Raw genomic sequence first — 226,742 nt, forward strand, 5'->3', positions numbered from 1 at the left:
GTCGTGGTTTATCAAGATGCCATCAGCATCGAAATACAGGTAGTGCCAAATTTCGCCATGGTCGAGATCTACAGTGGCGAAACCGGCTTCCTGGACCAAATCTAAGCCGGATAGGTCGATTACAATACCCTGGAATTGCGAATAAGCATGCTGCATAAGCGGGGTTTGAGACTTATCCTGCGGATCGGTCAGCAGATTGCCGCTTGCGCCGGTCCCATTGTCATTGGTCACTATGTCGTCAAAATCGGTATAGGGAGGCCCGTTCACTGTAAAAGCTACGATATTCGGGTAGGTACCGGTAGGATCGGTGTTGGTTGCCGGTGAGGCTACAACCGGAAAATCACCGGTTGGAGTCAGGGCGGCATATTCTCCAATTCCCAAATCGGCTAGCGAAGGGTAGTTCGTCATATAGAATCCCACATCGCCGTTAGGGGTAATTACACTGCTTACCGCGTCAAACTCTTGGAACGATTCGAAGTCTATGCAGGTCTCGTCTATGCGCACTACTACTGCGTGAGCCGCCACATACAGGTTCGCCCCTGCTGACCAGCCATTGTCCTCAAAACCGAAGGTATACTCAGCTGCGGTTACCGGAGGATTGAAGTTGTCGCCCTTGGTGAATTTTCCGGGTATTGGGTTGCCTTTCTTGGTCTGGGGGATACCGCTCAGATCCTCTGCCACCGTTAGATGGCTCTCTGTCATTACCCAACCATCCTCGGTTATTTCGTATTTTACAAATAGGGTCTCGCCGTCGTCCCAGACGAGCACATGTCCGACTGGGATGTCTTGCCCGGCGTAGAGGTCAAACGAATCAGGATTGGCTTCAGTTGCCGCCCCCACAGGCGCTACCCCGGTCATCCAAGAACCGAGCAGCAGGGACATGGTTAATAGAATAGCAAGTGCTCTTTTCATTGTATCCTCCTCCGTTTCGTAGATATAGATGCGTGATCAGCATAACAAACAGGACTATTTCAAAAAGCACCACCCCCAAAAAACAAAAACCGACCTATTAAGGTCGGTTCCACTACTAGCTCACTGACACCTAAGTGGCCAGTTAAAGGTGGCAGGTCAAAGCTCCCCTAAAATAAGAGTAATACTGATATTACCAGTTGTCAAGGTACGTTAAACTCAATTAACCTAACCATGCTACACTCGAATATACTCAGTTTTCGAAGGGCTGTGTTAACGCTCGTAAATCATTGGGCTGTTTGCATGGGCTTAGATATGAACAAATCCACTCGTTTGTGTGGAGTGCCACAAAATGAGTAAATATTACATTTAACTCCAAATATAATGATCTAAAAGCAAAATCTGAAAAATCGACTAAGGGGGATTCGAACTAAAATTTGAAGCTGGTTTTTAGTCAGTGAAAAGAATCTTAACAGTTTTTGAGGCTAATTTAAGATTTGGTGGAGCCGGGGTATCAATAGGTAGAACTCAGGAGGAATTTGAGGTTTCCTTTTGCCTAAATATTTGAGTGGTTCCTTCAGGCTGTCCATACCTATCCTAGCGCGGCCAGACTTCCGAGTGGCTCAGGTCTTTGTGTCTAGATTTTATTCCCTCAGCTCCACCAAAGGGGACGATACCTAGAACCGGGCGGCATTCTAGAGACTGGCCGGACAAAATCTTTTCAACAACCTTCCTGTGGCGTACTTCAGCCTGACAAATCTCCGCAGTAAAGTTCAAATCCAATCTGCTAGCCCAAACTGTTCAATACATAGAACTTTCAGTGCAGAGTTCGCACAGCTGTAGAGTTCAGGTCGCTACCTAAAAACTCATCCGCAGTGTTAACTTAAATGTCCTTTCCAGCTACTGTCCACTCGTTTAGCCGCTTGTACGAAGGGACCCAAAGAAATCGAATTGCAGTAGCGATTCCGAATAGGTCAAATCCATTTATCTCACTGTCTAAAGCTGCGAGACGTCCGGTAGGTCTAGGATGTGTTTCCGACGTAATTTCATATAGTTCTTTGATCATCTCCAAAATGTTGAAAATTATGGCTAGCCCAACAACTACCCACGAAAGCTCATACTGACTACCTCTAACATTTTTCAAGGTCTTAGCCGCGAAGGAATCTGCCTCTATTTCTAAAGACGGGTCATGCGGCTTTTCAAGATGTCCCATTAGTAAATGGCCATATTCGTGCAAATCAACAAACCCGGAGGCACCTTCCAAAACAAGCAAGAATTCTGGCGTTAGTTCTGGATGTAATTTGGTTAACTGATATTTGGGACTGATACCGAGATCACTTGATTTTCCAAGTAGAGCAAAAAGACCTGAAACGCACGACCAAACAAATTCCTGACTATTTATCATTGTATTTTGCGTTTCATTCAACAAAAACTTGATTTCATTGCCAATGCTCTTTTCCGGGATCAATACGGAAAGGAACAGGTTTGCAAAGAATTCCGATAACTCGGGGAGCGACGTGTGAATACACACGCAAGGAATTTCATCGATTACGGTATCTTTGGTAACGAATGCATTGAACTCTAAGTCAAAAACGTTCATGAGTGGTATATTCAGGAGAAAATATGCGAGCGAATCAGGATCACTAGGGGAGACTTTGGGCATACCCATCCTCTTGGCTACTTTTGAAATATACTGGTAATCAATCTGCAAACTCGAGGCAGCTTCGCATATCCAAGCGGTGATCATTCGGCGTTTTTCGGTTGTTTGAATACCCAGGTACTGCCAATAATCATTTGCATGGAAAAGTTCATGTGATTCGAAAAGATCGAGTGATTTATCTTGCCGTGCTCTAAGGCGAATTCCTTCAATCAAATCACTATCGCGCCGGTGGAAGTTGTCAATGAACTGCCTTTCTACGTCCTCTGGATCCAATCCAAGTCTTTTACAGTGTCTAGAAAATGAAAGGCGCTCTTTGGCGACCAAATGCTCGTTCTGGGCTTTGGTCAAACGGAAAGTGGGTTTCCAATGTTTCATCTTTGTTTACTCAAAAAGAGAACCAGCCCCCGAATCTCTGAAGATGTGCAGGGATATCTAGCAGATTGATAAAATAAGACATCGATTTTGCTGATTACGTTTGGGCGGCTGAAAGAACCCAACGCTGATTTCGTTTTCGTCTGACTATTTTAGCACCCCGCTAGAGCCGCCGTATTTTACGCTAAATTCTCACCGCCAAGAATACTGGCGGCAAACCCGAGCGCTATTTTTTCCAACAAGCGCTCGAACTTCGAACCTTCCATCTGGGGACCGGAGCGTAATTGATTTGACGCCTGGGATCCCCGTCACTTATAGGATATCCCCCAAATCCCTATTACCTTTATCCCCTTGGCAGAAGTTTACCTGTTGCATACCCGGGCAGATTGTTATGTGGAGGAAGATGGAGGTAGGGCACTTGGTGGTTGGAACCATTATGCACTGTTCTTTTCCTTTTGTCGTGACTGCTGTCTCAAATTTCCACCACCATCATCAAACGGCTGACCGAGCGTCCACACCCTTGTAAGTTTTATCTCCACTTTTCCCCCTTACAGAAGGAGTTAGTATTGATTGGATTGATTACGATCCAATTTGCTAACGCTGTTATCATTATTATTCGCTACCCAAATATTCGCCCCATCGTAACAAAGAGCCCGAGGATGACAGTTTCTAGACGCTATTCCGGTGACGCGATAATTCCCTAACAAAAACCCATCACTCGTGCGAATTTTGGATATGCTATTACTTTTATTATTTGCTACCCAAACGTTGGCGCCATCAAAACAGACTGCGCAAGGTCGATGCCTACCGGAACCGGCGACAGGATAGTTCCCTAACAAAGTACCATCACTGGCCAACAGCTTCGAGACGCTATCACTTCGATTATTTGCTACCCAAATATTGGCTCCATCAAAACAAATCGCGCAAGGTTGTTGGTTCTCAGTTCCAGCCACTGGATAATTCCCTAATAGACCACCATTGCTTGCACATAACTTGCTGAGGCTATTGCTATTCACGTCTGCCACCCAGATGTTGTCGCCATCGAAACAAATTGCGCAAGGATGGCTACTATCCAAACCGGCGGAAGCCACATCGTAATGTCCTTGTAGAACACCGTCGCTCGCCTGTAGCTTGGAGACGTATTCACTTCGATAATTAACCACCCAAACATTGGTGCCGTCGAAACATATACCGCAAGGGTGCCTGGCATCTGGAGAATAATTTCCTATGAGACTGCCATCACTCACTCGTAACTTCGAAATACTGTTGCTACCACTGTTAGCCACCCAGATATTGGTGCCATCAAAGCAAATAGAGCAAGGGTGCCGACCGCATACATTATAATTTCCTAGAAGACTTCCATCGTCCGTCCGTAACTTGCTGACACTATTATTACCAGCGTTCGCTACCCAAATGTTATTGCCATCGAAGCAAATGGCCGAAGGATTCCTGCCTACGGGAAAGCTAATACTCATTCCAATAACATTGTACCATCAAATGATATTTAGGAGCGGGTCGTGGGAAGTTTTTAGGACCTAAGTCTCGATACGGCTTCACGCGACGCTTCTTCCCAGTATGTATTTTCCCCTAAGGTGGATTGATCTTGCCTGGTGCCCAAGGGGAAGGGCCGAAATTGGCTATTGTCCAATATATCATGCCATATCACATTATAACTGATGATAATACATATACAATAGGGGTTGACTAGTTTCGCTAATCTGCTATAATGACGATGATTATTTAGTACTGGATGCTATCTGACTAGCATTCCAGTTCCAAAACTCCCTTATCCGAGGAGTCAAAGCAATGGAAGATCGTTGGTTTTCCGTGGATGAAATAGCCAAGTACCTCGGCATCAAGAGAGATACGGTCTATAAGTGGATTAGCCGTAAAGATTTGCCTGCACACAAACTCGGCCGCCTTTGGAAATTCAGGAAGAATGAAATAGACGAATGGGTGTTCGCTCATGACCGGCGACCCCTCGGCCTTAAAGCTGCTCCCTAATGCTTGGAGGATATTGTGCCGTCATCCCAAATTGTCAATAACGATAGACTGTATATCCCTTTCCGGAAATCATTTTCTGGTCACGAGACCTTCGCATTTCGTTATGCGTGGCTTAAGAAAGGGTTGGATAACATCAAACTAGATCCCGTATTGTTTCAAAAAAACGAAGCCATTGTACGTTTAGGGGTCGGCAAAAACATGGTGCGGTCCATTCGGTATTGGTGTCTAGCAACCGGAATGGTGGAGGAAGAGTATGGAACTCGAGGGAGAAGTCTGTTACCTTCTAAACTCGGACTTGCTCTACTACAAAATGGGGGATGGGACCCTTACCTGGAGGACGACGCAACATTGTGGCTCATCCACTGGAAACTTGCGAGTAATGATACACGCGCAGCCACTTGGTATTGGGCGTTCAATCGTTTTTACGAATACGCTTTCACCCGATCGAATATGGTCGAGGCGTTGATTAGACATCTTCATACACTTGGATGGACGGACATCTCGGAGTCCACCTTGAAGCGTGATGTTGATTGTTTTATCCATACCTATGTTCAGCGTAGCAATATTTCAATCCCCGGCGAGGATCCCATAGGTTGTCCGCTCACTACACTTAACCTCCTCATTCAGGAACCTGATGGCGACAGGATTAGGTTTCGGGTAGGTCCCAAACATTCTTTACCAGTTGCGATTTTTGCGTATGCTCTTGCTGAGTTCTGGGAAACAAAAGCGGGTGAGAGGGATACATTAGAAATTCACGATGTCATGAGTTCGGAAGGAAGCCCAGCCTTGGTATTTAAACTGGACGAAGATTCAGTCTTGTCCTATTTGGACCAACTTCAAGTAGTTAGCGGAGGTACTCTTAGGTTCTCGGACACTCCATTAACTCGGAGCATTATTAAAGAGAACGGAGCGCCGTTGGATTCAATGCGATTCTTGGAGACTTACTATGCGGACAAATGAAGCTTCTTTATTAGAGAAAATATCTCTCCAACCTCGGTTTTTACGATCAGTAAATCTTGAAAGGGATTTCCATGCCCAAGATGCAGCCGACGGCTATCTAGTTACCCGCAGTGCAGTTGCCGCTATTTCGTTACTTAGTCGTGGAGTGAACGATCCTTCATACCGGGCACAATGCATCTCGGGGCCATATGGTTCGGGTAAATCCGCCCTTGCCCTGTTTTTTGCAAAACTATTAGAGAAAGAACAATCCAATGGACTTCGGACAAAGGCTCGTCAAGAACTCGGGATAATTGCCGACAAACTCCTTCCTGCTGATGGTGAGGGTTACGTGACTGTCCTGGCAACAGGAGGGCGGGAGAATTTATCAACCTGCCTCGTTCGCAGTTTGAAAAGGTCGTTAGAAGTGTCAGGCAGACGAGATTTGCTCGACTTCGTATCACGTGACCATGAGGCAACCCTAAATGCCTCAACACCGAGTACCCGCCAGCTTGTAGCTCTGTTTGAGGACCTAGCTAGACATTCAAAAGAACAAGGGCATGCTCAAGGGTTAATTATAATTGTCGACGAGCTTGGTAAACTCCTTGAGCACGCAGCATTATATCCCGACGGAAACGATGTTCAGGTGCTGCAAGAACTAGCGGAAGCTGCTTCCCGATCCCACGCTAACCCCCTATGGTTTGTTACAATCCTTCACCAACAGTTTGCGCAGTATGCTTCTCGGCTAGGCCGACGTTATCAAAGAGAATGGGCAAAGGTGCAGCAACGTTTCTTTGATGTGCCATGTATGCTAGACGGATTAGATGCTCTGCAACTGACTGCCGCTGCGATGAATGGAAACGGAAACTTCGAAATCCGACACAATGATCGCGTACGTGAGGTTGCCCGCACTTGCGCATCCCTTGCTCCCAGAGGATCGGAGGAAGACTTTGAGACCCTTTGCATCGCTTGTTATCCATTACATCCAACCTCGGTGCTGCTCCTCCCATCCCTCTTCAGACGTTTTGGGCAAAATGAGCGTTCATTGTTTTCATTTCTCTCGGCCGATGAACCCTTCTCATTGATGAATTGGATGCGACATCAAGTATTCGATTCTACTAATCCACCTTTTATGCGCATAGCACAAGTCTATGATTATGCGTCCCATACCTTGATTGGTGGAGCTCCAATCCCCCAAGTCGCACGGGCATGGGCAGAAGCCGAGGATGGGCTTGCGCGTTTAGATGATGCGATAGAATCGGAGATTGATGCGCTTAAGAGTATTAGCATACTCAATCTAGTCGGGGATTCATCGCGTTTACCTGCTTCGTACGAAGTATTGGAGTTGTCGCTTACGTCTCCGATGTTCAGTGGAGACCAATTAAGGGAGGTGCTGAGGTCATTAGAAACGAGACGATTCGTGGTCTATCGTCGGTTTCGGAATTCTTTCAGGTTGTATGAAGGCAGTGATATAGATGTCGGAGAACGCCTTATTGCAGCATACCAGACTCTACCCGCTCAATCAGTGTCCCTGCTTGTTGCGAAAGAACTTTGTCCTGCACCACCTATTATTGCTCGGAAGCACTCATTCGTAACAGGCATGTTGAGGTATTTTTCAATTGTTCCTACCTCATTCAATGACTTGGAGCTAGCGTTAGCTAACCAAGATGGGGCGGATGGGCACATTATTTGCTGTCTTGTCGAAACCGAAGAACAACATGCTGCTGCCGAGTTAATACTTAGGACAGTTGCAGATGTTTCGTCCATTGTGATGCTTGCAATGGAAACAGAACAATTAGTAGAAGCTGCACGCGATGTTGCTGCTCTAGAATGGGTCAAACACAATACACCTGGTTTATCTGGCGATCGCGTCGCTCGGCAGGAACTTGGAGAGCGACGAATCGAGGCAAGCATCGCCTTTCGTTCTGAGTGGAACAGATTGTTTACCGCTAGCTCGGGGCAAACCACCGTTTATTGGAAGGGCACGAGGCAAAAGATGAAGTCTGATAAAGACCTCGCCGAACTTGTGTCCATGGCTACTGATGAGATTTACCCTTATGCTCCAACGATACAGAATGAGCTAATTAATCGTCGTTCCCTATCTTCAGCCGCGGCTTCAGCGCGCCGAAATCTTATTGAAGCTATGATGCTACACAGCCATGAGGAACGACTAGGCATTAATGGCTATCCTCCTGAAAGGAGCATTTACGAATCAGTCTTCAGACAGAGCAGATTGCATAGACAAAACGAGCGCGGCGAATGGGAATTGGGAAGACCAAGTAACGTGGATTTAGGTCTTCAAAAAGCTTGGGATCGTATAATGGAAGTATCTTGCTCGGAATCATTGCAGCCCAAGCCACTGACGGATATTTTCTCGGATTTGCGTAGTCCCCCATTTGGAGTCGCCGACGGGTTCATACCTGTGCTTTTTTTCGCCTTACTTCACAACAACTCAAACACGATGGCATTGTACGAGGGCGGTACTTTTGTGCCCGAGGTGACGTTGCCGGTAATGGAACGCCTAATGCGCAACCCTGGCAGCTTTTCAACTCTTCGCTTCATTATAGATGGAGAACGCGCAATGGTGGTCGAACGATTCGCCAATGGCTTCAGAGTTGAAAATGCGTTGCTGCCTGTTATTCGTGCAATCTATGCCGGTATGTCTTCGCTGAATAGATACTCTGAGATTACTAGCAGCCTGCATAAAGATGCTCGTGCCGTGAGAGATACAATCTTAAGAGCCAAGAACCCTGAAAGATTACTATTCATTGATTTGCCTGTGGTTCTGGGATGCCGCCCTTTCGAGACACAGTCAATTGGCCCGAACGAGACGAACGTTGATCAATTTTTTGAAGCTCTTAATAGTGCATTCAATATGCTGATGACATGCTATTCAGAGTTACTGGATCGTATAAAGGCTGGAGTGTTTCGGATTTTTAATATACCAAAAATCGTTGAAGACTGGCGAAACGTGCTACCCCGGAGGGCGACTTTATTATCGGATCTCGTGACAGAGCCTAGTTTACGGATATTGATGAACCGTGCCATTGACAGCACTCTGCCTCCGACAGAATACTTGGAAGCAATTGCCGCGGGAATTGTCGGCCAACCACCCTGCCGTTGGAACAGAGCAGACGAAGATTCATTTGCCAAACTCGTCAAACAACTTTCGGTAAAAGTGCGATTTACAGAAACGCTTTTAGATTTACAAAGTAGCTTGCAGGATAGCGAAGCAGGCTATATGGTCACTATCGACAAAAAGGATGATGATTCCGTGCGACGGGTCATTAGGTTGACCCGAGATGAGGAAATTGAAGCTGAACGTGTTGCGAAGGCAATAATCAGTAAATATTCAACCAAAATGGATACCCAGATCCTAATCGCAGCAGTTGCCAAAGTAGTTAGACAAGCGGTATCATCGGACAACGGATCCACTCAAGAATGTCCACCAACTGGGGTCGCGTTCAATAGGGGGCGATAAAGTGCGTCACATATTGTGTGTTTCAGGTGGCAAGGACAGCGCGGCACTTGCTGTCTATATGCGTGATAGAATTCCCAACATGGAGTACGTATTCTGCGATACCGAAAAAGAGCTCCCTGAAACGTACGAATACCTAGCGCGTCTCGAAGGTGTATTAGGGAAGTCAGTTATAACGTTAAAAGACGGGAGGGGCTTTGACCATTGGCTTGATATTTTCCGAGGTTACCTACCATCCTCGCAGATGCGCTGGTGCACCCGGCATCTGAAACTCCAACCATTCGAGCGCTACGTAGGTGACTCACCAGTAACCAGCTACATTGGAATTCGTGCTGACGAAGATAGGGAAGGCTATGTTTCTACAAAGCCCAACATCAAACCTATCTTTCCGTTTAAGGAAGCCGGTCTATGTTATACCGACATTGTTCGCATCCTTGAGGAATCCGGAATCGGCATGCCACAATACCGGACGTGGCGATCACGGTCTGGATGCTATTTTTGTTTTTTCCAGCAGAAAATCGAATGGGTGGGATTGTTGGAAAACCATCCAAATTTATTCAATTTGGCAAAAAGCTATGAAAAAACGGATTCAGTTTCTGGACGTCGTTTCACTTGGTGTGATCATGAAAGCTTAGAGGAGCTTAGCCGACCAGATCGTGTTCAAGCAATAAAGAATGAACATATTGAAAGATCGAAACGGGAATCGCACAGTTGTAAAGGAGGCAGACTAATTGAATTGCTCGGAGATGATCGCAGCACCCCTTGCTTAATTTGTACTTTGTAATAGACGAAAGAAATGCATAGTATAAAAGAATTATCCGAAATTCAACCGATATATTTTTTACCTAAGGATGACCTCTTGGGGCGGGTAGTTATTCCTTGTCTTCAAATTGCTACTATTTACGAATGTATGACAGGGTTTTTCACTAGTTCTTCGATAAAAGAAATGGCTCCTGGTTTAGCAAGTTTTCTTCAGACAAAAGATGCCAAATTACGCCTTCTTACGAGTCCTTATCTCACTCCTGAAGATCAACTGGCAATAAAGAGTGGTACTGAAGATATGCCCTCAATATTGGCGAGGCACCTAGAGGATTTACTCGGGAGCGTGGAAATCTCTTCGAGCGCACTTGCAAAACATACACTAGAATGTTTAGCTTACTTGATTTCAACCGATCGGATTGAAATTAAATTGGTCCTTGTTAAGGATGGCCTTTTCCACCCGAAAATAAGGATCTTTTCTGATGGCAACGATACTATTGCTGTCCACGGGTCTAACAACCTTACAAAAAGCGGGTTTACCACTAATGTCGAACAGATAATCGTATCTAAGTCTTGGGCAGGTGGAGATGAAACTAAGATCGTAAACCGCTTAAGAGCGGAATTTGACGCCTATTGGACGGGTAAGAACAACTCTTACTCAGCGGTATATGATATTCCGGCCGCATTGAAAGCGGGTATTATGAAAGAATATTTACGTGAGAAACCACCTAGTACCGATGATTTTAAGAAAGCGTGGAATATTGAGAAAAACGGTAATTCGCCCAAGCAAACAAACCCGGATTTTGAACCTAAGTCCCGAAATTTTAATATTCCCGCAGGTTTAATTTTCGATAAGGGCGACTTTGAACACCAAGGGAGAGCTATCAACGCATGGCTATCCGCTGACCGACTTGGTATATTAGAAATGGCTACTGGGTCTGGTAAAACAATCGCATCTCTGGTATGTGCTTTTAAGCTTTTTCAAGAGACCTGCAACTTATTACTCGTAGTCGCTGTGCCTTATCTTCCTTTAGTCCACCAATGGGAAGTGGAGACTAAAAAATTTGGGCTGGATCCAGTGGTTCCAGGAGAGGCGAATAACAAGCAATCTAAGCTAGCGACGGTAGGGAAAGCTGTTAGGTCGCTAAAAATCAAAGCTTCTTCAATTGAGTGTTTAATTGTCACGCATGACTATTTATGCGACATCGATTTTCAAAACGAAATCAGTAAATATTTGGGTCCTTCAATGTTAATAGCAGATGAAGTGCATGATTTGGGAACCAAACGATTCTTGAATAACCCCCCTGTTGCTTTTAGATACCGTTTGGGACTTTCCGCAACCCCGATAAGGCAATATGATCCTGAAGGAACGGTAGGTCTAAACGAATATTTTGGAAAGGTAATTTTCCGATTTACTCTAAAAGAGGCAATCGGAAAATGTTTGGTTCCTTACAATTACTATGTTCACCTGGTCGAATTAGATTCGTTTGAACAAGAAGAATGGATCGCCCTATCTGCAAAACTGAGGACTCTTGGGTGGCAATTTTTAGAGGAGACCGATTCATCAAACCCCTCTCTGCAAATATTATTGAACAGGAGGAGGCGACTATTAGAGCAAGCCTCGGGTAAGATTGAGTCTGTTCGAGAAGTCGTTAACCAAATGGATCGTCCTGGCCTGAAACACTTGTTGGTCTATGCAAGCGATAAAGGGCGGGGACAATTGAATGAGGTCAATCAGATGATAATGAACGAGTTCAAGTTTCGCTGTCATCAAATAACCAACGAGGAAACTGGCAAGAAGGGGTTATCTGAAGAGCTACTTACTAATTTTGCTGATGGTAATATTCAAGTCCTAACCGCGATGAGAGTCCTAGACGAAGGGGTAGATATTCCCGAGGTAACAACCGCAATTATATTGGCAAGCACTACTGTCGAACGCCAGTGGGTGCAAAGACGGGGCAGAGTATTACGTAAGTGTAAAAGAATCCATAAAGAGCTGGCATACATACATGATTTTCTAGTTCTCCCATCACTTTCTGGCTCTGACGCTGGCTCCGCCGATCTGCTAAAAATAATCAAATCCGAACTTGGGAGAGTTACGGAATTCGCGAAACTTGCAAAGAATGCCGCTGATCCTGATGGAGCTTTGGCCACTATTAGGCCTATAATCAAAAGGTATTTTTAAAAATCGCCTGTGTAGGGAGTGTTTGAATGACCACAAAGAGGATTATCGGTGTAATAAAGGAAAAATGTCAGCTCGCTTCCGAGAGAGTTCCCGATTATCATATGGCTTTACTAGATTCGGTAACCGATATTATTTGGGATGAATATAAACATGTTATTCAAGCGACAACCATTCAAAAACAGGTCACTGACGAATGTGAAGCCCTCGGAGATTTTATTTATAGAAATACCCGCGGTTCGGATATTAACAAGGATGCAAAGCCATGAAATTTCGAAGTGCGACATTTAACAATTTCCGTCTTTTGCGGAATGTTCATATCGACTTTTCAGTTGATTCCGAAAAACCCCTCACGGTTATCCGAGCCGAAAACGAAACGGGTAAAACTACGATTCTAAATGCCCTTCAATGGGTGCTCTTCGGCGAGGTTGGTTTGCCCACTAATGGAGTCTCATATAGGATTATTCCCATAGACTGGGATACGTCATCTTTAGCTAAACCTGCTGAAATAACCGCTGAATTAGAATTTGAGCATACATTTGAAAGGCAAAACGACGACGGCACTTGGTTTGAAACCAAAGAGGTTTATCTGGCACGCAGAAGAGCTACAGAAAAGCTTGAGGGTGTGGATAGATGGAACAGATATGATGAGTCTTTTCAACTCTTTCACATCACCGATACTGGTTACTTGCCATTAAAAGGCGGCGAGTTGGTGATACGGCAAATCATGGGTAGCAACCTTAAAGATCTCTTTTTTACAGATAGTGACAGAGCACTAAGTTTTATCACTTCCGAAGTTTCCGCTGGCGAAAAAAGGAAGAAAGTTCAGACCGCAATCAGAGATATGCTCGGTTTCGAGTTATTGGAGAACGCTTCCTATCATGTAAAAAAAGGACTTTCCGATATTCGGAGCCAGGTCAAAGAATTCGCTGGTAACGAAGAGATTACCCAAGTTGAACAGCGGGTACAAAGCTTTTCCGAAAAAGAAGATCAAAATAATTCAAGGTTAGCCGAGCTTGACGATAATATAAAAAATATCGAATCAGATATCGCGGATTTTGAGCAAAAAATAGAACGAGCCTTGGAGAAAGGAAATAGGGAAGAACTAGTTAAAGAAAAACAAGACAAATCTGAAGTGTTATCCAAGACGAGGATTCGACTGGAAGCAATAAAAAAACAGCACGGTCAGTTGTTTCAAACTGAGGAGCTCTCTCAATTGCTAATAAAAGGCTATCTTGTTAAATCAGATGGCATGCTTGCGGAGCTTAAAAAGAAAGGTGTAATACCGAGAACCGCTATTCCAATCCTGAAGGAAAGACTTGAAATCGGGGAATGCATATGTGGTGAATCTCTAGAACCCGGGAGCTCTAGATTTAGTCATATCCAAAAACTTATTTCCGATCAAGAAAGTAACTCTGAAGTAGACGACAGGTTAACTGAATTGCGAATTATAGCTTCGCAAAAAGTGCTACAGGTTGATAAGGTTGATGGGGGATGGTTGGAACAGATCCGCCATCTTATTGAAAACAGAACGTATATCGAGAAACAAATAGAAATTGTCGAAAAAGATATCAAAGCCTTAGAGAAAAAGGTCGATTTGCTTTCAGATGCTGATGTTGGATTTCTTCGGGCTCAACGTAAGGAGCGTGTCGGTATTAAAGACACACTTATCAAAGAACAGGGTATTCGAATTGGTGACAAAGAAAGGATCGCCCGCATAAGGAGAGACGCCGAAGAAAAACTAGCTAAATTGTTGTCGCAACAATCTAAATATCTTAAGGTCAAATGCCGTATTGAAGCAGCGAGCGATATTTTGAATGTCCTTGTCACCTCATACAAATCTATCGAGGATGAGGAGATACCGCAAGTATCAAAATCAATGAATGATATGTTCCTTGAAATGATCCAATCCGATCCCGAGACTTCAATCATCTGCAAAACAGAAATATCCCCTTCATATGACATCACGGTTGTAGGTCCGATGGGAAGAAGGCTCGACACAGATCTAGATTTGAATGGGGCATCAAGGAGAGCATTGACGATGGCTTTTCTGTTGGCCTTGACAGAAGTGAGCGGTGTAGCAGCCCCAAATATTATTGATACTCCATTAGGGATGACTAGCGGTATCGTGAAGAGAGCAATATTGGAAACGGCCGTTAAACATGCTACTCAATTAATTCTGTTTCTAACTCGAGATGAAATATCTGGATGCCAGGAATTGATAGACCAATATGCTGGTAAGACCTTTACCTTAACAAATTCCGCTCATTATCCAAAACAACTGGTCAATAATCCAGATGGCACTTACAAAAAAATGATCAGGTGTGAGTGCAATCAATACCAATATTGCAACGTGTGTGAACGGATAGGCGACAGAAGCGGTCTACATCTAACGAAAAGAGGATAAACTATGTCGTACGTCATAAATCCTTTTCAAAATCTGGAATTGAGAATACCCGAGGAAATGCGGGAAGATGTTGACCTCTTTTGTCAAACTCAACCTTTAGGGGGAACAAAGCCATCTCCCGACGATAGCCCATTCGAAAGACAGCTCGATATTTGGTTTCTTGCGGTGTGTCTCGGTGCAAACGCTAAAAAAAGGACAAAATTGACAAAGCACCACCGCTTTATTACTGGCGAGATACTGTCTCGTGATCCTTTTAGGATTGAACTGTTAGAGCTACTCGCTATAGCACATTCCAACGACCCCTGGATTTTACAAAGACCTTCGGAAATGATTGAAATGGCGAATGAATTTGCTGCCTCAGGATTTCAACGGTTGTTTACTCTATTGAAAGAAGGTAATGCAAAACCAATTTGGAATTTGACCGATGGTTTAATTGACCTAATTCAAGAGTAAGAGACGTAGGCTAAAAAAAGAGTCAATCTGGCCAAGGACCGGCAGCTTTTCGCCGCTGAACGCGCATGGCAGACATTAATGCGGTTGATCTGGCAAAACAGAATCAACACGAATAAATCCAGTATATAGTATTAATCGGGGTATCAGTAGTATTTCAAAGGAAATATTTGCCCGTTATTATTTCATCTACAGAAACTTTTTTAGGTAAGCAATCCCTTCATCAAGTGATTCAAAAACCACGTCGGCCGTTTCTCTGGCAATTGCAAAGTATTTTTTAAACAATTCATCTTGGGCAGATTTTTCATCAACCAAAATGACCGTTTTATTTAGTGCTTTTGCATATCCTATTTCCAAGGCGAGGCCATACCCGGATGGATTTTCTTTGTCAATTGTCGCAAATACGATATCTGACAATTTCACATGGCTCAAATCCCATGCCTTATAATGCTCAGTCAACATCAGTCCATGGCTACGGGGATCATAGAATTCTAAGGCAGAACATTGGTCAATAACCTTGTCCTGCCAGCCTGAATGGAATCCCCCTGCAAGATAGACTTTGAGCATAATCCCTCGACTCCTATTATTTTCCTCTTGTTTAACACCTGCCCGTGAATACCCTTCAGAAGGCAATTGATTTTCGAGCTTGGGAATTTCTGCTAGTGCTATCGAGAACGGGATTCTCATCGTAATATCATAGTAACGATACCTTCGTTCCAAAAGGAATATAGCGCTAATAATAAGCGGAAATAACCAGAATAGCCTTGTTCCTGAGAAAGAAACCCCTGATGCCGGAGCTATGCTGATGAATGCGGTTAATATAAGCAGGATAACTATCATTATTATTGCTGTAGCACTTCCCAAACACAGTTGCCATGTATACGTATAACGATACACATGCCGCACCCAACCTGGAGATATCGAAATAGCTATGTTGCGCAATGCTTTGACGTTAAGTGATGATAAATTCGCTTTTGTATAAAAAGCAATTCTCCTCCTAGCTTCTGAGAACCACTGGCAAGCATTGACTTGTTTCTCAAGCTCCTCATAAGGTTTAATAAATGGCAAAAGGCGGGCAAAAACGGGGAATCGTACGAGATACTCTAATCCCTTGATCACATTCTCTCCAATGCCTTGAAGAATATATCCCACAACATAACTTGTGAGTCCTAATATTAACCAATCAGGACCTGACCTGGGTGTGAAAATATTTCCATTAGGTATTACGATTTCGATTTCATTGCTTAAAGTCAGCCATGCTATCCCGATGAAGACAGCTCCGGGAATTAAGAAAGCCAGAATGTCCATCAACAACATTTGTATCGATTCGACAAGATCACTTGCCTTCATACCCTGTCTCTCAGTCCCTCTTTAGTCATACCCAACGGGCCAAGAATTAACTCGCCGTAAGTTTAACTCACGTTGACCTCAGTTTCAAATATCGATCTCATCCGTTATTATTCTCTTTTTTGTGGTCCAATACCCCGCCGCTTGCGGCGTCGTGGGCCTTAATCGGTTGCCTGAGATACCTCGACGCAAGCGTCGAGGAGTGTCATTTTTTACCGACATTATTTGACGTTCTTGAATATGATGGGAACCAAACATGTGCGAATAAATAAATTCATGTATGGGAAACACGAATAAATCAAACAGTACCGGCTGTCCTTTGTTCGATTGTTTCGTGATTGATCTGCCCTGTTTTCGACTATCTTTCCCTTCACGTTCCAATCGGGCATTAATTCGCTGCCGATAGAGCTATTCCTTGGGTTATCAAGTTCCCACTTCTGATATTCACACAGCGAATCGACAGCGATATCAGGTGGTATGTCACTCTGGTTCCAGCGTTTGTAGGTGAAGGTCGCCAAGTAAAGGTAAATCTGACTCCAATCATGGTCCATCGGTGCCGCAAGCGAAGCCGTATAGAGATAGACGCAGGCCTCAGCATCGGTGCCGGTGGGTTCGTTACGTTTGAGGGACTTCACATTCAGTGCCAACATCTCCAGTGTGTCGGCCGTCTTAAGCTATTCGGGAATAGTGTCTTCCCTTCCACCCGGAAACACAATGAGAGTATCAGTAAAGCATACGGCATTATCTCAGATGCCCCGTTCAGCCATTGTGCTCGATTATGGTTTCTCCTTTTGATTAGTCCTTGAATCTGGTGATGGTCAGACAGGCGTAGTGCGACCGATACCTATTGATCGGGCTTTGGCCGAAACCATTCCAGAAGTCCAGCAGATAGTGATGATAGCCCGGGTATTCCTGCTTCCGAACGGCCAGCAAGTCATCGGCAAATATTCTGACACAAGCCCCCTTGTTACCGAAAAGGACGATGACGCTCGGTAGACAGGCTTCATCCCGCTTTGTCCTGAAGCTTTCTACTTTAAGCTTGGATAGCTTCAAGTTATCGAGCCAGAAATGACCGCCACCGGCACTGTATGAGCCAAGGAAAATGTCTTTTCCCTCCAGTTCTTCGAGTATCTCCATGAGACGCTTTACGGCTGCCCGCTGCTTCTTCCGTAGTGGTATCTGAGCGGCTTTCCGGCCAAGTCTGACCGTAATTCTCGGTTCCGGTTCGGCCAGCTTAACGCCCTGAAACAGATCGAGTTGACCCGTCATGCTTGTTACTCCTTTCCTCTAGATTCTGGGCACAGGTATCCCTGTAGATAATGGAATGACTGTGGTTTAGGCCACCAGGACGAGTTGGTTGCCGCTTTCGATTCGCCTCTGCTCTTCCGCCGCGGCACCGCTAGGTAGGGATTCACGGACGGCCTCGATTGAGCTTCTGATACTGTCGATGCGCTCTATGTTGATAATGAGACAGGCAAGTCGGCCATCGACATATTGCGGGATGTCGGATATCTTCCGTGCCTCGATGGCCACTATCTTGGCCTGTTCCAGCGGCTCAGAGGCCTGTTCGATAAACTCCTCGATCATATCCATCGCCTCACTGACCTTGAGAGCACTCCACTTGATAGGCATAGTTTCCCCTCCTTTCCAGATTCAAACAACCCTATTATTCCTGCGTGATAACGGATGCGCAGCCCCCGGGAAACGGTTATTTGCCGAAAGACTGAGTGCGTTCGGTTTTGACCAATCCGAGATCTTTGAAGTTTTGAAAGATCTCATCGAGTAAGGCGTAGTCTTCCCCGGACAAGCTCCGGCTTGCCCCGTCATACCAGTCTAAAAACCAGTATTCGATCTCAACGGCGTCGAGATTCTCGTCCATGTAGAAGCGAAACTCATCCGCCGGACCGCCCCAGGACAATTGCCAGCGGAAATAACCCCGCTTCTGGTCTTGAAACGTCCCCCTGGCCACGTAGTCACAGCTCAAACCATATTCCTCGAATCGTCCCAGTTCCCGGTGAGATGATTCGGGATTTCTTTGGTATAGTCGCCAGAGCGTCCGTATATCCCGCAGCCGGTCTTGAAGTTCCGCTTCAAGCCTTGCCTGGCATGTTTTCTGCCGCATTTTTCACCTCCATTTGGGCAGACTCACCCCTTTGAATTTGGCGGCTTTGATAACCCTGAGCCGGCGGACAGGGGACTGGTTAATACTCTTCAGGGAAAAGAATAGTCGTCGCCGACCGGTCAGCCTCTGTGATGATCCAGATTTTGGGCAAGCCCTCTGCCTCATAAGCGGAGAGCAGTCTGAAGCCCTGCTTCAGGCTTAGCTCATTCTCCTGTCTGTCTGCCTCATCGATGTTGCCCCAGTCACCTTTGGCATGGCGGTTCAGGGAACGGCGCATGAATTCAGCAAACTCCGGCCTCTCACCAGCCAGCGCATTAACTCCCCGGGTGGCGACCACCTGGCCTAAAGGAACGATGGGATTGATTACCAGTAATCCGTTCATAGCTATCACCTCCTCTCAAAGTTGCGTTTGCGCAAAAGGAAGGGGCCGGTACTCTAAGCTTCCCGACCCCTTACCCACTTGACCTTAACCGGGCCTTATTAAGTTGTCTCGATGTTTTCCCCGCCGTGCTTGGCGGCCAGGTGCCTGGCGCACTCTGTGCGGACGCTTTCTGACGTCGCTCCCATTTGGCTGAAAACACCTAGTTCCTCATCCTCGTGGTAGAGGGCCACCATATGGTCATCAAGGTGCTCCAGTCTGAAGCCATGTCTGGCATATTCGCCGAGTTCCAGCGTTTCCTCTTCTGCCATACATATCCTTTCGTTTTGAATTTCCTTGCCCATGCTTTCAGCCAAAATAAAAGGGGGTATTCCCACCGCAAGGGCAGGAATACCCCCTTAACAAAAATAAGCACAAAAAGGGGCTGTTACACCCCTTCAAGTGCGGCTGTTTTGCGAGTTCAAGCGTTCAGTCTTGGACTGTCAGGCTACGGCTACCGGTTCTTTTACCTTGCCGTGTTTCTTGGGCTTCGGCTTGTCGGCTTTGGTAATGGCCTCGGCTTCGGCTACGGCTTGGACTTTCTCGGCTTCACCTTCGGGTACCGGCTCGGCGGGTGTCTCGACGGCTTCGGCTGGCTCTTCTGCCTTGGCTTCATCCTTCGGCTTCTGGCTTTCAGGAGTCAACATCGGCATGACCACCAGCTCATAATTCGGCGCTGTGAAAAGCATCGGCGATTTGGCGTCGCTGAGTTTCAGTTCTACCATACCGCCGCAGGCCCTCAAAGCGTCGGCAAGATAACCCCCGTCAAGCCTTACCTTGACCGGTTCGCCGGTGGTGTCGGCGGTTACTTCGGTTTCGCCCTTGTCGTCGGTATTCGCCATGATGACCTTGCCATCCCCGATAATGAGGTCTATGGCATAGGTTCTGGAGTCGGCGATGACCTTGAGGGAGCTTACCGCCTTGAGCGCTTCATTGGTGTCGAAGCTGGCACGGCTGGCGAAGTCGGCGGGTATGAGCTTCTCATAGTCTGGAAAGTTGCCGGCGCATCCCCGCCAGTCATAGCGGATTAGCTCCGTGTCCAGAAGTAGGCTCATGCCTTCAAGGCCGTCCCCGCTTTTCTCAAAGCCCATTCTAACCCGACGTGCCCGTCTAAGGGCACTGGTAACACCCCGAAGCTCGTCCCGATTGACAAGGACTTGACCCTCGTCACCGTCGAAGTCCAGCTTCATTACGGCTAACCGGTAGCCGTCGGCGCTTACTAGGGATAGCTTACCGTCTTGTACCTTGAACAGGACACATTGAAGGATTGGGCGGGTGTCCTCATTGGCGGTAAACGGCAGTACCCTTGTAAGGGCGTCCGAAAGCTCCAGTGCGCCGAGGTTGGGGCTGACCGAGTTTGAAGGGCTTACCCTGATGTCGCACAGAGTAAGCGGCGTCTTTTCGCCGACCCAAGCCATGTTCTCAAGGTAGCTGGTATTGGCTCCGCATACCACCTTACAACCCTAGTCAACTGACGACAACCAGCGTCAGATTCAGCCAGGAGGTGCCCTAATGGATAAAGTGGGCACTCTCCAGCTGCTCAACTCTTACCATCAGCGCGGATTCAACCTTATCCCGATGAAACCCCGGGCAAAGATACCCCTGGTTAAGTGGAAGGAATATTGCCTGAGCAATGAAGACCTCTTTCGCTTTACTTCCCAGGATACAAATTGGGCAATCCGTTGCGATGAAGGCTTTCACGCCCTGGACTTTGACAATCCCGAAAGGTATGAGAGGTTTGTCCAGGAAAAGGGAGGTTACTTCAGCGAAGCTCCGGTAGTCAGGACTAGCCGCGGCTACCACGTCTGGTTCAAACCGAAAAGACCAGTGAATAGCTTCACCCAGGACGGTATTGAGGTTAAGGGACTGGGGAGCCTTATCGCTATCCCGCCATCTATTCACCCCACTGGGGCCGAGTACCAGTTCATAAAACCGCCCAACGGCAAGCTGCCGGAGATAGACCTGGATAATCTATTTGAGGTCCCGGCAGACAGCGGCTCGAAACAGGACGGTATGGTTCTTGATAACGTTCCTTCGGACTTTGCCCTGCGCTATGGCAAGTCCCCCTATCCTCAATCTCTCTGCGGCAGGGCAACCAAGGTCTTTACCCGGGGAGACGAGGAGATGAAGCACCTGGTCAGCCTGCGCTGCTGGAAGTGGCATTGTCCCAAATGTGCCAGGTTGCTGAAGCGTCACTGGATGCGAAAACTGGGAGAAGTTTCGTTTAGATTCATTATTAAGCTACCTACTCCGGATAAGCCTACGACACTACTCCGCCATCTCGATAAACCGGGGTATGTCCATATCGTTGCCAACGGCGAGAGTTGGCTATTCCTTACCGTTGCCGAAGAAGAGCGGGTGTGGAGCGAAGTAAAGAAATCTGGTTACGACCTCGTGGCGGGCGACATTTCCGGACCGCCAACTCCTGAGGATATTGCTTTATACCTCAATAAAGCTCTCTGCCATGAGAATGGGCCACTCAATACCAGGCGGAAGATAACCCATAACCGCGGGCTCTTGAAGAAAACCGTAGAGAAGGTACAAGAACAAGTTGTTAGTAATGAATCTATTCAGAATTCTGAGATTAAGGAGGCAAAGGAAGAAATGGAGGAGACATCGCCGAACCGTGATTCGCGGGAATGGGACACCGAGGTGCTCATGAAACCCATCGGAGAGGTGGTAAAGGAACTCGAAGCCGAGGGCTGGGACATTATCTGGTCTTCAGAGGTGGAGGCTATCGCGGTAAAGAGGAAGGGGCCGGGCAAGAAGCCTCCCAACCAGGAACCAACCGGTCTTCTCGACCTAATGGCAAGCCTGGGGATAGAACTACGCACAGCTGGCGGCGAGTACATGGGGCTTTGTCCCTTCCACGATGACCATGACCCTAGTCTTTCTGTAAACGCAGAGAAGGGTGTCTGGCATTGCTTTGGCTGTGGCAAGAGTGGTAACTACCACAGCTTTCTTGAGGCTTGGAGAGCTCTGCAAAAAAGGTAAATTCAGCTTGTGGAGGGTGACCCACCAGGACCCCTATTACAGTAGGTAATGGAAGAAACGCACAGCTAACCACCGCACGTTGCCGAATATGTATACCAGCTATGTGGATTGGTAATTTGAAGCCCTGCTTAGTTGTGCTAAGCGGAGGAGCCAATGGTACTGGGAAGCCAGACCGATGAGAGTAGAGTACGTGGGGTTGGGGTGACCCCAGACCAGCCCTGAAACGAGCGTAAATCGGGGGTATGACCTGTGGTATACAGGTGTGGTATACAACCATGGTATACAGCAAGGAGGCAAGTTATGACTACAGCAAGAGAACGCTACGAAGCAAAAACAAGGGTGGTTACTTTCCGCGTCCAGCAGGAATTATACGATGAACTGAACAAGATCAAGACTGAAACCGGCCTTTCTTTTGCTGACCTTGTTAAACTGGGAGCAGGTATTACCCGGGACGAGATAGCAGTCAAGATTGGTGAAACCAGTAACCTGCAAGGAAAGCTGGAGGAGCTCAAGCAAGCAGTGCAAACTGAAAAGCAGATGGCAGCAGATATCGCCGCTAAGGAAAGGCAGGAACAGCTTGTGAAACTGGAGCATGAGATTCAGGTGTTCCGTCTCTTTGACCTGGGATGGAGCATTGAGGAAGCCAGGTTTAAGTTGGGAATGACCCAGGCGGAAATCCTACAGCACTTCAAAGTATGGAGTGAAATGAGAGGTGAAAAAGAGAAGGTTCAGGTTGAACTTCTCAAGAAATACTTGAGAAGGCATATCACCGTCCTTCAGGAGCAGATTCTCTGGCGCGCAACCGGAAGTGCTCTTCAGGAATCGAAAATACAACTGGAACACAGTCGGCACATGTTCAATGACCCGTCCAGGCTAACCGAGGAAGAAAAGGATTTCCTTCTTACAGAGTATTCATATCTCGTCTGAATCCCGTTCCCGGTTTCTTCAAAGGTCGCAAAATACTATTTCGATACGCTAACAATCAGCACCACTTCTTTTCACCCAACAGATTATGAAGTGTCTTTTCCATGGTGTCGATAGAATATGGTTTAATAATCACTGCGCTGAAGCCGTATTGTTTGTACTCCAACGTTATAGGATCATCGGTATGACCGCTAGAGACAATGGCTTTGACTGCGGGATCTATTTCCAGTAGTTTCTTGATAGTTGCTACGCCCCCCATGCCACCAGGAATAGTAAAGTCGAGGATAACAGCGTCAAAGGGTTTTCCTAACTTCTGGGCTTCAATATATTTTTCAATTGTTTCAGTACCATTTGCAGTGGGTGTTGATTTGTATCCAAAAACACTCAACATTGCATTCAGCATCTTCTTTATCACTTCGTCGTCATCCATAATCAGGATCCTACCTTTTTCAGCCATGTATCCTCCCTCTCTCACTCTTGTATTGGATTTGGTTTCTGGTGAAGTTTAAGCAAGCATATCACGCCTTACATGCAACTCATTTTCTTAATAACGTGTGATTTTATACCAAGTTCAACGTAAATAATCCTCAACTGGCCTTGTACCTCTGTGCTACTACTTCTTCCCGGTTACTATGCTATTCAGCTCCTGTTCTATCTCTCTGATGGTGTACGGCTTGGTGACTACTCCGCTAAAGCCATATTTCTTATAGTCAGCCATTATTGGGTCGTTAGCGTATCCACTGGAGACAATTACCTTGACCCCAGGGTCAATCTCAAGCAGTTTTACTATTACTTCCTTGCCTCCCATCCCTCCAGGTACAGTGAGGTCCAGAATAACAGCATCAAATGGATGTCCCGATTTCTTCGCCTCGGTATATCGTTCGATTGCTTCAGCACCCTCCCTGGTTAGTTCCACTTCATATCCGGCACCTTTCAGTATTTTTCCTAGGAGCAGCCTGATTGGATCCTCATCATCCATGACCAGGATCCTGCCCTGAGTTGATGGTAAGGGTAGTGTAGCTGCTACTGGTGTTTTCTTCTCTTTCGTGATTTTCTCATTAGCAGCCGGCAAGTAGACATGGAAAGTCGTTCCAACACCCGGTTCCGACTCAAAGGTGATAATGCCACCATGTTTCTTGATGATGGAGTAAGAGGTTGCCAGTCCCAAACCACTACCCTGCTGCTTGGTGCTAAAGTAGAGATTAAACATCTTGTTCTGAGATTCTATCGGTATGCCAATGCCATGGTCTTTGATGGCTATTTCTATGTATCTACCATTGAGTAATGGCAATGTATTTGGGTTTTTATTAAATAGGTTACGAGCACTGATGTTAATGATTCCGCCGTTGGGCATAGCCTGGTCGGCATTGATAACTATGTTAGAGATTACCTGGTTTATCTGCCCTTCATCCGCTTCTACCGCCCACAGGTTGTCCGGTATAGCGAACTCGGCTCTTGTTTTGGAACCTCTCAGGGCAAAGGTAGTGGATTCTTTTATCAGCTTGTCGAAGAACAATATTTTCTTGATTGGTGTTCCGCCCTTGGAGAAGGTGAGCAGTTGCCGGGTGAGGTCTTTTGCCCTCAGGGATGCTTTCTCTGCTTCAACCAGCAGTTCTTTAGTATCCTCCACTTCATTGCGTTTTAGATGGACATTTGCTATTTGGATGTTACCCAATATGCCAGTGAGAATATTGTTGAAGTCGTGGGCAATACCACCAGCCAGAATGCCAATTGATTCAAGTTTGTCTGCTCTTCGCATCTCTTCTTCAACCAGCTTGCGCTCGGTTATGTCACGAACAATAACCATAGTGGTAGGTTTTTCGCCATAATCAAACAAACTGGCACTTATTTCAATGTTTAGACTTTTGCCATCTTTGTTAATAATGTCAAATCCATATTTGTCGGGGACATCATCCCCGTCTATTCTCCTACGGTAGTAATCTGCAACCATTCCTCTATGCTCTAAAGAGATAAAATCAACGAATGGTCTTCCAATCGTTTCTTCCAGCAAATAACCGGTCAATTCAAGTAGTTTCTGGTTCGCGTAGATTATTGCTCCCATCTGGATAATGGCAATACCGTCATTACTATGCTCGACGAGTGTGGCGTACTTCTTTTCACTATCCCTTAGCGCAACTTCCACCTGCAGTCGCCGAATCGACACTGCCGCCAGGTTGGCAAACGAATGCAATGTTTCCAGAGAAGGATCAGGCTGGTTAGCGTGTAGAGATATCACACTTGTGCCGTATAATTTGTTATCAACGACATATGCTACCCCTATAAACCGGTCAATACCCTGAGCTTTTTGCGCGATTTTCCCTATTGTTGGCGAAACAACCCCGAACGTTATCTCGTTCAACGTTCTCTGGATTCTAACAGGGTTTTGTATTAGATCATGTCGAACATCGTCGCTAACCGGGAAGCTGGTTGCAGTCAGTTTTTTGCTTCCCAGAGCCTGTATCAAGTCTGTGGTCAGATTTTGTTCCAACTCCACGTGCTCTACACGTATCTCCCGTTTCTTTGAATCGTACGTACCAAAAGTTGCAGCGGCAACGCCGGCGATCGCCTTAAGCTTAGATGCTATATATACATACAAATCGGGTATTTCAGAGATTGCAGTAAGTTCGATGGCAGCGCTGTTTAATATAGTCAGATCGCGGTTAATAGCGGACAAAGCCTCTTTCGACTCCTTGTGCTTGTCAATTTCTAACTTGAGTTCGCGGGTGCGTTCCTCAACCATTGCGTTCAGACGTTTCGTTTCCTGTTGCTTGTATCGGTTAGCCTCTTTAATCTTGGCCATCGCCTGGATCTGAGCCATCAATTCAGTCTCTGCAAATGGCTTGGCAAGAAACGCCTCGGCGCCCAACTCCAGCGCCTTAATACGGCTTTCCTGGTCGGTTTTCAGCGCCGTCAGGAAGACTATCGGGATATCTCTCAAACGGCTGTCTGACTTGAACCGGCGACAGACCTCAAAACCATCGATACCCGGCATAACGATGTCCAGCAGTACCACATCTGGATCTTCGGCATACGCCAGGTCGATGCCTTTCTGGTAATTTAAAGCGGAGGAAAAAATGGAGCCGGGAAGAATATCTTTGATAATGGCTGATAATACTGTCAGATTATCCTTATTATCGTCTATGGCCAACACTTTCAGTGTCTTAATTTCCATAGAGCACCTCCCTGATTGTCTTTTCAAACAGGGCCGCATCAATCGGCTTGGGGATATAGCCATCGAAGCCGTAGTCTAGCATCTCGTCCCGGTTACCTTTCATGGCGCTGGCCGTCAGCGCAATAATCGGAATATGTCGTAGCCGCTCTTCTTTTCTGATCTCATCGAAAACCTTGAAACCATCCATGACAGGGAGTGCAATATCCATGAGTATGAGATCGGGCGTGTGATGCCTGGCCTGGTCGACGCCGGCCCGTCCATCAACAGCTTCGATAACGGTATAGCTGTCTTTCAGCAACACTTTAACCGTCTGCATATTATCGGGGTTATCTTCTACAATCAGGATAAGGGGTTTGCCGGCTGGCGGCTTCCGGACGGGTTTTTTATGGGTTATCGGGCTTACCGGGAGCGACGCCAGCATCTTCCTGACTACCGTCAGCAGGTCATTCCGGTTGATAGCACCTTTCTGAATTAATTGGTAAATCTGGTTGTGCTCAAGAAACTGCAGTTCCTCTTTCGTTACTTGTTTAGCCGTGAGAATCAGCACCGGCAGATGGGAACTGGTTTCTCTATCACAGATTTTGTGCAGGACTCCAAACCCATCAATTTCCGGCATCATCAGGTCTAAAATCATCGCATCCGGGCGGCTCTTTTCGACTTGTTCCAGGGCTTCTTTTCCGCTGCGTGCTACCTGTACGCGGTACCCTTGCCCGGATAGGATATCCTTCATCTGAATGATCGCCGGTTCACTGTCTTCAACCACCAGGATGCTCCTACCCCGAACGTCCACTGCCGAAAGTATTTCAGCAGAAATACCAGGGGCGTAAGTGGACTCTACTACTGCTGACTGGTTAGCTGTTGCCTGCAATTGAACCATCAGCGGCAGTTTAACCGTAAAGATAGAACCCTTGCCCGGTGTGCTTTCCACCCCAATATCACCCCGCAGCAATTTAGCGTATTTCAGGGCGATGGCTAATCCCAATCCTGTACCGCCGTATTTTCTGGAGGTGCTTTCATCGCCCTGTCGGAATTCGCTGAAGAGATGGGGGAGAAAGTCCGCTTTAATACCGATACCCGTATCTTTAACAGAAATATGTACTTCTTCATCTACCTGAATCGCGGAAATCTCGACACTGCCAGCCTCGGTGAATTTGACCGCATTCCCCACAATATTCTGCAGTATATGCCGGCATTTAGAAATATCACTGGTGATGACGGGGAGTTCACTACCTACATGGTTCAACAGTGCGATATTCTTTTCGCGGGCCTGAGGCTCAATCATATCCACAACCTCGTTAGCCAATTCCCGAACGGAGAAACTGCTGAGGCTGATTTCTTCTTTGCCGGCTTCGATCCGCGACAGGTCGAGGATATCATTGATGAGTGACAGCAGAAGCTGTCCGTTCCGTTCAATCACTTCCAGGTAGCTGTATTCTTCTGCCGGAATAGAGCCTTGCAGCCGGCGGTTTAAGACCTCTGAGAGGGCAATCACCGAATTAAGGGGTGTCCGCAATTCGTGGCTCATGTTGGAAAGGAAAATACTTTTCAGACGGTTAGATTCATCCAGTTGCCTTTTCTGTATTTCCAGTTCAATATTATATTCATACAGCTCATCCGCCTGAATTTGCATTTTCTTCCTTTGCTCTTCTAGTTCACGGTTCTGATTTTTAAGCCTTTCGGAGATTTCGCGGATTTCTTCGAACGCGAGTACGTTGATATATCGGGCAACTATTACATCCAGTATATTGTTTACCAGCCTGACCGCCAACGCAGGATATTTGCCTACACTGGCCAGAGAAATTATTGCCACGACATTATTTTCGGATAGGATAGGGATAGTCATGATTTCCTTTGGCTTGAAATCCCCGCTCACCGCTGAGAATACAAGATGTGTATCAGACGGAATATCCGTGATGTGCTGGAACTTCCGCGTAACCAGGGCTGTGCCGAACTCACCTTCTCGCGCTTCAGCCGAAAAAGAAGCATGACCTGCGGTGCTCAATCCTACAGACTCGTAATGCTCGAAGTCGGTTTGCTGTTTATTCAGACGATAGATAGCCGCAATTTGCGACCCGGTATGCTCCATAAGAGTTTTCAGCAACGTCTGGCAGAAGCTGCGCACCTTCTCTTCCCAGAGAAGTAGATTAGAAATATGAGCAGTGTTTTCAGTGAGAATCATTTCTATCTGAATCGTTTCGGCCATGTTGTTGAACGAAGCGGAGAGTTCCCCGAATTCATTGGCGGATACATACCGGCTGCGGGTATCAAGTTTCCCCTGATGGAACTCGCTCGTGGCTGTAGTTATTTGTCGCAATGGATCACTGATAGATTTGAACAGGAAGTAAAAAACGCCTAGTAATATCAGGCCGATAATGCTACAGACGACAATCAACATATTATTCAGGTTCGTGGATATCCGGATCGAATTCTGGTAAGAATCGTCAGCCTTGTTTCGAGTAAAATCATCTACTATCTGTAAGTAGCCTAATAACACTTCAACCTGTAGTCCGCCGATGCCGGTGGACTGAGTTCTGGTGATTGCCTCGGTGGTCTTTCCCTCGCGTAGTAGCCGTATGGTCTCATCTTTTAGGGAAATCCACTTCACAAATTCGCGGTAAACATTGTCGATGTCTTTACGGTCCCCCAGGTAGCGGTCGTACAGGATATCAAACTGCTGAAAAGCATTGGACTGGGAGATAGCAATTGATTGCAGGTTTTCCTCCGGTGTCTGTTCATTCTCCACCAGACACAGATCTTTCGTTGTCCGGTGTATGTCCAGAACATCGGCTTTTAATTCACTGATTCCCCTCCTGACCTGTAGCGAATGGTTGTAAAGATCTTCGGTTTGCTGATGTAAAACACCAATCTGGATCCAGCTAGTCACGCCTAAACCTGCTACCAGCACCATAATCACACTGCACATAATTATCAGTTGTACGCTAATCTTCACATTTTTTAATCTCATATGCTACCCCTATGACCGGACTTTTGATAAATGATGGCTGGTGGCACCACGGAACGAAATCCCTGGATGTTCTCAAGGAGGGACTTTTCTGTTTCACCCGTCATCAGATATCCACCCTCAATCAGACAATCGTTTAGCTTTTTCAGAATAGATAGCTGGATTTCCGGTTGATAGTAAAACAGTAGATTATTACAGAGAATAAGGTCAAAATGACCATAGATACTTTCTGGTGGACAGCTAGTTTGCTTGTCTAGCAGGTCGTGATGGGAGAAGCTGACCTGGGATGAAAGAGAAGGGTTGATTGTAAAAATATCATCTCTGGCAGTGAAGTATTGCCGGATATACTGCAAGCTGACATTCTTCACCGCTTCATAGCGGTATACGCCCTTCCTTGCCGCGTCTAGTTTGGTGTCTGAAATATCGGTGGCAAAGATATGGAAATGGATACCCAACTCGTGGTTACTTTTGATCTCATTCAGTAATATAGCGACAGAGTAGGCTTCCTCACCTGAAGCACAACCCGCCGACCAGACCCTGATTTCCGGAGAGTTGGATTTCCCCTTTCTCTCCAATATACCCGGGAGTATTAAATGCTCTAATAGCGCAAACGAGAGCGGGTTCCGGAAAAATACACTGTAGACGATATTTAAGGAATGGGTGAGCAGTTCTGCCTCTGCGGGGTTCTCTAAAAGATAACTCGGATATTCATAGTCGGTTTTAAGAGATACTGCGGAGCGGCGGTTTTGGATAGTCTTAGCCAGAAACGTTTTTTCGTAAACCGAGATATCACGATTGTAAACCTGCTGCATCGTACTTACGATTTCAGACAGATTCTCCACAATTACCCTATCTGGTACTTTAGCCATTTGAGGGTGCCTCACTCAGGTTCCCGGTTTATTTAAATTTCAAGCGATCCTCACGGTTTACGCTAATTTAAAAATACAAAAGGCACATCAGCCACCGCAATCACTCTGTAACTGATAATAACGGCTCTATAATACCCCATACCTCGTTCCCCTGACCCCTTACTGAAATTTAAGGAGATAGCCAAGATAAAATCATTACATTTATTAATTTTAAGTTCAGTCTATTATACCCCTCCCCAATTGTCAAAGTACCGGCATTATATCTATCCGAATATGGGAAACTCACGATGAGAAGTACTTGTTTCGTTACTTTTTGATCACGTTCTTCACCTCGCCGGAGTCCCTAAATTGTTTCAACAAATATTACCTGCATAATCCCGGCTCCCCTATTGTAAAACGTGCTATTATGCAGGTAATAATCAAGTAGCTTCATTCCATGCTCTGTATGAGCCTGGAAAACACATCTACACGTTGTGTCTGTCCTTTAGCTTCGGCATCCTGTTTCTGCTTTTGGAGGACCGGCAGAAATTCGACGGTGGTTGAGAAGCAAGGACAGGATTCGCAGATTGTCTCGTATTCACATGGGACCCCATCCGGCCGAGTGCAATAGCCGTTACCAAGCATTCGCCAGTGATCCTGCCGCAGCCGTCGCATCTGAGCTCCTTCTACAAGGGAAGCTTGGTTATTTAGCAGGTCTACCCGGTTACAAAGAGCTTCCAGGTGCTGGCTGACCTGAGAATATTCCTGCTGGACTATCCGGTTGCCGATCCTGGCATAGACCATGGTCATAGAAAGAGATCGATGCCCAAGAAGCGCGGCGATACTCTCCAGGGGCATCCCCCGGTTGATGGCCAGGGTAGCCAGGGTATGTCGAAGCCGGTGCGGTGAGATGTGTTCCTTGATGCCGGACGCCTTCCTGACACGTTCTACGGCAGCAGTCACTCTGCTTCTGCCGAGTCGGCAGCCGTATAAGGTAAACAGGAAATCATAAGGCTTCTTGGGAGGGCTTTGTTTGATCCATTCGTCCAAAAGGTTTTTTACCTCCGGATGAAGCGGGATATACCTATCGTTATGCATCTTCCCCAGAGGCACGCGGAGCCAGTAGTTCTCGCCTATCTGGACTACACAGTCGGCGGTAAGATCGAGGAATTCACCCTGGCGCATACCGGTCAGAAGAAGAGTGATACAGCACAGTCTGGTAAACAGGTCGGGATGAGATCTGGCTGCTTGGAGGAATTTCGCCGCGGCTATCTCATCCAGGAATTTCGGAGAGGGTGCGTCCAGGATAGGGAAGTCTCCTGGAAACACGAGTACCCGTTTGGGAGCCTCCGGCCACTGCCATTCTGTGATACGGATGAATAAATAGTATAAGGCCGCGAGCAGGTGATACCTGGTCGTCGGGCAAAGTACATCTCCGGGACCGTTGGATTTATGCAGAAGAGGCGCCCATCGGATATATTCTTTAAAAGCTTCGATATGATAGCGCTGGATGTGCTCGATACGGGTTACTTCCGGATTAGTGCGAGCCAGCCATGAGAAAAACCGGAATAGGCGGACTTTTTCCTGGTAGGCCGAATCGGGGCGAAGTGATAATGCCATCTGTTGCAGATAGCGGCGGACTGTGACGGAGATGCCCACCGGGACTTCTTTCCATTGCTTCTCAAAGCTGGTCCTTCGAGAGCTCCGAGCCAATTGAGGAAAGACGCCCATGTGAAATAGGACGGTTCGGATTATATTCAATTGTCCATCCCACCTCTTGGGAAGTCCATTCTGAATCTTTTTCCCTTTGTAACCGCTCGCTAATCTCGAATATGCCTCGCGTAATTCCTGCCTAAAGGTATTCAGATCATCAAGAGTGAGAGCCTGAATGGGTTTCTGTGCCCAGATCATCAGGCAGAGCAGGGGTCGAAATTGACCTGCGATACCCTGTTCCTGGTAGCCCAGTCGTTGAGCTGCCTTCTGGTAGAGTTGAAACGTCTCTCGCTCCATCAGGCGAATCGCCATCTGAAAAAAGCGGGGCTTTCGTGTAAGCATGTAGGGTATTGGCATAGGCAAAAGGCGCCGTAAAATGAGGTAGTGCACAAAGCTGCGTTCTTTGCAGTCACAGCGGCGCTGCTCCTCCACCGGAAGTGAAACCCAGAGCTGGGGATCAGGGAATCTACTGAGGAATCGCCTGGCGCCTCGTTCGAGTAAGCGCATATTCGAAGGAAATTGAGAATACCCGGCCGATTTCAAGTACGACAGGTAGCTCGCCACCAGGCAGTCATGATATGAAACGAGATCTTTCTCCGACTCGTTCGTCGCTACCAGGCTGTTTCCCAGAGTTAATTCGAGTCTTGGTCTGTCCAAGGTCGTTTGACTATTCATCGGCTGATCCTCCGGAAAACAGGTTGTCTGAAACCCGGAGATACTGCTGCTGGAGCTCACGGGGACAAAGATGGAGGTAAATCCTGGTCGTGGTAATGTTACGATGTCCGGCCTGTGCTTGCAGGGCTTCGAGAGACATGCCTCCCTGACGGAGCGTGGTGAAACAGGTATGGCGCAATCGATGACATTGGATACCAGGCGTATCTGACTTCTTCCGGTGATACTCGATGATGGTGTCCAGGGCCCCTACGGTCATCGGCAAGCCCTTGTTTCGTCCTTTCATGACCAGGAATACTCGATCGGATGTACTGATGGGTCTTTCTTTATTCAGGTAGCTTATCAGCTCTTGCAGACCAGTGTCCGATATAGCCACTACTCTCCGGTGACCGCCCTTTCCTTCCCTCACGGTCAAAGTGTGTTGACCGAAATCGATATCGCTGAGAGCTAGCTTCAATACCTCGGATTTTCGCAGTCCTGCCAGCAGCATCAGCAGGACCATCGCTTTGTCTCGATGAAAGCGCATCGAATCCATGAATGGGTTAATCTCTTCGGGGTCCAAGGGCCTGGGTAAGGTCTCTGGTGCTCTTACAAGAGGCGTGGTGGCAGGTCTGCCGTACCAATTACCCCACGAAGTCTTTCGCCTGACCAGGCCTCGAGGAATAGGGCTCGTTTTAAGTTGGAGGTTATGATAGACGCTGAGATATTCGTAAAAACCGGTGACCGCGGCAAGCCGCCGTTTGATTGTCCGGTTGGAGAGCCCTGGCCCTTTGATGGAAAGGCCGTTCGTACGACCTTGTCGATTACTCGCCGCCTGCTGGCTTTCAATGAAGGCAAGGATATCGAGCGGAGCAATCTCCAGTACCGGTTTCTGAATCGAGTTCAGGAAGACCTGGAGATCGTAGCCGTAGCTTAAAAGGGTATTAAACCGGCATCGGTCTCTAACGAATTTAAGATAAGCGTCTGCTTCGGGCATTCCTAGAGAGATATTTACAACTCCATCCACCACCTCCCGCTTAAGTCTGTAGCTCAACGGTAACCCTCCTTGTGCTCTTATTTTCTTGTTTTAATTTACCATTCTCCCCGGGGGGATTACCGACATAATAGCTAGTTCTTGAGATATGACAAGTTGTATTTTTGTTAAATAATGAAGCTAGAAATACACATAAAAACGCACCTTAACAACTGAATACGCCGTGTCCAGAGCCTTGCCTTGTGGCTGGCAATAATAAGGATGCCCTGCCTAGCGATAACTAGACAGGGCAAATCTAACAAAGGGAGCGTGTCCACAATGCTAGACTATCAGGAATATACCACACAGATTGACCAGTATCAAGGCAACGGCAACGGTAATGGTAACGGATACAGTCATTTACAAGGCGATTGGGCATTATTCTATAAGGTAGCAAAGGGCTTCACTCATAGGGTAAGACCAGAGGATAGACAGGACTTCTTACACGACCTCTTGCTCACTATGGCGAAAGTCAAAGCCAAGTATCAGGCAATCGGTAAGGAATTGACGGAAGCGGGGTTAATCAGGGTAGCCTGTTACGATGTAGCCGACTACTGGAGAAAGAAGTTCAGGCGAATGAACGGCACTGATTGCGGGCGGTGTAGTCAAGAGCAACGCCGTAAATGCCAGAATAAGGACTTATATCGTGAGTGTCCCAAAGCTATCAAGCTGGAAAGCCTAGACAGGCTAATAACGGATGCCGACGGCAATCAGATAGAGTTTTCCCAGATGATAGCCGATGACCACGCCGTTGATGTTTCGGATAGGCTTGACGCAAGGCTTATCCTGCAAAGCTATCCTCACAAGTTCCTCAAGATTGCCTATAAGAAGTATGCGGGGTATCCGTTGACTGTCAGTGAAAGGCAGTATCTTTACAGGCAGAGAAGCAAGGTTTACAAGTGCTCACAAAAAAGTTTGGTATTAGCGTAACGTTTTGGGAGTTTTCAGCGACTTAATCAGTGAGAGGGTTAAAAAACCTCTTGCAGAGAATTGAACAATGCCAGCGGGTTGCGGGTTGGGCAAGGCTCTGGACAATTGAATATCAGGACTTCAGGCAGAGCGAGAGTTAGCTTTCCGCTTTGCCCTTGTCTATTTCAAGCCGTCTTGTGGTAACACAGGCGATAGTGCCAGCGAGTTGCGGGCTATTGATAAGAGGTTTGACAGGATATAAGGGCGGGGCGATAAACAAAGCGACAATCGCTCAAAGATACGGGAAAGCCTTACCCTTGTGAAAGCCAATGAGCTATCAAGCGGGGCTGGAAAGCCTAGTTAATGCGGGGTAAGTCTTACCGATAGCCAGTCAAACGAAGTCCAAAGGGTAGAAAATTACAGGCAAGGGAGCCTCTATGTAGTAGGGACTCCTTTGCCTTTTTTTATGCCCATTTTTAGGGGATAGTCTGGGGATGACCTGGGCTATCCCCTTTTTTTGTCTATTTTCCCTGGGCGTTTTTGCTTATCGCATCAGCAATAGCTGTATACTGTTTCCCCTTCGGCATTATGAAGATGCCACGACCACCACTTCGGTCAGCCCAGAGTTCACCAACCGCCCGCTTCTCTTTGGAGTCATCGTTGCTCCAGAGATGCTCCCCTTTATACTCAACAACAAGGAATTGCCCGTTTTCTAACTCGACAACGAAATCAGGGTAAAATCTATCAGTTGAGGTTGGCAACCAGAAAGACCCAGTTGGTCTTCTTTCAAGATTCCGAACCCATCGTCGCACCTGCGGCAACTGGTCAATATAGCAGGCACAGTCGAACTCTTCGCCTTCTGACTTGAGTTCTCCAATTACTGGAAGAGCATGCTTCTGGAACTTGTAACCGCCTTCATAATACCAATTCGGCGCATACCGATCCTGGCTAATTACTAAGCAGACTTCCGGGCTAACTTCGATATTTGCCACAAGTGACCCGAAAAGCACCTTTTGGTAGCCGTCCTTGCGCATCTGTCCACGGTGCCGCTCGATTAAGGCGCTGACTGCGTCCCGCAATCGAAATTTTTCCAGAGCCAACTGGTTCATCGTTAGGTGTCGAGTTTCGGCCACTTTTTCGATTACTTTCTGGATAAACAAAACAGCGTGAGTGCGAATAATATCCGGATGCTCAATTTGCCGGTCAACCCAATTTGCGAGTCCCGCCACCGTCCAGTCGCCTTCCACCCTTAACAGCGCCAGCTGAGTGCGAACTTGAGGGATAAGCCGCGTCTCTATTTTCCCTGTTGATGAAACATCCACCTCGGCTTCGTCAGCTAGACTAACCTCAGATGGGAAATCACTCTCTTTCAAAATTGGGTCGTATGTAGCCAGGTTCCACTGCATATCAAGGAAGTGATTTTCCTCAAGCAATTCAAGCTGTTCGCCTACTCGGATGCTCAACGCTGGTATTTCGATGGACGGTACAACCCAATCGGATGCTATCAGCTGCCCATGTGAAGCCATGTATATCCGCCGTACAACCTCTCGGGACTTGTCATCTTTGAAGCATTTCTCCAGTGCATCCCGTTCCGACGTCGTCAATATACCTGACACAGAGAGCATCCCTTCGTTAGCGTCAAACCTGACTCTCTCGCGAAGTCCGATATCCAGCTTCGATAGGTCTGGTATTTCGTTTACTTTTTCTTTTGTCTGCACAGGGGCAAACAAAGGCAGTTGCCCTAGGCTCTTTAAGATCGATGCCTCAGCTGCGAGAAACTGGCTGGCTTCAATTCGCTCGAAGCCGTTTTCTACAAGGGCTTCGCGTAGGTTCTGTATTGTTTCAAGGAATCTCTGAGAACTGACCATAGCATACGCCCGATTAAGCTCCTCATGTTGCTTGGTTTTTGCCCCTGGTAATCGCAGGACTCGGCCAAGTAACTGCTCGACATCCCGAGCTGAACCTACATCGGCTACACTACAGAAGACATATGCGAATGGGCAATCCCAGCCTTCCTTAAGGGCTTGCTGAGTAATAATAAACCGGATGGGACAGTTGCTATCCGAGAGATCGACGTCTTCAATTTCACGTATTGCTCCGGTGGCAACGGCGATCTGTTCTTCAGGAACCTTGCAATCATTCAATAAAGCATCCTTAACAACTTCCGCCGTAATATTATTGCGTTCTTGACGGTGTGGCTGGGACTGGATTAATACGATTGGTCTAATATACTCGCCCGTTTTTGCTTGTTCTTGTGCGGCTAGTTCTTCGAGGTCCCCTTGTGCCCGTGTCGTATCCGAAAGAACCTCTTTCCAATCGGGGCGAGTATGAAGCTTAATGGGCAATTTAATCATCTGCTCAGCTTTCAATTGAGCGGCCGAAACGTGGGCAAGTATATTGCTGGCATGCTTACCACGCTCCGGGTCATGCTCAGTCTGCGGCGTGGCGGTGAACTCGACGATACATGAAGGGCTAAACCGCTCCAGTGTCTCGAAAGACAGCTTCGTTCGCGCATTGTGTGCCTCGTCCATGATGACAACGGGCGCCCAGAGCCTGAGTACGTTGGCGAGCGAATAATGAAGTACGCCATTGTCATCTTTCTGAAGCTTGGACGCAAGGGTCGGCGACAAGCCGGTGAAATGGTGCTGTAATGCGCCGGAGGACTCATATATCTTTCGACCTTCGGTATCCTCAACACGCAAGGCCGCGAGTGTCGAGACAATGATGCAGGTATCGCCTTCCAGGGTACTACGCTGGACATAGAGGGCGTCCGCCAGGTCCATGACTGAAACACTGCTAAACTGGGCGTCTATTGCTTGCCGGTAAGGATGATTTCGGTCGCGCAGTGCCTTGATGGTTTGTTCACGGATAGTATTGCTGGGAACCAGCCATAAGAAGACTCCCCGCTCTTGATGAAGATAATCTCTGGTCAGGATGCCCAGGGAATAACAGGCCATGACAGTCTTACCGCCTCCGGTTGGGACGCGCAGGCAAACATAAGGTATTTGAGGCAGTTTAGCTACTTCACGGTAGGCCCGTTCGGTTTGCAGTACAAACGCTACTTTAGCGCCATGCTTATCAACCAAGTGAATGTATGCCTGAAGTTGGTCCAAACAGGCTTGCTGGTAGTTTTTTAAAGTTAGCATATCAGCCTACCTTGATCCGGTATGGTATTTGCTTAAAGGTAATGCCTTCTCGCCGCATCCGCTCTAGCCCCAGCCGGTTGCCTTCCCCGTAGATAATCTTCGGCCCATCATGCGGAGGAAGAGAGGCCAGTACGGGAACAGTCAACACATTGCCGCCGTTGACTGTTTTATCGCCAAGTATGCCGTTGAAAAGAAGATATACAGCAACCCCTTCGTGCAAACCCAACAGCGGAGATGACCCCGCACTTCCCATGTCCGAAAGCGGCTGGCCGGTCTCGGTAAAATACAAGTGAGCCGCTAAGTCAGCAAATTTGACCGCTTCAGCAATGGCACCCTCTTCGTCGAAAAGAGGTGAAGAGAGTGTGCAATATCTAAAGCCGCTTCCAAGACCTTCTACTGTCCTCTGACCATGTGCATATCCGAGCACAGCTCTTTCGAGGCGTTTGGCGGTTACATTGCTGCAAATCTCCTTTTCCATTTCCACCAGAATGAATTTACGATTGCCACCGTCGGCCTTGTTTGCAGCGAGCACTGCATGCCCTGTTGTACCACTACCTGCGAACGAATCAAGGATTAGCGAGTCCTTGTCAGTTGCGAGCTCGATAATTCGTGAGACCACCTCCACGGGTTTCGGTGTGATGAACATAGTGCTATCACCAATCATATCTCTTAACTGGACTTTGGCATTCGAGTTCGTTCCGGCGTATGTGTACGACCACCACGTTGTTGGTACCACTCCATTCTTAGCATCTTTTAGATACTCTTTAATTCGCGGTATCCCATTTCTGTCTGCACCCCACCATACACGTCCCTGCTTATCGAGACTTTGAAGTTTCGTTTCGGCTACGCGCCAATAAGTACCTGCTGGCGGACCATTTATGACCCGTCCTGCAGGGCAGGTAACAGCGTATATTCCCTTGCTGTACTTGTTTCTTGATTGCAGGGCGTGTGAAATCCACAGACCGTTGGGATCGTTGTCTGGATTCGAGTAGTCCTCATCAGTGCTTTCGTCCCGTGGTCTTAGATTTCGCCTCCAGTACGCCTTGCTCTGAGCATAGACTACGATGTAATCGTGCATGTCGGAGAGGTACTTCGCGCTGTTTTTGATGGTGTAAACATTCTGCCACACAATTGTGGCGACGAAGTTACGCGGTCCAAAAATCTCGTCCATGATTGATCGCAGGTTCTGCACTTCGTTATCGTCAATACTCACAAATATGGCGCCGTCTTCACGCAAGAACTCTTTGAGAAGAGCGAGGCGGGGATACATCATGCATAACCATTTATCATGGCGTGATAAGTCCTCCGCTTCGCCACCTACTACTTTACCTAACCAGGTTCGCATTTCAGGACTGTTAACAGCGTCATTGTAGACCCAGTTCTCATTACCTGTGTTATACGGCGGGTCAATATAGATGCACTTAACCTGGCCGGCATAGTAGGGTAGTAAAGCCTTTAGGGCAACCAGATTGTCGCCCTCCATCAGCAGATTCCCGCTATCGGGACTGCCAACGGATAATTCTTCGTTACACCGCAGGAGATGATAGGGCACCTCACGGTGGTGATTCAGGACGGCTTTCTTGCCAATCCAATCTAGAGTGGGCATCTCAATCCTTTACCCCGGCTTCCAAATCAGGCTTATCTTTTCCGTTACGATTCAGGCGAGCTTCTATAGCATCAACCACCCATTCTTGAATAGTGATGTCTGCCTCTGCCGCACGAATACGCAGTGTTTTATGGAGCTGCTCCGGCAACCGGATATGAATCATGCGGGTATGGGGCCTCCCCTGGTTTGCTTTTGTATTCATTCTTAACCGCTTCTTACTGAGGCTTTGTCTTGCACTAAATATAGCCGAGATACTTCATCAAAGTCAACACGTCGCAGAAGCGATTGTCAAGCTGTCTTCAAGCGGTTCTTAGAAGGATTTACTTTCTCCAAGATTGATAATGTCCAAAGTGTTCTTTTCATCGATTCAATCTATACTATCTATGCTATCCATAGTTCGGTCAATTCGAGTAACCCTGCAACGCAGGGGGTTTCATAAGGTATCCAACACTACTCCCGTGGTTTACCCCCGAATGTCTGCAAAGGGGCGTTTTTAAGCTAGGTAGGGGTGACCACCCCCCAGGGGGATATGTGGCTCCCCCAAAATGCCCTGCCTGCATAGTTAATCAATGCCGAAAACTGCATGGGTTAATAGCAGCTTCTGCACGAGTGGAATGCAGTCAGATGGCAGGAGAGCTGCCTTTCCCTTCACCTGCGCTCCCCTTATTCGGGAAATCCGCCGCCGGTTAACTGTTACTACCAACTTCGCTGGGTATTGACAAAGCCAATAAAATGGACTATTATTAGGACAATCATAGGATAGGAGTGGCGAATATGTCTATTATCAAAGTGGATCCGAACGATAAATACCCACGGGTGTACTGGCCTGAAGAGCTTAAACGGTTCGGATATACCGGCGAAGTCGAGGTAATTTGTGACTCGGTTACGGGCACTATTATCCACCCTAATGCCACACCGGAACAGACTATCCAGAGTCTTGAGAACCGAATCCGCGATATTCAGCTCAGGAGAGCATCCGCCAAACGCTCCGAGTTCCGTCCTCTACAAGAGCCAGCAGCCAAGACTCCCACGGCCAAAGCTCCTGAAGCGGAATGGGAGAGTATGCAATGCCCCTATCCGGATTGCGGAGCGCCGCTTATGTGGAACGTCAAATGGGACCATGCGGTTTGCAGCAAGTGCCGTCGGGCAATAGTCAGGTATGGTACACAAAGTTCAGCAAAGTAAGATTATTTACGAAAGGAGGTTGCCATGAGTCAGGAAGCGACAGGCATTTCCCCAGAGTTGCTGGAAAAATGCAGGGAGCTGGGACAGTACTTCACCATCGAGATCAAGCGGGACCGCCATAAGGGTAAACTCGAAGTGAAGTATGTTCCCACCAAGCCCTGTCCCTATGTCGACCAGGCTACTCTCGTGGAGGAGTTTTCCAACCAGGTAGCCTGGGGACATGCCATGTTGTTTGACATGAAAGGACAGATTGCCGATGGCGATTAACTCAAATAAATGAAAAGGAGGTTTTGCAAATGGCACATTATCCCGCCGGTCATATTCGACCGAAAAAGCCGCAACCAACCAATGGCTGGCCAGTGGACAAGCGGTGGGTGGTCGGATATATTCGAGTATCAGACAATCCACAAGCTGAGCCAGACCGGGCTTCCCTGGGCGAACAGGAACAGGGTATACGGAAGCGCTGTGAAGACAAGGGGTATTTCCTGATTCGTATCTTCTCCGATGTAGGTAGACGCTGGGATGCCACCCGCCCGGACTTCCAGGAAATGGTCCATTTTATCGGAGAAACTCTTCGAGCCAGTGATATGATTATGGTCTGGTCGGCGGATAGAATAGTAGGCTCGGCCAGCACATGCGCCGCGCTAGAGCCGCTTCTAGATCGCGGAGGTATCGACATTGAGGGAGTGGTCGAGGACATAAACAAAAGGTGGCTGCTTCTCAATGCTCTCATTGCCAAAGGTGAGACGGAAGCCAAGCGGGAACGGGGAAAAGTCGGCATCCACACCGCCGTTAGCCGCGGGCACTTTGTTGGCACACCACCTTACGGAAGACGTTTGAACAAGGAAAAGAAGCAAGTTGAACTTGATTCTGAGGAAGCTGTATGGTACCGGAGAATGCTTGTTGATTGGAAGGATTGGGGAGACGACAAAGTAGCCCATTACCTGAATCACATGGGTGTTCCCCAGAGGCTAAGCGGCAAGCAAATCAAGAATGGACCGCGGAAAGGTCAAATATTGGGCAAAGGATGGACCCGTTCTCATGTCCGTGACCTCCGTACCAACGAGCATGCTTATGGCAAGGGTATTTTTACCATCCGCGGGGGCGTTGAGTTAGAGTTTCCACTACCGCCGGTAGTAACCAAGGCTGAATTCGATGAAGCTCAAAAACCCAGGGCAAGCCGAGGGTGCTTTGGGAATCGGAGAAACAAACGCATCTACCCGGTACCCCAAAACAAATTCAGGTGTGGCGGATGCGGGCTCGGTTTTCGGGTGATATCCAAGAGTACCTTCTTTAAACGAAGGTTAGCCAGCGGAGAAACCAAGTTATATCAGCGCCATGCCCTCAGTCCACTATTGAGATGCCGGGGTATGGACGAGTATTCCCACACATTCAACTGTCGCAAACCCAAGCATCTTGACTTCGAGAAACTCCAGGGCAGAGTCCTGCAGAATTTGCTTCAAGTATTGACTCCAGACTTCTGCCAGAAGATGGTGGCTGAGCCGGTGGACAATTCAGCACTAGAATTGAGGGCTCAAAACGCTATTGCAAACCGTGAGGAAACCAAACGAGAGCTCGCCTGGCTGGTAACGCAGGCAAGAAAAGGCCTTATCCCCGATGATATCTTTGAGCAGCAGGCTTCAGCTCTCAAGGAAGAGATGGCAGCTAAAGAAAAGTACGCACAGCAGGCAGAGAACGAGCTAGAGAGCGCCTGCAACAATCAAAACCGGGCCGAACAAATTGCCTTTTCTGCCACAGTTCTCCGCGAAAATGTCCGTGTTCATTCCAGTATTCTTAACTACCTTCACCTTGCCTGCCCGCAAGGGAGTCCGGTGATTGAAGCTTGGCAGCAAAAACTGGATGAGGCAGGTGCAGCAGTCAAAGATATTATTGCTGACCTTATTGATACGATTATTGTTGAACCTGATAGCAAGCTAATCATCAACTACAACTTCCCCCTCATAGATAACATCAGTGGTCGCCAATTGACCAAAGCTTCTTCAGCCGTTTATCGGCGACCCGCGACCCGCTGGCATCGCCGTTAGACGGAACAATCTTGACGATGTTCGACCCGCCTAATGACTTCAGGTAAGTAAGAAAGCCTTTCCGCCCGATGGTACAGTCAAGTAACATCGCCCTTTCGGCGAGTGCCCTTGAAAGTGCGTTAACCAGTACCGCCTTGTGCGCTAAAAAGCCCTGACCTGAACGCTTGCCCTCGATATTCAGTTGTTCGATTGTCTGACCCCCTTTTAGCTATCCGATAGTGGGCAACTCTACCGGCTTCGCTCAGTAGTAAGCTACCAGCTATCCGCAATTCGCTGGCATAGCCGACGCTCCTACTGTATAAGTTGCGGAATTGGGCTGAATTGTGACATCCGAAAATAACGATTGTTGTTCACGCCGTCGGAAACGGCTTAGATATTGCCGCTCAGTCTCATCCAAAGCTATCCCGTCCCGCCGCTTTTCGGCGATGGCGATTAGTCTGTCGGGACAATGTAGCAAGAAGGTGCTGGCATCTACCCATGCTTCGAGGTCTAACGCCTTGTCATCGGCAATCAGATCGCCGAGTTCCGTGGTATTGCCTTCATCGTCTATGACAGGTTTATTCAGGCTTTCGAGCTTGACCGCTTTTGGACACTTACTGAAAAGCCAGTCGGCTTTACACTTGTGCCGTTGTGCCTTGCTACAGTCCCCGCAGGTTAGGCCGTTGTCTTGCCGGTATCGCTTGCGCCAGTAAAGGGCTTGGGCACGGCTGGCGATACGATACATGGCGGCTTCGGTGAAAGGATGGTATCCGTTGTTCCGTTCCACATCGGCAAGTGTGATGATTATATCGTGGAGCAGGTCATCCTTTTCGTCCGGCTTGGCCTTGTGGCTGAAACGGGATGCTACTTTATAGTAAGTAAGCCACTGGCCGGTAAGATAGTCATACCCGTTGCCGTTGCCGGTTTGCTTTGGCTTGACGCTTCGGCTAGACTTGAAGCTACGCAAGGCGGTTGTCTCTTTGGTCTGACAGGTGGCGACCTTTCCGCACCATCGGCAAACGCCTTGCCTTATTTCGAGCGTCCAAACCTTGTGACATTGACTACAGAAGCCCCCAGGCCGGTTGTGTTCTCCGGCTACCGTTACGCTTGAACTCATGGTTCCCCCTTTCAGGGCAAGCGTTCAGGTCAAGGTTTTTTCGTATTCGGTTGTTAAGGTGCTTTTTGTTTGTTTTTCCAGCTTCATTGTCAAACAAAAAGTCATTTTGAACATCCCGAAGAACTAGCACGATTTTCACCCCTCCCCTGGGGCGAAGTAATTGTCAGAAAACGAAAAAGAGGAGCATGAAGCTCCTCTTTTGGTATCTGAACTGATTCTGATTTTTATTTTAGATCAGGAGGTTCTTTACACTCATTTCTTCTGCCAAAACACCAGCCGTGGCATCACTAAGGTTCCGATTGAACGTTTTAACAAATCGTTCCTCCTCAGGAAGCATAAGAAGACTCGGTCTCGAGGTAGCCATTAAGTGATCGTCACTAGGCACCAAACTGACAACCCAAAAAGGACGCCCAGCCACAATATAGCGAACAATAGTGGAACAATGTAAGTATGATCAGCAACGCTTTCCTTAGCTAGCTGGCGAGGATTGCTTATTAAGGTAAGGATACTTCTGAGCATATCGCCAATAAGCGAAAAAATGCTATTCATATTTAATGACTGTTGAACGATTTTATCAATGCTCGTAAACGGCCGCTCGTCTACTTCAAGTTGATCGTTACTGTTTTTAGCTTCTAGTACCCGAATATATTCACCTACGCGCCATATTATTTTCGTATTTAGATAATTCGTAGACGCGAAGAGTACAGATAGAACGCATCCTCCGGTCGCAATGATAAAGTCAAAGAACGTTAGACTAGTTCTGTGGTCATTTCCGAGTAAAGTTGCAAATGCGGCAACCAAGAATGCAGTTGTAATAAGGAAAAAATTTAATCTTTGAAATAGAAATGAGGTATCCCGATCTAGATGACTTACCGCCTTATCATATGCGTCTTTAACCAACATATTCGGCCTCAAAAAGCTAATTTATTTTTGGAAAAGCTCGTTAATCAAGGCAACTGATGCATAAATAGTCAAATTAATTTGTTCAGGTTCTAAAACGTCCCTTCGATGAGTGCCGATATCTCGGAAAGCCTTAATGGACTTGGAAAATGTGTAGGTGTCGTTTGTCAGAAGATCCATTTGCTTGGCTTCGGATAACATTGCGCTTAAGGGCTTATCTTTTATTCCTTTATCAATTAACGATAGTTGAAGAGCACGCCCACACATAACCGCGCTAGCCTTATTGCATTGAGCGTAAAATGCGCGCTCAGCTTCTTTGATATCATTAACAATATCCTCAGGCACAGTTTGATCAAGTTTTTGGGAATAGGCTCCGGGAAGCGATGTATCCAGCCTCTTGATGTAACCATTGGTTAAGGTAATGGGGAATTCATGCGAACAAGCAAGGCATTTGATGATTCCGTGAAGCTCGGCTCGGGGGTTACATTCAACTTCTATCGGTTCGCTTCTCAGGTTTCCTTGACAAACCGGACAATAGACTCTGGAGTTAGGCATCAGATTCTCCCTTTTGGCCTCATTTCCTAACACGGGAATATAATTGAACCCACTGAATTATACCATAGAGCAAACCCACAAAATCGTCAATTTTGTTGAATATCCCTCAGTGTCGCTTTATCATTGATCCCATTCCTTCCTCTCGAACCCTGCGGTAATATCAAGAAATGGTCCCCTGTAATTGAGCATTTGAAGGAGGATACGATCAAGCACTCCAATAAGCATACGGTACTCTTGCCAAGGTTTATTTGTCAGAAACGAACCACGGTGCACTAATGAATTTCGTGACTTGACGAATAGCTCCAACTGCCCTGCATCAATTGGTCGACCAAATCCTTCGAGCATATCTACGACGATGGTTCCGAAACTCCTTCTATTCAGATCACCCACCTTTAGTTCCATTTCAGTTAGTTGGGAAGTTTCAATTGCAGATAACCTTGCGGGGTGTTCGTTTGGGTCCTCCTTCTGAGACGTTGATTTGAATCCATTTTCCATGGCAAGCCCTACCATTCTTTTTATCCTCCGGAACTTGGGGCGCGATATAATAAACTCAACATCGTTTCCAAGCGCTTTTTGTTGTGCGCAATAATTTCCTTTTAGGAGCTCCAATACAACGACAGCCCGAAGACCTCTGGTTTCAAGAAAAGCAGTCTCTCTTTTTGCATCCAGATAACCGTCGATAGCAATATCCAATCTGAGCTCATTTTTCTTTGCAATATACGGATCATATACTTGCTCCATGAATTTGACTGTGTCAGACAAATTGCGTGGATCTATCAGTCGAAGACTCGAGTATGGCCAATTCACACTGCATTTATGGAAGGTCTCCACCACTTGTCCGCTGTCATCACAATAATCACAATATACCCAGTTTATCTTCGTACCTCTAGCCAACGATAGGAGAGTGCAAACCGCATCGACTACGGACCTGGTCGAGTCAGGCAGTTCAGACAAACTGATGCACATTACTATTTCACTTGTGACGTCTATGCCTTTTTGAGCTGAAATGGATTTCAATTTTTCGGCGTAATGCTCGACCTCATGTATCTCCAGTGTCCTCCCACCAAGACTCATTACCAGAGTGTTCAAACCCCAGCCCCCTCCTGAATCGGCTGATCGCTTGTTTCCGAGGAATTCAAAATTCGTTATCCCGAATCTGGCCGTAGAAATCTTTCGTCGCGTGGTATTTTTTACCGTGACACTACCTGCAACCATCACAAGCATCACGATCTCGTTACCCGAGGAAGTGGCTTTTTCATTAAAGTTAGTGCAAATTATCTGGCCGTTGAACTCAATGACATCACCCTCTTTGGAAATTGCTCGGATTGACTCAATTTGTTCGCTCCAACACTTTCTAGCTACATCCAAATTTTCATCGAAGCTACATTCGGCCACGATTCGGCCGTCCGATAGTTGTGCAACTTGAATCGAACACTCGGATAGTAATCCGTTAGGCAAAACTATTTGACCTTTGCCCTCGTATTCGCGAATAATTTTCCCGTATAGAGAGGTTTTAAACATGAGGCGAATATAAACCACTGGCCTTCGCAAATCAAGGCCGCATTTCTCAGTTTATAGACGTTGCAATCAATTGGCTGAATTGAATCGCTAATATGGTCTCTTGGGTGTTAGGATTAAAAATCAAGCCTAGACGTAATCCTTGAAGCCGGTTTGAGTTTCGGCTTCTCCTGGGACAGTTTCACTAAGAGGGTCCGAAGAACCACCGAGGTTCGACCACGTTTAGATCACCTTTTGGAGTTCATCTGGTGTTTGAATATTTTTCGGTAAGTATTCAAACCCGATCCCACGTAAAATGGACTGCTCGGTAATATGTAGACGATCCCAAATAATGCGTCGGGCATTTTCGACCCCATCAGCGTACTTTTCTGCAATACCGAAAAGTGAAGCAAACTCCGATCTGGAATTCGGATCGAGGTAAAGGCAATTGAAGTTCCACCATTCTTTAGCTTCCGTAACATAAGCTTTAATGGCGCCCATTTTCATATCGGTCACGGCTTGGGTTAGCCGTTGCACTTGGCCGAACGCTGATTGATGAGCTTGGAGTCGTTTATCGAACAACTCCTTTCGAAGACGATCTTTTTCAGTTCGCCACCGGCCGACCTCAGCAATCCCGGCACCGACTATCGCACCGATTATAATGAGCCAAGAATCAGATACCATTAGTGGCGGTACCCCCTTTGCAAGCCCTTAATTAAACTTACTGCGACGCCTGTGGCTAGGCCGGCACTTTCAGCAACAATTACTCCCATCAGTTCGCTCCCGAAAAACGAATCGGTTTGTTCTTGGATGGCAATACTGAGCTTTGCAGTATCCCATGGAGGGATGATGTGCGGTAACACTGGAAGCAAGAGCATATAGATTACCGTTAAGCCGAAGGCGGCCGCGCCGAGCCCCTGCCACGCCTTTTTCGTCGAAAGATCGGGTTTTGTGGCAATCACTATCGCTGCGAAGACGCTCATTAGTCCCAGGAACTGCAAGATATTCATAAGGTTCTCCCCCTTGAGCAAGAATTATATCATGCCCGTTCATGCGTTGGAGCGACAAAATTAAGCTGGATGGGCCAGAGACGGTCTTTGCCAAGAGGGGTTCGATAATCAAGCGACGAACCTTAGCAGGGAACGTGAGTGATGTTTGCTGCACTACTGATTGGTTTGTTCATTCGTTGAATTGCTGTAATTATTGAGCCCAACCCATCCTCAGGATCTGTACGGAAATCAGAGAGTCCGACAGGCCCGGCAAATATACTAAGTTGATAAGTACTGGGTGTCAATTGTTTTTCAGATGGTTCGGTCCGATTTCGGGGTATAAAGTGAATAATGGATTTGCCCATGACCGGTCATCAGCCGAGATTCCTTCCCGGGTCAGTCGGTAATAAGTCCGCTTCGGGGCATCGGGGTAATTGTCCTGAATTGCCGAAGGTTCTGTTCTCTCGGTCATCTCCACCCACCTGAGCCTCTTCAACACCCCGAAGTACATCAGGAATGAGTGATACCGCATGTGCGTAAACTTCCGTGACACCTTTTTAAGTTGCTTCTGATAGATCTGTTCGGCAAATTCCTCAGTTACATCCACGCCCCGGACCACCTGCTTGCTGATGATCCGCTCCGCGCGCTCTCGTGCGGTCGCCCTGGCCAGGGCTTCTTTATACTCGTAATTGATATCGGCTTGAGGTGCGCCGCGCTCCGGATTTATCCGCGGCGCACCTTCAGGACCGTTTCCCAGAAGAAACTCCCGGATAAACCAGCCGCAGCCAAACGGCCGGAGAAAACCACCACTTTTCGGTCTCAGTTCCATCACCATAAACCTGCCTCAGGCCACCCCTGCTGGCTTTTTCGCCAGGGATTCCATGCCCTCAATGATTCGGGTGGTCACCTGGCGAATCGAGGCCAGGTTCTTCTCTAGGACTTTCTTGTCTTGCGCCCATAGAGCGACATAGGGGAAGGATCTTGTTCCGGTATCAAAACCAAAGTGAGCCCCGACAGCAAAGGCGGCACTTTCGGCAATCGTCTCGGCATCTCTCCTGGGGATGTGGAACACGCCTTCGGAGTAGTAATGCGCCACCTCGTGAATCAGCGTCTTCAATTGCTGGGCACGGGATTCCTCCGGCCGGACCCAGATTTCCTTGCCGGAAAAGTAGCCCTTGATCGCTGGATTCTGATCCGGCCGGGAATCAAAGCCGACAGACACACCTTGAATCCTGACAAGGTGAAGAATGTTATCGAAGAGTGCCTCATGGGCTTCACCGGTGAGCACCGGCACCTCGAATTCAGGCAGCGGCTTGCCTTCGGTCTGGCTGACGTCAAAGACATAGACCACCTTGAAGTAGATCGGGCGAATCATCTCGCGCTTCTCTTCTTCTTCGCCCTGTTCGCCGGCCGGCTCGGTCATTTTGGCCGACTTCGACGGCATACAAGGCGCCAGAATGGCGATCCCCTTTTCACCCTTCTTCACCCAGCGGTAGAGGTCTTTCCAGGTGTTGAAGCCGGCTACCCGGGTAGCGTCAGGCTTTTGGGCCGCGATGAGAATAAGGTTGCCGATGCTGTAGTCATGGAATTTCGCCATGGTAAGCAGGAAATTTCGAAAATGCTCGCTACTCTGGATGCCTTCGACGCCTTCCTTGAGCTTCTTAAGCACCTCATCGATGCGGCGTTCCTTGGCTTCCGGTTCGATGGAGAAACTGTAATCCGGCACCGGCACGCCGACCCAGCTGACCATATCGTAGTTCCGGGGATAGACGATCTCACATTTCGGTGACGTAACGACCGCCGCCGGTAAGAGTTCGTGGTCAGCACTCGCGAACACGGTGTCAGCCAGGTGTTGCGACAAGCCGACCATGACGGCGCCGGCCGCCAACAAGCCGCCGAATGACACGACGGTACCCGTCCAATCCAATTCTTGTGCCGGGATTTCCGCGATCGTCAGCCAGTTCACCGAGGTCATATCGCCCGATTCGATACCTTCCAATTCGCCGGAGTTGACCTCGATGAAATAACGCGCAGGCGATGCCGAGGTCACCAGGTAGCCCGGCGGCACATTGCGATAAATCTCGGTCACAGAGAACGAGTCCGAAAGAAAGGCGATATCAAGCGGGAAAAGCATCGGAGAGGTGGTTACTTCGATGATGCGCGAAAAGCCGAGATCAAAAAACATCCCGGTCCGCACCTCAAGTGCCGGCAAGCCGCCCAAGCCTTGCACCAACTCCCAAGGGGCGGCCGCCACCGTGGCGACCCACTCTTTATATCGTATGGTAACGCGCACCTGTCCGGCCATTATCTCCTCCCCGGAATCCGTTTGATGCCGTTGACCTTGTTTTCAAGGCCCATCTGCTTTGTCTCGAAATCGGTGGTGCCGATGTCAGAGCCGCCGAACATGGCCACGTCAAAGTTACGATGCCACCTGGCCGAGGCCTTGAAATCGGTCTTCTCCTCGAACTTCTCGCCCCTTGTGCGCCGCGGCTTCATCCCGGGTGGGGCGATGGTTGCCAAGCCCTCAAGGTAAGACTCGCTGGTGGTGTCCTCGCGATAATTGATCGGGGCATTCACCCCAAATTCCTCATGGTTGGCATACCTGCCCATCAGGTTTCCCTCCTTGCCATAGTTTTCGGTACCACTCCTTCTGCTCTTCTCCGGAGACTTTACGATACTTCATGGTAGTGACGATGCTCTGATGCCCCAGGTGCTCCTGCAGTAGCCGGAGACCGTCACCCGAATCGTCATGCTTAACGGCATTCACGGCGAAAGCGTCGCGCAGCCGGTGGGGAGAGACGTTATGGGTCTTGCCGCTTTCGACGTTCACAAGGCGGGGTATCCCGGCGCGCTCGGCACAGTCCCTGACGATCTGCCAGGCCCGGTTACGGCCGAGATCGAAGAGCATCTTTTCACCATTTCTGGCCACCGTGCCGCCGCGGCCGATGTATTCCTTGAGCAGACCGAGAGTGGTTTTATCCACCGGCAGCGTCCGGAAACGGTGATGCTCCTTTTCCTGAGAAACCGCCTTCTCCACCTTCCGGCCACACACCGGGCAAAACTTGTGCCCTTTGCCCAGCCTGGCGCCACACTCCGGACACAACAGCCGGATGCGTGACTTCAGGTGCTCGATGGTCACCGTGCCCCGGCGAAAATCAAGGTCCTTCACCCTGACAGCCAGCGCCTCGGATACCCGGCAGCCCAGGTGAAAAAGCAGCCGAATGAGCAGCCGGTCCCTGAGATACACAGCTGCGCCTTCCAGTCTCGCCACTTCGTCGAGTTCAAGGTAAGTCTTGCCCACTAGCCGGTCTCCTCACCCATCTCCTGCGTCATCGGCATGATGAGCCCCATCATCAAGAGCATCATCAGCATCGGCAGCATAGACGACAGCATGTCGCCGCCCGAAGCATTGCCGGTGACGATGATGACGTTATCCTGTTCAGCCACAGCGTTAGTGTCCTCGATCCAGACCCGAAGGCCGTAGGTGCCGTTGTCAATGCCGCCGCTTGACTTGGGCACAAGCAGGAAATCGACCGAGGCCGAGCCTTCAGCCGGTTCCGAACTTGCCGCAAGCGGCACATCCGCCTGGCCGACGCAGGCGTTCACCATGTGCTTGCCAAAAAGATTGGTCGAATAAGGTCCGGCCAGAAGCTTGACCGTCGTGTTCACGCCGATGACATACTTGAAGGATACCGTCACCCTGAGGGTGTCCCCGGCGTTGAAAGTCCCCGGCGAAAGCGCCATCGGCGCAAAGACGATATCGAGTACCACCTGCCCCTCCTATACCTTGGCGAAGTCCGAAATCTTGAATTCGGTGATCGTCGGCTGACTGCCGGCGATAACGAGGGCGTTCTCGTAGCCGAAGAGATAGTTGGTCGTCGCCTGACCGCCGATACTAGGACTGCCGCCAAAAATCTTGACGTAGATGTCATCCCAGTTGGTGTCGACGTTAGATGGAATGGTGAAGATATAGGAATTGGTGACATTCGGGTACGACGGCGGTGTGGTTATCTGCGGGATACTAAAGGTGGTCTGTTGCACCAGTTTCTCATCGAAACCAAACATCCCGTTCGTGCCGATGCAGTAGTACCCGGTCACGCCGGTAACCGCCGGACCGGTGTACTTAAAAGAGATGCTTACCATCAAACGATCCCCCGGAGCCACCGCCACCTGCTTCGGCGCCGGATTCATGTAACCGAGCGGGATATAGACGCCGCCGGCCGCGGTGAAGAATTTCCCCGCCACCGGGTCATAGAAAATGTGCTGGCCGGTGGCCGGATCGATATACCAGCCGGGCGCTACCGGGTCTTCAGCCAGGGCGACAGCGCCATTACCTTGCGCCGCAAAAGGCTTGAGTTCCAGATTGAGTGTTTTGAAAGCCATTTGTTCCTCCTATACCTTGATGAAATCCGCAATGCGGAAGTCCGAAATTATGGGCTGGCCACTTGAACCCACGTTGACCGTTTTGGCCATCTCGTCGTCGGCGTACCACCCACCGTCGGCGCCGTACCAAAAACTCTTGGCACGAATGGTCACCTTCTGGCTGGGCATGTAGAAATAACCGGAAAACGGCCAGACAGCCTGCGCGTCGATGTTAGCCCAGTCGGTCGGAAAGATGACAGCCGGTTGCGGCGAAACGCCGTAATCGAGCGTCGCTTCGACCCTGACGCCGATGGGCGCGGAATGGGTGTTTTTAACCCGGACGGTGATGTCCACCCGGCTGCCCGAAACAGCCTCCGATGGGGCAATGATCTCAATAATGTCGGCATACTGCGCCATCTAATCCTCCGGGTCATCCTTTCCAGAACTCTCCGCCAACGGAAAGCTGCCGTTGCCGAAATTACCCGCCAGGCGGTTACCGATGACGTCTACTCCGGCACCGCCCAGGAAGGCGTAGAAGATGCTTGCGATGTTCACCTGTCCGGTTGAGTCGATGCTGAGCGCCAGGATAACACCGGCGAATACGGTGCGGATCATCGACCCGCCGAACTTGCGGATGTTAAAGGCCTCACCGCTTTCCAGCCAGCCCAGGAGCGCGGCGATAAAACCGCCAAATAAAGCTGCCAGGGCGATATAAATTCTTTCCATAGTGGTTATTCCCTCCTTCGGGTGACGCAGATGAACTTGCCCCAGATGACGCCGCCCATAGCCACCAGACAGCTGCCGGTGGTGGTCACCACCAGACCGAAATCGACATTACTCGCCAGCTCGATGCCGATACCTATACCGATCGTCGCAATGCCGACGAGCTCAATAACAATGGCCGCCATCATTCCCTTGTTCATTTAATTCGCCCCCATCACTCCGGCCATCAGCATCATGGCCGTCATCATTTGCATCATCTCCGCCGTCTGAGTCGAAGGTGAGCTACCCGATGTCACCTGCCCGAGCATGGCACCCATGGCCGGCAGCCCGTAGCCGTAGGCGTTGTCCTTGTTTAGGGGGGCATCCTGCGGCTTGGTGGAAAAATACGGCGCCACGTCCCTGGCCAGCGTCCAGCGGTACTGCCAGCCTTCGCCGTAAGCCCGGCGTCCGCTTTCCCACAGAAGCCCGGTGAGTCCTGAAAGCATCGGCGCGGCGAAGCTTGTCCCTGACTTAACCACATACCCATCGTCATTCTTGTCCGACGCCATCTCAAGGTTCGTCCCCCAAATAACGAAATCCGGCTTGGTCTCGCCCTGTACCGTGGGCCCGCGGGAGGATTTCTCCCAAACGGCAAGCTCGCCATGCGTTTCTATGGCGCCGACGGCAACCACCTCCGGCTCACAGGCCGGCAGCATCATCGTCGTCATCTTCGGTCCGGTGTTGCCCGCCGCGGCGATCACGTCCAGTCCGTACTCGATACTGGCTGCCCGGCAGGCGGCGCGCACCGGGTTGTCGGGGTCGCCGTCGTCCTCACCGCCGAGCGAGAGATTTATCATGTTGGGATACAGCTCATCGGCAGGAAAAAGACCTGAAGTGCGGGCCTGCTCGGCCAGATCACATACCCGGTCGATGCCGAGCACGATGGCCTCATCCGTGGCGATACCCTCATCGCCGATGACTTTGATGTTCATAATCGAAGCACCCGGTGAGACGCCGGCATTGCCGCCAAGGGCATGCATGCCGCCAGCGATTACAAAAGCCACCTGGGTGCCGTGGCCGTAAACGTCCGACGCTGTCGGCGATCCGGTAAAATTGGCCTCATAGACCACCTTGCCCTGCAGCGACTGGTGCGTCTTGCGGACACCGCTGTCCAGGACGGCTACCGTAAGGCCGGTGCCCATGATCGGCGGGTTAAAATAGCTTCGGAGCAGATAGAAGACGTCGGAGATGCTTTCCACTACCGGAGTCTGGGCGATCACCTGGCTCGTGCTGTACTGCCTGAGAGCTTTGAGCGCAATGCCGGGAATGGCCGACAACCTGTCAGCTTGCGCCTGGTCGAGTTCGCAAAACACCTGGCCGATCAGGCTGGCTTTTCGGATGTTGCGGGCGCCAATTTTACTGGCCTCGGCTTCGAGCCGGTCGATCGATAAATTCTTAGAGATGAGGGCGTAGCGCATATCTTCTCCTTATGCAACTTTGAAAAGACTTTTAGACGCTGAAAAAGTACTGGCGGAGTCTCTATAACATGGAAAACGAAAACCTCAAGCAGGAAGAAAACTCGTTGACGGGTATACACTCAAAGTATACAATGCCTGCCAATTCTTCCGAGGGTGAGGTTGAAAAGCTTATGATAAATGAATTTATTAAGAATCTAGCCGAAGTTTCCGTAGCAGTTGCTTCAAGAAATATGAGAGATGATAATGACTGAAGCAAAGAGGGTAGTTGCATATCTTAGGGTATCTTCAGTATCACAGATAGATGGATACTCGCTTGATGCCCAAGAGAGGCTATTTAAGGAACTCTGCAAAAACAAAGGCTGGCAGATAGTAAGTATCTATCGCGAAGAAGGTAAATCGGCACACGTTGACAGTATTCACAAGAGGCCTATGTTCAGAAAACTGCTTGATGATGCCAAGAAAGGGCAGTTCGATCTTGTTATCGTACATACTGTGGATCGTTGGTCACGCAACTTAAGAGTGGCACTTGAATCCTTAGGGATGCTGGGAAAGTATAGGGTCGGATTGGTTTCTATAACTGAAAGCAATATCGACTACTCTACACCACAGGGGATGCTGCAGATGCAGATGATGGGAGCCTTTGCCCAATACAGCAGTGAGTCACTCAGTGTCCATGTTAAAAAGGGATTGGGGCAAAGGGCGATAGAAGGCAAACATAACGGTACTATCCCCTTTGGTTATGAGTCCTGTTGGGAGAAAGGGGAGAAGGGGGAGAAAACACTTCGCTGCAATCCCGAACACCCTGGAGGAATGCATATCCACCCAAAGGAAAGTAAAGCAGTCAAAGAGTTATTCAAGCGCTATGCTATAGGAACTGTTACTTTGTCACAAATGGCTAAATATCTTAATGACAAGGGTTTTCGCACCCGTAATACCAAAAGAATAGAAGATGCCTGCGGCAACCTTACTTCAGGACCAAAGCTCTTTACCAATGCTTCAGTAAGGGGCATTCTGCATAATCCTTTCTACATGGGAAAGATAAAGCATAGAGATAAACTGCTTCCCGGAATGCATAAACCACTGGTAACCAAGACTCTCTTTAATATGGTACAAGCTACTCTAAAGAAGAACTCAGGCAGATCAGAGACACTTCAGTCTAAACCCCAAAGGGAATACCTGCTTAAAGGTCTTGCTAGATGTGCATATTGCGGTATGCCGATGTGGGCACAAACCTATCATAATGGCAGAAAGTATTATAGGGAACATAGGGCATCAAGAAGCATCGACCAATGCATAGCTCATGGGGGCACTATCCCTTGCGAGATAGTAGATAATCAAATGATAGAACTGGTTAAAGCTATAGAGCTTAAACCCTCATGGTTAGAAGAAGTATTATCTGTTATAAGCCTAAAGGATGAAGTAACCAGGGTAGATAAAGAAAGAAAACAGGTAACCACTAAACTTAAGCGTATGGCTAGAGCTTATATAGATGGTTTACTTCCCGATAGTGAATACTCCCGACAGAAGAAACTCTTGGAGCTTACCTTAGAATCCCTGGTTATCCCTGACTACAATGCAGCCGAAGAAGCAGGAAAGCTTATTATGAATCTACCTTCCCTATGGTCTAAGGCAACACTTTCAGAACAAAGGAAGATACTTGTTACTATGCTAGATGCTGTGTATATAGATTTTAAGAAGAGTCGTTCTATCATTGCAGTTAAACCAAAACCACCATTTAAACCTATCTTTCAGATAGCAGTATCTAAGAAAGGATCTAAGATACATATCTTAAATGAGCCACTTAGCGATAAACCAAATGGCTCTTCATTGTTCTTGGTGGAGACGGGGGAGGGTTGGACTCTCCCTGAAACAATGGTGATGGGGTTTGCAGGATGTTAAGATGCAAAAATAACTGTAGTTTTTATTATTTAAAGTAACTCGTGTTCGATATGTAGTAAATTAGCAAAGACTAGTACTTAAGTATTAATACTTAAGTACATTTATTTTATATATCTTTGCGTATTTTGTGCAATTGACATTACTATATAAAATGCTAGAATACAAATAATCAACTGTGTATTTGTACTGAGGAAACGCTTATGGATATTTGGCGTTCAGGAAAGACTGAATGGCTCTAGGGAAAGACCTAAATATATCTTTAGGATAAATTTATGAGTAAATTTCATAAAACGATTAGCCGCCGAGATTTCATGAAAGGACTAGGATTAGCCGGGGGCGGTATTGGTGCTGCGGTGGCTGCCATGCCTGTTTTTCATGATCTTGATGAATTTGTTTCAAGCGAAGCAAATTCTACTAAAGATCAACCTTGGTACGTTAAGCATCGAGAGCATTTTGACCCTACGATTACAGTTGACTGGGATATTTTTGATAGATATGACGGGTATCAGCATAAGGGTGTCTATGAAGGCCCTCCAGATGCTCCCTTTACATCATGGGGCAATAGGCTTCAGATGAGAATGTCAGATGAAGAGCAAAAGAAGCGAATTTTGGCCGCTAAAAAAGAGAGGTTCCCTGGTTGGGACGGTGGGTTACACGGGAGAGGGGATCAGCGGGCGGATGCACTATTTTACGCAGTAACTCAACCATTTCCTGGTAGTGGTGAGGAAGGGCACGGACTATTCCAACCTTATCCTGATCAACCCGGTAAGTTTTACGCGAGATGGGGTTTGTATGGTCCGCCACATGATTCAGCGCCACCTGATGGGAGCGTACCAAAATGGGAGGGTACTCCAGAAGACAATTTTCTAATGCTGAGGGCAGCTGCAAAATATTTTGGTGCTGGTGGCGTTGGTGCTCTTAACCTGGCAGATCCCAAATGCAAAAAACTAATATATAAGAAAGCTCAGCCGATGGCTCTAGGAAAAGGAACATACAGTGAAATAGGTGGACCAGGAATGATCGATGCAAAATTTTATCCCAAGGTTCCTGACCATGCCGTACCTATTAACTTTAAGGAAGCGGATTATAGCTACTACAATGATGCAGAGTGGGTTATTCCAACAAAGTGTGAATCCATTTTCACTTTCACCCTACCTCAACCACAAGAACTCAATAAGAGGACGGGTGGTATAGCAGGTGCTGGACCATATACTGTATACAAAGATTTCGCTAGGGTAGGCACTTTAGTCCAAATGTTTATTAAGAATCTAGGTTATCACGCTTTATATTGGCCAATTGGATGGGGACCGGGTGGTTGCTTTACCACTTTTGACGGGCAAGGTGAACAGGGTAGAACAGGTGCTGCTATCCATTGGAAGCTTGGTTCTTCACAACGTGGTTCTGAAAGAGTAGTAACTGATTTACCGATAGCTCCTACCCCGCCAATTGATGCAGGTATGTTTGAGTTTTGCAAAACCTGTTATATATGCCGTGACGTTTGCGTCTCTGGGGGTGTGCACCAAGAAGACGAACCAACTTGGGATTCAGGTAATTGGTGGAATGTACAAGGATATCTCGGCTACCGAACGGATTGGAGTGGTTGCCATAACCAGTGCGGTATGTGTCAATCCTCCTGCCCTTTTACTTATTTAGGTTTGGAAAATGCTTCATTAGTGCACAAAATAGTAAAAGGTGTTGTTGCTAACACGACTGTTTTTAATAGTTTTTTTACCAATATGGAGAAAGCATTAGGATATGGTGATTTAACCATGGAAAATTCTAACTGGTGGAAAGAAGAAGGACCGATATACGGCTTTGATCCCGGTACTTAGAAATAGATACTAAATTCGATAGAAAATAAAGGAAATTGAAATGGATGCTATATATTTTTTCTTAACAATTGCATTAGCAGTTGGACTAACTATGCTATTTACCTGGTTTAAAAAGAATAATATCACTTTAAAGTGGAATGAGTGGGTACTTGGCATATTGGGGCTGTTACTAGCTTTGTTTGCTATTCAACACACATATGCCAGTGCTACATATGAATTTGAATATACGTCAGCATGGATAGTGGGCGTCATAGTGTTATTGTTAGCTGTAGTACCGTTGTTATTTGCGGCAAGATCAGTAAGACGCAGGGTAGACAAATAACGGGTATCTTTAAGTAGATAAGGTAGTAAGTCGCTTGGGTTGCACGCTTAATAAAGCAATCAAGAGCTATTTCATAAAAGTTAACCCCCGAGTTGTATTACCCGTGGCAACTCGGGGGATTATAGTTTTCTTTTATGTGCAAATATAACGAGAAAATGGATACAAATAGACAGTGAAGAAGTTTATTATTGCAATTATTGCGCTGGTCTTATTGGGCGCCGGCATATATGGAAATACCGGCGGCGATCAAGATATTGATGCGTATCTAGCTGAAGCTTTACCTGAAGCGCAAGAGTTTTCTCTTTTGCTTGAAGGTTCGAACGGGGACAACTATTTATATGGCGGATATGATGCTAATATATTAGGTTATGTTGCTGTATCAGAAGGCTATGGTTATGGTGGCCCTCTTACGGTTGTTACAACCTATAGTACAGATGGCACAATCGCAGCAATAACCGTTCCTAAAAACAAAGAGAGTGAAGTTTGGTTTGATACCCTCTATCAATACGGATTCTTTGAACAATATATCGGGCTAAATTACTGTGTACCATTAACCCTTGGTGAAGATGTAGATGCAATATCAGGTGCCACCATATCTTCAAACGGCGTTGCTGTCGGTGTGCAAAACGGCAGACAGGTATTATCAGAATACTTGGGGAACCCTTATCCGCAGGAAAAAGAAAGCATCAACTTCGGATTCGGAGAAATCTTACTTATAATTGGACTTTTAGGTACCATTGCGCTAAGAAATGTACCTATATTAAAACGCATTAAATGGCGTCGTTACATAACACTTGGTTACGGACTGGTATTCTTAGGCATTATTCTTTCTCGCCCACTTAGCCTTACCAACTTCACAACTTGGATCGTGGGAATAGCCCCACATCTACAGACTACTTTATTTATATATATACTGGTTTTTAGCATATTAGGCATCGCTATCTTTTTTGGTAAAAATATATATTGCTTCTGGCTTTGTCCATTTGCAGCCGTTCAAGAAGTTGCCTATTCAGTTGGGCGTGGCGGTATCAAGCCAAGCTCAAAACTAAGTAAACGTCTAAAACCAGTAAGATATATTGTTTTATTGTTTGCAGTATTTATGGTACTAGCAACCGGTGACCCTTCAGTATCTGTTTTTGAACCATGGGCAACACTATTCGCAATGTCTGGTCCTGCCGTAGATTGGGTTCTTTTAATTGCCACGCTTTTATTCAGTGCCCTTATCTATAACTTTTGGTGTTCCTATTTGTGTCCGGTTGGGGCGGTAATGGATCTCACTTTGAAAGCGCGCAAGTTATTTCTTAGAACTTGGAGTAAAAAGATTAATGCAAAACAAAAATAGTTTTAGCAAAAAAGATATCTTTATAGTAATTGCAGTATTTATAGTATTCATTCTTAGTATTACTACAATCACCCTCAAAGTATTTTGACCATTTTGTTGTTTGTTATGAAAACAAGTGACTACAGTGAATTATCTTTCCTTTTTGCAAAATAAGATGAAGATATTCAAAACATTCTATTTATTATCTAAATTTCACTGCCTTTTCACCTTTACAAACCATATGGTTTCGGAAGACTCATTTTATAAGATTTTTGTTCGTAGATTTTGCCTGATTTAGGGGGTAGGGTTTCGGAAGGCGCTCCAAGCTTTAAATACGCTTAAACCATTTGATAAGCACACACTATTACGACAGGCTGATTATTCACCCATCTTTTTAAACTGTTCTTTCCTTCGCCCACAAGCAGGACAAGTCCAACTTTCAGGCAGATCCTCAAAAGGGGTATTCGGCTCTATCCCATGTGAAGGGTCACCACTCATGGGGCTATAACATTTCTCACAGAATCCACATTCATACGAGTTCTCCATATCTTCCCACGTACTTTTATTTTTCCTGCGTATCTCCTTAAATGCTAATTTTGTATTCTTAGAATCCTCCCAAGGACGTAACGCTTCTATGATTTCAATACTCGTATGGGTTTCACTATCATCAAATTCTATGGCTCCCTTCTCATATTCCAGAAGGGCATTAGCTTGTTCATACGGGATTTCTCTATCCATAAGGTTTCTTTTCAGTTTCCCGTAGGCATTGCAAATTTCATGCTCTCCTCTCTCATGATGCTTCCTCCAATCACCTAAGATGTCTGGCGCCGCTTCTTTTGGAACACCCCATTTAATAAGCATTAGAGTATCAAGACCCTCTGGAGATGCCTTGCATATATCCACATTCGAGCTAACTGTTTGATCGATATCAGTAGATTCATTGGCTTTGTTACAATATCTTCCAATTGTACGCTCAGAGATGGTAACCCCAAATTCCTTCTCCACCTCCAGAGCAATCGCACGTCTTATTGGTTTGGGCTTCCTGTTTGCACAATTGATAACGAACTGTACAATTTTCTCATCTCGGTGATTCCTTCTTTCCATATAAAACCTCCAAAGTGCCTAAAAGGCATGAAAAGGCATCCTTTTTACGTTTGAAAATGCCCTTTCGGCATGATGACGGCATCTGAAGTGCCGTGCTTATATTTAGTATACCAATTATCACCGGCATGCACCCAGAGTGGATCTTATGATTGAACAACTAAACGAAATAAAAAAACATCTACGCAAAGTATCAGGACCGGACAAAAACGGCTGGTACACTTCACTCTGTCCATTCCACAATGATCAGCATACCCCTAACCTGAGATTTACTGAGAAGGGGTTCTATTGCCTGGCTTGTGGAGAAAAGGGAGATACTCATAAACTAGCTGACAAATTGGGTATCGAATCAAACACCAGATCTACTATTAAGAAAAGTATAGAAGTAGTCTACGACTATAGAGATGAGAGCGGAAAGCTCATCTTCCAAGTAGTTCGCTATACTCCCAAAGCCTTCAAACAGAGAAGACCTGATGGAAATGGTAGTTGGATCTATAATCTCAAAGGTATCAGTCCTGTTCTTTACCGACTTCCTGAACTGCTTAAGGCTCTACTTGATGAACTGGTCTTTATTGCTGAAGGGGAAAAGGGAGTTGAGTCACTTGCAGAACACGGTCTGACAGCTACCTGTTCACCTATGGGGGCGGGTAAATGGAGAGATGAGTATTCTTACTACTTCACCTCCCGAAAAGTTGCCATTCTTCCAGATAATGATGAACCGGGCAGACACCATGCAAAGCAAATTGCCTCTTCTCTTTATTCGATTGCTAAAGAAGTGAAGATAGTAAATCTACCTAACCTCTCTGAAAAAGAAGATATCTATGACTGGTTTGAAGGTAGTGGAACCAAAGAGGAGCTCTTAGAACTTGTACTCAATACACTTCCCTATACGCCACCTGACCGAGTCGATCTTTCTTCTCTTCTTGATGATATATCTGCCTTTATTAAGAGATATGTTGTACTCACGTCTGAACAACTAGTTGCCATTGTCTTATGGGTGGCGCATACCTACCTGATAGGCCATGCTGATACTACTCCTTATCTTAATATCCATTCAGCTGAGAAAAGATCAGGCAAGACACGACTCTTGGAGGTGCTTGAGACGCTTGTATCCAACCCTTGGCCCACCGGAAGAGCAACCTCAGCGGTCCTGGCTCGTAAAATTGATGCAGAATGTCCGACACTGCTACTTGATGAGTCAGATGCCGCCTTTAAAGGCGAGAAGGAATACTCAGAAACACTCCGGGGGATACTAAACAGCGGTTATCGCAGGGGAGGCAAGTCTTCTATATGTGTAGGGAAGGGTGCCGATATCGGGTACAAAGACCTTTCAACTTTCTGTCCTAAGGCCATTGCCGGTATCGGCAAGCTTCCTTCTACCATTGCAGACAGGAGCATACCCGTGCTTCTAAAGCGCAAGATAGAAGAGGAGAAGACAGAAAAGTTCCGCTTGAGAAAGACGTGGAAAGAAGCAGGGTCTTTAAGAGAACGCCTGGAGCTATGTCTTAACTTAAAACTTACAGACGAAGAGGTAGCCATTCCTGAAAACCTTGATGACAGGGCTGCTGACTGCTGTGAGCCACTGCTCGTTATCGCCTACTCTGCAGGGGAAGAATGGTTTGCTAAAGCAACGGAGTCACTTATTAACCTGATGACAGGTGAAGAAAGACAAGATGATTCGCTTAACGTGCAACTGTTATCAGATATAAGGGAGATACTGGAAAGTGAAGGGTTGGATAGGATATCCTCCTCTGCTTTAACTGACTCTCTCAAGTCCCAAGAGGAATCCCCCTGGAGCGAACATGGAGGTATTAACCTTTCTCAAAGAAAGCTCTCCAGGATGCTCAAACCCTATGGCATAAAAAGCAGATCAATCCGCTCCGGTGCAGATACTTACAAAGGGTATCAGAAAGACGATTTTAATGACGCTTTTAGCCGTTACCTGCCTACTTCCAGGGATTTAAACGTCACATCCGTCACACCTAGCTTTGAGCCAAACGTAGAAGAAAGCCCCATTTTATCCGTCACAAACACTCCAAAAACGGTAAATGTGACGGATAATCTCCAAAGCTACGCCAATCGTAATGTGACGGATGTGACGGATAAAAGTCGAAACAAGAGGAAAAGAACTGTTTTTCCGCTTCTTCCTTACTCCCTTTCTAAAGAGTGGAGAGAAGCTTTCGGCTTAGAAAAAGTGAAGGTAATTTGGGGTACTGAAACAGAAGAGGACCAAAGATGTGCAAACTAGAACGTAAAGGGATAAGTAACACATGCGCCGCTGGTGTAACAGAAAGCACGGCACTTGACCAGAGTGCAAGACGCGGTTTAAACCCGACGGCGGCGCTCCAATCTCTAATAGTCAAACCCATTCCCTTTACAGCTGCCAAGAAGATCTTAGAGAAGCATCATTATCTGCACTCTATGCCAGGCGGTACTAAGCTTGCCTTTGGAGTATTCCTCGGGGAGAGATTAGAAGGCGCCATCACCTTCGGTTCAGGTCCGGCTAATGTCTATAAGATGGTTAGTAATGCTTCACCTTCTGATTGCCTGACTCTATCAAGGCTATGGCTTTCGGACTCTCTACCCTCCAACTCGGAGTCAAGAACAATAGGGATAGCGTTAAGAGCCCTGAAGCGTTTTACCAAAACCAAGTTTGTGGTCAGTTATGCTGATCCGACTCAAGGACACCTTGGCACAATCTATCAGGCAACGGGTTGGGTATATACAGGCGTATCCCTAGCTATGCCAATGTTTGATATAGGTGACGGGGTGGCGAGGCACTCAAGAAGCTTAAGCCATAACTTCGGAAGCCACTCGATTAAACACTTTAACTCCCATGGAGTAAGGGTACGGGTAATACCTCAATCCCGTAAACATCGCTACTTTTACTTTCTGGATAAGGAATATAAGGGGAGGCTTAGGATAGAACCCAAGCCATACCCAAAGAAGATTAAGGAGAACGACTAAATGAAGACTGTAGACATTGAACTAGAAAGGCTTAAGGAAGCACCATGGAACCCCAACCGTATGGATGAAAAGGGCATCGAGAGGCTCAAGAACAGCCTTGAGAGGTACGGGTTGGTAGGACCTCTGGTGGTAAGACCTATAGATAAATCCTACCACGAGGTACTGTCCGGCAACCAAAGGCTTAAGGTACTTAAGGAAACGGGTTGGGGGAGCGTACCCTGCATTGTCCTTAATCTTAACGATACCGAGGCGATGCTACTGGCACAAGCACTTAATGACTTAAAGGGTGAAGATGACCAGGCGCTGAAAGGAGCACTCTTAAAGAAGGTGCTATCCGAGGTATCAGAAAGTGAAGTGCTTTCGATACTCCCGGAGACCGCAGGCAGTTTAAACTCTTTATCCCAAATAGATGAAGGTGATCTGGCAAGCCACCTAAGGGCTTGGGAAGAGGCACAAAGCGCCAAGTTAAACCATATGCAGCTTCAGTTTACCCGCCCCCAGCTTGATCTGGTAAGGGAAGCGTTAAGTTCTATCATGCCGGTAGCTAAAGGGTCCAAGCAGGATAACCCCAATACCAGGAGCACCGCCATCTTTTTACTGTGTAAGTTCTATCTTGATAGGAGGGATGAAGAATGAATGACGTAAAGTGCCCGATATGTTCCAAACCATTATCTGTACGCATGGCAAGGGGAAGAAGGTCCAACAAGCCTTTTATACTGCTGGTTTGCCCTGAGGATGGCAGGCATTTTAGAGCCTTTATATCGGACCAGGACTATATCGCCAAGGTGATAGCAGAGAAGGGTTTAGCTTAGAAAGGGTAGCGAGGGTGGTGAGGGCTCTTAAATCGGAAAAACATATGTATGTTGTTGTACAACAGGGGAAAGGAGGAACTGGAAAATGAAAGATGATATGAGGGAGACACTGGAAAAAGCAAGAGAAATGATGAGAGCAAGGAATATCTTAGCAGTTTTTCAAACTGCCTATGTTATGGCGCTTGAAGGGACAACCAGGGCTTCTGCCGGAGAGATATCGGCAAGAGAGAAAAAGGAATTTGATATGGATATAACACCCTCCAATGTAGGGCAGGCTTTTTGCGCTATCGGCATCAAATCAGTAGTTTCACACGGCAAGGTTAGATACGTACTTAACGTAAGTGAACTGGAGAGAATCTGCAAGGCAGCTGAAGCCGAATGTGAAGAAATGGCAGATAGACTTGAGGACTCCCTTGAAACTTATGAAGATTTGAATACCAGGGTACTTACGCTTCTTGACCGCCTTAAGGAAGTCTTTGATTTAACTGATGAAGAAGAGAGACTTGAAATGAAATTAAGGGGTTTTGAGGAAGAATAGTGAGAGCCGTAATCTACGCCAGGGTATCGATAACAGACAAAGTTGAAAAGCTTAATGATCAGTTAGAGTTATTAAGGCGCTTTGTCAAAGAAAGGCGTTGGAAGGTCTATAAGGAATACTCTGATCAGGCACAAGCAGATAACTTAAGACAAAGAAAAGACTGGCAGAGGTTGCTGGAAGACGCAATTAACAAACGTTTTGATGTACTGATTATTCAGAGCATGGACAGAGCCTTTTATTCAGTTACCCATGTCTCCATCTCTTTGGAGAAGTTTAGAGAATGGGGAGTTGGAGTAAAGTCAGTTTCTGATGCGTGGCTTGATACTGTAACTTCCAAAGAGACCCCTTATGAAATCGCTGCTTCTTATGCCCGGTTAGAAAAAGAAATGATACATGAGCGTCTCATGCTGGGCATGGAGAGATCTCGAAAATTAGGCAGTAAAACAGGCAGACCTAAGGTAATCGATAGGGAAGGCTTCTCTCAGGCTTATGGAGACATTTTGGAGGGGCTTAGCAAAGGAAACCTTTCAAGGAGTCAAGCTGCCAAGAAACTCGGCATTGGTTATGCCGGGTAGGCGAGCTGAATGGTATAGGTCACTTTGAGTTGCCCCGTATTGGGCACGGTGACCGTGGATGCCAGGACATCGCGCGAGAACATGACGCTACCGGTTCCGGCCGAGTTGAACTTGACTCTGCCGTACAGAGCGACCTCGTTGATCCCGATTTCAGCGCCGGAGTTGTTGTTGATATAACGGATCAAGGTGTCGGTGAGAGTTTTGGTGAGCGCATCGTAGTTCAGCGCATGAAGATCCGACTGGGCATAGTCCATCTGCCCGGCACCCGAGCCGTTCGGGATTTCAGCACCCAGGACATAGCCTTCAAAAGATTCGGGAAAAGCGTTGGTGCCAAGTATAATGCCCTTCGTGGTGACACCCGGATCGGAGAGAAAACCTGTAGAGGCGGACCGCTCGTTGACGTTGATGGCTTCATCCCAACCGGCGACCAGTTTAAAACCCCATCCCGAGCCGTTTGGATAGATATTGCCATTGGTCCACCGAAGTGAAATCGCTCCGGCTTCGAATAAATTAGTCCCCGTGAGGCCATATGCGTTCATCTGGGAAAAGAGAAAATTATAGGCGTTTCGGTTCCAGGAATGGCTTCGTTGCCGGTGCGAGTGGATGATATCGCCCTCTCCGTTACGGACCTCCATCCCGAGGAATGTCCGGAAAACCGGTAGCTTCAGCTCGGTACCCAACTTTTCAAAGCGCCGATATTTACTCTCCAGTTTGGGATCTTCGGTATAATTCTCTTCTTGCATCGATGTCTCCTTCCTATACTAGTTGTGCTGTCACTCCGATACCGGGCACCGGAATAGTTTCCGACAAAGATTCTGCCGCGCTCGTATCGAAATCAACGCCTGTGGCAACGGAAATCCCCGGCGCCGAAATAGTGCGAGCCGCCCCGGTTGTAAAACCGCCGCCAGAGTGATCTTCGGCGGTGGCGATACCCACGGAAGGCCTCGGCATTGAAAGAAGCGGCGGGTCGGCAACCCGGTTCACCGCGCCTGTCATATAGGCGATGAGTTCCTGGATATCCAACCAGCCCGGGCGACCTACCCCCTGATTAAGCGCCTTGAGGACGTTGTAGCCGGTGCCGTAGTTCAAAGGCAGTCGCTCGAACACGTTCTGGCCCCGGTAAATGATGTCGCCAGGCTGCATCAGGGCGTCGATTCCGCCCAGGTTACGGATACACCTGGACTGCCAGTCTTTGTCGGTATCTATCTCAATTTCCGACAGCTTGGTCGCTCCCGACTTCCCTCTTAAAAGAAGACTCATCTACATCGCCTCCAGCATGAAGTCGTAGTCGACCGACTTGCCGTTGTCGGCCGGGTCGTTGCTCTTGACCGTCACCCGCAGCGGATCGTGAATCGCCCAGGTACCGTTGACCACCGGCAGGCCCGGCGGGTCCGCCGCGGCGTCAAATGACTGCTCATAGACCTTGCGCTCGGCCCCGTTGATCTTCTTATAAAGCCTGACCGTCACCTGGCTGCCGGAGAGGTTGTGGACTGCGATACTAAAGTCATGCAACTTGTACCTGGCGCCGGGAGCACCGGCCATCACCAAATTACTTTCCGCCGTCTGCCAGTCGGCAACAACCGAACCCTCGAACGGGATCTCACCGGACAACTTGTCGGTCTGGCCTTTTACCGCTTCCAGTCTGGATTCGAGTCCGGCAATGGCCGACTCGATCGCCGTGAGGCTGGTCCTGGCTTTACCACCTTCGACGTAGAACTCACCCGGCATCATTCACCTCTCCCCACCGGCAGCTGTTTCAGAGATGCTCCTGCCGAATCGATCCGCTTGGTCTCTTCTTTTTTAGGCTTTAGAGCCGAAGCCACGATACCCACCATCAAGATCGGCAGCATCATGCCGAGAAGCAGGCTCCAGTCGAAGTCCGAAGAGCCACTGTTCCCCGGCGCGCCCGGCCAGGCCGGCGGCAGCACCGAACTGCTTGGCGCCACCAGCATGGTGGCCACCGAATCCACCACCTCACCGCTTTCTTTCTCATAAAGGAGCACCGTCAGCACCGCGTTCGTCTCGGTAAAGCGCAATGACCCTTTCAGCTGAACCAGGTCCCCCGGCTCGGCCTTGAACCAAGCGTAGCCGCCCACCGGCAGCGCTTCCTCACTGATCTGTTGGCCGTCCCGCGAAAGCCGGGCGATGAGCGCGTATTCCTGCTCGCCCCCGCTGGGATTGGCCGCGTAAACAGACAGGCCAAGGTCGTAGCCGGGAGAGTAGTAAAGCCATGGCGGCAGATCCCAGAAAATGTCGCCCAGCGCGCTGCCCATCACCGACAAGGCTGGACTCACAGCGGGAACTCCACGTCTTCGCCCTTGAGGGCTTTTCTGACCAGCGACAACGCCCAGGCGCTCATGGCAATCATCATGGCGAAGCCGATAATGCCCGAAAACACCGCCTGCCAGAACAGCGGCTGATAGCTTTCGGGGTAGTAACCCCGGTATTCTTCAGGGTAATGGTTCATGGTGATGCCTCTTTAAGCTTTTTGGGCTTGTCCGGAGCGGTCAGCGGCTTCATCACCTGCATCAGCACGAACATGACCAGTAGCATCATGCCCATGTTGAGAAGGGTGGATATGAGGCTTTTCACTTCCTCGGGTATCAGCCACCAAACAAGCGTGCCGACCAGCGGCGGTAGGGCGATAAAGCCGATGATCCCGGCGATGACCGGCAGCCAGGCCGCACCCTTCTGCCAGGCGAGATAAACGGCAGGTTGGCCGGGATCCGCGTAAACGATGTATTCGTAACCCGGCCAGTGCTCGACGCCGGCATCCTCAAAAGCCCGCTCCAGCCGGGCAAGCGCCTCAGCCGAGGGAATAGCCTCGAAATCTAGCCGGGTCAAGAAAAGAGCACCCTCGTCGGCGCTTTCCTCAAGCGGGGCGAAGGTGCTCATTCCCTTAATGCTGTCAGTCTGGCCTACGAGGATTGCCCGGTAGCCTGGCGGCGCCATCGCATAGGGCATAGTTTCCCTCCCTATGTTTAAACCAGGCGTCGCGTCTTGCGGCCGAAGGGATTCAGGGTCACCTTGCGGTCGGCTGTCGCGCCGCCGGCGGCGGTCACCGTGGCCACCAGCGTCAGCTTGTCGCCACCCACCAACCGCAGATCGGCGCCGAGTTCGCCGGGAGCTGCCAGATCGTAGTCTTCGTCGTTTCCGGCCGCCTGATCGGTGCCGAGGTACTTCTTATCGACGGTATCCGCCTTGGGGAACTTCGAGACACGGATATTGCCCGACACTTCAGCCTCGGTGATGAGGTTGAGGCGGTTAAGATACCATACCTCTCCCGCCGGCACTTCAAGCTCCGTGGTTTTGACCGTGTCTTGGGCGCTCAGGTCAGGGATGGTGACTTCAACCTTATCGCGCTCATCGATGCGGTCCTCGGTTTGCAGAACCTCAGCGGAAAGGAGTGCCTCTCTGAGCACCTGAAGCGGCAACCCCATCCAGTAGCCAGATTCGTTGTCGTAAACCCCAAGCAGCGACAACGACTGACCGAGCGGCGGCACCCAGCCCTTCGGAGGTCGCGTACCGGGATAGCCCGGGAGCTGCTGCGGAATGATCTCTTTTGTCATGAGTTTTTCTCCTCCTGTTCGCTGGAATCGCCTAGGACTTTCCGGTGATGCCCTTCATCATCGGCATCATGATGGCCATCATCATCACCATCATGATCATCGGCATCATCGCCGAGAACATACTCGACATGTCGTTGGTCTGCTGGGGATAGTAGCCGCCGACGGTGCCGTACTGATACTGCTGGGGACGGGCCTGCTGTGTTGCGTACATGTTTTAATTTCCTCCTGGTTCTATTCTTTTTTTGAATCAGTCTTTGGACGTGACGCCCTTCATCATCGGCATGATGATAGCCATCATCATCACCATCATGATCATCGGCATCATGGCGCTGAACATCCCCGAAAAGGGATCTTCGGTCTGGGTCGGATAATAGGCGCCCGGCCCGCTTACCTGCATCGGGTTATACTGCCCCGGCGCCACAGGCCCGCTGATTTGCTGTGAAGTGAACATGGTTTCCTCCAACTTACTTTCGATCGAACTTACGGCGTTTGCCTGGTGCCGTCTCTCCCGGGTTGGTTCCCCTGTCGCCGCCGCGACGGCGGCAGGGGAACTCATATCAACCACAAGGAAAAGGCATCAGGCAGAGCAGGCGCTACTCGAACATGGCGCGCTTGTAGCCGCTCACCATGACCGGGCCCTTGCCGTCAACGCCGTCGCGATAGTGGTTTACCCGGCCTTCCTTCACCTTCAGCCCGGTCGGCGCGATGCCGTTCATGCCGGTGCGATAGGATTCCGGGGTTGCCTTCTCTTGGTAGGTGACGGGGACGTTTTTCTCCAGGTCAGACCAGCTTGCGTACTTACCCATGCGGGCACCTCCTCTTTAGTCTCGGTCCGTTCGCGGCCGGGACATTTCTCGGGGTGCACTCCGGGCGGAAAGGCAAAGGGGTCAGCCTGAACCTTGCCGGTCCGGAGTGCTGACCCCTTATGCGAGCCTGTGAGCTGCCGCTGAATACAAATAGCCTCGTGAGCCAACTTCAGTCGGCAAGCTCACGAGGCTTACGGTTTTAGATTATACAGGCTGTGTTTGATGTGTCAATAGGGTGAGGGTATTTTAGCTTAGGATATTACTCGCCCATTTAAAAGGTTACTTCAAAGCTTGTAGGAAATTTCTGAATACTCGATAAGAATAATTACGAAAGGTTTCACTGGGCATAGGTCCACTGTATTGGGACGCAAGTAAAGCAGGACCTATGGCACCAGTTTCCGGAAAAAATCCGGCGATGTTCTTGACAAAGCGGCTAAACCAACGTGCTGAGTACTTTGACTTCAATTCTTTGACTTCCAGCAGGATAGAATCCCACAACTCTGTTGAAGAATCTAGTAAATCAAAGATGTAATACAAGTCTTTAGGTGCCTTAGCGTGCCTATTGTTGAGCGTAAGTCCCTTTTGATATATGAAGGCTCCGGGCGAAGGAACTCTAACGACTAATGAGAAATCTTGCCCTGCTAAGGATTCATTGACATTGATCTCGTTTGCATTCTCGAGAAGAATCTGGAGATACCTGAGCGCTTGAGCTTGTAAGCCACTTTGTACAGATACTATTGGATTTCCAGGTCGTCCTATTTCCGGAGTAAGGAACTCGATCTCAGCTACAGGAGAGAAGGCTTCGTATTTCACGGCACCAATGTCTGATCCGTATATTTGCACTGAATATCCTGCTGAGGTCAGCAGTTCATCGATGGTTGGGCGCCCACGATCTTCTAAGCGTCTAGGAATGGCAACATCAATATCCATCGTCCGAACTGATGGGTGACGAGATGGAATTTGGCCATAATGGCGATGAATAAGTGGAACCCATCCACCGACGATAACAATCTCTTCCAAATAAGGCGCCAAAATCTCCAGTGTTTTAAGTAGCGCGAAACGATCAGTATCTGTTATTTCCACATTAGCCCTTTATCTTCCGCCGAAATTTGGGCCGAATTACTTTCTCAAATAAGTGTTCTGCTTGTTCTGTACCTCTAAGTGGGTATTTATTGAGATCAAGGTACAATTGGATATCTGAGACAACATTCCATTTGTCAATTCTACGCGCACCAAATAACGCCGAATACTTATAATAAGGGCGAACTAGTATTATATTTGCCCCTTCTTTTTTTGGCTCCAATTCAAGCTGTCGTTCTATTTCGGGTCGAATGGTGTCAAAGGAGTGGCCGTCAATGATGAGATGGATCTGGTTGAATGTTGCATAAGGGGATAACAAGTATGCCCCAGCTTGGAATCCGAGCGCGATTGATTTGTCGCTCTCTAGATTGATGTTGCTAATTCTGCCAAGCAATTCTTGAATGTTCAATGCATGGCAATAATAATACTGGAATTTATTCCGACGCCAATCATATATGTCAGACCACTCTTTAATTAAATCCTCTCCTCGAAGCAAACTAACGCCTTTTTCGCGGTTAAAATCAACCAAACCTCTTTCTACCAAGTTGTCAACCACCACTGAAACCCATCCTGGATTGATGCCGCCTAAATTTGCGATTTCTCTAATTCCCCAAAACCGATTTGGCTCATCCAATAAGATACGTAATATTATTGATGCTTTATCCGAAAACGGGTTTAATCCCTCGCGGTTGGAAACAAAAGGATTAGATCTTCCCTCGCGTTCTATAAAAATCCCCGGCGCTCTGATATAAATGTTTCCAGCCATATCTATGTAGCCAACGCCCATTTCTTTTAGCATAGCCCTTCTATTGGGCCCCATAAAATGTGACGCGACAATGGGGATTTGGTTTACTCCAACTGACTGACTAAATAGTTCAGCTCCCATACGTAAATCAACGAGATGCGGTCGCTCCTTCACCTCAATTATTAAGTCGATTTCTCTTCCATCGATGTCAACTCGGACCCTGAAATCAGGCCTTCGATTGAATATCTGAGGTTCGGATTCTATACTGTGGATTCCGAGTCCAGCTTCTTCAAGCTGCTGTCGTATATCTTTTATATTCAACATTGGATTCCTCGAACCGCTGGTGTTTGCTATTTAGTAGCTGTTTTCTGCGCACTAAACATACACTCTATAACAAACATTGTCAAGCTCACAATTATTTAAGACTGCAGGTGTATTTCTTCGTAAGATTGTTCATGTAGTTTGTGGGCGGAAAACAGACCGATTCAATAGTCAGTCCCGTTCAAACATAGCCTCCTGCCAGTTTCGCCACTTCTTATCCTGAGCTTCAGCGTACTTCCGAACCGCCTTTTCCGCCCATCTTTTTTGTCGTAAAGCCAAAGCATTGCTGCTTAACTGGCAAGAATCCGCTGGAGGAGTTGAATCCTCCGGCGGGTTGCGGATCTCGTAATCAGCCCTCAGAAGAGCCGCCATAGCCAACATAGCGAAATACTTATTCCACATTGACGATCTTGCCCTTGATGCCGAACATGGTGGAAAAGCCCCAGGCCAGTTGATCACAGAGCTGGTCCACCGGCTCGCCCAGGTCGAGACTGTCGTTAGGGTTTAGGAGGTAAAACCTCACCTCGAGCCGGCCTTCTTTCCGGTGCTTGGTGATCTCCATACCCATGTGCTGTCCCACCTCTTGCGCTTGCTCCATCTGCTGCCGGCTGATGCCTGCCATACCCGGATTAAACATTACGCGCCTCCTTTCTTTTGCTCTGTCTCCCAGCCTTCAGGTATTTTTCCGCCGCCACGGCCAGGAACCATCTGTTGTTCCATCATGCCCCACATCATGTCCATCACCTTATCGACCCGCTTGGCATAGGCTTCGTCGACTGTCTTCGGGGGCGGCCCCTTGGGCAACTTCTCCTCGATGTAACCCAGCACGCCTCCAACCGCCTCCTGGGCCGCTTCCCTGGCCATCTCTAAACTCGCACCCCTGGCTCTTACCGCCGCGGCATCGAGTTCCTCGCGCGAAGCATTGAGCACTCTGAGTAGCGGCTCAAATCGTTTGGCCTCCGCTTCGGCTTCCGTCTTCTGGATGTTGGCCAGCTCCATTACCAGCAGCATCGACGCCCGGAGTTTCATCATCCCCCGCAGCTCGCATTGTTCTTCATAACTGTCGCCCATGTAACGGCGTAAAACGGCCTCGGGGGAAATGACTTCGCTCTGTTTATAGGTCGCCGGCAGGCTGCTCGGTTGGGTATCGGCCGCCGGCGTCATCTTGGCTATCTCCTGCCTAACCGTCCTTTCCTTGAAGTGAAGCTGCTTCGTGAGCTGTTCAAAGCTGTAACCCTTACCCAGATATTCCCTGATTTCAGCGGCGATGCTCTCGTCATCCTTTTCACCTTCCGCCTGTTCAGGGACATCACCCTCAGCATTAGACGGTTCAATATTTTTCGCCGGGTGGGCGCCCGACGTATGCCCGCCGAGCGCCTTGATCGACTTGAACTCTCTCCCGCAAATCTTGCATGTGTACATTTTCTACCTCCCCGGACTCGCCTTGTTCTCGCTCAATGATTAGTCGCACAGCCTGTGGAACGTACAGGCCACGACTACAGTGTAAATACCCGCTGTAGATACCCGTCTGTGAATACCCGAAAAAAACTTAAACACTATTCCCCCCTTACCTCTGGGGTCACCCCCCCCCAGATTGACTTTCACCCTGATCCGATTAACAACGCAACAGCTTTTTCCACCCCAAGTTGAGGCGCAAGCCTGGCCACCCGGATGGCATCCCGGACATTCTGGGTGAGTCCGTCCAGACGGCGGGCGATTTCCCCAGCCAGCTCCAGTTCGAGGCCTTCGGAGCGCACCAACACCCCTCTCACCACCGTCAGAAACTCGGCCCTCCCATAGGGATCGAGCTTCTGGATGGCAAAGCGCGACCTGAGTTCCGGAGACAGTTTTTCGCAACGGTTTGAGGCGGCGATGACTCTGAGCGGGTTGTTGATATTGAGTTCACGGCCCCTTTTAGCCCGCACCAACCGTCCGCCTTCCATCATGGTCAGCAGCGCCGCGGTATCGGCGGCGTTCATTTTGTCGATCTCGTCTATAAGCAGAATCTGCGGTTCCCGCCCGGCCACCAGGTCCCACAGCCCGGCCTTCGAAGTCGCCGAGCCGACCAGCCAGATGGCCTTTTCGCCTCCGGCTCTTTCGATGTCCCACAGAAAAAGCGTCTTAGCCAGCGCCGGTGGCCCGGTCAGGAGCACATGCACCGGCTTTTCTGCCAGAAGTGCCGCCCTGAGAAGCTCTTTCACGCCGTCATGGCCGATGATGTCCCCGAAAAGAGTGTCGGATATCTCTGGTTTTAATTCCTGGCGCGTCTCAGGCGGCGAAATTTCAGCCGAAAGAAGGCTTTTGCCCAGTTCGCTCAACCGGTAGCCGGTGTGGGAGTTGGAGCGAAAGACGTTATCGAGGTAGCCGTCCTTGAACAGCCGGGACAGCGTCGCCGGCCAGATCCTGACATGGCGCCAGCCCCAGCCGATGCGATAGTCGTTCTCCATATCCACCGAGTCTTCAAACCGGGCGATTTCCGAAAGCAGTTCGATGACATCATCGTTTTTCACTTTTACCACCCCCTTTCCTGGCAGATCCGCCTGAAAGCCTCGGTCACCATTTGAGTCAGGTATTCGGTGCCGCTGATGCCGGCGGTATCGGGGTGAAGCTTCCGCAGGAGATCCAGATAACGCCGCCTAGCAAACTCTTTCGAAGCGGTGCGGTCGCAACCAAGAATTCGGTACGGGTCAAGAGCAGGCTGGTTTATCGGCCTGCTTCCGCCGGCACCTGACATATCCATGCCCAGCCGCTGGGCAAAACCGATGATGGTAGCCGGGTCAGCGGCGCTGGTAAAAAGCTCCGCCATGAAAGATTGAAGCTCGCACGCCAGGTCCTGTTGCATGCGCCTTATACGGTTAAATCTGTCTTCCATATTTACCACCAAAAATGACCGGCGAGAACTCCCAGGAAGAAACCGATGAGCATCAGCCACCAGTACTTGCCGCCGAGCCTTACAAGCAAAATGCCCAGGCCGAGGAATATAAGCATATAAATCAGAGGCGCCTTTTTCTGGTCATCCCGAATGATCTCGGTCCACGGTTTGCCCCCTGCCGCTCGCCAGAGCTTTTCGTAGAGCCGGCCAAGAAAATCGATCATTTGCGATCTCCTTTCGGCTTAAGCCAGCCGCGTTCCTCGTGTGGAATTACCGACCCCAAGCGATCGAAGTTAGGACAGGCCTGGCAGATTTCGAGCGCCAGTGGTTCACCACGTGCCAGCCGGATGATGTCAATTCCACCGTTTGCGGCCTTGTCGGACAACGGAAACCCTTTGCGGCAGTAGATTCTTTTGCCGTTCACCCGGGCATGGGCACATTCATAAAGTGTCCGTTTCTTCTTCATGTCACTCCCTTTGATTGATGTTCAGGAGCCGTATTCCCTACAAAACCTTTCGAACCCTTCAAACCTTTCGCCTCACGTTTGGGCTCACGATTGAAAGGTTTTTCGAAAGGTTTTTCCGCGGTTTCAACACCTTTCACCCTGTTTGAAGCTAAATCAGTTGATTTATCCGTTGTTTTTCCGAAAGGTTTTCCTTGCTCTGTAAAACCTTTCGCCGAATCCGAAGCTGTTTCGAAAGGTTCGAAAGGAATGAAAGGTTTTTCACCCGATACGGGCGGCTCAAGCTTAAGACCGTACTGCTTAACCAGACTTTCGACCCTGACTTGATCCCAACACACCACCCTTCGCCGTGTGGTGCTCCCCTTCTCTTTCTGAAAGCCCAGTCTCCGGGTCAGCCAGCCGGCTTTCTCCGGGTTAAGAGCAGGTGACTCCTCATCCATGGCGTCAGCTCTTACGGCGATGTTCTTGAGTGATAGTTCGTGCTTCTCCTGATGCAATTCGATCATGGCGGCGAGTACTCTACCGGCATCGCTTTCCCGGCGCCTGGTATAAAGCGACTCTTGCAGCCGATGGACGAAGCCTCCAAGGGCTTCCGCCATGGCATGGTCGCCGTTAAGCATGGCCTTCATGGGGATGAGTATCTCCTGAAGACGCGGCTGCAGGTTCGGTTCGAGCAGCTCGTTGCCGAAGGTTTTACCTTTGAGGCGGCACAGGTTTTGCAGGCGAAAGGTTAATAGTTTTGAGCGCAGGATACCGACTTCTTTGTCGAAAGATGCCGGCAGCACCCTTGGGATGTCGTCGCGGGTGAGGGGCATCATTTCTGAAGTCAGGCAGCGGCTTTCGAGGGCCTCGTCGGCGAAAGGGAATCTTGTCGATAGAAGCTTCGGACCGAATACCTGGTAGCCCCGCGGGAACCATTTTCCGTTTTCTTTATCCGCCCGAAGGACCGGCATCCCCGGCCGGTAGCCGTTATTGAGCAGTTTTACCATCTCCGTCCAGGCGGAGGAATCCTTGAAATCGGCTTCATCAAGGACCAGCGTGCCTCTGAATTGTTCCAGGATGCGAAAGATCGGCGACGGTGTCGTGGCGCCGGAGGCGAACATCGGCCGGAAGCAGATATTTCCGACCACCTGCAAAAAGCGCGTCTTGCCGGTACCCCAGTCACCGATCACCCGGAGATACGGAATCGACGGGGCAAACTCATACACCCAACTCAGGAGCACATAGAGTGAAGCGATCTCTTCGAAGTCAGCCGGCAACTCCATGTAGCGATGAATGAAACTCTGCACTTCACCGAATAGTTTGGCCTGCGAATCATAAGGCGCCGCGGCGGGGGCGAAGTGCACCACTTGGCCGACCAACGGGTCATTCGTTGGCAGGTAAGTCACCTTCGAGGTGTCGTACTGCCACATTTTTTTAATGGCGCCGCCGGCCGAGACCATGAAATACCGGTCGTCTTCATCGACCACCATCTCGCCGACCGTGCCGTCACGAAGAATAAAGCCGGAAACGTAACATTCGCGTTCTTCCTCCTCCAGCTTGAAATCAGTGACCAGCTTTTCAGCGTCGGCAAGGCGGTGTTGCAGCAGGTAGTCGTCGATACCGGTTTTCTGTTGATCTTCCAGTTGCGGTAATTGGATGACATGTACCGCTGCTCCCTTGCGCCGTATGTGTTCGGCGACATGCGACAGTGCTTTCCGTACCGGTTCCTTGGTTACGATGTCGGAGTCAAAGGCGAGATAGACGGAACGGTCCTTGAGGGCGATGTAATCCCAGTCGGCCAGAAACGTAACGCCGCCGAACTCGTTCTTACCTTTGAAACCCCAGACGCCGGTGACGGATATGGCGCAGGCGCCGTGGCCGGCCAGGGCGTCAGCCTTCTTCGACCCCTCGGTGATCCATAAAGGCACCTTCGGATTGCCGAGATCTTTCTGACATCGAGGCGGGCAGTCGAGGCGATTGGCCGATCCGGCCGGAAGCTCGTACTTCACCGCCTTGCCCTGGTTGTTGGTGCGGGGATTGTCGGACCGGAGTTGAAAGCCCGCGGCTGTGCCGTCGACGCCCCATAGGGGAATCAAAAGGCCAGGTACCCGCTGTTGCGCCGGGACAAAGCCGAGCCTGGCAAGCTCGGCTTTGTCTTCAACGCTCCGGTATTTCCGCTCCCGGATTATTTCAGGACCAAGGCCGCTCTGCTCATGAAGATGTTTAAAATGACTCTCCAGAAGCTCCGGTTCAGCCTCGGAGAAAACGTCTCCGGCAGCGGTGGACTGGCCGCTTAAATCTTTTCTCACCATGACCGTCTTAGTAAGCGACGTCGCGTTGTACTGCCTTCAGAAAACGCTTCAGTCCTTCGGCGGAAAATTTACTTGGCGGCAAAGGCGAGTTGAAGTCGTCGAGTTCCGCTTCAATATGGCAGTGTTTCTCGAACCACCGCCTGATCTGATGGTCGCGGATATCGAGATGCCAGACTTTAGTCTTGGCCCTGTCCCATAGCTCAATGATTTCATTTTCGGTGACACCGTCCTCCAGCCTGGTCTTATCTTTGCCGGTCACTTCATCGGGGAAAAGGTCGTCCGGGGCTTCGCTGTCCGGCGGCGGCAGTAACAAAGACTGGCTGGGCGCCATTCGGGCTAACTTCTGAGTTTCGGCCAGGGTATAGGCGGCACTCAGAAACAGAACCCGCGCTATCTTTTTCCGGCCCTCAACCTCCACTTCCTTTTCCACAAGCTTGAGGGACAGCGGAATCATCGACAGTCTTCCGCAGACGCTTTGAATGAGTTCGAGTATGGAGTTCACGTTGACGATGGAGTGGTATGAGCTGGTGTCGAGTTGATAGACGCCAAAACCCGGGCACTTGGGAATCAAAAACTGCAAGTTCATCACTCTCTTACAGCGACCGGATTCGTAATAAGAGCACGTCTTGGGGTCGCAAGTGATCTCTCTAAGTTCGGTTTCCAAGTCCTTATGGGTGGCGATGCGGCCGGTCCGGATATCCACCCTGGCTACCGCCGTCTCGCCGTCACCACGGCAGATTAGGCCCCGGTATGCCGAGTAACATTTTAGGTATTGGCTGGCCCACTGGCGGGGTTCTTCGGTCGGCAGCATGATTTGAAGCTCGGTCGGCTTTTGCCCGAATACCTTCCTCACTTCATCCGGACAGACGAAATAGTCGGTGGGGACGGGATAGGTGAAGCCCTCGCTGGACTCTCTCTTAAGTCCCAGCCTGATTTTCCCCAGCCTCGGCAACCTGATGACTTCGGTGACTCCCTTAATCGGCATTTCTTTCTCCTTGATTTCGATTTCTTTGGATTTGGCTAAATCTTTCAGATACAGCTGGGCGATCATCCGGGCCAGTATCTTGAGACCTTGATGCATAACCTGGTTCTCAGCCTCAGTCGACATCACCGTCCCTCCTGGATAACGAATAGACTTTTATTCCCTGACGGATAAACGCCGCCGTTTTCGCGTGATTGTTCGACTCCCTGGCTGATCTTCCTCGACTTGGGTAACCTGATGAGTTGCTTGACTCCCTTGGTCGGCATTTCCGTCCTCCTCTGTTTTGATTCTTCTCATCTGGGCCAGATCCCTTAGGTGAGCTCTTGCTATCATGCGGGCTAGTATGCGCAGCCCGTTCTCGTAATCCTCCATGTCGGCTTCAATTGACATCACCGGCTCCATCTTCCTGAATAGTGAAAAAGTCGTCGAACGAACAGCCTTTGAAATATTGGAGCAGAGCCTGGCGAACCGAGGCTGTCGGATTCTGTTTACCGTTCAAGACGCGGGACAGGTAGCTTGCCGAAAGTCCGATCTCTCGGGCCAACAGTTTCCGTGACAAATTTTGGCGAAGCATTGCTCTTTCGAGGTTGTCCTTGTTCAAAATCACCTTGAACATGTGACACTCCTGGGGAATAAATAAGCACAATAGTAAAACATCACTCCCACTCCGGTCAAGGGCTATATGTCACTTCTATCGGAATAAACTTGCCAATTTCTTGCTTAAAAAGTGTTGCATTTATGACAGGTGTGTGCTATGATTGTGAACAAGGAGGGGCTATGCCAGATTTCGGCACTTATGTCAGACAGCTGCGAAAGAAACAGGGGTTGTCATTGAGGACCGTATCTCAGCAGACCGGCATCTCTTACTCTTATTTGTCCCAGATCGAGCAAGGCCGGAGAAACCCGCCCGGGCCAGATCTCATGAAACGTCTCGCGTCTGTCTATCAGGTGACGCAAAAAGACCTTCTGCGGGCGGCGGGTTATCTCGAGGAAAATAACGAACCGACTCTCAGCGACGAACAGGAAGTGGAGATGGCCTTCAATTACGTCATGAACGATCCTCGCTATAAGTCAGGCACCCGGATGAATGGGAAGCTGACCCCGGAGGTGAAGCGCTTTGTGGTCGAGATGTACGAGAAGGCCACCGGGAAGAAGTTGCTGCCAGGATCAGGTGCGTGAAAACCCTCAATGATCTGAGTGGTTTTTGTGATCACCTGGTCGGAAAATTTGGCAGTCCCGGCGATTGCACTGAGGATCAGAAAGCGGATGAGTTCAGACGGATCTATTTGAGAGATCTGCCTGTTAACCTCAGGTCGCTCAGGGCAATAGCTACGTGTTTAGGCATTCAGTTGAAGGGTCTGGAAACAATGCCACGAAATCTGAGGGGCTACCATGAAATATGCGACGACCGGAAATGTCTCTACTATCGTCATGACGATACGACAAGCGGCATTCAGAATACCATCCTCCATGAGTTGAGGGAGATGATGGAAACCATGTTCGTCGAAGCGTATCCTACATATAAGCCGCTGAGGACAAGCGCCCGGCATATTGCCGCCAATCGATTTGCCTCCGCGGTACTGCTGCCGGAAGATGAATTCCGTGCCGATGTATTCAAAACCGGATTCGATGTTATCAGGCTCTCACGAGGTTATTCCAAGAGCTGCTCCCAGGTGTTGCTTCGTATGGGTGAAGTGCTTCGCGGCAGACTGTTCTTCTATGGGTCTCTGTACGAACCGGACGATGCTGATGGGAATGACTGGGCGGTCACCTACTGGACCGGAAGCAATAACGATGACGCTGACTCGAATGTCTACGGCCTTGATGGGCTGTTCCCCAGGAGAGGAAAAAAGGCGTTGGCTGGTTCGCTGATTGGACTGACCGTAAAAACCGGACGTTCTCATCTGGTTGGGCGTATCACACTGACGGACGAGAATGAATATTTCGATGGAGGGTTAACTGCTCTGGCTCAGCCGTTGACTGGTCGGAGCAGGCAGGTAGAGAAGGTAGCGATGGTGGTGCTGATGATTCAAGATAGCCACCTTTTCGATACTCAGATAGACAAAATTAATCCGGTTAAGCTGGAGCGTTTTCACCGGCATTTCTAAGGAGGGGACATGGACAATCAATCAAGGACAGTCGCTTTGTACGCACGGGTCTCATCGGACAAACAGGATACAGATCTGTCGATTTCGGCGCAGCTCCGGTCGATAAGAGAGTACGCAACCAAGACCAACTATCGGATAGTTCGTGAGTTTATCGACGAAGCGGAAAGCGGGCGTACCGCCTTACGTCCGGCTTTCAAGGAAATGGTCGCTCTGGCACGCACTAAAACCCCACCATTTTCGGCTATCCTTGTCTGGAAGTTAAACCGTTTTGCCCGGAGCCGTGCCGACTCGATTACATACAAGACCCTGCTTCGTAATAAAGGCATTGATGTCATTTCGATTAATGAGCCGGTGGATGACAGCCCGACCGGTCGGCTTCTTGAAGGTGTCATTGAATCTATTGATGAATTCTACAGTGCCAACCTTGGCCAGGACATCCGGCGGGGTATGCGCGAAAACGCCTCCAGGGGCTTTTTCAATGGTAGCAAGCCTGCGTATGGGTTTCACGTTGTCCATGTCAAAGACGGCGACCGGATGAGAAACAAACTTGAGCCTGATTCTGAAGACTCTTGCGCTGTCCAGACGGTACGGCGAATATTCGATATGTCCTCGAAAGGCATGGGATGTAAAGAAATTGCAAAGACTCTCAATGGTGAAGGGTTGCGTACCGAACGCGGTCAGCGCTGGGGCAGGACCACCATCTATAAGATACTCTCCAACGAGGCTTATATTGGTACGCTGGTCTGGGGGGACCGACCCGGTTGCATGGTGCGTCGTTGCGGCGAGAAACCGGTAAGAGTGGAAAACGCGTGGCCGGGTTTGATCGAGCAGAAATTGTTTATATCGGTTCAACATAAAATGGCTCAAAATAAGCCGCAGATTACCCATCCCAGGACGGTTCCGAGTTTTTATCTATTGAGTGGTCTGTTTCATTGCCGGTGTGGCGCGGCGATGACCGGTCATAGCGCTAAATCAGGTCGACATTTTTACTACCTTTGCTCGAAAGGCGCCAAGCAGGGCAAAGACGCTTGTGATGTGCGGATGTTGCCCAAGGAAAAGCTGGAACGTCAAATCGTCCACGAACTGAGGACACGGGTGCTGACCGATGAAAATATGGAAAAAATGGCCATCCTCACCAACGAGGAGCTTCATTCCACTTCAAGTGCTTTGAAGGAACAGCTTGACGTTATTGATGCCGAACTGGTCGATACCAGGGCTAGGCTGGCAAGGCTGTATGATGCCCTTGAGACAGGTAAAATCGGGGTCGATGACCTCGCGCCACGAATCGGCGAGTTGCGAGGTCGGGAAGCGGATCTAGAGAAAAGTCGTCTCAAGGCCGAGAAGGAAATCGACAAAGAGGGGGTAGAGTTGGTCAATGTTGACGCAGTTAAGAGGCGTGCCCGAGATCTGCGGCAACTTTTAGTCGATTCGAGCCTGACCGAAAGAAAGTCTTTCCTCAGGTCGTTTGTCCGCGAGATAAATACTGACGGACAATTTGTAAGGGTTAAATACAAACTCCCCATCGTGGTTGGACCGGATGGTGGAGGTTATGACGCGGTTCTACCTATTGATAATCTTGGCAAAGTAACTAACTATTGATAAAATGCACCGCCGCCACTTCGGAAATCGTTAAAAGTAAGCAATCGTTAAAATTTGCACACCTTTATCAAGATAAACTACAATATCACTAAACACGCAGAAGAAATCGACTCAATATCAGTCTCTATCATACCTATGACATCAACTTTACCGATTTATAGGTTGCTCACGAATGTGACTACGTTTGTTCTTTCATTTCCGAGTGCGTGGTCTGTAATGTCAATCGCAGGTTGAAAAATACTCAGGTTACCTTCAAAGTGATTAAACTCATTTATCAGCGTCTTCTTTGAGGTCAGCCTTATTCGATTTTTGATCTGTATGATGTCATTCTCATCGGGATACGCTGCACTTATTATCTGTCCTAACTGTTTGTACTGGGTTGTATCGATGCTGAATTTTTCAACCAACTTCTTTTCGACCAGTAACCGTAGAAACAAATAAGTGAACGAATGTCGGAGCGTTTTATCGAGTAGCGGATATTGTGTGTTGTCAAGGATGTTGACCCCATCGACAGTCTTTGCCAAAATGTCAGAAACAGAAACCTCATAAGAATCTGGAATTATGTTGTCTTTGTTCCCGAACAATTCTATGTATGCTTTTGCGATGTCGACTTTATCACTCTTATAGCCGTGCATCACTTGCGTAAGGCGGTCAGTTAGATTTACATTGTTAGTGATATTCGCATACCCACGCATAAAGGGAATCATCGAAATCAAGAAAATGTTGACATCCTTTATATGGTCGAAGATTGCCCCACGGAATGCCGCAAGTAATTTTTCAAGGCTAATCAGCATATCCTGTTCCTTATTATTAAGCGCGATAAATCCATTTTCCTCACCGTCAGTATTATTCAGCAGATACAGCTTATAGCACCGCTTATACTGTCCATCGAGTAATCGAAGTAAATCTGTGTTGTGAGTAAGGACAATTCGCTTTTTTCGGTGAAGCATTTTAACGATGGCATAAACCACTTTGTTTTTGTATATCGAGTCAAAACTCGATATTGGGTCATCAATGATTACAATAGGGCACGATGAGTTCTTCGCTTTGAGAAATTCAAATGTCAGTGATAAGAAGTTCTGCTCTCCCGTACTTAACGGCAACTCATCCCTCACTTTTCCCAAGAATTCGCTATTTGAAAGGGTTATTCGTAAGTTCTTTTTATCATCACGCTCCAGCGTGAGCGTCTTGCTCATGCTGTTACTGATAATTTCCTCAATATAGAGCATATCTTCTTCGGTGATTTCAGGCTTTTCCTCAAGTAGTTTTTGATATTCCACTAATTTTTCTGGCAGGTCACTTCCCTGAAAAACCGTAGCGAGTTCATTCATAACCTGACGCTCAAACATCTTTTTAATTGTGGCAATATCAGCGACTAAAGTATCAAGCTTGCTCTTGTCACCAGCACAGACGGCTTCCAATAATATAGTTTTTATTTTGAATGGGTCGTTCTCAGGCACTAAAGCTATGATTTTATGAATGAGTGTTTGTACTTCTTTATCCAGAGCCTCAATGACCTTTGTACGATTATCTGTTTTCGCCGAAAGTAATGCTTCCCAATCAATGTCCTCGGAGTCACATACTATGCACTGGTTTTTATGAAACCGGTCAAGAATGCGAATAGCTTCGGTGTTTTCTTCAACTTCGTGAACTTGCGAATTTGCAACCACTGCTTTACTGGCAAATTTTTCAATTTGCTGTATTATTGAATCTTTGGCAGAATAATCGGATTTGAAAAATGTCAACTTGGCTTGCTGTTCATCACTCACATCCTGATATATTAGTGGAATCGCAGCAAACTTGGTAATAATTACATCCGTTTCGAATTTTGCGCCTTTGGACTTAGTGTTAACGATATCTTTTACAATCTCAGCTATATTGACATCTGTAAGTAGCGTTAACAATGGGCTGCTCATCGCTGAAATGCTGTGATTAGCTTTTAACTTAGAAACAATATCCCCAACAATTGACACTCGGGCATCGGCGAGTAACTTTTGAAGTTCAAATTCTCTTTTGATATTATCACCGAGAAAAAAGTCCTTCGTCTCACCAACAATGATGTTCCTGTTATTCTGGTCGTTAATGACGTGAAATACCGAAGCACCCGAGGTGTATTCGGTTCCATCAAATTCGAATTTGACCTTTGTGCTTTTTGCCCCGGACAGTGCCTTGATGAGGCTGGTTTTTCCAGTCCCATTGGGTCCGTATATAGCAACGATTTCCTCCCCGCAAGTCGGAAATGCTATCTCGTTGTTTTTTGCAAGTGGCCTGAAATCTCTTGTAAAAATCTCACCGTTTTCGATTGAGTTGAATTTCAGCATAGTAACTGTACCTCCTGTTCATATTAAGTGTTTCTTCCAGCTTAAAGCCCTAAACACGGCTTCCTGCAAGGTGCATTAAAAGCAGATTGAATACGGTGATGGGATAAATAAACGGTGCTGAATTCGGCTGCGGACATTATAAACAATGTGTGGCTATCTTTATAAACTTCTTGTTTTCCCATTTGAAGAGGACTTTTCCTGTCCTGACATCTTCAACGGTCAACCAGTCATTGATTGGTATGTTGCTCTCTGAAACATACCAGCTTTTATAAGTTTCTTGCGCTCCAGCGGTTTCAATTATCACTCGTTTTGTTTCAGGTTTTATTCCTGTTTCTGTGCTCCATTTATCCCACAATCTGAAACGGTTATTCCAACGGATAGAAATGCGGTAGAAGGTCTTATTCAGCTCATCTGGCATAATATCTTGAAACAGCAAGCCATGATTGTCAGGTGTGGATAGATCTGTCATCCAAACAACACAAGGACTGACAGACTCCGAAACGGTCAGATTGCTCTCCGTCGTCGTTATCCACCTACTCATCAGAATTCTGTTCAGGTTAAATAGACTGGTGAAGTGGTATAGCTCCTCAGGGTGAGTAGAGGGTGCTTTTTCTATTGCACTTTTAACAAATTCAGGTTTTATCATCACGATGCACCGCCTTTCTCCCTTTCGGTAATCAGTTTAATCAAATGAAATTCTATGGTTCGTCCTCAATTTAGTACAATTTCGGCTCTGCTACCACCTGTGCGGTCTTTCGTCACGACGATTTTGCGACCAATTTTTTCGTCAAGCCCAGTAACGTGTGATATTATCCCAACAAGGCGATTGGTCTGCGATATGGTCATCAATGCCTGTATTGCTTGTGACAGTTTCGTATCATCTAATGAATCGAAGCCCTCATCAACGAACATCGAATCAAGACGTATGCCTCCGGCATTGTTTTGTATTTCATCGGAAAGGCCAAGCGCAAGTGACAATGAGGCAATGAAAGATTCACCGCCTGAGAGTGTTTTTGCATCGCGTTCCGTACCGTTGTAGTGGTCGATAACATTAGTTGTAAATCATAAGCGTACAGAACGGTTATACCGTGAGGAAGGGTTGGCATTAAGAAAGAAACGGAAAAGGAAAGGATCCGCCGGATTACGTATTGTATTACCTTCACCGCGTCGGACGAACGAGAGATGGTCGATGGATTTTGTAACAGACAGTATTGTTACCGGCAGACGTTTCCGGGCGCTTACCATCGTTGATAACTACACGCGGGAATGTCCGGCGATAGAGGTGGATACGTCACTGGGAGGCCGCAGAGTAGCGGGAGTACTTGACCGGCTATCAGAAACGAGGGGACTGCCTGAAAGCATCACGGTTGACAATGGTCCGGAATTTGCCGGACGTGCCTTGGATGAATGGGCATATCGCAAAGGAGTAAGGCTGAACTTCATAAGACCCGGAAACCTATTGAAAACGCGTATATCGAGAGTTTCAATGGGAGATTACGGGATGAGTGCTTGAATACGAACTGGTTTCTCAGCTTGGACCATGCCCGTAGTGTTATCGAAGAGTGGCGGAGAGACTACAACGAAGTCAGACCGCACAGCGCATTGAACGGAACTACGCCAAAGGAGTATGCTAATATAACTGCGAAGGCTCTAATGCAGGGTGCGCTAATTCCGGGGTAAGGTCAAAATAGGCATTATAATACCTTATCGCTTAATAAGGAGTAGATCAGATGCCGAGAGATAAAAATGAAGGGAAGATCTTAGAACAGGTTAAAGTAGATCATCATAAGATAGCCATCGCAAAAGCATTTATTTTAGGTATACCCAGAAATAACGAGTATAATCCAGAAGACATCTGTAAACAATTTTTACAGCAGCAACATGCCGAACAACCCGGAGAAGTAATAATACATCCTTCGTTCACTGAAACTGATGTTTTAGTTAAGGAAGTGGCAGAAAGTTTAAGTTTTACCCTTGCTTTTCACGAAGCGTTAAACGCGTTAATTTATTCTGGAATAGTTATGCCTACTAGTTCCTATCGCACTGAAGGTTTCCATCAGGCGTGGACTACTGTGTACCAAAGGGGCGGGGGGCATTCTGGGGGATGGAGTTTCGATGAGTACCGATATACATTTCCAAACCGTTTTATCTTCTCGGTCTCCAGCAGAACTAATGATGACTTTGCCCTAATGGATGCAGATCTTTATCTGTTAGAAGCGGGAGTTGCCGGGGCTGACGAAGAAATTATTGAGGCTATCAAAGATTCTATCGCTTGCTTTAAAGGAAATTTATACAGACCCGCAGTTGTAATGCTTGGAAAAGCCATGGAAGGCGCATGGTTAGAACTTGGGGTTTCCATCATGCAATACATGGTTAAGCTCGGATCCAAGAGTGAAGAAGACGTTGCACGTTTTAAAGCAAGTGATAAGCCAATTACAATTATGAGTAAAATCAGCAAGATAGTTGAAATGTACAATAGAAAAGAATTAAAAACTGTGAGAGACAAAACTGGAATTTCAAACGGTGCGTTAAATAGTATTATGGTTTGGTCCGATATTCTGCGTGACTCTAGAAATGCGATTCACTTCTCGGTTAAACCAACACTACCAAACACATATGAAAAAGTAGCCATTCTACTAATTGCGGCTTCAAAATATTTTAAAAGCATGTATTGTATTAAAAAGGCAACCGATGAAGAAGTAATATAATATACTGCTTGGTACAGGCAGATTCTCCTTCACAAACCAATTGGTTTGTGAGCCCCTCTTTTTTGCCTGGTGTTTATTCGTAAATATTGCTTGATTTTGAGGGTAGGGTTTGTGAAGGTAATTTCTGGCTATTAATGGGGAGACGGGGGAGAGTTGGTCTCTCCCTTAAGCAATGGTGATGGGGTTTGCTGCAGTTTAGAGAAAGCTAATGCCTGACATGCGAACATGGTAATCATTCACATTATGCCTTATATCCAAAAGCATATCCCAAATTTCTTGCTTCTTTTCATCACTTAAGTCTTTACAAAAATAGTTACAAGCATCTGTTGCTTTTTGATAACCTTCTAAAACATCCTGCCAATCCCCCGGTGGGTTATCTGCGATACTATAATAAGTTTTCTTACCCTTTTTTACTTTCTTTAGGTAGCCTTTGTTATATATATTAGAGAATAAATGCAAGACATTCTCAGTGCTTAAACCAGTTGCCCTGCATGCGTCAATGATTCCGATTTCTTCTCTAAAATATACTTCCATAAGTAAACTGCTCTCATTCGGTGTTAGGTTTTCACTATACTCACCCATAGTATATTTGTAGTTTCGCATTGCTATGGTTCCAATAAGTGTTATTATACTCATTAATGAGAGATTTACATACTCTTCCCCGTAGGTATTAATTCTATCTTCCTGCTGCTTAATGTTATTTAAATCCATATCACGCTCGTTTCCCATTTTTTACTCACGTCCCTCCCAATCTAATTCTCCAACTAACTCGTTTTGTGACTATTATATTCTAATTTAATAAATTTTCAATAAAAGTTTTAGTAAACTTTTAATATTGTTTTTTCATTCTTTCGTGGCACGTGCGCTTTCCAAGGTGCTATCTTCTACTTAACAAACCTTCCCGTTGAGTAAACATTTCAAGGAGGCATGTTATGGATACTTGGCTTGCGGACTACCGCATGACAGACGCCAAAGTGCGAAAAGCTTTTTTTAAATGAGGTATTTTAAATGAGGTATTTTAAAAGTATGAGTGAAAAATATCATTCTACAGTCACAAGGCGTGATTTCATGAAGAGATTAGGTTTGGCAGGAGCCGGTGCGGGGGCACTGGGTGCCGCAGTACTTGCAGAGAATAACCTGCCGCATGAGTTTAAAGATGTTGATGACCTGCTGTCAGCAGGTAAAGCTTTAGAGGGTGACCACGCTAATAAAGTAAACAATGAGCCATGGTGGGTTACCACGCGTGATCATGAGGATCCAACCTGTAATATAGATTGGAGCCTTATAAAAAGATACAGCGGTTGGAACAACCAGGGAGCATACTTCTTACCTGAGGATTACCTGTCTCCAACCTATACAGGTAGAAGACATACTATTGTTGATGCATTTCGAGAAATAAAATTACAGGGTAAAAAATACCGCGATAGTGCCTGGATAAAATCAGGCATAGACTGGATGAAGGAAAATATTGATCCAGATTATGACCCTGGTGAACTGGGCTATGGCGACCGCAGGGAAGATGCCCTAATATATGCCGCCACGAATGGCTCACATAATTGCTGGGAGAACCCGCTTTATGGACGCTATAAAGGTTCTAGGCCTTATCTCTCTATGCGAACCATGAATGGAATAAACGGCTTGCATGAATTTGGTCACGCAGATATCAAAACCACCAACTACCCGAAGTGGGAGGGTACGCCTGAAGAGAACCTGTTAATCATGCGCACCGCCGCGCGCTACTTCGGGGCTTCTTCCGTTGGCGCCATTAAGATAACGGATAACGTGAAGAAAATCTTCTATACCAAAGCCCAGCCCTTTAGCCTCGGGCCTTGGTATACGATTACAAATTTTGCTGAATACATTGAATATCCGGTCCCAGTAGATAATTATGCCATACCCATTGTGTTTGAAGATGTTCCTGCAGACCAGGGACACTACAGCTACAAGCGCTTTGGTGGTGATGATAAGATAGTGGTGCCCAATGCTCTAGAGAATATCTTCACCTATACTATCATGCTCCCTGAGAAACGCTTTAAGTATGCACATAGCGTACCTATGGACCCATGCTCTTGTATTGCCTATCCCCTCTTTTCAGAGGCTGAGGCACGCATTCAGCAATTCATTGCAGGCCTTGGTTATAACTCAATGGGTGGCGGAGTTGAAGCTTGGGGTCCGGGCAGTGCCTTCGGCAACTTAAGTGGCCTTGGGGAACAATCACGCGTATCAAGCATTATTGAGCCCCGCTACGGCTCTAACACCAAGGGTTCCCTAAGGATGCTTACCGACCTGCCTCTTGCCCCCACCAAGCCTATAGATGCCGGTATCCGTGAGTTCTGTAAGACCTGCGGCATCTGTGCCGAGCATTGTCCTACCCAAGCTATCTCGCATGAAGGGCCGCGCTATGACTCACCATACTGGGATTGCGTAAGCGGTTATGAGGGCTGGCACCTTGACTATCACAAATGCATTAACTGTACCATCTGTGAGGCCGTCTGCCCCTTCTTCACTATGAGCAATAACTCCTGGGTGCACAACTTTGTCAAGTCCACTGTTGCCACTACGCCCGTTTTTAACGGTTTCTTTAAGAATATGGAAGAAGCCTTCGGCTACGGCCCGCGCTACTCACCAAGCAGGGATGAATGGTGGGCCTCAGAAAACCCAATACGCGGCGCAAGCGTAGATATTTTTTAAGAGAAAGGATGGAATAGATTATTATGGGTGGTGCTTTATACTACTTTTTAGTCGGTATGCTTATTGGCGGTGCCGCAATATGGTTTATTACCTATACCCAGTTTAAGAATATAAGTTTTAAATGGTGGGAATGGTCCCTTATGGCGCTAAGCCTGCTTTTGGTATCCTCTATCTTCCAGCATATGTATTCTTCTATGAGCGTGGAGATGGAGTATCAGAGTGCCTTTATGTACCTTGGCGTCTTTGGCACACTGGCTGTCATCTTAAACCTTATTGTATGGCGCACATATAGCGGCAGGAAGGAATAAAATCTTTTGATCCGCAATGTTGAAAGGGGAGTTGTTAAACTCCCCTTTTTTCTTTTGCCCCTGTACACACGATTATAGCTCAGCGATGCTAAGTATCTATCGAGGCATATATACACATTAGACGAGGAGTTGGGGGTAACGCAGAGGGCTGAACTCCCCGTCTAAAATCTAAAGTGTCTCTAAAAGTGCCGAAAACATCTCAGTTTGAATCGTAAAGGTGTCTTCTACTGCCAAAAGGGTATCTCAAGCGGCACCTTAAGGGGATCATTTTTAATGGCAGAAAAATGATCCCCTGACTCTTTTTGTTTATGGTATAATATGCGCCTTCATATCACAAATCAGACTCGAATAATATGTAATTAGAAACTCATTTAATTATCCTCCTATACCTTTCCCAGTGGTAGCTCCAAAAAAGTAAAAAATTCTTGATATACCCAAAGGTGTTTTTATAATAAAACAATTTCAAGAATATGCGTGTCATAATTAACGTTCTCCAAAACCTTCTCCATAATTTTGGTCCACTTTTATAGAGGATGCTATCTCGTTTTTTGCCTATTACCCGTCGTATTTCTAATACCAGAGGATGCGCACGTATCTTAAGCCATAACGGATCATCTTTGGAAACAAGGGTGTAATCCAGTTTAAAGATATTCCTCATTTCTGCCCCTCCATATTTTTGAATTCGTTATAGTAATATAGAAAATCATCAATCTTCATACCGCCATTAATCCGGGAGACTGCCTGATCCCAAAGCCCTTGGCATTTATTCTTCATAGGGCAGTTGTCACACCCTGCGGGCCCGCTGCACTTTTCAACTTGTTCAATAAGCCCGGCAAAAAGGGGGTCATGCAGATCATCAAGGGCAATATTAAATTCCATCAACGCTTTTCTGGCTTTTGCCGCAAGTACCATATCTTTATCGCCTCCTAACCCACAGAAGAATCATCTGGATGATAAAGCTAGCGGTAAAACATACGACGAACCAAATGTTATAACCTGCCAATAAGGAAACAAGCGCAGCCCCCAATAGGAAATAGATCACCCCAAACATATAAAGCATTTTCTTTGTTAAAAACATCAGCCACCTCGCTTGATTTGGTTATAAACATAGCCCGGGGTTACTTTTACCCCGGTTTGCTCGGTTAAAAGCCGGGCTGCCCTGGTATAATTCATTTCCACGCGATTGAACGCTTCCAAAACTTTTGTGAAGTCGATTGCCTTAGTCTTCTCCTTTTTTATTCAAACCTAGTTTCTCAAGCCATGCATTGGATACTTCATTTGACACAATGGCTGCACGCCGAATAAAAACAACAGAGCAAGCCAAAATCGCAACTAAGCTGGAAACAGGAAGGAGTTTTAGTATGAATAGCTCTGCTCCGGTTTTTGCGTTAAGTAACTCTGCTAGTTTTTCTATGTATTCAGGGAAGAATAGAAGCGGCGGTGCAAATATCCCCCCGGCCATGCATAGAGTGAGGAATGCCATCACAATGGTTGGAAAGAGAATAACTAGATTTTTAATTATTGTTTTAAGGATTTTAACCGGTAAACTGTCATTTTGTGCCTTATTGTCCATTTCAGTCTCCTTAACATTTTTGTTTTTCAGTGGTCTCTTATAGTTTTTAGTGTAGAAGTGTAGAATTTAATTACTTTTTAGCTTTACTTTACGTTTACTACACTACTTCTACACCTTTTTGTTATTTTTACTGTTTTAGCTTTAAACGCTCTACGCTATCTCTACACCAACTCTACACTTCTCTCTACACTTTTCTACACCTTTTTTTAAAAAAGTGTAGAGTACGTAAGTTACGTTTGGAAAAAACATCATTCTACACCTCTACACCTTTTACAACATAAGAGGGCCCGGCGCGGAAAAAGCGTTATTTTCATCATTATTTTCTCTTTCATTTAATAATACTTTCCTAAGCTTGAGTACTCTTTTTTGCCCATTGGCTATACAGACATTATGAGTAGCTATTTTTTGACTGGGGCAGTCTATATACCCCATTCTTCTCAAATCTTTTATAACCGCATTGTATTTGATAGTGTAGGGTTCATCAGTGCGACGGCAATGATCTTTAACCGCTTTATATGCAGTTTGGCCAAGTATAAGGACATGTCCGTTTTGCTGATCATTCCACCCAACCAGTGTTTGTGCCGGGCCCACTTGCCTTATACAGTCATCATTCCTATCGCCAAGTATCGCGGATCCTGATTCTTTTAGTGAATTAAGTATCTCAATAAAACGTTTTGCCGGCCGCTCTTCTTCAACTCTAGATCCTTGGTCTGTTGCTTGTGAAATAAATGCACTCATCCCTTCTTCCCAAACCTCGTTAGACTCCTCAAGGGTGAGGGCTCCGCATTCCACTGCAAAATCAAGCCCATACTTAAGCCCTAAGCAAAGTAGAGCAATAACCTCAGGCAACCGTGCATGAAGGCCTTTATTCATAACTTGACCCCTTAACGCCAAAAAATCATCCGGGATGGATTTCTTAATAGAATCCCATTTACCTGAAAGCCAAGTTAAGTAGTGGGCCATTGCCTGGCGATAATACGGGGTGTTTTGCTGCGCGGTAGTTAAGTTATTGATATCTATATCCTCACGTTCCAGCTCTACCGTGTAGAGCCTGGCAGTGTGGCTGTGGCCGGAAGGCAGTTGCTCCCCTGATGTAATGAGCATACCGCGGGGAATATAGCTCGGGCGGGCAGATGTATCAGATCTTAAGCGCCCTTTGCCCTGGCGGTTGCCCTGGGCCCTGACAATAGTTTGCTTGTCGGCATAACAGCCAAAGGCAGACATTGTAAGTTTGAGAGGTCTCATCCGTTCGCCACCTCCTCCCAGATTTCATTGAACAGGTTTGTAACGTATTTTGATTGGTCTTCACTCATCGGCTGCCCGTTTTGCATTTCAAACAGTTCTCCGAATAACTGAGATGGCGTTTTCTTTTCTGTTGATGATACCGTTTCGAAGGAACTCGCTGCCTGTGTGCGTTTGTTATCGTACTCCAAGCGCATCAGATTAGGATATACGTTTCGTAACTTTGATATCGCATCTGGTTCATCCTGCTCATCAGTCAACACGATATGAATGTAGTCATCAGTGTTCGTGCCACGGTAGCTGTTACGGTTCATAATCTCGTTGTATGTACCACGAACTTCACGCATATCACGAAGTGGTGCAAGTGGCAATTCAGTGATTTTTATCTCACCCTTACCATCCATATCAACGACTGTCACGGATTTTGTATGGCTTGCTTCCGAAAACGAATATTTAAGCGGGGTGCCGCAGTATCGAAGGGTTTCTCGACAAATCTGCTGTGGCCGGTGAATATGCCCCAAAGCAACGTAATCAAACCCATCAAAAACCGAGCCGTCCACATTCTCCGAACCGCCGACAGAGATTTCCTCGGATTCGCTTGTGATTGCCCCAGTAACAAACTGGTGAGCAATCAGCACATTCCTTGCAGAAATATCAAGATTCGCATTACTTAAAGCTGCGGATATGGCATCTGAGTATGTATTTACATCCCTATCAGGGAAGTGCCTCCGAATAAGGGATGGTTTTAGATACGGCAGCATCCAGATATTGATGTCCCCGTACCCATCGGAAAGAGTTACAGGAGCTATTTTCCCATTATACGACTGTACGATATGAACGCTACTGTTTTTCAACAGTTCCGCACCGAACGCCACGCGCTCCGCATTGTCGTGGTTTCCGGAAACGATAAATACCGTAATCCCCAGTTCGTTGAGCCACACAAGAAATCTGTCCAGTAACTGGACGGCCTCCACGATGGGCATAGATTTATCGTAGACATCGCCCGCTATGAGGACGGCGTCCGGTTTATGCTCTTTTGCAAACACAACGATTTTCTGCAGGATGTCCCACTGGTCTTCCAGCATGGAAAACTCGTTGACACGCTTACCGAGATGCAGATCAGATAAGTGGAAAAATTTCATGTGGCAGCTCCCTCCTTAGAAGTGTTTACTCTATCGATAACTGCTCGTGCGAAGCTTGTTTTGCGAGATAAGTAAAACTCGATTGCGGTCGGATTTCGTCGTGAGAAATAAGAACATACTTCCACGGTTTACCGCCGTTTTCGGCGTTGAATTCACTGGCGGCGCGGCAGTATTCCTCTGCTGCTTCCTGCTTTTCAAGCACGTCCGCATCTCGCATCTTGTTGCTCGCTTTCGGCTCGCACATATAAATTATTTCGGCCGTCTCAACAATGAAATCTGGCTCATAGCGGTTCGCACCGCCTTGTCCCCAGTAAATGTTAAACTGACGCGGTGCGGGACGAAGCCAACGCAGAACGGCTTTGTCGTTCTCTAACACAACGGCAAAGGTTCTCTCCGTGTCGCTGTCAAACTTATACAGCGTATGTCCAGCCTTCCTGAATCCGCTGAATATCTTGGACTTCACATCCGATGCCGCCATCGGAGCCCGTAAGTCATATATCTCATCTGACTTGAACTTGCCGCCAAAACTCGATTCAATCCGCGTAAACGGGCGCATATTCGCTGCCCGATAGCTGACTTCCTCTTTATAAAAATGTTCATTCATCTGCGCGTAGATGATTTCTGCAATGGTACGCTGGCGGTCCCGCATGACTTTCTCTGTTTCCTCATCATTCAAGTACGACAAAAAGTGCCTCTTGGCATCTGCAATAAGCGAATAGATGAGGTCTGAGCAAGTTGCGTAGTCGACGTTATCATGGACAATAATATGTCGAACAATTTCATTTTCCACTGTATCAATCTTTGCAAAGGCAACTGTACCTGTTTCCAATGTGAAGGTTTCGCCGCCCTCCATTAGTTCCGTGCCGAGCAGCGTATCGTCGGACGGATGCCAGCGCATACGGCTTGTATCAAGCGTGAAGTCATAAAACCCACGTTTAACCTCGGTATGTGGCTGAACAACTGATTGAGGTATCGGAATGACGTTTTCTGTGAGGGCTTGAGCACAAGTTTCGATTGCTTTTGCGACAACGGCCGCCAAGTCCTCTTCTTTAAGCCCGAATTCGGGGAGTTGCTGTATGGCTTGAGAAACAATACTGCTATGCACCCATTTGCGCGTTTGGTCGTCATTGATAGCGTTGATATTCCGAACCTGCCTATTGACCTCGACCACCGTTTTGGCGGCTATACCTTGGACAATACTTGCGATAAGCATCGTCTGGTCAGGAGTTTTTTCGGCTTTATATTCGTCACTGGCCGTTTCACGCAGGGTAAATGCCAACTGTTGCGTGAAACTCTCGCCGGAGGTCAATGCGTCATAGACTGTCGGTAGAGGTACGGTTTCTCGACCATCGTCGTTGGCAGGAAGTTCTTGTTCTTCGATGTAGTAAACCTTGCGGACGAGTGAATTCGGGTCTTTGGCAAGGTCTACAATTGCCTGATAACGGTCGTGGCTGACGATAGAGAGTCTATCAACCTCGTCTACACCCGCCCTCTGACCGTATGGCAATCGTAAGCCGCGTCCAATGGTCTGTTCCGTAAGCGTTTCAGATGCCGAAGCACGGAGCGGAACAATGGTATAAAGGTTCGTCACGTCCCATCCCTCTTTGAGCATATTGACGTGGATGACAATTTCAATTACGTTGGTGGTTAACTCAAGCGATAGCAGTAGCTCGATGTTCTCGTCCTTTTCCGAACCACGCTGTGCCGAGTTGATTTCCAATACCTTATCTTTGTAATATCCATGAAAGAAAGCGTCCGATGAAAGATACTCACGTATCTCCCGAGAGTGGGTTGTATCTTTGGCAACAACAAGCACAAATGGCTTGACGATAGGCTTGCCATGGGTACGAGCGTACACATCCAGTCTACTTTTCGTTTCTTCGTGCAGACGGATGCCATCGTTGAGTTTCTCGCGGTCAAGCTGTTGGGGGGTATATTCTTCATGGCGAAAATCCCGGCGAGTGAATACGGCGGGGACTTTGACGTAAAGCCCATCGTTCAGCGCATGAGCAAGAGAGTATTCATACACCACGTTATTGAAATCAATCTTCCGTGCGCCTTTTTGAATTTGTGGTGTTGCGGTAAGTTCCACGCCAAGGACAGGGTGGAGCTCGTTAATGGTGTCAAACCCTCTGTCAGCGTGGTAGTGATGGCTCTCGTCCATAAAAATGCAGAGGTCGGGCAAGGATTGTAAATACGAAAAATAGGACTGCCCAAGAACCTCCTGCAAACGGCGCATTCGTCCGCTTTCTGAGTTCAGTTTGCTGATGTTAAAGACGTTGATGGTAACGCCGCCTTCAAACAGCGACATCTGACGGAACTCCTCGTAGTTGTCGCCATCAATAATGCGCGGCGCGTTGACAAACTTATCTAAGCCTCGAAACACGTACTTTTCGTTGTTCTGGTTGCCGAGGTCGTTTTTCAGCTTTTTATAAATCGTAAGGTTGGGAGCCATCACGAAGAAATTATTGACACCTTTCTCGTAGTGCAGATAGGCAATCATCGCGCCCATCAACCGAGTTTTGCCTATACCTGTGGCAAGGGCAAAGCATATCGACGGAAAGTCCCGCTCGAAACTGGTGAGTGTTGGGAAAAGTTCACGGATTTTTATAAGTTCCTCATCCAAGTTCGGTGTTTTAGAGAGGGAGAGTATATCCACAATCCGAGCAAACCGCTCCAAGCTCTCCTTCTGAGGGGGACGGAGGGCAAGGCGATTGTCAATGTATTTTGAGTTGTAGGAGTATGATTTCGCCGAGTAAGGTTCTCTAAGCATCTTCTCCGTCCTCCCATTCGTCATCGTCCAGTTCGGGCGGATTGACAATATTCAAGTTGTAGTTGTCCGCACCGTATGCGCACTTATCAAGAACCGACTGCGGAATTTTGCGGATATTTATGTTCTCGTAGCGTTTACCAAGACCAATATCAAATGCCGGGGCGCAGACAAGAAGACGTTCATACTCCGGCAGGTCGCGGGAGATATCGTCAAGTTGCGCCGCTGTAAGGTATTCGGTAGTGACGAAGATGTAACTGCCCGCTTGACTTTTTCCTTGTTTCCAGAACACATCGGCGTCAGGAGCGTAATCGTAGCCATTGAGTTTGGCTATTGCAGCGACGAGCATTTGCGCATTATATTTATCGTTGATGACAGATTGTCCGTGTGGGTCTTTGACGATGAGAGTCGGAGCCAGTTCATAGAACTTGAAACCTCCCCCGCCTTGCCAATTCTGTGTCTTGGATATACCGCCCTGTTCACCGTCCACCACAGCTTTAAGGCGCGGCAGGCAATGGGTGTAGCAATGCTCGCCCAGTTCGATACCGATATACTGTCGACCCATCTTATGGGCAACTGCGGCGGTTGTGCCAGAGCCGAGGAAAGAGTCGAGGACGAGGTCGCCGGGGTTGCTCCCAAGCGTAAGTATTCTTTCAATGAGTGGTTCAGGCTTAGGGTAAGGAAATTTCTTTTTAGCAAATAAGGCTTGCGATTCTTCTGTTCCACGTCTGTTTGAAAATTCAGTTTCAACCCAGATAGTACGTGGTATTTTATCTTTTACACGCATCTTTTGAGCGATTCTGAATTCTCCATTTCGCATTAACTGCCCAACAATTTCCTTGTTTAAATATTGTGTGGCTTTTTCTTTTCCCCATCGCCATACAAATTGCGTGCCGTCAGTTTGTGATAAAGGCGGATATAATTCTATACAATCTTCTGTTGGCATTAATGATAAGTCATAATATCCCTCATTGTTTTGTTTTGTTGAAACGTAGAACGGGTAATACAAATTCGGACGGTTGCCTTTGTGGAAATTACTATTACTATTAAATAGCGGATGCAAATAATATGCACCTTCTTCATCTTCTTTGTTATACTTATTAACGTCATCATTAGCCATCTTGTTCATTTTTAACTGACGAATGTTTTTAGAATATATATGGATAAAATCATGTGTTTGAGCAAACGAACCATAATCTCTACCGTTTGGAGTAGATTGATTTGATATTGTTTGCACAAAATTATTCCTACCGAATATTTCATCGCAGATTACCTTTAAGTAGGCTTGTTCGGTGTCATCAATGCTTATCCAAATACAACCATCTTCACTTAACAAGTTTCGTAGTATTATTAGCCGCGGGCGCATCAAACTAAGCCAAAGTGAGTGTTCTAAATTATCATCATAATACTCAAAAGCACTACCAGTGTTATACGGTGGGTCGATATAGATGCACTTCACACGCCCAGCAAACTCCTGCTCTAAGGCTTTTAGAGCGAGCAGGTTATCTCCGTGAATCAGCATATTATCAGCGGTGGGGTCGCCGTAATCCTTTGAGGCATCGTGAAGTAGTATGCGTGGTTCGACAACAGGCTCATCACCCTTGCCAATCCAAGTAAGTTCAAGTTTTTGCATATGTAAAATCCTCCTATACTATCTCGAACGAGAATGTCATTATCGTTTCGGTTTCGATTTCACCGTTTAAGCGGGTACGAATGTCTTCCTGTAAAGCCTCATTCTCAAGGGTAATCCTATCTTCTTCAAGGCTTATTTCCCGCTCCATTTTCTTGCGTTTATCTTCTAAGGCGGTAATCGCCGATCGTTTCTCCAACATTTCATCAAGAGAGCAGACATCCTTTGAGGTTCGAAAATCCTTACGTTTTTCGGCTATTTCCTTTTTCAGGGCTTTCAGCTGTTTTTGTAACCCTTCTTTCAAATCTTCACTGAAAGCGTCCAGTTTTTCGACTTGCTCCAAGAAATACATCTTATTGCGTTCGGCGATATCATCCTTTTGCCGTTGAATTCCTTCCTGTCGCCGCCTTATAAGGGTTTCCGTTTCGGGCGAACACTCGCCGACGATATTGGCCGGTAGCTCCATAATACGGTCGATTATATTGCCTGCATCATCGCCATCAATGAGTGTACCATCGTTGGTGACAACAGATACAATCAGATGTTCCTCGTTGTCTATACCCCTGTGCGTAAGCTTATCGATTGAGATAACGCCGCTTTTAAAGGTAGGATGGCTGTCCAAAAAGCTGATATGGTCTTTCTGTGGCAAGTCTGAATGATTAAACCGTATGGCAACGGGAGGAGCATTTGTATTCATTGCCTCAGCAATCCATTTGGTGCAAAGTTCACCATCCCGGCGCAAAAACTCATCATGTAGTGCTTCTGCGTCTTTCCAACGGAGGTTATAAGTCTTACGCTCGCCATTTTCTATGTAAGCAAAGCGCCATTGGTCGAGAGGCTCAACCCGTTCCGCTCCCCACATAGTAAAGAAGTTACAAAGCCACCGGGAAAACTTGTCGAGTTCGGCTTTTGTCCCCTCGTGACAGTCTTTTAGATGTTTGAAAACATCCTCATCGAAATTTTCCAATATAGACTGCCGCGCCTTAGTAATGTTTTCACTTATCTGTTCGGATAGCTCCTCCTGCAGAGCATCAAACGCCGCCCTGATTGCATCCGATTCACGACAAGACTGGTAAATATCAAGGATACGCTTTTCAAAATCCACGCCATCCTCAATGGCTCCAAGCACTTCATCCGACGAACCGAACACACCATCAAACAGCCTAAACTTCTGAGATAGTAATTCAAAAACCCTCTCATCGGCGGCGTTCGCGCGATTAAGAAAGTTAATGACTATTACATCATTCTTTTGCCCATAGCGGTGGCAACGACCGATACGCTGTTCTATGCGCTGAGGGTTCCACGGTAAGTCATAATTGACTACAATGTTACAAAATTGCAGATTGATTCCCTCGGCAGCAGCTTCTGTTCCGATAAGAATGGAAGCGCGGTCACGGAACTCCTCAACAATCGCCGACTTTTTATCCGCTGCTGTTGAGCCTGAAATTCTGCCGTCATCTTTGTGCCGCTCGCGCCATTCCTTATAAACGCGAGTGGATACCGGGTCGTTGTTCGATCCATCCAGAAAAACAATCTGTCCTTCGTACCCGTTTTGGGAAAGCAGGTTCATAAGGTACTGCTGCGTCCGCTTTGATTCAGTAAATATGACTGCCTTTCTTGCACCACCAAGGCGTTCGTTCATTTCAAATCCGCGATTAAGGGCAGTCAGGAGGTTGTCGCCTTTGGCGTTGGTTGTAATTCTTTCGGCAAGAGCGGCATATTGCTTCAATTTTTCGATTTCGGCTCGTATACCCTCATAGTCTGCCGTCATTTCATCCACCGCGCCGTTATCGTCACCGTTCGATTCCTCGTCAATTAGCTCCTCGATGCCATCGTAATCATCAAGGTCTGTCAGTTTCAATTGAGCTTGGTAATCACTTAATTTTAGGTTCAGGCGGTCAATAATGGTGGACAGAGTGCCGTGAATCGCCATTGAGGATGATGCCAGCAGTTTTCGTGCCACTAACATCAGGAGTTGGCGTTGTCCTTGCGGGAAAGCGTAAAGCCGTTCCTGCTGCAAATAATTAGAAACGTCCGTGTACAGTTGCTCCTCGTCGTGGCTTGGTGTATATTCCTGTAAAATAGCCGTTCGGTTGGTATAAGGCACATACTCTGCCACTTGTCGGCGCAGCGTTCTCTTGCAGAAATTTTGTAAGCGAACTTTTAGGTACCTGTTACGGCTCTCTATATTAGTCACGTTAACATATACTTCACGAAATATATCAGGGTCGCCGAAAACTTGCTCGTCAATAATGCTGACAAGGCCGTATAGTTCCATCAGGTTATTTTGTAGTGGAGTCGCCGTGAGGAGCAGTTTTTTTCGCCCTCGTAGAGCAGTTTTCAGATTGTTACCCATCACGTTGTTTCTCTTATAGACGTTGCGAAGTTTGTGCGCCTCGTCCATAATTACCAAATCCCAATCAATTAACAAAATATCACGCATCTTTGCAGATGCGAAATTATATGAGCAAATCACAACTGCATCTTGTGCAAGAAAAGGGTTGCAGGACGGGTTTTCTTTTTTCGCCTTGTTATAATTCTTTGATTCCAGTATTTCAGAACGGATAAAAAATTTTTCCTCCAGTTCAGCTCTCCATTGTGTACGGAGGGTGGCCGTGACAATCAAGAGGATTTTTCGTTTGCGCTCCGACCAGCACTGGGCAAGCACAAGTCCTGCCTCTATTGTTTTACCGAGTCCGACTTCATCCGCAAGTAACGCTCCATTTGACAATGGCGACTGCAGGGCAAATAAAGCCGCATCCACCTGATGCGGGTTCAGATCTACTTTAACTCCAGACATAGCAGAAGCAAGCCCGTCAATTGAGTGTTGCGGGCGTTTCAGCATAAGCTGTTCGGCAAAAAACTTGATTTGATGTACTGTATACGGCATGGCAAGTAGCTCCTTTATTTGTCTTCGGTCATCTCCATAATATCGGAGATGTCACAATCTAACGCTCGACATATTTTTTCAAGAATTTCTGTATTTACATTTTCATTTTTTCCTAATTTTGTAACCGATGCAGAACTGATGCCTGCCAAGGACGGCAGGTCTTTCTTTTTAAGGTCACGGTCAATTAGGAGTTTCCATAGCCTTTTATAACTTATAGCCATTTGATTACCTCGCCTTCAGGTTTCATAGAGTGTAAAAGTCTATTTATATATTATAACTCATTCGACAAATTATTGCAAGAGTAAATGCTGAGATGTCATCAATTAAAGTTGATAACGCTCGAATTGTATTTTGATTTACCCCGTTGTACAAACAAAAGCAAAAACGACTTGACATCTTTTTCAGCACATGATATAATACGCATATCAGCGAATTTGCTGATATGCTGTGCGGCAATAATGTCGTAAGCGGAAAGGAGAACGGCTATGGCAGGAGAATTTGGCGCATATATCGACAACAAGAGAAAAGGTCGTGGTATCGGTGGCGAAGATATCAAACTGAAGGACATTGCCGAGGCTATGGGCATGACGGCATCATACCTCTCGGATATCGTCAAAGGCAGGAGAAACCCGCCAGAGATGCAGACTCTCGAGAAAATTGCAGTTGTATTACAACTTACGTCCGATGAAAAAGAGGAGATGTTTGACCTCGCAGGGCGGGAAAGGGATACCGCAGCTCCTGATTTGCCCGAATATTTGATGTCCACCCAATTGCCCAACGTCCGAAAGGCTCTGCGCCGTGCAACTGAGAAAAATCTTGGCGACGACTTTTGGAAAAAGGTGCTTGACGATATCAGTAAGGAAGATAAACAACCATAAGTTTGGGAGGGATTATATGTCTGTACTGCTTTCGTCGAACGCTCCACACATCTGTCGGGACGAATTTGATAAAGAAGCTTTGGAATTTCTGGAGAAGTATTATCCGGAGGCTTTAGAACGCCCCATGGCGGTGCCAATCCTGTATGTTGCCCGCCATCGCATGGGACTGCGCGTTGTTGAGAAACGGTTAACCGAGGATTTTAGTGTTCTCGGTCAAATGTGTTTTACCAGCGGACTGACAGAAATTTACGACAAGGAAGATGGTTCGTACAAAATGGTAAAAGCACGGTTCGGCACGATGATTATCGACCCTGATACCATAGCAAAACGCAATGAGGGATGTAAGAACAACACAATTGCTCACGAGGCTTTCCATTGGCACAAACACCGAGACTATCATATTGCCATTTCTTTATTCGGCCCTAAAAAGGCGGTACGGATTCGTAGTTCGTTTGGAGAATATGATGAATCCAATAGAGCGAACTGGTCTGACGAGGACTGGATGGAGTGGCAAGCAAGAGGTATAGCTCCGCGCATCCTTATGCCGCCTGAGCAGTTTGATGAAATGGCAACTCGTTATATTGAGGAACATTCGAACGAAGCCGGTTTACGCGGGAGTTGGTATCTGAATTGTGCGGTCGTTGACAGTTTAGCGGACTTCTTTCAGGTGTCTAAGCAGTCCGCAGAAATTCGTCTAAACGAGCGAGGCTATTATTTGCGTGAATAGCTATATAGAACGCTGTATTTTTTTAATCTAAAACTTCGCTAATTAGCTTATAGGCTATGTTGCGTGAAAGGAGAGTAATATGCAAGAGACAATCAAATGTCCTAACTGTAAAAAGCGAATTTTCGACCTCGAATGGCAGGGGCGAACGGCTGTAAAAATCAAATGTATTCACTGCCGCAACGTCGTGTCTATCGAACGAGATTCAGACTCTACACCGAAAAATAAAGCAGTTTAACACCATACCGAGCAACGGCACCGAATGCGAGTGACCAAATGGCCGGATGTGTTACGAGTTAATCGTGATGCATCCGGCTGTTTTTGTTAGAAAGGATGAATTTATGATCAAAGAAATACGAACGCCGAAAGGCAGACTGTACGGCACGTTGGATGTCCGTACCTACACGATTATCACAATTGACGGTAAGAACATCCGTCAGACCCCTCTTCCCAAAGAAGGATGTACATTGCTGTATAAGGCGGGAAACAGTCCGCCTGAATCTATCGTGATTCCGTCACAGGATAGCCTACAAAGTTAAACAACCAAATAGCCCACCGCCAGATTGCTTAGACGACCGTGCGGACAGCTCCCCCAAAGGGACTGTTCTCGCGGTCGTTTTTTATTTTTACCCAAGGAGACAAGCCATGTCAATTTACACTCTCGCCCGCCCACCGCCTGTTTGACGGTCGTACTCACTCGCTCTCACGGCTCGTGCGAGCAACAAAAATCTAAATTTTTAAGGAGTCAATAATGGAAAATCAACGCTTTATCGAAATCGACGGAGAGCAAATCCCCGTCACGGAAGAAGTCTACAGAGCCTACAAACGCCCACTTTGGGCGGAACACAAACGTAAAGAACGTGCCAAGAGATGCCGTGATGATAACGGCTTTCGCTGTACTAAGGACTGTCGCACCTGCGAAAAGTCCCGCGAGGGCAGCGACCTTTCCCTCAACAAGTTCAACGAAGAAGGCTACGAAGTCGCTGATTCAGTGGATTTGGCTGAGTTGGTGGCAGACAAGCTACTCCTCGAACAGCTTGTAGCAGCCCTTAACGATTTAGACCCGGACGAGCAATCGCTCATCAACGCTCTTTTCTACAATGACCGCACCGAGCGGGATTATGCCGCTGAAATCGGTATATCTCATCAGGCGGTGGGCAAGCGCAAGCAAAAGGTCATTGAGAAACTACGCAGCATTTTGGGTGCTAAATAAAAACTTTCGACCTCGGTTGCCAAACCTCCCTTCGCTGTCCTGTGGATGGTGAGGGGAGCAAACCTCTCTCAGAAACGGAGGTAGACCAATGGAAACAAAGGCCAAAAGCACGGACACAGACTTACGCGATGTCGACCTTGACGAAGAACTCGCAGGTATCCTGACAGCGATAAGCATTGTGTCAAAACGTCTCGCCAAGAAGCTGCTCGCACTTCAAAAGCGAGATGAGTCAACCGAGAAAGGAGGAAATCCGAATGAGCAAGATGAGTGAACTCGACCTCTGCATCGGTGAATTGCGAAGCGCCGCACAGTCGCTTACGGCGGTGGCGGATAGTTTGACATCATTATTCGACAATAGCGACAACACAGAGCCGGAGGCAAAAGCACCACCATCCGAAACCAAGGCAAAACCTGTCACGCTGGAGCAGGTGCGAGCCATACTCGCTGAAAAGTCCCGAAGCGGACACACAGAAAAGGTTCGGGAACTACTCCAAAAGCACGGTGCATCAAAGCTGTCGGAGATAGACCCGACGAAATTTGAAGCCCTGCTTGGGGAGGCCAACTCTATCGGGCTTAGGGAGGGCGAAGATGGGTAAACACGCACTCCTCTCAGCTTCATCAAGTCATAGGTGGCTCAACTGCCCACCATCGGCACGACTATGCGAACAGTACGAGGACAAAGGCAGCGACTATGCCGCCGAAGGCACGGAAGCCCATACCCTTGGGGAGTACAAGCTGAAGACATTACTTGGGATTAAAGCGAAAGACCCAACATTAGCCCTGACCCGCTTCTCTGAGGAGATGGACGAGTGCGCCAACGGCTACGCCGCCTATATCCTCGAACTGGTAGAAACGGCAAAGCTGACCTGCGCCGACCCTGTGGTGCTTATTGAGCAGAGACTTGATTTTTCCAAGTATGTGCAGGAAGGTTTCGGCACCGGTGACTGCGTGATTATTGCAGACGGTACTCTTCACATCGTGGACTATAAACACGGGCAAGGGGTACTCGTTGAGGCGACTGACAACCCGCAAATGAAGCTGTACGCATTGGGTGCGTTGGAGTTATTTGACGGCATCTACGACATCAACGAGGTGTCAATGACCATCTATCAGCCAAGACGTGACAACGTCAGCACTCACACGGTTTTCAAAGAATCTCTCTACCAATGGGCAGAGGAAGTGCTAAAACCCACAGCCGAAATCGCCTACATCGGCAAGGGTGAGTACAACTGCGGTGAATGGTGTCAATTCTGCAAGGCGAAGTACGAGTGCAGAAAACGTGCCGAACGGAACATGGAACTCGCAAAGTTGGAATTCAGCCGTCCGCCCTTGTTGGAGGACGATGAAATTGAATCCATCCTCGGCAAGATAGACGACCTTATTTCTTGGGCTTCCGACATCAAGGATTATGCCCTTCAAGCCGCTCTCGGCGGTAAGCTGTGGCAAGGTTGGAAGGTTGTCGAGGGCAAGAGCAACCGCAAGTATATAAACGAGGATGCCGTCGCTAAAGCCGTGACCACGGCAGGCTACAACCCTTACTACACATCGGTGATGGGAATCACCGCAATGGAAAAGGCACTCGGTAAAGCCAAATTCGCCGAACTGCTCGGAGGACTGGTTGCGAAACCGCAAGGCAAACCAACGCTCGTGCCGGAGGGCGACAAACGTCCGGCAATCAATACTGCCAAAAACGATTTTATGGAGGTAAAAGACAATGGCTAATCAGACAATAAACCGCAAAAATCAAAACCCTGCCCCCAACCCCACAAAGGTTATCACGGGCGAAGCAAGACTCTCCTACGCAAATCTGTGGGAGCCCAAGTCCATCAACGGTGGTACGCCGAAGTATTCGGTCAGTATCATTATCCCCAAGAGCGACACCCGCACTATCGCCAAGATTAAAGCGGCAATTGAAGCGGCGTACCGTGAGGGCGAAACCAAACTGAAAGGCAACGGCAAAACCGTCCCTGCACTCGCTGCGCTCAAGACACCGCTACGCGACGGAGACTCAGAACGCCCCGACGACGAAGCCTACGCCGACAGCTACTTCATCAATGCCAACAGCAGCACAGCTCCCGGCATCGTAGACAGCTCCTGCGAGACCATCTTTGAACGTTCACAGATTTACAGCGGAGTGTATGCCCGTGCCAGCGTGAATTTTTACGCATTCAATAGTAACGGCAACAAGGGTATCGCTTGCGGACTGAACAACATTCAGAAGCTGCGTGACGGCGAACCTCTCGGCGGCAAGCCCAGAGCCGAGGACGACTTTGCCACCGAAGACGATGAAGATTTCCTCAGCTAAACGATTACACAGACGGCACGAGGGCGGTGAGGAAACTTGCCGCCCTTCTGCGTTATGGAGGGCTTATGAAAACACTTAGCATTGATATTGAAACCTATAGCAGCACTGATCTCAACAAGTGTGGTGTGTATAAATACGCTGAATCGCCGGACTTTGAAATCCTGTTGTTTGGCTACTCCGTGGACGGCAGTGAGGTTCAGGTGATTTCTCTCGTCGATGGAGAGAGTATTCCAACCGATGTCCTCGACGCCCTGACGGATGACACCGTTCAAAAATGGGCTTTCAACGCTAACTTCGAGCGAATCTGCCTTTCACGATTCCTAACGGATATGGGGATCAGTCTTGACCCCTTTGCTGATAACCACTTTTCTTCTCTACATTTAGGAAAGGCGAAATACCTTAATCCAGATTCATGGCGATGTTCAATGGTCTGGTCGGCGTATATGGGTCTGCCCCTTTCGCTGGAAGGCGCAGGTGCGGTTTTGGGATTAGAAAAGCAGAAGCTGACCGAGGGAAAAGATCTCATCCGCTATTTCTGCAAACCGTGCTCCGCCACCACTGCCAACGGGCAACGCACCCGAAATCTTCCTGCGCACGCACCCGATAAGTGGTCGGCGTTCAAGGCATATAACCGTCGTGATGTAGAAACGGAAATGTCAATACAGGAGCGGCTCGCAAATTTCCCTGTGCCGGAACTCATATGGAACGAGTATGCTCTCGACCAAGAAATAAACGACCGAGGCGTAATGGTGGATATGACGCTCGTCAGGAACGCTATCGCCACCGACGCCCGCTCCAAAGCGGAACTGACCCGCATGATGAAAGAAATCACGGAACTCGACAACCCGAACTCAGTGGCGCAGATGAAGCAATGGCTTGCAGATAACGGCTTGGAAACCGACACCCTCGGCAAAAAGGCGGTCGCCGAACTCTTGAAGACAGCACCGGAGCCACTCGGTCAGGCGTTGTCGCTTAGGCAGCAGTTGGCGAAGTCCTCGGTCAAGAAATATCAGGCTATGGAGAATGCGGTCTGCTCCGACGGTCGGGCAAGGGGTATGTTCCAGTTTTATGGAGCAAACCGCACCGGTAGATGGGCTGGGCGCTTAATTCAAATGCAAAATCTTCCGCAGAACCATCTGCCCGACCTTGAACAGGCACGGAATTTGGTGCGTGGTGGCGACTTCTCAGCCATGGAATTACTCTATGATTCCGTGCCGGAAGTGTTGTCAGAGTTAATAAGGACGGCATTCATTCCGAAGCCCGGCACGAAGTTCGTGGTAGCCGACTTTTCGGCTATTGAAGCCCGCGTCATCGCATGGCTTGCCGGTGAGCGGTGGCGCAACGAGGTCTTTGCCACCCACGGCAAGATATATGAAGCCTCCGCAAGCCAGATGTTCCATGTCCCGATTGAGGAGATCACCAAAGGTTCATCCCTTCGGCAAAAAGGCAAAATTGCGGAACTCGCCCTCGGATACGGCGGTTCTGTCGGTGCACTCAAAGCGATGGGCGCATTGGAGATGGGTTTGTTGGAAGACGAACTCCAACCTCTCGTCACGGCATGGCGGGCTTCAAACCCAAACATCGTCAGGCTTTGGTGGGAGGTTGATAAAGCAGCTATAAAGGCTGTCAGAGACAGGACTGTCACCGAAACCCACGGTATTCGCTTTGGAGTGCAAAGCGGAATGCTCTTTATAACCTTGCCTTCGGGCAGGCGGCTCTCTTATGTAAAACCCCGTATAGGCTCTAATCAGTTTGGCTCAGATTGCGTGACCTACGAGGGCGTTGGCGGCACGAAGAAGTGGGAACGGCTTGAAAGCTACGGTCCCAAATTTGTGGAGAATATCGTACAGGCCACCAGCAGGGATATTCTCAGCTACGCAATGCAGGCACAAAGGTGCTGCGACATCGTAATGCACGTCCATGATGAAATGGTCATTGAAGCCGACTCCCGAATGTCCACCAAGGTTCTCTGCGAACAAATGAGCCGTACACCACCGTGGGCTGAAGGGCTTTTACTTCATGCCGATGGCTATGATTGCCCATTTTATAAAAAAGATTAAGCGGTTGGTTGCCAAGTAGCCCCTTGCTGTCCTGTGGATGGTGAGGGGCTTACAACCTCTCGAAAAATCATTTTTCAGGAGGCAATATATGGACAATCAATTGCAAGTGTTCTCCTACGAGGGGAACGAAGTTAGGACAGTACGCCAAGGCGACGAAACGCTCTGGGTGCTGAAAGATGTATGCGAGGCACTTGGGTTATCGGACACGAACAAGGTAGCAGAGCGTTTGGACGGCGATGAGCTGACCCGAATCAAATTCGTGTCAGGTGGTCAGACCCGCGAGATGTACGCTGTGAGCGAGAGCGGTCTTTACAATGTCATTCTTCGCTCCGACAAGCCTGACGCCAAAAGGTTCAAACGTTGGGTCACCCATGAAGTGTTACCTTCCATCCGCAGGCACGGTGCATATCTAACTCCTGCCAAATTGGAAGAGATGATGAACGACCCCGACGCTTGGATAAAGGTGCTAACTGCCCTTAAAAACGAGCGTGCCGCAAAAGAACGCCTTCAATTGGAAGCTGCCAAGAACGAACCGAAGGTCATTTTTGCCGATGCCGTTTCGGTTTCCGATGGCACAATCCTCATCGGTGAATTGGCGAAAATCCTCAAGGGCAACGGCGTCGAAATCGGACAGAATCGCCTGTTCGAAAAATTGCGTCAGGACGGTTACCTCATCAAGCGCCAAGGCACGGACTACAACGCCCCGACGCAGAGAGCAATGGAACTGGGGTTGTTCAGAGTAAAGGAGACCGCCATCACACACTCGGACGGTCATGTAACCATCAGCAAGACAACGAAGGTCACCGGCAAAGGACAGCAGTATTTTATCAACTTATTTCTTGGGAAAGGGGTAAACGAAAATGACTAATGAAAAGAAGCAAGCCATCAAAGCGGCTCTGAAAAAGGTTGGCAAGGCAATATGGTATGCAATCCCGTGGCTACTGATTTGGATTGGAGTGACCTGCTGGTTTTCCCTTATGTTCATTCTTGCAGATAAAACCGAGGAACAAGAATCACAAATAACCACGCTTCAAGCAGAGAATAAACAGCTTGATGAAGAGGTGGACTGGCTCCGCTCGCTTGTGGAGCAGTATTACCAAGGGGAGGTGCCTGATGAACAAATACAACAGTGAAGGCTATCCAGACCCGACTGCTTATGAGGCTTTGACGGCAGTCGAACGTGAGGAAAAAGCAAAACAGTATCTCCCACTCGTATATATCGCCTCTCCTTTTGCGGGAGATATGGAACGAAACACCGAGAAGGCACGGGGTTATTGCAGGTTTGCGGTCAGCAAGGGGTGTATTCCTCTTGCTCCGCACCTGCATTACCCGCAGTTTATGGATGATGATGATCCAAAACAAAGAGAACTTGGGCTTCGCTTCGCCCTTATTCTGCTTGGCAAATGCGATGAGTTATGGGCTTTCGGCTCTCCTTCCGAGGGCATGAGCCGTGAAATCGCCAAGGCTCGGAAGCGCAATATCCCTATCCGTTTTTTCAATGGCAAATGTGATGAGGTGTCCGACTATGGCATCTAAACGGTCAACCCTGAACCCTATAGAACCCATTAAGACCAATTTTGATGTATGGAAAGAGTCGCTCACGCCCGAATTTATCGCCAATCATCACTTCATCGTGCTGGCTTGCGGTGCTTGCCCTGCCTTTGGCAAAACCTGCAACAAGTACGATACGACCTGCCGTGGTAATTTCCTGAATTGGGCGAGAGGCAAATTTGAAGAGGAGGTCACAGAAGAATGCGAGACCTGAAAATATCCTACGGCGACAGCCGTCTGTCGAAACGATGGGTAAACAAAAAAACCACCTTTGATGAGTTGTGTGAGCGGTTTAAGGTCACTCGCCGCACCACGGAAACCGTCACGGAATATCAGAAGTTTACCAAAGACCGCCGCGACACGGCCAAGGATGTAGGCGGCTATGTCCTCGGTCACCTCAAGTCCGGGCGACGTAAAAAGGACACGGTCGAGAGCCGTTCAGGGATTACCCTCGATGCCGACCACGCCGAGAGTGGCTTTATTGACACGGTGGAGATGCTGTTCCCGCACAACTGTGCCATCTACTCCACCCATAGTCATACGCCAAAAACCCCAAGACTCCGTGTGGTTATTCCTCTCTCCCGTGATGTTACGCCGGACGAATACGCCGCTCTATCAAGGCTTGTGGCAGATGAAATCGGTATGGATTTCTTTGATGATTCCACCTATGAGCCGGAGCGTCTGATGTACTGGCCATCCACGCCGTCTGATGGGGAGTATGTGTTCAAGGTAATTGACGGTGATGAACTCGACCCCGACAAATATCTCGCAAAGTTATCCGACTGGCGGGACTGCTCACTCTGGCCAACATCGAGCCGTCAGTCCGAGGTGATACAGCGAAGTATACATCAGCAGCAAAATCCTCTTGAAAAAGAAGGCGTGGTCGGTGCGTTTTGCCGCTCTTACTCTATAGAGGACGCAATCGCAGCATTCCTGCCCGACATTTACGAGCCTTCTGCGATGACGGGGCGTTACGATTATATCGCTGCCGACTCAAGTGCGGGCGTTGTGCTGTATGAAGGTAAATGGGCTTATTCACACCATGCCACCGACCCTGCCTGCGGCAAACTGCTGAACTCTTTTGATCTTGTCCGTGTCCACAAATATACAGACCTTGATGATAAAGCGGGTTTCAAGGCGATGAGCGAGTTTGCCTTAAAAGATGAAAAGGTAAACACCCTGATTGCGGAGGAGCGCATCGCCGCCGCCGAGACAGAATTTACCGAAAGTGAGGACTGGATGTCTCGGCTTCAAAGGGAGAAAAGCGGTATCCTCTGTAATACCCTCGGTAACCTGCTCCTTATTATGAACAACGATGATGCCATCAGCGGCATCCGCCACAATAAACTGGCGAACCAAATATATGGGGAGAACCTACCGTGGGATCGACCGCACCCGCCTTGGCGTGATGCAGACACTGCCCAGCTTGTGGCGTATGTGGATAAACGCTACGGCACCTTCTCGGCTCGCAACTATGAACTGGCACTCACTAAGGTTGCCGATGACCGAGCCTACCATCCGATACGTGAGTACCTGAACAGCCTGCCCCCTTGGGACAGGATTCCCCGAATGGACACGCTGCTTATTGACTACCTCGGTGCGGAGGATTCTCCCTACACAAGAGCCGTCACCCGCAAAACGCTCGTGGCAGCGGTGGCTCGCATTTTAAATCCCGGCGTGAAGCACGACTCCATCCTTGTGCTAAACGGTAAACAGGGCATCGGGAAGTCCACTCTGTTCTCAAGGCTCGGACGGCAATGGTACTCAGACAGCCTCTCAATTTCAGATATGAAAGACAAGACCGCTCCTGAGAAGCTACAAGGCTACTGGCTACTCGAACTTGGAGAGCTTGCGGGCATTAAGAAAATGGACGTGGAAACGGTGAAGTCGTTCATCACTCGCACCGACGACAAATACCGCCCATCTTACGGCAGAGCCGTAGAAAGTCACCCTCGTCAATGCATCATCGTGGGAACAACCAACTCGGACGGCGGTTTCTTAAGAGACATCACGGGCAATCGCCGCTTCTGGCCTGTACGGGTTTCGGGCGGCGGCAAGTACCACGCTTGGGAACTTACGGAGACAGACCAGATTTGGGCGGAAGCCATAGTTAGGTACACCGAGGGCGAGGAATTGTTCCTGAAAGGCGATATCGCGTTAGCGGCATTTGCCGAACAGCGGGACGCTATGGAGAATGACGACCGTGAGGGCTTGGTGGCGGAGTACCTTGAAGAAATGCTACCTGATAACTGGGATACGATGGACATTTACCGCAGACTCGAATATATCCGCTCTACCGACGACCCCACAAGGGCAAAAGGCACGGTGCGTCGGAATCAGGTCTGCGTGATGGAAATTTGGTGCGAGTGCTTCGGAAAGTCGCGCGAATCCATCAAGAAAGCCGACTCCTACGAGATTGAGGGCATCCTCAACCAAATAGGCGGTTGGGCGAAGTACGAAGGCAACAAGACCGGCAAAAAGGCTGTCCCGATGTACGGCGTCCAGCGTGTGTTCGTGAGGGAAAAATGAGGACAGAATCTTTGCTCATGATTGCCTGTCGGGGTTTGGGCAACCTTAATCGGCAATGTCGCAAGCCCCGAATATACAACGGTTTCACAACAGCCATTGCCCATATTGCCGATGTTATCCCTATTAAATCTTATTTAATAAGTAATAAGAGCAATGAGCACACGCAATATGCCCGCGTAGGAATTATAGGCAGAATCGGCAAGATGGGCAATTTGAAAAACGGAGGTCTATATGCGAGAGAAAACATTGGAACGCAAACTTACGGATTCGGTCAAGGCAATGGGAGGCATCGCACCCAAGTTTATAAGCCCCGGCTTCGATGGAATGCCCGACCGCCTTGTGCTTCTCCCCGATGGAAAGTGCGGCTTTGTAGAAGTAAAGCGGCAAGGAGAAAAACCCCGACCGCTGCAGGAATCAAGGCACGGGATGTTACGGCGGCTAGGATACAAAGTTTATGTATTAGACCATTCAGAACAGATTGGAGGTGTGCTTCGTGAAATATCAACCTCATAACTATCAAGAATATGCCACGGCTTTCATTGAAGCAAACCCTATTTCCTGCCTCCTACTTGATATGGGACTTGGCAAGACAGCGATTACACTGACCGCCCTTTCCGACCTGTTATTTGACAGCTTCGAAGCACACCGCATACTGGTCATCGCCCCTCTCCGTGTAGCCCGTGACACTTGGCCGGAGGAACTGCGGAAATGGGAACACCTCTCCGACCTGCGATTTTCCGTGGCGATCGGTACGGAATCGGAGCGCAAAGCGGCTCTTTGGAAGCAAGCCGACATTTACATTATAAACCGCGAGAATGTGCAATGGCTCATTGATGAAAGCGGTCTGCCCTTTGACTTCGACACCGTGGTGGTAGATGAGTTGTCTTCTTTTAAGAGCCATCAGTCAAAGCGGTTCAGGTCGCTGATGAAAGCCCGCCCGAAGGTCAAGCGCATTATCGGGCTGACGGGAACACCGAGCAGTAACGGCTTGATGGACTTGTGGGCTGAGTTTCGGCTTCTTGATATGGGTCAGCGGCTTGGGCGCTTCATCGGGCAGTACCGCACAGATTACTTTGTCCCCGACAAGCGTAACGGTCAGGTCATTTTCAGCTATAAGCCTCTGCCAGATGCCGAGAAACGGATATACGCCAACATCGCCGACATCACCATCAGTATGAAGTCCACAGACCACCTGAAGATGCCAAAACTCGTGACCGCCGAATACCCTGTACGAATGTCTGAGGATGAGCGGGAACGGTATGACGAGATGAAGCGGGACTTGGTGCTGCAGCTTGCCGATGGCGAGATAACTGCCGCCAATGCCGCCGCTCTTTCCAATAAGCTGTGCCAAATGGCAAACGGAGCGGTCTATGGCGACGGCGGAAGTTATCACCACATCCATGACCGTAAACTTGATGCCTTGGAAGACTTAATCGAAGCCGCCAACGGCAAGCCCGTCATGATTGCATACTGGTTCAAGCACGACTTGGAACGGATTTCCTTAAGGCTGAAATCCCGCCACATTCCGTTTTTCAAGATGGATACGTCGGAATCAATCGCCCGATGGAATCGCGGTGAGTTGCCTGTCGCCCTCATCCACCCAGCTTCGGCGGGTCACGGGCTAAACCTTCAAAGTGGTGGCAACACAATTATATGGTTCGGGCTGACTTGGAGTTTGGAATTATACCAACAGACCAATGCCCGCTTATGGCGGCAGGGTCAGCAGTCCGAAACGGTGGTCATCCACCATATCACCGCAAAGGACACCATCGACGAGCGGGTCATAAAAGCCCTATCTGAAAAGGACAGGACGCAGACCGCCTTAATCGATGCGGTGAAAGCAAATCTGTGACAATCAACGGAGTCAAAAGCTGCCAATCCGAGGGGAATTCTTCACCAAAATCGGAGGTAGCCAATGAATACAGAAAAACTGACGGCGAAGGAGTATCTCTCCCAAGCTTACCGCATAGACCAACGAATCAATTCTAAACTGGAACAGGTGAAATCTTTGCGTGAACTGGCAACGAAAGCAACCGCCACACTGTCTGATATGCCGCGAAGCCAAAGCCCGAACTTCCACCGCATGGAGGACTTCATCGCTAAGGCTTTAGATTTGGAATCGGAAATCAACGCCGATCTTAAAACACTCATTGACCTGAAACGTGAAGTGGTCACCATCATCAAGTGCGTGGAGCGTACCGAACTCCAAACCATTCTGGAAATGCGCTACCTCTGCTTTGAAACGTGGGAAGAAATCGCTGTTGCTCTCCATTACGACTTACGCCATATCCACCGCCTGCACGGCAGGGCTTTAGAGGAAGTCGATTTAATCCGTCGCCACCAATGAGGATGTCACTAAATGTCATAGAAAGCCACGCGGCTTATATGATATTGTTATGATGGCGAAACAATGAGGGCGTTCCCACACGGGGCGTCCTTTTTCTATACCCTGAGAACGGAGGGAAAACAAATGCCCTACAAAGCAAAGAAGCCTTGCGCGCACCCCGGTTGTCCCAAGCTGACCACAAGCCGGTACTGCGAGGAACACGCCAAGGCTGAGGCAAAGCGATACAACCAAATCGACCGAGACCCCAAAGCCAACAAACGCTACGGCAGGAGTTGGAACAGAATTAGAGCGGCGTTTCTTTCTGCAAACCCGCTGTGCGAGTTGTGCAAGGGACAAGGTCGGCTTGTTTCAGCAACGCTCGTCCACCACAGGCGTAAGCTGACCGACGGCGGAACGAACGACTGGGCGAATCTTCAAGCTCTCTGTTCCGAGTGTCACAGCCGTCTGCACGCAGAAAAAGGCGATTACTTTTAGATATGTCAATGACCGAGGGGCGGTCTGCATCTCTACAACCTTTTAACCGGGCAGCGCGCTCGGCCTGCCGTGTGAATTTTTCAATAATCAAAAATCAAAAAATCAAAACGGAAATCAAAATCAAAGCGAGGTGACACTCATGCCCAGCGGAGGGTATCGTCCGGGGGCAGGTCGCCCTCGGAAAAATACAAGTGATAAAAAACTCGAAGGTAAACCCATCAGCACAAACAGCATGGGTCAGCCCAAACCAAAAAAGGTAAATTCCAAAAACGTGATGGCGGACTACTTCTCAATGGCGATGAAGGAATGTGAAAAGGAAGTGCCATCGGCCGACGTGCTGCGAAATGAAATTGAGGAGTACATCGCATCCCGTGGCTGTGACGGCTATGTCGCGCCGCAGACAATATCGGACTATGTGCTAAATAGGCAGGGATTTCTCGCCTGCGAAGCGATGAACCGTAAAATTGGACGCATGACCAAAGAACTGAAACTCTCGCCCTACGTCACGGCGGGTTCAGCTTACTACAAAGCAATGCAGGGAGACTTTAACCTAATTATGCAAATTATCAACCGGCACAGCGGCACAGGAGGCGAAGAAAAGAACGCCTTTTTAGAATTACTCACAAACAGGGGGTTTTAATAAATGCAGACTACAGAACGATTCGAAAAAGTGAATCTAGACCGGCTCGTACCGTATGCGCGAAACGCACGTACCCACAGCAAGGAGCAGATTTTACAACTCCGCTCTTCTCTTCGTGAGTTCGGGTTCGTCAACCCGGTCATCGTTGACAAAGACCTGAACATCATTGCGGGGCACGGTCGCATTATGGCGGCGAAAGAAGAAGGTCTGACCGAAATCCCCTGTGTGTTTGTGGAGCATCTGACTGAAGCGCAGAAAAAAGCGTATATCCTCGCCGATAACCGTCTCGCATTAAGTGCAGGCTGGGACGAAGAACTGCTTGCATTGGAGTTTGCCGACTTAAAAGACCTCGGCTTTGACCTTGGATTGACAGGCTTCGATGAAAAAGAAATTGAGAAACTGTTTGCCGCCGACGGCAATGATGTACAAGATGATGAGTTCGACCTCACAGCCGCCCTTGAACAGGCGGCTTTTGTTTTGCCCGGCGATATATGGACTCTCGGGCGGCACCGCCTCATATGTGGCGATGCGACCGACGCCGCTACGGTGAAAAGACTCATGGACGGACGAAAAGCGAACCTCGTCCTGACCGACCCGCCATATAACGTCGGATTCGAGTCGGCAAGCGGGCTGAAAATAAAGAACGACAGCATGAAAGCCGAGCAGTTCTATTCCTTTCTGCTCTCTTCTTTCTGTAACCTTGCCGACAATTTAGAGTCCGGTGGTTCGGCATATATTTTCCATGCCGACACAGAGGGCGAAAACTTCCGTAGAGCATTCCGCGAGGCGGGCTTCCACCTCTCCGGTACTTGCATCTGGGTCAAGGACAGTTTTGTCATGGGCAGAAGCCCATACCAATGGCAGCACGAGCCTATTCTCTATGGGTGGCTCAAAACGGGCAGTCACAAATGGTACGCAGGCAGAGCCGAAGCAACAATATGGAACTTCGCCAAACCTAAGCGTAATAGCGACCACCCAACTTCAAAGCCCCTCGACCTGCTCGCTTATCCTATACGAAACAGCAGTCAGGCGAATGGCATCGTACTGGATACCTTCGGTGGTTCAGGCAGCACACTGATCGCCTGCGAGCAAGCGGATAGAATTTGCAATATGCTCGAGTTGGATGAAAAATACGCATCTGTTATCCTTCGTCGCTATGCCGAATTTAAAGGCAACGGCGGTGAGGATATCACCTGCGAACGTGACGGCAAGACCATTCCTTACGCTGACTTGGTGAAGGAGGTGGCCGACCGTGGATAAAAAACTGACACTCGGTTCGCTCTTTGATGGCTCCGGCGGGTTTCCGCTCGGAGCCATTTTAACAGGCATAGAACCACTCTGGGCTTCGGAGGTGGAACCCTTTCCGATTCGGGTCACCACAAAACGATTCCCATATATGAAGCACTGCGGAGACATCAATAAAATAAACGGTGCCCTTCTCCCGCCTGTGGACATCATCACGGCGGGTTTTTGCTGTCAGGATTTGTCCGTGGCGGGAAAACGCGCCGGGCTTCAAGGCGAAAGGTCGGGCCTGTTTTATCAGATACCGCGAATTATTAAAGAAATGCTCACTGCCACCAACAATGTATACCCGAAGTACGCCGTTCTGGAGAATGTGCCGGGTATGTACAGTTCGGCGGGTGGCGCAGATTTTCAGGAGGTACTCAATGAACTCATACAAATTAAAGATAAAACCCTGTCAGTACCTTTGCCTGAAAAGGGCAAATGGTCAACATCGGGTGAAATCGTGGGAGATGGTTTCTCAGTCGGCTGGCGAACGCTTGACGCTCAATTTTGGGGAGTCGCCCAAAGACGCCGCCGTTGTTACATTGTCGTCGATTTTACAGGCGAATGTGCCGGAAAAATATTATTTGACGAGTCGCGCCTGCGAGGGAATCCTCCGCAGAGCGGCTTCCCGTGGCAAACAACTGCCGGAGGTATTGCGGCTGGCTCTGGAAGCACAGTCAGCATCTTGAACGACCAAGGCGGCTCGTACATGGAGGTTTCTGAAAACATAACGGGTACGCTCCGCTCGCAGGAACACGGGCACCAGCCCATCGTGTTTGAGCCGGGCGCGGCATCAAGGGTTGGTGGCCATTGCTGGCAAGATGAACCTACTGGTGCGCTCCGTGCAGATATGGGCGATAATCAACTGGCGGTGGCGATAGAAAACCATCCCGCCGATTCAAGAATAAAACTTGATGGCAGCGGAACGATTCAAACCCTCACGGAGCGTATGGGAACAGGCGGCGGTAATGTTCCGCTTGTCATGAACGAGCGGCAGTACGCCCTGACGGTCGGCGAGGACGTAGCGAACACCCTCACCGGCACAGACTTCAAGGGAACACAATGTGTATTCGAACCGAAAACCCTGAAAATCCGCTCCGGCTGTGAGGGCGGCGGCAAGGGTGCGCTTGTACAGAATAACCTGTCGGCCACACTGTCGACCGGCAACGACCAGACCGTGTTCGTGCCGAAGGCTTACGGCATCTGCTCCCAAGCATCCAATTCCATGAAATCGGCAAACCCGCACAGCGGGATATACGAAACCGAAACCGCAAGGACACTCGACACCTCCGTTCCTGACCCAAACAAAAATGCAGGCGGCATGGCGGTGGTATCTGTTCAAGGTTCCATGATTGGGCGCGCGGATAAAAACGGTCCCCAAGGGAGCGGCATAGGCAAAGATGTCAGCTTTACCCTTACGGAGGCTGACCGCCACGCGGTGTGTTACCAAGACAAGGTAGGCTCCCTCTGCGCTTCCGATTATAAATTCCCACAGCAACAGCAGATTGAGGAAGGAAAAGCGGTTGTAGAGCGAGTGGCGGTTGAGAATTACCAACATAGCGGCTACCGTGAAAGCAACACAGCTGGAACTTTGAAATCTATGGGTGGCACGAACGGCGGCGGCTCTGAAAGTGTAATTGTCGAGAACCGCTATGTTGTTCGCAGACTTACTCCGACTGAGTGCGCCTTGCTCCAAGGATTCCCGCCAGACTGGTGTGCTGGGCTTGAAACAATCGAACCAACAGAGGATGACATCTCCTTTTGGTCGGAGGTTTGGGAAACTCACCGTATTATTATAGGTACATCCACCAAACCCAAGAGTCGAAACCAGATTATTAAGTGGCTTGGCGACCCGCACTCCGATGCCGCCGAGTATAAAATGTGGGGCAATGGAGTCGCTTTACCGTGCGTGGTATTCGTTCTTGGTGGGATTGTGTCATACACACAAGGATGAAAGGCTGCTTTCCCTTGATATTCGGTACATTTATTTGTCTCTAAACGCTTGCTATTCGAGGCGTTTAGAGTGATATATGTAATCAACGAAGGGAGCAAAAAACCCTTTGAAATCAAGGAAAACGGAGGAAACGGAAATGAAGATTTTTTACAACGTAACAGGTGCAGAAAGAAAATCCTTAGTAGCAGCCATCAGCCAAGAACTAAACGCTCCGACAAAGTATCTCGGAGCCCCGACATTCGCCTATGAGGTCGGTGGTTACCACATCGACAAGAACGGTTTGGTCACAGGCGAGGACAACAGCGGGTTGGCCGCAGACCTTTGTGGGCTGCACGGTTTTAAAGCAGTCAGAGAGGAATACGACGAGATTACCACCGAAACCAACAAAGCCCCGGCATTTGAAGACTTGAGCCTCACGGAACGTGAGGAACTGGGACTTGGACGAGAACGTCACGACCACAGCGGCGAGGACGGAATGCAAGCGAGCGATGTTCCCGAAAGCTACACTTACCAAGCAGAACTCAGCGACCCCGACTGCCCTGACCGTATGGAGGTCTTCTCGGCTTCCACCGACTTGGATGCTTGGCGGTTTGCGATGGATTTCTGCGAGGGCGATGTGGTTCTGCTTGAACTCAGGCAACTCGACGAGAATTATGACTTCGTGCGTGGGATTGACATTGCCGAGTTACTCGCCGAAAACGATGTCTACTACAGCTTTGCAGTGGAGCTTCCGAAAAACGGCTTGACCGATGCTCAGGTGGAAAACATTAAACGATTGGTTGATAGCAAGCGTACATTGCTGACAAAGGCACTGGGCAGGTCGATTAAGGTAAAAGACACAGGCGAACACATCCAATTCATTTATCCCTACTCCGAGGAAACAGGAGTAGGGATTATTTATAGCCAACTGTCTGCTGCCTTTGTCAAGCACGTCAAGAAGCACAGCAGGGTCACGGCGACAGAGCGTGATGTGGAAAGCGAGAAATTCGCTCTGCGCACTTTCTTAGTGCGGCTTGGAATGAGCGGCGCCGAGTTCGGAGCCGCAAGAAAATGGCTCTGCCGTAACCTTTCAGGGAACGCTTCATTTCCCAACAACGCAAGCTATGCCGCTATGCAGGCGAGCCGAAGAAACGGAGGTCAGACTGATGCGCAAGAATAACGGTTTTCCCAGTAAGGCCGCCGTTGAAGCACGACGCTCAAGGTTTACCAAAGGTGCAAGGGTTGAATTGGTTTCTATGTCAGACCCCTACACAACACTTAAGCCGGGTGACCAAGGCACGGTTAGCTTTGTGGACGACACCGGCACGGTTTTTGCTGACTGGGACAACGGCTCTACTCTTGGAGCGGTTTACGGCGAAGATGAAATTATGCTTCTTTCCAAAGCTGAGGTCATTAAGGAACAATGCCGTAAAGTAGCCTCGACAGGTAAAAGTAATATGTTTGATGTCAACGCTGTTTTCAAAATTGCCCTCGAGATGGGCTATGGAGAATTAGCGGACTTCATGATGACAAACACCAAGGCCTATGGAGCGCTAATACTCACTGGTGAACTGGGCGACACGGATATTATAGAACTTTAAGGAGAACACAACCATGTGGAGCGAAGGCATTATCACCTGCCCGATAACGGGTGACAAGTACAAATATTGGGTCAAGCACTATGAGGAAGGCAGCCAGTATGGAATTGACGGCGGCAAGGTCAGTAAACTTACCATCCGCAAACTGGACGAGAGTCGAGACCTTGTAAACTACGACCGTGGTTGGGATGTTGAACCCAACACCGATGAGGTCAAGGCGGTCTACGCCATCATTCTCAAAAAGTACAACTAAACTCGTATACAAGTGAGGACGCCCCGACAAGGGGCTGTCTCTCGTACAGATAGATTTCGCAGGACTTCCGGACGGAGGTCTTTTTTATTGCCATGAAGGGAGGTTAAGCCGATGGGCGATTATAAATACACGCCGACAAAGCTCATGCTACCGACCAGTCGCTATGATAAGCGGCGAGCCGACTTTGCGGTAGGCTTTATACAAATGCTCCGTCACACCACCGGCGAATGGTTCGGCAAGCCGTTTCACCTTATGCCGTGGCAGGAGCAGATTGTCCGTGACATCTTCGGTATCGTCGGCGAGGACGGATACAGGCAGTTTCGCACGGCATATGTCGAAGTTGGTAAGAAAAACGGTAAATCCGAGCTTGCTGCGGCCATAGCCCTCTACCTCCTATTTGCAGACGGTGAAGCCGGGGCCGAGGTTTATTCCTGTGCCGCTGATATTAACCAAGCCTCCATCGTGTTCAACACGGCAAAGGCGATGGTTGAGCAATGCAAAGACCTCGCCGCGATATCAAAACTGCTGCCGTCAACAAAACGGATTACATTTCCGCACACAAACAGCTTCTACCGTGTGCTGTCGAGCGAGACAAAGTCCAAGCAGGGCTTCAATGTCTCCGGGCTTATCTTCGATGAGTTGTTTGCTCAGCAGACCAGAGAACTTTTCGATACGATGACCAAGTTCACGGGCGATGCCAGACGGCAGCCGCTTTACTTTCTGATCACCACGGCGGGTAGGGACAAAACGAGCATTTGCTATGAGATTCACTGCAAGGCAAAAGCCGTGATGGACGGTAGCAAAATCGACCCGTCTTTTTACCCCGCTGTCTTCGGTATTGAAGACGGTGATGACTGGGAAGACGATAACGTCTGGAAGCGTGTCAACCCGAGCATTGGCGTGACCATTCCCTATGAAACGGTGCAAGCCGCCTATGAACAGGCAAAGCAAAATCCGGCTGAGGAGATGCACTTTCGGCAGTTCCGTTTGAACGAATGGTGTAACGCCGACATCCGCTGGATGCCTATGGATAAATGGGACGCCCTCGGCGAAGAAATTGACTGGGAGAATTACGAAGGGCGCGACTGCTACTGCGGACTTGACCTCTCCTCAACAGGCGACCTGACGGCTCTTGTACTGGTGTTCCCGCCAATGTCTGGTGATACCAAATACACGGTGATGCCCTTCTACTGGTTGCCGGAGGAAGTTATCGACCTTCGCACCCGCCGTGACCATGTCCCATACGAGGTGTGGAAGAAGATGGGCGTTTTCAATACCACCGAAGGCAATGTCGTCGATTACGACTACATCGTGGCCTTCATCGGCAAGTTGTCGGAGCGGTTCAAGATACGGGAAATTGCCTATGACCGATACGGTGCTGAGAAAATCCGCCGTGACCTTGAGGAACTCGGCGCGGAACACGCCTTTGAGGTAATCCCCTTCGGGCAGGGTTTTGTTAGTATGTCGCCACCAAGCAAGGACTTCTACCAGTTTGTGATGGAGGGCAAAATCCGCCACGGTCGGCATCCTGTCCTTGATTGGAATATGGGGAATGTCATCATCGACCAAGACGCAGCGGGCAACATCAAGCCCAACAAAAAGAAGTCCACCGAGAAAATTGACGGTGTTGTGGCAATGATTATGGGCTTTGCCAGAGCGACCATCGGCGGCGGTATTCCTCAAGGCTCAGTCTATGACGAAAGGGGGCTGTTGTTTATATGAGTATATTTTCAAGATTATGGCGACCACACAGCCGCGATAAACCTCGGAATTCCGTGGGCGGCGGGTGGTCGTTTCTATTTGGCGGCACCACAAGCGGCAAGGCTGTGAATGAGCGAACAGCGATGCAGACATCGGCGGTATATGCCTGTGTGCGCATCCTGTCCGAATCCATTGCGGGCTTGCCGCTCCACGTTTACCGCTATACAAGCGACGGCGGTAAAGAACGAACGACTATGCATCCGCTCTACCGTATGCTCCACGACGAGCCAAACCGTGAGATGACCTCTTTCGTGTTCAGAGAAACGCTTATGGCGCACCTGCTTCTGTGGGGCAACGCCTACGCGCAGATTATCCGTGACGGGCGCGGTTACCCTGTGGCTCTCTACCCAATGCTGCCCGACCGAATGAGCGTAGACCGTGACTCGCAAGGTGAACTGGTCTACACCTACCAAAGCGACAAGGGTCAGGTCAAGCTGCGAAAAGAGAGCGTCCTTCATATTCCCGGCTTGGGTTTCGATGGGCTTATAGGTTATTCGCCCATTGCGATGGCAAAGAACGCCGTCGGTCTTGCCCTTGCCACCGAGGACTACGGAGCCGCGTTTTTCGCCAACGGCGCAAACCCCGGTGGTGTGTTGGAACACCCCGGCGTGATTAAGCCGGAACAAGCTGACAGGCTTCGTGAAAGCTGGGCGACGCAGTTTGGCGGAGCAAACGCTCACAAAGTGGCTGTTCTTGAAGAGGGCTTGAAATTCCACCAAATGAGCATACCGCCCGAACAGGCACAGTTTTTAGAGACACGGAAGTTTCAGATAAACGAAATTGCCCGCATCTTTCGAGTGCCGCCCCACATGGTGGGCGACCTTGAAAAGAGCAGCTTTTCCAACATCGAGCAGCAGTCCTTGGAGTTTGTGAAATACACCCTCGACCCTTGGGTGGTCAGGTGGGAGCAGAGTTTACAGCAATCCCTCATCCTGCCGTCCGAAAAATCGACTGTGTTCATCAGGTTCAATTTAGACGGATTGATGCGCGGCGATTATCAGAGCCGTATGCAAGGCTACAGCGTGGGCATTCAAAACGGATTTTACAGCGTCAACGACGTGCGAGGTTTGGAAGATCTGAACCTTCTGCCCGATTCCGAGGGCGGTAACATCCACATATTAAACGGCAACATGGTCAAACTCGCCGACGTGGGTGCGGCCTATAAATCAAACGAAAAGGAGGAAACACCGTGAAAAGTAAGCTAAAGAAATTTTGGGACTGGGCGCGCGACGAGACCACTGGCGAGCGAGTCCTCTACTTCGACGGGGAAATCTCGGAGGAGACTTGGTGGGGCGACGAAGTGACGCCTAAAATGTTCCGCGATGAGTTGTTTAAGGACATAGGCGACATCACTATTTGGCTCAACTCACCGGGTGGCGACTGCGTGGCGGCAAGCCAAATCTACGCCATGCTTATGGACTATCCGCATAGCGTGACGGTCAAGATTGATGGCATCGCAGCTTCGGCGGCAAGCGTCATCGCTATGGCAGGAACAAAAGTGCTTATGGCTCCCACCGCGCTGATGATGATTCATAACCCGCTGACAATCGCCATCGGTGACAGCGAGGAAATGCGTAAAGCCATCGATATGCTCGCCGAGGTTAAAGAATCCATCGTCAACGCTTACCAAATCAAGACGAGCCAGTCGAGGGCGAAAATCAGCAACTTAATGGACGCGGAGACTTGGATGAACGCTAACAAGGCGATTGAACTCGGCTTTGCCGACGGCATTTTGGCGGATGCAAAACGCAAGACCTCGGAGGATGTGACATTCGCCTTCTCAAGGCGAGCGGTTACAAATTCCCTGCTTGGCAAGGTAATGCCGAAAGCCCCACAGCAAAACCCAAAAACTGAACCCGAAACGCCGAAAGGCGTGGACGCTGAGTCGCTGAAGAAGCGGCTCAATTTGATTATCCACTAAATTTATGGAGGTAATGACAATGAGTACAATCCTTGAACTGCGCGAGAAGCGCAACAAAATCTGGAACACCGCTAAGGAGTTCCTCGACCAGAAACGTGGTGCGGACGGCATGGTTCCGCTTGAAGCCGCAGCCGAGTACGACAAAATGGAAGCCGATATGGTTTCCCTCGGCAAGGAAATCGAGAGGTTGGAACGTCAGCAGGCGTATGACCTCGAAATGGCAAAGCCCACCACCAGCCCCATCGCCAATGCACCGACCAAACCTGCTGAAGCTAAAATTGGCAGGGCTTCCGACGAATACAAAGCGGACTTCGGTAAAATTCTGCGTGGTAAGCAGCCCACCAACAATGTCCTGTCCACTTCGCCCGACACGGATGGTGGATATCTTGTGCCACTTGAGTTCGAACGTCAGATTGTGACCGGCTTGGAGGAAGCAAACATCATCCGCTCCATCGCTAAAACCATCACAACCTCGGCGGAGCGTAAAATCCCTGTTGCGGCAACGCACAGCACCGCCCAGTGGACTGCGGAGAATGGCTCCTACACCGAGAGCAACCCGACCTTCGACCAGAAGACCATCGACGCTTTTAAGCTGACCGACCTTGTGAAAGTTAGTCTTGAACTCCTGCAGGATTCGATGTTTGACTTGGAGTCCTACATTGCCGCAGAGTTTGCAAGGGCATTCGGAGTAGCTGAGGAGCAGGCATTCTGCGTCGGAACCGGCACAGGTCAGCCCACGGGTATTTTCACTGCAAACGGCGGTCATGTCGGTGTGACGGCAGGTTCTGCCACAGCAATTACGGTAGACAACCTCATCGACCTGATTTACTCCTTGAAGTCCCCGTACCGCAGGAATGCAGCGTTCCTGATGCAGGACGTGACGATTTCCGCACTCCGCAAACTGAAGGACGGCAACGGCGTATATGTGTGGCAGCCGTCGGTTCAGGCTGGTCTGCCTGACAGATTGCTCGGCTATCCGATTTACACCAGCCCCTATGTTCCTGCGGCAACGGCTGCGTCTCTACCTATTGCTTTCGGTGATTTCAGCAACTACTGGATTGCCGACCGTATGGGCAGAACGGTTCAGCGCCTGAACGAACTCTATGCCGGAAACGGTCAGGTTGGCTTTATCGCTACCGAGCGTGTTGACGGCAAGGTCATCCTATCCGAGGGCATTCAACTTCTCAAGATGGGTTCGTAAAGGAGGACATAACACATGGCTGATAACACTTACAGCACAAAAAACTACCAAGAACAAGGCGGCGAAAAGTGGGTAATCGGCGGGACTTTGGAAGTCCTGCCGACCGCCACTGTCACAGGTCTTCCCTCTGACCCGCTGCAAGTGGCGACCAATGCTACACTCGGTGGAATAAAAGCCCCGGCAAAGACAGATGAAGCCGTACCCGTAGCGGTTGACGAGGACGGCTTTTTGTTTGTTCCTGAAGCAACCATTCCCACTGTTCCCATCGCCGTAGCGGTGGCTGACAGTGTGGCTGAGGACATTGCCGGTGTAAACACTGTTATTAACGCGATTCTCGCATCGCTTAAAACAGCAGGGCTGATGGCAACCGAAACTGAGCCGGAATAAGGAGGTGAGCGGCGATGACGCCAACGGAACTGTTACCACTGGTCAAGGATAACCTTATCTTGACCCACGATCAAGACGATGCTTTGCTCTTGCGGCTCATCGCTGCTGCTATTAACTATGCCGAAAGCTACCAGCACGTCGAAGCGGGGTGGTTTGATGCCCACCCCGCTTCACCTGCTACAGAGCAGGCAATAGTTATGCTTGTTTCCAATTGGTACGAGTCACGCGACGGCTCTACTGCCGGCTTCTTTGCAGATTCCATTCAGGCGAGTCAGCAGGTCTGGAACACGGTCAATACGCTGTTACGGCTCAATCGGTCATGGGGCGTTTAGGAGATAATTTCCTCAACTCGCTTGACGATTTTCATGCTCCTTGGAGCAAGAACGTCAAAGCGGTATGTTGAGGCTGACTGAAATTTAGTTGCGTTGATGCTTTTAGGTAAGTCTTTCTGTTTCCACACTGTGTACCCAAAAGGCTCAAGTATGGTCTTAATCATCAGCCCTACTGCTTGCTTTGTGAAATTGTCATCCAGAGAATTATCGTGCGACTTGTTTGGGTCAGCGAAAAAATGCTCGACATTGACAGCAACAGGTGCAAGAGCAGGTTTACCTGCTTCGCTCGCGTCTATCATCTGAACGATGATGAAGTCCTGCGAGAGGAAACCAAAAACATTCTGCATATCGTCGTCGTTTTCGAACTTGCGGCAGTTTGGGTTTTGAGCAATGAAATCGTTATAGGTAGCTAACATAATGGACACTCCTTTTGTGTTAAGTTATTTTACATATGTATTATAACATAACTAAAATCAGTTGTCTATATATTTATGAAATTTTTTGGAGGTGTCCGTCTTATGGCATTTGGGAAAATGAACACGTTTATAAGCATCGTCACGTCTACTCCGACCAAGGATGCAGAGGGTTTTGTCAAAAAGGGCGACACCGTACTTGCTTCCGTCCGTGCATATAAAGAGGAAAAACACGGCTCGGAGCGTTGGGCGAATATGGCGGCGTTTTCCGAAGCAACAGCCCTGTTCCGCTTTCGCAAATTGCCGGGGCTTGCCGTTGACACGACACTTATCATCACCTGCGACACAGGCAGATATCGCATTGTTACAGCGGAGGATGTGAAAGGACGCGGAATGTATATTGAGTGCCTTTGTGAGAAACTCGAAGGGAGCGTGATGTGATGGCAAAAGTTGAACTAAAACTCCCCACCGACTTTGAAGAAAGGCTCTCCCGCCTTGCCGACAAGACTGACACAATTATCCCGAAGGTTCTCGAAGCGGGTGGCGAGGTGATCTTGGCAAAGGTCAAAAGCAACCTCTCCTCAGTCGTCGGGCGAGGCACAAAAGAGGAAAGCCGTTCCACGGGTGAATTGGAACGCTCTCTCGGGCTATCTCCCGCCAAGCAAAAGCGGGATGGCTCCGGCTGGGATATAAAAGTCGGCTTCAAAGAACCGAGGGGCAACGGCGGCAGCAACGCTAAAATCGCTAACATCCTTGAATACGGTCGGCACGGCCAGACCCCGAAGCCATTTTTGAAGCCCGCCAAGTCGGCAAGCAGGAACGCAGCGGTCGAAGCGATGAAAGCGAAGTTTGAATCAGAGGTGGACGGCGTATGAGCATACTGTCTGAACTGAATAACTTACTTACGCCCGTCCTCCCTGTGGAGACGGGCATTTTCAGCAGCGTACCGCCCGATGAGTACCTCGTGCTGACCCCAATGACGGACGAATTTGTCCTGTTCGGGGATAACAAGCCACTTATAGATATATCCGAAGTGCGGATTTCGCTCTTTTCCAAGGACAACTATCAGCAGAAAAAGCGACAAATTACGACAGCACTTTTAGGTGCCGGATTTACTATAACCGACCGCCGCTACATCGGACATGAGGATGACAGCGGTTACCACCACTTCGCCATCGATGTGGCGAAAGAATATGAAACGGAGGAATAAACATTATGGCTACAATCGGACTTGACCGGCTCTATTACGCGCCGATAACCGAAGCCCCGACCACGGGCTATGAAACCTATGGCACTCCTGTTATGCTGGCGAAAGCCATCAGCGCAGAGTTGTCGGTGGAACTTGCGGAAGCCACGCTCTATGCGGATGACGGTGTCGCCGAGGTGGTCAAAGAATTTAAGAACGGCAAACTTACCCTCGGCGTGGACGCTATCGGCAGAAGCGTCGCTGCGGCACTTACAGGCTCGACCGTTGACGATAACGGAGTGCTGATTTCCACGAGCGAGGACGGCGGTTCTCCCGTTGCTATCGGCTTCCGTGCCAAGAAATCCAATGGTCGCTATCGCTACTTCTGGCTCTACCGCGTAAAATTCGGAGTGCCATCCACCAATCTTGCCACTAAGGGCGACAGCATCACTTTTTCTACCCCAACAATCGAGGGGACTGTAATTCGCCGAAATAAAACGGCAACAGATAACCTGCACCCTTGGAAAGCCGAGGCTGATGAAGACGACAGTGACATCGAGTCAACCGTCATCAGCAGTTGGTATACCGCCGTCTACGAACCGACATTTGCGTCTGGTGTATAAGGAGGGCTGGCAGATGGATAACGAAAGAAGTTCAAAAATCAATATTGGAGGAACTGAGTACAACTTAGTCCTCACGACCCGTGCCACCAAGGAAATCGCCCGTCGCTACGGCGGTCTTGAAAACCTCGGGGAAAAACTGCTAAAAGCAGAGAACTTTGAACTCGCCCTCGATGAAATTATATGGCTGATTACGCTACTTTCGAATCAGTCAATTCTCATCCACAATCTGAAACACAAAGACAAACCGCAAGAATCGCTTACGGAGGAGGAAGTTGAACTGCTGACCACGCCTTTGGAATTGGCAACCTATAAGGCAGCGATTACCGAGGCGATGTTCAAAGGAACGGCTCGGAATATCGAAAGCGAGACAGACCCAAAAAACGCGGAGGTCGGGTAAGCGACGATGAGTTGTTTACCCGACTTCTCTATTACGGCACAGTTCACCTAAACCGCTCAGAAGACGAAACGTGGCTCACGCCCATCGGTCTTTTGATGGACTTGTGGGAGTGCCACAGGCAGTACCTCGGCTTGGCAAAGCCCAAGCGTGAGATGTTTATTGAAGAAATTATTCCGTCCGAACTGGTTTAGGAAAGGTGGTGACGCGCAAATGGCTGATAATTTCGGGCTGAAGATAGGTCTGGAGGGCGAGAAAGAATTTAAGAACGCCCTGCGCGACATCAACCAGTCCTTTAAGGTGCTTGGAAGCGAGATGAAACTGGTCTCCTCCGAGTTTGATAAGAACGACAAATCAATACAAGCGGTTGCTGCTCGGCACGAGGTGTTGAATAAAGCCATCGAAGCACAAAAGGATAAAATCTCTGCCCTTGAGTCCGCCCTTAAGAACGCCGCCGAGAGTTTCGGTGAAAACGACAAGAGAACGCAGAACTGGGCTATCCAGCTTAACAATGCCAAGGCTGAACTCAATGGAATGGAGCGGGAACTTAATGACTCCGCTGAAGCCACTGACAACCTCGGAGACGAATTGAAAGATACCGCAAATGAAGCGGAAAAATCCGGCGGTAAGTTCGAAAAACTGGGCGGCATTCTAAAAGGTATAGGTGCATCCATGGGTGCGGTGGCTGTGGCGGCAGGAGCAGCTGCCATAAAACTCGGCAAAGAAGTCGTGCAGCAGTTTGGTGAATTGGAACAGAACCTCGGAGGTTCAGAAGCCGTATTCGGCGAGTACGCTACGAGAATCCAAAAGACTGGCGAGGAAGCCTATAAAAATCTCGGTGTAAGCCAGAGCGACTACCTCGCCACGGCAAACAAGATGGGTGCGCTTTTCCAAGGCTCTGGTCTTGAGCAACAAAAGTCCCTTGAGTTGACCGAAAAAGCTATGCAGCGAGCGGCAGACATGGCATCTGTCATGGGCATCGATATGTCAATGGCAATGGAGGCTGTTACCGGCGCGGCAAAGGGCAACTTCACGATGATGGATAACCTTGGTGTCGCCATGAACGCAACCAACATCGAAGCCTACGCTCTCGCCAAAGGGCTGGACTTTACATGGGCAAGTGCGACTCAAGCCGAAAAAGCTGAGGTTGCCATGCAGATGTTTTTTGAAAACACCGAGCAGTACGCAGGCAACTTCGCAAGAGAATCCACGCAGACAATCTCCGGCTCCATCGGTCTATTGCAAGCCGCCCTCGGTTCTTTTACGGCGGGGCTTGGAAACGCCAATGCCGATATGACAAACCTGACACAGAACCTTGTGGACGCTTTCCAGTCGGTGGTTAAAAACATCGTGCCGGTTTTGCAGAATATCGTCGCGGCTCTGCCTGCGGCGACTGATGCGATTTTACAGGCAATAGGCGACTTGCTGCCAATGCTGTTACAAACGGTAACGGAGCTGTTCACACAGGTGCTGAACACTCTTCTAAAACTTCTGCCCGAACTTATACCGGCAGCGGTCGAAGCGGTGATGACCATCATCGACGCTTTGGTAGACAGCTTGCCGCTCCTTGTCGAAGCGGCGATACAATTGGTGACTGCTCTTGCAGAAGGCTTAGGTGCTGCTCTGCCGGAACTGATTCCGTCCATCGTAGAAGCCATCATCCTCATCGTGGAAACCTTGCTTGCTAATATGGATAAAATCCTTGCGGCTGCCTTTGCAATTATTCAAGGCTTGGCTACAGGACTTCTTAATGCATTGCCGAAACTGATAGATGCTCTCCCCGAAATCATAACAACCATTATTGATTTCATCACAGACAATTTGCCTGAAATCATTGAAATGGGTATTGAACTCACCGTTCAACTTGCGGTCGGGCTTATTAAAGCCATACCCCAGCTTGTGGCAAAACTGCCGGAAATCATCGCAGCAATCGTAATCGGTCTTGGGAAAGCGGTCGGCGCTGTGTTTGAAATCGGCAAGAACATTGTGACGGGTCTATGGGAAGGCATCAAGTCCCTCGGTTCTTGGATAGCGGACAAGGTTTCAGACTTCTTTTCAGGCATTGTTGACGGTGCAAAGAGCCTGCTGGGCATTAACTCACCGTCAAAAGTGTTTGCTGGAATCGGCGAAAATATGGGTCTTGGTATCGGCGAGGGCTTCACCGATGCTATGAAGGGCGTTGAAAAAGATATCACAGACGCGATCCCCACCGACTTTGACCTTGATATGAATGCCGGTATTTATAAGGTGATGAACGACACCTCTCTTGACGTGAAGAAAACCGTGGAGCATACAGGCAAAATCCGGGTTGAGGGCATTAATAGCAAAGGTGAAATGACCTCGGTTGTGGACATCATTATCGACAGGCTCAGACAGGAGGTGCGCGTATGAGTCATCTCAAAAATACGGAGACAAGTGAAATCATCACGCGCTATGTTAGCTTCCTGAAAAAGCAGGAGGTCATCCGCACGGTGCAGACCGCTCTTGACGGGACGGAGTATCTGACCCGTTTCGGTTCGCCGACCGTGCATTACGAGTTAACGCTCTATGTTAATGAAGCCGGGAAAGCTACGCTGATGGCAGCCGAGGACAGCGTCCCGCTGCTTGAATGCTCTGTTAGGCAAGGTGTCTTCACTGGGAGAATTGTTGAACTTGGCTCTTTTGATTATCAGGCGGCGAGCTGGTATAAGGTCACAGCCACACTTGCGGCTGTAAGCGAGGTGAGTGACCCATGAGAAGCATACCGATAGTGCTGAAAGAAAAACTCGCTAACCGCTTCAAAGTGGAAAACACCAACAGTATGGCAAATCTCCGCGTGGTAGCCACGCAGACCTCCGTCAATTCGCTGCTCTCCGAGCCGATTCACGAAGACATTGCTCCCGCGTTCGGCGATGTGGCTGTGCGCCAGACCGCCGGTGAATCCGATTTGTCTCTTGCATATGCCATCTGTTTGGACGACGGTGTCGCCAAGGTGTATAAACGGAAGTTTCCGGCGGGCATGGAGTTTCCGTGGGAGTATCAGTGGACACTCGGTGCTGCGACTGATGTGGCGATTGAATTTAACGGCGTATGGAAAATGAACGCCGAAAAGGAGTGGTATTACCTACAAACTGAGGAATACCCGTATATCTTATATGTTCGGAGCGGTAATCTGTATGTTCAAAGCTGGACGAACAGCGATAATGCCTCTCTGATTGCCACCGGTGTTTCCCAGATATCCGCCTGCAAGGGCTGGCAGTCCAGTGTCGAACCGGACCTTGACCAAGGCTTGATCATCGGTTATCTAAAAAGTGGTTCAGTGTATTACCGAGCGCTCTGCTGTCAGGAAAACGGATCTTATGTCTGGGAAGCGGAGCATGAAATAGCCACCCTTGGTACGGGCAACACAACACTTTCGGTTATCCGCACCAACGATTTTCGCATCGGATTCCTGACGCAGAACAACGGTCGAATGCTTCTAACACTAACGCACCGCAACTATGCTGGAATGAGCGTCAGGCCGGAAACGGTTCACATCAACGCTTCAAACGTGAAGATGTGGATTTCCGATATAAATGAGCTGGACACACTGAACAAAGAGTACGCATCTGGGAATATCGCATATCCCTATGTTCTGCTGGATGAGCCGAACACAGAAGAAATCTCCGTAGCTTCGGTGGAGAAGCTGAACCGTGAGACGGGTTTCGTCTGCTACGGCTTCAAGCTTCATCTCACAAAGCCTCTATATGGAAGTATCGACGTCGGGTTTCCGGTAAAATGCACTCTTTCCGTTTCCGGGGTGACCGTTACATCCGCTTCCTACGACAGCGAGGAGCAAGCACTTGTTCTATATACGAGCGCAGATATCCGCAGAACGGTGGCCGTGACCATTACAATGCCGGAATACCGTTCTCTCTGGTATTACAAACTTGGCTTGCAAAGATGGTTCCTGCCCACTCTGAGTGCTGTCGCCGCCGCAGAAACTATGGATTACTTCACCTTTGGAAACGAAACGGCAGGCATTTCGATAGTTTCAACTGGGGCATGGATTGACGAGGCGGTGTTCACCCAGTGTTTCCAGCCTGCTCATACGGCGGTCATTGCTGTTGTGGCTTCGTCTATAAGCCTGCAACCAGTTTCCACATTACCGATTTAGGAGGTTTTCAATATGAAGATACAAGAACGAGCCATTCTGCATAACCGTTTTGACGTCAAGGTGGTCGATGCCGTAAGCGGCAAAGTAAAGCAGACGGCGGTCGGCTTCAATGTCATTACAAACTACTATTTTAACAGTAGGCTGACCGCTTCTCCGCTTAGTAAAACAACCGACCTGTTCAGATATATCGCGGTCGGCACAGGCACGGGAACACCTGCAGTTACGGATACCGCCCTTTTTACACATCTGACGCGCAAAGCCGTGACAACGCTGGAAACGGTATATGAATATCCAACGTCGCACACGACCAAGCAAATCAAGCTGGAAGCGACCGAGTGTAACGGCTCCACCATTACCGAGGTGGCTCTTGAAGGGTATTACAGCGGCACCTTTTCAACTACTTATTACATCATGTCCCATGCCATGCTGCAGGATTCCGAAGGAAACCAGATTGCCATAGCAAAGACTGATACGGATGTAGTGTATATAACCGCAACCTTCTACGCTACCTGCACCCCTTCCGGTTTTGGCACAAACGGCATATATCCCACGGCAGAAAACAATTATCTGTTCCAATGGCTGCTCACAGGCAGTACGGACGGAACTGTACGTTTCTCGCGCTTTCCAGTGGAGTATTCATCGGATATGAGTGTGAAATATCAAGGCAGTAAAAGCTATTCCTTCAGCGGCGGCACTGGCAATACCACTACCTACCAGTACGACCTGCCCGTCACTACGTTTCTTGACAGCGAGTGCAACAACCGTATTGTTAAGCATCTCGGTGTCGCCGGGGTTGGTGCATTTACCTTCCCAAACCACGAGGTTTTCCCACCTTATGCGGTTGACCACCTCGTTATCGGTGAGGGTGACGGCGTTACCACTGAGTTTAGTATGAAGTGCCCACTGATTCAGTCCGGGACCGTGCGTATTTTTATAAACAACACTGAAATGACTGAAGGTACGGACTATACTGTGGATTTGGAGAATAACTGCGGCGACTGGTATGAAAACTACCATACAGCAGGTCTAACCTGTAAAAACGCCGGAGTGTCCTTTGGAGATCTTGCATCAAAAACGCCAAGCAGCAACTATTCCTATCGAGACCCTCTTGCATGGTGGAGCTGCTATGACACGACGGTATATCCATCCTCCTGCACGGTAAACGATGTAAGCCCGATTAAAATAGACTTTGGGACTGCAAAGCCTTGTAATACACTTAAAATTGATATTCTAACGGTTCCGAGCGCAAGGCTCGATCTTCTCAAAATACAGTATTCAGCCAACGACACCGACTGGACGGATGTAACAGGGCTTTCAAGGACAGGACAGGTCTGGAAGTTCACAGAGGTTTCGGCAAGGTATTGGAGAGCTTTTTTAAGCGGCGAAGGCAATACCACCGTTGTTGTAACATCAAGCGGCATGACTGGCTCACCGATCACTCTCTCCGTGCCAGTAGCCTCATCAGATACAGCGAGCATTGTGGCGGGCAAAATAAAAACAGCCCTTGAAAACAATACGAATATTACTGCTTTATATGATGCATCAGTCTCAGGTGCAGATGTGGTCTTAACCGCTAAAACGCCGGTGGCTAATGTTTCAAACTTGAATATCTCCCTGTCAAACGGGACTTGCGCAGGCTTGACCACAGTTTCAACCTCGACCAATACGACTGCCGGAGTAGCCGCTGTAAAGCAACAGGAAAATATCTATGTGACCGGAACTATAGGGACTGCGGGAAACGCAACAGTTGTCGTAACGGCCGCTGGAATGGCGAACTCGCCAATAACCTTATCGGTGCCGGTTACAAGCGGAGACTCATCGACAGTTATTGCGACAAAGGTAAATGCCACTCTCGCACAAAACTCCGATATCACGGACTTCTTTACAATCAGTCCAGATAACGGAAGATATGTCCGGTTGACTGCCAAAACAGCGGCGGATAATGATGCTACCCTGAATATCAGCATTGCAAACGATACTTGCACCGGATTAACAGCCATACCGACATCCACAGTTGACGCCGCAGGCAATGCGGGAACAAAACAAGTGGAGACCTTAACTGTATCGGGCAGTGTCAGCTACAACTGGACATACAATTTATATTACCAGAGCTTCCCGACAAGGGACGGTCAGAGCTTCGGCTCTACCTTCTTTTTGGGTAAGACCGTGCCGGGGTTGAAGTTCACAACACCGCCTGCCGACGGCGCGGCGATTACAGCCAGCTTTGCGCTTGAATATCCGTTCAAGACCGAGAACAATCTGTTGCGCTTCACCTACTCGGTTCAGCTGCAACGGGGGTGACGCGATGACGCTGACATTTGAATATACCCTTGATACCGGAGCAGGCTTGTTTCCGCAGGTGATCCACACCTCGGACAACCTGCTCCGTTTCATATACCTCACCGCCGACGGCACCGTTGCCGGAATCAAGGCGAACCCTGTTCTCGGTTTGTACGACAACCTGACCTATACGGAAACCGGTAGAATCTCACCTGATGAAACGGTATCGTATCCGAGCATCAAAAAAGTGGCGCATTACGGCGCATATGGATTCTGGAGTGCCGAGGGCGACCACCGTTTTGTGATGTATATGTTGCCTACAGATATTACAAATTCCTTTGTCGACGGGTCAGTCAAGTTCAGCATCGGTAGCGAGGTCTCGCAGATGTCTTGCACCTTGCTCAACATAAAGGGCGCGTTACTTAATCGTTACCGTGCTTTCGTGACTCCCGGCACCAAGATGGAATTGTACTTTTCCCTCGGCAACAGCGGTGAAATTATGCTCGGCATTTTCTATATCGACAGTGCTTCGGTCTCGTACCCAGACGAGAAAGTATCGGTATCCGCCAGAAACGCAATCGGCAAGCTGCTGAAGGAACAGACCTTTAACGAAGACAACACCTTTGAAGAAACAACTCTTCAGCTGAACCTGCAGGAAATTCTTCGCCTCGCCGAGGTGGAGGATTTTTTTGTCGGCAACAACACCAAGTCATGGAAGCTGCGCTTTGAACCAGATGTCACCATTCTGGACGGCATCAAGCGGATCATATCTCTGATTGATGGCTGGAAGGTTGATGAAACAGCAAATGGTGTCATCGGTGTGGCGGCTGTTACCGATGCCCGTTTCGACCAGCCTGCTGTGTATACCTTCGAGCGTGACAAGTCTTGCTGGAGCTACAGTGTGGAATACGACGACTCGGAAGCGGTCAGCAGGGTTTGCGTTACCTGCGCCAACCCGGAAAACACGGTTTATGCCACAGTTCCCAGAAGCAAATGGTGGATTCAGCCGTCACACCGAACAACCTACGTCACAGCCGCCGATGGTGCGACGCTTGCTGAGATAACGGCTATGGCTGAGGAGTTGGCACAGACCATTGCCATATCCGGCAGGCAGGAGAGCTTCGTCGGCATCTTCACGCCCCAGCTCACCATCGGAGACGAGGTGTGTATCCAAAGCGGTGCAAAAACCGAAACCATTGGTACAGTCACGGATGTGACGCACAATTTCGGCAGGGGTGGTTTCTATACAGCGTTCACCGTGGACAGCGGCGGACGGAAAGGCAAAGCGCGTCTTTCGGATTTGATCGGCAAAGCATCCGAGAAGTCCAATCTGAACGGCGTGACTATTTTTTAAGGGAGGAAATTCAACATGAAAGAAATTTGGAATTGGACGCAAACTGCGTTCGCAGGGCTGGGTGCACTACTCGGTGGGTATTTGGGCGGGCTTGACGGTTTTCTCTATGCACTCATTGCCTTTGTGGTCGCGGACTACATCACGGGTGTACTTCGTGCAATTGTTGAGAAGAAGCTATCCAGCCGAATCGGAGCACATGGGATTACCAAGAAGGTAGCTATTTTTCTCGTAGTAGGTATCGGTCATCTTATCGACGCTTACCTAATCAATGGCACGGGTGCACCTCTTCGCACAGCGATTATTTTCTTCTACATTGCCAATGAGGGTTTGTCACTTTTGGAAAATGCCACAGCTATTGGTCTGCCCGTGCCTGAGAAACTTAAAGAGACACTCGCTCAATTGCATGGAAAGGATGATGTAAAATGAATCTGAGAAAATTGATATTCACGCAAAATGCTTGCTACAAAGCAGGCAAAACCATCACACCGAAGGGCATCATGGTGCATTCCACCGGGGCGAATAATCCCAACCTGAAACGCTATGTTGGACCCGACGACGGCTTACTCGGGAAAAATCAATACAACAACCATTGGAATCAGGATAAGCCGGACGGACGGCAGGTCTGCGTTCACGGCTTCATCGGCAAGCTGGCTGACGGCAGCATCGCCACCTATCAGACACTTCCTTGGCATCATCGCGGATGGCACGCCGGGGGTTCTGCGAACGATACACATATCGGATTTGAAATTTGCGAGGATGGTTTGACAGATGCGACCTATTTCAACAAGGTCTATACCGAAGCTGTGGAACTTTGCGTATACCTCTGCAAGCAGTATGGATTGACTGAGAAGAACATCATCTGCCACAGCGAGGGCTACAAGTTGGGGATTGCCAGCAACCATGGCGATGTTATGCACTGGTTCCCGAAGCACGGCAAAAATATGGATACCTTTCGAGCCGAGGTCAAGAAACTGCTTACCGCAAGCGAACCTTCAAAACCCGAACCGCCTACCCATCCAAAGAAGCTCTATCGTGTTCAGGTTGGGGCGTTCTCCATCAAAGCAAATGCAGATGCTATGCTTGCCAAAGTCAAGGCGGCTGGCTTTCCTGACGCCTACATCAAAATCGAATAAACTGCACGTTTCGGTTGCCAACTGACCCCTCGCTGTCCTGTGGATGGTGAGGGGTTTTTCTTTTTCCCCTCCGAAATGGAGGAATAGCCTATGACAGCATTACAAAAAGAGCGAATAGTTCTTCTGCGCTCGCAAGGCGAAAGCTATGCGAGAATCGCTGATGTGCTTGGGATATCAGAAAACACCGTCAAGTCTTACTGCCGCCGGAACAATGTTGGTGTAGGCATAAAACAGGAACAGCACACCGTTAAGGATGTCTGTGCCAACTGCGGATGTCCGCTCGTTCACACACAAGGTTCAAAACATAAACGCTTCTGCTCCGATGGCTGCCGTATGACTTGGTGGAAGGCACACCCCGAAGCCGTGAACCGAAAGGCAGTCTATCACTTTTTCTGCCCGATTTGCGGCAGGTCGTTTGAAGCCTACGGGAACGCCCACCGCAAATATTGCTCACGGGCTTGCTCCGTTGCAGCGAGGAGGTCTTAGCTATGAGCAAGGAAGATGCACTCCTCCATTACAAAACGGCTATGGCGGTGTTCAAAAATTGGCTTACTGAAGGCGTGATTTCAAACACCGACTTGCTGGAAATAGACACAATGCTTGCCCGCAAATACGGTTTATCATCGTGTAGCATATACCTCGAAAATGACTTGCTATGTAAGGAAAACAGAGTGATATATGGTACTACGAAAGGAGGCCATTATGGGTAGAAAAATAACTAAACTACAGCAACCGAAACCGTTACCGACCCGCCAAAAGGTAGCAGCATACGCCCGCGTTTCCTGCGGAAAAGATGAAATGCTCCACTCCCTTGCCGCTCAGGTCAGCTTTTACAGTAACCTGATACAGGGCAATCCTGAATGGGAATATGTTGGCGTGTATGCAGACGAAGCGGAAACCGGCACAAAGGGTTCAAGACCAGAATTTCAGCGACTGCTTGCCGACTGCCGGGCGGGGCGCATTGACCTCGTCCTGACAAAGTCAATCAGCCGCTTTGCAAGGAACACGGTCACACTGCTTGAAACCGTCCGAGAGTTGAAAGGCATCGGAGTGGGCGTATTTTTCGAAGAGCAGAACCTTCACTCTCTTTCGGGCGACGGGGAGTTGATGTTGACCATCCTCGCCTCGTATGCCCAAGAAGAAAGTCGCTCCGTCAGCGAAAATTGCAAATGGCGCATCAGAAAGGACTTCAAGGAAGGAAAGCCTGCAGGCAACATCCGTATCTACGGTTATGAGTACAACGCAGGTACGTTTACCGTCATTCCCGAAGAGGCAGAGGTCGTGCGGATGATATACGCCGATTATTTATCGGGGCTTGGCAGGAATGCCATTATGAAGAAACTGCGTAGGCTCGGTGTTCCGACCAAGTGCGGCGGTAAGTGGGCTGAAAGCACGGTAGGTTCAATCCTTAAGAATGAAAAGTACATCGGCGATATGTACCTGCAAAAAGGCTTTATTTCTGACCACATCACAAAGAACTGGAAGCCAAACAACGGCGAGTTGCCTAAATACTATGTCGAAGGCAACCATGAGGCGATAATCGACCGTGAAACCTTTGAGGCTGTTCAGGCTGAAATGGTACGACGGGCAGAAAAAGCAAACCACCCTCGCAAACTGACATTCAACGAGTTTTCAGGACTTATCACCTGCGGTCGGTGCGGAGCAAAATTCCGCAAGAAGATAAACGCCGCAGGCACAAAATACGCTGCGGTGACTTGGGCTTGCGCTACTTTCACTTATAAGGGTAAACACGAGTGTGCCGCCAAGCGAATACGGGAAGACATCCTTAAAGAAAAGTGTGCCGAGGCTTTGGGGCTTGCGGAGTACGACTCCTCCGTTTTTACAGCAAAAGTCGCTGCAATAGCAATCCCTGACGAAGGCATTCTGGTGTTCGCATTTAAGGATGGCTCAGAGCAGACACTTCGTTGGGAGAACCGCTCACGCCGTGAAAGTTGGACGGATGAGATGAAGCAAGCCGCCCGTGAATTTGCTTTGAAGGGAGGCAGCAAAAATGGCTAATATAAGAGTAATCCCAGCCACCGCTCCCATTCTTTCTGCACAGGGCAAAAGCTCCGAATTCAAACGGCGTGTCGCAGCCTACGCAAGGGTCAGTACAGATAGCGATGAACAGCTTACCAGTTATGAAGCTCAAGTGGACTACTATACGAAGCTGATTCAGGGGCGGGCTGATTGGGAGTTCGTCACCATATACACGGACGAGGGCATTTCGGCGGTCAACACCAAGCGGAGAGAAGGTTTCAAACAGATGGTTATCGACGGCTTGGAGGGCAAATTCGACCTTCTGGTTACAAAGTCCGTGAGCCGATTTGCCCGAAATACCGTGGACAGCCTTACCACCGTCCGAAAGCTAAAAGAGGTAGGCTGTGAAGTGTGGTTTGAGAAAGAAAACATTTACACCCTCGATAGCAAGGGCGAATTGTTGATTACGATTATGTCCAGTCTGGCACAGGAAGAAAGCCGCTCCATTTCGGAGAACGTGACTTGGGGTCAGCGCAAGCGTATGGCGGACGGCAAGGTCAGTCTGCCTTATGCACAGTTTCTCGGCTACGAAAAGGGCGAGGACGGCTTACCAAAAGTTGTCCCCGCTGAAGCCGAGATTGTGCGGCTGATATTTCGGCTGTATATGGAGGGAAAGACATTCTCGGCAATCGCCACATACCTTGAAGGGCAAGGTATTCCGTCACCTGCGGGCAAGAAAACATGGCAGACTGGCGTAGTACAATCCATACTGACCAATGAGAAGTATAAAGGCCACGCCCTTATGCAAAAGACCTACTGCGCCGACTTTCTTACCAAAAAGATGGTCAAGAATACGGGACAGGTTCAGCAATACTATGTTGAGGACAGCCACCCCGCCATCATCGAGCCTGACGAGTTTGACGCCGTTCAACTTGAGATTGTGCGCCGAAAAAGCCTCGGTCGCCCCATAAGCACCACAAGCATATTTGCATCAAGGCTTGTCTGCGCCGACTGCGGAGGGCATTTCGGCAAGAAAGTCTGGGGTAGCTACAAAAGCGACAAGACCTACCGCAAAGAGGTATGGCGGTGTAATGATAAGTATAAAAGACTTGATAAACCCGGCAACGGCTGCAAAACGCCCCACATCACCGAGGAGGAAATTAAGGCGAGGTTCTTACACGCTTTCAACCGCTTGATAAGCAACCGAGGCGGGTTAATCGAGGACTGCCGACTGGCACAAGGTGTCCTCTGCGACACCCCTGCGATTGATGCCCAACTTACCGAATTACGTAATGAGATTGAGGTTGTCACCGAGTTATCCCGCAAGGCTATCTTTGAGAATGCCCACAAAGCTGTCAACCAGACGGAATGGGCGGAGCGAAATAATGCCTACCTTGACCGCCACCGCAAAGCCTCTGAGCGTGTAGATGAATTGGAAGCCACCAAAAGGGAGCGGCTCGGCAAGGCGAAAATCATAGAGGGCTTCATAAAGGACATAGAGAATCGACCGCTTGCCATCACCGAGTTTGACGATAAGCTATGGCTTACGGTCATCGATAAAGCCACTGTGGGCAGAGATGGTACAATTACATTCAAGTTCAAGAACGGCACAGAAATTACAGAATAGCATTTGAGAATTAACGGTTCGCCTTCGGGCGGGTTGTTTTTTTGTCAAAATGAAATCGTTAAATTATGCACACCCCTAACCCTAAAAGGGGGTTTCAATTTTAACGATTTGAGAGCCATCATAGCGGTAAACCGCAACGGTTCAGGTCAAGTATCCTCTAAAAAAACCTATTTCAAAACACCAACTATTGCTACAAGGCAAAAAGCATAAAGCCCGAAAGTGGCTTAAATACGGCACTTTCGGGCAAAACAAAAACCACCTATCCGACAAACATAGTTTATCAATAGATGGTGTTTGATTTGGTGGAGCTGAGGGGACTCGAACCCCTGACTTCCTCCTTGCAAAGGAGGCGCTCTCCCAGCTGAGCTACAGCCCCATGCGGACGGATGGATTATAGCAGTCGCAACGATAATCGCGCAATCGTAATTTTATTCTTCGTCGGTCAGCCTGACGTAAATAGCGTCAGCTATTTCGCGGTCGATGGCAAACTGGCTGTTGCCCGCCTTGAAAACATATGAGGGGAATGTCTGCAGCAGCCGTACCGGCGCCCCGGGCAAAATTCCCATGGCCATCAGTTTCTGCAGTTTGTCGGTTTCGGTAGCGTATATATATGCTACCCGCCCCGGCTGTCCCGGTTTGAGTTCTGAAAGCGGCGAAACCAGTTTCTGCGGTTTGGTCGAAGCCTGTTCACAACAGCGTCCCGGCGGAATAGGTTTATTATGCGGGCATACCTTGGGATGTCCCAGCAGGATGCAGATACTTTCATCCAGGCCTTTGTCCAGCAGGTGTTCAAATTTACAGGCTTTCTCGTGCATCATCTTGTCGCGGGTTCCCAGTACGTCATAGAGCAGCCGTTCAGCCAGTCGGTGCCGCCGCACCACGCTGCGGGCTTCCGGCAGGCCTTTTTCGGTCAGGGTCAAAGCACCGTCCCCCGCGCTGACTATCAGTCCGTTCTCAATCAGGTGAGTGAGTGCTTGCTGTGCCCGGAATTCTGAAGCCTCAATCGGTTTTTTCTCTTCCTGCGTCTTGATCCACAATGCTTCCAGAATTTCTTCACCATGTTCATCTATATTCATGGTTTTCTCCTTAATTTTTTGATTGCCGCCAGCAGCTTGGATTCGGCCGGTGTTTCATAGGCGCAGTTGGGACAGCGCACCAGCCGGCAGTTCTTGGCCATAGGGCAGGACCCGCAGTAGCCGGTTCCTGAGGCGGCGCTGAATTCATGTCCGCAGTACGGGCATTTCATGGTATCGCTGTTTTCCATTACAGATTAACCCCCAGCAGTTTAAGCGCCCGGTCAAGTACCAGCCCTACCAGGAAGGCAAAGGGGAAGATAAACCCGGCGATTGCCAGGGCGGTTTTCCAGCCGCGTTCCTTGATCATCACCATGAACTGGGCGATGCAGGGCACGAAAAGAGTCATAACCACTGCCGAAACCAGCAGCGCGTTGCCGAACAGCAACCCCTGGCTGGCCAGGTCGTACAGCCCGGCGGCGCCGAAATCGCGGCGGAAGAAGCCGATGATAAACGCAACTGACGCCTCAACGGGAATACCCACAAAACTCAAGACCGGTTCAAGACCCGTGATGAGCGCGTCGAGCAGCCCCACCGCTTCACCAGCCCACAGCACTACGCTGGCCAGTAAAAACAGCGGGATGACTTCCATGAGGTACCATTCCAGCCGGGCATAAGTCTTGGTCAGCACGTTGGTCAGCCGCGGCAGCCGCAGCGGCGGGATTTCCATATAAAAGCTGGCCCGCTGGCCGGGAATGATGCGGGACGCCAGCCAGCCCACCAGTATGAAAATAAGAATGGTAATTCCCAGCCAGGTCAGTATCATACCGGTGGAAACGGACAGGATGCCGAAGATAACACCCAGCTGGGCGGAACAGGGAATAGCCAGCGCCAGCAGCAGGGTGGTAATGACCCGCTCCCTCTTGGTTTCCTGGGTCCGGGTAACTATAGTAGCCATGGTGTCACAACCCAGGCCAAGTACGATGGGAATGACGGCGCGACCGTTCAGTCCGATGAACTTGAACAGCCGGTCAATCAGCATGGCCAGCCGCGGCAGGTAGCCGGAGTCTTCTATTGCCGAGAATATGATAAAGAATGTGGTAACGATGGGCAGGATGATGCCAATAGCGTAGGTAAGCCCCAGGGTAATTACACCGTAAGGGCCGACAAACAGGTCGGATATCAGCTGTACCGGAATCAGGTTCTGCAGTGTGTTCTGTATCCACGGATTGATATAATTGCCGAAGACCGTCTCTTCCAGCCAGCCCACCAGTGTCCCGGCTCCGAAAACCCCGACAAAGAAATACATAATCGCCAGTACCGCTGCCAGAATCAGGCCGCCGGAAATCGGGTGCATCATCGCCTGGGACAGCCTTTCGCCGAACCTCGGTTTGCCCTCTTTTCTTTGCTTCATTACCTTCTGAGCCAGCTTTCGAGCCGCCTGTTGCTGGCTTACTGCCAGGACGTAAGACGGCGCCTGGTTCAGGGTCATTTTCAATTCAGAGATAATTTGTTCAACGGCGGTCATGTCGCAGCCGTCTTTTTGCAGGTACTGCTTTATCTGAGCGTCGTCCCGCAGCAGCAGCAGGGCGGTTGCCCGCGGTGAAAGTTTATTCACTGAGGTATTATCTTTGATGAGGGGCAGCAGTCTGGCTATCGCTTTTTCGACTGCGTCATCATAAAAAACCGGCAGTCCCAGGCAGACCGGCTCGTAATTTAGAATGGAGCATTTCAATTCATCAATACCCTGTCCCAGGTTGGCGGCGGTTTTAACCACGGGTACGCCCAGGTCGGAGGCAAGCTTTTTGGTATCAATGTCTATTCCCAGCGCTTCAGCCTCGTCGGTCATGTTAAGCACCAGGATAACCGGCAGTCCGGCTTCAACCAGTTGATAGGTTACCGGCAGCATCCGTTCCAAATTCTTGGTATCTACAACGTGCAGTATTACATCCGGCTTTTCTTCCAGCAGTATTGCGCGGGCTACTCGTTCCTCTTCAGTGATCGAGTGCAGGGAATACATTCCCGGCGTATCAATGACTTCAACCGGCCGGTCGTCGAAACTGGCGCGGCCGCGAAAGACATCCACCGTGGTACCGGGGTAATTGGAGATGATGACCCGCCGTCCGGTCAGTCCATGGAATACTGAACTCTTGCCAACGTTTGGGCTGCCTACCAGGGCTACTTTTAACCCTGCCTCTTCCGGACCCAGTCCGCGGCGGTGACGGTGCTGCTGACGGCGAGGCTGGTGGCAGCTGCCGGGTGGTTGCCGGTTAATGTCTTTACAGTGTTTTTTCGGCATCGGTTAATCTGCTTTCTTCAGGCAATCGGGACAGATTCCGTTTATATTTATTTCGCCGCCGCTGATATCAAATCCTTCAGCCTGGGGTACCTGTGCCAGCACGATTTCGGCAATCGGAAGTTTGAATTCAATCACTTTGCCGCAGGCGGAGCAGATTAAATGGTGGTGTTCCCCCCGGCGTGCCGCTTCATAGTGGTGATGGTCTTCATCCAGGTGACGTTCGATTATCAGCCCGCTTTCCTTGAACTTCTGCAGCGCGCGGTACACCGTTGACAGTGACAAACGCGGTAATTTTTTGCGGGCGCGCTGGTATATTTCATCAGCGTCCATGTGTCCCCGGGCGGACTGGATTACCTCCAGTATAACGGTACGCTGACCGGTGCTTTTCAATTCTGTCTGACCCAGCGGTGTCATGTCGCCACCTCTTTTAATAATAAGCAAATGCTAATCATTTGCAACATTATAAACCGGCAGGTCATTTCTGTCAAATAAGCTTTTGTGACTTAACTAACTCAGGTGTTAAATGCCGCCGCCGTCGAACTCCCGGGTCAGTTCTTCCAGCTTTTCTTTAAGCTCGTCCCGGGGCGGTATGATATGCCCCTTTTCTTCCAGCTCGGCAAGCCGTTTTTCCAGTTTAGCCTGTTCGGCCAGTATATACCTGACAGCTTCGGCCACCGGGTCCGGCAGTTTACCGTGTTCGAGGTCAGTTACCGTCTGCGGTTTATGCTCTTCCACAACCCGGCCGGGAATACCCACCACCGTAGCGCCGGCCGGTACGCTTTTGACTACCACCGAACCGGCACCCACCCGTGAGCCTTCGCCGATTGTTATATTGCCCAGTACCGTGGCGTTGGAGCCTACCACCACGCCGTTTTCGATGGTAGGATGGCGTTTTCCCTTGGAAAGGCTGGTACCGCCCAGCACCACTCCCTTGTATATCAGCACGTCATCACCGATGATAGTAGTCTCCCCGATTACTACGCCCATCCCGTGGTCGATGCAGAAGCGTCGTCCTATCGTAGCCCCGGGGTGAATCTCGATGCCGGTTAAAAAGCGGGTGAGATGGGACAGCCAGCGTCCCAGGAAATGCCATTTAATCTTCCAGAACCAGTGCGCAATACGGTAGCCCCACAAAGCGTGAAGCCCGGGGTAAGTAAAGATGACTTCCCAAAAACCACGGGCCGCCGGGTCCTTGGTATATATATTTCTAATATCTTCCCGTATTGTTTTGAACATTGTCCTGGCCTTAAAGCTTCAGGCCGGATTCTCGTCCGGCTCGACCGATTCTTCCAACCACTCCAGGTAGTCGGCGCTGCCGCCGATGATGGGCAGAGCGATGATCTCCGGGGTCTCGTAGCTGTGGACTTCCTTGACCGTTTCGATGATTTCGTCCAGCATTGCCGCGCTGCTTTTGACCACCAGCAGGCTTTCGGTTTCGCACTCGATGTTGGCCTGCCAGCGGAAGGCGGAACTTACATCGTCCACGATGCTGACGCAGGCCGCTTTTTTCTGTTCCAGCAGCACCCGTGAAATAAGCATGGCTTCCTCGTGGTCAGTGGCGGTGATAAAGACAACGATGTGGTTAAAATTATCCATTCGCCCCTCCTTCTGCGGCCGAATGCTTCAGCGTGAGGCCGCCTGGATTATAATCCGCCGCGCAAGCTGATTTTCAAGCCCGGACAGCCAGCATTTTTTCGATGGTCAGCCTGGCCCGCTCAGCGATGTCTTCGGGTACTGTTACCTGGTGCTCTTCCCGCTCCAGGGCAGTCAATACCTTGTCCAGGGTGATGAGCTTCATATTGGGACAAACCGCCTGCTCCGAAACCGGGTAGAACTTTTTACCGGGATTTTCTTTCCGCAGCCGGTAGATTATGCCCATCTCCGTGCCTACAATAAGCTCCCTGACTTCCGGCAGACGGGCGTAGCGGATCATGCCGCCGGTGGACAGCACCTCATCGGCCACCGCCGTGACTTCGGGCCGGCATTCGGGATGCACCACCGCCGGGGCTTCGGGATGCTGTGCCTTAAGTTCCATGATGTGCTCCGGCAGAATGCGGGCGTGGGTCGGGCAGTAGCCCGGCCAGAAATGAATGTGCTTGCCGGTCTGCTGCTGCACATAATAGCCCAGGTACTGGTCTGGCACAAAGATTATCTCTTCATCCGGCAGGCTTTTCACTACGTTGACCGCGTTGGCCGAGGTGCAGCATATATCGCTTTCCGCCTTGACCTCAGCGGTGGAATTGACATAACAAACCACTGGTCGGCCGGGCAGTTCCTCTTTCATCCGCCGTAGTCCGGCCCCGTCCACCATGTCGGCCATGGGACAGCCGGCGTGCCGTTCCGGCAGCACCACTTTGCTGCCCGGGGCGATGATGGCCGCCGTCTCCGCCATGAAATGCACCCCGCAGAAAACAATCAGCTTAGCCCCGGTCCCCGCCGCTTTCTGAGCCAGTTCCAGCGAATCACCGACAAAATCACCGATGTCCTGTATCTCGCCCAACTGGTAGTTGTGCACCAGGATAACCGCGTCCTTTTCCTTTTTCAGCGCCTCAATCTTGTTGACAATATCATCATTATTCATCATGACAATTCACCCTTTCCGCGCCGGTATATACGTTCATCCGCCGGCCACGCACAAAACCAATCAGGGTAATGCCCAGCCTTTCGGCCAGCTTAACCCCGGAGTCAGTCGGAGCGCTGCGGGAAATCAGCATCGGTATGCCCCGTCGGGCAGTTTTCAACAGGATTTCCGAGGAAATGCGCCCGCTTACCAATAACATTTTATCCCTGGTGGCAATATTATCCAACAAACAGCGGCCGAACACCTTGTCCACCGCGTTGTGCCGCCCGATGTCCTCAGAGAACAACTCGATGTTATCGCCCCCAGCCAGTGCCGCCGCGTGAACGCCGCCGGTAGATTTGAATACGCTGCTCTGGTCCTGGAACGCGCGCATCAGCCGGTACACTCGATCCGGCGTGGTCTTCATATCTGACTCTACCGGAGGGCTGGATACGTCGGCGGCGGAATAAAAAGTGGCGCCGCGGCCGCAGCCGGAGGAGATAAATCGCTTCCAGATGCGTCCGGCTTCCCCCTGGTCTTTGGCGCTGACCCTGGCAATACCCCTGGTCTCATCCAGGAGCAGGGAAGTTATGTCAGCCGCTTCCTCTATAAGGCCTTCGGCAGCCAGGAAACCGGCCGCCAGGTATTTTTGTTCGTCCGGGGAACACAGCATGGTCACCAGTTCGGTATCATTAAAAAATATGGTCAGCGCTGCCTCTCGCGCCACTTCGTCTTCAACGGTTTCCGGCGAGTTCTCGCTGATGCGGGTGATATCCAGCTTTACCGTGTTGTCCATAAGACCCCGTTCAGTTTTCTTTTTTAACTCCAGCTATAATCTGGAACATGCCGCCCAGCGGGGCTTGTTTATCGCTGAGGCTCAGCCCGGCGGCTTCAACCTCGGCTGCCAAATCGCCGCGCATCATGCGGTAGGCGATGTCGTGTTCAAAGACGCGGACAAAAATGCCGATAGCCTGGCGGGCCGGAAAATGCCGCGGCAGGTTGTAGTCCAGCGTCAGGAATTTGCCGCCCGGTTTAAGCACCCGCTGCGCTTCAGCCAGCGCTGCCGCCCGCAGTTCCCGTGGAATTTCATGCAGCCCGTAGGAGCAGATGACGTGGTCGAAAGAGTGGTCGTTGAAAGGCAGTCTGTCCACGCTGGCTCGCTGGAAGCTGACCCAGGGCGCGTTCACCTTTTTTTTGGCCACTGCCAGCATATCCGGTGACAGGTCAACCCCGGTAACATGGCCCTGGTCCGTTTCCGCGGCGATTATGGCCGTGGTAGAGCCGGTGCCGCAGCAGATATCCAACACCCGGTCGGTCGGCTTGAGTCCGGCCATGGCCACAAATTTCTGACGGAAGCGCTTTTCGCCGCCGAAAGGTATAAAGGAAAGCGTAACAATCCGGTCGTATAATTTGGACCAGCGTCGCCAGAAGGAAACACTGTAGTATTCCGGCGTGTTGACGGTGGGGGATTTTTCAGCCATATGCACTCCTATAGGTAGATAGGGGCATTATAGTTATCCGGGGCCGTTTAAGGCAAGCCTTGATGAGGCGGATGAAAGAAAAATATTTTCTGCCGCTGTGTTGTCTCAAAGCTGACTGCAGCCTTGACACTGATTAAAAGGCTGTGTTATTATACTCTTCGCGTCTGAAAATATGATGATAAACATAGCGACATAAAACGCAGGAAACGGTGTTAACCAAGGCGGCTTGGTGGAAACACCAGGCCGTTTCTTATTATATTGAACCTTAACAATTGAATATCGCCAAAATTTAGTAAGGTTATCTCAAATCTGAAGCAAGTCAAGCGGGAAAGAGCGCACGGTGGATGCCTTGGCATCAAGGGGCGATGAAGGACGCGGCAAGACTGCGATATTCCTCGGCTAGCTGTCTAGCAAGCTTAACCGGGGGTTTCCGAATGGGGCAACCCGGCCAGGTAAAACCTGGTCACTCTCAGCTGAACACATAGGCTGAGTAGAGGCAACCTGGGGAAGTGAAACATCTCAGTACCCAGAGGAAAAGACAAGATTCTCCTAGTAGCGGTGAGCGAAAAGGGAACAGCCCAAACCTTACAAGCTCAGTGGTTTAACGGCCTAAGCTTGTAAGGGGTTGTAAGACAGATGACGTCCGGCGTTAAACGGGCAAAGGAGTTACAAACCGAACTCTAGTTGAAGGTCTCTGGAAAGAGCCACCATAGACGGTGACAGTCCGGTAAATTAAAGAGCTAGGCTCCTTAATCTGTTCTTGAGTACCACGGGACACGCGAAATCCTGTGGGAATCTACCATGACCACATGGTAAGGCTAAATACTCTTGATGACCGATAGTGAACTAGTACCGTGAGGGAAAGGTGAAAAATACCCCGAGAGGGGAGTGAAATAGATCTGAAACCGTGCGCTTACAAGCAGTCGGAGTTCCGGTTTACCGGAATGACGGCGTGCCTATTGAAGAATGAGCCGACGAGTTAATCTTTGTAGCCTGGTTAAGCAACTACGTTGCGGAGCCGTAGCGAAAGCGAGTCTGAATAGGGCGTTTTGTTGCAAGGATTAGACCCGAAGCCGGGTGAGCTATCCATGGTCAGGGTGAAGCTTCGATAATCTCGGAGTGGAGGCCCGAACCGGTCAACGTTGCAAAGTTGTCGGATGAACTGTGGATAGAGGTGAAATGCCAAACGAACCCGGGGATAGCTGGTTCTCCTCGAAATGTATCTAGGTACAGCCTCGGATGTTCGCTTATGGAGGTAAGGCACTGGATGGACTAGGTGGGAGAGATCCTGTCGAATTCAACCAAACCAAGAATGCCATAAGCTCAAGTCCGGGAGTGAGACTATGGGGGCTAAGCTCCGTAGTCGAAAGGGAAACAGCCCAGACCATCAGCTAAGGTCCCTAAGTACAGACTAAGTGGTAAAGGAAGTTGGACTACCCAGACAGCCAGGAGGTTGGCTTAGAAGCAGCCACCCTTTAAAGAGTGCGTAATAGCCCACTGGTTAAGTGGTTCTGCGCCGACAATCCAACGGGGCTCAAGTCTGTCACCGAAGCTATGGATCACGATTCGTCGTGATGGTAGAGGAGCGTTCCTCTCGCAGTGAAGTCGTCACGTGAGTGGCGGTGGAGCGTGGGGAAGTGAGAATGTCGGCATGAGTAGCGTAAGGTGTGTGAGAAACACACCCACCGTAAACCTAAGGTTTCCTACGCAAGGTTAATCCGCGTAGGGTTAGTCGGGCCTAAGCCGAGGCCGAAAGGCGTAGAGCGATGGACAGCTGGTCATCATTCCAGCACCGCCGCTGTGGAGGCAAAGGGGGGACACGGCAGGATAGACTAGGCATACCCATTGGACATGGTGTGTCACCGGTCAAAGGCATCTGAGGGCAGGTAAATCCACTCTCAGGCTAAGCTGAAGGCCGGGGGAAGTTGCGGAGAGATCCAAGACGATCTAGTTGAGTCCATACCGTCAAGAAAAGCCTCGTTGCCATTGAAGCAGTGGCGCCCGTACCGCAAACCGACTCTGGTAGGTGGGGGTAAGTGTCCCAAGGTGATCGAGATAACCCTCGTTAAGGAACTCTGCAATCTAGCCCCGTAACTTCGGGATAAGGGGTGCCGTTCTCTGAACGGTGGCACTAAAGGGGTCCGAGTGACTGTTTATCAAAAACATAGGTCTCTGCTAAAGCGTAAGCTGATGTATAGGGGCTGATACCTGCCCAGTGCTGGAAGGTTAAGGGGAGAGGTTAGCGCAAGCGAAGCTTTGAACCGAAGCCCCAGTGAACGGCGGCCGTAACTATAACGGTCCTAAGGTAGCGAAATCCCTTGTCGGGTAAGTTCCGACCCGCACGAATGGTGTAACAACTTGGACGCTGTCTTAACGAGGGACTCGGCGAAATTGAAATACCCGTGAAGATGCGGGTTTCCCGCCACTGGACAAAAAGACCCCGTGGAGCTTTACTACAACTTGGCACTGAGACTGGGTTTACCATGTGTAGGATAGGTGGGAGGCTTTGAAGCCGGAGCGCCAGCTCCGGTGGAGCCATCGTTGAAATACCACTCTTGATAAATTTAGCCTCTAACCTCGGAGCAAGCCGGGGGACAGTGTCTGGTGGGTAGTTTGACTGGGGCGGTCGCCTCCCAAACAGTAACGGAGGCGCCCAAAGGTCTCCTCAGGGTGGATGGAAACCACCCGTAGAGTGCATTGGCATAAGGAGGCTTGACTGTAAGACCAACAAGTCGAGCAGAGACGAAAGTCGGGCAAAGTGATCCCACGGCTCCTTGTGGAAGGGCCGTGGCTTAACGGATAAAAGCTACCCCGGGGATAACAGGCTTATCTTGCCCAAGAGTTCACATCGACGGCAAGGTTTGGCACCTCGATGTCGGCTCGTCGCATCCTGGGGCTGTAATCGGTCCCAAGGGTTGGGCTGTTCGCCCATTAAAGCGGCACGCGAGCTGGGTTCAGACCGTCGTGAGACAGGTCGGTCTCTATCCGTGGTGGGCGTCCGGAGATTTGAGGAAAGCTTTCCGTAGTACGAGAGGACCCGGAAGGACGGACCAATGGTGTATCAGTTGTTCCGCCAGGGGCATTGCTGAGTAGCCAAGTTCGGCACGGATAAGCGCTGAAAGCATCTAAGCGCGAAGCCGGTTCCAAGATTAGATCTCCCTTCCTTCGCGAGAAGGATAAGACCGCAGGTAGACTACCTGCTTGATAGGCCACAGGTGTACGCACAGTAATGTGTTCAGCTAAGTGGTACTAATGGTCAAGGGCTTGACTTGCTTCAGAGTTGAGATAACCAGATATTTGGCGGCGATATTTAAAAGGTTCTATTTAACAATTTAATAACTTTCGTTAGAAAGTCTCTTGGTGATTAGAGCGATGTGGACCCACCCGTTCCCATCCCGAACACGGCAGTGAAACGCGTCAGCGCAGACGATACTGAGGAGGCGACTCCTTGTGGAAAATATGCCATCGCCAGGGGACTTTTTATATTTTACAACTCATACAGCCTGACCGCTCAGCGGCCGGGCTGTTTTGCTTTATCCTTTGTGTAAATTATATATTGCTGCCGCGGTCTCATTAACTCAACCCAAAATCAGCCCAGGATAATCCGGCCACCAGGGCGGAGAGCAGAAAAGACAATCCGATCCAGGCGAAAGTAACTATAAAACCCACCGCCAGCATCTTGCGAGCCCGCCCGGAGTCGCTGTCCTTGACCACCGCCCAGGCGATAATACCGCCCAGCCAGGCGAAAAATATGGGCAGCAGCCACCAGGCGCCTGAGGGTTTCTCTTTTATCTTTTTTTCAGGCGGCACCGGGTCTTCGACACCCATAGCATTGCCGCAGCCTTCACAGAAACGGGAACCGGCCGGGTTGGCGGTACCGCAGCGCTGGCAATAAATCTGAGCCCCGGTTGGCCCTGAAGCAGTTTTGACTGAAGCCGCAATGGTAAGCTCAGCACCGCACCCGCCGCAGAATCGAGATCCGGCTTCATTGGCTGTCTGACATTTCGGACAGTGCATATTAACTCCTTGTGATTATCGTCAGGCTGTCTGTCTTCCGCAGTTATTGCAGAATCTTTGCCCCTTTGTCATACGCTGGCCGCATCCGGCGCAAACCGCGGCTTCAGATGACGCCTTCTCTGCTAGTTGACGGCCGCAGCTGCGGCAGAAGCGGCGGCCGGGTGAATTGACCTCACCGCAAGCCGGACATGGCCTGTCTGTGGCAGCGCCATTTTTATCGGGCGCTATCAGCAGTCTCCTGGCCACCAATGTACCGTTCATACCCAGCGCTATGCCGGTGGCCAGGTATATTGAAGAAAGGCCGTAGGCTGCCAGTTCTTTCTGGCCCATTAATGCCAGCAGCTGGGTCGCGGTGAATGTCAGCCCCCAGATAAGCAGGTACAATACGGACCTCTTGGCTGTTACCCTGTCGCCTGAGACCGTTATTCTGGTGGTGAAACCCTGGAAAATTCCGGCGCCCAGGCCGGCACCCATCAACCCCCACGACAACATTGTCGGCTCTCCCAGGTTGAGCAGAAAACTATACAATGCCAAAAACAGACCGGAGAACGCCATCTGAACCAGGAGGCCGGACAACACCAGCGGTCGCGGTTTGCCAATCGTCCTGACCATGGCCAGTACCGATAACGCTACCAGTAATATGGAGGCATATCCAACCACAGACAATAAAGTATTCAGCATTTTATGGTTTCCTGGCCTGGCCGCAGAAATTACAGAAACCGGTACTTTTCCTTATTTGCCGCCCGCAGTTGCGGCAATAGGCCGTTTCAGGATCGGTACCGGCCGATAAACTGGAGCCGCAGCCACGGCAGAACTTGGATTTATTAGATGAAATTGCCCCGCACCTGTCGCACTTAATTTCACCCGTCATTCTCTTAATGTAATCCTGCCAGGCGCTCTGTATTACAGTGGTTAATTCGCCGGTTGGTTTTCCGGTTTCCCAGCCCCTTCCGGAGTAGCGATACCATTTACCGGATCCGGACCCAATGGTCCAAACGTCTCTTGCGGAATCGTAAAAGCGCAGCGTGCGGAGAGCATCGTTATATTGGCGGAAGGAAAAATAGCCTCTCCGGTAGGCTTCGCACAGGTAATGGAACAGCAGCTCCGCCTCTACCGGATTGTATTTTCGAGGTAGTACCAGTGTCGCTGCGCTGTTTTTAGGTATATCGGTCACCGCGGTCAATCCTTTATCCTGTTGTAGATATCCATAAATTCCCGCACGTCACCAGGATTGTTCGGGTCCGGTAAATCGCTGTGTTTGTCAAAATACTGCTGCCATGCCTGGTGTGCCGCGGCGTCCTTCTGATATATTCCAGTGGCATCAATCAAGCCACGGGCATCAGGTTCAACGTAATCCCGTGCAATATTGGCAAAACCGGACATATCCCTGGCACCGCCCTGGGAATTGGTCAGAGACGTCAAGTTCATCAATCTGCGTATTATGCGTATTCCGTCGGTTCCTCCTTCTTCCACCTTCTCTCTATTGACCTGCTGCACCAACTGGGATGGATCATCTCCGGAGAGAGCCGAATTCAGCTTGCCGCCGCTGCCGAAAGGAGCGTTGTTTTTTACGATCTGTCCGGCGCGAGCGTTGGCCGCGTCCTGGGCATCTCTTTCTTCAGGCGTCAGGCTCTGTCCCCAGCCGGTGTATCGCTGAATCTGCTGCCACCAGCTTTCGTCTTCCGGTGGGGGCGGGCCGAAGATCGATGGTCTGACGGCCGGCGGTTGCGGGTCCATTTTGCCGCCTTCTCTAATCAGGTTGTATATCGTCTGGAAAAAACCGTCGTCGCCGCCGGCTATCATAATCCCATCAGCCGGGTCTTCCGGCGGCGGTATTTCCGCAATCTCTATCGGTGGTCTCAGTTCAGGCGGGAGGGTGTCATCTTGCGGTTCGCCCTGGTAATTGTTGTCAATAGTTTCTCCCGGGACAACAAAATAGGGTTCTTCATCGGGAACAGGTTGACTGCTGCCTTCGAATCTATTGATAAGCAAGGCTGTTCCTCCGGCCAGTACCGCCGCTGCCAGACCGGCCGCCGCGGTGGTGCCCGAAGCGCCGAAACCGCTGGCCAAGCCGGTTGCGGTCTCGTTGTTTGAGATATCGGCGCCATCGGTATGATGCCACACCGCCTGCTGGGCGTCACTGCCGAAATTGCCCGCCTGGTTGATATTATGCAGCGTCTGCAGCAGGCTGCCAGTGGCGAAACTGCCTGCGGAGAAGGTATCACTGCGGCCTGGGCCGGCGTCATGCTGTTCACCGCAGAAAGCAATTATAAGACTCTGGGAATTCCCCGGCGGGACGTTGATCGTTTCCCCTCCGGCGGTGTACATCGTCTGGACGCCGCTGTTGGCCGGCACCATCGACAGGCCGATGGGGACCCTAATCGAAAGGGTACTGCCGGTATTATTATTGAAGCTGGCTAGCAGTGATTGTCCGTAGTAACCCTGGCCGGAGCCGTTGACCACCACTGAAATTCCCGATACGTTGCCGTTCATGATATCCTGGATCTCATAATCGGCGGCGGAATGGACAGCGGGGAATAAACCGGCGAACGCGGCGACGCATATAATAAGTATTTTGGGGATCGGGTTTTTCATAGATGCGCCCCGGGATACTGATTTTGTTCTACTTTATACCGCCCCCCGGTTATTGTCAATAACTTTATACACTGCTTTTCCCCTCGTTTATCTGTTCGGAACGCAAAAAAGCCCCCTTACAAAAGGGGGCTTTTTTTATCTTGCTAGTAAGCTATTCTTCGGCGCTGCCGCCGTTGTTGTCACCGCCCACCAGAGCCGGATGCTCTTCTTCTTCTTCTTCCTTGGCTTCCGGCTGCGGCGGCGCCGGTTTCACGGTAAAGGTCAGTTCCTCGCCCTCGCCGGCGGCATCCACCACCACCGTGTCGCCCGGTCCGTAGTCGCCCTTGAGCAGCTTCTCGGACAGCTTGTCCTCTATCATGTCCTGGATAGACCGCCTGAGCGGCCGGGCACCATAAACCTCGTCGTAGCCCTTGCGTCCCAGTATGTCCTTGGCCGCCTCGGCCACTTCCAGGCCCACGCTCTTTTCCTTGAGCTGGGTGGTGACTGAAACCAGCTGCAGGTCCACAATCTGGCGTATCTGCTCCGGCGTCAGGGAGTGGAAGACCACCGTGGAGTCTATGCGGTTCAAAAACTCCGGCCGGAAGTTCTTCTTGACCTCGGCCAGCAGCTTGTCCTTCATCTTCTCGTAGTTGGCCTCCACCGCTTTTTCGCCGTCGGTAGCCGTGCTGAAGCCGATGGCGCCTGATCCTTTGCGGATCAAATCAGCGCCGATATTGGAGGTCATGATGATGATGCTGTTGCGGAAATCCACCCGCCGTCCCTTGGCGTCGGTCAAATGCCCGTCGTCAAAGATCTGCAGCAGTATATTGAACACATCGGTATGCGCTTTCTCAATCTCGTCCAGCAGTATCAGGCAGTAGCCCTTGCGTCTTACCGCTTCGGTCAGCTGGCCACCTTCGTCGTAGCCCACGTAGCCGGGAGGCGCCCCCACCAGCCGGGACACGGCGAATTTTTCCATGAACTCACTCATGTCAATGCGCACCAGGCTTTCCTCGGAGCCGAACATGAATTCGGCCAGCGCCCTCGCCAGCTCTGTTTTACCCACGCCGGTCGGGCCCAGGAACACAAAGTTGCCAATCGGCCGCCGCGGGTCCTTCAGGCCGGCCCTGGCCCGCCTGACCGCCTTGGCGATGGTATTTATGGCTTCTTCCTGGCCGATGATGCGCTCGTGCAGCACTTCTTCCATCTTCAGCAGCCGCTGGGTTTCGTCGCCGGTCAGCTGCAGAAGCGGCACGCCGGTCCACATGCTGACCACGTCGGCAATGTCTTCCTTGCTCACCTTGGGCTTCTCCTGCCCCTGCTCCTGCTGCCACTCTTCTTCCATCTTGCGCCGCTTTTCGGCTATCTGGTATTCCCGCTCGCGCAGTTCGGCGGCAAAGTCGTATTGCTGCGTTGCCAGCGCCGCTTCCTTGTCGCGGCGGTAGGAATCCTCGGCTTTTTTCATATCCTTCAGCGGCATCGGCTTGGTGCGGTGCCGGATTCTCACGCGGGAGGAGGCCTCGTCAATGATGTCGATGGCCTTGTCCGGCATGAAGCGGTCGGAGATATAGCGTGAAGCCATGCTGGCCGCCGCTTCCAGGGCGTCATCGGTTATATCCAGCCGGTGATGCTCTTCATAACGGCTGCGGATGCCGCGCAGTATCTCAATAGTATCTTCCAGTGAAGGCTCTTCCACCAGTACCGGCTGGAAGCGCCGTTCCAGGGCGGCGTCGCGTTCAACATGCTTGCGATAGTCGTCCAGGGTGGTAGCGCCGATAATCTGGATTTCGCCGCGGGCCAGTGAAGGCTTCATGATGTTGGCCGCGTCCACCGCGCCTTCGGCGGCCCCGGCGCCGACCATGGTGTGGAATTCGTCGATGAAGACCACAATATTGCCCACGGAGCGCAGCTCTTCCAGGATCTTTTTCAGCCGTTCTTCAAATTCACCGCGGTACTTGGTACCGGCCACCAGTGAAGCTATGTCCAGCGACACCAGCCGCTTGTTTTCCAGTGTTTCCGGCACATCGGCGGCTGTAATGCGGTGGGCCAGTCCTTCAACTATGGCAGTTTTGCCCACGCCCGGTTCGCCGATGAGCGCCGGGTTGTTTTTAGTGCGTCGGGATAAAATCTGGATAACCCGGTCAATTTCCTTCTGTCTTCCCACCACCGGGTCCAGCTTGCCGGCCCGGGCGGCGGCGGTCAGGTCCAGGGATACCGCGTCCAGGTTAGGCGTCTTGCCCTGCTGTGACGGCCTGGCGGCCTTGACCGGTCCGGGACGATTGACGCTGCCCTGTGACAGCACCCGGGTAATCTCGGCGCGCGCCTTTTCAATGGTGATGCCGAAGCTGTCCAGCACCCCGGCGGCCACGCCTTCGCCCTCGCGCAGCAGGCCCAGCATCAGGTGCTCGGTGCCTATGTAGTTATGGTTCAGGCTGCGCGCTTCGTCAATAGCCAGCTCAATGACCTTCTTGGCCCTTGAGGTCAGGCCGGTTTCGCCGGAAGACGGCTTTTCGCCGCGGCCGATGACAAATTCCACCGCGGAACGCAGCTTGGCCAGGTTCACGTCCAAATTGGTCAGTACCCTGGCGGCCACGCCGTCCTCTTCTCGCACCATACCCAGCAGAATATGCTCGGTGCCGATATAATTATGATTCAAGTTCTGGGCTTCTTCCTGCGCGTAGGTCAGTACGCGCCGAGCCCGCTCCGAGAACTTATCAAACCTGCTTGCCATGATTAATAAACCTCCATTGGATACTATCCATTATAAGCCAAAAAGGCAATACCGTAAAGCGCTTTAGCTATAAAATACGTTTCAGCCGGTGTCTTCCGCCCGGCGGCGGCGCTTTGGCGCCCCCGGCAACAGCTATAACGTCCGGTTCCGCCACGGGTCAGCGGCGGGAAAAAATAAAATTCGGCAAAATGTTTTTATTCCGCTTCAGCCGGCGTTTCCGCCCGGCCGGTCAGCGCCGCCGCCAGGGCCTGCTTGATGTCGCGCGCGTGGACCAGCTGAAAGTCAGCTGCTGGAGACTTGGCCCGGGCTGAGGCCGGCACCAGCGCGCGGCGGAAACCCAGCCGCGCCGCCTCGGCCAGCCGCCGTTCCACCTGCGGCACGTTTCTGATCTCGCCGGAAAGCCCCACCTCGCCTATGGCAATAAGATGCGGGTCAACGCTGATGTTTTTATAGCTGGAGGCCACGGCAATGGCCGCCGCCAGGTCAGCCGCCGGTTCATCCACCTGCAGCCCGCCGGTAACCGAGGCAATCACGTCCTGGTTGCCCAGCTTGAGATATGCCCGGCGGGAGAGCACCGCGGTAATAATCAGCAGCCGCCCAAAGTCCAGCCCGTTGGCGGTACGCCGCGGCTGGCCGAAGCTGGTGGCGTTGGTCAGCGCCTGTATCTCCACCAGCAGCGGGCGTGACCCTTCCAGCACCGGCACCACTGCCGAACCAATGGGGTGCTGCCGGTCGCGGGATAAAAAGACCTCGGATGGGTTCTGCACTTCTCTCAGGCCGTCGGCTTTCATTTCAAATATACCCACTTCGTTGACCGAGCCGTAGCGGTTCTTGACCGAGCGCAGGATACGGTAGCTGGAAAAGGGTTCTCCTTCCAGGTACAGCACAGCGTCAACAATATGCTCCAGCAGCCGCGGGCCGGCAATAGCGCCGTCTTTGGTCACGTGGCCGGCAATCATCACCGGCGTCCGGTTCGCCTTGGCCCAGGTCACCAGGCGTGCCGCGCACTCTCTCACCTGGCTGACGCCCCCCGGCGCCATTTCCAGGTCAGCGGTATGCACTGTCTGGATGGAATCTATAATCACCAGGCAGGGACTTAGTTTATCCATCTCGTCGATGATGGCTTCCAGGTCGGTTTCATTAAACAGGTACAGCCCCTGGCCGGGTATTTTCAGCCGGGCCGCCCGCATCTTGATCTGCGGCCGTGTTTCCTCGCCGGAGACATACAGCACCGGGGAAGCGCTGTTTTCAGCCATCCGCGCCGCCACCTGCAGCATCAGGGTGGATTTGCCTATGCCCGGCTCGCCGCCTATGAGTGACAGGGAACCGGCTACCAGTCCGCCGCCCAGCACCCGGTCCACCTCGGCCATGCCCAGTGTGGTGCGTTCGGAGCCGTCGGAAAGGTCTATTTCGGAAAGGGCTTGTGAGGTATTGCCGGCTTGGGCGCCGCGGCGCCTGGCCGCCGGAGTTTTGGCGGCGCTTACCGTCTGTTCAAACAGGGTGTTCCACTCTCCGCAGCCGGAGCATCGCCCCTGCCACTTGGCACTCTCATGGCCGCAGCCGGAGCAGACAAAAATAATGCGTTGTTTGGGCATGGGGGAACTTTAGCGCATCGGACCTGGTGGTGCAAGTAATACCCGGCAACTAAAACAACAAACTGAATACTGACAACTGTGAACTGTTAACTAAAAAACTGAATACTGACTACTATAAACTAGTAACTAAACAAACTGAAAACTGACAACTGTAAACTGATAACTAAATAAACTGAAAACTGAAAACTGTGAACTGATAACTAATAACTGATAACCGCCCTTTAACTCCAACGCCCTCGCCGGCGTCGCTCCCGGATGGGTTCGTGGGACATGGGCATGGCCTCAACCATATTGACTACCAGTCCCTTGAGACGCTTGCCGTTCATGTTAGCGATGGCGGAACAGCCTTCCTTGTTAGAGGGCATCTCCACGTAGCCATAGGCGGCTGTCTTGCCGCTGCCGAAATGCTGGTCATTCTTGATGGTTACGGTGATTACCTGTCCATACTGGGAGAAAAGCTGCTTCAGTTCACTCTCGGTTACACTCATCTCCAGGTTTCCCACGTATATGTTCATGTTGCTCATGCTTCCTCCGTTCTTCCGCCCGATAAATTTATATCCCCGGCCGTTGATAATTTGAGATTTATATATACTTTGTCATTCTCGGCGAAAGCCGGGAATCCATAAACTAAAAACTGCTAACTACTGATAACTGAAAACTGAGAACTGAAAACTCTAAACTACTAATAACTGACAACTGAAAACTGACTACTTAACCGTTTTGGTCCTTTGAATTTAAGTATTAGATATTGTTTAGTGATTAGAAATTAGATATTAGTGCTTAAAAAGAAACAGGCCGAATCTCTCCGGCCTGTTTCTTTTTTTTTCACAAAGTTTTGTTAATTAGCGTGAATTAACTTTGCGGTAGCAGTCACTGCAATAGACCGGTTTGCCATTACGGGGTTCAAAAGGAACCTCGGTTGACTTGCCGCAGTCAGAACAGGTAGCCGGAAACATCTGGCGAGCGCCGCCGCCGTAGCCGCCGCGTCCACCGCCGAATCCGCCGCCGTAACCACCGCCACTGTTGCGCTCGGCCTTGCGGGCTGAACGGCAGGTAGTGCAGCGCTTGGGTTCATTAGTGAATCCTTTTTCCGCAAAAAACTCCTGGTCTTCAACACTGAAGGTGAAGGTGGAGCCGCAGTCGCTGCAGGTAAGGGTTTTGGGTTGATAAGCCATCTGGATGACCTCCTCTCTTTAATACTCGTTAGGGCTGGTCATCCAATGCTTTATGAATCGAAGGGCGATTCAGAATTTAGTGTAATAACCTAAACTAACTACTACCAATATACAGCATGTCTGGGGAATTAGCAAATTGGGGTGATTGTTATAATAATTTCCTCTCCGTTTTTCCCCAAATTACAACGGAGCTTGATTCCCTGAATGCATCTCATTATTTTGCCGCAAGTTCACCTGAGTATATACTGGAAATGGGTAATTAGTTCAGGCAATATTGACAGTGCTTGTTTGGAGTATTATATAAATAGATATAGTATATACCTATGGTATATACTATCATATAGTAGATTTTTGAATATAACCATAGTATATTGTCTGTAGTTACTTTTTGTATTTACTGTTTGGAGTTATAATTGGTAGATATTAATAATAAAATCGGGCTAGTGAAACTTGATGGTTGCAGGTGTAGGTGCAGCCATGAATGGTTACCACGAAGTGATGAGAAACCTAGGGTGTGTCCAAAGTGTAAGAGTCCTAATTGGGATAAGCCACTACGTTTTTCGAAAAATAACGTTGATAATAGTTTGCGAATTGGAATAAATTCAAATGCGTGAAGCAGATATTAGAAGTAGTCTAAATCGAACTGTACTGACACTCTTCCCTAAGGATCATGAAACATTAGTTGTTAACGAATTCGGTATATGTCAAGGGGAGGCCAGGATAGATTTGGCTGTAATTAATGGTAAGATCCATGGCTTTGAAATTAAAAGTGAAAATGACACCCTTGACCGCTTACCATTGCAACAGGAAATATACAGCAGAGTATTTGATACCATCACGATTGTTACTGGAGATAAATATATTGACACTATCTCACGATATATCCCAGAGTGGTGGGGCATATTGTGGGCTCGGCAAGTCGGGAAGAATGTGAAATTAGAGACCATTCGTGAATGTAAAAATAATCCAAGTATCGATCCTTATGCTCTCGTGCAACTATTGTGGCAAAGTGAAGCTCTTTCAATTTTGGAAGAATTAGAATTAGCCTTCGGTTTAAAAAGTAAGCCTCGCCGTTACCTATGGTCTACTCTGGCCTGTAACTTACCAGTACAGCAATTATCGACGATTGTTAGGGAAACGCTCAAGAACAGGGCGTCTCTAAAGAGACGAGGTAGTTTGAGATTTGATTCACCACGAAAGAAATGTGATGGTTCACGCCTACAGTCACCCAAGTTGTCTGGTTCCCGACCCCTTCTGAACCAATAGAACACTGATAAATGTAATTATCACTCCAACTGAATTCTGATCCGCTATATTCCGGTAAGGTAGTCAATTGTCGACAGAGTTCTCGTGTTTGATCTGAACCTCCTCTTTTGATGCTTGTGCCTTTCACGATTATCCAATCATTGTCAAACGTATATTTTATTTTTGCACCCAATTGCATTATCCTAGGATCTATATCTAACAATTCTGGATGGACAACAGTATAGTCTCCAAAACTTGGCATTCTCGGAATCCTTGATGCATTGTGGAATAATGATGTCCACAATTGCCATTCAACTCTACTTATCAAACTAATCGAGTTAGGTTCAAATCCACTCATTGTTTGAGGGAAAGCGGTAGCACACAATGTTAAGGTTGCCCATCGTTCTGGATCTGGTAATGACCGAATTATATCTCTAATAGAACGTGTCAATAAGCCCAGTTGACTCGACTGAATCTCTTTAAGATCAATTACTAAATGAATTTGAGGTTTCTGTACTTCGAGATTTGAAACAAAATTTTCTAGTGCTTGTTCAAATTCGTCGTTATCAATATCGGATATTTCAATTCTAATGCAATACCCACTACCGTCTTGCTGTGTTATCTCCTTAATCGCTTTTGTGTAATCTGGGTCTCTATTAATCCCTGTTACCGGGATTAACGGTAAATCCTTGGCTCTTGCTTGAGAAAAGATACTTAATAAGGGATGGGTTCCACCGATTGTTTCGGATGTAGGGATTAAATTCATATCCACAAAAAGTGGTCTGTTTTTTCCCCAATGATTCGCAATATTTGGAATGAAATTTTTTAAGTGATCTTCGATTGTTTTTGCGGGTTCTTCTTCATCAAAATCCCATGGAATTGAGGGCACTTCCACTAAGGGTGTGATTGAATCCTTAACTTTATCAGTGAGTTCTTTTAGGGCTCTAAATTCTCCCATTTTCCCTTTAATAACTGGGACATAATGCTCAACTCCAAAATTTAACATATAATATAACCTCCGTTTCAATGTCACCTATAGTAGATGATATCTCAAAGATCGAGCAAACCCTTCAATTCCGGGAAATAACGTTGCAGAATTGACATTCATTTTCCATAGATCTTTGAGTATAGCCTCTCTCAGAAAATCTTGTACAATTATTTTAATAACAACAACCTTATTCAATTCAGTTGAAGTGTGTATATCTGGATTATAGTCGGCAGACGCCCGGTTCTTGAAAACCTCATCACTTTTTCCAAATACTGCAGCCAAATTCGCCTCAAAATTGACAGCAAGGTTCATTGGAAATAAAAAAAGCCCTTGTTGGATTGCTAGTCTCTCATTCATACGAGTGGGTTCTACAGGAAACACCATACTTACATTATCATGTTTCCAAATAAGCTTGTTCAGTTCTTTGTTGTATTTCAGATTGAGTTCTTCTTTATTTCGATATTCATTTCCAATCTTCATTCTCTCTTTGAATACACCATTGACAATATCTAGATTGATTGCCCAGATTGCTGCATCTTCATTTGGGTCTGACTTTTCAACCGCGAAAAATGCTGCTACATAGAAGGAATATGAAAAATCAAGCAAACGAGTTACACCGCCATAATGCTGGATTAGGGCAAGCCATTCAAGGTGTTGGTCCGCTGTTGGCACAGAAGACAAATAATGGTGCCCACGTCTTTTGAATTCCCAAAGAATAGCCTTTTCTTTTTCTGAGTTTGTAATCAACTTATCATTAGAATCAACCGAGTCGATTGCTCTTTCTAATGTTGTGGATAATTCCCAATATTCTCTTGTTTGCCCACGAAAGGCCCATTGCCCACTCAGATCTGAGGCTAAACGTATTGTTTCATCCCAAGATTTGGTTTTTATTACTTTAAACAAAATGAAAATCCCACGATTTGTTTTTGTATTAACTTATTAACCGCTGTTTTTATAGTATTGTCACACTGCAAGATTATGGCTCTTTCTTGAGTGCTACTAATATTGTAGCTTGATTCAATTCTTTTTGACTCAGGCCATTATAAGGTCGCAGTAGTCATGCCGCAAGGAAAAAGGTTTAATATAAGTATATTTTTAGTATTTAACTCGTCCCTTAGGTTGGAAACCATCCCCACAAAAACCCCATCATCTATCCATAATCTGTTCATAATCCCCTTTTATAATGGGTATAGAAAGGTTAGAAAACCTAAAAACATCAGGAGGAAGAAAATGACTAAGAAACTAAGGACTCTGCTGGTATCACTGGGAGTGGCGGTGGTGATGCTCTTTGCCTTTGCCGGTGCCGCGATGGCGGCTGGATTCGGCGGCGGTGACGCCCCTCGGCTGCAGGAAGACTGCCCGCTGGCTGGTGAATGCACCAGTGACTGTGACCCCATCCAGCAGCGACTGGGCCAGTCGGAAGACCGGGTGCCCGGTGAAGGCGGCGGCCAGGAGCGCGCCCGGGTTCAGGACTGCGTTATCCCGGTTGAGTAACTGGTAACAACTGAACAGGTAAAAGGGAAGGGGAGTTCCGTTTGGAACTCCCCTTCTTTGGTTTTATACAGTGGTGTGTATCAGGTAGTTTCCGTTTCATACTGGGCACGGCCGGGTGCCGGTTTCTTGGCGGAAGACCTGAATTTGGGCAGCGGCAGGAACATGGAGGTGCGCTGGCGGTAGGCCTCGTACCTGGCGCCGAAGTAGTATTCCATTTCCTTTTCCTCCTTCTTGGCCAGTCGGTAGTAGAGCACCGCCAGTATCGGCCACATGATCAGCAGCGGCAGGGTGGCCCATTCCAGCAGCATACCCAGGGTGATCAGCAGGAAGCCGGTGTACTGTGGATGGCGGATGTATTTGTAAAGACCCTTTTCCACCAGTTCGCCCTGGCCTTCATCCTTGCTCCAGTAGTTTTTGTAGATGTCGCGCCAGCCCCAGACTATCAGGCCGATGCCGGTCAGGTAGCACAAGATGCCGGCCGCCATGCCCCATTCGCCGATGACTGAAACCAGGGTATGCCCCCAGAGCACTCCTTCCGGCAGCGAGGAGCCGATCAAGCCGGAAATGACAAACATTGAAAGCGGTATGCCGAACATCTCCAGCGCCAGGGCTACCACGAAGGCCAGGTAGACGCTGGCCGGCTTGCGCTGGCTTTTCTTGAAAAAGGGGATGAATAATAGAAAGATGCCGAAGGTAACTATCCAGGCGGCTACCGCCCACCAGTTGCCGAAATGTTCTTCCATGTCCTGCCTCCTGTAATACTTTTGGACTCGTTATACAGGATAACGCCGGGCCTGGAAGGACGCACCGGGCATAGAGCGGGATTTGACCTGTCCTGATGGCCGGTTTTTCTGCTGGCCGCAGGTCTATTCATAGTAGGGGGTGTGGTTTGTTTTTACCGTTATTGACTGAAAACTGAGAACTAAAAACTCTAAACTACTGATAACTGATTACTAATAACCGTCAACCCAAATATTGTTTGATATTTGGAATTTACCTGGTCACTGGTAGCTGTTTATACCCCGCATCAGGTTTATCAGCAGCTTGGTAACCCGCACCAGGATTCCGATGCCCAGGGCAATGGCTGAAATTATGAGCGCTATATTGACGGCGGTGCTGACAATATCGGTAAGCACCTCGCCGGGCAGGACGGAGAAGTCAAAGGGGAATATGCCCACCAGGGCGGTGACCGCTCCCAGCGCCATGACATCAACGGCCACTTTTATCGATTCCCGGAGCAGGTACTTGTCCCATATCAGGGCTATTATGTGGCCAGTGATAGCCCCTGCCAGCGCCATGTTGATTGTCGGCAGCCATAGTTCAATGTCGGCGGTGAAGAACGGTTGCTTGATCCATTCGACGGTGCCGTCGACCGTTTCCTGGTGATAAAAGGCCAGGTATTCGTGGTAGAAGTTGAAAAAGACCAGTAGAACCGCGGACCAGGCAATGGTGATGCTGGACTCTGCTGCCCTGCCGGCCCGGGTGCCCGGCACGTATTTTTTACTCACGGGTCCGGGTGGTTCAGCCGGTGACTCTTCGGTGCCGGTTTCAGTATCGGCTGGCGCTTTTTCGCCCGATGACTCTTCCGATGCCGCGGCGCTCGGCGCTCCGGTAAGCTGCCGGGCCAGGTCGCTGATTACCGGAATCTCAAATTTTTCATTCTGGTAGGTCTTGATCATCAGCAGTATCCACATCACCAGGCTCAGCAGGGAAATGAGTGAAGCTATGGCCTCGCCGGTAACCGGTATCCAGCTGACAATGATTCCCGCTACTGAAAGGGGGACAAAAACCATGATGGACTGGGCGGCGTGAAAGCGGACCTGCCGGTTTTTTTGTTCCAGGAAAAGGAAAATCAGGCCGGTAACCCAGATGCCCAGGTAGCACAGCAGCCCGGCTACGTTGGGAGCCAGCCCGGTGCTGGTGGCGCCGGGGGGTTGCTCCTCGCTCTCGGGCTGGTCGGCTTCTTCCTCCAGCTTTCGCTTCTCTTCTTCGTAGATTCTTCTTCGCTCTTCCGGGGAAAGCTCCATGTTTCGGCCTCCCTGGTCATTGTGGCCTGCCGCAAAACCAGCAGCCATAGGATACCCCGTATGGCGGTTATTTTCAATAACAGCGTATTACGAACTCAAGCCCTGCAACTAATATTGAGTCATTCTTCACTCCCAGCTTGCCTCCAGCCTCTTCGTTCTCTTCCAGAGCCAGTTAATCCACTCCACTGATAACTGAAAACTTAAAACTGGACACTAAAAACCTGATTGTTTTTTGATTTGAAAATTGGAACTTGAATATTCTTTGATATTGTTTAGCGTTTAGATATTAGATATTAGGATTTCTTGACGCTTCCTTCCTAGTATTCAGTAACTCTATCGCGGTAAAATGCCCCCATGGGTTATATGAGAATCATCGCCGGGGAGTGCAAAGGCCGCCCCATACGGGTGCCTGACCGCCGCGCCACCCGCCCGGCTACTGAGCTGGTTCGCGGCGCCATTTTCTCCATGCTGGCCAACCTGACCGATGAATGGGAAGAAGTGCTGGACCTGTTTTCCGGCTCCGGTTCATTGGGCATTGAAGCGCTGTCGCGGGGCGCGGGGTACGTTGATTTTGTGGAGCAGGGGCGGGAATGCTGTGCTATAATCAAGGACAATCTAAAAAAATGCGGTCTGTCAGACCGGGCGCATGTTCATTGCTCACCGGTGGAGCGTGCGGTGGGCTACCTGGAAAAGACCTATGATGTCATCCTGATGGACCCGCCTTACCGGCGTGAAGACATCGGTGAACTGCTGGCCAGGATGGCTGAAACGGAACTGATAGGCCCCCATACCTGGCTGGTCATCACCCATTCGCCGCGGGTTACGCTGGATGAGGCCTACGGCGCCCTGAAGATGCTCAAGGAGCGGCGTCACGGAGATTCCGTAATCGCCATATTTCACAAGGAGAAAGCAGAATGAAAACAGCGCTTTACCCCGGTTCCTTTGACCCAATCACCGCCGGTCATATCGATATCATCCGGCGTTCGGCCCGGCTGTTTGACCAGCTTATCGTGGGTGTCTATGACACCCCGGAAAAGAAGCTCATGTTCACTACGGACGAAAGGGTAACCCTGGCGGCCAAGGCGGTGGCCGACCTGCCGAATGTAGTTGTCAAGCCTTTTTCCGGCTTGATGGTGGAGTTCGCCCGCCGGGAAGATGTCAGTACCGTTGTCCGCGGTCTCCGGGTCAACAATGATTTTGAGCTGGAGTTTGACATGGCCATGATAAACCGCCGCCTGGCCCCGGACATTGAACTGGTCTGCCTGCTGGCTTCGCCGGACTACCAGTTCCTTTCTTCCAGCATCCTCAAAGAGGTGGCCCGGCTCGGCGGTGATATTACTGACCTGGTGCCGCCGTTCGTGGCTGAGGCGGTTAAGAAAAAGGTTTCTTCAGCGTCTTAATATGCTTTTTTGGCAGTAATTTCCTCATAATTAGCGGTTGGCTATTTACCATAGGCGGTTTTTTGGCTATAATGGAACATACCAATAAGGCGAGAGGTTAAAAAAGAAAAAAATGGCTTTCAAAATTACCGAGGAATGCATTAGTTGCGGCGCCTGTGAACCGGAGTGCCCCAACAACGCTATCACCGAGGGTGAGACTATCTACGTTATCGACCCTGACAAGTGCACCGAATGCGTCGGCTCCTTCTCCACCAAGCAGTGCGCCGATATCTGCCCGGTGGACTCCTGCGTCCCTGACGAAGCCCACCAGGAAACCGAGGACCAGCTCCTGGAGAAATGGCGCGGCCTTCATCCCGGCGAAGAACCCAAGGTATAACCCAGGAAATATTCTGTAAATAGTCAGGCGGCCCTTAACCGGGGCCGCCTGTTCTTGCCCTCATTTCTCAACTGCCGGGGCGCGCTGAAGCGTGTTGTGCTATAATTTTTCTCTGCGTGGGGCTGTAGCTCAGATGGGAGAGCATTGCGTTCGCATCGCAAGGGTCAGGGGTTCGAATCCCCTCAGCTCCATTTTTCCGCAATCCGGGTATTTCAAACCATTTATCCGGTATTTCCTTTAATTAAGCCCAGGGTAAAAGCAATGGAACCATTACCAAATTCCGAAAACTTAAAGAGAGAACCGGCGCGGCTTATCACACAGATGATTGCCGAAATGGTCCGTACCAGTCCGGACAACCGGCTTGCCTTCCTGGATGACTTCGTTATCTGGGATGAGCCTCTGGTCAAGTTCGCTGACGGGGATGACCCTCTTTTTGAGGAGTACAAGACCATTATCTCCCCGTCTCACTTCACCCCGCGGGAAGCGCTGGCCGCCGCCTGTGGCAAGCGCCCGGAAGACCTGCCGCAGAGCCTTGCGGTAATAAGCTGGATTCTGCCGGCGGCGGAGCAGACCCGCAAGGCCAACCGCGCTGAGAAGTCTCTTCCCAGCCGCCTCTGGTCGCATACGCGCTGGTACGGTGAAAAGTTCAACGACAAACTGCGCCGGTACCTGGTGGATTTTCTGACCGAAAGAGGCTATCTGGCAACGGCGCCGGTGACGCAGTCGTATTTCCGGGAATATACCGGTGAACGGGGGCCTTACACCAACTGGTCGGAGCGTCACGTTGCCTATGCCGCCGGCCTCGGCACCTTCAGCCTGAACGACGGTTTTATTTCCGAGCGCGGCATCGCCCACCGCTGCGGCAGCGTGGTTACCAGTCTCCGGCTGCCGGCCAGTCCCAGGACCGCCCAGGGGCCGTTTTCCAATTGCCTGTTCTACCGGGGAGTCAACTGCCGGGTTTGCGCTAAACGCTGTCCGGTCGGGGCTATTACCGAAGAAGGGCACGATAAATTCAAATGCCGGCAGTATCAGGATGATATCGGTTATGCGGATACGCTAAAAAACGGCTATTACAAAGATATCAGTGTTGCCGGCTGCGGCCTTTGCCAGACTAAAGTACCCTGTGAATTCAGGATACCTAAGGGCAGCGCTTCTTCCTGAGGCGCCTGGTTCAGGACATAACTATAAACTGATGCAGTAAAAGTCTTGCTGTCGTATTTGCCTGGAACCGATAGTTCAATTCCTTATGTATCCTGGCAATTGCTCTCTGTTGTTAACCCATGCCTTCTTCGGTCGCTTGAGTCCCAAAGGACTAAAAGGCTGGGCAGTACCAAGATTGACGCCATCAGTGAGAAGGTGATGGCGTACACAATTACCAGGCCGAGTTGCTGGAATGGTATCAGCGTTGAAGTGATCAATACCCCGAATCCGATAGCCGTGGTAAGCGCGGAGCCGGCAAGCGCGCCGCCTGTTTGAGATAGAGTATGCCGTAAAGCGGAATTACAGCTGAAGTTGTTTTTGCGCTCCTCCAGGAATCTTGATGTAAAGTGAATGGTGAAGGGGACTGCTATCCCGATGGATAGAGCAGCCAGTGTTGCTGTTACCGGGTTGATGGGAATACCGGTTATGGCCATGGTTCCGAAGGTTAAAGCCAGGACCAGTCCAACCGGCAGAATGGTTATGACGCCTATGAACGGGCGTCTGGCATAGATGGTGAAATGTAATATCAGTAACAGCATCGCCCCTCCCAGCGCGATGAATAGAGAGAGTAGCTGGGAATTCTCTATGGCCTCGCTCTGGCGTGCCTGGGCAATAGACTGAGACGCTGTCACCACATTTGTAGCCGTGCCTTCAAGGGGTGCGAATACGCTGTTTAGATCAGCCTCCAATGCGGCGGCTCCGCTCTGGCCGCCGGTGGTTCGCAGGTCAACTCTGGTTAAAAAATTATCACCTTCACCGCGGGCTAAAACCTGGGAAGCTCCCGGTGCTTCCCTTATTAGAAAGTCGTATAGTTCAGCTACATTTGTATTTGAGCTTACCGTCAGGTTTTCGTTTACTCCAAAGCTGGCTAAATCGCTGGCCAGGTCAGTCCTGAAAGTTTGCCTGATAATGGACGCGAGTGAATTGGCGTCAGTAAATTCACCGGCATTCTGCACCCCTGGAACATCTCCGGCGGCTTCAACCGCTTCTATGAGGCTGTTGTGTGTCTGAGGGTTGGCCAAATCGCCGGTGATGAGAACCTGGGTTCTTTCTTCAAAGCCGCCATCAAATCGTTGATTCAGCGTATCAAGGGTGGCCAGCATGGGTTCATTTTTGGGGACAAAGTCGGTTAGATTGAATTCACTTTTGAGCTGGGTAAAACCGTAGCCGCCGATAATGGTCAGAATCAAAGCTCCAATAACGGTCAGCACCGGTACGCGCTCGGCCAGCCAGGCGGTTCTGCCCGCCAGGCTGGATAAACGCCCCTTGGACTGACTGGCGAGAGCCGTTACCGGCAGTTTTCCCTTTATTGCGGCGCGCCGGTCTAATATGAAGCGGACCGCCGGTAAGAAAGTTACGGTCAGCGCGAAAGCGGCGGCAATGCCGACGGCGGCAAGGACTCCTAACGTAGCCAGGAATGAAACCGGGCTGGAAAGATTGGTGAGAAAGCCAATAGCCGTGGCTCCGGTTGCCAGCATCAGTGTCAGGCCGGTTTTGTTCAATGTGATGTCAAAGGCTTTTTCCGGTTTCCCGTTCGAACTCAGTTCAAAGCGGTAGCGGGATAAAATGTGAATACCGAAGTCAACACCCAGTCCGACTATTAAAATCGGTACTACCTGGGTCTGAGGTGAAAAATATCCGATTAAATTAAGATAATCAGGACCCAATAATACTCCCGCTCCCTGCATCCAGACCACAGCCATAAGAATTATGGCCAGCGTAAGCCCCACGTCGATGGCGGTGCGTTTCAATATCATCCTGCGTTGCCCGGGTTGCGGTTTAACCCAGTAAACGAAGGCCAGCACCAGCAGGATAATAGCCATTGCCGCACCAAACAGTCTTCCGATTTCCGGTCCGGGGTCGCTGGCTGTCAGCAGCAGGCCGAATCCGAATGGCGTAATTGTTAATCCCGGAGGAGGTTCTACCTCCGAGATAACTTCAGCAAGTTCCCTTTGCTGTTCAATAACTTGATTTTGGTCAAGTCCTGCGGTGTTTTGAAACACCAGCATCAATCCGGCGGTCGGCGGGTTCCCTGAAGCAAGCAATCCCTCAAAGAGACTGGCGAATTGAGGCGGCAGATTTTGGGAAGATTGTTTCTGCAGTTCAATTACTGTCTCATCATCAATTGAGTCCAGGTCTATACCAGCCATCTGTGCCGCTTGGGCGACGCCGCTGAGAAAGCTGACTATTGGGGGTTGTTGTTCTCCTGAAACGAGTGTTGCCGCGGCATTGCTTTCGCGGATGGCATTTTCAATCCTGGTGACAGTCTTTAGTGAATCAGCAGACCTTATATCACGGTCTGCTTCCAGGACGACTTGCAGGACTGAAGTAGATTCTTCGAATACTTCGTCGATAGTATTCAGTGCCTGGGAGACTTCATTCTCCTCAGTTATTACTTCCTGCACGGTAACTGATTGTGAAGCAAACCCGGCAAATACCAGGGTAATGCCTAGGACAACTGAAATCACCCCCGCCGGATGTTTTGTGAGAGTCCTTACTAATTGTCTAAAAAGGAACTGCATTACCTTGCTCCTTAGCGAGTAACACCTGGAATTGCCTCGTCTTAATTAAAAATCCGTAATTCAAAGTATTTCACTTGGCCTTTCCGCTGAAAGCAGCGGTTTTTGATGCGCTGATGCGGCATTATTGAGGACAGTTCGCCATGGTGCTACAATTACTCCAGTTTAGCGGAAATAATAAATATGCCCAATATTAAATCCTTCTTTACCAATATGTCAGCCCCGATGCCGCTGCACCGGAAAATATACCTGGTTTTCCGCAATAATTTCATCAAGCTGACCAAACGCCAGGGCTGCTGCGGCCACCACGGCGAGCCTGGCTGCTGAGAAGGCTCGCATGATCATCCTCGTGAAGGATGAAACCCCGGGGCCGGATTAACCATTTTGCTGCGCGGCGTATCTTATGCCTGTCCCACCAGTGGTATCACTTTTTCAACGCTGAAATAAACTATGTGCCGGCTGCTGATATCGTAATGTGAATAATCACATCTGCGGCAGATGCTTTTCAGCAGTTCCTCGTTCTGCTCTTCCTTGATTTTTTTCAGGTACAGCCGTTTGCCGGAGTAGCCTTTGCCGGATTCAATAAAGAGATAGGCCGCGTACGGATTGGATTTAATGTTTTCATAAGTGAGATGCTCCGTCATGATGAACAGGGCTGTATTCTCATCAGTAAAATAGGGACGGGCATAAACCGCCGCGTTAACTTTGCCGTCGGCGTCCGCCGTGGCCAGTACCCCGTGACCCTGGGAATTATCAAAGTATTCTCCTAAATCCATGCAGTTGCCTCCTGTTAGTAATTATTAAAAACCTATTGTTTTTCCGTAGCTTTGGTCAGTGCTTCGGTATTGCTCCGGGTGAAGAACCCGTCAAAGTCGCCGAATCTGTGTATGTACTCATTTACCAGCAGCGTGCTGGGCGAAGCAGCCGAAAAAGCTTGTTTAAGACCGTCAGCCGGTGAGCCGACCAGTTCGCTGATAAACTCCAGGCCGTTTATTTTCAGATGATTGAAGGTATCTTCGATATCCTCGGTGTGGAAAGCCATGTGATGCGCCCGTGTTCCATAGTTGCGGATGAATTTTTCGGTCGGGCCCATTGATTCTTCGCTGGTGTCTGCCGCAATGCCGGATGTAAAAACCAGCGCGAAATCATTCTTGGAGCGGCGGGTAACGCTGGTGATGGAATTGAGCTTTTCCAGGTGGATGGCGAATTCAAAGTTATAGTTGGTCAGGTTCATAAACTCAAGAATTGCCTTATCGCGGTTTTCCGCCTTGACCCTGGTGGCGATGTGGTCCAGGTATTTTATTTTTTCCAGGTACTTCATCTGCGGTTTCCGAAGTATTTTATCAAGGGGCTTGTCCCGGCTCGTTTGATATGATTTTTTGCCGCTGAGCCACTGGATAAAACCGGTGGAATTGCCGGTATAGGCTGACGGTTTGGACTGGATGAACAGCCGGTTTTCGTATTCGATGATGTCGTCGGTCATGAACGTGACGCCGAGGTTTTTTTGAATGGCAACGTATTTCTCGAGGTCCGGTGTTTCAAATACCAGCGTTTCCAGCCTGGTATTCGGCAGGTGTGCGGATTTGGGATGCAGATTATAATCCCGGAAAGGGTTGTCGTTATCTTTGCGGGAGGTTACCAGGAAATCCGCCGAATCCCGGGTTTTAAGTACATAGACGATAGCATTTTTAGTTTCAAACGCCTCAGTGCAGTTAAGACCGGTGTAATCAAGCAGTTCCTGGGCTGCCGACTCCTGGTTGTCTGGTTCCGTGTTGATGATTATATGGTCCAGGCCTTTTACCAGCCCTTCCAGACCGTTGTCCGTGCGTTTCTTTATGAGGTCCTGGGCTGCTTCATGTAACTGCCGGTCATTGTCGCTGTACTGCTGCCCGATACGCCTGTCGTTCATAACAAGACTCCTTAAAATTTCCCTTTCTAATACTACACCGGATTAGCTTTGCGGCAAAATTTACTCCAGTTTTTCGGATGATTGGCTGGAAAAATTAGGTATAATGCCACGAATTAACCAGCGAATTAAATGGTAATGATTCTCTTGTGATATAATCATTAAATTAGTATTAGGAATTATTATTGATAATGATTAGAAGAGAAACTAAACAGCGTGAAGTAATCCTTAGCGTTCTTTGTAATACTGAATCGCATCCGACGGCGGATTGGATTTATGACGAAGTGCGTAAAATACTGCCCAATATCAGCAAGGGTACGGTATACCGCAACCTTAAAGTATTGCGGGAAGAAGGAAAAATATCGGAGCTTAACCTTAGCGGCACTGTCAGCCGTTACGAAGGCAATCAGAAAAGACACTACCATTTCCGATGCGCCAAGTGCCATCGGGTCTTTGATTTGGACCAGCCAGTTGATCACCAGATGGATCGGAGTATTGCCGACAGGACCGGGTTCAAGGTTTTGTATCATCAGCTTGAGTTTCGCGGTGTTTGCAATGATTGTCAGCAAAAATCATAAAAGGAGAAACAGGAAAATATGAAAATTTTAACTAAAATAGAAATTAACCGGGCTTGATTTTTCCCGAGGGCTTACCGCGGACTGGCGCCGGTAATCTTACGGGCAGATACTCTGGTCTCTTACTAACGGAATACCTGCATGGATTTATTATAGAGTGAAAGGAGAACGCTATGGCGGAACAGGGAAAGTGTCCGGTTACCGGACACACTAGCAAGCATAATGATGCCAGGGGAACATCCAACCGGGATTGGTGGCCCAACCAGTTGAACCTCAAGGTACTTCATCAGAATTCTGACCTGAGCAACCCGATGGATGACAAGTTCAACTATGCTGAGGAATTCAAGAAACTTGATTTGGCGGCGCTGAAGAATGATCTCTACGAGCTGATGACCGACTCTCAGGATTGGTGGCCGGCTGACTACGGTCATTATGGCGGTCTTATTATCCGTATGGCCTGGCACAGTGCCGGCACCTACCGGATGGGAGACGGGCGCGGTGGTGCTAGTGACGGAACCCAGCGCTTTGCCCCCCTCAATAGCTGGCCGGATAATGCCAATCTTGATAAAGCTCGCCGTCTGCTCTGGCCGATTAAGCAGAAATATGGCCGCAGTATTTCCTGGGCTGACCTCATGATCCTGGCCGGTAACTGTGCGCTTGAGTCGATGGGATTCAAGACGTTCGGTTTTGGTGGCGGCCGAGAGGATGTTTGGGAACCGCAGGAAGATGTTTACTGGGGGGCTGAGAGTGAGTGGCTGGGTGATCAGCGGTATTCCGGTGAACGGGAACTGGAGAACCCACTTGCCGCGGTCCAGATGGGCTTGATTTACGTTAATCCTGAAGGGCCTAATGGCAACCCGGATCCGGTTGCTTCTGGTCATGACGTTCGCGAGACTTTCGCCCGTATGGCCATGAATGATGAAGAAACTGTTGCCCTGGTCGCTGGCGGGCATACATTCGGTAAGTGTCATGGGGCCGGGCCTGCTTCCCATGTGGGGCCCGAGCCTGAAGCGGCTGACATAACAGAGCAGGGACTTGGCTGGAAAAGCAGTTTCCGTAGCGGTAAAGGCGGTGATACCATTACCAGCGGTATTGAAGGCGCCTGGAAAGCCAGGCCAACTAAGTGGGATATGGGCTACCTGAACACGCTGTTCAAATACGAGTGGGAGCTAGTTAAAAGCCCGGCCGGAGCCAATCAGTGGCTGGCCAAAGATGTAGCCGAAGAGGATATGGTGGTTGATGCTCATGACCCGACTAAAAAGCATCGGCCGATGATGACTACGGCGGACCTCTCGCTTCGCTATGATCCTGTTTATGCTCCAATTGCGCGGCGTTACCAGCAAAATCCTGAAGAATTTGCGGATGCTTTTGCCCGCGCGTGGTTCAAGCTTACCCATCGTGATATGGGGCCGAGGACTCGCTATCTGGGGCAGGAGGTACCGGCGGAGGAACTGATCTGGCAGGACCCGGTTCCCGCGGTTGATTATGAACTTATTGACGCTGCGGACATTACGGATTTGAAAGCCAGGGTGCTCGGATGCGGGCTTTCCATTCCGGAATTGATTTATACAGCATGGTCAGCGGCATCAACCTTCCGTGGTTCCGACAAGCGCGGCGGCGCCAATGGCGCCCGCATCCGTTTGGCGCCACAGAAAGAGTGGGAAGTCAATCAGCCGGAACAATTGGCCAGGGTGCTTGAGAAGCTTGCGCTTATTCAAAAAGAATTCAACAGCACTGGTTCAGCCGGTAAAAAAGTGTCTCTAGCTGACCTGGTGGTCCTGGGTGGTTGTGCGGCTGTTGAGCAAGCCGCCAGGAAGGCCGGACATGATATTACTGTGCCTTTTTATCCAGGACGAACGGATGCGTCTTCTGAACAGACGGATATTACAGCTTTCGCTGTGATGGAACCGGTTGCTGATGGGTTCCGCAACTATCAAAAGGCAAAATACGCCGTACCGGCAGAGGAAATGCTGCTTGACCGGGCTCAGTTGCTGACATTGACTGCTCCCGAAATTACGGTTCTGGTGGGCGGCATGCGTGTTTTGAATGCGAACTTCGCCGCCTCGAAGCACGGCGTCTTTACTGAAAGACCGGGGGCCCTTACCAATGACTTCTTTGTGAATCTGTTGGACATGGGCACTGTCTGGCAGGCTGCCCCGGATGAAAAAGATGTCTTCCAGGGTCTGGATAGAAAAACTGGTGAGTTAAGGTGGGCCGGAACTCGTATAGACCTTGTCTTCGGTTCCAATTCCCAGTTGCGTGCCCTGGCTGAAGTCTATGCCGGTTCAGATGCCGGGGAAAAGTTTGTCAATGATTTTGTGGCTGCATGGAACAAGGTAATGAATCTTGACCGATTTGATCTGGCGTAACCGGTTGTAACAGGTTTTGGCGGCTGCTGAATGCGAAGAATCCAGGTCCGGGCTGTCCTAATTCGAACAGACAACCCGGACCTGGTGATTTCACGTAGCTCCGTTTTGGTCATTAGAATTTGATTATTAGATATTGTTTAGGATGTAGCTATTCGGGATTAGAATTTCTTACACCGGGAGCCAAAAGTGTAACCCTTGCCCCTTGCGCGACAGGGCTTTTAATGCTATCATGTGTTCTGTAAATAACACGGTATTAAACAAGGTTGTATGAATCTTTGTCCCTTTACTTCACGGTAAGTAATCCATGCTAAATTGGTGAATAACAGAGTCGTTTCTTTCGTTTCAAAGGTGAAGAACTAATACTTGCCCCAATCCTCTAGACTAACAACATTCACCTTCCCCGACAGTAATTGCAAGTCCTCAGCCGAAGCAATCTCGGTGCCCCTCAGTATGTCATTCTCGGCGAAAGCCGGGAATCCATAAACTGAAAACTAAAAACTGCTATCTACTGAGAACTGAGAACTGAAAACTGAGAACTTATCAAACTGAAAACTGACTACTATTAACCAAAAACTTTGAATTATTTGAATATGTTTGAATTGGCAAAACGACTCACGATTGGAGGTAAAAATCTCAAAGCTGGAAAAGAGGAGTCGTTTCTGTGAGGCGGCAACAAGGGTGCATAAACAAAAACAATTCCCGCTTCCTAACTGAAAAATCCGAGAATGTTAACTTAATAACTGAATACTGACTACTGAAGACTTCCGGACTGCTCTAATCTCCCCAGTCGAGTGATGCGCCTGATAAAATCGGTCTTGCCCTCGGTATAAGCATCCCGGTTGAACTCGTGCAACCGGGCAAGTTTCCGCTTTAGTTGACCGTACTCCGCTGCCGCTTCCGGATGGACCAGCAGGTAGTCCCGGAAGTAAATCTCGTCCCAGTCGCCGGGGTATCTCAGATGAATGTGGAAAACCTGGCCTTTGAAGCCGGATTCGGTATAGCCCTTGGTGAACATCAGCCCAGGAGCCGGTTTATCATCCTGGGGAATGGGGTGGTAACCGGCTTGGCGCATGCTGGAGGTCAGTTCGGTAATATCGGTTCCTTCTCTTACTTCCAAGAGCACGTCAACAGTTGGCTTGGCAATCAGTCCCGGCACCGCGGTGCTGCCGATATGATTGATGCTGATAAGACTCTCAGGGCCGATGATTTTTCGCAGCAGCTCTTTTTCGTCCTGGTAATGCTGCCGCCAGCTGGGCTGGTGCTTGCTGAGCATAATAGGGAACAGCCGCCACCGCTCTTCATCGGTCATCTCATCTAGGTTTTTACGCTTCATATTGCTTTATTATATATCTGTTGCGCGCGGAAAACTCAACCACAGGTTTTTTGCTGATGGTATAATTTGGACAGAAGAAAAATCATCAAGGAGGTTTATTATGCCTGAATTTGGCAGTCCTTTTTCCGGCCTGGCTAACGGCCGCAAAGTGACCCATGAGGAACTTATAAGGGCTATCCGCTTCATGATCGCCGCGGAATACGAGGCCATCCAGCTTTACATGCAGCTGGCCGAGTCCACTGACAACAAGCTGGCTATTGGTGTGCTCAAGGATATCGCCGATGAAGAGCGGGTCCACGCCGGTGAATTTCTCCGGCTGCTAAAAGAATTGGCCCCTGATGAAGAGGGATTCTACGACGAAGGCGCCGGGGAAGTGGAAGAAAAAATCTCTGAGATGAAAGAAAAGTAGAGTCCCAGTGGGCATTTTCAAAAAAGACAGCAACGGCGGTCAAGAAATCACCCGCCTGAGCCGTTATACTCCTTGGCAGAGGTAAAATTACGGAACACTGGCAAAAGGTCAATGCGGTGCGGCGGATGCAGGATTACATTGAAAACCATATCCTGGAACCGATATCACTGCGTGACCTGGCGGAAGAGGCCGGATATTCCCCTTGGCATTCGGCCAGGATATTCAAAGAACTGGCGGGGAAGGCGCCGTTCGAATACATCCGGGCCTTGCGGCTGTCCCGGGCAGCCGTGAAGCTCCGCGATGAAGACGGGCGTATAATCGATGTGGCGCTGGATTTTGTCTTCCAGTCCCACGAAGGTTTCACCCGCGCCTTCTCCCGTCAGTTCGGTATGAGTCCGCGTGATTACGCCCGGAATACCCCGCCGCTCCGGCTTTTTCTGCCGGCTGGTGCCCGCAATTATTACCTCAGATTACAGCAAGGAGATGATATGGTTACCAAAAACACTAATACTGAAACGGTTTTTGTCCAGGTGGTGGATCGTCCGGCCAGGAAGCTGATTCTTAAACGCGGCCAAAAAGCCGCGCATTACTTCGAATACTGCGAAGAAGTTGGCTGCGATATCTGGGAGACGCTTTCCGGAATCAAGGAAGCGTTGTACGAGCCTGTCGGGATGTGGCTGCCGGAAAACCTGCGGCCGGAAGGAACCTCGGTATATGCCCAGGGAGTTGAGGTGCCGCTGGATTTTAACGGCCGGGTACCGGAAGGGTTCGAGATCATTGAGCTGCCGCTCTGCAAGATGATGGTTTTCCAGGGGCAGCCCTATGATGATGAGAAATTTGAACAGGCCATTAGTGACCTGTGGGCTGTTATGAAGAGCTATAATCCGGAAACTTACGGTTTTCGCTGGGCTGATGAAGATGGTCCCAGGGTTCAATTAGCCCCGATGGGTTATCGCGGCTACATCGAAGCCCGGCCGGTGAGAGAACTGAACAAAAGCTAGAGGCGTATTTTTAGCGCTAAAAAGAGGGCGGCTGTTCAAGCCGCCCTCTTTAAGGCTTTTTATCGACTGATAACTACTTATTCTTGCCCTTGGCTTTGCCGTTGTTGCTCTTATCCGCTTTGGCGGCTTCGGCTACGGCCAGTCCCGGCGGCGTACCTGATTCGTCAGTTTCCGCCTCGGCCTCGGCTTCTTCTTCGGCGTTAAAGTTTATCAGGCTGTATTCGAAGAGGTATTCACTCGGGGTCCAGCCGGCCATCTGCCCGTCGCCCAGGTCGTCAGACAGCACCAGCCAGATTTTAGCGCCCTCGTTCTCGTCGCCTTCAGCCGGAAGTTGGCCAATATCGGCTGAGCCTTTGATCAGGATATTACCTTCATCATCCGCAATGGCTTCACCCAGGACTTCCAGCCCGCTGCCGGGCCAGGGGTCGGGATAGTAAATCAGGGAATAGCTGACACCAGGTTCCAGCGCGTGGCCGGTCAGGTGAAAGTCAAAAGTCTCACCTGTCAGGCTGTATTTGAATTTAGCCCAGGCTCCGTCCTCGACCACTTCCCAGGTATCGGGGTCTTTCTCCCACAACTCGGTAAAGGCGTTGTTGGAGTTGCCGGCCTGTCCGATGATGCCGCGCAGCCCCAGGATATTTTCCACGGGTTTGGCGGAAACTACAGCCGGACTGAGCGCCAGTATCGTCAGCAGGCTGACCAGCGTAACAATTGCCGCTTTTTTCATAAATATGACCTCCTTGGATAATATAGAATTATTATAGAATCCGTTTTTGACTCTGTAAATAGCGCATACGTACTTGTCACCGGTACTTTAGTGTCGGTTCAGTCCGGGTCTTTCTACAATCCAGCCTGACTTTACGCCAGGAGAGGAGTTAATGTGAACCGAATATTTCGCCCAGCACAAATACCAGTACCACCAGTCCGACCGCTGTCGCCAGCCATACCAGGGGTGACCTTTCAATGTTTTTGATCAGGCAAAAGCCTCCGGTGAAAAATGCCCCGATCCCACTCAACCCGGCCAGTGTTATCGGAATCGCCAGCCAAAGGTTGTCGAAGTACTCTTCGCCGCCCCTCTGTCCGGAAGCCACTGCCAGTTGAAATACTCCCAACAACAAGGCAAAGCCTGCCAGCAGCCACAACGCCATTCTGCCGCATTTTGTCTTCGGCATACTGCTCACCCCCTTCAGGTCAGATGGCAGTCCCTGGGTATTTATATACTCCCTTATATGTATATATGCAATAGAAACCCCCCGTTGTCTTTAACGAGCAACGGGGGTTGAGATGTTTGGGACAGGTTGTTGTTACCAGTTTTCGGCCAGCAGTTCGTAATAAGCTTGAGGATGCTTGCAGGCAGGGCACAAGTCCGGTGCTTCGGGGCCTTCGTGAACGTAACCACAGTTAAGGCAGTGCCACTTGACGGTGGCTGGTCGTTTGAAGACCTCGCCTTTATCGATGTTGGCGGTCAGGGAGCGGTAACGACGCTCGTGGAACTCTTCAACCTCACCGATTTCCTTGAAGGAAGTGGCTATTTCCGGAAAGCCTTCTTTTTCCGCGGTTTCGGCGAAGTTGGCGTAGATAACCGACCATTCCATTTTCTCGCCATTGGCCGCTTCTTCCAGGTTTTCCCTGGTAGTGCCGATAACACCGGCGGGATAGCTGGCCTTGATCTCTACTTCTCCGCCCTCAAGGTACTTGAAAAAGACCTTGGCGTGTTCCTTCTCATTGTCGGCGGTTTCGATGAAGACGCGGGAGATTTGCTCGTAGCCTTCTTTCTTGGCGGCTCCGGCAAAATAGGTATAGCGGTTCCTGGCCTGAGACTCGCCGGCGAAAGCGGTCAACAGGTTCACTTCGGTCTGGGTGCCATTAACTGATTTGCCCATTAGTATTCCTTTCTTGTTTTGTTTATCAGCTTGTATATATATGATACCAAGAGAAGGTAATTTTATACAAAACGGAGCAGCCGATTAGGCTGCTCCGTAATCAGAGACCGGCAGGTGGTGGGCTTTATTCCAGCGGATTGACCACCCGGCCGGAGAACAGGATGGAATCGGTGGGTATATCCCGGATGAGGAACATAAATGGTCGGTCTATGGTCATGGTGACCGGGCCTGTACCGGGAGCTGAAGTCAAGTCCATAATCACGCCGGTGGCCGCTGCGGCCTCCGTACCCGATTCATCAACGGAGACGAAAGCCTTGTGCACCACATCTGAAATAAGGAGGTCGCGCTGTCCGGTCATCCCGGAGAAGTCAGCGTTGTCACTGAAGGCTACTGGCATACCCAGTGCGGACAGGGTTGATTTTAGGCTGAAGGAGGAGTCAAATTCGAATTTGGGCATCGCCAGATTGACGGTGTTCAAATCCAGATTATCAAGTATTCTACTGAGAGTAGCACCATTCAGCTTGTTCTCGAAATCTGTGAAATTGCCGGTATCCGGTAGCAGAATTATCATTGACAGTTCTTCACCATCATATTTGAGTTCTACCGCCTGGTAGCCTTCTCCCACTGTATAGCCCAGGGTTTCGCTCTGATGCATCATGGAAACAGTCACCTTGCGGCCGTCGAGCATGTTAAAGGCCTCGTTGCTGGTTGTTTCTTCATCAAATGGTTTAAGCCAGCCGCCGGAAAAATAGATGGCATTGGTCAGCACCATACGGGTTATTTCCTTGATGCTTCCGGGTGGCAGCAGGTCTTTGATGCGGTCCTCGGTTTCTTTAGCTACCCAGTCGTTGATAGTTTTTCTGGCATCTTCCGGTACTGCCGCGAAGTCGAGAATGCGCAGACCGGCGCCGTAATTCTCGGCCAGCAGGTCCAGGTATTCATCAAGAAACTCAAATCCTTTTTGGCCCCAGACAGCGTTTACTACTTTCAGACTGAAAGGCTGCCCGTCCTTGCCCTCAGCTCCCTCACCGCGGGAATTGAGAGCCTGGTCCAGGGCGTTCAATGCGGCGTGAAGCTGCTGCTGTTCCAGGCTGAAACCCAGCGTTTCCGCCATCTGCTCCGCGGTTTCACCCCGGGCGCCGCCGTAAGTCATTGCCAGTGCCGTCGATATACTGAAAGGAGAATAAAAGAAATTACCCTCTTCCTCTTTAAGTAGCTGGTATAAATTAAGCGCGAAATCCGTATTCCCTGCTACCAGCGCCTCAATGTCAGCGTTAGGGACATCTGGGGTTGTTCTTTCCTTATCGGATTTCAGTTCTTCACCATAGCTGGTTTGAACACAACCGGAGACCAATATAAAAACTGAAAGACATACAAGCAAAAGCATTTTTTTCATATGGCCACCTCATTTGGCTATATTGGTTATTTGTCGAACCAATAATTATAACGCTCTTGATACAGCAGGGTTAGCAAAAAGTCTATTGAATAATAAATTTCAGGTGTTAGAATGGAAATAACATAAAAACGTGAGATGGAGGGTAGTATGGCGGCGGTAAGGCAGATTGTAATCGATGTATTGATACCAAATGAATCTGATGAAATTGAATGCGTTCAGAAACTTTGTGCCCTAGAAGGGATTGATGGCGTTACGCTTTACGTGGATGAAGTGGACGATAGAACCAAAACTGTTGAAATTGTTATCGAAGGCGAATCACTGGATTACCCAAAGATCAAATCCGCTGTAGAAGATTTCGGCGGATCTATACACTCCATTGACCGGGTATCAGCGGGCAGCAGAATTGTTAACTGAAGAAAAATCATGATAATCGGCAAGTTTTACCGTGGTTTTGTTGATGGTGCGCTCTCCACTCTGGGTATTGTTATCGGGGCATCATCGGCTTCGGTTGAGGTCATAATCGCGGCCGGATTTGGCGGCACGGTGGCCAACGGCTTTTCTAATCTGCTTAGCGCCTATTCTGCTGAAGGAGTGGAAAAGTACAAGGAGCTGCGTGAAACAGAGGCTGCCATGGGCAGCAGGGATTTGAGGGGCACTCAACCCGAACGGCGAATATCCAAAACCACAATAGTTATGGGTATGACGGACGGTATGGCTACTTTGATAGGCGGAGCCATACCAATCATCCCTTTCTTATTCATGGATATCCAGGATGCCTTGATTACAGCAACTGGTATCATCGTCGTCTCGGTTTCTTTGATCGGGATCTATATCGGCAGATTATCAAGAAGAAATATCTGGTATTCAGCCTTGAAAATGGGAGGCTTAACCATCATTGTGGCTATAATTGTGTATTTGGTACAATCTGTAGTCGTATCGTAAAAAAGAACGCAGTATATTTTGCGGAATTATTCTTATGTTATCATTTTAGATTTCTGCAGTATAACCGTTTTCAGCTTTGCACAAAATAGGTTGTCTATTCTTTGTTTGTAAATTTGGGGGTTGTGTTTTTGCTTCACTGTAGTACTATGGATTAGCAGTGGTTTGTTTGAGTAAAGGGTCATCCAAGGAGGAAAACGATGAAAAAACACGTTTACGTTTATGGTCTTGATGACCGGAATATGCAGGAACTTCGAAAGCTTCAGGATAAAGAACCCCGCTCCTTCCATGGCCTGATGACATTCAAAGAAACACGAGTTAATACCGCTGAAGGCATAGACTGGTTGATAAAGGAAGGGCAGGAACGTCTCCGAAAGCAGTTGCAGCATGTTGATGCGGTCATCGGTTATTGGGATTTTCCGATAACTACCACTCTGCCAATTATTTGCCGGGGATTTGATCTCAATACGCCGACGTTGGAAAGCGTTCTTAAGTGTGAGCATAAATATTGGAGCAGGCTGGAGCAGCGAAAAGCTGTGCCCGAATGTATGCCGGCGTTTGTCCGCTTCAATCCCTTTGCTGATAATTGCCGGGATTGTATTGACCTTAAATATCCATTCTGGATCAAACCATTGAAATCTTATAGTTCCCAACTGGGATTTAAGATACGCAATAAAAAAGACCTTGACCATGCCATAAAAATCATTCGCCGAAAGATTCATATCTTCTCCGAACCGTTTAACGAAGTCCTTACTTATGCTGAATTGCCGGATGAAGTTGGTGAAGCCTCTAAAGGTTTCTGTATAGCTGAACAGGCGGTCACTGGTCGATTGTGTACTCTTGAAGGTCATGTATTCGAAGGCGAACTATTTGTACACGGCATCATAGATTCATTCCGTTATCCGAAGGTTTCGTCCTTTCAAAGGTACCAGTATCCTTCGAGACTGCCACGTAAAATCCAGGAAAGAATGGCTGAAATTTCGCGGCGTATTATGAAGCAGATCGGGTTTGATAATTCCGGTTTCAATATTGAGTTTTTCTATGATGAAAAACGAGACAAGATTTGGCTGCTTGAGATAAACCCTCGGGTTTCCCAATCCCATGCCAATATTTTTTGGAAAGTTGACGGTGTGCCTAATCTGAAGGTATCAGTGGATATTGCTCTCGGTGAGAGGCCGGATATGCTGCGGCGCCAGGGGAAATACAACACTGCGGCCAAATTCTATTACCGGACGTTTAAGGATGGTCGGGTAGAAAAAGCACCTTCTAATGAACAACTGCGTGCCATTGAACAGCAATACCCGGATACCCTCATAGAATTAATAGCCAAAGAAGGTGATGTGTTATCTGAACTGCCGGAGCAGGACAGTTATAGCTATGTCCTGGCTCATGTTTTTGTTGGTGCTATGAATACCATGGAGCTTATTGGTAAATATAAAGCTATAACCGAGATGCTTGGCTATAAGATAGGTGAAACTGAGTAGGATCAAGTGTGATGCTATAGCAATCAAGGGAGGAGTAATTCATGAACATTATCTACGACTTCCCGCATGAAATTAAAACAGAAGAACATATTGAAATCCCGATGACTGATGGCGTCAGATTGTCAGCCCGCATTTGGCGCCCAAAAGATTCAGATTCCTATCCGGTACCGGCGGTGCTTGAATATATCCCTTATCGTAAGCGGGATGTTACCCGGTGGCGGGATTCACTCAATCATCCCTATTTTGCCGGCCATGGATATGCCGCTATCAGAGTAGACGTTCGGGGCAGTGGGGAATCTGAAGGACTATTAACTGATGAGTATTTGCAACAGGAATTGGATGATGCTTTGGAGGTTATTGCTTGGTTGCGTAGCCAGCCTTGGTGTGACGGCAAAGTAGGAATGTTTGGTATTTCTTGGGGCGGATTTAACAGTCTTCAGGTAGCAGCTCTTCGTCCACCTGGTTTGGATGCCGTCATTTCGCTCAGTTCTTCGGATGATCGGTATTTGGATGATGTTCACTACATGGGTGGTTGTCTGCTTGGTGATAATCTCTCCTGGGCTTCGGTCATGTTTTCTTTTAATTCATTGCCGCCGGACCCTTATATAGCTGGGGATAAGTGGCGTCAGATGTGGTTTGACCGATTAGATGGAAGTGGACTATGGGTGGATAATTGGCTACGGCACCAACGTCGTGATGATTACTGGAAACATGGGTCCATCTGTGAAGATTTCTCCCAGGTGAACTGTCCGGTAATGGCCATCAGCGGCTGGGCGGATGGTTACTCAAACGCTGTTTTTCGGATAATGTCTGGGCTTAAGGTTCCTCGGAAAGGACTAATAGGTCCGTGGAGTCACCGGTATCCCCATATTGGAGTACCCGGACCGGCAATAGGATTTCTCCAATTGGCTCTTCGCTGGTGGGACCGGTGGCTGAAGGGCATTCAGAACGATGTTATGGAAGGGCCGATGATATCTGCCTGGATGCAGGACAGCATCCCGCCTTACACCAGTTATGAGCATCGTCCCGGTAGATGGATCGGCGAGTCATCCTGGCCTTCTCCCAATATTCAAGAAAAAACCTATTATCTAGCCGATAAATCTCTCGTTCCAGCAGGGCAGGAAGTAAAAGAAGAAGCGATATCATTTAAGTCTCTTTTGGCAGTAGGACTGTTTGCAGGGAAATGGTGTTCTTACAGTGCGGCACCGGATTTGCCGTATGACCAGCGTGAGGAAGACGGCAGTGCTCTGGTTTTCGAAAGCAGTCCGCTGAATGTAGACTTGGAAATTTTTGGGTCGCCCGAAGTTGAAATTGATATTGCTGCGGATAAACCGTCTGCTATGGTCGCTGTTAGATTATCTGATGTTGCCCCTGACGGTAAAGCTACCCGGGTAACTTACGGGGTTTTCAATCTCACTCATCGCACCAGTCATGAATATCCTGAGATACTGGAACCGGGAAAGAAATATTCGATAAGAATTTCACTTAATGGTGTAGCTCAAGTATTTCCCCGGGGGCACCGTTTAAGGCTTTCTTTATCCAATTCTTATTGGCCCCTTTGCTGGCCTTCGCCGGAATTGCCGGAATTGACGGTATTTACCGGTGTTTCCAAGTTAATACTGCCAGTACGACAACCTCGTCCAGCTGAAGATCAGCTGATCGTGTTCCCTGAAGCTGAAAGTGCTGAGCCGTTAAGAGAAAGAAGAATAAAAGGAGGTGAGTCCACTTGGCGGGTGGTTCGGGACCTGGCTACTGAAGAAGCGGCTTTGGAGGTAATAAAAAATACCGGTGTCATGCACATCAACGAAATTGACTTGGATGTTAAAGCGAACTCTTGGGAACGTTATTCCGCCATTGGAGATGATTATCAGTCCGTAAGAGGTGAAACTTACTGGGAACGCGGATTTTCCAGGAAAGATTGGTCAGTGGAAACAGTAACCCGAACTGTGCTGACCTCTACCCCCTTAAACTTCCATATACATGCGGACTTGGATGCTTATGAAGGGGGTCGCCGGGTGTATTGCCGGAGCTGGGATCGGGAAATTCCGCGCGACCATGTTTAAAATTCGGCCTATTTCTTTTGCCATTTCCCAGTTTTTTCGTTCTGTTCATATTCTGATTTCACTGCTGACCAAGCAACTTTATTAGCAGCTTCTTCAAGACTTTCATTACCCCGTCTTTTAGCGGGATCTTTATATTGCTCCAAAGCGTTATTATAAGCCGCTATGAAGATTTCGCTGGCGTGTCCTGGAAGGTTGTTTTTAACCCCCTTTGGCAGTTCATCAATGTTTTTGTAAGGCATTCACCCCTCCTTTAGAAGCATTTATATCGCAAATTAGTAGCGCAGAATAGCAGCAATGATCGTATTAGCAGGCATTTTTTCTTTTTCCAATGTATAGACTTTCCCACTGTTAATCAGTGTGAACACTGCTGCAATATCAAGCAGGTCTTCTGCGGTTGTTTTCTGCTCGCTCCATAAAAATACACGTCGGTTCTTAACATCAAAATGGCCCCATTGCGGGTTATTCAGTGCTACTAAAAGCTTTGAAACACGCTTGTCATAGGCTGCCAGGACCGCCTGTTCTAAGTCATTTGTAGCTAAACCTTTTCCGGTGGATTCATTAAACTCTTCAATAGTTTCTCTGAGCTGTTGTTTATGATAAGGTTCAATTATATTCCAGCCGTGTTCCCTTAATGTTTCATCAGACTCTTCCTCAGGATTACCTGAAATTCCTCCATCTAACAACCCCTTGTAAGTATTAACCTCTTTATAGATTGGGTGGAGATAATCTACTGCTGCCAGTATTAGAGGATTGTGTTCTTTTTTCAGTACACTCTGCAGGGATTGGTTAATTATTCGAAAATACCGCAGGATTGCGTCTTTGTCATAATCTTTGGTAACCCCATGGCCGTGATAGATGGCTGAACCATCGACGCCAGTAGTATGGTATTGGAGCTGCTTTTCCGGTTCATCGTATTTCAGGGCATCTTTTATTCCTGACGGTAAATTATCCGGTGTGATATCCTGGCTGCTATATTTGTTGCATTGCAGTAATCTAACCTGATTTTGGCTGACCGCCAAGATATAGAATGTTTCATTTTCCGCGAACCAGGTAATCAGAGGCTTTATATGAAAACGGTCAGCTACTACCACCAATTCATGAAAAGTGTATGGCATTCGGAAGTATGTGAAATAATTGGGGGACACAAAGATGGATAGTCCGTTGCTCTGATGTTGCCAGAATAAAGAGTCTGTTAATAGTTTATCTATCGGTGCCAGCATATTCGTTATCTCATTGCTGTTTAAACCGTATTCACTTAGCCTGTCGCTTGCTTCCCTCAACATGTTTTTTAATCTAATCGGATCTTGTTCGGTATCTCCGATTCGATGGGTAGGCAGATACAGCGAAACACACGGTTGATTATTGTTTTCTATTAGTTCATTCAGATGCGGTCTTGCTAACAAATTCATCGCTGCTGCTCTCCTTTTTCTCATTTTGCCTCTCTCGTTCCAAATTATTCGGACTTATTCCTAACTCTGTAGCTATGCTTCCGGTAGAGGCCCCGGTTTCATCAATAACGGTTTCCAAATATTCCTCAAAACTTATAGCGGCTTCCCAATCATTCTCAAAATGTTTTTGGAGTATTTCTACCAGTGCTTTTGAAGGCAGCCAGCAACCTTTGTTTGTCATTTCCTGGCGTCCTACCCAACCCGGAACACCAAGAACAACCTCTTGCCCGTCGGTTAACATATAACGCAAGCTTTGTGTCATCAGGCCGGATTTATAGCGGACCTTGGCACCAACCTTTTTATACTTATAGCCCATGTGCAGTCTATCGTGCATTCTGGGTAAAATATATCGTATATTGACACCTCTATTATGAGCTCTGTTGATTGCGTCAAGGATAACTCTTATTTCCTTCTCATCCCCTTTCAAAGGTCTCGAGCCGGTAACATATCCAGCTATCTCATTTTTGGCATCAATTATTGAACGATTTACAATAGAAAAATATTCTACCCGGTTGAGTGTTTCTGTTGCCTTGCCTACTTTTTGCAGAAGTTCTTTTCTTTTTGATGCTTCTCTCATGCTATACATGAGTAGAATTATAGTCAACAGGAGAAGGATTATTTCTGTTATTAACAGACTAATTTCAATGGTCATATTTAATTATTCCAAGTATTATGGATGATATGAGATTAGCTGGTTGAGGCTAACATTTGCTGTTTCAGCATATCCCATTGGTCGTCCATTACGGCTGATTCCACTATACTGTGCTCAACATTTATGACTGCTTCATGGCTGGTTATGACTGTATTGAGAGCTTCTCCAGTTCTGTCACCGTAACCAGCATTGCGGCTTTCGAATTGATAAGTGAATACCCAACTGTTCATCGCCTCTGTTTCGGTACTAACCAGTTCTAAAGAATCCTGGATTCCGTCGAATTGGAAAGTAGGGCTGTTGATGACAAAATCCTGTGCTATCTTTTCAGCGTCATCAGCTGACTGGCCGCAACCTGTCATAATCATGCCGATTGTAAGGAATAACGCTATACTTACGGATAGTGCAATATTTTTCATCAAGTTTACTCCTCCTTTCAAATATACTGATTCAGGCTACTGTATGAACTGAGTTCAGATATTATGTGTTCTGGACGCTTGATTATTTAGTTTGCAGATTGAATCAACAGAGAATATAGATGAGATTGAGTAGTGGATTGAAAAAACGGTAATTAAGTACCTGGCCAGTAAGCCCAGAGTCGCAGAGTAAAATACAAGGGGTTAATTATTTGAAGCTGAAAGGGTTTCAAAAACAGTAATCACAGCTAACCTCCTGATACTAGGATTGATCAGGCAATAGTTACTCCCTAACTTTACCACGTTTTTTCGCTTAATTGTCAAGGTTTTTTTTGGGGGCTTTACTGAAAATACAATTGGCGGTAGACAAAATATCAAATAATTATTGAACAGGCGAATATTATTAGCCCGTTTTATAACAATTATTAATGAATGATTAGAAGAAGTTACCCTCTTCCTCTTTAAGTAGCTGGTACAAATTGAGCGCGAGATCCGTATTCCCTGATACCAGCGCCTCAATGTCAGCGTTCGGGACATCTGGGGTGGTTCTTTCCTTATCGGATTTCAGTTCTTCACCGTAACTGGGACGGGCATATGCGGGAGTAACCATCAGCGCTGATAGCAACAACGGCACCAGTACTTTTTTCATTTGAACACCCCACCTGATTATAAAGTGGATTGTTCGACGAACCGACATTTATAACGTCAGATATGAGTGACTTTAAGAAAAACATCTTAGCGCCAATTTTCCAGCATCTTGTTGACCGAACGATTCATCTCAATCGCGAAATCTGCGGTGAATTTCCGATAAGAGACATCTTGTCCTGCGTTTTCTATTTCAGGAGCATGAACACCGGCCTTAAATTGGATTTCCATATCCGCAAAGACCTTTTTCAGTTTGTCAGCGTCAAATCGTCGGTATTTGTCACGATGAACTATCGCTTCGGCCGAGAACCGGCTGGTAAGTTTCCGGCGAGATGCGCTTTCGGTAGGGTGACCAAAACATACCATGGTGATGGGTAACGTATATGGTGGTAGGTCAAATAAATCCCGATGATACTCATAGTTCTCTAAAACATCACCGATATAACACGAACCGATTCCTATGGATTCAGCGGCAATAACAGCGGTCTGGGCAGCTATCAAGGCATCGCAACAGGCTAATAAGAGGTCACCGGACTGAGGTTGACGATAAGGGCGGTTTAACTCTTTTGCGCGCGTTTCAGCACCGGAAAGATTGAAATAATCAAACCACCGCTGATAATCAGCCAGGAACAGCAATATATATGGCGCTTTGGCAATGAAAGGCTGATGATCACAACTAATTGCCAATTTGTCCTTTAACCCCTGGTCAGCAATGTCAATGACTGAATAAAGCATCAGTCCTCCGGCCGTCGGAGATCTGAAAGCGGCGTTTAAAATTAGCTCTTTTTCGGAATCGGTAATCGGTTGAGAAGTATATGCCCGTACAGAGCGGCGATTATTGATGATTTTTAATGTCTCATTCATACACTTTCTACTCCAGTTATTCAGTTTATAGAAACTTCACCTTTTACAGGGGTAATCATGTGAACCTTCTCAGCAACCAGGTTGGCTGTGATGCCCTCAACAGATCTGGCATTTTACCAGCTTAATGCAGTTATTGCGGAAGACGAGATAGATCTGCTTGTAAGGCGGTATGGGTGCAGACATATTAGTAAAAAAGGCTCTAGGGTTTGGCAAGACACACCTTCTGTATCTTTGGTGCCCCTGGCGCGACTCGAACGCGCGACACGCGGTTTAGGAAACCGCTGCTCTATCCTCTGAGCTACAGGGGCGGATGTTTGAATTATAGCAACAACCCTTCTGATTGTTAACCGTCGCGGCTATTTGGGAGGCTTCTCTGCATCCAGGCTGCAAGTTGGAGGTGGCTGGCGCAACAGGAATAAAACCCCAATTATGCCGGCAGACAATGAGGTGCCGACAATGGCCAGCTTGGCGGAGTCAATTGACCCGGCGTCAGAAAAAGCCAGTCCGGTAATGAAAATTGACATAGTGAAGCCCACTCCAGCCAGTAGACCGGCTCCGATAATGTGATTCCATTGACAGGAAGCTGGTTTGCCGATCCAGCCCAGCTTACTAATCGCCCAGGTTAGACCGATAATACCCAGCGGTTTGCCGATCAGCAACCCGGCAATAATACCCAGGGTTATGGGTTGAACCATTTCTATGTCGCCGCCAAAGGCAACCCCCGCATTGGCCAAAGCGAATATCGGCATGATAAAAAAGGCGCTCAATGGATGCAGAGCATGTTCTAGTCGTAGAAGGGGGTTTTGTACATGTTCATAGGCGGAACCGATTTTTTCAACCGCGTCCTGCTGTTCTGACGTCAGTAATAAGTTTTTACGTTCACTTTCAGCATCGTCAAAAGTTTCCAGCTCCAATTTACAGGTATCGACGAATTCCTCGCTGGATATTTTCTGCCGTACCGGTATGGTTAAAGCCAACAAGACTCCGGCGATGGTGGCGTGAATACCGGATTGGAAAACAAAGAACCACAGAACTAAGCCGAGTACCAAATAGGGAGTTAGCTTCTTGACGCCTCCAGCATTAAGGGCTATCAAACCACCAATCATTATCGCAGCCCAACCCAATGATGCCCAGTCCAAGTCACTAGTGTAAGCCAGGGCAATAATCAAAATAGCGCCCAGGTCATCGATAACCGCCAATGAGACAAGAAATACCTTAAGGGCTAATGGTACCCGGTTTCCCAGTAACATGAGAAAACCCAAGGCGAAAGCTATGTCCGTTGCCATTGGGATGCCGAACCCGTGAAACTTACCACCCTCGGCAGTGTTGATGGCTATATAGATTAACGCCGGGACAACCATGCCGCCTATGGCACCAATGGCTGGGAAGGCTGCTTTAGCCGGAGATGATAGTTCTCCGACCATAAGTTCCCTTTTTATTTCCAGGCCGATAAGCAGGAAGAACAGAGCCATCAAACCGTCGTTTATCCAATGAGCCAGCGATAATTCCAAATGGAAATTACCGACGGAGATGCCGGCTTCAATATGCAGGAAATCAAAATACTGGTCTGCCAGAGGTGAATTGGCAAGAATCATTGCCAGCACCGCCGCTCCGAATAGCAGTATGCCGCCAGTAGATTCCTGGTGCAAGAAGCGCTCAACAGCACTGATTATATTGAGATTTTTAAAATGTGAACGCACAACCAAGCCTTTATTATTGGAAAAAGCTATTTTAACAGGTAGCAGGCAGAAACTCCAGCAGAGGAAGAGGTATTCCCTCGTTTATCAGGCGGTATCTGCTTTGTTGCTGGTGCCGCAATGAGGGCAACGAATTGTGGCTGACTTGAAATCGGGAGGAAGCCTTAGCGTGGTTCCGCATTTAGAGCATTTCAGGGAACGGTAGCGACTCATGCCGAATAACAGGTTCTGGGTTTCCCTGGTACGGGTAAATTTATCCGGTTCACCCAGGGAACCTTCTGTTGATGGAGCACGGACAGGAATAGCTTCATTGCCGGCGAGGGCTGATCCGGGGATGATCTTCCGGTGGGCGATTTCCTCCGCGGCCTGCTCATAATTTGAATAGGATACTCCGCCCCCCATTTTACGCAGAATTGCCACCCTTTCTGATATTGGTGGATGGGTGCTGGTCAAACCGTTTGCTTTGCGGCCTTTTTCACGAAAAGGGTTAACTGTGTACATTGGTGCTGTTGCCTGGTTGGCTGCCTTGACCTGATTGGTTGAGGTTCCCAGTTTTTCCAATGCCGAAGCCAACCCCTCCGGATAGCGGGTATAGAGAGCAGCCGAAGCGTCAGCGAGGTATTCACGTTTACGTGAAACGGCAAAATAAATCAACTGGGCAAATATGGGAGACAGAATGACAAAAACCAAACCTATAATGGCAATGATGGCCCCGCCTCCACCTCCGGAATCACTTGATCTCCTGGAACCGCCGCCACCGGTAAAAAACAGCATTCGGCTGAAGTAGTAAGACAATATGACAATGGTGCCGAGTAGCACCGCCGTCATCGACATCAATAAAACATCGCGGTTCTTTACATGAGCCATTTCATGGGCTATGACGCCCTGAAGTTCATCACGGTTGAGTTTCTGCAACAAACCTGAAGTTATAGCTACAGCCGCTTTTTCCGGGTTACGGCCGGTGGCAAAAGCATTCAGAGCCGGATCGTCTATGATATAAACATCCGGCATCTTGGGCAAACCGCAGGCGATGGTCATTTCCTCAACTACATTAAACAGACGGGGATGGTCTTTTTTCTCTATTTTTTTAGCGCCGGCAGTGGCCAGCAGAATGCTGTCGCCCTGGAAATAGCCTACCAGCGTCATGATTATCCAGACAGCCGCGGCTACGGCAATACCGGCATAGGCGCTGTTAAAAAAATAGATGCCTATGCCATAACCGACAGCGACGAGTAACGCCCCCATGCCTATTACCAGGATAATGCTTCGAGTGCGGTTGGCGCTTATTTGTTCCCACATTATACTTTGCTTTCTGTATTGCTTGAGCCAGGCTCGCGTTGTTATCTTTTTATATCAGGGATTAGGTGAAGCTAACCTTGGGAGCCTCACGCTCGGTGGCTACTTTGACCTCAAAGTATTCATTCATAGTGAAGCCGAACATACCGGCAATGATATTGGACGGAAACACCTGTGTCTTATTATTGTAATTAAGAACCGAATCGTTGTAGAACTGCCGCGCGAAGGAAATCTTATTTTCAGTCGAGGTCAGTTCTTCCTGCAAGGCCAGGAAATTCTGGTTGGCCTTCAAATCCGGATAGGCTTCAGCGACTGCCAACAGTCGTGACAGTACGGCGGATAGTTCGCCCTCCGCCTGAGCTCGTACCCCCGGCGCCGAGGAAGATACCTGCTGCGCCAGGTTGCGGGCTTTAGTAACATTTTCAAAGACTTCACGCTCATGTTTGGCATAGCCTTTAACGGTTTCTACCAAGTTAGGGATCAGGTCATATCGGCGCTTAAGCTGGACATCAATCTGCGCCCAGGCGTTTTTAACCTGATTGCGAAGGCGTACCAGACCGTTGTAGAGGCCCACCAGTATGAGGGCCAGTACTACTATTATTCCCAGGATTACCAGAAGGACTACCGTGTCCATATTTACCTCCGTTTATTAGACGCTTTAATCAGCTGCGTCAGCTTTGAGTACTTCTTTGAGAAAAGACATCATCTTATTATCCGCGTCTTCAGCGCTGTTTGACAGATGATTCATAACTTGGTGCAGTTCCCCGCCGTCAAACCACAGACCATCGCCCCGGGATGAACAGGCATCTATAATTACCTCGGGTTTGGTGGCGAGACGTTCCTTGCGCATACTCCCGTGGCAAACGGGGCAGCGTCGTTTGGGTTCACTGGTGACAGCTTCCTCACGGCTAAACAGTTCATCCAGGCAGCCTTCGGCGTCCTTGCCGCAGGCTTTTTCCATGATAAGTTCAAGCTCGCCATGGTCAAGCCATACGCCGCGGCATTCCGGGCAATAATCTATGGCAATTTGGTCGTGTTCGACGATAATCAGGGGGCTGCGGTCTTTAGGGCAATTCATGTTCTTATTTAGTTTAGGCTCCGCCGCTGGTGGTGTCAATATTCATTCAATGTATTTAACGCCGGCAGGCTGAAAAAGTTTGGTCAATAAAGCAATCATGGAATGTGACTGATGTCAGTGTATTTCAATTCCCCCCGGCTGAACTACTGGAAGAATTCTTTTATAGTGTCGAACTGCGAAGGCAGCAGGGTCAGAATTAGCGGGAATTTATCCAGCAGGAACACAGCCATAAAAGATTCAGTCAAAGTATCGGCACCGAAGAATTTAGCCCAGGCGGCTAAAGCCCCGCCGATCAGCAGTGTTCCCATCAGTAAACCAAAGACAGCCCCGCCAAGTCGATTAACCCATCCCAGGAAAACTATTGATGCCAGTCTGGTTAACAGATTGCCGATGATTACGAATATCAGCCATACAGCCAGAATTATGGCCACGAAAGCTACGATATTGGCTATATCAGGGTTGGAGATGAAGCTGAAAAGGCTTTCCGAGAGACTTTGGTGAAAACGGCCGGCCAGCATTACGCCGACGATAAGGCCGAGAAAGCCAGCCAGGGATTTAATGAGACCCTGAGTAAGCCCCCTGAAAGCCAGTAAACCAAGAATTACCAGTATGACTATATCCAGCCAGTTCATATAGCTAATATTAAACCACGGTTTGTATTTAAGCGCAATACCTAATCAACGGAAGTTCAGCCGCCCAGTTCCTGGGCGCGTCGGAAGGCGGCGGCAGCCGCTTCTTCTACTATGTCCCGCAACTGCCTTGATTCAAATATTTTTAGTGCTTCGGCGGTAGTGCCACCGGGAGAAGCGACCATGCGACGCAGGTCGCTGAGGTCGTGCTCTGACTGGTGGGCATATTCGGCAGCTCCGGCCGCTGTCTGGATGACCAGTTGGCGGGCGGCTTCGGGTTCCAGCCCCAGTTTTTCGGCGGCTCCGACCAGGGCTTCCATAAACAGGAAAAAATAAGCCGGTCCGCTGCCGCTGATGGCGGTGGACCGGTCAAGGTCAGTTTCGTTGGTGGTGTAAAGCTCATCTCCCATGGCGGTTAAGACGCGTCGGGCAGTTTCCTTCTGGGCAGCGTCCACCTCCTCGGTGGCAGTCCAGACACTCATGCCGCGGCCAATCTGAGAGGGGGTATTGGGCATCACGCGGACTACCGCACGGTGGTTGAGACCGGAAGTCAGGGCAGCCATTTTCTTGCCGGCGATAATTGAAATGACCAGGTGATCCCGGCAAAGCCTGCCGGAAAGATCGGCGGCGACTTCATCCAGGTTCTGTGGCTTGACCGCCAGTACGATTACATCGGAGCGAAGCGCGGCGTCCAGGTTGCTGTCGGCGGCGGTGACGCCCAATTCCACTGCTAGGGCATCGCGGCTTTCCTTGCGCGCGTCGGCGACGGTAATTTCCTCCGGAGCGGCCAGTTCCTGATGGATAATGGCGTTAATCATGGCGCGGCCCATATTGCCGGCACCGATAAATGCGATTTTCATATCTGTTATCCTTTCCGGTTGTTTTTTGCCGGACTTTCGATAAGTATAGCTGTAATTATTTTACCACTAAATTCAGCAGCTTACCGGGAACGTAGATTACTTTTTTAATTTCTTTAGCCTGGGTATATTCCTTGATGCGGTCATTGTTCATGGCCAGTTCCACCGCCTGCTGTTCAGAGATCTCGGCCGGTGCCGGAATTTTGGCACGCAGTTTACCGTTGACCTGTACCACCAGGGTTATTTCCGATTCGGCGGCCAATTCTTCATCCCAGGTCGGGAAGACGTGGTTATGCACCGAATACTCCTGTCCCAGCTGCTGCCATAATTCTTCCGCCAGGTGAGGCGCGGTCGGCGCCAGCATCAGTACCAGGCTGTTTATGGCTTTATTCCAGGAAGAAGAGGATACCTTGCCGGCGTCCCTGGCCGGTGCCAGGTAGTTGGTAAACTCCATCAGGGCAGCCAGCATGGTGTTGAACTGCATCTTATCAATATCAAGGTTGACTTTGCGTATGGTCTGGTGGATACGGCGTACTAGTTCCTGCTCTACTGATTCATCCAAAGCCGCAGGGCTATACGGCTCGGTTATCAGTTTCCAGACACGGTTAAACCAGCGGGAAATACCACCGATTCCGGAATCATTCCAGTCACCGCCCAGTTCCCAGGGCCCGACAAACATCAGATAGGCGCGTACCGTATCCGCTCCCAGTTCGGCGACATATTTATCCGGATTGACCACATTGCCGCGGGATTTACTCATCTTGGCGTGCTGTGAGGTGATGGTTCCCTGGTTGAAAAGCCGGATGAAAGGTTCATCAAAATTAAGCAGCCCCATGTCTCGCAGCGCCTTGACAAAAAAGCGGGAATAAAAAAGGTGCATCACCGCGTGTTCCGAGCCTCCGGTATAGATATCCACCGGCATCCAGTAAGCGGTTTTATCCGGATTGAAAGCATGCCGTGTATCCTTGGGTGAACAGTAGCGCAGGAAATACCAGGAAGAGCACATGAAGGTATCCATGGTGTCGCTTTCCCGTTTTGCCGGACCGCCGCAGCCGGGGCAGGTGGTATTAACGAACTCCGCGGCGTATTTCAGCGGTGATTCGCCGGTGGGTTTGAATTCGGCGTTTTCCGGCAGAAGAACCGGCAGTTCTTTTTCCGGTATGGGAACAATGCCGCAGCTGTCACAGTAAACCATGGGAATAGGGGCGCCCCAATAGCGCTGGCGGGAAATAAGCCAGTCCCTGAGCTTGTAATTGGTAGTTCTCCTGCCGAAGCCCTGAAGCTCCATCCAGTCACAGATGCCTGCAAAAGCGTCGGTGTTGCTTTGACCATTGAACTGGGCTGAGTTGCGCATAATACCGTCACCGGTGTGCGCCTCTTCAATGGGGCCGCCCTGGTAGTCCTCCGGGCTGACAACGACGCGAATAGGCAGTTTATATTTTCGGGCAAAGGCAAAATCACGCTCGTCGTGGGCCGGTACGGCCATAACTGCCCCAGACCCGTAACTGGCGATGACATAGTCGGCTATCCAGATCGGTACTTTCTCGCCGTTTAACAGGTTTTCAACGTAAGCCCCGGTAAAGACGCCGTCCTTTTCTTTTTCGGTGGACAATCGGTCAATTTCCGTCAAGCGACGTGTCTTAGCTACATAAGCCGCCACAGCTTCCTGCTGTTCCGGGGTGGTTATTTTTTCTACCAGCGGGTGCTCCGGAGCCAGTACCATGAAGGTAACCCCGTAAACTGTGTCGGGGCGGGTAGTAAATACCTTTAGACGTTTCTGTTCAAGCCCGGTAATATCCAGGCCGAATTCAATTTCGGTACCGACTGATTTGCCGACCCAGTTGCGCTGCATGGCCTTGATACGGTCCGGCCAGTCCAGGCCTTCATGCTCCATCAGCTCATCGGCGTATTTGGTGATGCGGAAGAACCATTGCTCCAGGTCACGTTTGACCACTGGCCCCTCACAGCGCTCACATTCACCATTGTCCAGTACCTGTTCATTGGCCAGTACCGTGTGACAGGAATCGCACCAGTTGACCGGAGCCTTAGCCCGGTAGGCTAGCCCGGCTTCATATAATTTGAGAAAGAACCACTGTGTCCAACGATAGTAATCAGGCAGGCAGGTGATTACTTCACGGTCCCAGTCATAGATAGACCCCATGGTCTTGAGCTGCTGCCGCATATTCTCCACGTTTTCCATGGTCCAGGTATGCGGGTGAATACCACGTTTAATGGCGGCGTTTTCCGCCGGCAGGCCGAAGGCGTCAAAACCCATCGGGTGAAGCACATTGTAACCCTGCATGCGTTTGTATCGGGCGTAAGCGTCCGACGGAGCCATGGCATACCAGTGGCCGATGTGCAGGTCACCCGAAGTATAAGGGAACATGGTCAAGGCGTACCATTTGGGTTTGGAGGAGTCTTCACTTACCCGGTAGAGTCCGTCCTCGGCCCATTTGGTCCGCCATTTCTGCTCTATCTCCCTGGGGTCATACTTGTCGGTCATCAGTAATGCTCCGTGTACTCAATTACCTGTAATCTTAACGTCTGCAAGCGGCGCGTTCAAGTTGCAGGAGGCAAGCCGGCAGTAGTCAGTATTCGGTAGTCAGTTCCTAAGTTTTCGGCCGGTAAAGAGGGAATTGTTTTTGTTTATGCAGGCCCGGTGTCAACTCGGAGAAACGAACCCCATTTTCCAGCTTTGAGATTTTTTGGTTCAATCGTGAGTCGTTTTGCCAATTCAAACATATTCAAATAATTCAAAGATTTTGATCCATAGTTAATAGTTAGTAGTTTTCAGTCATCAGTTTTTAGTTGTCAGTAGTTAGTTCCCCAAGTTAATAGTTTTCAGTTATCAGTTATACAAGGAAGTGGATTCCCGGATTTCGCCGAGAATGACAGTTTGAGAGTTATGAGGTTTCAGTTATCAGTTTTGAAGATCAGGGCTTAGAAGGTGACTGGGGCAACCTGTGGAAAAAAACCAACAACTCTATTTTTCGACAATATAACGGAGTTTAAGTTTCCGCGGGAGTTGATGTACATTCAAATAATCTTATAATAAAGTGTATTTAAGATAGAACGCATGATAGCATAACAAACCCTGTCGAGCAACGGGCAAAGGTTACACATTTGGTGAAACAATCAAATATTTCAAGGCATATATTGAAATGTGGCTTGTAAAGATTATTGGGGGGGTAAGACTACTTTACTCCCGACAGGATCATTTTGTAATCATTCTGCATTTCGTTCTCCACATCTGCGGGGAGATAAAATGCCATTTGCCATACTTTTCTGTCAATAACGCAACCCAAATTGTTGATTGTGCGCTGCACAATGATTATCGTGCTCGCATTTTCAAAGTCGGGCTGAACATAAATACCGATATCATCACTAATTGTGGAACAATTCTGGTAATTTTCGCTTATTAATCAACTACTGTGCAGAAATAAATGTAGAAGAAGTTGCTGATATCATAAAGTGTATCGTTGCTCCATATTGGGCTGTTTTCACGGATGCTGTATGGTCGTTCTCCGTAACACAGCCACGTCAGGGGGTACTCGTTCCCTTGTTTGGGTCCGGATTGATAGTCAATTGTATCCTCCCGATATTGGTTATTTAATACTTTTTCAAGCTTAGATAATAGCGGATATGTAGTTTTCATTGTTGGTGCTTTCAGGTTCGCCGGTAATGCCCGCGTTCGATGAATTCAAGATAACCACGGTCCCGCAATATTTGTAGCTGCTGGCGGATTTTATCTTTAATATGCCGGTTATCCGGGTGTTTCTGCGCCAGGATTGGTTCAAACTCATAGACCTGGCTTAAGGTAAAATCTTTGCTGCTGATTTTGTCGAGGCAAGACATTACGTCCAGCAGCCAACCCTTTGATTTCATGTCGGCTGATTCGCGCAGAAATAAGGTTTTCCGCCAGCGGGCGATTACTGACTCTATTGGCTCTACAAGTTTGTTTTTGACTATATAGATTCGGCCGCTTTCCGGGATATGGTCAACGAGTATATTGCATCCAATCCAGCCAGCCCGTCTTGCGGCAACGGACAGTGACCTTCTTTTTTCGATGATATCCGGAGTGAAAAAATGCTTGGGGACTACCAGGAAATTACTGACAGTCATATTGGAGATATCGTAATTGAGCAAAAACAGATTTGGGTTTGTATTAGAGGTAAGGCGCGTAAGCATGGTGGCAAAAGCTCCATCAACCACCCGGCCTAAAATGGGTGATTTCTTGCTTTTGAGCTCATATTCTTCATGACACTCGGAACAGTAAAAATCAGCTACCTGTCGGTTGCTTCCAAAGCGTTCAAGCCGGGTCTGTCCGCAATTAGGACAGAAAGATTGACTTTGAACCCAACCTTCGCTAAGCACCCGCGCTTTTTGCGAGCCGCTGGAATAATTTTCAGCCAGGGCTGAATCCAAGTTTAATTTCATGGTGGAGCCATTATAGGTACCTTTGAATGTGAGAGGCAAGGATTAAATACGAATTTGGACTCAATCAGTTCCAGCGGTACTATTAACTTAGATACTTTTTTCAGGAGGTTTGTGATGCCTTTAAGACCTGCCGAAGGTGCCCCGGAGTCCTTTACCCCGGTTTTTGAAGAATTAAAGAAAATACTGTTGCCTTATGCCACAGGACTTGAAGTAATTGATGAACCGAAGCTGTACCAGCTTACCGGTCCGGCAACACCTGCCAGCCAGGGCAGAGAGGTATGGTTCGGTGGCGTGGTGGTGGCCAAAAGGTATGTCAGTTTCCACCTGATGCCGGTTTATGCTTTCCCGGATTTGCTCAAGGACGCTTCACCAGGACTTAAAAAAAGAATGCAGGGTAAGAGCTGCTTCAATTTCACTAAAATCGACAACGTCTTATTTAATGAACTTAAAGACCTGGTGCGGTGGGGATACCAGCGGTTTCAGACATCAGGATTGATACTGGCATAGATGCCAGATTGGAGATGAACCGCAGCGGCCGCAAAATGTCTGGCATTCGAACAATAAATTACCGGTAAAATAATCATCTTTATCAAAACAGGCAATTTATTGCGCTCTCCAGCCTCAGTCGCCGGATATATTGACCGACGCGGCGGCCTGCGATAAACTCGAAGTACTAGGCCTTTGTAATTAGTACTTCATTAGGCTGAAAAACCTGTTTTCGGAGATTTATTATGTCGGTCAACAGCAAGCGCCTGGCGTTCCGGCGGCGACAGCTAGACAAGGCGGAAGACTTTGAGGAATCCCGCTCGCGCACTTTCATGCGCCGGTTCAGCACCATGTGCAACGGCTGCGGGGTATGCGCCGAAGCCTGTCCCGAAAAAGCTATAGACATTAAGCGGGAAAGCAGCCCGGCAAAGCTGGCTGATTACCCCTGCTCTTCTGCCTGCCCTGCCGGGATTGACGCGGCCCGTTACATTCGTTTTGTGGCCGCCGGTAGATATGATGAAGCGACGGCGGTAATCCGTGAGAAGATGCCTTTCCCGGCTGTGTGCGGTTATGTGTGCCTCAGTCCCTGCGAGGATGTTTGCCGGCGTAGGTTTATTGACCAGCCGCTGCTTATCCGCGAGCTTAAAAGAGCGGCGGCTGAATATGCCGGTGAAGAGTGGAAAAAACGTTTAACACCGGTTCAACCGACCGGCAGGAGGGCAGCGGTTATCGGTTCCGGTCCGGCTGGATTGACAGCCGCCTATTTCCTGGCGCGCAAGGGGCATGATGTAACTGTATTCGATGCTCTGGAAGAACCCGGCGGCAAAATGCGCCATAGTATTCGAGACTGGCATCTGCCAAAAGAGGTATTGCAAAAGGAAATAGATGATATTTGCGGCATCGGAGTTAAAATAAAAACTGGATATCGCGTGGAATCGGCGGATTCTCTTTTCGACCAGGGTTTTGAAACGGTGCTTTCCGCGGCTGGACTCCATCGGATGCCACAGATGCCTCCGGTTGAGGCTGAGGCTGATATAAATGGCCGAGAGTTCCTGGATAGCGCTCATTCCATGGGTTTGGTGAAAGACAGAAGCCGGGTGGCTATCATGGGCGGCGGCAAAGTAGCCTTTGACTGCGCTCTGAAAGCTCAGCAGGAGGGGGCATCGGAAATCCACCTGATATCCATTGAGTATCGCTGTGACGGCGAATCTGAAGTGCGTCAGTCGGAGAAGGCTTTCCGGGGCGGCGCTGTAGTGCATTCATGGAGGGTTTTCCCCCGGGTTGTTCGCGATACGAGTAATCATATTACCGGCGTGGAATACTACAAGATGCGGGCATTTGGTTTTGACCGGTCAGGCCGACTAATGACGGAGCAGCTGCCCGGTTCAGAACGTTTTATCGAAGCTGACCTGGTAATAGATGCCCTGGGTATAAAGTATAACGCTGACTGCGTTTATCAGCGCCCCGGTTTTTTCGCCGCCGGCGATGCTGTCAGTGAACTCCGCTCAGTCATCGAGGCGGTGGCCGCCGGACGCTGGGCGGCGGCACAGATGGATCAGTACCTGGGTGGTGACGGTGTTATTGATGAACAGCTGGCAGCCGGAGAAGAGAATGTGCTGCCGGTGGTTTGTCCCTCCCGGGCAAAACGGCCTGAGGTGGAAACCAATATGATGCCCGGCGGCTATGCCCAGGTCGAGCTGACGCTGCCGGAAGCTACCGCCAGGGAGGAAGCCGGCCGATGTTTGAGCTGTGACTTGGTGTACCGGACCAGCTTTTTTAACATTGATATGTCCCGCTGCACCCGCTGCGGTGAATGCGTTGCCGCCTGTAGTCGGGAAGCGCTTTCCCTGGAAACCAAAGCCTCCAATGATTGACATAACATTGCTTTTCCGTTAGAGTAATCTGACCAAGCAGAGCGGGCAGCCGCTCCGGCCATAGGCCGGGGAGGAAAGTCCGAGCTCCGTCGGACAGGGTGCCGGGTAACACCCGGGAGGGGTGACCCTACGGAAAGTGCAACAGAAACACACCGCCAGCGGCCCTTTCGCAAGAAAGGGCGCGGGTAAGGGTGAAATGGCGAGGTAAGAGCTCACCGGCGGGCGGGAGACCGTCCGGCCGTGCAAACCCCACCCGGAGCAAGGCCAAATAGAGGGACTTAAGGCGTGTCCGCGCTGTCCCCGGGTTGGCCGCAAGAGCCGTCTGGCAACAGGCGGCCCAGATAGATGGCTGCCGTCCTGAATAAGGACACAGAACTCGGCTTACAGCTCTGCTTGGTTTCCCTTTCTTTTGTTTTAGAACCGTTATTAAGACGTTTCGCCTGACCCTGTTTTCATAACAATCCGCAATGATGCCGCCGGCAGTTTTATAATTGTCCAGTCTAGTCATAGTATGAAGAATATAAAAGATTGAGACATTAAGAGATGGCATAAGGTAAAGAGGTGTAGACATAAGGCGGATAAATTACTGAGAATTCCGCTGAATAGTTTTGCACTGTCAAGAACAAAAACAAGTATAATGCCTGATAATATGACTCACCCGCATTTACACGAATTCATTTTACAATGCGCCCGCAGCGCCGGGCATAACTGGCTTGATATATACGACGAGATGTGCCGTGTGGCGGCGCGACGGCGGTATCGTGGCCTTGGTTACGCCGAGCTGCAGGAGATGGGTTTACCGCTGGGCCTGGATGGGCTGGATACAACAGCGGCGCTGGTAGAGGAAGTACTGGCCGGTGATCGGTCTAATTGAATCTTTTCAAAGCTTAAGCCGGCAAATAAAAAAAGGGGCGCCTCGGCGCCCCTTTTTGCGGGTAAATTCAGATTAAGCTTCGTTGGATTGAATCTTTGATTTCAGCGTCTGCCACTGTTCTGTAGTCAGGGTGCAGAGATTGCCTTCCTCACCGATTTCAACCTTATCCTCGTAGACCTTGACTACCGGGCAGCAACTGCCCTTGGAACACAGGGTAACCAGTTTCATATTCGCCTCCTAAATTTATTATATTATAATTATACTACCCAAGGTCGGGAAGCCAAAAAGTTATTCATTCCGCAGGTAATCCACCGCCCAGTCAACAAGTTCAACACCGGTAAGTTCCAGCGGGTAATCCGGGGTTATTCCTTCGCCCTCTATCAGCTGACCGTTGGGAGTGTACCAGCGGGCGATGGTCAGATAGATGCCGGTTCCTCCGTTCAGCTCATACAACTGGTTCACCGAACCCTTGCCGAAAGTCTGTACTCCGGCAACCACGGCACGCCCGTGGTCCTGAAGGGCTCCGGCCAGCACTTCCGAACCTGAGGCGGAGTACTGGTTAACCAGTACTACTATCGGCAGGTCGGTAGTGGCCGGCTGGTCAACCGCCCGGTGAGTGGTTACCTGGCCGTCCCGGTCTTTAATGGTAAAAATAATGCCTTCGGAAATAAAGTAGCTGGCGCTGTTGACCACGGTGGGCACCAGGCCGCCGGGATTGTAGCGCAGGTCAATTATCAGGCCGCGGGCATCACTGGAATTGATTTCCTGGATTACCGGCAGTAGTTCCTCGTCGGTATGTTCGTTGAAGCTGGAGATGGAGAGGTAGGCGATGTCATCCATCATTTCAAGGTGGATTGAAGGCGGCGTGATGACTGCCCTGGTAATGGTCATTGCCAGCTCGGCGCCGTCACGCTCCACGCTGAGGGTAACCGTAGTTCCAGCTTCACCACGGACCAGCAGGCCCAGTTCAGTCATGCTCAGTCCGGCGGTTGACTTGCCGTCGACCTCAGTGATAATGTCGCCGGCTGTCAGCCCCGCGCTTTCGGCCGGGGTATCGGGATAAACAGTCAGAACCAGCAAAGTATTATCCCGGATGGCCATTTCGGCGCCGATACCGGTATAGGTGCCGTCAAAATCTTGCAGCATGGAGTGATAGGACTCAGTGTCGAGGTAGGCTGAATAGGGGTCTCCAAGATAGTCCATCATGCCGTTGATGGCGGCCTCGGCCAGCGCGTCCCGGTCGATGGCGTCCGGATCAACGTATTCTTCAGTAATGGTCTGCCAGGCATTTATGAACCGCTCCAAAGAGTCGTCTTCAGTCGGCGCCAGGATGGCGGTTACATAACCTACGCCGAAACTGAATACCAGGGCGATAACCGCAAAAATACTGCCGGCAGCGATCTTCCAACTTCTTGATGACATTGAATAGTCTCCTTAATTGCTTACCCTTACAGGATAATACAAAAACTCCTGTTACGCACGTTTCATTCGTAAAAATATTTCACTGCCCGACGCGGCGGCACTTAACGGGGCTTTAAAGAAGGGGGCAGTTTATTTGACCGATGACTGATGATGTGGCTATAATTCAACTTTGAATATGACTGATACCGCCGCGCTGGAAAATCTCAAGAAAAAAGCCCTGGGGGAGCTGCAATCCGTCAGTTCGCCCGCGGACCTGGAAACCTGGCGGGTAGCTTACCTGGGCAAGAAAAGCGAGCTGACCGCGGTATTGCGCGGCCTGGGCGCGCTCCCGGCTGAAGAAAGAAAACCGGTCGGCGCTCTGGCCAATACCGTCCGCGAGGAATTGGAAGCCGCCCTGGAAGCCAGGGAAAGTGAGTTGTCCCGGTCAAATGCCGATGCGACGGTTGATATAGATATTACCCTGCCGGGCAGACCCTGGCTGGCAGGCAGGCTGCATCCGGTAACGCGGATTATCAATGAAATCACCGATATTTTCTCATCCATCGGCTTTTCCGTGGTTGAAGGCCCGGAAGTCGAACTGGACAGCTATAACTTTGACGCGCTGAATATCCCCAAGGAACATCCGGCGCGTGATACCATGCAAACCTTCTGGGTCGATGACGGTTCCGCTCCGGAAGAGCGCCACAAGCTGCTGCGGACGCATACCTCACCGATGCAGGTGCGCTTCATGGAGAAATATAAGGAGCCGCCTTTCCGCATCATTGTTCCCGGGCGGGTATACCGCTACGAGGCGACCGATGCCAGCCATCTTCCGATGTTCCACCAGGTGGAGGGTCTGATGGTGGACAAGAATGTCAGCATGGCCGACCTGAAGGGGGCGCTTTATGAATTCGCCCGCCGCTTCTTCGGTCCCAACCGCAAGGTGCGGTTTCGCTGCGACTTCTTCCCTTTTGTAGAACCCGGAGTGGAAATGGCGATTGAGTGCGCATCCTGCCGCGGTGAAGGCTGCCGGGTCTGCGGCGGTTCCGGCTGGCTGGAGATACTCGGCGCCGGCATGGTCCATCCCAACGTACTAAAAGGGGTAGGCATTAACCCTGAGGTTTATACCGGATTCGCTTTCGGCATCGGTGTTGAACGGCTGCCGATGCTGCGCTACGGCGTGGATGACATTCGTCTTTTCTATTCCAATGATTTACGTTTCCTGAGGCAATTTTAATGAAAGCCCCGATTTCCTGGTTAAAACAATATGTTGATATTACCATTCCGGTAAAGGAACTGGCTGAAAAGCTGACCCTGGCCGGCAATGAAGTTTCCGCGGTTAGTTCAACCGTTCCCGACTGGGAAGGCATTGTAGCCGCCGAGGTGATTTCGGTGGACAGCCACCCAAACGCTGACCGGCTGCGGCTGGTAACGGTGAACAACGGAACGGATGAGCAGACGGTGGTCTGCGGCGCCCCCAACGTCCGCACCGGCCAGAAGGTAGCCTTTGCCGGTGTCGGCGTCCGGCTGGTTGACGGCCATACCGGCAAGGAAACCGAGCTGCAGCCGGCGATTATCCGGGGAGTAGAATCCCGGGGCATGGTGCTTTCTGAAAAAGAACTCGGCCTGTCTGACGACCACGAAGGTATCCTGGAACTGGACAGCGAAGTATCGGCCGGTACGCCCCTGTCCTCGGTGCTGGGTGAGCAGGTGCTGGATATTGACGTTACTCCCAACCGGGTTGACTGCCTGTCGATTACCGGCATTGCCCGCGAGGCGGCCGCGGTGACCGGGCAGCAGGGAATCAAGCTGCCTGATACTGCCTATGAAGAAACGGAAACCGAGGTCGGTGAGGTTCTTTCGGTAAGCGTAAAGTCATCCGACCTGTGCCCTCGTTACACCGCAACGGTGATCAAGGGTGTTAAGGTAGGCGAATCCCCGGAATGGCTTAAAGAGCGGCTACTTTCAGTAGGACAGCGGCCGATCAATAATATAGTTGATATCACCAACTTTGTCATGCTGGAATATGGCCAGCCGCTGCATGCCTTTGACCTGAACCGCATCGCCGGAGGCAAGATAATTGTTCGCAGGGCTGAAGAAGGTGAAAAGCTGGTCACCCTGGATGACGAGGAGCGGACGCTGACCGCCGAAACCCTATTGATTGCCGACGAGGAAAAGGCTATCGCTATCGCCGGAGTAATGGGCGGGGCCAACAGCGAAGTTTCCGACCAGACGACTGATATTGTACTGGAGTCAGCCAATTTTGACTCAGCCTCCATTCACCATACCGCACACCGACTGAAGCTGCCTTCCGAGGCCTCGGCGCGATTTGAGCGCAAGCTGAATCCGGAAATGCCGCCGCACGCTTTGAAGCGGGCTACACAGCTGGTACTGGAAATATGCGGCGGACAAGCTCAGAAGGGTATTATCGACGCTTATCCTGGCAAGAAGTATAACCTCGGCATCCTGGTTTCCATCGAAAACATCGGCCGGGTGCTGGGAAGCAAGCTGGATTTCAAACCGGTGACCACAGCCCTCAAGGCACTGGGATTGACCTGGTATATTGAAGATAATGACGAAGAGGACTTCGGCATGCGCTCCAGTTCCCAGTTCATTCGGGTGTACCGGCCGTGGTGGCGAACTGATCTCAACATTGCCGAAGATGTCATTGAAGAAGTTGCCCGTATAATCGGATACGATAATATTCCCACCAGACAGCTTTCCGGGCCGATTCCGAAACGAGTCGGACCGCCGATACTCGGTTTCAAGAAATTATTCCGCATGGCCCTGGTCGGCTACGGATTCCAGGAGTTGTTGTCACTGACGCTTTCCAGTGAAAACGAATTGCGCAAGACTGCCCTGGACGGGGAACTGGATGTTACCCCGGTCAGGCTGCTGAACCCGATGTCCAGTGAGCAGGAATGCCTGCGGACCACCCTGCGGCCTTCGTTGTTTGCCTCGGTGGCCGCCAATCGGCGCTACGAATTCGGAGGCTTGAGATTATTTGAGGTCGGCCGTATCTACAAGGACATCGGCCGTGAACTGCCGGAAGAAGTGGAAATGGTCTGCGGCGTCATTGCCGGCGAAGCCGAACCCGTCGGCTGGCAGCAGGGTAAGCGCGGCTTTGACTTTTATGACGTCAAGGGCCTGGTGGAGACTATTCTTAACCGGATGCAGGTGGATTACAAACTGCACGCTTCCAGCGATAAAGGACTGCGGTCCGGCTGCCAGGCCAGTTTTTCCATTGACGGCATCACCTCCGGGGTAATCGGAGAGGTTCATCCGCGGATAGCCCGGAATTTTGGTGTCGAGGAAACCCTGTACTTATTTGAAATAGATCTGAAGGTACTGATGCAGAAGGTCCGTCCCGGCAGGGCTTACCAGCCGCTGCCGCGTTATCCGGCGGTAGTCAGGGATATTGCCCTGGTACTGGACAAGGCTGTCAGTCATCAGCAGGTCCTGGATACCCTGGCCGCATTCCCGCTGCTGAAGGAAGTCAGCCTGTTTGACGTTTATGCCGGCAAGCAGCTGGAAGAGGGCAAGAAGTCACTGGCCTACCGGCTGACCTTCCAGTCCGCCGAGGCAACGCTGACCGACGCTGAAGTGGACCGGGTGATGGCTGAGATTGTTTCTACCCTGGGCTCCGAACTTGGCGCCCGCCTCAGGAGCTGAAGCGGCAAACCCGGCAGCGCCGATTTCCGGTAGTCATTAATCCTAAAAAAGAACAATAAAAAGGCGGCGTCCTGTCAGGACGCCGCCTTGCTTTTGCCCTCGGCTTGCTTCCCGGATTTATCTCCAGGGAGCGCGGGCCGGGGGTCGATTAACTTTGTTGGGTTCGGAGTAGGCGTGGCGCTGGTGCGAGAACAGCGGTTTGCGCAGGAAAGCCGGTACATCCAGCTCGTCCTCGCTCTTGATGCCGCGCAGCTGATTGGTCAGCTCATCCTCGTCCTCGATTTCCTCAGTGTTGGTGTGGAAACCGGTAGCGATGAGGGTGATGCGTACATTGCTGCCCATGTTGGCGTTGGAGCCGACGCCGAAGATGATGTTGGCATCCGGGTCAACTGCCTTGCGGATGACCTCGGCGGCTTCATTTACTTCGTACAGGCTCAGGTCCGGTCCGCCGACGATGTTGAACAGCACGCCGCGGGAGCCGGTAACCAGCACGTCCAGCAGCGGTGAGTCCAGGGCTTCGCGGGCGGCGTCAATGGCCCGGTTCTTGCCGGTGCCGCGGCCGATGGACATCCAGGCCGGGCCGGCGTCCTTCATGACCGCCTTGACATCGGCGAAGTCCAAATTGATGGTTCCGGGAACGGTGATGACCTCGGAGATGGCCTGTACGCCGTGATGAAGTACGTCATCGGCCATCTTGAAGGCGGCGTCAACGTTGGTTTTCTGGTCGCACAGTTCCAGCAGCCGGTCATTGGGGATGATAATCAGGGTATCAACCTTGTCCAGCAGTTTCTGGATGCCGTCCTTGGCGGTTTTAGTGCGGTGGGCGCCCTCAAAGCCAAAGGGCTTGGTGACCACGGCAATGGTCAGCGCGCCGCTTTTCTTGGCCTCTTCAGCCACTATGGGGGCGGAGCCGGTGCCGGTGCCGCCGCCCATGCCGGCGGTAACAAATACCATGTCCGAGCCGCTGACCATCTCACGGATTTCATCACGGCTCTCCTCGGCGGCTTTCTGTCCCATGGTGTGGTCGCCGCCGGCGCCCAGTCCACGGGTAACTTTTTCACCCAGCTGGACCCGCACCGGCGCTTCAGTGATGGCCAGTGCCTGGGCATCTGTGTTGAGGGCGATGAATTCAACGCCCTGGATCTCCTCCCGCACCATGCGGGTTACGGCGTTACAACCGCCGCCGCCACAGCCGAAAACCTTGATCTTGGCCGGGTTGGGAACGAAACTTGTCTTAGCCATATTCTTTTCTCCTCACTTATGTTTAAATTTAGTTTTGACGCATTAACCGAAGAACTTGGATAACATGCCCTTTACCCGGTTAAAGAAGCCCAGTTTGCCCCAGCGGGATTTGGGCTGGTTCTTGGCGCCCCACAGCAGCAGGCCGACGCCGGTGGCATAGGCCGGGTCGCGGAGCGCGTCGGTGATGCCGTAAACATTGGACGGCATGCCGACCCTGATGGGCAGCTGGGTTATATCGCGGCCCAGGGTTTCCAGTCCGGCGATATTGGATGAGCCGCCGGTAAAGACGATGCCGGCCGGTACAACACTTTCATAATCAGAGCGGGGCAATTCCAGCAGCACCAGTCGCATTATTTCCTCGATGCGGGCGCGCAGGATGTCGCACAGGTCCTGGTAGCTTATTCCGTGGCCGTCCTCGGATATGGGGCTCTGTTCCATGCGGCTTTCATAGACCGGCATAACGGAGCCGTAGCGCTTTTTCATTTCTTCGGCCATATCGAATGGCAGCCCCAGACCGATAGCCACGTCACGGGTGAGCTGATAGCCGGCTACCGGCAGGATGGCGGTGTGCCAGATGGAGCCGTCCTTGAAGATACAGATGTCAGTTGTGCCGCCGCCGATGTCGGCCAGGACCACGCCGACCTGCTTTTCATCTTCGGTCAGCACAGCTTCCGAGGAAGCCAGTGGTTCCAGCACCAGGTCATCGATTTCCACTCCCAGGGAGCGGATGCACTTGATGAGGTTCTGGACAGATGCCGCCGCGGCGGTGATGACGTGGGTTTCCACGTCCAGCCGGAAGCCGTGCATGCCCACCGGATTACGCACGCCTACCTGGCCGTCAACGGCGTAATTGCGCGGAATGACGTGCAGCAGTTTGCGGTCATTGGGTACCTTGATTGACTGGGCGCTGGAGAGCACTCTCTTGAGGTCATCCGAACGTACCAGCCGGTCATTGCGGGTGATGGCCACCACGCCTTTGTTGTTGACCGAACTGACATGGCGTCCGGTAACACCGACGTAGGCGCTTTCCACTTTGTGATTGGCGGCCTGTTCCGCTTTGTTGATGGATGCCTTGATTGACCTGGCGGCGTCTTCAATGTTGACCACCAGTCCTTTGTGCAGACCGTGTGACGGGGCGATGCCGACACCAATTACTTGAGTGGCGCCGGTATCGGTGATTTCGGCGATGGAAGTACATATCTTGGTAGTACCGACATCTATCGCCGTAACTATCCTGTTTTTCATTCTCCTCCTCCTTCTGAATTTATCTACAGGTTATCGCGTTAAATAATATTTATTTCCATTCTCACATCTTCGACCTCCTTGTTAAGGGGGTCACTCCGGGTGCGGCAAGGGTAGGGACGCCCGCCTCAAGGCAATTCCTATCCGTAAAATAATCACTATCTTTATTTAGAAAAAAAAGTGTATTGTCTGACACCTCGTTTTCGCGGCGGCTCAAGATCCTTTCAGCGGCGCGCAAGCGGGCGCTGCGGCTGCGGGGATTGGCCCTGATTTCTTCCGGTGAAGGCGTCATTACTTTCTTGTTTAATACGCGCAGCCGGGCGGTATGACCGCAGCGGCATTCCGGCAGGTCCGGCGGGCAGACGCAGTCTCTCGACTCACGCTGCATGAATCGCTTGACGATGCGGTCTTCCAGCGAATGATAACTGATAACCACCAGCCGGCCGCTGAAACCCAGCAGCCGCACCGCCTGTTCCAGGGCGCTTTCCAGCCGGGTCAGTTCTTCATTGACGGCAATGCGCAGCCCCTGGAAGCTGCGGGTAGCCGGGTGGATATCACCGCGACGGCCCAGGGCGGCGGCAATTATCTCCGCCAGGCGGGTGGTTGTTTTTATCGGGCGGTTTTCTACTATGCGCCGGGCAATCAGCCGACTGCGCCTCTCTTCCCCGTAGCGCCACAAAATATCGGCGATTTCCGCCTCGGAATAAGTATTTATAATCTCGGCCGCTGTGACTTTCTGCGTCGGACTGAAGCGCATGTCCAGCGGCGCCTCATGCTGGAAGGAGAAACCGCGGCCGGAAGCCTCAAGCTGCATGGAGGCCAGACCCAGGTCCAGCAGAATGCCGTGCACCGGATAGAAGTCATTGGCTCGACAGACCGCTTCCATATTGGAAAAATTATCGTTGACCAGCCGGTAGGAGCCGGCAAAATCAGCCAGCTTGCCCTGTGCGGCAGCCAGGCTGTCCGGGTCAGCGTCAAAACCCAGCAGCTGCCCGCCGGGAGCGCTCATTTCCAGTATAGCCCGGGAGTGTCCGCCGGCGCCGACGGTGGCGTCAATATAGCGCCCGCCCGGCCCGACGGCCAGCGCCTGCAGTGACTCCGTAAGCATAACCGATATGTGTTCCGGTGAGTTCAAGTTAACGGTTCTCCAGCCCTTCCATGATTTGCCATACCTGTTCCTGGTCATCGGCTTTTTCCGCTTCCCAGGCCTGACGCGACCAGATTTCCAAATGGTCGGAAACACCGACTACCACGGCCTCATCTGTGATGCCGGCATAAGAACGCAGAGTCTCCGGCAGTGATACCCGTCCCTGCCCGTCGGCGGCGGCCGGGAAAGCCTGGCCGAAAACCGCCCTTTTAAGCTTGCGAAGTTTGCTGGGACTGGAGACCGCCGTGTTGATGCGGTCTGAAAAAAGCTTCCATTCTTTAGTGGAATAGGCGTTGATGCATTTTTCCGGTCCGGGGGACAGGAAAAAACCGTCTTTCAGCGGCGCGCGGAACCGTGGGGGTACCGGCAGCCGCCCCTTTTCATCGATTTTGTAATTAAATTCCCCGAAGAAAAACATGTTGACCTTTACTCTCCGCTATTCCCCACAATTTACCACGTTTACCCATTTTATGGGCGCAAAGAGCCAATGTCAACAATTTTTTTTGGGAAAATAAAAAAAGTTTTCAGGCGCCGCGGCCAAGCTGGAAAAGGGTATTTTCCGGTCAGGCCATGAATTCAATACTGCCGGGCGGACGGTCACGGATGACCACTTCCACCCCGGTCTGGCGGAAAAGGTCAATGAAGGCGTCGTCGGCGTACTGGCCGAAGCTGACAAAGCGCTTGATGCGGGCATTGGCCAGCATCTTGGCGCACAGGATACATGGGGTGTGGGTGCAATAGACCGTGGCCCCTTCCAGGTTGACGCCGTGCTGCGCCGCCTGGATGATGACGTTCTGTTCGGCGTGGACGGCGCGGCAGATCTCGTGGCGGGTGCCGGAGGGGATATTGTTTTCATCCCGCAGACAGCCCAGTTCCAGGCAGTCCGGCACGCCGGCCGGGGCGCCGTTGTAGCCGGTGGTCAGGATATGCTTGTTTTTAACGGCCACCGCCCCGACATGGTGCCGGCGGCAGGTGGAACGCTCGGCCACTACTGCGGCGATTTTTAAGAAATATTCGTCTGTTTCCGGACGCTTCATCAGCTGCCTGCCGCTTCTTTCAGGTTTTTAATCAGGTCCTCAACCTGGGTTTTCAGCTCCTCAAAGGTGCCTTCATTGGTAATCATGTAGTCAGCCACGGCGATGGGGCCGGCTTTGCTGACCTTCTCCACCTCGGCGCGGTCACGGGAGAAAGTTTCCTCCCGGGTCAGTGGCCGGATGCCGCGTGCTGCCAGGCGTCTGGCCCGGGTACCGGGTGAAGCCCATACGGCGGCGATGGCCAGGTTTCCCTGGTAGTGGTCTTTGAGGAAGATATATTCATCCCAGGAATAAAGCCCGTCAATAACTACCGGGCCGTCCTCCAGTGCCTGGTCGATGCGTGGCAGGTTCAGCTTGGCGTAGGCGGCCATGCCCAGTTCCTGCCGCAGTTGTTCCCGGACAGAGCGTTCATTGGCTTCTGACAGAGGGAGGCCGCGCTTTTTTACTTCTTCATCGGTGACGTCGCCGAAACGGACCCGGGTGTAGCCGCTGTTTTCAAAGAAGCGGGAGACCTCGGTTTTACCGGCGCCGGCCATGCCGACCATGGCGATTATGCTGGGTGATTTCATGGGGCACATTATAGGGGATGGAGTTGGAGGGTACAAACGACCCGCTGGCGGGAAATTCTAATACCGAATAGCAAGCAAATCCTAATATCGAATTTCTAAATCCTAAACAATATCAAATACTTAAATACAAAGGTTCAAAAACGATTAAGTAGTCAGTTGTCAGTTTTCTTAGTTTATAGTTCTCAGTTTTCAGTTGTCAGTAGTTAGCAGTTTTCAGTTTATGGATTCCCGGCTTTCGCCGAGAATGACATACTGAGGGTTACCGAGATTGCTTCGCCGTAGGCTCGCAATGGGCATAATAGTCATTTTGTGTTGCTTGATTGCTTATTTTTGAAGTAATAATACCAGTTTATATAACTGATTTTATGGCGTTTAGTTAAACCTCGGTGTCTGCGGTAATCTGCTTTGAGTCGAGAGTGAAAGCTTTCAAGTGCATTCGTTGTTGAATGGACCTGTTTATTATTGAGGTAGTGAAACATATCTGGTAAAGCATTATCTATTAAGGTCATTGTGCGTTTGAGGTCTTTGTACGCAATAACGTTTTGAGGTAGTGAACGAACGAACTCTCTGTAGTTGTTTAGCCAACTGTGATATTCATCTATGAAACATCTGCTTTCAGCATATGTCTTGATACGGCTTAATCTGGAGAGGATAGTTCTTAGGTATTTCCCTGCATCAGTTTTTGGATACGTTCTCAACCAGCGCATACCTTCATGCTGGATGTGATACAGGCAGCGTTGTAGTTTTGTCTGCGGCCAAACCAAGCGCATAGCTCGTATGACTGAACGTTCTCCATCGGTAGTGATAATAATGGGATTCAATCCACGAGCACGGAGTCCCATAAGCCATGGATAAACCTCAGTGAAAGATTCCCTTTGAACATAGAAATGGGCTATGATCTGTTTGGTGACACAATCCATAAGGTTTAATACACAACCATCCTTTTGAAAGTAAGTAGCATCGTAAACTACACACTCGATACCGGAATAATCAAAATTATCTTGGGGTATTCGGTCGAGCCAATGGCTTTTTATCCGGTTGAGGGTAGCGGCACTGTAGCCTGACAGAATACAGAGTTGACGAATAGAATAACTTTCGACCACCCATTGCTCAAACCAATATCTCCGTCGGGCAATCCTGTTGGGTTTTCCAGGCCAAATGAATGAACGTTTGCATTCCAAACAGTAATATCTCTGCTTGTGCAAGGCCGTTTTACCGTTTAGTTTTACATTCCTAGTGCCACACTCAAGGCATCTTTTTTATGCATATGATTACCTCAAATCCTCAAGTCGTTGAAGATCAAAAAAGTAAATAGCCCATTTAAGCCAGTATTATTCATAAATACAGGCTTATTGTCTCTGGTCTCAGCAACACTTTTTGACATTTATGCCCGCAATGACGAGGTTGGTGAGGATATTTAGATTGATACGGCGGAGGTTCGCAAGGACTGGCCCGCTACGCGGGAAATACTAATATCGAATATCTAAAATCTAAACAATATCAAATACTTAAACACAAAGGTTCAAAAACGATTAAGTAGTTAGTTTTCAGTTCTCAGTTTGATAAATTCACAGTTATTAGTTGGCAGTGGTCAGTTACCCAAGTTAATAGTTTTCAGTTCTCAGTTTTTAGTTTATAGATTCCCGGTTTTCGTTCAGAATGACATACCGGTGGGAATTGGTTTTTTTTGGTCGAAACGAAAGAAACGACTCCATTTTTACGATTATAATCGGTATTCAAAGGTATTCGTTTTGGACAGAAACAAATAGTAATTCATATAATCTTAAATATAATAAGTAATAATACAGAACAAATGATAGCATAAGCCCCTTGCCGGCGCAAGGAGCAAAAGTTACACTCCGGTATTATTTTTGAGTTAGAGCAGCATGGAAAGGGTGGTGCCGCTGGAGGATTTGGACTTGCGGCGGCCGTTGGACGGGCGGGTTTTGCCGCCCATCAGGCGTTCCACTTCCTCCATGTCATTGCAATAGTCGAACACGGTATCCCGGTCTATTTTCTCCCGGCGGTAGAGGTCAACCAGTGATTCATCCAGTGAAATCATACCGTCATCGCGGCTGGTGCGGATGACATTGGGCAGCTGGTATATCTTGCCTTCTCGGATCAGGTTTTTAACCGCTCCGTTGGCTAAGAGCACCTCAACGGCGGCGATGCGCCCGGTGCCGATGGCGCGGGGCACCAGCGACTGGCACAACACGCCGACCATCAGCGAGGCCAGGCGGGTCTGGGCCAGGTGGCGCTCATGCGGCGGGAACAGGTCAATAATACGCTCTAAAGCCTGGTAGGTGCTGGGGGCGTGGCTGGTGGACAGCACCAGGTGGCCGGTTTCCGCCACGTTCAGTACGGCGGCCGCGGTATCCAGGTCCCGCATCTCACCGACCATGATGACATCCGGATTCTGCCGCAGTACGTGTTTCAGGGCGTGGGCGAAGGAGCGAGTATCGGTGCCCAGCTGGCGCTGGGTGATGGCGCATTTTACGGCCGGGTGAAGGTACTCAATGGGGTCTTCGATGGTCACCACGTGCTTGGCCTCGGTGTGATTAAGGTGCTGCATCATTGCGGCCAGGGTGGTTGACTTACCGCTGCCGGTAGGGCCGGTAACCACCACCAGTCCGCGGGGAACGGTGATGAGTTCCTTGCAGATGTCCGGCAGTTCCAGGTCCTCAATGGTGGGTATTTCCGGCGGCAACAGGCGTACCGCCAGTGACACGGCGCCCCGCTGGCGGGCGGCGTTGCAGCGCAAGCGGCCGACTCCGGGCATGGTAAAGCCGAAATCCAGTTCCATCTCTTCCTGGAAAACTTCCCGTTCCTGTGGCTGGGCCAACTGTGCCAGGGCGTCTTCCGTGTCCCGCGGCGTCAGCACCGGAACCGGAAGCTGCACCAGCGAACCGCGCACCCGCACCAGGGGAGGTGAATCCACCACCATGTGCAGGTCCGAACCGTCCTGGTCCCGCGCCTGGGTTATAAGAGCAAAAACATCTATCATATTTTTTCCTGAGTCATACATTATTGATTATTCTTAGTAAAGCGTCAAAATGAATTTATAGATATACACCGAAGTATCTTCAGTCAGTTCCTTGATGATTTCGGTGACGATGACGTTTTCAAAACGATGGGTATCCCGCAGTGCCGTGGCGTAGGCAAAGACATTAGCCTCACCTTCCGTCGCGGTGCCGGTAACCGTAAGTACGCCGCCGCTCCAGTCAATGGTGTCCAGGGTGACCTTGCTGGAAGGAATATTATTCCAGGCGCCGCGCACGTCACCGGAAGTTTCCATTCTTTGATTGTGCAGACTCTGGTACTGGGCGGCCAGGGCGTCAGCCTCGGTTTCCAGGGGGTCTATCTCAGCCTCGGTTGCCTCAACCTGATTCTGCAGGCCGGCGGCTTCCGCCTGCGCCTGGGATATTTGAGTCTGCAGGGCGTCTATCTGCGGCTGGATGAGGTCATTTTCCTTTTTGATGCCGTCAATATAATACCAGCCGTAAACCAGGGCTCCGATAAGCAATACGCCGGCCACCGGGGCCAGGATATTGAACCAGTTAACGCCCTTGGGCAAGTACTGCGCCGGCAGGATATTGATGTTGATGACCGAGCCGTTGGCCGCGTCATCCTTTGGCAGGGGCACCGTGCCCAGGGGCACGATAAACTGGGCTACGTCAAAGCCCTCCGGCGACTCGAAAGGCGTGGTCAGGGCTTCCACCGGGTGACCTTCACTGCCGCCCAGCGTCGGCCAGGCATCGGTTGTCCGGGCCAGGGCGCCCGAAAGCAGAATGGGCACATCCGCGCCCAGCGGGTTTTCCGTGTGGGAAGAATTATAGAAAGTGATGGTGCGGGAAATCTCTTCCGAGATGCTCATCACCGTTTCCGCGTCGGTCATGGTTTCGGCCGGCAGCGGGAAGGAGCGGATGACTTCCGGCACCCGGTCAACCAGGATAATGATGTCAATATTGGACAGCCAGGTGTTGACCATGACGGCGCGGTTGACGTTTGACAGCCGGGCCAGCGCCAGGGGAGCGCTGTCCAGGAATTTGATCTTCAGTCCAGCTTTCTGAACGGTGCGCACCAGGGAGTCAGCGGCGTTCTTGGGGTAGGCTACCAGGAAATAGCGGTGCTCCAGCCCTTCCGAACTCAGCTGCTGCCGGGAAAGATAGACCTGGTCCATGGGCACCGGGATGACCCGGTTGGCCTCATTCTGAATAGCCTCATCCAGGATATTTTTGGGCACGTCCGCCGGCAGGGATACCAATCGGAAGATGGAATTCAGGCCGGACAGGGCAGCCACGACAGTTGAGCCGCCAAGCTCCTGCTCCGCCATGAAGCCGCGCAGGCTCTCGGCGACAGCGTCTTCATCCTGTACAACACCATCAACCACCAAGCCGGAATCCAGCATCAGCGAAGCCCATTTCTCCACCGTCTTGCCGTTGTTGACCAGGAGTTTTATTTCATTGTCTTCAATATAAAGTGAAACTTGTTTTGACATGATTACCTCTCCAATGCCAGTACGGTTATTGAGATTAGGGATTCCGGAGACGGCACACCGGCGATATCCGGGTCATACTCATGGAAAATCTGGGTGGAAACGGAATCCATGGTGGCCGTCAAATAGGGATCTGAGGTTTCCAGGTTGCCGATGAAGTCATTGATATTATTTATCGGGCCGATAACCTTGAAGCTCATGGTGGTGCGCTGATACTGGATGTCATCAATAGTCACTGAGCTGTAATCATCCGCGTGAAACTCGGTGAGGTTGAGCGAATTGTTGGCCGCCAGGATAAACATCTGGTAGCCGTAGTCAATGGTCTGGATGGCTGCCTGGGGCGGCGGCGCCGGGAACAGGTCTATCATGTCAGCCAACTGCTCCTCCGCCTCCGCCAGAGCGGCCTCAGCGGCTTCAAGCTCTGCCTCTGCTTCAGTAACACTGTCCTGGGCCAGCGGCAACAACGCTTGAGTTGTATCTAAATTCTCGTTAAGCTGCTCGCCCCGGTCAAGCTCATCCTGCCAAAGCATGAACAACATGCCGGCGCCGATGGCAATAATTCCCAGGAAGAGGGTGACGATTACTGCTTTACCGATCTTCATGCGGACTCCTTGTTAAGTTTATTGAGTTTTAAGTAATAGTAAAGGTTACTCATAATTCTTATTCTGGGTTAGGTCCTCTGATTCACCCGCCGCGTCATCCTTCTCACTGCTGAGGAACTACTGTATTATTGATAATAATGCTTCTTATACCTTTCACTTTATTGAATTGTTGTCGTCCAGTTTCTTATGTGCCATTGCAGGCCACTACCATCACCGGTGGTCGAAAAATCCGGAACATTAATACCAACTGGTACTGTGCCAGGATGCGAAAGAGTAGCCCCGGGGTACATTTCAACTTCTGCGGCACCAGCCACTGACCCAGTGAAATCACCGCCCGGTTTCAAAGTAGTTTTCCCCTCAATGGACATAATGAAGATGAAATCAGCACTACCAGTATTAGGCTGGAAGTTGATGTCACCCTTGGCAATAATGGCCCCTTCACCAACCAGAGTAATACTGGGTGCTATGTAAACATCACCGCTAACATAAATAGTTTGCCCCCCCAAATTGATCGTTGGGTTTTTTGCACCGTTCTGGTCAATATCAAGGTCACCGTTAACATATATGGTACCAGCTAAAGAGGTATATGTGCTGGAATCACCAGCAACATAATCTGGGAATTTCTCGCCCCCCCTTATGCTCAAATTTCCGTCACGCAGCAAAGGACCCCAGCTTGCGCCAGCGTAAAAATACAGTGTGCTATCTGTGGTCATGTTATTGTTGTCATATATGTCATCGACATCATTCCAGTAGAAATAAGCGAGCTGGTCATCTGATGATGGCGAGAGGGTACTGGCATCAGTGGTAGGCCAATTCAGGATTTCTGCTTCAGAAATATCACCGGTTATATCCCCTTTGTTATCAAGGAAACCGTTGAACTGGACGTCGCCCTCCACGGAAGCATTAGGCCCTAAAGTGACATTTCCAGGACTGGTAATGGCGTTTTCCATGAAGTTTCCGAATTGCCCAGAAGGGCTGATATAAGCATCTGCAGTGGTTTTCTTTCCGTCTGTGCTGACAGCTTCTGATACAACTTGATAGATCTGTTCATCAGAGTCTATCAAATGAATAGTGATATTGACATTTCGCCCATTAACCGCCGAGGCAAGGCTGTAGGAAATAGGGGCTGGTTCATCAACGGTGGGAACGTTGGCAGTATGATTACCTATCTGCCAGATTGCATCAGTTACGCCAGCATCCGCGGCGTAGAATTCTTCGGTACGGTTTTCAAAAGACTTGCCAACATTCAACCCACTGGCCATGAAGCTTAATAGTGGCGCCAGAATAAGACTGGATACGGCCAAGACAATCAGTGTCAGGATAAATACGTAGCCCCGTTCTCTTTTTTGTAATAGCAGTTTATATTTTTTCATCTTTTCCTCCCCCTTACGCCGAGACGTAGAGGCGTGAAACTATTTTGAATTCATGGGTATGGGTGTGCCCATTCACATCCGCCTTTACAGTAAATGTTACACCTACATCATCTAAATTGTAAGTGGTTTCAGCGCCATCAATAAAAGTTGCCACAACAAAAGAAGATGTTTCAACATTATCGATATAATATGTTCTTTCCAAATCAATACCATTAACAGTGTAAACAACTTTATATTCAACGGTTTCCGCCGGATTTGTCCAGGTAAGGGATACCAATGAGCCGGTTGGTTCGTTGGGAAGTGCCTCTTTGGCCATCTGAGTGTCCTGGCTGACCCAGCGCCCAGCTGTTTGCACCTGGCGTATAGCCATCATATTAGAGTCAGCCATATTACTTACTATGAATAACTGAAATACAGTTGTGGCTATACCAACACCAATCAGCGCCGCTATGGCTATAGCAACCAGCAGTTCAACGAGGGTAAAACCCTTCTGTTTCTTTAATAATTTGGTGTTCATAGCTTCACCAGATAGTCTGATAGACTGATTATTGTATCTCCGTTATGCTGAACGGTAATAGTTATTTTTTGCAGGCCATCGTCGTCCGAAAGCCCATCTCCTTCAGGGTCGAGTCTTTCGGCGGTAATAATAATTGAATAATTAACCAAAGTCGGATCGGTGGTAAGAACAGGTAATATATAACTGCTATAGTCAGGTGGGTCATTATCAGCATCATACCAAGTATCGACGTGGGTTTTGAGCAGTTCAATCTGGCTTCTGGCCAGGGTTTCTGATTGAGTCCCTACATCAGTCAGTAATGTAGCTTTGGAAGAAGTAAATAGTCCTCCAGCCACACCAGCTCCGATGATGGCGAAAACAGCCATAGCCACCAATACTTCAATCAGGCTGAAGCCGTTTTTCTTATTTTTTATTCTGTTAATTACAGCGGCCATAATGGGCCCTTAACCTTCAGCTTCTCCGCAATTATGGAGAAGCATATATCTATTTAATTATTAAAGCTGACCGTACATAGAGTACATAGAGCCGACCAGGGCTACAGCGATAAAGGCGACGATAAGGCCGATGACTACGGTCATGGTGGGCTGGATGAGGTCAATGGCGCCCTTGATGCGGTCATCCGCCTCCATGTCATAGGTGTGGGCAACGGTGGAGAGAGTATCATCAAGCTTACCGGTTTCCTCACCGACACCGACCATCTGCACCATCATGGGCAGGAACACCTTGCGCCGGGACATGGGACCGGAGATGCCTTCACCGCGGATGAGTTCATTCTGGACTTCATCCAGGGCTTCACCGACGACTTTATTTGAGGTGGCGTTCTTGGCCTGAACCATAATTTCCGGCAGCGGCAGACCGGCCTTGAACAAAAGGGCGATGGTCTGGGCGGCGCGGGAAAGCTCCGAAAGCTGGATAATGCGGCCGATTATGGGCATTCTGAGCAGCGCCTTATCAATATTATAGCGGCCGTTGACGGTGCGGCCCCAGAGCACCAGGCCAATGACGGCAGCAATGATAGCGCCGAGAATATAGATGCCGTATGCGGTGGAAAAGTCAGTTACGTTAATGAGTATCTGAGTGGCAGCGGGCAGATCAGTACCCAGCTGCCGATAAAGGTCAGTAAAGGTGGGCAGCACAAAGATCATCAGCACGGCTACCACTATTACGGCAACCACGGCTACGACGGTCGGGTAGGTCATGGCGCTTTTAAGTTTTTTCTGGGTCTCATTCATGCGCTGCAGGAAGTCCGCCATGTTGCGCAGCACTATTTCCAAATTACCGCCCTGTTCACCGGCGGACAGGACGCGGTGAAAAAGCGGCGAGAAGACCTTGGGGTGACGGCTCATGGCGCCGGACAGGGATGAACCGCCGCGGATGTCATTGGCGACGTGCCCCAAGGTGGTGCGGAAGGTTTTATTGGTGGTCTGCTCCTGGAGCAGTTCCAGGGCGGTGACGATATCGGTGCCGGACTCCAGCAGCAGTGCCAGCTGACGGGAGAAGAGGATTATTTCACCCAGTTTCACCTTGCCGGCGAAAAGACTGGCGGTGCCGGAGGAAAACAGCTTGGATTTGGACTTCAGGGACAGTACCTGGAAGCCGTTATGCGCCAGCATGCGGGCAGCAGATTCTTTGTCAGTGGCTGCTACCTTGCCCTGGACCAGTCTTCTTTCCTGATTATAGGCTACGTAGGCGAAATCCATTTTTCTGTTTCCTTTTTTGTTATCGGTATTCAGTTATTTAGTTGCTTAGTAATTAGTATTCAGTTTTCAGTTCTATAAGGAAATGGATTCCCGGCTTTCGCCGAGAATGACAAGCCCGGGATAACCGAGATTGCTTCGGCGGAGCCTCGCAATGACGGAGTGGCGGTTGGTGATGAGATTGCCACGTCGCTGTGCTCCTCGCAATGACGGAATAAGGAAATGGATTTCCGGCTTTTGCCGAGAATGACAAGCCTGGGATAACCGAGATTGCTTCGGCGGAGCCTCGCAATGACGGAGTGGCGGCAAGTACCGAGATTGCTTCGGCGGAGCCTCGCAATGACGGAATGGTGGTAATGACGGAGAGTTTGGGCAATAGAAACCCGGCGCGGTTCCGAAAAATTGTTCGGAAAAAGCCGAAATAACGGCTAGTTCCGGCCTCAACTGAGCCGGTGTCTCCAAGCTGTTTTGTGCCCAACATCTGTTCATATCTTTATTATACTACTAATTACAATACTATATGTGATATAAATCAATAAATTTTTAGAACACTTCCTCCGGAGAATAGGCGTTGCGCAGTACCTCTGATGGAGTGGTGATGCCTTTCTGTACTTTCAGCATGCCGTCCTTCATCATGGTAATCATGCCTTCCCGGATGGACTGGGCGCGGATATCACCGGCGCCGGCACCATCCAGCAGCATGCGCTTTAGAGTTTCCGAATAATACATAATCTCAAAGACACCGACACGGCCGAGATAGCCGGTAAAGGCACAGGATTTACAGCCGGTGCCGTAGGTGAACTTGGCGCGCTTTTCACCGGTTTCCCGTTCATAAGCGACCTGCTCTACCACCGGGGCTTCAACTTCATGATTACAGTAAGGACAGATGCGCCGCACCATGCGCTGGGCGACTACACCGATGACTGAAGAGGCAACCAGGAACGGCTCGACGCCGAGGTCAAGCAGCCGGAACAGCACACCCACGGAGTCATTGGCGTGAATGGATGAAAGCATCAGGTGGCCGGTCAGGGCGGCCTGGATGCCGATGTTGGCGGTTTCCGCGTCCCGGACCTCACCGACCATGATGACGTCCGGGTCCAGGCGCAGGATGGAGCGCAGACCGGAGGCGAAGGTGATGCCGGCCTGGACATTGACCTGTATCTGGTTAATGTCTTTGAAGCGGTATTCCGCCGGGTCTTCAATGGTGATTACGTTGCGCGACCGGGTGTCAATGGTACTCAAGGCGGCATACAGGGTGGTGGTCTTACCGGCGCCGGTGGGGCCGGAAACCAGGATCATGCCGTAGGGTACCCGGAGCATGTTTTCAAACCGGGAAAGGGAATTCTCATCAAAGCCCAGCTGCGGCAGCTGCAGCAGGCCGCGGGACTTATCCAGGATGCGCAGCACCGACATCTCGCCGTGAACGGTGGGAGCGGTGGCGACGCGGATATCAATGTTGCGGCCGCCGGCTACGGTGGAGAACTGGCCGTCCTGGGCGTGATGATGGTCAGCGATATTGAGCGATGACAGAATCTTGATGCGGGAGATAATGGCCCGCTGCACGCTGATGGGCAGGCTCATCATTTCCTGCAGCGTGCCGTCAATGCGGAAACGGACGCGCAACCGCTCTTCATCTGGCTCCAGGTGAATGTCTGAGGCGCGGGCTTTGACCGCCTCTTCAATAATAAGGTTGAGCGCCTGGGCCAGCGGGGCGTCCACCGCGGCGTCAACTTCCAGGCTTTCATCTGTGGCATCAGAAGAAATGGAAACACGGGAGAGGAACTTATCAACTTCGCCGTAGCCTTTATAGTTGAAGTCCATGGCGTCACGGAGTTCTGATTCATCTGCCGGAACGGCCTTAACCCGGCGCTTGGCGTAAGCGGAAAGGGCCTCAATAGCCATGATGTCCGAAGGGTTGCACATGGCCACTTCCAGGGTGTTGCCGGAGGTCTTGATGGGCATGGCGCAGTAGCGGCGGGCCATGACTTCCGGGATTAGCTTCAGAGCATCAGCAGAGGGCTGCTGACGCAGCTCCGGCGCCGCCTTGGTGGGTTTTTCCGTTTTGCTGTCTGTTTTGGCTTCCGTTTTTGACGCGGCGGTGTCCGGGCTTTTATTATCAGCTTTGCCTTCCGGCTTCTGGGCGGATTTTGCTTCAGCTTCCGCAGCCGGTTCTTTCTTGTCCTTAACCGGGTAGGGTGAGTCCAGTTCTATAATGCGGATTTTCTGTGATTCAGCGAACTTGCGGGCTTCATCGGACAGCGGCGCCGAGGTGGCGATGAACTTGAAGCCGATGCGGGTGTCATAAGCCTTGGTGTCAAAAACGGATATCTCCTGCAGGTTTATCATGGGCGTGTTTTCAAATATATCAATGCCCATGCCGTGTTCCTTGGTGCCGTTCTGATTGGCTATGACGTCAAAAGTATGTTCGATACCGCTGCGGCCCAGCAGGCGGGCATGCTCCTCCACCCGGTAGCCGTTCTTCTCCAGGGCTTCAACCAGGCTCTTCCGATCCGGGAATTTCAAGGGACCGTCAAGTGAAGGAGAACCTTTCTCCGGAGCAGGCGGCGGGGGGTCGTCATGGCTGAACAGCGCCTGCAGCGAACCCTCGTCAAAAATCTGGACCTTCTGGGAGTCAGCA

The 226,742-nt window shown here is 49.6% G+C and carries 229 protein-coding genes, 3 tRNA genes, 2 rRNA genes, 1 other RNA gene, 6 pseudogenes and 1 riboswitch (2 of these 242 running past the window's edge); of the genes and pseudogenes, 105 read left to right on the top strand and 136 right to left on the bottom strand.

The features are described from left to right. The 3 genes from ACZ48S_RS00910 to ACZ48S_RS00920 all read right to left on the bottom strand — a co-directional run. Positions 1–912 carry the 5' portion of a hypothetical protein gene (locus tag ACZ48S_RS00910; protein WP_464213158.1) on the bottom strand. The gene continues 585 nt to the left of window position 1, outside the view, so only the first 912 of its 1,497 coding nucleotides appear in the window; the start codon lies at positions 910–912; its stop codon lies off the left edge, out of view. A 92-nt stretch (positions 913–1,004) separates the two neighbouring features. Next, positions 1,005–1,088, bottom strand: a riboswitch (cyclic di-GMP riboswitch). A 704-nt stretch (positions 1,089–1,792) separates the two neighbouring features. Then, positions 1,793–2,917: a M48 family metalloprotease gene (locus tag ACZ48S_RS00915; RefSeq protein ID WP_464213160.1), complete on the bottom strand. Its 1,125-nt coding sequence runs from the start codon at positions 2,915–2,917 to the stop codon at positions 1,793–1,795. 584 nt (positions 2,918–3,501) lie between these two features. Beyond that, positions 3,502–4,416: a virginiamycin B lyase family protein gene (locus tag ACZ48S_RS00920; RefSeq protein WP_464213162.1), complete on the bottom strand. Its 915-nt coding sequence runs from the start codon at positions 4,414–4,416 to the stop codon at positions 3,502–3,504. Between the two features lie 331 nt (positions 4,417–4,747). On the opposite strand from ACZ48S_RS00920, the gene mads1 reads away from it, so the two are divergent. The 8 genes from mads1 to ACZ48S_RS00960 are packed head-to-tail and all read left to right on the top strand — an operon-like array spanning position 4,748 to position 15,160. After that, positions 4,748–4,945 (top strand): methylation-associated defense system helix-turn-helix domain-containing protein MAD1, encoded by a 198-nt coding sequence (gene mads1, locus ACZ48S_RS00925; RefSeq protein ID WP_464213164.1) that lies wholly within the window; start codon positions 4,748–4,750, stop codon positions 4,943–4,945. A 15-nt stretch (positions 4,946–4,960) separates the two neighbouring features. After that, on the top strand, positions 4,961–5,905 hold the full coding sequence (locus ACZ48S_RS00930; RefSeq protein WP_464213166.1) for a DUF4007 family protein: 945 nt from the start codon (positions 4,961–4,963) through the stop codon (positions 5,903–5,905). After that, complete coding sequence (locus ACZ48S_RS00935; RefSeq protein WP_464213168.1) at positions 5,892–9,362, top strand: ATP-binding protein; 3,471 nt, start codon at positions 5,892–5,894, stop codon at positions 9,360–9,362. The genes ACZ48S_RS00930 and ACZ48S_RS00935 overlap by 14 nt, the downstream gene beginning before the upstream one ends. A gap of 1 nt (position 9,363) precedes the next feature. Beyond that, positions 9,364–10,143: a phosphoadenosine phosphosulfate reductase domain-containing protein gene (locus ACZ48S_RS00940; RefSeq protein WP_464213170.1), complete on the top strand. Its 780-nt coding sequence runs from the start codon at positions 9,364–9,366 to the stop codon at positions 10,141–10,143. 12 nt (positions 10,144–10,155) lie between these two features. Beyond that, entirely contained in the window at positions 10,156–12,303 is a 2,148-nt protein-coding gene (locus tag ACZ48S_RS00945; protein ID WP_464213172.1) for a DEAD/DEAH box helicase family protein, read from the top strand. Between the two features lie 26 nt (positions 12,304–12,329). Next, positions 12,330–12,569, top strand: a complete 240-nt coding sequence (locus tag ACZ48S_RS00950; RefSeq protein WP_464213174.1) for a hypothetical protein — start codon at positions 12,330–12,332, stop codon at positions 12,567–12,569. Beyond that, positions 12,566–14,707, top strand: a complete 2,142-nt coding sequence (locus tag ACZ48S_RS00955; protein WP_464213176.1) for an AAA family ATPase — start codon at positions 12,566–12,568, stop codon at positions 14,705–14,707. Before ACZ48S_RS00950 ends, ACZ48S_RS00955 begins: the two co-directional genes overlap by 4 nt. Before the next feature lie 3 nt (positions 14,708–14,710). Beyond that, positions 14,711–15,160, top strand: coding sequence for a hypothetical protein (locus tag ACZ48S_RS00960; RefSeq protein WP_464213178.1), 450 nt, complete (start codon positions 14,711–14,713; stop codon positions 15,158–15,160). A 186-nt stretch (positions 15,161–15,346) separates the two neighbouring features. On the opposite strand, the gene ACZ48S_RS00965 is transcribed toward ACZ48S_RS00960, so the two are convergent. The 8 genes from ACZ48S_RS00965 to ACZ48S_RS01000 all read right to left on the bottom strand — a co-directional run bounded on the left by ACZ48S_RS00965 (position 15,347) and on the right by ACZ48S_RS01000 (position 20,462). Continuing rightward, positions 15,347–16,507, bottom strand: a complete 1,161-nt coding sequence (locus ACZ48S_RS00965; RefSeq protein WP_464213180.1) for a nucleoside 2-deoxyribosyltransferase domain-containing protein — start codon at positions 16,505–16,507, stop codon at positions 15,347–15,349. A gap of 218 nt (positions 16,508–16,725) precedes the next feature. Next, positions 16,726–17,154, bottom strand: a complete 429-nt coding sequence (locus ACZ48S_RS00970) for a hypothetical protein (RefSeq protein ID WP_464213182.1) — start codon at positions 17,152–17,154, stop codon at positions 16,726–16,728. A 145-nt stretch (positions 17,155–17,299) separates the two neighbouring features. Continuing rightward, positions 17,300–17,773 carry a hypothetical protein gene (locus ACZ48S_RS00975; protein WP_464213184.1) on the bottom strand — a complete coding sequence of 158 codons (474 nt, stop codon included), beginning with the start codon at positions 17,771–17,773 and terminating at the stop codon, positions 17,300–17,302. 66 nt (positions 17,774–17,839) lie between these two features. Next, a complete protein-coding gene (locus tag ACZ48S_RS00980) occupies positions 17,840–18,136 on the bottom strand; it encodes a hypothetical protein (RefSeq protein WP_464213186.1) in 297 nt (98 codons plus the stop codon). Between the two features lie 76 nt (positions 18,137–18,212). Further along, the gene (locus tag ACZ48S_RS00985; RefSeq protein WP_464213188.1) at positions 18,213–18,626 is read right to left on the bottom strand and encodes a hypothetical protein; all 414 of its coding nucleotides are present in this window, start codon (positions 18,624–18,626) and stop codon (positions 18,213–18,215) included. Positions 18,627–18,705: 79 nt separating this feature from the next. Beyond that, positions 18,706–19,008: a hypothetical protein gene (locus tag ACZ48S_RS00990; RefSeq protein WP_464213190.1), complete on the bottom strand. Its 303-nt coding sequence runs from the start codon at positions 19,006–19,008 to the stop codon at positions 18,706–18,708. A 98-nt stretch (positions 19,009–19,106) separates the two neighbouring features. Beyond that, positions 19,107–19,349, bottom strand: a complete 243-nt coding sequence (locus ACZ48S_RS00995; protein ID WP_464213192.1) for a hypothetical protein — start codon at positions 19,347–19,349, stop codon at positions 19,107–19,109. A 138-nt stretch (positions 19,350–19,487) separates the two neighbouring features. Then, the gene (locus ACZ48S_RS01000; RefSeq protein ID WP_464213194.1) at positions 19,488–20,462 is read right to left on the bottom strand and encodes a DNA polymerase III subunit beta family protein; all 975 of its coding nucleotides are present in this window, start codon (positions 20,460–20,462) and stop codon (positions 19,488–19,490) included. Between the two features lie 94 nt (positions 20,463–20,556). Between ACZ48S_RS01000 and ACZ48S_RS01005 the strand changes: the two genes are divergently transcribed. Further along, positions 20,557–22,038, top strand: a complete 1,482-nt coding sequence (locus ACZ48S_RS01005) for a bifunctional DNA primase/polymerase (RefSeq protein ID WP_464213196.1) — start codon at positions 20,557–20,559, stop codon at positions 22,036–22,038. Between the two features lie 300 nt (positions 22,039–22,338). Beyond that, the gene (locus tag ACZ48S_RS01010; protein ID WP_464213198.1) at positions 22,339–22,965 is read left to right on the top strand and encodes a hypothetical protein; all 627 of its coding nucleotides are present in this window, start codon (positions 22,339–22,341) and stop codon (positions 22,963–22,965) included. A 55-nt stretch (positions 22,966–23,020) separates the two neighbouring features. On the opposite strand, the gene ACZ48S_RS01015 is transcribed toward ACZ48S_RS01010, so the two are convergent. The 6 genes from ACZ48S_RS01015 to ACZ48S_RS01040 all read right to left on the bottom strand — a co-directional run bounded on the left by ACZ48S_RS01015 (position 23,021) and on the right by ACZ48S_RS01040 (position 33,362). Beyond that, positions 23,021–23,419, bottom strand: coding sequence for a response regulator (locus ACZ48S_RS01015; RefSeq protein WP_464213200.1), 399 nt, complete (start codon positions 23,417–23,419; stop codon positions 23,021–23,023). Positions 23,420–23,575: 156 nt separating this feature from the next. After that, a complete protein-coding gene (locus tag ACZ48S_RS01020) occupies positions 23,576–26,134 on the bottom strand; it encodes an ATP-binding response regulator (RefSeq protein WP_464213202.1) in 2,559 nt (852 codons plus the stop codon). Continuing rightward, positions 26,124–29,099: a response regulator gene (locus tag ACZ48S_RS01025; protein WP_464213204.1), complete on the bottom strand. Its 2,976-nt coding sequence runs from the start codon at positions 29,097–29,099 to the stop codon at positions 26,124–26,126. Before ACZ48S_RS01025 ends, ACZ48S_RS01020 begins: the two co-directional genes overlap by 11 nt. Beyond that, complete coding sequence (locus ACZ48S_RS01030; RefSeq protein ID WP_464213206.1) at positions 29,096–29,965, bottom strand: CheR family methyltransferase; 870 nt, start codon at positions 29,963–29,965, stop codon at positions 29,096–29,098. Before ACZ48S_RS01030 ends, ACZ48S_RS01025 begins: the two co-directional genes overlap by 4 nt. 429 nt (positions 29,966–30,394) lie before the next feature. Further along, positions 30,395–32,332 (bottom strand): tyrosine-type recombinase/integrase, encoded by a 1,938-nt coding sequence (locus ACZ48S_RS01035; RefSeq protein WP_464213208.1) that lies wholly within the window; start codon positions 32,330–32,332, stop codon positions 30,395–30,397. Next, positions 32,325–33,362, bottom strand: a complete 1,038-nt coding sequence (locus tag ACZ48S_RS01040; RefSeq protein ID WP_464213210.1) for a tyrosine-type recombinase/integrase — start codon at positions 33,360–33,362, stop codon at positions 32,325–32,327. The genes ACZ48S_RS01035 and ACZ48S_RS01040 overlap by 8 nt, the downstream gene beginning before the upstream one ends. A gap of 258 nt (positions 33,363–33,620) precedes the next feature. Between ACZ48S_RS01040 and ACZ48S_RS01045 the strand changes: the two genes are divergently transcribed. After that, a complete protein-coding gene (locus ACZ48S_RS01045) occupies positions 33,621–34,271 on the top strand; it encodes a hypothetical protein (protein ID WP_464213212.1) in 651 nt (216 codons plus the stop codon). Positions 34,272–34,771: 500 nt separating this feature from the next. Here the strand turns inward: ACZ48S_RS01045 and ACZ48S_RS01050 are convergent, their stop codons facing one another. Genes ACZ48S_RS01050 through ACZ48S_RS01060 form a run of 3 tightly spaced genes read right to left on the bottom strand, consistent with a single transcriptional unit; the run spans position 34,772 to position 39,204 of the window. Next, the gene (locus tag ACZ48S_RS01050; protein ID WP_464213214.1) at positions 34,772–37,396 is read right to left on the bottom strand and encodes a DEAD/DEAH box helicase; all 2,625 of its coding nucleotides are present in this window, start codon (positions 37,394–37,396) and stop codon (positions 34,772–34,774) included. 1 nt (position 37,397) lies between these two features. Beyond that, entirely contained in the window at positions 37,398–39,002 is a 1,605-nt protein-coding gene (locus ACZ48S_RS01055; RefSeq protein WP_464213216.1) for a site-specific DNA-methyltransferase, read from the bottom strand. Between the two features lies 1 nt (position 39,003). Then, positions 39,004–39,204: a toxin-antitoxin system HicB family antitoxin gene (locus ACZ48S_RS01060; protein WP_464213218.1), complete on the bottom strand. Its 201-nt coding sequence runs from the start codon at positions 39,202–39,204 to the stop codon at positions 39,004–39,006. A 572-nt stretch (positions 39,205–39,776) separates the two neighbouring features. On the opposite strand from ACZ48S_RS01060, the gene ACZ48S_RS01065 reads away from it, so the two are divergent. Genes ACZ48S_RS01065 through ACZ48S_RS01075 form a run of 3 tightly spaced genes read left to right on the top strand, consistent with a single transcriptional unit; the run spans position 39,777 to position 42,232 of the window. After that, positions 39,777–40,187 (top strand): hypothetical protein, encoded by a 411-nt coding sequence (locus tag ACZ48S_RS01065; protein WP_464213220.1) that lies wholly within the window; start codon positions 39,777–39,779, stop codon positions 40,185–40,187. Positions 40,188–40,211: 24 nt separating this feature from the next. Continuing rightward, positions 40,212–40,454 (top strand): hypothetical protein, encoded by a 243-nt coding sequence (locus tag ACZ48S_RS01070; RefSeq protein ID WP_464213222.1) that lies wholly within the window; start codon positions 40,212–40,214, stop codon positions 40,452–40,454. A 29-nt stretch (positions 40,455–40,483) separates the two neighbouring features. Further along, the gene (locus ACZ48S_RS01075; RefSeq protein WP_464213224.1) at positions 40,484–42,232 is read left to right on the top strand and encodes a recombinase family protein; all 1,749 of its coding nucleotides are present in this window, start codon (positions 40,484–40,486) and stop codon (positions 42,230–42,232) included. A 259-nt stretch (positions 42,233–42,491) separates the two neighbouring features. Here the strand turns inward: ACZ48S_RS01075 and ACZ48S_RS01080 are convergent, their stop codons facing one another. From ACZ48S_RS01080 to ACZ48S_RS01155, 16 genes are all read right to left on the bottom strand, one after another. Continuing rightward, positions 42,492–43,328, bottom strand: coding sequence for a hypothetical protein (locus ACZ48S_RS01080; protein ID WP_464213226.1), 837 nt, complete (start codon positions 43,326–43,328; stop codon positions 42,492–42,494). A gap of 363 nt (positions 43,329–43,691) precedes the next feature. Further along, the gene (locus tag ACZ48S_RS01085; protein ID WP_464213228.1) at positions 43,692–44,231 is read right to left on the bottom strand and encodes a RipA family octameric membrane protein; all 540 of its coding nucleotides are present in this window, start codon (positions 44,229–44,231) and stop codon (positions 43,692–43,694) included. A gap of 21 nt (positions 44,232–44,252) precedes the next feature. After that, positions 44,253–44,783: a DUF4145 domain-containing protein gene (locus ACZ48S_RS01090; protein WP_464213230.1), complete on the bottom strand. Its 531-nt coding sequence runs from the start codon at positions 44,781–44,783 to the stop codon at positions 44,253–44,255. 120 nt (positions 44,784–44,903) lie between these two features. Continuing rightward, positions 44,904–46,178, bottom strand: a complete 1,275-nt coding sequence (locus ACZ48S_RS01095; protein WP_464213232.1) for a hypothetical protein — start codon at positions 46,176–46,178, stop codon at positions 44,904–44,906. A 345-nt stretch (positions 46,179–46,523) separates the two neighbouring features. Next, positions 46,524–46,964 carry a hypothetical protein gene (locus ACZ48S_RS01100; RefSeq protein WP_464213234.1) on the bottom strand — a complete coding sequence of 147 codons (441 nt, stop codon included), beginning with the start codon at positions 46,962–46,964 and terminating at the stop codon, positions 46,524–46,526. Next, positions 46,964–47,290, bottom strand: a complete 327-nt coding sequence (locus ACZ48S_RS01105) for a hypothetical protein (protein ID WP_464213236.1) — start codon at positions 47,288–47,290, stop codon at positions 46,964–46,966. The genes ACZ48S_RS01100 and ACZ48S_RS01105 overlap by 1 nt, the downstream gene beginning before the upstream one ends. A gap of 280 nt (positions 47,291–47,570) precedes the next feature. Then, positions 47,571–48,104 (bottom strand): hypothetical protein, encoded by a 534-nt coding sequence (locus ACZ48S_RS01110; RefSeq protein WP_464213238.1) that lies wholly within the window; start codon positions 48,102–48,104, stop codon positions 47,571–47,573. A 9-nt stretch (positions 48,105–48,113) separates the two neighbouring features. Next, positions 48,114–49,574: an ArdC-like ssDNA-binding domain-containing protein gene (locus tag ACZ48S_RS01115; protein WP_464213240.1), complete on the bottom strand. Its 1,461-nt coding sequence runs from the start codon at positions 49,572–49,574 to the stop codon at positions 48,114–48,116. Then, complete coding sequence (locus tag ACZ48S_RS01120) at positions 49,574–49,879, bottom strand: hypothetical protein (protein ID WP_464213242.1); 306 nt, start codon at positions 49,877–49,879, stop codon at positions 49,574–49,576. The genes ACZ48S_RS01115 and ACZ48S_RS01120 overlap by 1 nt, the downstream gene beginning before the upstream one ends. After that, on the bottom strand, positions 49,857–50,570 hold the full coding sequence (locus ACZ48S_RS01125) for a tyrosine-type recombinase/integrase (protein ID WP_464213244.1): 714 nt from the start codon (positions 50,568–50,570) through the stop codon (positions 49,857–49,859). The genes ACZ48S_RS01120 and ACZ48S_RS01125 overlap by 23 nt, the downstream gene beginning before the upstream one ends. Continuing rightward, positions 50,570–51,040 carry a hypothetical protein gene (locus ACZ48S_RS01130; protein ID WP_464213246.1) on the bottom strand — a complete coding sequence of 157 codons (471 nt, stop codon included), beginning with the start codon at positions 51,038–51,040 and terminating at the stop codon, positions 50,570–50,572. The genes ACZ48S_RS01125 and ACZ48S_RS01130 overlap by 1 nt, the downstream gene beginning before the upstream one ends. Before the next feature lie 9 nt (positions 51,041–51,049). Beyond that, on the bottom strand, positions 51,050–51,652 hold the full coding sequence (locus ACZ48S_RS01135) for a hypothetical protein (RefSeq protein WP_464213248.1): 603 nt from the start codon (positions 51,650–51,652) through the stop codon (positions 51,050–51,052). Positions 51,653–51,661: 9 nt separating this feature from the next. Further along, entirely contained in the window at positions 51,662–52,048 is a 387-nt protein-coding gene (locus ACZ48S_RS01140) for a hypothetical protein (RefSeq protein WP_464213250.1), read from the bottom strand. After that, on the bottom strand, positions 52,049–52,357 hold the full coding sequence (locus tag ACZ48S_RS01145; RefSeq protein ID WP_464213252.1) for a hypothetical protein: 309 nt from the start codon (positions 52,355–52,357) through the stop codon (positions 52,049–52,051). A gap of 5 nt (positions 52,358–52,362) precedes the next feature. After that, complete coding sequence (locus tag ACZ48S_RS01150; RefSeq protein WP_347001241.1) at positions 52,363–52,554, bottom strand: hypothetical protein; 192 nt, start codon at positions 52,552–52,554, stop codon at positions 52,363–52,365. Then, positions 52,555–53,811, bottom strand: coding sequence for a S8 family serine peptidase (locus tag ACZ48S_RS01155; protein WP_464213255.1), 1,257 nt, complete (start codon positions 53,809–53,811; stop codon positions 52,555–52,557). Positions 53,812–53,879: 68 nt separating this feature from the next. On the opposite strand from ACZ48S_RS01155, the gene ACZ48S_RS01160 reads away from it, so the two are divergent. The 5 genes from ACZ48S_RS01160 (at position 53,880) to ACZ48S_RS01180 (ending at position 59,206) form a co-directional block, all read left to right on the top strand. Beyond that, the gene (locus ACZ48S_RS01160) at positions 53,880–54,062 is read left to right on the top strand and encodes a proteasome subunit alpha (protein WP_464213257.1); all 183 of its coding nucleotides are present in this window, start codon (positions 53,880–53,882) and stop codon (positions 54,060–54,062) included. Then, the gene (locus tag ACZ48S_RS01165) at positions 54,055–55,710 is read left to right on the top strand and encodes a recombinase family protein (protein WP_464213259.1); all 1,656 of its coding nucleotides are present in this window, start codon (positions 54,055–54,057) and stop codon (positions 55,708–55,710) included. Before ACZ48S_RS01160 ends, ACZ48S_RS01165 begins: the two co-directional genes overlap by 8 nt. A 272-nt stretch (positions 55,711–55,982) precedes the next feature. After that, complete coding sequence (locus ACZ48S_RS01170) at positions 55,983–57,542, top strand: reductive dehalogenase (RefSeq protein WP_079398699.1); 1,560 nt, start codon at positions 55,983–55,985, stop codon at positions 57,540–57,542. A gap of 40 nt (positions 57,543–57,582) precedes the next feature. Then, positions 57,583–57,864: a hypothetical protein gene (locus ACZ48S_RS01175; RefSeq protein ID WP_012882534.1), complete on the top strand. Its 282-nt coding sequence runs from the start codon at positions 57,583–57,585 to the stop codon at positions 57,862–57,864. Positions 57,865–58,036: 172 nt separating this feature from the next. After that, positions 58,037–59,206, top strand: a complete 1,170-nt coding sequence (locus ACZ48S_RS01180; protein ID WP_012882533.1) for a 4Fe-4S binding protein — start codon at positions 58,037–58,039, stop codon at positions 59,204–59,206. A gap of 357 nt (positions 59,207–59,563) precedes the next feature. On the opposite strand, the gene ACZ48S_RS01185 is transcribed toward ACZ48S_RS01180, so the two are convergent. Beyond that, positions 59,564–60,289, bottom strand: a complete 726-nt coding sequence (locus tag ACZ48S_RS01185) for a rubredoxin (RefSeq protein WP_015407965.1) — start codon at positions 60,287–60,289, stop codon at positions 59,564–59,566. A 145-nt stretch (positions 60,290–60,434) separates the two neighbouring features. Here ACZ48S_RS01185 and ACZ48S_RS01190 point away from each other — a divergent pair, with 145 nt between their 5' ends. The 6 genes from ACZ48S_RS01190 to ACZ48S_RS01215 all read left to right on the top strand — a co-directional run bounded on the left by ACZ48S_RS01190 (position 60,435) and on the right by ACZ48S_RS01215 (position 65,178). Continuing rightward, complete coding sequence (locus ACZ48S_RS01190; RefSeq protein ID WP_015407964.1) at positions 60,435–62,534, top strand: DUF3631 domain-containing protein; 2,100 nt, start codon at positions 60,435–60,437, stop codon at positions 62,532–62,534. After that, a complete protein-coding gene (locus ACZ48S_RS01195) occupies positions 62,522–63,253 on the top strand; it encodes a Mom family adenine methylcarbamoylation protein (RefSeq protein ID WP_015407963.1) in 732 nt (243 codons plus the stop codon). The genes ACZ48S_RS01190 and ACZ48S_RS01195 overlap by 13 nt, the downstream gene beginning before the upstream one ends. Continuing rightward, positions 63,254–63,889, top strand: coding sequence for a ParB/RepB/Spo0J family partition protein (locus tag ACZ48S_RS01200; RefSeq protein ID WP_015407962.1), 636 nt, complete (start codon positions 63,254–63,256; stop codon positions 63,887–63,889). Next, positions 63,886–64,065 carry a hypothetical protein gene (locus ACZ48S_RS01205; RefSeq protein ID WP_015407961.1) on the top strand — a complete coding sequence of 60 codons (180 nt, stop codon included), beginning with the start codon at positions 63,886–63,888 and terminating at the stop codon, positions 64,063–64,065. Before ACZ48S_RS01200 ends, ACZ48S_RS01205 begins: the two co-directional genes overlap by 4 nt. Positions 64,066–64,150: 85 nt before the next feature. Next, positions 64,151–64,603: a hypothetical protein gene (locus ACZ48S_RS01210; protein ID WP_015407960.1), complete on the top strand. Its 453-nt coding sequence runs from the start codon at positions 64,151–64,153 to the stop codon at positions 64,601–64,603. Beyond that, positions 64,603–65,178, top strand: a complete 576-nt coding sequence (locus ACZ48S_RS01215) for a recombinase family protein (protein ID WP_464213274.1) — start codon at positions 64,603–64,605, stop codon at positions 65,176–65,178. The genes ACZ48S_RS01210 and ACZ48S_RS01215 overlap by 1 nt, the downstream gene beginning before the upstream one ends. Here the strand turns inward: ACZ48S_RS01215 and ACZ48S_RS01220 are convergent. The 20 genes from ACZ48S_RS01220 to ACZ48S_RS01315 form a co-directional block, all read right to left on the bottom strand. Next, positions 65,166–65,921: a hypothetical protein gene (locus ACZ48S_RS01220; protein ID WP_464213276.1), complete on the bottom strand. Its 756-nt coding sequence runs from the start codon at positions 65,919–65,921 to the stop codon at positions 65,166–65,168. The genes ACZ48S_RS01215 and ACZ48S_RS01220 overlap by 13 nt on opposite strands. 13 nt (positions 65,922–65,934) lie before the next feature. Further along, positions 65,935–66,438 carry a hypothetical protein gene (locus tag ACZ48S_RS01225; RefSeq protein ID WP_464213278.1) on the bottom strand — a complete coding sequence of 168 codons (504 nt, stop codon included), beginning with the start codon at positions 66,436–66,438 and terminating at the stop codon, positions 65,935–65,937. Beyond that, positions 66,439–66,909 carry a hypothetical protein gene (locus ACZ48S_RS01230; protein ID WP_464213280.1) on the bottom strand — a complete coding sequence of 157 codons (471 nt, stop codon included), beginning with the start codon at positions 66,907–66,909 and terminating at the stop codon, positions 66,439–66,441. Beyond that, on the bottom strand, positions 66,906–67,451 hold the full coding sequence (locus tag ACZ48S_RS01235) for a hypothetical protein (protein WP_464213282.1): 546 nt from the start codon (positions 67,449–67,451) through the stop codon (positions 66,906–66,908). Before ACZ48S_RS01235 ends, ACZ48S_RS01230 begins: the two co-directional genes overlap by 4 nt. A gap of 17 nt (positions 67,452–67,468) precedes the next feature. Then, entirely contained in the window at positions 67,469–67,645 is a 177-nt protein-coding gene (locus ACZ48S_RS01240; RefSeq protein WP_338739145.1) for a cytosine permease, read from the bottom strand. Next, positions 67,642–68,142 (bottom strand): hypothetical protein, encoded by a 501-nt coding sequence (locus ACZ48S_RS01245; protein WP_464213286.1) that lies wholly within the window; start codon positions 68,140–68,142, stop codon positions 67,642–67,644. Before ACZ48S_RS01245 ends, ACZ48S_RS01240 begins: the two co-directional genes overlap by 4 nt. Before the next feature lie 17 nt (positions 68,143–68,159). Continuing rightward, the gene (locus ACZ48S_RS01250) at positions 68,160–68,747 is read right to left on the bottom strand and encodes a hypothetical protein (protein WP_464213288.1); all 588 of its coding nucleotides are present in this window, start codon (positions 68,745–68,747) and stop codon (positions 68,160–68,162) included. A 31-nt stretch (positions 68,748–68,778) separates the two neighbouring features. Then, positions 68,779–68,958 (bottom strand): cell division protein FtsH, encoded by a 180-nt coding sequence (locus ACZ48S_RS01255; RefSeq protein WP_464213290.1) that lies wholly within the window; start codon positions 68,956–68,958, stop codon positions 68,779–68,781. Positions 68,959–68,994: 36 nt separating this feature from the next. After that, positions 68,995–69,303, bottom strand: a complete 309-nt coding sequence (locus tag ACZ48S_RS01260; RefSeq protein WP_464213292.1) for a hypothetical protein — start codon at positions 69,301–69,303, stop codon at positions 68,995–68,997. Positions 69,304–69,340: 37 nt separating this feature from the next. Continuing rightward, on the bottom strand, positions 69,341–69,553 hold the full coding sequence (locus ACZ48S_RS01265) for a hypothetical protein (RefSeq protein ID WP_464213294.1): 213 nt from the start codon (positions 69,551–69,553) through the stop codon (positions 69,341–69,343). A 279-nt stretch (positions 69,554–69,832) separates the two neighbouring features. Continuing rightward, positions 69,833–70,636: a GSU2403 family nucleotidyltransferase fold protein gene (locus ACZ48S_RS01270; RefSeq protein WP_464213296.1), complete on the bottom strand. Its 804-nt coding sequence runs from the start codon at positions 70,634–70,636 to the stop codon at positions 69,833–69,835. Position 70,637: 1 nt separating this feature from the next. Further along, entirely contained in the window at positions 70,638–71,702 is a 1,065-nt protein-coding gene (locus tag ACZ48S_RS01275) for a type IV toxin-antitoxin system AbiEi family antitoxin (RefSeq protein WP_464213298.1), read from the bottom strand. Positions 71,703–71,870: 168 nt separating this feature from the next. Then, a complete protein-coding gene (locus ACZ48S_RS01280) occupies positions 71,871–72,101 on the bottom strand; it encodes a hypothetical protein (protein ID WP_464213300.1) in 231 nt (76 codons plus the stop codon). Continuing rightward, the gene (locus tag ACZ48S_RS01285) at positions 72,091–72,336 is read right to left on the bottom strand and encodes a hypothetical protein (RefSeq protein ID WP_464213302.1); all 246 of its coding nucleotides are present in this window, start codon (positions 72,334–72,336) and stop codon (positions 72,091–72,093) included. The genes ACZ48S_RS01280 and ACZ48S_RS01285 overlap by 11 nt, the downstream gene beginning before the upstream one ends. Then, positions 72,336–73,121, bottom strand: coding sequence for a C2H2-type zinc finger protein (locus ACZ48S_RS01290; RefSeq protein WP_464213304.1), 786 nt, complete (start codon positions 73,119–73,121; stop codon positions 72,336–72,338). The genes ACZ48S_RS01285 and ACZ48S_RS01290 overlap by 1 nt, the downstream gene beginning before the upstream one ends. Positions 73,122–73,300: 179 nt before the next feature. After that, positions 73,301–74,146 carry an ATP-binding protein gene (locus ACZ48S_RS01295; RefSeq protein WP_464214610.1) on the bottom strand — a complete coding sequence of 282 codons (846 nt, stop codon included), beginning with the start codon at positions 74,144–74,146 and terminating at the stop codon, positions 73,301–73,303. A gap of 65 nt (positions 74,147–74,211) precedes the next feature. Then, entirely contained in the window at positions 74,212–74,571 is a 360-nt protein-coding gene (locus tag ACZ48S_RS01300) for a DnaJ domain-containing protein (RefSeq protein ID WP_464213306.1), read from the bottom strand. Between the two features lie 2 nt (positions 74,572–74,573). After that, entirely contained in the window at positions 74,574–74,795 is a 222-nt protein-coding gene (locus ACZ48S_RS01305) for a hypothetical protein (RefSeq protein ID WP_347001268.1), read from the bottom strand. After that, positions 74,792–75,037, bottom strand: a complete 246-nt coding sequence (locus ACZ48S_RS01310; protein ID WP_464213308.1) for a hypothetical protein — start codon at positions 75,035–75,037, stop codon at positions 74,792–74,794. The genes ACZ48S_RS01305 and ACZ48S_RS01310 overlap by 4 nt, the downstream gene beginning before the upstream one ends. Further along, a complete protein-coding gene (locus ACZ48S_RS01315) occupies positions 75,034–76,944 on the bottom strand; it encodes a DUF3854 domain-containing protein (RefSeq protein ID WP_464213310.1) in 1,911 nt (636 codons plus the stop codon). The genes ACZ48S_RS01310 and ACZ48S_RS01315 overlap by 4 nt, the downstream gene beginning before the upstream one ends. A 186-nt stretch (positions 76,945–77,130) precedes the next feature. On the opposite strand from ACZ48S_RS01315, the gene ACZ48S_RS01320 reads away from it, so the two are divergent. Beyond that, complete coding sequence (locus tag ACZ48S_RS01320) at positions 77,131–77,313, top strand: hypothetical protein (protein ID WP_464213312.1); 183 nt, start codon at positions 77,131–77,133, stop codon at positions 77,311–77,313. Positions 77,314–77,335: 22 nt separating this feature from the next. Here ACZ48S_RS01320 and ACZ48S_RS01325 read toward each other — a convergent pair whose 3' ends face one another. The 3 genes and pseudogenes from ACZ48S_RS01325 to ACZ48S_RS01335 all read right to left on the bottom strand — a co-directional run. Next, positions 77,336–78,436, bottom strand: coding sequence for a recombination directionality factor (locus tag ACZ48S_RS01325; RefSeq protein WP_464213314.1), 1,101 nt, complete (start codon positions 78,434–78,436; stop codon positions 77,336–77,338). Continuing rightward, positions 78,436–78,576: a hypothetical protein gene (locus ACZ48S_RS01330; protein WP_464213316.1), complete on the bottom strand. Its 141-nt coding sequence runs from the start codon at positions 78,574–78,576 to the stop codon at positions 78,436–78,438. The genes ACZ48S_RS01325 and ACZ48S_RS01330 overlap by 1 nt, the downstream gene beginning before the upstream one ends. Positions 78,577–78,719: 143 nt before the next feature. Continuing rightward, positions 78,720–78,926: pseudogene (locus ACZ48S_RS01335) on the bottom strand (helix-turn-helix domain-containing protein); the annotation flags it as partial. Positions 78,927–79,087: 161 nt separating this feature from the next. On the opposite strand from ACZ48S_RS01335, the gene ACZ48S_RS01340 reads away from it, so the two are divergent. From ACZ48S_RS01340 to ACZ48S_RS01350, 3 genes are read left to right on the top strand one after another with little or no spacing between them, the layout of a single operon-like run. Next, entirely contained in the window at positions 79,088–79,489 is a 402-nt protein-coding gene (locus ACZ48S_RS01340; RefSeq protein WP_338739182.1) for a helix-turn-helix domain-containing protein, read from the top strand. Next, a complete protein-coding gene (locus ACZ48S_RS01345) occupies positions 79,486–80,418 on the top strand; it encodes an ImmA/IrrE family metallo-endopeptidase (protein WP_464213319.1) in 933 nt (310 codons plus the stop codon). The genes ACZ48S_RS01340 and ACZ48S_RS01345 overlap by 4 nt, the downstream gene beginning before the upstream one ends. A gap of 9 nt (positions 80,419–80,427) precedes the next feature. Then, positions 80,428–82,017: a recombinase family protein gene (locus ACZ48S_RS01350; RefSeq protein ID WP_464213321.1), complete on the top strand. Its 1,590-nt coding sequence runs from the start codon at positions 80,428–80,430 to the stop codon at positions 82,015–82,017. Between the two features lie 155 nt (positions 82,018–82,172). On the opposite strand, the gene ACZ48S_RS01355 is transcribed toward ACZ48S_RS01350, so the two are convergent. The 3 genes and pseudogenes from ACZ48S_RS01355 to ACZ48S_RS01365 all read right to left on the bottom strand — a co-directional run. Then, complete coding sequence (locus tag ACZ48S_RS01355) at positions 82,173–84,338, bottom strand: ATP-binding cassette domain-containing protein (RefSeq protein ID WP_464213323.1); 2,166 nt, start codon at positions 84,336–84,338, stop codon at positions 82,173–82,175. Between the two features lie 136 nt (positions 84,339–84,474). Beyond that, positions 84,475–84,984 carry a hypothetical protein gene (locus tag ACZ48S_RS01360; RefSeq protein ID WP_464213325.1) on the bottom strand — a complete coding sequence of 170 codons (510 nt, stop codon included), beginning with the start codon at positions 84,982–84,984 and terminating at the stop codon, positions 84,475–84,477. Positions 84,985–85,049: 65 nt separating this feature from the next. Further along, a pseudogene (locus tag ACZ48S_RS01365) lies at positions 85,050–85,391 on the bottom strand (SbcC/MukB-like Walker B domain-containing protein); the annotation flags it as partial. On the opposite strand from ACZ48S_RS01365, the pseudogene ACZ48S_RS01370 reads away from it, so the two are divergent. Beyond that, positions 85,390–86,018 (top strand): annotated as a pseudogene (locus tag ACZ48S_RS01370) (IS3 family transposase); the annotation flags it as partial. The pseudogenes ACZ48S_RS01365 and ACZ48S_RS01370 overlap by 2 nt on opposite strands. A gap of 50 nt (positions 86,019–86,068) precedes the next feature. Then, entirely contained in the window at positions 86,069–87,046 is a 978-nt protein-coding gene (locus tag ACZ48S_RS01375; RefSeq protein ID WP_010935888.1) for a hypothetical protein, read from the top strand. Between the two features lie 195 nt (positions 87,047–87,241). Here the strand turns inward: ACZ48S_RS01375 and ACZ48S_RS01380 are convergent, their stop codons facing one another. Next, positions 87,242–87,775, bottom strand: a complete 534-nt coding sequence (locus tag ACZ48S_RS01380) for a hypothetical protein (protein WP_010935887.1) — start codon at positions 87,773–87,775, stop codon at positions 87,242–87,244. Positions 87,776–88,072: 297 nt separating this feature from the next. Here ACZ48S_RS01380 and rdhA point away from each other — a divergent pair, with 297 nt between their 5' ends. Both rdhA and rdhB read left to right on the top strand, forming a co-directional pair. Continuing rightward, on the top strand, positions 88,073–89,737 hold the full coding sequence (gene rdhA / locus ACZ48S_RS01385; protein ID WP_353912938.1) for a reductive dehalogenase catalytic subunit RdhA: 1,665 nt from the start codon (positions 88,073–88,075) through the stop codon (positions 89,735–89,737). A gap of 23 nt (positions 89,738–89,760) precedes the next feature. Continuing rightward, positions 89,761–90,045: a reductive dehalogenase membrane-anchoring subunit RdhB gene (gene rdhB, locus ACZ48S_RS01390; RefSeq protein WP_010935885.1), complete on the top strand. Its 285-nt coding sequence runs from the start codon at positions 89,761–89,763 to the stop codon at positions 90,043–90,045. 654 nt (positions 90,046–90,699) lie between these two features. Here rdhB and ACZ48S_RS01395 read toward each other — a convergent pair. The 8 genes from ACZ48S_RS01395 to ACZ48S_RS01430 form a co-directional block, all read right to left on the bottom strand. Continuing rightward, positions 90,700–90,957: a hypothetical protein gene (locus ACZ48S_RS01395; protein WP_010935884.1), complete on the bottom strand. Its 258-nt coding sequence runs from the start codon at positions 90,955–90,957 to the stop codon at positions 90,700–90,702. A 307-nt stretch (positions 90,958–91,264) separates the two neighbouring features. Continuing rightward, on the bottom strand, positions 91,265–91,618 hold the full coding sequence (locus tag ACZ48S_RS01400) for a hypothetical protein (protein WP_041223288.1): 354 nt from the start codon (positions 91,616–91,618) through the stop codon (positions 91,265–91,267). A 270-nt stretch (positions 91,619–91,888) separates the two neighbouring features. Next, positions 91,889–92,863: a hypothetical protein gene (locus ACZ48S_RS01405; protein ID WP_464213339.1), complete on the bottom strand. Its 975-nt coding sequence runs from the start codon at positions 92,861–92,863 to the stop codon at positions 91,889–91,891. Then, positions 92,860–94,002 carry an exonuclease SbcCD subunit D gene (locus ACZ48S_RS01410; RefSeq protein WP_464213341.1) on the bottom strand — a complete coding sequence of 381 codons (1,143 nt, stop codon included), beginning with the start codon at positions 94,000–94,002 and terminating at the stop codon, positions 92,860–92,862. Before ACZ48S_RS01410 ends, ACZ48S_RS01405 begins: the two co-directional genes overlap by 4 nt. 25 nt (positions 94,003–94,027) lie before the next feature. Next, entirely contained in the window at positions 94,028–96,775 is a 2,748-nt protein-coding gene (locus tag ACZ48S_RS01415) for a DEAD/DEAH box helicase (protein ID WP_464213343.1), read from the bottom strand. Next, positions 96,768–98,405, bottom strand: coding sequence for a site-specific DNA-methyltransferase (locus ACZ48S_RS01420; RefSeq protein WP_464213345.1), 1,638 nt, complete (start codon positions 98,403–98,405; stop codon positions 96,768–96,770). Before ACZ48S_RS01420 ends, ACZ48S_RS01415 begins: the two co-directional genes overlap by 8 nt. A gap of 13 nt (positions 98,406–98,418) precedes the next feature. Then, the gene (locus ACZ48S_RS01425) at positions 98,419–101,292 is read right to left on the bottom strand and encodes an SNF2-related protein (RefSeq protein WP_464213347.1); all 2,874 of its coding nucleotides are present in this window, start codon (positions 101,290–101,292) and stop codon (positions 98,419–98,421) included. A 14-nt stretch (positions 101,293–101,306) separates the two neighbouring features. Next, positions 101,307–101,513: a helix-turn-helix domain-containing protein gene (locus ACZ48S_RS01430; RefSeq protein ID WP_320405026.1), complete on the bottom strand. Its 207-nt coding sequence runs from the start codon at positions 101,511–101,513 to the stop codon at positions 101,307–101,309. A gap of 264 nt (positions 101,514–101,777) precedes the next feature. Here ACZ48S_RS01430 and ACZ48S_RS01435 point away from each other — a divergent pair, with 264 nt between their 5' ends. From ACZ48S_RS01435 to ACZ48S_RS01585, 31 genes and pseudogenes are all read left to right on the top strand, one after another. Continuing rightward, entirely contained in the window at positions 101,778–102,170 is a 393-nt protein-coding gene (locus ACZ48S_RS01435) for a helix-turn-helix domain-containing protein (protein ID WP_320405027.1), read from the top strand. Positions 102,171–102,186: 16 nt separating this feature from the next. Then, positions 102,187–102,897 (top strand): ImmA/IrrE family metallo-endopeptidase, encoded by a 711-nt coding sequence (locus tag ACZ48S_RS01440; protein ID WP_464213350.1) that lies wholly within the window; start codon positions 102,187–102,189, stop codon positions 102,895–102,897. Between the two features lie 338 nt (positions 102,898–103,235). Continuing rightward, on the top strand, positions 103,236–103,433 hold the full coding sequence (locus ACZ48S_RS01445) for a hypothetical protein (protein WP_464213352.1): 198 nt from the start codon (positions 103,236–103,238) through the stop codon (positions 103,431–103,433). Between the two features lie 212 nt (positions 103,434–103,645). Beyond that, positions 103,646–104,107, top strand: a complete 462-nt coding sequence (locus tag ACZ48S_RS01450; protein ID WP_464213354.1) for a sigma-70 RNA polymerase sigma factor region 4 domain-containing protein — start codon at positions 103,646–103,648, stop codon at positions 104,105–104,107. A gap of 88 nt (positions 104,108–104,195) precedes the next feature. Continuing rightward, positions 104,196–104,378, top strand: a complete 183-nt coding sequence (locus ACZ48S_RS01455) for a hypothetical protein (protein ID WP_464213356.1) — start codon at positions 104,196–104,198, stop codon at positions 104,376–104,378. Beyond that, positions 104,362–104,703: a DNA ligase gene (locus ACZ48S_RS01460; RefSeq protein ID WP_464213358.1), complete on the top strand. Its 342-nt coding sequence runs from the start codon at positions 104,362–104,364 to the stop codon at positions 104,701–104,703. Before ACZ48S_RS01455 ends, ACZ48S_RS01460 begins: the two co-directional genes overlap by 17 nt. Continuing rightward, positions 104,696–105,829, top strand: a complete 1,134-nt coding sequence (locus ACZ48S_RS01465) for a DUF2800 domain-containing protein (protein ID WP_464213360.1) — start codon at positions 104,696–104,698, stop codon at positions 105,827–105,829. The genes ACZ48S_RS01460 and ACZ48S_RS01465 overlap by 8 nt, the downstream gene beginning before the upstream one ends. Further along, positions 105,822–106,412, top strand: a complete 591-nt coding sequence (locus tag ACZ48S_RS01470) for a DUF2815 family protein (protein WP_464213362.1) — start codon at positions 105,822–105,824, stop codon at positions 106,410–106,412. The genes ACZ48S_RS01465 and ACZ48S_RS01470 overlap by 8 nt, the downstream gene beginning before the upstream one ends. 65 nt (positions 106,413–106,477) lie before the next feature. After that, on the top strand, positions 106,478–108,472 hold the full coding sequence (locus tag ACZ48S_RS01475; RefSeq protein WP_464213364.1) for a DNA polymerase: 1,995 nt from the start codon (positions 106,478–106,480) through the stop codon (positions 108,470–108,472). An 88-nt stretch (positions 108,473–108,560) separates the two neighbouring features. Then, positions 108,561–109,340, top strand: a complete 780-nt coding sequence (locus ACZ48S_RS01480; protein ID WP_464213366.1) for a phage antirepressor — start codon at positions 108,561–108,563, stop codon at positions 109,338–109,340. Continuing rightward, complete coding sequence (locus tag ACZ48S_RS01485) at positions 109,333–109,605, top strand: hypothetical protein (protein ID WP_464213368.1); 273 nt, start codon at positions 109,333–109,335, stop codon at positions 109,603–109,605. The genes ACZ48S_RS01480 and ACZ48S_RS01485 overlap by 8 nt, the downstream gene beginning before the upstream one ends. Continuing rightward, entirely contained in the window at positions 109,586–110,008 is a 423-nt protein-coding gene (locus ACZ48S_RS01490) for a DUF7768 domain-containing protein (RefSeq protein ID WP_464213370.1), read from the top strand. Before ACZ48S_RS01485 ends, ACZ48S_RS01490 begins: the two co-directional genes overlap by 20 nt. Beyond that, positions 109,998–110,237 carry a hypothetical protein gene (locus ACZ48S_RS01495; protein ID WP_464213372.1) on the top strand — a complete coding sequence of 80 codons (240 nt, stop codon included), beginning with the start codon at positions 109,998–110,000 and terminating at the stop codon, positions 110,235–110,237. The genes ACZ48S_RS01490 and ACZ48S_RS01495 overlap by 11 nt, the downstream gene beginning before the upstream one ends. Next, positions 110,225–112,552 (top strand): virulence-associated E family protein, encoded by a 2,328-nt coding sequence (locus ACZ48S_RS01500; protein WP_464213374.1) that lies wholly within the window; start codon positions 110,225–110,227, stop codon positions 112,550–112,552. The genes ACZ48S_RS01495 and ACZ48S_RS01500 overlap by 13 nt, the downstream gene beginning before the upstream one ends. A gap of 231 nt (positions 112,553–112,783) precedes the next feature. Further along, a complete protein-coding gene (locus ACZ48S_RS01505) occupies positions 112,784–113,065 on the top strand; it encodes a VRR-NUC domain-containing protein (protein WP_464213376.1) in 282 nt (93 codons plus the stop codon). Further along, positions 113,046–114,404, top strand: coding sequence for an SNF2-related protein (locus ACZ48S_RS01510; protein WP_464213378.1), 1,359 nt, complete (start codon positions 113,046–113,048; stop codon positions 114,402–114,404). Before ACZ48S_RS01505 ends, ACZ48S_RS01510 begins: the two co-directional genes overlap by 20 nt. Before the next feature lie 63 nt (positions 114,405–114,467). Next, a complete protein-coding gene (locus ACZ48S_RS01515) occupies positions 114,468–114,899 on the top strand; it encodes a hypothetical protein (protein WP_464213380.1) in 432 nt (143 codons plus the stop codon). A 123-nt stretch (positions 114,900–115,022) separates the two neighbouring features. Further along, positions 115,023–115,373, top strand: a complete 351-nt coding sequence (locus ACZ48S_RS01520; protein ID WP_464213382.1) for an HNH endonuclease — start codon at positions 115,023–115,025, stop codon at positions 115,371–115,373. Positions 115,374–115,512: 139 nt separating this feature from the next. Then, the gene (locus ACZ48S_RS01525) at positions 115,513–116,013 is read left to right on the top strand and encodes a hypothetical protein (RefSeq protein ID WP_464213384.1); all 501 of its coding nucleotides are present in this window, start codon (positions 115,513–115,515) and stop codon (positions 116,011–116,013) included. Between the two features lie 3 nt (positions 116,014–116,016). Then, positions 116,017–117,273 (top strand): site-specific DNA-methyltransferase, encoded by a 1,257-nt coding sequence (locus ACZ48S_RS01530; protein ID WP_464213386.1) that lies wholly within the window; start codon positions 116,017–116,019, stop codon positions 117,271–117,273. Beyond that, positions 117,266–119,254 carry a DNA cytosine methyltransferase gene (locus ACZ48S_RS01535; RefSeq protein ID WP_464213388.1) on the top strand — a complete coding sequence of 663 codons (1,989 nt, stop codon included), beginning with the start codon at positions 117,266–117,268 and terminating at the stop codon, positions 119,252–119,254. The genes ACZ48S_RS01530 and ACZ48S_RS01535 overlap by 8 nt, the downstream gene beginning before the upstream one ends. 136 nt (positions 119,255–119,390) lie before the next feature. Next, positions 119,391–120,413: a hypothetical protein gene (locus ACZ48S_RS01540; protein WP_464213390.1), complete on the top strand. Its 1,023-nt coding sequence runs from the start codon at positions 119,391–119,393 to the stop codon at positions 120,411–120,413. After that, positions 120,400–120,630, top strand: a pseudogene (locus tag ACZ48S_RS01545) (DUF4314 domain-containing protein); the annotation flags it as partial. The gene ACZ48S_RS01540 and the pseudogene ACZ48S_RS01545, both read left to right, overlap by 14 nt. After that, complete coding sequence (locus ACZ48S_RS01550; RefSeq protein WP_464214613.1) at positions 120,622–120,834, top strand: DUF5049 domain-containing protein; 213 nt, start codon at positions 120,622–120,624, stop codon at positions 120,832–120,834. The pseudogene ACZ48S_RS01545 and the gene ACZ48S_RS01550, both read left to right, overlap by 9 nt. 13 nt (positions 120,835–120,847) lie before the next feature. Then, positions 120,848–121,084, top strand: a complete 237-nt coding sequence (locus tag ACZ48S_RS01555; protein ID WP_464213392.1) for a DUF7678 domain-containing protein — start codon at positions 120,848–120,850, stop codon at positions 121,082–121,084. Between the two features lie 111 nt (positions 121,085–121,195). Further along, positions 121,196–122,806: a terminase large subunit gene (locus tag ACZ48S_RS01560; protein ID WP_464213394.1), complete on the top strand. Its 1,611-nt coding sequence runs from the start codon at positions 121,196–121,198 to the stop codon at positions 122,804–122,806. Continuing rightward, positions 122,803–124,038 carry a phage portal protein gene (locus ACZ48S_RS01565; protein WP_464213396.1) on the top strand — a complete coding sequence of 412 codons (1,236 nt, stop codon included), beginning with the start codon at positions 122,803–122,805 and terminating at the stop codon, positions 124,036–124,038. The genes ACZ48S_RS01560 and ACZ48S_RS01565 overlap by 4 nt, the downstream gene beginning before the upstream one ends. Next, complete coding sequence (locus ACZ48S_RS01570; RefSeq protein ID WP_464213398.1) at positions 124,035–124,766, top strand: head maturation protease, ClpP-related; 732 nt, start codon at positions 124,035–124,037, stop codon at positions 124,764–124,766. The genes ACZ48S_RS01565 and ACZ48S_RS01570 overlap by 4 nt, the downstream gene beginning before the upstream one ends. Positions 124,767–124,785: 19 nt before the next feature. Then, positions 124,786–125,967: a phage major capsid protein gene (locus tag ACZ48S_RS01575; protein WP_464213400.1), complete on the top strand. Its 1,182-nt coding sequence runs from the start codon at positions 124,786–124,788 to the stop codon at positions 125,965–125,967. A 15-nt stretch (positions 125,968–125,982) separates the two neighbouring features. Beyond that, positions 125,983–126,354: a hypothetical protein gene (locus tag ACZ48S_RS01580; protein WP_464213402.1), complete on the top strand. Its 372-nt coding sequence runs from the start codon at positions 125,983–125,985 to the stop codon at positions 126,352–126,354. 14 nt (positions 126,355–126,368) lie between these two features. Then, a complete protein-coding gene (locus ACZ48S_RS01585) occupies positions 126,369–126,686 on the top strand; it encodes a head-tail connector protein (RefSeq protein ID WP_464213404.1) in 318 nt (105 codons plus the stop codon). Here ACZ48S_RS01585 and ACZ48S_RS01590 read toward each other — a convergent pair. Next, the gene (locus ACZ48S_RS01590; protein WP_464213406.1) at positions 126,683–127,102 is read right to left on the bottom strand and encodes a hypothetical protein; all 420 of its coding nucleotides are present in this window, start codon (positions 127,100–127,102) and stop codon (positions 126,683–126,685) included. The genes ACZ48S_RS01585 and ACZ48S_RS01590 overlap by 4 nt on opposite strands. A gap of 102 nt (positions 127,103–127,204) precedes the next feature. Here ACZ48S_RS01590 and ACZ48S_RS01595 point away from each other — a divergent pair, with 102 nt between their 5' ends. The 17 genes from ACZ48S_RS01595 to ACZ48S_RS01675 all read left to right on the top strand — a co-directional run bounded on the left by ACZ48S_RS01595 (position 127,205) and on the right by ACZ48S_RS01675 (position 141,811). Beyond that, positions 127,205–127,540, top strand: coding sequence for a head-tail adaptor protein (locus ACZ48S_RS01595; RefSeq protein WP_464213408.1), 336 nt, complete (start codon positions 127,205–127,207; stop codon positions 127,538–127,540). Then, positions 127,540–127,974 (top strand): HK97-gp10 family putative phage morphogenesis protein, encoded by a 435-nt coding sequence (locus tag ACZ48S_RS01600; protein WP_464213410.1) that lies wholly within the window; start codon positions 127,540–127,542, stop codon positions 127,972–127,974. The genes ACZ48S_RS01595 and ACZ48S_RS01600 overlap by 1 nt, the downstream gene beginning before the upstream one ends. Then, the gene (locus ACZ48S_RS01605) at positions 127,971–128,309 is read left to right on the top strand and encodes a hypothetical protein (RefSeq protein WP_464213412.1); all 339 of its coding nucleotides are present in this window, start codon (positions 127,971–127,973) and stop codon (positions 128,307–128,309) included. Before ACZ48S_RS01600 ends, ACZ48S_RS01605 begins: the two co-directional genes overlap by 4 nt. Before the next feature lie 5 nt (positions 128,310–128,314). Continuing rightward, entirely contained in the window at positions 128,315–128,908 is a 594-nt protein-coding gene (locus ACZ48S_RS01610) for a major tail protein (RefSeq protein WP_464213414.1), read from the top strand. Between the two features lie 13 nt (positions 128,909–128,921). Next, positions 128,922–129,305, top strand: a complete 384-nt coding sequence (locus ACZ48S_RS01615; RefSeq protein ID WP_464213416.1) for a hypothetical protein — start codon at positions 128,922–128,924, stop codon at positions 129,303–129,305. An 11-nt stretch (positions 129,306–129,316) separates the two neighbouring features. After that, positions 129,317–129,496, top strand: coding sequence for a hypothetical protein (locus ACZ48S_RS01620; protein ID WP_416173621.1), 180 nt, complete (start codon positions 129,317–129,319; stop codon positions 129,494–129,496). Between the two features lie 19 nt (positions 129,497–129,515). Next, entirely contained in the window at positions 129,516–131,693 is a 2,178-nt protein-coding gene (locus ACZ48S_RS01625) for a phage tail protein (protein WP_464213419.1), read from the top strand. After that, positions 131,690–132,037 (top strand): hypothetical protein, encoded by a 348-nt coding sequence (locus ACZ48S_RS01630; RefSeq protein WP_464213421.1) that lies wholly within the window; start codon positions 131,690–131,692, stop codon positions 132,035–132,037. Before ACZ48S_RS01625 ends, ACZ48S_RS01630 begins: the two co-directional genes overlap by 4 nt. Before the next feature lie 14 nt (positions 132,038–132,051). Beyond that, on the top strand, positions 132,052–133,437 hold the full coding sequence (locus ACZ48S_RS01635) for a hypothetical protein (protein WP_464213423.1): 1,386 nt from the start codon (positions 132,052–132,054) through the stop codon (positions 133,435–133,437). 12 nt (positions 133,438–133,449) lie between these two features. Next, a complete protein-coding gene (locus ACZ48S_RS01640; protein WP_464213425.1) occupies positions 133,450–135,738 on the top strand; it encodes a hypothetical protein in 2,289 nt (762 codons plus the stop codon). A 4-nt stretch (positions 135,739–135,742) separates the two neighbouring features. Next, positions 135,743–137,071 (top strand): hypothetical protein, encoded by a 1,329-nt coding sequence (locus tag ACZ48S_RS01645; RefSeq protein ID WP_464213427.1) that lies wholly within the window; start codon positions 135,743–135,745, stop codon positions 137,069–137,071. 15 nt (positions 137,072–137,086) lie between these two features. Next, positions 137,087–137,497 carry a phage holin family protein gene (locus ACZ48S_RS01650; RefSeq protein WP_464213429.1) on the top strand — a complete coding sequence of 137 codons (411 nt, stop codon included), beginning with the start codon at positions 137,087–137,089 and terminating at the stop codon, positions 137,495–137,497. Further along, positions 137,494–138,204 (top strand): N-acetylmuramoyl-L-alanine amidase, encoded by a 711-nt coding sequence (locus ACZ48S_RS01655; RefSeq protein ID WP_464213431.1) that lies wholly within the window; start codon positions 137,494–137,496, stop codon positions 138,202–138,204. The genes ACZ48S_RS01650 and ACZ48S_RS01655 overlap by 4 nt, the downstream gene beginning before the upstream one ends. 90 nt (positions 138,205–138,294) lie before the next feature. Then, complete coding sequence (locus ACZ48S_RS01660) at positions 138,295–138,690, top strand: RNA polymerase sigma factor (RefSeq protein ID WP_464213433.1); 396 nt, start codon at positions 138,295–138,297, stop codon at positions 138,688–138,690. Positions 138,691–138,692: 2 nt separating this feature from the next. Next, entirely contained in the window at positions 138,693–138,914 is a 222-nt protein-coding gene (locus tag ACZ48S_RS01665) for an SHOCT domain-containing protein (RefSeq protein WP_464213435.1), read from the top strand. Further along, the gene (locus ACZ48S_RS01670) at positions 138,907–140,223 is read left to right on the top strand and encodes a recombinase family protein (protein WP_464213437.1); all 1,317 of its coding nucleotides are present in this window, start codon (positions 138,907–138,909) and stop codon (positions 140,221–140,223) included. Before ACZ48S_RS01665 ends, ACZ48S_RS01670 begins: the two co-directional genes overlap by 8 nt. Next, positions 140,216–141,811 carry a recombinase family protein gene (locus ACZ48S_RS01675; RefSeq protein ID WP_464213439.1) on the top strand — a complete coding sequence of 532 codons (1,596 nt, stop codon included), beginning with the start codon at positions 140,216–140,218 and terminating at the stop codon, positions 141,809–141,811. Before ACZ48S_RS01670 ends, ACZ48S_RS01675 begins: the two co-directional genes overlap by 8 nt. 300 nt (positions 141,812–142,111) lie before the next feature. Here the strand turns inward: ACZ48S_RS01675 and ACZ48S_RS01680 are convergent. The 10 genes from ACZ48S_RS01680 to ACZ48S_RS01725 form a co-directional block, all read right to left on the bottom strand. Next, positions 142,112–142,187: transfer RNA gene (locus ACZ48S_RS01680), tRNA-Ala, on the bottom strand. 52 nt (positions 142,188–142,239) lie between these two features. Next, complete coding sequence (locus tag ACZ48S_RS01685; RefSeq protein WP_464213441.1) at positions 142,240–142,887, bottom strand: metal-dependent transcriptional regulator; 648 nt, start codon at positions 142,885–142,887, stop codon at positions 142,240–142,242. Further along, entirely contained in the window at positions 142,884–143,075 is a 192-nt protein-coding gene (locus ACZ48S_RS01690) for a hypothetical protein (RefSeq protein WP_464213443.1), read from the bottom strand. Before ACZ48S_RS01690 ends, ACZ48S_RS01685 begins: the two co-directional genes overlap by 4 nt. Continuing rightward, positions 143,075–145,123, bottom strand: a complete 2,049-nt coding sequence (gene feoB, locus ACZ48S_RS01695) for a ferrous iron transport protein B (RefSeq protein WP_464213445.1) — start codon at positions 145,121–145,123, stop codon at positions 143,075–143,077. The genes ACZ48S_RS01690 and feoB overlap by 1 nt, the downstream gene beginning before the upstream one ends. A 3-nt stretch (positions 145,124–145,126) precedes the next feature. Continuing rightward, entirely contained in the window at positions 145,127–145,537 is a 411-nt protein-coding gene (locus ACZ48S_RS01700) for a Fur family transcriptional regulator (protein WP_464213447.1), read from the bottom strand. A 105-nt stretch (positions 145,538–145,642) separates the two neighbouring features. Continuing rightward, on the bottom strand, positions 145,643–146,359 hold the full coding sequence (gene cysE, locus ACZ48S_RS01705; protein WP_464213449.1) for a serine O-acetyltransferase: 717 nt from the start codon (positions 146,357–146,359) through the stop codon (positions 145,643–145,645). Positions 146,360–146,377: 18 nt separating this feature from the next. Next, complete coding sequence (gene cutA / locus ACZ48S_RS01710; protein ID WP_464213451.1) at positions 146,378–146,719, bottom strand: divalent-cation tolerance protein CutA; 342 nt, start codon at positions 146,717–146,719, stop codon at positions 146,378–146,380. A gap of 73 nt (positions 146,720–146,792) precedes the next feature. Next, the gene (nadA, locus tag ACZ48S_RS01715) at positions 146,793–147,704 is read right to left on the bottom strand and encodes a quinolinate synthase NadA (RefSeq protein ID WP_464214615.1); all 912 of its coding nucleotides are present in this window, start codon (positions 147,702–147,704) and stop codon (positions 146,793–146,795) included. Beyond that, positions 147,697–148,479: a formate dehydrogenase accessory sulfurtransferase FdhD gene (gene fdhD / locus ACZ48S_RS01720; RefSeq protein ID WP_464213453.1), complete on the bottom strand. Its 783-nt coding sequence runs from the start codon at positions 148,477–148,479 to the stop codon at positions 147,697–147,699. The genes nadA and fdhD overlap by 8 nt, the downstream gene beginning before the upstream one ends. Positions 148,480–148,489: 10 nt before the next feature. After that, positions 148,490–149,164, bottom strand: coding sequence for a class I SAM-dependent methyltransferase (locus ACZ48S_RS01725; RefSeq protein WP_464213455.1), 675 nt, complete (start codon positions 149,162–149,164; stop codon positions 148,490–148,492). Positions 149,165–149,481: 317 nt separating this feature from the next. Between ACZ48S_RS01725 and ACZ48S_RS01730 the strand changes: the two genes are divergently transcribed. Further along, positions 149,482–152,436: ribosomal RNA gene (locus ACZ48S_RS01730) — 23S ribosomal RNA — on the top strand. An 84-nt stretch (positions 152,437–152,520) separates the two neighbouring features. Next, positions 152,521–152,638 (top strand): 5S ribosomal RNA (gene rrf, locus ACZ48S_RS01735). A gap of 99 nt (positions 152,639–152,737) precedes the next feature. Here the strand turns inward: rrf and ACZ48S_RS01740 are convergent. From ACZ48S_RS01740 to ACZ48S_RS01775, 8 genes are all read right to left on the bottom strand, one after another. Beyond that, positions 152,738–153,181, bottom strand: coding sequence for a zinc ribbon domain-containing protein (locus ACZ48S_RS01740; RefSeq protein WP_464213457.1), 444 nt, complete (start codon positions 153,179–153,181; stop codon positions 152,738–152,740). A gap of 21 nt (positions 153,182–153,202) precedes the next feature. Beyond that, positions 153,203–153,862, bottom strand: coding sequence for a zinc ribbon domain-containing protein (locus ACZ48S_RS01745; RefSeq protein WP_464213459.1), 660 nt, complete (start codon positions 153,860–153,862; stop codon positions 153,203–153,205). A gap of 1 nt (position 153,863) precedes the next feature. Further along, a complete protein-coding gene (locus ACZ48S_RS01750; protein WP_464213461.1) occupies positions 153,864–154,355 on the bottom strand; it encodes a zinc ribbon domain-containing protein in 492 nt (163 codons plus the stop codon). Between the two features lie 5 nt (positions 154,356–154,360). Continuing rightward, entirely contained in the window at positions 154,361–155,776 is a 1,416-nt protein-coding gene (locus ACZ48S_RS01755; RefSeq protein ID WP_464213463.1) for a hypothetical protein, read from the bottom strand. 151 nt (positions 155,777–155,927) lie between these two features. Continuing rightward, positions 155,928–158,486: an ATP-dependent Clp protease ATP-binding subunit gene (locus tag ACZ48S_RS01760; RefSeq protein WP_464213465.1), complete on the bottom strand. Its 2,559-nt coding sequence runs from the start codon at positions 158,484–158,486 to the stop codon at positions 155,928–155,930. Between the two features lie 194 nt (positions 158,487–158,680). After that, a complete protein-coding gene (radA, locus tag ACZ48S_RS01765) occupies positions 158,681–160,081 on the bottom strand; it encodes a DNA repair protein RadA (protein WP_464213467.1) in 1,401 nt (466 codons plus the stop codon). A 221-nt stretch (positions 160,082–160,302) separates the two neighbouring features. Continuing rightward, positions 160,303–160,605: an RNA recognition motif domain-containing protein gene (locus ACZ48S_RS01770; RefSeq protein ID WP_464213469.1), complete on the bottom strand. Its 303-nt coding sequence runs from the start codon at positions 160,603–160,605 to the stop codon at positions 160,303–160,305. A 318-nt stretch (positions 160,606–160,923) separates the two neighbouring features. Next, on the bottom strand, positions 160,924–161,256 hold the full coding sequence (locus ACZ48S_RS01775; RefSeq protein ID WP_464213471.1) for a zinc-ribbon domain containing protein: 333 nt from the start codon (positions 161,254–161,256) through the stop codon (positions 160,924–160,926). 606 nt (positions 161,257–161,862) lie between these two features. Between ACZ48S_RS01775 and ACZ48S_RS01780 the strand changes: the two are divergent. Further along, positions 161,863–162,351: pseudogene (locus ACZ48S_RS01780) on the top strand (sce7726 family protein); the annotation flags it as partial. Positions 162,352–162,397: 46 nt separating this feature from the next. Here the strand turns inward: ACZ48S_RS01780 and ACZ48S_RS01785 are convergent. Together ACZ48S_RS01785 and ACZ48S_RS01790 are read right to left on the bottom strand one after the other, a co-directional pair. After that, complete coding sequence (locus ACZ48S_RS01785) at positions 162,398–163,507, bottom strand: beta family protein (protein WP_464213473.1); 1,110 nt, start codon at positions 163,505–163,507, stop codon at positions 162,398–162,400. 27 nt (positions 163,508–163,534) lie between these two features. Further along, positions 163,535–164,392: an FRG domain-containing protein gene (locus ACZ48S_RS01790; protein ID WP_464213475.1), complete on the bottom strand. Its 858-nt coding sequence runs from the start codon at positions 164,390–164,392 to the stop codon at positions 163,535–163,537. Positions 164,393–164,719: 327 nt separating this feature from the next. On the opposite strand from ACZ48S_RS01790, the gene ACZ48S_RS01795 reads away from it, so the two are divergent. Then, complete coding sequence (locus tag ACZ48S_RS01795) at positions 164,720–164,983, top strand: hypothetical protein (RefSeq protein WP_464213477.1); 264 nt, start codon at positions 164,720–164,722, stop codon at positions 164,981–164,983. 80 nt (positions 164,984–165,063) lie between these two features. Here ACZ48S_RS01795 and ACZ48S_RS01800 read toward each other — a convergent pair whose 3' ends face one another. Further along, positions 165,064–165,726, bottom strand: a complete 663-nt coding sequence (locus ACZ48S_RS01800) for a methyltransferase family protein (RefSeq protein WP_464213479.1) — start codon at positions 165,724–165,726, stop codon at positions 165,064–165,066. Between the two features lie 258 nt (positions 165,727–165,984). After that, positions 165,985–167,058 (bottom strand): DUF4870 domain-containing protein, encoded by a 1,074-nt coding sequence (locus ACZ48S_RS01805; protein WP_464213481.1) that lies wholly within the window; start codon positions 167,056–167,058, stop codon positions 165,985–165,987. A 306-nt stretch (positions 167,059–167,364) separates the two neighbouring features. On the opposite strand from ACZ48S_RS01805, the gene rsmD reads away from it, so the two are divergent. The 5 genes from rsmD (at position 167,365) to ACZ48S_RS01830 (ending at position 169,947) form a co-directional block, all read left to right on the top strand. Further along, positions 167,365–167,928, top strand: coding sequence for a 16S rRNA (guanine(966)-N(2))-methyltransferase RsmD (rsmD, locus tag ACZ48S_RS01810; RefSeq protein WP_464213483.1), 564 nt, complete (start codon positions 167,365–167,367; stop codon positions 167,926–167,928). Next, positions 167,925–168,410 carry a pantetheine-phosphate adenylyltransferase gene (gene coaD, locus ACZ48S_RS01815; protein WP_464213485.1) on the top strand — a complete coding sequence of 162 codons (486 nt, stop codon included), beginning with the start codon at positions 167,925–167,927 and terminating at the stop codon, positions 168,408–168,410. The genes rsmD and coaD overlap by 4 nt, the downstream gene beginning before the upstream one ends. A gap of 112 nt (positions 168,411–168,522) precedes the next feature. Then, entirely contained in the window at positions 168,523–168,786 is a 264-nt protein-coding gene (locus ACZ48S_RS01820; RefSeq protein WP_464213487.1) for a YfhL family 4Fe-4S dicluster ferredoxin, read from the top strand. 118 nt (positions 168,787–168,904) lie between these two features. Further along, a tRNA-Ala gene (locus ACZ48S_RS01825) sits at positions 168,905–168,977 on the top strand. 70 nt (positions 168,978–169,047) lie between these two features. Next, positions 169,048–169,947: an epoxyqueuosine reductase gene (locus ACZ48S_RS01830; protein ID WP_464213489.1), complete on the top strand. Its 900-nt coding sequence runs from the start codon at positions 169,048–169,050 to the stop codon at positions 169,945–169,947. Positions 169,948–170,030: 83 nt separating this feature from the next. Here ACZ48S_RS01830 and ACZ48S_RS01835 read toward each other — a convergent pair whose 3' ends face one another. Beyond that, positions 170,031–172,454: an efflux RND transporter permease subunit gene (locus ACZ48S_RS01835; RefSeq protein WP_464213491.1), complete on the bottom strand. Its 2,424-nt coding sequence runs from the start codon at positions 172,452–172,454 to the stop codon at positions 170,031–170,033. Positions 172,455–172,688: 234 nt separating this feature from the next. Between ACZ48S_RS01835 and ACZ48S_RS01840 the strand changes: the two genes are divergently transcribed. Beyond that, positions 172,689–172,832 carry a hypothetical protein gene (locus ACZ48S_RS01840; RefSeq protein WP_464213493.1) on the top strand — a complete coding sequence of 48 codons (144 nt, stop codon included), beginning with the start codon at positions 172,689–172,691 and terminating at the stop codon, positions 172,830–172,832. Positions 172,833–172,906: 74 nt separating this feature from the next. Here ACZ48S_RS01840 and ACZ48S_RS01845 read toward each other — a convergent pair whose 3' ends face one another. Together ACZ48S_RS01845 and ACZ48S_RS01850 are read right to left on the bottom strand one after the other, a co-directional pair. Further along, a complete protein-coding gene (locus ACZ48S_RS01845; protein WP_464213495.1) occupies positions 172,907–173,281 on the bottom strand; it encodes a pyridoxamine 5'-phosphate oxidase family protein in 375 nt (124 codons plus the stop codon). Between the two features lie 32 nt (positions 173,282–173,313). Next, positions 173,314–174,414, bottom strand: coding sequence for a hypothetical protein (locus ACZ48S_RS01850; protein ID WP_464213497.1), 1,101 nt, complete (start codon positions 174,412–174,414; stop codon positions 173,314–173,316). A gap of 188 nt (positions 174,415–174,602) precedes the next feature. Between ACZ48S_RS01850 and ACZ48S_RS01855 the strand changes: the two genes are divergently transcribed. Together ACZ48S_RS01855 and katG are read left to right on the top strand one after the other, a co-directional pair. After that, positions 174,603–174,989, top strand: a complete 387-nt coding sequence (locus tag ACZ48S_RS01855) for a Fur family transcriptional regulator (RefSeq protein WP_464213499.1) — start codon at positions 174,603–174,605, stop codon at positions 174,987–174,989. A gap of 170 nt (positions 174,990–175,159) precedes the next feature. Then, the gene (gene katG / locus ACZ48S_RS01860; protein WP_464213501.1) at positions 175,160–177,355 is read left to right on the top strand and encodes a catalase/peroxidase HPI; all 2,196 of its coding nucleotides are present in this window, start codon (positions 175,160–175,162) and stop codon (positions 177,353–177,355) included. A 751-nt stretch (positions 177,356–178,106) separates the two neighbouring features. Here the strand turns inward: katG and ACZ48S_RS01865 are convergent. Further along, positions 178,107–178,688: a GrpB family protein gene (locus ACZ48S_RS01865; RefSeq protein ID WP_464213503.1), complete on the bottom strand. Its 582-nt coding sequence runs from the start codon at positions 178,686–178,688 to the stop codon at positions 178,107–178,109. A 100-nt stretch (positions 178,689–178,788) separates the two neighbouring features. Here ACZ48S_RS01865 and ACZ48S_RS01870 point away from each other — a divergent pair, with 100 nt between their 5' ends. Both ACZ48S_RS01870 and ACZ48S_RS01875 read left to right on the top strand, forming a co-directional pair. Beyond that, positions 178,789–179,097, top strand: coding sequence for a ferritin family protein (locus tag ACZ48S_RS01870; RefSeq protein WP_464213505.1), 309 nt, complete (start codon positions 178,789–178,791; stop codon positions 179,095–179,097). A gap of 125 nt (positions 179,098–179,222) precedes the next feature. Next, on the top strand, positions 179,223–180,098 hold the full coding sequence (locus ACZ48S_RS01875; protein ID WP_464213507.1) for a helix-turn-helix domain-containing protein: 876 nt from the start codon (positions 179,223–179,225) through the stop codon (positions 180,096–180,098). Positions 180,099–180,171: 73 nt separating this feature from the next. On the opposite strand, the gene ACZ48S_RS01880 is transcribed toward ACZ48S_RS01875, so the two are convergent. From ACZ48S_RS01880 to ACZ48S_RS01895, 4 genes are all read right to left on the bottom strand, one after another. Then, a complete protein-coding gene (locus ACZ48S_RS01880) occupies positions 180,172–180,825 on the bottom strand; it encodes a hypothetical protein (protein WP_464213509.1) in 654 nt (217 codons plus the stop codon). A 148-nt stretch (positions 180,826–180,973) separates the two neighbouring features. Beyond that, complete coding sequence (locus ACZ48S_RS01885; RefSeq protein WP_464213511.1) at positions 180,974–181,270, bottom strand: hypothetical protein; 297 nt, start codon at positions 181,268–181,270, stop codon at positions 180,974–180,976. A gap of 132 nt (positions 181,271–181,402) precedes the next feature. Then, a complete protein-coding gene (gene rbr / locus ACZ48S_RS01890) occupies positions 181,403–181,981 on the bottom strand; it encodes a rubrerythrin (protein WP_464213513.1) in 579 nt (192 codons plus the stop codon). A gap of 124 nt (positions 181,982–182,105) precedes the next feature. Next, on the bottom strand, positions 182,106–183,377 hold the full coding sequence (locus tag ACZ48S_RS01895; protein WP_464213515.1) for a serpin family protein: 1,272 nt from the start codon (positions 183,375–183,377) through the stop codon (positions 182,106–182,108). 147 nt (positions 183,378–183,524) lie between these two features. Between ACZ48S_RS01895 and ACZ48S_RS01900 the strand changes: the two genes are divergently transcribed. The 4 genes from ACZ48S_RS01900 (at position 183,525) to ACZ48S_RS01915 (ending at position 187,863) form a co-directional block, all read left to right on the top strand. Further along, entirely contained in the window at positions 183,525–183,791 is a 267-nt protein-coding gene (locus tag ACZ48S_RS01900; protein ID WP_464213517.1) for a DUF211 domain-containing protein, read from the top strand. Positions 183,792–183,800: 9 nt separating this feature from the next. Next, positions 183,801–184,319 (top strand): VIT1/CCC1 transporter family protein, encoded by a 519-nt coding sequence (locus ACZ48S_RS01905; protein WP_464213519.1) that lies wholly within the window; start codon positions 183,801–183,803, stop codon positions 184,317–184,319. 197 nt (positions 184,320–184,516) lie between these two features. Beyond that, positions 184,517–185,800 (top strand): ATP-grasp domain-containing protein, encoded by a 1,284-nt coding sequence (locus tag ACZ48S_RS01910; RefSeq protein WP_464213521.1) that lies wholly within the window; start codon positions 184,517–184,519, stop codon positions 185,798–185,800. A 41-nt stretch (positions 185,801–185,841) separates the two neighbouring features. Then, complete coding sequence (locus ACZ48S_RS01915; protein WP_464213523.1) at positions 185,842–187,863, top strand: CocE/NonD family hydrolase; 2,022 nt, start codon at positions 185,842–185,844, stop codon at positions 187,861–187,863. 8 nt (positions 187,864–187,871) lie between these two features. On the opposite strand, the gene ACZ48S_RS01920 is transcribed toward ACZ48S_RS01915, so the two are convergent. From ACZ48S_RS01920 to ACZ48S_RS01990, 15 genes are all read right to left on the bottom strand, one after another. Next, on the bottom strand, positions 187,872–188,102 hold the full coding sequence (locus ACZ48S_RS01920) for a ChaB family protein (protein ID WP_464213525.1): 231 nt from the start codon (positions 188,100–188,102) through the stop codon (positions 187,872–187,874). Positions 188,103–188,135: 33 nt separating this feature from the next. Continuing rightward, on the bottom strand, positions 188,136–189,272 hold the full coding sequence (locus ACZ48S_RS01925; protein WP_464213527.1) for a baeRF7 domain-containing protein: 1,137 nt from the start codon (positions 189,270–189,272) through the stop codon (positions 188,136–188,138). After that, a complete protein-coding gene (locus ACZ48S_RS01930; RefSeq protein WP_464213529.1) occupies positions 189,241–189,963 on the bottom strand; it encodes a hypothetical protein in 723 nt (240 codons plus the stop codon). The genes ACZ48S_RS01925 and ACZ48S_RS01930 overlap by 32 nt, the downstream gene beginning before the upstream one ends. A 35-nt stretch (positions 189,964–189,998) precedes the next feature. Beyond that, positions 189,999–190,379 (bottom strand): hypothetical protein, encoded by a 381-nt coding sequence (locus tag ACZ48S_RS01935; protein ID WP_464213531.1) that lies wholly within the window; start codon positions 190,377–190,379, stop codon positions 189,999–190,001. Between the two features lie 433 nt (positions 190,380–190,812). Next, a complete protein-coding gene (locus ACZ48S_RS01940) occupies positions 190,813–191,025 on the bottom strand; it encodes a hypothetical protein (protein WP_464213533.1) in 213 nt (70 codons plus the stop codon). Positions 191,026–191,111: 86 nt separating this feature from the next. Beyond that, a complete protein-coding gene (locus tag ACZ48S_RS01945) occupies positions 191,112–191,885 on the bottom strand; it encodes a nitroreductase family protein (RefSeq protein WP_464213535.1) in 774 nt (257 codons plus the stop codon). 232 nt (positions 191,886–192,117) lie between these two features. Continuing rightward, a tRNA-Arg gene (locus tag ACZ48S_RS01950) sits at positions 192,118–192,193 on the bottom strand. Positions 192,194–192,241: 48 nt separating this feature from the next. Then, positions 192,242–193,585, bottom strand: coding sequence for a Na+/H+ antiporter NhaA (nhaA, locus tag ACZ48S_RS01955; RefSeq protein ID WP_464213537.1), 1,344 nt, complete (start codon positions 193,583–193,585; stop codon positions 192,242–192,244). An 84-nt stretch (positions 193,586–193,669) separates the two neighbouring features. After that, positions 193,670–194,881 carry a M48 family metalloprotease gene (locus ACZ48S_RS01960; protein ID WP_464213539.1) on the bottom strand — a complete coding sequence of 404 codons (1,212 nt, stop codon included), beginning with the start codon at positions 194,879–194,881 and terminating at the stop codon, positions 193,670–193,672. Between the two features lie 61 nt (positions 194,882–194,942). Beyond that, positions 194,943–195,512 carry a LemA family protein gene (locus tag ACZ48S_RS01965; protein ID WP_464213541.1) on the bottom strand — a complete coding sequence of 190 codons (570 nt, stop codon included), beginning with the start codon at positions 195,510–195,512 and terminating at the stop codon, positions 194,943–194,945. Between the two features lie 24 nt (positions 195,513–195,536). Further along, positions 195,537–195,956: a zf-TFIIB domain-containing protein gene (locus tag ACZ48S_RS01970; RefSeq protein WP_464213543.1), complete on the bottom strand. Its 420-nt coding sequence runs from the start codon at positions 195,954–195,956 to the stop codon at positions 195,537–195,539. 143 nt (positions 195,957–196,099) lie between these two features. Next, positions 196,100–196,588 (bottom strand): CvpA family protein, encoded by a 489-nt coding sequence (locus ACZ48S_RS01975; RefSeq protein WP_464213545.1) that lies wholly within the window; start codon positions 196,586–196,588, stop codon positions 196,100–196,102. Between the two features lie 56 nt (positions 196,589–196,644). Beyond that, positions 196,645–197,445, bottom strand: a complete 801-nt coding sequence (gene proC, locus ACZ48S_RS01980) for a pyrroline-5-carboxylate reductase (RefSeq protein WP_464213547.1) — start codon at positions 197,443–197,445, stop codon at positions 196,645–196,647. A gap of 55 nt (positions 197,446–197,500) precedes the next feature. After that, a complete protein-coding gene (gene leuS, locus ACZ48S_RS01985; RefSeq protein ID WP_464213549.1) occupies positions 197,501–199,945 on the bottom strand; it encodes a leucine--tRNA ligase in 2,445 nt (814 codons plus the stop codon). 1,163 nt (positions 199,946–201,108) lie between these two features. Next, complete coding sequence (locus ACZ48S_RS01990) at positions 201,109–201,879, bottom strand: DpnI domain-containing protein (RefSeq protein WP_464213551.1); 771 nt, start codon at positions 201,877–201,879, stop codon at positions 201,109–201,111. A gap of 114 nt (positions 201,880–201,993) precedes the next feature. On the opposite strand from ACZ48S_RS01990, the gene ACZ48S_RS01995 reads away from it, so the two are divergent. From ACZ48S_RS01995 to ACZ48S_RS02010, 4 genes are all read left to right on the top strand, one after another. Further along, positions 201,994–202,386 (top strand): hypothetical protein, encoded by a 393-nt coding sequence (locus ACZ48S_RS01995; protein WP_464213553.1) that lies wholly within the window; start codon positions 201,994–201,996, stop codon positions 202,384–202,386. 224 nt (positions 202,387–202,610) lie between these two features. After that, positions 202,611–204,239, top strand: a complete 1,629-nt coding sequence (locus ACZ48S_RS02000) for an FAD-dependent oxidoreductase (RefSeq protein WP_464213555.1) — start codon at positions 202,611–202,613, stop codon at positions 204,237–204,239. 33 nt (positions 204,240–204,272) lie between these two features. Then, an RNA gene (gene rnpB, locus ACZ48S_RS02005) (RNase P RNA component class A) lies at positions 204,273–204,639 on the top strand. A gap of 237 nt (positions 204,640–204,876) precedes the next feature. After that, entirely contained in the window at positions 204,877–205,113 is a 237-nt protein-coding gene (locus ACZ48S_RS02010) for a hypothetical protein (RefSeq protein ID WP_464213557.1), read from the top strand. 72 nt (positions 205,114–205,185) lie between these two features. Here ACZ48S_RS02010 and ACZ48S_RS02015 read toward each other — a convergent pair whose 3' ends face one another. Together ACZ48S_RS02015 and ACZ48S_RS02020 are read right to left on the bottom strand one after the other, a co-directional pair. Beyond that, entirely contained in the window at positions 205,186–205,341 is a 156-nt protein-coding gene (locus tag ACZ48S_RS02015) for a hypothetical protein (protein WP_464213559.1), read from the bottom strand. Positions 205,342–205,401: 60 nt separating this feature from the next. Beyond that, positions 205,402–206,535, bottom strand: coding sequence for a S41 family peptidase (locus ACZ48S_RS02020; RefSeq protein WP_464213561.1), 1,134 nt, complete (start codon positions 206,533–206,535; stop codon positions 205,402–205,404). A 175-nt stretch (positions 206,536–206,710) separates the two neighbouring features. Between ACZ48S_RS02020 and pheS the strand changes: the two genes are divergently transcribed. Further along, positions 206,711–207,751 carry a phenylalanine--tRNA ligase subunit alpha gene (gene pheS, locus ACZ48S_RS02025; RefSeq protein ID WP_464214518.1) on the top strand — a complete coding sequence of 347 codons (1,041 nt, stop codon included), beginning with the start codon at positions 206,711–206,713 and terminating at the stop codon, positions 207,749–207,751. Then, positions 207,751–210,186: a phenylalanine--tRNA ligase subunit beta gene (gene pheT, locus ACZ48S_RS02030; RefSeq protein ID WP_464213563.1), complete on the top strand. Its 2,436-nt coding sequence runs from the start codon at positions 207,751–207,753 to the stop codon at positions 210,184–210,186. Before pheS ends, pheT begins: the two co-directional genes overlap by 1 nt. Positions 210,187–210,303: 117 nt before the next feature. Here pheT and ftsZ read toward each other — a convergent pair whose 3' ends face one another. The 16 genes and pseudogenes from ftsZ to ACZ48S_RS02110 all read right to left on the bottom strand — a co-directional run. Beyond that, positions 210,304–211,428: a cell division protein FtsZ gene (gene ftsZ / locus ACZ48S_RS02035; RefSeq protein WP_464213565.1), complete on the bottom strand. Its 1,125-nt coding sequence runs from the start codon at positions 211,426–211,428 to the stop codon at positions 210,304–210,306. A gap of 42 nt (positions 211,429–211,470) precedes the next feature. After that, positions 211,471–212,673: a cell division protein FtsA gene (ftsA, locus tag ACZ48S_RS02040; protein WP_464213567.1), complete on the bottom strand. Its 1,203-nt coding sequence runs from the start codon at positions 212,671–212,673 to the stop codon at positions 211,471–211,473. A gap of 61 nt (positions 212,674–212,734) precedes the next feature. Beyond that, positions 212,735–213,805, bottom strand: a complete 1,071-nt coding sequence (gene rsmH, locus ACZ48S_RS02045; protein ID WP_464214520.1) for a 16S rRNA (cytosine(1402)-N(4))-methyltransferase RsmH — start codon at positions 213,803–213,805, stop codon at positions 212,735–212,737. Position 213,806: 1 nt separating this feature from the next. Continuing rightward, the gene (gene mraZ / locus ACZ48S_RS02050) at positions 213,807–214,235 is read right to left on the bottom strand and encodes a division/cell wall cluster transcriptional repressor MraZ (protein WP_464213569.1); all 429 of its coding nucleotides are present in this window, start codon (positions 214,233–214,235) and stop codon (positions 213,807–213,809) included. Between the two features lie 145 nt (positions 214,236–214,380). After that, a complete protein-coding gene (locus ACZ48S_RS02055) occupies positions 214,381–214,854 on the bottom strand; it encodes a deoxycytidylate deaminase (protein ID WP_464213571.1) in 474 nt (157 codons plus the stop codon). Next, positions 214,854–215,420 (bottom strand): AAA family ATPase, encoded by a 567-nt coding sequence (locus tag ACZ48S_RS02060; RefSeq protein WP_464213573.1) that lies wholly within the window; start codon positions 215,418–215,420, stop codon positions 214,854–214,856. The genes ACZ48S_RS02055 and ACZ48S_RS02060 overlap by 1 nt, the downstream gene beginning before the upstream one ends. A gap of 302 nt (positions 215,421–215,722) precedes the next feature. Then, on the bottom strand, positions 215,723–216,523 hold the full coding sequence (locus ACZ48S_RS02065) for a transposase (RefSeq protein WP_464213575.1): 801 nt from the start codon (positions 216,521–216,523) through the stop codon (positions 215,723–215,725). Between the two features lie 66 nt (positions 216,524–216,589). Further along, positions 216,590–216,664: pseudogene (locus ACZ48S_RS02070) on the bottom strand (IS1/IS1595 family N-terminal zinc-binding domain-containing protein); the annotation flags it as partial. A 632-nt stretch (positions 216,665–217,296) separates the two neighbouring features. Next, positions 217,297–218,424 (bottom strand): type IV pilus twitching motility protein PilT, encoded by a 1,128-nt coding sequence (locus ACZ48S_RS02075; protein ID WP_464213577.1) that lies wholly within the window; start codon positions 218,422–218,424, stop codon positions 217,297–217,299. Between the two features lie 33 nt (positions 218,425–218,457). Further along, a complete protein-coding gene (pilM, locus tag ACZ48S_RS02080) occupies positions 218,458–219,918 on the bottom strand; it encodes a pilus assembly protein PilM (protein ID WP_464213579.1) in 1,461 nt (486 codons plus the stop codon). Positions 219,919–219,920: 2 nt separating this feature from the next. Then, positions 219,921–220,517, bottom strand: a complete 597-nt coding sequence (locus tag ACZ48S_RS02085) for a hypothetical protein (protein ID WP_464213581.1) — start codon at positions 220,515–220,517, stop codon at positions 219,921–219,923. 158 nt (positions 220,518–220,675) lie between these two features. Next, entirely contained in the window at positions 220,676–221,890 is a 1,215-nt protein-coding gene (locus ACZ48S_RS02090; RefSeq protein WP_464213583.1) for a hypothetical protein, read from the bottom strand. Between the two features lie 13 nt (positions 221,891–221,903). Next, complete coding sequence (locus ACZ48S_RS02095; protein WP_464213585.1) at positions 221,904–222,407, bottom strand: PulJ/GspJ family protein; 504 nt, start codon at positions 222,405–222,407, stop codon at positions 221,904–221,906. Continuing rightward, positions 222,404–222,841 carry a PulJ/GspJ family protein gene (locus ACZ48S_RS02100; RefSeq protein ID WP_464213587.1) on the bottom strand — a complete coding sequence of 146 codons (438 nt, stop codon included), beginning with the start codon at positions 222,839–222,841 and terminating at the stop codon, positions 222,404–222,406. Before ACZ48S_RS02100 ends, ACZ48S_RS02095 begins: the two co-directional genes overlap by 4 nt. Before the next feature lie 60 nt (positions 222,842–222,901). Continuing rightward, on the bottom strand, positions 222,902–224,107 hold the full coding sequence (locus ACZ48S_RS02105) for a type II secretion system F family protein (RefSeq protein ID WP_464213589.1): 1,206 nt from the start codon (positions 224,105–224,107) through the stop codon (positions 222,902–222,904). Positions 224,108–224,647: 540 nt separating this feature from the next. Next, on the bottom strand, positions 224,648–226,742 hold the 3' portion of the coding sequence (locus tag ACZ48S_RS02110) for a GspE/PulE family protein (protein WP_464213591.1). Its footprint extends 311 nt past the window's final position; 2,095 of the gene's 2,406 nt are visible here — the last part of the coding sequence; its start codon lies off the right edge, out of view; it ends in the stop codon at positions 224,648–224,650.

Source organism: Dehalogenimonas sp. NIT-SK1, from assembly GCF_055384165.1.

Bases quoted from the DNA above. Each gene is read 5' to 3' on its own strand.
- ACZ48S_RS00920 (WP_464213162.1), bottom strand. From the start codon at position 4,416: ATGAGTATTAGCTTTCCCGTAGGCAGGAATCCTTCGGCCATTTGCTTC.
- mads1 (WP_464213164.1), top strand. From the start codon at position 4,748: ATGGAAGATCGTTGGTTTTCCGTGGATGAAATAGCCAAGTACCTCGGC.
- ACZ48S_RS00935 (WP_464213168.1), top strand. From the start codon at position 5,892: ATGCGGACAAATGAAGCTTCTTTATTAGAGAAAATATCTCTCCAACCT.
- ACZ48S_RS00945 (WP_464213172.1), top strand. From the start codon at position 10,156: ATGCATAGTATAAAAGAATTATCCGAAATTCAACCGATATATTTTTTA.
- ACZ48S_RS00950 (WP_464213174.1), top strand. From the start codon at position 12,330: ATGACCACAAAGAGGATTATCGGTGTAATAAAGGAAAAATGTCAGCTC.
- ACZ48S_RS00955 (WP_464213176.1), top strand. From the start codon at position 12,566: ATGAAATTTCGAAGTGCGACATTTAACAATTTCCGTCTTTTGCGGAAT.
- ACZ48S_RS00960 (WP_464213178.1), top strand. From the start codon at position 14,711: ATGTCGTACGTCATAAATCCTTTTCAAAATCTGGAATTGAGAATACCC.
- ACZ48S_RS00965 (WP_464213180.1), bottom strand. From the start codon at position 16,507: ATGAAGGCAAGTGATCTTGTCGAATCGATACAAATGTTGTTGATGGAC.
- ACZ48S_RS00970 (WP_464213182.1), bottom strand. From the start codon at position 17,154: ATGTTGGCACTGAATGTGAAGTCCCTCAAACGTAACGAACCCACCGGC.
- ACZ48S_RS00975 (WP_464213184.1), bottom strand. From the start codon at position 17,773: ATGACGGGTCAACTCGATCTGTTTCAGGGCGTTAAGCTGGCCGAACCG.
- ACZ48S_RS00980 (WP_464213186.1), bottom strand. From the start codon at position 18,136: ATGCCTATCAAGTGGAGTGCTCTCAAGGTCAGTGAGGCGATGGATATG.
- ACZ48S_RS00985 (WP_464213188.1), bottom strand. From the start codon at position 18,626: ATGCGGCAGAAAACATGCCAGGCAAGGCTTGAAGCGGAACTTCAAGAC.
- ACZ48S_RS00990 (WP_464213190.1), bottom strand. From the start codon at position 19,008: ATGAACGGATTACTGGTAATCAATCCCATCGTTCCTTTAGGCCAGGTG.
- ACZ48S_RS00995 (WP_464213192.1), bottom strand. From the start codon at position 19,349: ATGGGCAAGGAAATTCAAAACGAAAGGATATGTATGGCAGAAGAGGAA.
- ACZ48S_RS01000 (WP_464213194.1), bottom strand. From the start codon at position 20,462: ATGGCTTGGGTCGGCGAAAAGACGCCGCTTACTCTGTGCGACATCAGG.
- ACZ48S_RS01005 (WP_464213196.1), top strand. From the start codon at position 20,557: ATGGATAAAGTGGGCACTCTCCAGCTGCTCAACTCTTACCATCAGCGC.
- ACZ48S_RS01010 (WP_464213198.1), top strand. From the start codon at position 22,339: ATGACTACAGCAAGAGAACGCTACGAAGCAAAAACAAGGGTGGTTACT.
- ACZ48S_RS01015 (WP_464213200.1), bottom strand. From the start codon at position 23,419: ATGGCTGAAAAAGGTAGGATCCTGATTATGGATGACGACGAAGTGATA.
- ACZ48S_RS01020 (WP_464213202.1), bottom strand. From the start codon at position 26,134: ATGGAAATTAAGACACTGAAAGTGTTGGCCATAGACGATAATAAGGAT.
- ACZ48S_RS01025 (WP_464213204.1), bottom strand. From the start codon at position 29,099: ATGAGATTAAAAAATGTGAAGATTAGCGTACAACTGATAATTATGTGC.
- ACZ48S_RS01030 (WP_464213206.1), bottom strand. From the start codon at position 29,965: ATGGCTAAAGTACCAGATAGGGTAATTGTGGAGAATCTGTCTGAAATC.
- ACZ48S_RS01035 (WP_464213208.1), bottom strand. From the start codon at position 32,332: ATGAATAGTCAAACGACCTTGGACAGACCAAGACTCGAATTAACTCTG.
- ACZ48S_RS01045 (WP_464213212.1), top strand. From the start codon at position 33,621: ATGCTAGACTATCAGGAATATACCACACAGATTGACCAGTATCAAGGC.
- ACZ48S_RS01050 (WP_464213214.1), bottom strand. From the start codon at position 37,396: ATGCTAACTTTAAAAAACTACCAGCAAGCCTGTTTGGACCAACTTCAG.
- ACZ48S_RS01055 (WP_464213216.1), bottom strand. From the start codon at position 39,002: ATGCCCACTCTAGATTGGATTGGCAAGAAAGCCGTCCTGAATCACCAC.
- ACZ48S_RS01060 (WP_464213218.1), bottom strand. From the start codon at position 39,204: ATGAATACAAAAGCAAACCAGGGGAGGCCCCATACCCGCATGATTCAT.
- ACZ48S_RS01065 (WP_464213220.1), top strand. From the start codon at position 39,777: ATGTCTATTATCAAAGTGGATCCGAACGATAAATACCCACGGGTGTAC.
- ACZ48S_RS01070 (WP_464213222.1), top strand. From the start codon at position 40,212: ATGAGTCAGGAAGCGACAGGCATTTCCCCAGAGTTGCTGGAAAAATGC.
- ACZ48S_RS01075 (WP_464213224.1), top strand. From the start codon at position 40,484: ATGGCACATTATCCCGCCGGTCATATTCGACCGAAAAAGCCGCAACCA.
- ACZ48S_RS01080 (WP_464213226.1), bottom strand. From the start codon at position 43,328: ATGAGTTCAAGCGTAACGGTAGCCGGAGAACACAACCGGCCTGGGGGC.
- ACZ48S_RS01085 (WP_464213228.1), bottom strand. From the start codon at position 44,231: ATGTTGGTTAAAGACGCATATGATAAGGCGGTAAGTCATCTAGATCGG.
- ACZ48S_RS01090 (WP_464213230.1), bottom strand. From the start codon at position 44,783: ATGCCTAACTCCAGAGTCTATTGTCCGGTTTGTCAAGGAAACCTGAGA.
- ACZ48S_RS01100 (WP_464213234.1), bottom strand. From the start codon at position 46,964: ATGGTATCTGATTCTTGGCTCATTATAATCGGTGCGATAGTCGGTGCC.
- ACZ48S_RS01105 (WP_464213236.1), bottom strand. From the start codon at position 47,290: ATGAATATCTTGCAGTTCCTGGGACTAATGAGCGTCTTCGCAGCGATA.
- ACZ48S_RS01110 (WP_464213238.1), bottom strand. From the start codon at position 48,104: ATGGTGATGGAACTGAGACCGAAAAGTGGTGGTTTTCTCCGGCCGTTT.
- ACZ48S_RS01115 (WP_464213240.1), bottom strand. From the start codon at position 49,574: ATGGCCGGACAGGTGCGCGTTACCATACGATATAAAGAGTGGGTCGCC.
- ACZ48S_RS01120 (WP_464213242.1), bottom strand. From the start codon at position 49,879: ATGGGCAGGTATGCCAACCATGAGGAATTTGGGGTGAATGCCCCGATC.
- ACZ48S_RS01135 (WP_464213248.1), bottom strand. From the start codon at position 51,652: ATGGCTTTCAAAACACTCAATCTGGAACTCAAGCCTTTTGCGGCGCAA.
- ACZ48S_RS01140 (WP_464213250.1), bottom strand. From the start codon at position 52,048: ATGGCGCAGTATGCCGACATTATTGAGATCATTGCCCCATCGGAGGCT.
- ACZ48S_RS01145 (WP_464213252.1), bottom strand. From the start codon at position 52,357: ATGGAAAGAATTTATATCGCCCTGGCAGCTTTATTTGGCGGTTTTATC.
- ACZ48S_RS01150 (WP_347001241.1), bottom strand. From the start codon at position 52,554: ATGAACAAGGGAATGATGGCGGCCATTGTTATTGAGCTCGTCGGCATT.
- ACZ48S_RS01155 (WP_464213255.1), bottom strand. From the start codon at position 53,811: ATGCGCTACGCCCTCATCTCTAAGAATTTATCGATCGACCGGCTCGAA.
- ACZ48S_RS01160 (WP_464213257.1), top strand. From the start codon at position 53,880: ATGGAAAACGAAAACCTCAAGCAGGAAGAAAACTCGTTGACGGGTATA.
- ACZ48S_RS01165 (WP_464213259.1), top strand. From the start codon at position 54,055: ATGACTGAAGCAAAGAGGGTAGTTGCATATCTTAGGGTATCTTCAGTA.
- ACZ48S_RS01170 (WP_079398699.1), top strand. From the start codon at position 55,983: ATGAGTAAATTTCATAAAACGATTAGCCGCCGAGATTTCATGAAAGGA.
- ACZ48S_RS01175 (WP_012882534.1), top strand. From the start codon at position 57,583: ATGGATGCTATATATTTTTTCTTAACAATTGCATTAGCAGTTGGACTA.
- ACZ48S_RS01185 (WP_015407965.1), bottom strand. From the start codon at position 60,289: ATGGAAAGAAGGAATCACCGAGATGAGAAAATTGTACAGTTCGTTATC.
- ACZ48S_RS01190 (WP_015407964.1), top strand. From the start codon at position 60,435: ATGATTGAACAACTAAACGAAATAAAAAAACATCTACGCAAAGTATCA.
- ACZ48S_RS01195 (WP_015407963.1), top strand. From the start codon at position 62,522: ATGTGCAAACTAGAACGTAAAGGGATAAGTAACACATGCGCCGCTGGT.
- ACZ48S_RS01200 (WP_015407962.1), top strand. From the start codon at position 63,254: ATGAAGACTGTAGACATTGAACTAGAAAGGCTTAAGGAAGCACCATGG.
- ACZ48S_RS01205 (WP_015407961.1), top strand. From the start codon at position 63,886: ATGAATGACGTAAAGTGCCCGATATGTTCCAAACCATTATCTGTACGC.
- ACZ48S_RS01210 (WP_015407960.1), top strand. From the start codon at position 64,151: ATGAAAGATGATATGAGGGAGACACTGGAAAAAGCAAGAGAAATGATG.
- ACZ48S_RS01220 (WP_464213276.1), bottom strand. From the start codon at position 65,921: ATGCAAGAAGAGAATTATACCGAAGATCCCAAACTGGAGAGTAAATAT.
- ACZ48S_RS01225 (WP_464213278.1), bottom strand. From the start codon at position 66,438: ATGAGTCTTCTTTTAAGAGGGAAGTCGGGAGCGACCAAGCTGTCGGAA.
- ACZ48S_RS01230 (WP_464213280.1), bottom strand. From the start codon at position 66,909: ATGATGCCGGGTGAGTTCTACGTCGAAGGTGGTAAAGCCAGGACCAGC.
- ACZ48S_RS01235 (WP_464213282.1), bottom strand. From the start codon at position 67,451: ATGGGCAGCGCGCTGGGCGACATTTTCTGGGATCTGCCGCCATGGCTT.
- ACZ48S_RS01240 (WP_338739145.1), bottom strand. From the start codon at position 67,645: ATGAACCATTACCCTGAAGAATACCGGGGTTACTACCCCGAAAGCTAT.
- ACZ48S_RS01245 (WP_464213286.1), bottom strand. From the start codon at position 68,142: ATGCCCTATGCGATGGCGCCGCCAGGCTACCGGGCAATCCTCGTAGGC.
- ACZ48S_RS01250 (WP_464213288.1), bottom strand. From the start codon at position 68,747: ATGACAAAAGAGATCATTCCGCAGCAGCTCCCGGGCTATCCCGGTACG.
- ACZ48S_RS01255 (WP_464213290.1), bottom strand. From the start codon at position 68,958: ATGTACGCAACACAGCAGGCCCGTCCCCAGCAGTATCAGTACGGCACC.
- ACZ48S_RS01260 (WP_464213292.1), bottom strand. From the start codon at position 69,303: ATGAGTTCCCCTGCCGCCGTCGCGGCGGCGACAGGGGAACCAACCCGG.
- ACZ48S_RS01265 (WP_464213294.1), bottom strand. From the start codon at position 69,553: ATGGGTAAGTACGCAAGCTGGTCTGACCTGGAGAAAAACGTCCCCGTC.
- ACZ48S_RS01275 (WP_464213298.1), bottom strand. From the start codon at position 71,702: ATGTTGAATATAAAAGATATACGACAGCAGCTTGAAGAAGCTGGACTC.
- ACZ48S_RS01280 (WP_464213300.1), bottom strand. From the start codon at position 72,101: ATGTGGAATAAGTATTTCGCTATGTTGGCTATGGCGGCTCTTCTGAGG.
- ACZ48S_RS01285 (WP_464213302.1), bottom strand. From the start codon at position 72,336: ATGTTTAATCCGGGTATGGCAGGCATCAGCCGGCAGCAGATGGAGCAA.
- ACZ48S_RS01290 (WP_464213304.1), bottom strand. From the start codon at position 73,121: ATGTACACATGCAAGATTTGCGGGAGAGAGTTCAAGTCGATCAAGGCG.
- ACZ48S_RS01295 (WP_464214610.1), bottom strand. From the start codon at position 74,146: ATGGAGAACGACTATCGCATCGGCTGGGGCTGGCGCCATGTCAGGATC.
- ACZ48S_RS01300 (WP_464213306.1), bottom strand. From the start codon at position 74,571: ATGGAAGACAGATTTAACCGTATAAGGCGCATGCAACAGGACCTGGCG.
- ACZ48S_RS01305 (WP_347001268.1), bottom strand. From the start codon at position 74,795: ATGATCGATTTTCTTGGCCGGCTCTACGAAAAGCTCTGGCGAGCGGCA.
- ACZ48S_RS01310 (WP_464213308.1), bottom strand. From the start codon at position 75,037: ATGAAGAAGAAACGGACACTTTATGAATGTGCCCATGCCCGGGTGAAC.
- ACZ48S_RS01325 (WP_464213314.1), bottom strand. From the start codon at position 78,436: ATGTCGACTGAGGCTGAGAACCAGGTTATGCATCAAGGTCTCAAGATA.
- ACZ48S_RS01330 (WP_464213316.1), bottom strand. From the start codon at position 78,576: ATGCCGACCAAGGGAGTCAAGCAACTCATCAGGTTACCCAAGTCGAGG.
- ACZ48S_RS01340 (WP_338739182.1), top strand. From the start codon at position 79,088: ATGCCAGATTTCGGCACTTATGTCAGACAGCTGCGAAAGAAACAGGGG.
- ACZ48S_RS01350 (WP_464213321.1), top strand. From the start codon at position 80,428: ATGGACAATCAATCAAGGACAGTCGCTTTGTACGCACGGGTCTCATCG.
- ACZ48S_RS01355 (WP_464213323.1), bottom strand. From the start codon at position 84,338: ATGCTGAAATTCAACTCAATCGAAAACGGTGAGATTTTTACAAGAGAT.
- ACZ48S_RS01360 (WP_464213325.1), bottom strand. From the start codon at position 84,984: ATGATAAAACCTGAATTTGTTAAAAGTGCAATAGAAAAAGCACCCTCT.
- ACZ48S_RS01375 (WP_010935888.1), top strand. From the start codon at position 86,069: ATGCCGAGAGATAAAAATGAAGGGAAGATCTTAGAACAGGTTAAAGTA.
- ACZ48S_RS01380 (WP_010935887.1), bottom strand. From the start codon at position 87,775: ATGGGAAACGAGCGTGATATGGATTTAAATAACATTAAGCAGCAGGAA.
- rdhA (WP_353912938.1), top strand. From the start codon at position 88,073: ATGAGTGAAAAATATCATTCTACAGTCACAAGGCGTGATTTCATGAAG.
- rdhB (WP_010935885.1), top strand. From the start codon at position 89,761: ATGGGTGGTGCTTTATACTACTTTTTAGTCGGTATGCTTATTGGCGGT.
- ACZ48S_RS01395 (WP_010935884.1), bottom strand. From the start codon at position 90,957: ATGGTACTTGCGGCAAAAGCCAGAAAAGCGTTGATGGAATTTAATATT.
- ACZ48S_RS01400 (WP_041223288.1), bottom strand. From the start codon at position 91,618: ATGGACAATAAGGCACAAAATGACAGTTTACCGGTTAAAATCCTTAAA.
- ACZ48S_RS01405 (WP_464213339.1), bottom strand. From the start codon at position 92,863: ATGAGACCTCTCAAACTTACAATGTCTGCCTTTGGCTGTTATGCCGAC.
- ACZ48S_RS01410 (WP_464213341.1), bottom strand. From the start codon at position 94,002: ATGAAATTTTTCCACTTATCTGATCTGCATCTCGGTAAGCGTGTCAAC.
- ACZ48S_RS01415 (WP_464213343.1), bottom strand. From the start codon at position 96,775: ATGCTTAGAGAACCTTACTCGGCGAAATCATACTCCTACAACTCAAAA.
- ACZ48S_RS01420 (WP_464213345.1), bottom strand. From the start codon at position 98,405: ATGCAAAAACTTGAACTTACTTGGATTGGCAAGGGTGATGAGCCTGTT.
- ACZ48S_RS01425 (WP_464213347.1), bottom strand. From the start codon at position 101,292: ATGCCGTATACAGTACATCAAATCAAGTTTTTTGCCGAACAGCTTATG.
- ACZ48S_RS01430 (WP_320405026.1), bottom strand. From the start codon at position 101,513: ATGGCTATAAGTTATAAAAGGCTATGGAAACTCCTAATTGACCGTGAC.
- ACZ48S_RS01435 (WP_320405027.1), top strand. From the start codon at position 101,778: ATGGCAGGAGAATTTGGCGCATATATCGACAACAAGAGAAAAGGTCGT.
- ACZ48S_RS01440 (WP_464213350.1), top strand. From the start codon at position 102,187: ATGTCTGTACTGCTTTCGTCGAACGCTCCACACATCTGTCGGGACGAA.
- ACZ48S_RS01445 (WP_464213352.1), top strand. From the start codon at position 103,236: ATGATCAAAGAAATACGAACGCCGAAAGGCAGACTGTACGGCACGTTG.
- ACZ48S_RS01450 (WP_464213354.1), top strand. From the start codon at position 103,646: ATGGAAAATCAACGCTTTATCGAAATCGACGGAGAGCAAATCCCCGTC.
- ACZ48S_RS01455 (WP_464213356.1), top strand. From the start codon at position 104,196: ATGGAAACAAAGGCCAAAAGCACGGACACAGACTTACGCGATGTCGAC.
- ACZ48S_RS01460 (WP_464213358.1), top strand. From the start codon at position 104,362: ATGAGCAAGATGAGTGAACTCGACCTCTGCATCGGTGAATTGCGAAGC.
- ACZ48S_RS01465 (WP_464213360.1), top strand. From the start codon at position 104,696: ATGGGTAAACACGCACTCCTCTCAGCTTCATCAAGTCATAGGTGGCTC.
- ACZ48S_RS01470 (WP_464213362.1), top strand. From the start codon at position 105,822: ATGGCTAATCAGACAATAAACCGCAAAAATCAAAACCCTGCCCCCAAC.
- ACZ48S_RS01475 (WP_464213364.1), top strand. From the start codon at position 106,478: ATGAAAACACTTAGCATTGATATTGAAACCTATAGCAGCACTGATCTC.
- ACZ48S_RS01480 (WP_464213366.1), top strand. From the start codon at position 108,561: ATGGACAATCAATTGCAAGTGTTCTCCTACGAGGGGAACGAAGTTAGG.
- ACZ48S_RS01485 (WP_464213368.1), top strand. From the start codon at position 109,333: ATGACTAATGAAAAGAAGCAAGCCATCAAAGCGGCTCTGAAAAAGGTT.
- ACZ48S_RS01490 (WP_464213370.1), top strand. From the start codon at position 109,586: ATGAACAAATACAACAGTGAAGGCTATCCAGACCCGACTGCTTATGAG.
- ACZ48S_RS01495 (WP_464213372.1), top strand. From the start codon at position 109,998: ATGGCATCTAAACGGTCAACCCTGAACCCTATAGAACCCATTAAGACC.
- ACZ48S_RS01500 (WP_464213374.1), top strand. From the start codon at position 110,225: ATGCGAGACCTGAAAATATCCTACGGCGACAGCCGTCTGTCGAAACGA.
- ACZ48S_RS01505 (WP_464213376.1), top strand. From the start codon at position 112,784: ATGCGAGAGAAAACATTGGAACGCAAACTTACGGATTCGGTCAAGGCA.
- ACZ48S_RS01515 (WP_464213380.1), top strand. From the start codon at position 114,468: ATGAATACAGAAAAACTGACGGCGAAGGAGTATCTCTCCCAAGCTTAC.
- ACZ48S_RS01520 (WP_464213382.1), top strand. From the start codon at position 115,023: ATGCCCTACAAAGCAAAGAAGCCTTGCGCGCACCCCGGTTGTCCCAAG.
- ACZ48S_RS01525 (WP_464213384.1), top strand. From the start codon at position 115,513: ATGCCCAGCGGAGGGTATCGTCCGGGGGCAGGTCGCCCTCGGAAAAAT.
- ACZ48S_RS01530 (WP_464213386.1), top strand. From the start codon at position 116,017: ATGCAGACTACAGAACGATTCGAAAAAGTGAATCTAGACCGGCTCGTA.
- ACZ48S_RS01540 (WP_464213390.1), top strand. From the start codon at position 119,391: ATGAAGATTTTTTACAACGTAACAGGTGCAGAAAGAAAATCCTTAGTA.
- ACZ48S_RS01550 (WP_464214613.1), top strand. From the start codon at position 120,622: ATGCTTCTTTCCAAAGCTGAGGTCATTAAGGAACAATGCCGTAAAGTA.
- ACZ48S_RS01555 (WP_464213392.1), top strand. From the start codon at position 120,848: ATGTGGAGCGAAGGCATTATCACCTGCCCGATAACGGGTGACAAGTAC.
- ACZ48S_RS01560 (WP_464213394.1), top strand. From the start codon at position 121,196: ATGGGCGATTATAAATACACGCCGACAAAGCTCATGCTACCGACCAGT.
- ACZ48S_RS01565 (WP_464213396.1), top strand. From the start codon at position 122,803: ATGAGTATATTTTCAAGATTATGGCGACCACACAGCCGCGATAAACCT.
- ACZ48S_RS01575 (WP_464213400.1), top strand. From the start codon at position 124,786: ATGAGTACAATCCTTGAACTGCGCGAGAAGCGCAACAAAATCTGGAAC.
- ACZ48S_RS01580 (WP_464213402.1), top strand. From the start codon at position 125,983: ATGGCTGATAACACTTACAGCACAAAAAACTACCAAGAACAAGGCGGC.
- ACZ48S_RS01585 (WP_464213404.1), top strand. From the start codon at position 126,369: ATGACGCCAACGGAACTGTTACCACTGGTCAAGGATAACCTTATCTTG.
- ACZ48S_RS01590 (WP_464213406.1), bottom strand. From the start codon at position 127,102: ATGTTAGCTACCTATAACGATTTCATTGCTCAAAACCCAAACTGCCGC.
- ACZ48S_RS01595 (WP_464213408.1), top strand. From the start codon at position 127,205: ATGGCATTTGGGAAAATGAACACGTTTATAAGCATCGTCACGTCTACT.
- ACZ48S_RS01600 (WP_464213410.1), top strand. From the start codon at position 127,540: ATGGCAAAAGTTGAACTAAAACTCCCCACCGACTTTGAAGAAAGGCTC.
- ACZ48S_RS01605 (WP_464213412.1), top strand. From the start codon at position 127,971: ATGAGCATACTGTCTGAACTGAATAACTTACTTACGCCCGTCCTCCCT.
- ACZ48S_RS01610 (WP_464213414.1), top strand. From the start codon at position 128,315: ATGGCTACAATCGGACTTGACCGGCTCTATTACGCGCCGATAACCGAA.
- ACZ48S_RS01615 (WP_464213416.1), top strand. From the start codon at position 128,922: ATGGATAACGAAAGAAGTTCAAAAATCAATATTGGAGGAACTGAGTAC.
- ACZ48S_RS01625 (WP_464213419.1), top strand. From the start codon at position 129,516: ATGGCTGATAATTTCGGGCTGAAGATAGGTCTGGAGGGCGAGAAAGAA.
- ACZ48S_RS01630 (WP_464213421.1), top strand. From the start codon at position 131,690: ATGAGTCATCTCAAAAATACGGAGACAAGTGAAATCATCACGCGCTAT.
- ACZ48S_RS01640 (WP_464213425.1), top strand. From the start codon at position 133,450: ATGAAGATACAAGAACGAGCCATTCTGCATAACCGTTTTGACGTCAAG.
- ACZ48S_RS01645 (WP_464213427.1), top strand. From the start codon at position 135,743: ATGACGCTGACATTTGAATATACCCTTGATACCGGAGCAGGCTTGTTT.
- ACZ48S_RS01650 (WP_464213429.1), top strand. From the start codon at position 137,087: ATGAAAGAAATTTGGAATTGGACGCAAACTGCGTTCGCAGGGCTGGGT.
- ACZ48S_RS01655 (WP_464213431.1), top strand. From the start codon at position 137,494: ATGAATCTGAGAAAATTGATATTCACGCAAAATGCTTGCTACAAAGCA.
- ACZ48S_RS01660 (WP_464213433.1), top strand. From the start codon at position 138,295: ATGACAGCATTACAAAAAGAGCGAATAGTTCTTCTGCGCTCGCAAGGC.
- ACZ48S_RS01665 (WP_464213435.1), top strand. From the start codon at position 138,693: ATGAGCAAGGAAGATGCACTCCTCCATTACAAAACGGCTATGGCGGTG.
- ACZ48S_RS01670 (WP_464213437.1), top strand. From the start codon at position 138,907: ATGGGTAGAAAAATAACTAAACTACAGCAACCGAAACCGTTACCGACC.
- ACZ48S_RS01675 (WP_464213439.1), top strand. From the start codon at position 140,216: ATGGCTAATATAAGAGTAATCCCAGCCACCGCTCCCATTCTTTCTGCA.
- ACZ48S_RS01685 (WP_464213441.1), bottom strand. From the start codon at position 142,887: ATGAATATAGATGAACATGGTGAAGAAATTCTGGAAGCATTGTGGATC.
- ACZ48S_RS01690 (WP_464213443.1), bottom strand. From the start codon at position 143,075: ATGGAAAACAGCGATACCATGAAATGCCCGTACTGCGGACATGAATTC.
- feoB (WP_464213445.1), bottom strand. From the start codon at position 145,123: ATGCCGAAAAAACACTGTAAAGACATTAACCGGCAACCACCCGGCAGC.
- ACZ48S_RS01700 (WP_464213447.1), bottom strand. From the start codon at position 145,537: ATGACACCGCTGGGTCAGACAGAATTGAAAAGCACCGGTCAGCGTACC.
- cysE (WP_464213449.1), bottom strand. From the start codon at position 146,359: ATGTTCAAAACAATACGGGAAGATATTAGAAATATATATACCAAGGAC.
- cutA (WP_464213451.1), bottom strand. From the start codon at position 146,719: ATGGATAATTTTAACCACATCGTTGTCTTTATCACCGCCACTGACCAC.
- nadA (WP_464214615.1), bottom strand. From the start codon at position 147,704: ATGAATAATGATGATATTGTCAACAAGATTGAGGCGCTGAAAAAGGAA.
- fdhD (WP_464213453.1), bottom strand. From the start codon at position 148,479: ATGGACAACACGGTAAAGCTGGATATCACCCGCATCAGCGAGAACTCG.
- ACZ48S_RS01725 (WP_464213455.1), bottom strand. From the start codon at position 149,164: ATGGCTGAAAAATCCCCCACCGTCAACACGCCGGAATACTACAGTGTT.
- ACZ48S_RS01740 (WP_464213457.1), bottom strand. From the start codon at position 153,181: ATGCACTGTCCGAAATGTCAGACAGCCAATGAAGCCGGATCTCGATTC.
- ACZ48S_RS01745 (WP_464213459.1), bottom strand. From the start codon at position 153,862: ATGCTGAATACTTTATTGTCTGTGGTTGGATATGCCTCCATATTACTG.
- ACZ48S_RS01755 (WP_464213463.1), bottom strand. From the start codon at position 155,776: ATGAAAAACCCGATCCCCAAAATACTTATTATATGCGTCGCCGCGTTC.
- ACZ48S_RS01760 (WP_464213465.1), bottom strand. From the start codon at position 158,486: ATGGCAAGCAGGTTTGATAAGTTCTCGGAGCGGGCTCGGCGCGTACTG.
- radA (WP_464213467.1), bottom strand. From the start codon at position 160,081: ATGCCCAAACAACGCATTATTTTTGTCTGCTCCGGCTGCGGCCATGAG.
- ACZ48S_RS01770 (WP_464213469.1), bottom strand. From the start codon at position 160,605: ATGAGCAACATGAACATATACGTGGGAAACCTGGAGATGAGTGTAACC.
- ACZ48S_RS01775 (WP_464213471.1), bottom strand. From the start codon at position 161,256: ATGGCTTATCAACCCAAAACCCTTACCTGCAGCGACTGCGGCTCCACC.
- ACZ48S_RS01785 (WP_464213473.1), bottom strand. From the start codon at position 163,507: ATGTTAAATTTTGGAGTTGAGCATTATGTCCCAGTTATTAAAGGGAAA.
- ACZ48S_RS01795 (WP_464213477.1), top strand. From the start codon at position 164,720: ATGACTAAGAAACTAAGGACTCTGCTGGTATCACTGGGAGTGGCGGTG.
- ACZ48S_RS01800 (WP_464213479.1), bottom strand. From the start codon at position 165,726: ATGGAAGAACATTTCGGCAACTGGTGGGCGGTAGCCGCCTGGATAGTT.
- ACZ48S_RS01805 (WP_464213481.1), bottom strand. From the start codon at position 167,058: ATGGCTGCTGGTTTTGCGGCAGGCCACAATGACCAGGGAGGCCGAAAC.
- rsmD (WP_464213483.1), top strand. From the start codon at position 167,365: ATGGGTTATATGAGAATCATCGCCGGGGAGTGCAAAGGCCGCCCCATA.
- coaD (WP_464213485.1), top strand. From the start codon at position 167,925: ATGAAAACAGCGCTTTACCCCGGTTCCTTTGACCCAATCACCGCCGGT.
- ACZ48S_RS01820 (WP_464213487.1), top strand. From the start codon at position 168,523: ATGGCTTTCAAAATTACCGAGGAATGCATTAGTTGCGGCGCCTGTGAA.
- ACZ48S_RS01830 (WP_464213489.1), top strand. From the start codon at position 169,048: ATGGAACCATTACCAAATTCCGAAAACTTAAAGAGAGAACCGGCGCGG.
- ACZ48S_RS01840 (WP_464213493.1), top strand. From the start codon at position 172,689: ATGCCCAATATTAAATCCTTCTTTACCAATATGTCAGCCCCGATGCCG.
- ACZ48S_RS01845 (WP_464213495.1), bottom strand. From the start codon at position 173,281: ATGGATTTAGGAGAATACTTTGATAATTCCCAGGGTCACGGGGTACTG.
- ACZ48S_RS01850 (WP_464213497.1), bottom strand. From the start codon at position 174,414: ATGAACGACAGGCGTATCGGGCAGCAGTACAGCGACAATGACCGGCAG.
- ACZ48S_RS01855 (WP_464213499.1), top strand. From the start codon at position 174,603: ATGATTAGAAGAGAAACTAAACAGCGTGAAGTAATCCTTAGCGTTCTT.
- katG (WP_464213501.1), top strand. From the start codon at position 175,160: ATGGCGGAACAGGGAAAGTGTCCGGTTACCGGACACACTAGCAAGCAT.
- ACZ48S_RS01865 (WP_464213503.1), bottom strand. From the start codon at position 178,688: ATGAAGCGTAAAAACCTAGATGAGATGACCGATGAAGAGCGGTGGCGG.
- ACZ48S_RS01870 (WP_464213505.1), top strand. From the start codon at position 178,789: ATGCCTGAATTTGGCAGTCCTTTTTCCGGCCTGGCTAACGGCCGCAAA.
- ACZ48S_RS01875 (WP_464213507.1), top strand. From the start codon at position 179,223: ATGCAGGATTACATTGAAAACCATATCCTGGAACCGATATCACTGCGT.
- ACZ48S_RS01880 (WP_464213509.1), bottom strand. From the start codon at position 180,825: ATGAAAAAAGCGGCAATTGTTACGCTGGTCAGCCTGCTGACGATACTG.
- ACZ48S_RS01885 (WP_464213511.1), bottom strand. From the start codon at position 181,270: ATGCCGAAGACAAAATGCGGCAGAATGGCGTTGTGGCTGCTGGCAGGC.
- rbr (WP_464213513.1), bottom strand. From the start codon at position 181,981: ATGGGCAAATCAGTTAATGGCACCCAGACCGAAGTGAACCTGTTGACC.
- ACZ48S_RS01895 (WP_464213515.1), bottom strand. From the start codon at position 183,377: ATGAAAAAAATGCTTTTGCTTGTATGTCTTTCAGTTTTTATATTGGTC.
- ACZ48S_RS01900 (WP_464213517.1), top strand. From the start codon at position 183,525: ATGGCGGCGGTAAGGCAGATTGTAATCGATGTATTGATACCAAATGAA.
- ACZ48S_RS01905 (WP_464213519.1), top strand. From the start codon at position 183,801: ATGATAATCGGCAAGTTTTACCGTGGTTTTGTTGATGGTGCGCTCTCC.
- ACZ48S_RS01910 (WP_464213521.1), top strand. From the start codon at position 184,517: ATGAAAAAACACGTTTACGTTTATGGTCTTGATGACCGGAATATGCAG.
- ACZ48S_RS01915 (WP_464213523.1), top strand. From the start codon at position 185,842: ATGAACATTATCTACGACTTCCCGCATGAAATTAAAACAGAAGAACAT.
- ACZ48S_RS01920 (WP_464213525.1), bottom strand. From the start codon at position 188,102: ATGCCTTACAAAAACATTGATGAACTGCCAAAGGGGGTTAAAAACAAC.
- ACZ48S_RS01925 (WP_464213527.1), bottom strand. From the start codon at position 189,272: ATGAATTTGTTAGCAAGACCGCATCTGAATGAACTAATAGAAAACAAT.
- ACZ48S_RS01930 (WP_464213529.1), bottom strand. From the start codon at position 189,963: ATGACCATTGAAATTAGTCTGTTAATAACAGAAATAATCCTTCTCCTG.
- ACZ48S_RS01935 (WP_464213531.1), bottom strand. From the start codon at position 190,379: ATGAAAAATATTGCACTATCCGTAAGTATAGCGTTATTCCTTACAATC.
- ACZ48S_RS01940 (WP_464213533.1), bottom strand. From the start codon at position 191,025: ATGAAAAAAGTACTGGTGCCGTTGTTGCTATCAGCGCTGATGGTTACT.
- ACZ48S_RS01945 (WP_464213535.1), bottom strand. From the start codon at position 191,885: ATGAATGAGACATTAAAAATCATCAATAATCGCCGCTCTGTACGGGCA.
- ACZ48S_RS01960 (WP_464213539.1), bottom strand. From the start codon at position 194,881: ATGTGGGAACAAATAAGCGCCAACCGCACTCGAAGCATTATCCTGGTA.
- ACZ48S_RS01965 (WP_464213541.1), bottom strand. From the start codon at position 195,512: ATGGACACGGTAGTCCTTCTGGTAATCCTGGGAATAATAGTAGTACTG.
- ACZ48S_RS01970 (WP_464213543.1), bottom strand. From the start codon at position 195,956: ATGAATTGCCCTAAAGACCGCAGCCCCCTGATTATCGTCGAACACGAC.
- ACZ48S_RS01975 (WP_464213545.1), bottom strand. From the start codon at position 196,588: ATGAACTGGCTGGATATAGTCATACTGGTAATTCTTGGTTTACTGGCT.
- proC (WP_464213547.1), bottom strand. From the start codon at position 197,445: ATGAAAATCGCATTTATCGGTGCCGGCAATATGGGCCGCGCCATGATT.
- leuS (WP_464213549.1), bottom strand. From the start codon at position 199,945: ATGACCGACAAGTATGACCCCAGGGAGATAGAGCAGAAATGGCGGACC.
- ACZ48S_RS01990 (WP_464213551.1), bottom strand. From the start codon at position 201,879: ATGAAATTAAACTTGGATTCAGCCCTGGCTGAAAATTATTCCAGCGGC.
- ACZ48S_RS01995 (WP_464213553.1), top strand. From the start codon at position 201,994: ATGCCTTTAAGACCTGCCGAAGGTGCCCCGGAGTCCTTTACCCCGGTT.
- ACZ48S_RS02000 (WP_464213555.1), top strand. From the start codon at position 202,611: ATGTCGGTCAACAGCAAGCGCCTGGCGTTCCGGCGGCGACAGCTAGAC.
- ACZ48S_RS02010 (WP_464213557.1), top strand. From the start codon at position 204,877: ATGCCTGATAATATGACTCACCCGCATTTACACGAATTCATTTTACAA.
- ACZ48S_RS02015 (WP_464213559.1), bottom strand. From the start codon at position 205,341: ATGAAACTGGTTACCCTGTGTTCCAAGGGCAGTTGCTGCCCGGTAGTC.
- ACZ48S_RS02020 (WP_464213561.1), bottom strand. From the start codon at position 206,535: ATGTCATCAAGAAGTTGGAAGATCGCTGCCGGCAGTATTTTTGCGGTT.
- pheS (WP_464214518.1), top strand. From the start codon at position 206,711: ATGACTGATACCGCCGCGCTGGAAAATCTCAAGAAAAAAGCCCTGGGG.
- pheT (WP_464213563.1), top strand. From the start codon at position 207,751: ATGAAAGCCCCGATTTCCTGGTTAAAACAATATGTTGATATTACCATT.
- ftsZ (WP_464213565.1), bottom strand. From the start codon at position 211,428: ATGGCTAAGACAAGTTTCGTTCCCAACCCGGCCAAGATCAAGGTTTTC.
- ftsA (WP_464213567.1), bottom strand. From the start codon at position 212,673: ATGAAAAACAGGATAGTTACGGCGATAGATGTCGGTACTACCAAGATA.
- mraZ (WP_464213569.1), bottom strand. From the start codon at position 214,235: ATGTTTTTCTTCGGGGAATTTAATTACAAAATCGATGAAAAGGGGCGG.
- ACZ48S_RS02055 (WP_464213571.1), bottom strand. From the start codon at position 214,854: ATGAAGCGTCCGGAAACAGACGAATATTTCTTAAAAATCGCCGCAGTA.
- ACZ48S_RS02060 (WP_464213573.1), bottom strand. From the start codon at position 215,420: ATGAAATCACCCAGCATAATCGCCATGGTCGGCATGGCCGGCGCCGGT.
- ACZ48S_RS02075 (WP_464213577.1), bottom strand. From the start codon at position 218,424: ATGATAGATGTTTTTGCTCTTATAACCCAGGCGCGGGACCAGGACGGT.
- pilM (WP_464213579.1), bottom strand. From the start codon at position 219,918: ATGTCAAAACAAGTTTCACTTTATATTGAAGACAATGAAATAAAACTC.
- ACZ48S_RS02085 (WP_464213581.1), bottom strand. From the start codon at position 220,517: ATGAAGATCGGTAAAGCAGTAATCGTCACCCTCTTCCTGGGAATTATT.
- ACZ48S_RS02090 (WP_464213583.1), bottom strand. From the start codon at position 221,890: ATGAAAAAATATAAACTGCTATTACAAAAAAGAGAACGGGGCTACGTA.
- ACZ48S_RS02095 (WP_464213585.1), bottom strand. From the start codon at position 222,407: ATGAACACCAAATTATTAAAGAAACAGAAGGGTTTTACCCTCGTTGAA.
- ACZ48S_RS02100 (WP_464213587.1), bottom strand. From the start codon at position 222,841: ATGGCCGCTGTAATTAACAGAATAAAAAATAAGAAAAACGGCTTCAGC.
- ACZ48S_RS02105 (WP_464213589.1), bottom strand. From the start codon at position 224,107: ATGGATTTCGCCTACGTAGCCTATAATCAGGAAAGAAGACTGGTCCAG.